Source organism: Massilia sp. Masssp94 (assembly GCF_059491305.1).
Map to the genome: position 1 here is coordinate 1311362 of NZ_CP168501.1, position 230686 is coordinate 1542047.

The following is a 230686-nucleotide window of genomic DNA, read 5'->3' on the forward strand; positions in this document are numbered from 1 at the left end:
GCAGGTTCGTGAACGGCTGCGCGCCGCTCCACGAAAAGTAATACACGCCTCCAACCTGGTAGGCGCCCTCGCCGCACGCGGTCGTCGGCAGACCTTCCGGATGCGCCGCATTGAACTTTGCGGCACCCGCGGTCGTCAGCGAATCCAGCGCCGCCGGCGACACCTGCGCGCTGCTGTCGCCGGACAGGAAGGCGATGGTACCCGCCAGGCCGTCGACGATGGACCCCAGCACGGCTTCCGAAAAGGTCCCCGGCGCGACCGTGCCGCGGATGACGTCCGCCACCGCCGACCCTTTATTCACGCCGCCGACGCTCGTCACGGACGCGACGAGGTTCGGCGCCACCGAGGCGACGTAGCGGATGGTCGGACCGCCGTGGCTGTGGCCGATCAGGTTGACCTTCCGGGCGCCGGTCGCGGCCAGCACCTGCTTGACGTAGGTGAGCAGCTGCTCGCCGCGCACTTCCGTGCTGTTGGCGGCGCTCACCTGGGCGACGTAGACCTGGGCGCCGTCGCGGCGCAGCGCGTCCGTGATGCCGAACCAGTAATCGAAGGGGCCGATGCTGTCCCAGCCGAGCAGGCCGTGCACGAGCACGATCGGGTAGCGGGTCTGGGTATAACCGGCGGCGGATGCGGACAGCGGCAGGAACGACAGCGCGAACAAAAGTGCGGCGAGCCAGCGGGCGAAACGTTTCATCGGTTAGTCTCCTTTCTAATGATTGTCGTACGGCTGAGCCAGAGTACGGTCAAGCGGAGGACCCAACAAGGCATGCACGGCCGCACGGGACGGATTGGCTTGCCGAATCAGGTGAATGTCCCAATAATCCATGCATCGTCAGGGGAGAAAACCACACATGGACATGAAACGCATCAACGCGGGCAAGCTGCGCGCGATCGGCTACGACGCGCGCGAGCGCATCCTGCGCGTGGAATTCGACGACGGCAGCGCGATCGATTACTCGGGGGTCGGCGGCGAGGTATGGCGGCGGTTCTCGACGTCGGGCGCGGCCTGGAGTTTCTATCGCGACAATATCGAGGAAGAGTTTGCCGGCAAGCGCGGCCGCGCACAGGTGGACAGCAAACGGGCGGAGCTGGAAGCGTTGTTCAGGCAAGCCGGCGAGCAATGACGGTGCCAGGACGCATGCTGGGCTACAATAGGCCTCTCCGGTCTCATCCATGAACCTGTTCAGCATACTCATCGCCGACCAGCCGCCCGATGCCCCGCCGCGCCTGCCGCCGGCGGTCGCACGCAACATCGGCTCGTTCAAGGAACACCATCCGGGACTGCCGCATCGCCTGTACGACCAGCCGGCCATCCGCGCCTTCCTGCGCGCGCACATGGAAGCGGACGTGTGCCGGGCCTACGAGGAACTGCTTCCGTACGCATACCGGGCCGACCTGGCACGCCTGTGCCTGTTGCACGAGTTCGGCGGCGCCTATGCCGACCTGTCCGTGTTCTTCCATGCCGGGCTGCCGCTCGAGTCCGGCAAGCTCGTCGTGTTTCGCGACCGCGCGGTGGATGCCCCGTGGATCGTCAGCAACACGATCATCGCGGCGCCCGCCCGCCTGCCCGCGTTCGAAGCCGCGATCCGCATGATCGTCGCCCATTGCCGCCGGCGCTACCGCGGCGTGTCGTCGCTGTGCCCGACCGGTCCCGTCCTGTTCGGCAAAGCCATCGCGTTGCACTGCGAGCCGGAGCAGATCCACTTGGGCGAGGTGATCAACGTCGCCCAGCGCGAGACGACCGAGACCCTCGCGTTCGTCGACGCGACGAACGGCACGCTGGTCGCCTACCGCGCCAAGTCCGCGGCCGGCCTGGACGTCCTCGGCATGGACGCGGGCGTCAACAACTACAACGACTTCTACAACGCCCGCCTGGTGTACGCCAGCGACTTTCCGGTCATCATCAAAGCGGACTTCCTCGCCGCCCATGGCGCTCCCGGCGGCCGGCTCGAGGGCACGCATTGGCTCCTCGCGCGCGACGGGGGCGACGGCGCGCTCGCCGCCGCCGGCCGGTGTCGCCTGCCGTTCCCGTTCGCGGCCGGCCGCCACCGCGTGCTGCTCGACCTGGCCTGGGCGACGCCCGGCGAGGTGGGCCTGGCCGCCACGGCGCACGGCTCCGGGGCGACGCTGGCCTGCGCGCGCCGGCGCATCGACGCGGCCGGCCCGGCCAGCGTGACGCTCGACCTCGACGTCGAAGCGAGCCGCAAGGACATCGTCGTCGCCATCCTCGCCGCGCCCGGCGCCCGCGTCGCGGTGGCCGGACTGCGCATCGAGCGGCTGCAAGCGGACATACCGACATGATCAAGTATATTTCCTATGGCGACACGACCGGCTATGGGCTGGCGGGGCTCGCCTACCTGCGCGGCCTGGTGAACCTCGGGCTGGACGTCCACTGGCAGCCGATGTTCTGGGGCGCCGACGGCCTGCAGCGCTGGCTGCCGGCCATGCCCCCGCAACTGCTCGAGGTCGTGCGCGCCGCCGGCGCCGACCCCGCGCTGCGCGATCTCGGCCCGCTGCTGCAGCGCACCGCCGCCCCGCGCGACTACCGCATCGTCGTCGCCCACCTGGTGCCGGAATACCTGCCCGCGTGCCTGGAACCCGGCAAGGCGAACTTCGCCTACTGCACCTGGGAATCGGATCGCATACCGGCGCACTGGCCGGCCATCCTGAACCGGTTCGACGGCGTCCTGGTACCGTCGACGTTCAATGCCGAGGTGTTCCGGGCCGGCGGCGTGACCGTTCCGCTGCATGTGGTGCCGCACATCCGCCGCCACGCGCACGACGACGTCGCGCCCGGCCAGCTCGACGACATGCGCCGCCAGCTCGGCATCCCCGCCGGGCACCACGTGTTCTACACGATCGGGGCCTGGATGCTGCGCAAGGACTTGCCGCGCCTCATCGAGGCGTTCGTCGAGGAATTCGACGCCGACGAGCCGGTCGCGCTCTGCATCAAGACCTCGACCCGGCCCGTCCATTTCCCGCTGCCGCACGAAGCCGGCAGGACGTCGCTGCAACTCGTCGAGGCGCAGCTGGCGGCCCTGCGCGCGCGGCTCGGACGCCCGCGCCTGCCGCCCGTCGCGGTGCTGGCCGGCGACGGCATCAGCGGCGCCTGGATCGACCGCCTGCACCGGCTCGGCGACACCTATGTCTCGCTGACGCGGGCCGAAGGCTGGGGCATGGGCGCGTTCGACGCCGCCGCGCTCGGGCGTCCGGTACTCATGACCGGCTGGAGCGGCCACCTGGACTTCCTCGGGCGCGACCATCCCGGCCTGATCGGCGGCACGCTGGCGCCGATCGACTGGCCCGGCACCTCGTACGGCCCCGACCACCGCTGGGCCGTCGCCGACGTCGCCGACGCGCGCAGCAAGATGCGCTACCGCTTCGTGCACCGCGGCCAACCCGATCCGCACGCCCGCCTGCTCGGCGAGCGGATCGCCAACCTGTACGCCGAGGGGCCGGTGATGCGGCGCTTCCGGCACGCGATCGGAGCATGAGCATGGTGCCGCGCCTGTTTCACTTCGTATTCGGCCTGAAGGAACAGACCGAGCCCTTCCACCTGGCGCATTACCTGTGCCTGGAATCGTGCCGCCGGATCAACCGTCCGGACGCGATCTGGTTCCATTACGCCAACGAACCCCATGGACCGCTGTGGGAACGGATCAAGCCGCACCTGACGCTACGCCCGGTGACCCGCGCCGCGCTGCCGCTGGCCGCCTACGCCGCCTCGGAAGAAGGCCGCGGCATCGCCGCCGCCGGCTGGAGCTATGCGCACGAGGCCGACTTCATCCGCCTCCAGGTCCTGCGCGAGCATGGCGGCGTGTATGCCGACATCGACACGCTGTTCGTCGCGCCCATGCCCGACCACCTGTACGGCCACGCCTGCGTGCTCGGCGACGAAGGCGCGCTGCCCGACGAACGCGGCATCCTGCGGCCGTCGCTGTGCAATGCGCTGATCCTCGCCGCGCCGGGGGCGCCGTTCGTCGCGCGCTGGCTCGACGCCTCGTACGGCGCGTTCGACGGCAAATGGACCAGCCACTCCTGCCAGCTCGCGAGCCGCCTGTGGGAACGGCATCCGGAACTGGTCCACGTGGTGCCGCGCGAGTACTTCTACCGTCACCCCTGGACGCCGGACGGCATGCGCAACCTGTTCGAGCGGCTCGACCCGGACGTGCGCGACGTCTTCAGCCTGCATTTGTGCAGCCACCTGTGGTGGAGCGCGGAACGCACCGATTTCACCCGCTTCCACGCCGGCCTGCTGACCGAGGACTACGTGCGCGCCGGCGCCACCACCTACGCCATGCTGGCGCGGCCGTTCCTGCCATGAGCGGCGCCGCACTGGCCGACTTCCTGCCGCAACCCGGCCGCGGCGTCGATTTCAGGCTGGGCCAGGACGGCGTCCTGGTCCAGCGGGGCCGGCTCGACCTGGTGGCGTTCCCGCGGCGGCCGCTCGTCTCGTGCCTGATGGTCACGCGCGGCCGCCTGTTCCCGGCGCGCTTCGCCGTCGACGCCTTCCGCAGCCAGACCTGGCCGGAGCGCGAACTGGTGCTCGTCTGCGACGCCCCGGGCACGCCGATCGAGGCGCATTGCCGCGCGCTCGACGATCCGCGCATCCGCGTGGTGACGCCGGACCGGCCCGCCGGCAGCCTGGGCGAACTGCGCAACCTCTCGCTAAGGGCCGCGCGCGGCGACTGGATCTGCCAGTGGGACGACGACGACCTCTACCACCCGCAGCGGCTCGAACTCGGCATGCTCCTGCTGCAGTCGATGCAGGCCGACGCCATGTTCCTCAGCCGCTGGCTGCTGTGGTCGCCGGCGGCGCGGCGCCTCGGCGTGTCCGGCGCGCGCGAATGGGAAGGGTCGATGCTGGCGCGGCGCGCCGCCGTCCCCGACTATCCCGGGCTGGCGCGCGGCGAGGACACGGAAGTGATGCACGCCATGCTGCGGCGCGGCCGCATCGCGCTGGTGGACGCGCCCTGGCTGTACACGTACGTGCAGACCGGCGCGAACACATGGACGGCCCGGCATTTCGAGGCAATCTGGGAAGCCGCCACGCTGGTGGAAACGGAAGCGCGCTACGCCGCCGCGCTGGCCGCCCTCGAGGCCCAGGGCCCGTATCGCGCGTACGCGACGGCGGCCGCGCAGCGGCCGGACTAGGCGCCGCGGCTCGAGCCGGACTTCGGCGCGACGTGGGCCTCGACGCCGTGCGCGCGCATGAATTCGACGCGGCGCGCATGCAGCGCATCGTTCGGGTCGAGCGCGCAACACACGGTCGCCGCCCCGGTGCAGCCGTGTGGCTCGCGACGCAACTGTTCGAACACCAGCCGGTCCTCGCCGTCGCCGCTCGCGAACGCCGCGCACGACCACAGGTGCACCACGTGCAGCAGCTGCAGCTTGTCGATCGCCAGCCCGCTCGGGCGCACGAAGCCGCCGAAGGACTCGGCGTAGATGCCGCGCCCGACGCCCACGCTCTCGAGCCCGTCCACGCAGAGTTCCTGTCCGGTATTGCCGTCCGCGTAGATCGAATACGAGTACGCCCATTTCTTGCCCTCGATCGCTTGCAGGATGCGGGCGCAATGGTCTTCCTTCAGCCAGTCGTCGTCGTCGAGGTAGACGACCACGCGGCTGTCCGCGAGCAGCGTCAGCGCGGAGCGCAGCGAGCCGCCGTAATACGAGGCGTGCGGTCCGCCGTGGCGCTGCGACGTCGAGTAGCCGAGGTTGATCAGCGTAACCGTCACGTGTGGCGGGCATTCGGGCGCCAGCTCGTCCAGCAGCGCCGCCAGGCGCCCGTCCGGGTCGCAGTCGACGCCCAGCAAGACCTGGATGCGGCCGCCCTGCCCGTCCGCGAGACGTTGCCGGAACACCGAACGCACCGCGCGCGCCAGCGAGGCGCGGCAGGTGGTGACGATCGCCACGGCGACGGCATGGCGGCTCGGGTTCATAGCGGCCGCAGGGCGAACGGATAGGCGTCCGCGCCGGCGCGCCGGGCAACGCGCAGGCGCACGTCCTCGGCGCCCTGCGCGCCCGGCCGGTGATGGGTCCCGTCGCGCTGCGGAGCGTGGGTCGAGGCCAGCCCGACGTCGTTGAAAAAGAGCGGCAGCGTGGCCGTATAGCAGATGGCGCGGCGGTACAGCAGGTGGTCGGCCACCAGCTTGCCCCAGGCATGCACGCCCGTCAGGTCGAGGGCGACGCCGTCCGGGCAGTAGCGCGCCAGCAGGGCCTGCATGCCCCGGCGCGACACCACGTAGGCGCCCGCCGAATAACATGCCGGCTCCCATTCGTGCCACAGGATGCCGTGCCGCAGGTACAGCTCGCCCAGCTCCAGCACGACCGGCGCATGGCTCACGTGCAGTTGCAGGATCTCCCAGTCGGGCGGCGCGGTGGCCAGCAGGGCTGCGCCGTCGAACAGGTGGTGCGAGCGGACGTCGTCCTCCAGCACCAGCGCAACGGCGGCGCCCGCGCGGTACGCGGTGCCGACGGCGCGCAGGTGCGACGCCATGATCGCCAGCTCCGGCAGCGAATTGACGAAGGGTTCGCGCACGCGCACCGGCGGCAGCGTGTCGGGCGTCACGGCGTCGATGCGCGCGTGGACGACGCCGGCGCGGTCGAGGAACGCCTGCGCCAGCGCGCGCCGCTGCGCATCGGCGGCGCGGTTGATCCAGAAATGCGGTAGTCCTTCGAGCATGCGCAGCAGTCTATCCCAAATGCGCGGCCCGCAGTCAGAACACCGCGCGCACGCCGGCGTTGCCGCCGACCTGGTAATAGCCGCCGCGACCCTCGCCGGTGACGCCGTAGTACAGGTAAGCGCCCTTCCCGACGTGCAGCGTGCCGGTCACGCCGCCCTGCACGAAGGCGCGGCCCACGCCCGGCGCACCGATGGTGACGCGCTCTCCCGCCAGCCAGGCCGACCGGGTCGGCCGCAGCAGGCCGCCGGCATCGACGCCCGCGCCCAGGTTGACGCGATAGGTCGAGGCCCGCAACGGATCGGCGTTGCGGGACGCCGCCGCCAGGCCCGCCTGCAGGCGGGTGCCGGTCGCGGTGTCGCCGTCCACCGTCAGGGCCGCCGCCGATGCCGGCGTTTCCGCCAGGCCGTCCCGTTCGACCCGCTGCACGGTCAACCGGGCGAACGGCTCCACCTTGGCGCCCAGGAGTTCGCGCTCGGCGCGCACGCCCACGCCGAGCAGCGCCGCATTGCCGCCGGCATGCGCGCTCAGGCCGGACGATGTGGCCAGCGGATCGGCGCGCCGGCTGTCGGCCTTGTCGCGGCCGACGCTGCCGATGCCGTCGAACGTCAGGCCGTCGACCGTGGTTTCGCCATACACGAATACCTTGTTCTGGCGCAGCTTGCCCGTATCGTCGCCGGCCGACACGTCGGTATGGGCGTAGCTGGCGCCGACACCGAGGCGATAATCGGCGCCGCGCAGCACGTCCAGGCCCGCGGTGACCTGCAGGCGATCGGCCTTGAAACCCGACGCGTCGGCGTCGCCACTCCACTTGCCGCGGGTGCCCGCGAGGTCGAGCCAGAGCGCGCGGTCGCCATCGTCGGCGGTATGCTTGAGCACGCTGCGCTGCAGGTTCCAGCCGGCCTGCGGCGCCGCGGCGGCCAGGCTGCCGTGCACTTCGCCGGACAGCCCGCGCAGCAGGCCGCCGAGCCGGTCCGCGGTCGCGGAACCGACCCGGTACAACAGCTGGTCCTGCCGTTCGCCGGCGCGGCCCGACTGGTCGAGGTCGACGATCCGGTCGAGCGCGCCCGCCACCGCGCGGCTGTTCGCGTTGCCGCCACGGCTCCAGTCCGCGTACGACGCCGGCAGCACCTTCAGCTCGATGCTGTTGTTGCCGCCGACGTTGTAGAACGCGGCCATGCGGGTACCGTCCATGCCGTCCGGCTGGACCAGCGTGTCGAAGCGCCCGGCGATGCCGCCGTCGGCGGTAACGATACGGAAGCTCTGGCCCAGTTCGGGCTTGAGCGGCGCCGAACCATAGCCCGCCTCGTCGGCCGAATACAGGTTCTTCAGCGTCGGCGCCAGCGAGGCGCCCGATTCGATCGTGAAGCGCTTGCCGCCGACGACGTGCAGGTAGGAGTAATACCCGGGCACGCCGACCGGCGCCGTGGGCGTGGCTTGCGCGGTGCCGCCGATGTCTTCCTTGTACGTGCTGCCGGCGGCCATCGTGATGTTCGAATCGGCCGTCAGCATGCCCGGCGAATTGCCCGGCGAGAGCGTGCCCTGCACCAGCAGGTCGCCCTTGACGGTGCCGCTGCCGCCCAGCGTGGCGCCGTGCGCCACCGTCACCCGGCTGTTGAAGAGGCCGTTCGCGAGCAGCTTGCCTTCCAGGACGCAGGTGGCGTCGATATTGGCGTTGCCGGTGACGTTCAGCGTGCCCTGGCCGGTCTTGGTGAAGCAGCCGTCGCCCGCCCCGGTCGACAGCAGGTCGCCCGCCAGCGTGGTCGTGGTGTCGGCCTCGGTGTTGATGTTGGTCGAGCGGCCCATGCGGATGTCCTGGCCGGTCGCGATATCGACGGTCGCGTAGATCGTGCCGGCGTTGAACGTCATCACGCTGCCCCATCCGAGGCCGTAGGCGTTCGTCACCTTCACCAGGCCGTCGTTGATGGTCAGGCCGCCGGTCCATCCGTCGCCCGGCGCGTTGGCGCTGCCCTGGCCGCCGCCGTTGTCGCCGCCGAGCACCAGCGTGCCCTGGCCTTCCTTGACCAGCCGGCCGTCGCCGCCGATGTTGCCGTTCAACGTGACGACGCTGTCGGCGCCCTCGGCGTCGAGCACCCCGTTGCGCGCCGTGATCGTGAAGGCGCGGTCCGACGTCATGCTGCCGGTGGTCTGCAACGTGCCGCCGTCGAGGACCAGCCGGTTGCCGGCGGCGCCCAGGTTGGCGTCGCTGTCGATGCGCAGGATGCCGTCCCGGGACACGGTCGTATCGCCGGTATAGGTGTTGGCCGCATGCAGCGCCACCGTTCCGTGCTCCACCTGCAGGCCGCCGTTGGCGAGCGCGCCGCGCAGGATCAGCGTACCGGTGCCCTGCTTGACCAGCGTGCCGCTGCCGCCGACCGTGCCGTTCTCGGTGGTCACGGTGCCGGCGTCGACGTCGACCGTACCCCGGCCCGTCAGCGCCAGGCCGCGCTCGTGCGTCAGGTCGGCGCTGGTCTGCCAGGTGCCGTTGTCGAGCTCGAGTGCGGCGCTACCCTTGCCGAGGTTGGCGTCGGCATAGGTCCGCAGCGTGCCGCCGCTGACCACCGTCTTGCCGGTATAGTCGTTGGCGCCGTCGAGCGTGAGCGTGCCGCCTGTGACCTTCAGGCTGCCGCTGCCGGCAATATTGCCGCCGAAGCGGCCGGCGGCGGCGGTGACGGTCAGGTCGTTCGCGCCCAGCAGAACGCTGCCCGAGCCGGTCAGGCCCTTGATCGCCACGCCGTGGGCCGCGCCCGAGACGTCGAACACGCCATCGTCGCGCACCGCGCTGCCGGCAATGCTGCCGGCGCCGGACAGCGCCAGCGCCGCCCCGCCGGCGATCGAGGTCGTGCCCGTGTAGTCGTTGACGCCGCCGAGGGACATGCTGCCGCCGTCGACGGACAGGCCGCCCGCGCCCACGATGGTGCCGGCAAAGAGGCCGGCCGCCCGGCTCAGCGCCAGCGTCTGCGCGCCCAGGTAAATGGTGCCCGCACCCGAGACGGTGCTGACCGTGGCCCCGCGGTCGGTGCCGCTGATGTCGAACCTGCCGTCCACGTCCACGCCGCTCGAGCTGGCGATGCTGCCCTGCCCGCTCAGCGCCAGCGTGGCGCCGCCGCCGATGTAGGTGGCGCCGCGGTAGGTGTTGTTCCCGGCCAGGGTCGCCGTGCCGCCCGTGAGGTTCAGGGCGCCGTCGCCGGCGATCGTGCCGGCGAAGACGTCACGGGCGGCCGTCAGCGTGAGCGTCTGGCTGCCGAGCTGGACCAGGCCGTCGCCGGCGAGCGACTGGATGGTCGCGCCGGCGTCAGCCACATCCAGCGTGCCGTCCGCCACGACCCGGCTCGATGCGGCGATCAAGCCATTGCCCGCCAGCGTCAGCGTGGCGCCCGCCCCGATCGAGGTCGCGCCGGTGTAGGCCTGCGTGGTCGTCAGCGCCTGGCTACCGCCGGCGATGGCGATACCGCCCGAGCCGCTGATGCGGCCGTTGAAGGCCCCGGCGGCATCGGTCAGCGTCAGGGTGTGGCCGCCCAGCAGCACGGCGCCGGAGCCGCCGAGGCTCTTGACCGCCGCGCCGCCCGTGCTGGCCGATACGTCCAGCGTACCATCGGTCTGCACGCGGCTGTTGCCGATGCTGCCGTTGCCGGCCAGGGCCAATGTCGCGCCTTGCGATACCGCCGTGGCGCCGGTGTGCGTGTTCACACCCGTCAGGGTTTCGGTGCCGGCCGCAATCGCCAGGCCGCCCGAGCCCTGGATACTGCCGGCGAACGTATCGCCGGCATTGGTCAGCGTCAGCGTCTGACCGCCCAGGAGCACGGCACCGGAGCCGGACAGCGTGCGCACCTGCGCGCCGTTGCTGGTCGCGGCGATATCGAGCACGCCGTTGTTGGCGACGCCGCTGGACAGCGCGATGCTGCCGGAGCCGGACAGCGCGAGGTCGCCGTCGTGGCCGATTGACGTGGCGCCCGTATTGGTGTTGGTACCGGCCAGCGTCTCGGTGCCGCCCGCGATCGTCAGGCCGCCCGAGCCGTGGATGCTGCCAGTAAATGTATCGCCGGCATCGGTCAGCGTCAGGGTCTGGCCGCCCAGCAGCACGGCGCCGGAGCCGCCGAGGCTCCGGACCGCCGCGCCGCCCGTGCTGGCCGATACGTCCAGCGTGCCATCGGTCTGCACACGGCTGTTGCCGATGCTGCCGTTGCCGGCCAGGGCCAATGTCGCGCCTTGCGATACCGCCGTGGCGCCGGTGTGCGTGTTCACGCCCGTCAGGGTTTCGGTGCCGGCCGCGATCGCCAGACCGCCTGAACCGTGGATGCTGCCGGCGAATACGTCCTGCGCATCCGTCAGTGTCAGCGTCTGGCCGCCCAGCAGCACGGCGCCGGAGCCGCCGAGGCTCTGGAACGCCACGCCGCCCGTGCTGGCCGACACGTCCAGCGTACCATCGGTCTGCACGCGGCTGTTGCCGATGCTGCCGTTGCCGGCCAGGGCCAATGTCGCACCGTGCGATACCGCCGTGGTGCCGCTGTGCGTATTCACGCCCGTCAGGGTTTCGGTGCCGGCCGCGATCGTCAGACCGCCTGAACCGTGGATGCTGCCGGCGAACGTATCGCCGGCATTGGTCAGCGTCAGGGTCTGGCCGCCGAGCAGCACGGCGCCGGAGCCGCCGAGGCTCTGGACCGCCGCGTCGCCCGTGCTGGCCGACACGTCCAGCGTGCCATCGGTCCGCACGCGGCTGTTGCCGATGCTGCCGTTGCCGGCCAGGGCCAATGTCGCACCGTGCGATACCGCCGTGGTGCCGGTGTGCGTATTCACGCCCGTCAGGGTTTCGGTGCCGGCCGCAATCGTCAGGCCGCCCGAGCCGTGAATGCTGCCGGCGAATACGTCCTGCGCATCCGTCAGCGTCAGCGTCTGGCCGCCGAGCAGCACGGCGCCGGAGCCGGACAGCGAGCGCACTTCGGCGCCGTTGTTCGTGGCGGCGATGTCGAGCACGCCGTTGTTGGCCACGCCGCTGGACAGAGCGATGCTGCCCGAGCCGGACAGCGCCAGTGCGCCGCCCTGGTCGATCGACGTGGCGCCATTATAGGTATTGGTACCAGTAAGAGTTTCGATGCCGCCCGCGATCGTCAGCCCGCCCGAGCCGTAAATGCTGCCCGCAAACGTATCGCCTGCATCCGTCAGCGTCAGCGTCTGGCCGCCCAGCAACACAGCGCCGGATCCGGACAGCGAGCGCACTTCGGCGCCGTTGTTTGTCGCGGCAATATCGAACACACCGTTGTTGGCGACGCCGCTGGACAGCGCGATGCTGCCCGAGCCGGACAGCGCCAGCGCGCCTTGGTCGATCAACGTGGCCCCGGTATAGGTGTTGGTACCAGTCAGCGTTTCGATGCCGCCCGCGATCGTCAGGCCGCCCGAACCATGGATGCTGCCCGCAAACGTATCGCCAGCATTGGTCAGCGTCAGCGTCTGGCCGCCCACGAGCACGGCACCGGATCCGGACAGCGAGCGCACTTCGGCGCCGTTGTTCGTGGCCGTGATGTCGAACACGCCGTTGTTGGCCACGCCGCTGGACAGCGCGATGCTGCCCGAACCGGACAGCGCCAGCGCGCCGCGCTGATCGATCGAGGTGGCACCTGAATAGGTATTGGTACCGCTCAGGGTTTCGGTGCCGCCCGCGATTGTCAGGCCGCCCGAACCGTGGATGCTGCCGGCGAACGTATCGCCGGCATCGGTCAGCGTCAACGTCTGGCCGCCCAAGAGCACCGCACCGGAGCCGGACAGCGAGCGCACTTCGGCGCCGTTGTTTGTCGCGGCAATATCGAACACACCGTTGTTGGCGACGCCGCTGGACAGAGCGATGCTGCCCGATCCGGACAGCGACAGCGCGCCGCCTTGGTCGATCGACGTGGCGCCGTTATAGGTATTGGTACCGCTCAGGGTTTCGGTGCCGCCCGCGATTGTCAGCCCGCCCGAGCCAAGGATGCTGCCGGCGAACGTATCGCCGGCATCCGTCAGCGTCAACGTCTGGCCGCCCAGCAGCACGGCACCGGAGCCGGACAGCGTGCGCACTTCGGCACCGTTGTCCGTGGCCGTGATGTCGAACACGCCGTTGTTGGCTACACCGCTGGACAGCGCGATGCTGCCCGAACCGGAAAGCGCGAGACCGCCTTGGTCGATCGACGTGGCGCCGGTATAGGTATTGGTACCGCTCAGGGTTTCGATGCCGCCCGCGATTGTCAGACCGCCCGAACCGTGGATACTGCCCGCAAACGCATCGCCGGCATCCGTCAGCGTCAACGTCTGGCCGCCCAGCAGCACGGCACCGGATCCGGACAGCGAGTGCACTTCGGCACCGTTGTCCGTGGCCGTGATGTCGAACACGCCGTTGTTGGCCACGCCGCTGGACAGCGCGATGCCGCCCGAGCCGGACAGCGCCAGCGTGCCGCCCTGGTCGATCGACGTGGCGCCGGTATAGGTATTGGTACCCGTTAGAGCTTCGGTGCCGCCACCGATTGTCACGCCGCCCGAACCGTAGATGCTGCCCGAAAACGTATCGCCTGCATCCGTCAGTGTCAATGTTTGGCCGCCCAGCAGCACAGCACCGGAGCCTGACAGCGAGCGCACTTCGGCGCCGTTGTTCGTGGCCGCGATGTCGAACACGCCGTTGTTGGCGACGCCGCTGGACAGAGCGATGCTGCCCGAACCGGACAGCGTGAGACCGCCCTGGTCGATCGACGTGGCCCCGGTGTAGGTATTGGTACCGCTCAGGGTTTCGATGCCGCCCGCGATTGTCAGGCCACCCGAACCGTAAATGCTGCCCGCAAACGTATCGCCAGCATCGGTCAGCGTCAGTGTTTGGCCGCCCAGCAGCACCGCACCGGATCCGGACAGCGAGCGCACTTCGGCGCCGTTGTTCGTGGCCGCGATATCGAGCATGCCGTTGTTGGCCACGCCGCTGGACAGCGCGATACTGCCCGAACCCGCCAGCGCGAGACCGCCTTGGTCGATCAACGTGGCCCCGGTATAGGTGTTGGTACCGCTCAGGGTTTCGATACCGCCCGTGATCGCGAGGCCGCCCGAGCCGTGAATGCTGCCGGCGAATACGTCCTGCGCATCCGTCAGCGTCAGCGTCTGGCCACCCAAGAGCACAGCACCGGAGCCGGACAGCGTGCGCACTTCGGCGCCGTTGTCGGTCGCGGCAATGTCGAGCACGCCGTTGTTGGCCACGCCGCTGGACAGCGCGATGCTGCCCGAGCCGGACAGCGCCAGCGCGCCGCCCTGGTCGATCGAGGTGGCGCCGTTATAGGTGTTAGTACCGCTCAGGGTTTCGGTGCCGCCCGCGATTGTCAGCCCGCCCGAGCCATGGATGCTGCCGGCGAACGTATCACCGGCATCGGTCAGCGTCAGCGTTTGGCCGCCCAGCAATACAGCACCGGCGCCAGACAGCGAGCGCACTTCGGCGCCGTTGTTTGTCGCGGCAATATCGAACACACCGTTGTCGGCGACGCCGCTGGACAGAGCGATGCTGCCCGAGCCGGACAGCGCCAGTGCGCCGCCCTGGTCGATCGAGGTGGCGCCGGTATAGGTATTGGTACCGCTGAGCACCTGCGTGCCGCCCGCGATTGTCAGCCCGCCCGAACCGTAGATGCTGCCGGCGAATACGTCCTGCGCATCGGTCAACGTCAGCGTCTGGCCACCCAGCAGCACGGCGCCGGAACCGGACAGCGTGCGCACTTCGGCGCCGTTGTCGGTCGCGGCAATGTCGAACACGCCGTTGTTGGCGACGCCGCTGGACAGAGCGATGCTGCCCGAACCGGACAGCGTGAGACCGCCCTGGTCGATCGACGTGGCCCCGGTGTAGGTATTGGTACCGCTCAGGGTTTCGATGCCGCCCGCGATTGTCAGACCACCCGAACCGTAAATGCTGCCCTCAAACGTATCGCCAGCATCGGTCAGCGTCAGTGTTTGGCCGCCCAGCAGCACCGCACCGGATCCGGACAGCGAGCGCACTTCGGCGCCGTTGTTCGTGGCCGCGATATCGAACACACCGTTGTTGGCGATGCCGCTGGACAGAGCGATGCTGCCCGACCCGGACAACGCCAGCGCGCCGCCTTGGTCGATCGAGGTGGCGCCGTTATAGGTATTGGTACCGCTGAGCATCTGCGTGCCGCCCGCGATCGTCAGACCGCCCGAGCCGTGGATGCTGCCGGCGAACGTATCGCCGGCATCCGTCAGCGTCAGCGTCTGGCCGCCCAGCAACACAGCACCGGAGCCAGACAGCGTGCGCACTTCGGCGCCGTTGTCCGTGGCCGCGATGTCGAGCACGCCGTTGTTGGCCACACCGCTGGACAGAGCGATGCTGCCCGGACCTGACAGCGCCAGTGCGCCGCCTTGGTCGATCGACGTGGCGCCGTTATAGGTATTGGTACCGCTGAGCACCTGCGTGCCGCCCGCGATTGTCAGCCCGCCCGAGCCAAGGATGCTGCCGGCGAACGTATCTCCGGCATTGGTTAGCGTCAACGTCTGGCCGCCCAGCAGCACGGCGCCGGATCCGGACAGCGTGCGCACTTCGGCGCCGTTGTTTGTCGCGGCAATGTCGAACACGCCGTTGTCGGCTACGCCGCTGGACAGAGCGATGCTGCCCGAACCGGACAGCGCCAGCGCGCCGCCCTGATCGATCGAGGTGGCACCTGAATAGGTATTGGTACCGCTCAGGGTTTCGATGCCGCCCGCGATTGTCAGACCGCCCGAACCGTGGATACTGCCCGCAAACGTATCGCCGGCATCCGTCAGCGTCAACGTCTGGCCGCCCAGCAGCACGGCGCCGGATCCGGACAGCGTGCGCACTTCGGCGCCGTTGTTTGTCGCGGCAATGTCGAACACACCGTTGTTGGCGACGCCGCTGGACAGAGCGATACCGCCCGACCCGGACAGCGCCAGCGCGCCGCCCTGGTCGATCGAGGTGGCGCCGTTATAGGTATTGGTACCGCTGAGCACCTGCGTGCCGCCCGCGATTGTCAGACCACCCGAACCGTAGATGCTGCCCGCAAACGTATCGCCTGCATCGGTCAGCGTCAGCGTCTGGCCACCCAGCAGCACCGCACCGGAGCCGGACAGCGAGCGCACTTCGGCGCCGTTGTTTGTCGCGGCAATGTCGAGCACGCCGTTGTTGGCTACACCGCTGGACAGCGCGATGCTGCCCGACCCGGACAGCGCCAGTGCGCCGCCCTGGTCGATCGACGTGGCGCCGAAATAGATATTGGTACCGCTGAGCACCTGCGTGCCGCCCGCGACGTTCACGCCGCCGAAACCGGCGATCATGCCTGCAAAGGTGTCGCCAGCATTGGTCAGCGTCAGCGTCTGTCCGCCCAGCCACACCGTCCCCGAACCGGACAGCGATGTCACCTGGGCGCCATTGTCCGTGGCGGCAATATCGAACACGCCGTTGTTGGCCACACCGCTGGACAGCGCGATGCTGCCCGAACCGGACAGCGCCAGTGCGCCGCCCTGGTCGATCGACGTGGCGCCGAAATAGATATTGGTACCGCTGAGCACCTGCGTGCCGCCCGCGACGTTCACGCCGCCGAAACCGGCGATCATGCCTGCAAAGGTGTCGCCGGTATTGGTCAGCGTCAGCGTCTGTCCGCCCAGCCACACCGTCCCCGAACCGGACAGCGAGTTCACGTTGGCGCCGTTGTTCGTCGCGGCGATATCGAACATGCCGTTATTGAGCAAGCCGCTCGACAGGGCAATGCTGCCGGAACCCGACAGGGACAGGCCCGCGTATTGGTCGACCTGGGTGGCGCCCCCATGGACGTTCACACCGCCCAGCGTCTCGTAGCCGCCGGCGACCACCAGGCTGCCCGAACCCTGCAGCGTGCCGAGATAAAAGCCGTCCGCGGCGGTCAAGGTCAGCGTCCTGGCGTCCATCAGCACGGTCCCGGAACCCGACAGGCTGACGAGGTGCGAGCCGGCATCCGTGCCGGTGATATCGAGCGTACCATCGTTCGTCAGATTGGTGCCGGCCAGCAAGGCATTCGAGCCGTCGCCGTCGGACACCGACAACGATGTGCCAGCGGGAATATAGTCCGACATGCCCTGCTGCGCGAACGACACGAGCGGAAACAGCGCGAGCAACGCAGTCGCCAGGAGCGTCCGGGCGCCGGAATAAGCGCCGCCCCCGTCCGGCACGCCATCTTGGCCGCGGGTCGTTCCCGCAGCGTCCTTGCCGTTGGCGCAGCCGATTTCGGCGACCGCCATGAGCATACGACGTTTCTTGTTCCAGACGAGACGATAGATGTGATTCATGGCAGTGTGATGTATTCCGTAAAAACAGCAAGACCGGACGAAAGGACAGCGACAAACGTTGATTATCGGCGACAAAAATGCCACTAGGGAACATTTGTTCCCGAAAAAACGAAACGATAGTAAGAGTTCGTGTGTCGAAACAACGAAAAGTAGACCTTCTGGTAACTTGACGAGGCAGCGCGTCAATACGCGATGACGGCCAAGTCGTGCGCCACCCGCGCAACGACGTCGTCCCAGGCACCGGCATGGCGCTGGCGGTACAACCGGAGCACGCCCGGATACCAGGGCGAATCGACGCGCTCTTCCATCCAGCGCCAGTCGGGATGGATGGCCGGCAGCAGCACCCAGCAGCGCTTGCCCAGTGCGCCGGCGACATGGGCCACGGCCGTATCGACGCAGATGACCAGGTCGAGCTCCGCCACGATTGCCGCCGTATCGCCGAAGTCCGCGATTCCGGCGCCGAGTTCGAGGAGTTCAAGGCCGTCCGGGCCGGCCCGCCGCGGCTCGCCGTCCATGCCGCGCTGCAGACTGACGAACGCGACGCCCGGCACCGACCACAGCGGGGCCAGGACCGACAGATCCGGCAGGGAGCGGTTCGCGTCATTGACGTGCCCGCCAAAGCCGCGCCAGACGAGGCCGACACGCATTCCGGCGGGCAGCATATCCAGCCGGGCACGCCAGTACGCGCGGCGCGCGGGGTCCGCGGCGAGGTAAGGGAGCGTGGCCGGGATCGTCGCGAGCGTGGTTTCGGCGTGCATCGGCAGACTCAACATGAAAACCCAGAAATCGTGCGGCGCCAGGTGCCCCGCCTCGCTCATGGGGACGACGCGGTCGGCGCCGGCAGCACCGCGCAGCAAGGGCAGCAGCGCATCGTGGCAGATCAGCGTGACCGTCCGCGCGCCGGCCGCTTTCAGCAACGGCAGGTAGCGCACGAACTGGATCTGGTCGCCGAAGCCCTGCTCCGGCCACACGGCGATGGCCTTGCCGTCCAGCGCCTCCCCGTTCCACTGCGGGAAACCGGGCGCCGGCCTGACGGCGATCGGACGCGCCAGTGCCGGATCGTGCCGCGCCTCCATCCACGGCCAGCCTTCGGCCAGCCGCCCCTGTGCCAGCAGCAGGAAACCGAGGTTCCAACGCGCTTCCGGATAGCCGGGGTCGGCGGCGATCGCCTGCCGGTACGCATCCTCGGCCTCGCCGGCACGCCCCTGGCGCTGGCGCAGGGTGCCCAGGTTGTTCAACGTCTTGGCGAGGCCGGGCCGGGCCGCGAGCGCGCGCCGATACGCAGCCTCGGCGTCATCGTCACGCTGCATGTACTGGTAGACGTTGCCCAGCGAATTCCAGACTTCCGGGTCGTGCGCGCGCCACCGCAGGCTGGTGCGCAGCGCGGCCTCGGCCTCGGCGTAGCGGCCGGATTGCGTGTACGACAGGCCGAGGTTGTGCCAGGCGTCGGCGTACCCGGGGCGGCACGCGACCGCCTGCAGGTACTCCCGTTCGGCCGCTTCCGGCTGGCCCGACCTGGCCAACAGCACCGCGAAGTTGTTGTGGAGTTCGGCATTGTCCGGACGCAGCAGCAGTGCCGCCCGGTAGCACTCGGCCGCCTCGGCACGCCGTCCCAGCCGGTGCAGCAGGTCGGCGCGGTGCTGCAGGGATGCGGCGTCGGCCGGGTCGTGCGCGACGGCCTCGCCGAAGCGGCGTTGCGCCTCCTCGAAGCGCCCGAGCCGCTCCAGCACCAGTCCGAGGTTGGCGCTGGCTTCCGGATACCGGGGCCGCAGGGCCAGCGCGGCCTCGTGCGCGCCGACGGCCTGTTCGAGTCCGCCCGCCTGTTGATACAACAGGGCCAGGTTGTAATGGGCTTCGGCGTAATCGGGCTGCAGCTGCAGCGCGCGCCGGAACGCCTCCCCGGCCTCGGCGCCGCGTCCCCTCTGCTGCAACAGGATGCCGAGGTTGTTCCAGCTGGCCGCGTGCGCGGGATCGCGCGCCAGCGCCTTGCGCCAGAACGCCTCGGCATCGTCCGGCCGCCCGAGCGCGCGGGCGCAGGCCGCCGCCAGATTCAGGGCATCCACGTTCGCCTCGTCGCCCTGCAGCAAGTCGCCGATCCCGGCCAGGGCCTGGTCGAAGCGGCGCTCGTTGAACAGGGCGATGGCAAGGGCAATGCGCTGGCGCGGGTTCATGAAAGCATGGAAGACGGACGAGCCCGTATTTTCCCACGTCCACGGGCACGCGAGAACGGGCGCCATGGCGGCGCACATAAAAAAACGCCGCCCCGGTCTCCCGGCGCGGCGTCAACTCTGCTGTGATCAGTGTAACCGATCACGCCCGAATGGTCAGGCAGATTCTTTCAGCTGTTCCAGGATGGCCGGGTTTTCCAAGGTCGAGATGTCCTGGGTGATGGTCTCGCCCTTGGCCAGCACGCGCAGCAGGCGGCGCATGATCTTGCCGGAGCGGGTCTTCGGCAGGTTGTCGCCGAAGCGGATCTCTTTCGGCTTGGCGATCGGACCGATCTCCTTGCCGACCCAGTTGCGCAGCTCGGCGGCCAGCTTCTTCGCTTCCTCGCCGGTCGGACGCGCCTGTTTCAGCACGACGAACGCGCAGATCGCCTCGCCGGTCGTCTCGTCCGGCTTGCCGACGACCGCGGCTTCCGCCACGATCGGGTGCGCCACGAGCGCGGACTCGATCTCCATCGTGCCCATGCGGTGGCCCGAGACGTTCAGCACGTCGTCGATGCGGCCCGTGATGGTGAAATAGCCCGTGTCCTTGTTGCGGATCGCGCCATCACCAGCCAGGTAGTACTTGCCGCCCAGTTCATCCGGGTAGTAGGCGCTGCGGAAGCGGTCCGGGTTGTTCCAGATCGTGCGGATCATCGACGGCCACGGACGTTTCACCACGAGGATGCCGCCCTGCCCGTTCGGCACGTCGTGGCCGGCTTCGTCGACGATGGCGGCCATGATGCCCGGCAGCGGCAACGTGCAGGAACCCGGCACCATCGGGGTCGCGCCCGGCAGCGGAGTGATCATGTGGCCGCCGGTTTCCGTCTGCCAGAAGGTGTCCACGATCGGGCAGCGCTGGCCGCCGATCTGCGTGTAGTACCACATCCACGCTTCCGGATTGATCGGTTCGCCGACGGTGCCCAGCAGGCGCAGGCTGGACAGGTCGTAGTTCTTCGGATGCACCTTCTCGTCCGTGTTGGACGCCTTGATCAGCGAACGGATCGCCGTCGGCGCCGTGTAGAAGATGCTGACCTTGTGCTTGGCGATCGTCTCCCAGAAGCGGCCGGCGTTCGGGAACGTCGGCACGCCTTCGAACACGATCTGCGTGGCGCCGACCGCGGTCGGGCCGTAGCAGATGTACGTGTGGCCCGTCACCCAGCCGATGTCGGCCGTGCACCAGTAGACGTCGTCCGGCTTGAGGTCGAAGGTCCACTTCATCGTCAGCGCGGCCCACAGCAGGTAGCCGCCGGTCGAGTGCTGGACGCCCTTCGGCGTGCCCGTCGAACCCGACGTGTAGAGGATGAACAGCGGATGTTCCGCATCCACCCACTCCGGCTCGCACTCGCCGCTCTGCCCGTCGACGAGGTCGTGCAGCCACAGGTCGCGGCCTGCCTGGAAGGCGATGTTGCCGCCGGTGCGCTTGTAGACGACGACGTCGCGGATCGTCTCGCAGCCGCCCATCGCCAGCGCCTCGTCGACGATGGCTTTCAGCGGCAGCGATTTACCGCCGCGCAGCTGCTCGTCGGCCGTGATGACGGCGACGGCGCCCGCGTCGATGATGCGCTCCTGCAGCGACTTCGCGGAGAAGCCGCCGAACACGACGGAGTGCGTCGCACCGATGCGCGCGCACGCCTGCATCGCGGCCACGCCTTCGATCGACATCGACATGTAGATGATGACGCGGTCGCCTTTTTTAATGCCGCGGGATTTCAGGCCGTTGGCGAATTTGCACACACGCTCGTGCAGTTCGCGGTAGGTGGCGCGGGTGACGGTGCCGTCGTCCGCTTCGAAGATGATCGCCGTCTTGTCGCCGTTGCCGTTCTCGATCTGACGGTCGAGGCAGTTGTACGACGCGTTCAGCTGGCCATCCGCGAACCATTTGTAGAACGGCGCATTCGATTCGTCGAGGGTTTGCGTGAAGGGTTTGTGCCAGGCGACGTTTTCGCGCGCCAGGCGGGCCCAGAAACCTTCGTAGTCGCTGGCGGCTTCGTCGCACAGCTTGTTGTACGCATCCATGCCGGAAATCGCGGCATTGGCGGTGAATTGTGCGGGCGGCTGGAAGACGCGGTGTTCCTGCAGTCCCTGCTGTTGGGTCTCGTTCTCGGCCATACTAGTCTCCTATTGATGATGTAGTAATTTTGCCTAATACCTTAAGCACCCACGCTTACTGAGCCCTTACACGGCCCAAGGCGGCATCCCCGCTGGCCATTCTATCAACCTTCGGCATGCCACGACGCCGTGCCGGCGACGCGCGGCGGGTGTAGAATGTTGAGCTGTCCTGACCGCAGCCGCATTGGAAAGCCCGCATAGATGCTCGATTCGCAACCCTCCTCCAGCGCACGCAAACGCAGCGCACTCGCCAGTTTCATGTTCGCCAGCCGCTGGCTGCAACTGCCTCTGTATCTCGGCCTGATCCTCGCGCAGTGCGTTTACGTGTTCCATTTCTGGGTCGAACTGAAGGACCTCGTGCTGGCCGCGATGGGCAACGAAGCCGCGCTGCAGCACATCTTCCAGGCCGTGGCCGTGCCGAACGCCCCGCTGCCAACCAAACTGAATGAAACGACGATCATGCTCGTCGTGCTGGGCCTCATCGACGTCGTCATGATCTCGAACCTGTTGATCATGGTGATCGTGGGCGGCTACGAGACGTTCGTGTCGCGCATGCATCTGGAAGACCATCCGGACCAGCCGGAATGGCTGTCGCACGTGAACGCGTCCGTGCTGAAGACCAAGCTGGCGATGGCGATCATCGGCATCTCGTCGATCCACCTGCTCAAGACGTTCATCAACGCCATCTCCTACGATGCGAAGACGATGATCGCGCAGACCTGTATCCACGTCGTGTTCCTGCTGTCGGCGATGGCGATTGCCTACACCGACCGGATCATGATGAATACCCAGAGTGACAACAAGCACCACTGATTCCTCCGTAATCCAAGACCCCCACAGCGAGACTCACATGACTGTCATTAAACAGGACGACCTGATCGAATCGGTCGCTAGCGCCCTCCAGTACATCAGTTACTACCACCCCGCCGACTACATCCAGCACCTCGCGCGCGCCTACGAGGCCGAGCAGAGCCCGGCCGCCAAGGACGCCATCGCGCAGATCCTGACCAACTCGCGCATGTGCGCGGAAGGCAAGCGCCCGATCTGCCAGGACACCGGCATCGTCAACGTGTTCCTGAAGATCGGCATGAACGTGCGCTTCGAAGGCTTCGGCAGCGGCTCGATCACCGACGCCGTCAACGAAGGCGTGCGCCGCGCGTACAACTTCGCCGACAACAAGCTGCGCGCCTCGATCGTCGCCGACCCGCACTTCGAGCGCAAGAACACGAAGGACAACACCCCGGCCGTCGTGCACATGGAACTGGTCCCGGGCGACACCGTCGACGTGATGGTCGCCGCAAAAGGCGGCGGCTCGGAAAACAAGACCAAGTTCGTCATGCTGAACCCGTCCGACTCGCTGGTCGACTGGGTCCTCAAGACTGTCCCGCTGATGGGCGCCGGCTGGTGCCCGCCGGGCATGCTGGGCATCGGCATCGGCGGCTCCGCCGAGAAGGCCATGCTGATGGCCAAGGAGTCGCTGATGGAAGACATCGACATGTACGAACTGAAGGCACGCGGCCCGCAGAACAAGCTGGAAGAGCTGCGTATCGAACTGTGCGACAAGATCAACGCTCTGGGCATCGGCGCGCAGGGCCTAGGCGGCCTGACGACCGTGCTGGACGTGAAGATCAACATGTACCCGACCCACGCCGCATCGAAGCCGGTCGCGATGATCCCGAACTGCGCCGCGACGCGCCACGCGCACTTCGTGCTGGACGGCTCGGGCCCGTCGTACATCGAACCGCCGGCGCTGTCGACCTGGCCGGACGTGAACTGGACGCCGGACACGCAGAAATCGAAGAGCGTCAACCTCGACACGCTGACGAAGGAAGAAGTCGCATCGTGGCAGCCGGGCCAGACCCTGCTCCTGAACGGCAAGATGCTGACGGGCCGCGACGCCGCGCACAAGCGCATCCAGGACATGCTGGCGAAAGGCGAACAGCTGCCGGTCGACTTCACGAACCGCGTGATCTACTACGTCGGCCCGGTCGATCCGGTGCGCGACGAAGTCGTGGGCCCGGCCGGCCCGACGACGGCGACCCGCATGGACAAGTTCACCGACATGATGCTCGAGAAGACGGGCCTGATCGCGATGATCGGTAAAGCGGAACGCGGCCCGGCCGCCATCGAGTCGATCAAGAACCACAAGTCGGCGTACCTGATGGCCGTCGGCGGCTCGGCTTACCTCGTGTCGAAGGCGATCAAGTCGGCGAAGGTCGTCGGCTTCGCAGACCTGGGCATGGAAGCGATCTACGAATTCGAGGTCAAGGACATGCCGGTCACCGTGGCCGTCGATGCGACGGGTACGTCGGTGCACCAGACCGGTCCGAAAGAGTGGGCTGCGAAGATCGAGTCGCTGAAAGGTATTCCGGTCGCAACCGCCTAAGGTTGTGCGGTACGACGTGTGAGCCTGGCCCGCGCCGCTCGCACGTCGCCCCCGCGGAGGCGGGGACCCAATTTCACTCGCAGTACCGCAACGCTTCCTGCCGGGTTACCATCTCCCCCATGAACACCCAAGCACACCCCGAAGACGCCCCCGTCGGCGTCTTCGACTCCGGCCTCGGCGGCCTGTCGATCCTGCGCCACATCCGAGCGCAACTCCCGCACGAACACCTGATCTACGTGGCCGACACGGGCTTCGCCCCGTACGGCGACAAGCCCGAACACGTCGTCGCCGAGCGTTCGCTGGCGGTGGCCCGCTTCCTCGTCGCACGGGGCGTCAAGGCCATCGTCGTCGCCTGCAACACGGCGACCATCTCCGCGGTTCGCCTGATGCGCGACACCTTCCCCGACCTGCCCATCGTCGGCGTGGAACCGGGCCTGAAGCCCGCGGCGGCGGCGACGCGCAGCGGCAAGGTCGGCGTGCTGGCCACGGAACGCACGCTGGCCGGCGCCAAATTCCTGCAACTGCGCGACCAGATCACCGAAGCGACGCACGCGGAATTTTTGCTGCAGCCGTGCCGCGGCCTCGTCGACCAGATCGAACTGGGCGACACGGAGGCCACGCGCGCGCTGCTGGTACGCTACGTGACACCGCTGCTCGACCTGGGCGCCGACACGCTCGTCCTGGGCTGCACGCACTACCCGCTCGTGCGCGCCGCGATCGGGGACGTGATCGCATCGGCCGGCGCACGTGACGTCACGCTGGTGGACACCGGCGACGCCGTGACGCGCCAGCTGGTGCGCTTGCTGGATGCGGGGCGGTTGCTGCGCTCCCCTTCTGGCGATGCGCCGGGCACACTGGAGGCTTGGACCAGCGCCAGCGCCACCGCGCTGTCGGCCGCGTTCAACAGCCTGATCGGCATCGATCCGCCCGTGCACGAGGCGACGTTCGGCGAGCCGTGATGGCCGTTCGCACTGCTGGGCAAAACTCGATTTGCCAGAATGCGAATGACCCTATATAATCTCGTTCTGTCTCGGCAACAACGAGACAGCAAGCAAGACAGTGGTGGCTGTAGCTCAGTTGGTAGAGTCCAGGATTGTGATTCCTGTTGTCGTGGGTTCGAGTCCCATCAGCCACCCCAAGAATTCAGCAATAAGATCAAAGGGTTACAAGCTTCGCGCTGTAGCCCTTTAATTTTTTGGACGATGAAATTCCAAATTTTGGAAGATCCTTCTCACCCCTCAGCCCACCCCGTCTGCAGACACGGGACGCGCTGAGCCTCCTATAGATCGCGAATCGAGCAGCGACCTCGGGACCATGGCGGGAAAATGCCAGTCGCATGTTGGACGGCATTAGATCGATGAATGTCGGCGTACCATTCTTCTCAGGATCGATCAGTAGTGATATCTGCACGAGATGATAACGAGCCCCTCATCGACGATCATGTAGACGAGCCGATTCGTCTCATCGATCCTCCGCGACCAGCAGCCAGACAGGCTGTGCTTCAACGCCTCCGGCTTGCCTATCCCCGTAAAAGGATCTCTCCGCGCATCCCTGATCAGGTCATTGATGCGCTTGAGGGTTTTCCGATCCTGCGTTTGCCGATAGAGGTAGCTGTTCCAGGCTTCATCCGTGAACTTCAGGTTTCGCATCTTTCTGCTCCCCTGCCTCGGGGGTTTCGATGATTTCACGAGCCTGCGTCTGGCTGGAACGTGCCTGGGCGATCGATTTCGCCAGATGCGCGGCGTTCGCCGGCGAGCTCAACAAGTGAACAGTCTCCATGAGACTACTGTAATAGTCGAATGACATGACGACCGCATCGGGCGCATCGCGGCGAGAGATGACCGTGACGTCGGCGTCCTCGACCACTTGGTCGATCACGGTCCGCAGACTGTTGCGCGCATCGGAAAAGTTAATGATTCTCATAAGGCACTCCTGGACCATTGACGAAACCTGTACGATAAATTGTACAGGTTGAATATAGAAGCAGCAGCGGCAGATAGCAACCTGTTGGTCACCGTCCGCCCAACTCAACCGTACGCCGTCCTTCTGCCGCATAGCCTAAAATGCATGCCAGAAATGTACTTACGTCAATCATATTTGAGCGAATGAATCATTTGCCCTATACTTGACCCCGATACACACCCATAACAACGAGCGGCAGGCATCACGTTGACCTGACCGCCATGCGGCCCCGCCGCATCGCGGATGCGTGAAGCATCCACTCTTTCAACGGGTCCAGACGCCGGCCGGACGAGCCGCGCTGCGACCGCCCGCCTCCGCGCGCCGGACGGATCCAAGCTTCCAGCCGGCCCGCACCGAGGCCTTTCAATGAGGGCCGATCTTCATGACCCCAACACGACCATCGCGCCGCCACTGCCTGCTCGCGACCGCGTGCGCGCTGTGCGTCATCCTGACACCACAAGCGCATGCGGCCAAACGCAAGCCGGCGGCGCCAAAGACACCAGCCATCGCCGACTTCAGGGAATTGAGCGGCTCGTATCCCGGCACGTGCGAACAACCCGTCGCCCCAGCGCTTTCCGGCCTGGGTGAACCGACGACGCGCCAGTGCGCCTGGAGCCAGCGCGTGGAAATGGTGTACTGGCGCAGCATTCCGACGCCGACCGCCACCTGCCTGCCGCCGGCCGCCATCGCATGGCACCGCCTCACGCAAGCGATCCACGCGGACGCGCCGCCCTGGAACAACGCCTGGTCCGGCCGCACCGTGTCTACGAACACGCCCGAATCCCAGCAACTGGCCGCGATCTGGCGCGACGACGACGGGCAATGGTCGGCGGCGCTGTGGCGCTGGCAGCCGTCCGAGAAACCGGACACGCGCACCTGGCAGGCCGGCCACTGGGACGATGTGAAGCAGGCCGCGCACGCGATCGATGCGGGCAGTCCGCTGCCCGCCGCGTCGCCGTTGTTCGTCGCGTGGCGCGATGCGTCGCAGGGCAAGCCGCGCGTGCTCGATGGCGACACGTGGCGCTGGGTGTCGGACAAGACCTGTTTGCGACTGGAGACGTCGGGCATCAGCCAGACGCGCATCCACCTGCCCTATTCGCGCGACGATGCGCGGCTCGAGCAGCGCAGCGGCATGCAGGTGCTGCTGGCGCGCCGCTTCCCGAATGCCGAGTGGCTGCAGCCCTTTACCTTGCTGGAGCCGGGCCGTCCCGGTGACCGCACCGGTGCGAAGTTCATCGCCGTGTGGCGCGAAGGCGCAAGCGTCAAGGGACAGTTGTGGATTCCGCTGCGCGACGACGCGGGCATCGTCCGCGCACGCATCGTCAGCGATCTCGCGCCGGCATCGGCGGAGCGTCAAAAGGAACTGGCGAAGCAGCGGGCCGACGTGATCGGGCGCGAACTGACCGCGCTTGCCCACGCGTGGGAGGTGCGCCATGAATGACGAACTGTACTCGCCCTTCTGGCTGCTGTCGCCGCTGGCCGTGCTGGGTGCCGGCCTGATGGTCGCGCTCGTGATCGGACTGACCCTGCAGCGTTTCCGCATCCCGAAACTGTATGGCGCCGTGATCGCGGGCCTGCTGCTCGGCGCGAACGGTGCCGGCTTCATCGACCGCGCGCTGCTGACGCAGTTCCAGGAACTGCTCAACGGCGCCGCCGCGCTCGTGCTGTTCGAGGTCGGCCGCAAGATGGACCTCGCGTGGCTGCTGCGCAGCGGCCGCCAGGGCGCCAGCCTGCTGCTCGCGACCCTGGCGCGCGGCGCCGCGGCCGCCATCACGCTGGGCCTCTTCGGCCTGCCGTGGGGCGCCGCGATCTTCATCGGCTCGATCCTCATCGCCGTCAATCCCGTCATCCACAGTTCGATGGTGGCGGACGAAAACGCGAGCGGCACGAGCACGTTCGCGACGTCGAACATGGTCGGCCTCTCCAACTTCGTCGCGCTGCTGGCGCTCGGCATCACGCTCGCATGGACGCGCAGCCACGGCCAGGACGCCGACAGCGGTTTCTGGACGGAGTTGATGCGCCAGGGCGGCAAGCTCGTGATCGGCGCCCTGATCGCCGTGCTGTCGTACGGCGTTTATGCGCTGGCCACGCGGCTGTGCAAGGTGCCGGCGACGCTGCGTCCCGGCATGCTGCTGGCCGCGCTGCTGATCGACCTGGGCCTGTGTTCCGTGATGTCCGCGAGCGCCCTGCTCTCGCTGCTGCTGATGGGCGTCCTGCTGCGCAATGCGGAGAAGCGCGACAACGTGTTCCAGGCGCAGTTGAAGACGGCGCAGGACATCGGCTACGTGCTGCTGTTCCTGATGTCGGCGGCGCTCGTCGACCTGCAGGCGCTGCTGCACGGCTGGACCATCGTGGTCGCGCTGACGGTGTTCGCGGTCCGCATCGCGGCCACGCGCCTGGCCCTGTGGCCGGGCACCGCGTGGGACGTGCGCAAGCAGCATGCGATGGCCCTGTCGATGTGTTCCCTGGTGAGCTACGGCGGTCTCGTCGTGGACAACACCCTGAATGCCTACACCGGGCTCGATGCGACGTCCACCGCCGTCATGGGCGCGCTGCTGGCCCTGAACGTCCTGCTGGCGCCCGGCCTCACGTGGCTCGGCTTGCGCCTGGCGGGCGAAACCTATCGAGGAGGTGCCCAATGAGCGAATTACTGAATGACGAAGCGCTGGGAAAACTGAAAACGGACGCCCAGGCCCAGGCGGTATCTGGCCAGGGCCCCGCGTTCCTGCCCGACTTCAAGGCGTCCACGATCGGCACGATGGGCATCGAACTGGAACTGATGGTGCTCGACCGCCTCACGTTCGACCTGTTCCCCGCCGCGCCCGACATCCTGCGCCTGCTGGACAAGCACGACAAGCCGTGGGTGCACACGCCGGAAATCACGACATCGATGCTGGAAGTGGCGACTGCCATCCTCACCTCGTTCGACGAGGCGGCCGAGCAGCTGGAACACATCCGCACGACGGTGCAACGGGCCGCGTTCGATGTCGGCGCGTCGATCTCGGGCGGCGGCGCGCATCCCTTCCAGAAGTGGAACGAGCAGCGCATCTACCCGAAGGAACGCTATTTCGCATCGGAGCGCAAGTTCGGCTATCTGGCTAAACTGTTTACTGTGTTTGGCATGCACGTGCACATCGGCGCGGGTACGCCGGACGAGGCGATGCGCCTGTGCTCCTGGCTCACGCAGCGCGCGCCCCTGTTCATCGCACTGTCGGCCAATTCGCCGTGCTGGCAGGGCGAGGTGTCGGGCTTCTGCAGCTCGCGCAGCAACGTCGTGGGCGCGTTCCCGATGAGCGGCATCCTCCCGTACGACATCCGCACGTGGGACGATTTCCGCGCCCACTTCGACGAGCTGGCCGGCCACGGCATCGTCAACAGCATCAAGGACTTTTATTGGGACGTGCGCCCGAAGCCGGAATACGGGACGATCGAACTGCGCGTGCTGGATACGCCGTTGAAACCCGTGTACGCGGCGGCGCTCGCGTGCTATGCGCGCGAGCTGTGCCTGGAATGGGCGGGCCAGCCGGGACGCTGGCCGACCAGCAGCAGCCGCGAGCTGTACATCTGGAACCGCTTCAATGCGGCACGCGACGGCGTCGAGGCGACGTGGATCGATCCGGAGTCGGGCGCGTCGATGCCCATCGGCGAAGCGATCCGCGCCGACCTCGAACGACTGTCAAAACGCTCGACCGATCCCGGTTTCGGCAAGGCGTGCAAGGTGATCGAGCATCTGATGAAGGACGGCGGACAGGCGCGCTGGCTGCGCGCCCATCTCGCGTCCGGCGGCGGCATGAACGACCTCGCGCGAATGGCGAGCGAGATGTTCGAAGACGGCGCGCCGCTGGACTAGTTGCTCGTCACGAGCGGTGCGGATTGTTGGGACGGTTGTCGAAGCGGTTCGGCACGCCGTCGCCGTCACGGTCGACGGCGCGGTCGCCGTGGCGCCAGCCGCCCCGCTCCAGTTGCCAGCCGCGGGCGCCCTGGCGCCATTCCGGACGGTGCCAGACATAGCCCGGGCGCACCCGTTCCCAATGGCCGCGCACCCAGGTGTAGCGGTGGCCGTTCCAGTTCCAGTAGCCCGGCGCCCATTCGTAACCGTGGCGCGCGGCCGGCACGACTTCGTGACGCGGCGGCGGCGGTGCGGTGCGCACGACGACGACATCCCGGGCGAACGCCTGCGCCGGCAAGACGGCGGCAGAACTGACGATGGCAAGGGCGGCAGCAGCGAGAATGCGTTTCATGGTGGTTCTCCTTTGGTTGCGCGGTGAAGTTGCGCTGTGAGACCACTATAGCGATTCGCCGCCCGCATTTGCCGGATTGAAGCGGGCGCTTACAACCGATACATGCCGCAACAGGCCGGTAACAGATTTTCAGGTTTTCACGAGGCAGATGCAAAAAGGGCGCCCCCGCAGGGACGCCCTTTTCGCACTGTTGGATGCCGCCAGGCCCAGGTCTCGTGCGCACCCGACAAAGATGCCGGGGACGCAAAGCCTCACCTGGGGCGCCGAGCCAGGCCGGCCGGCACCCGCCAGACAATCAGTCCAGCTTCCAGGCGTAGTCGACCTTGGTCCAGGTCTGGGCCGGTGCGCCGTCCTTGGTGCCCGGCTTGAACTTGCAGGCCGACAGGCCCTTCATTGCAGCCTTGTCCAGGCCTTTGAAGCCGCTCGATTTGTCCAGCTTCGAATCGGCCACCGAACCGTCGGCGGCGATGAGGAAGGACATCGACGTGATGCCCTGCTCTTCGTTCATCAGCGACGCTTTCGGATATTCGACCTTGCACTTGGACGGATCGAACGTCGCCGGCGTTTCGCCTGCAAAAGCCGAACCAGCGATACCCGAGACCAGCAGAGCGACGAGGCTTACAGCAAATTTCTTATTGGACATTTTTATTACCCCCGGAAAACAAAGTTTTTTTTAATGCCAGTGCTCTCCACCGGCGCTGGACGAGCCGTCCTGGCTCAGAATTCTTCCCAATCGTCGCTGGCGGCTGCTGCTGCGACTTTTTTCGCGGTCGATGCCGGCGCATCCGCCGCACGTTCCTGCTGGGCCGGCTGCTTGGCCTTCGCGGCGGCCGGCTTCTTCAGCTGCGGCTTGGCGGCCGGGCGGACGACGACGGCGCGGCTGGCGGTGGCGGCAGCCGGCGCCGGTGCGTCCACGATGGCCTGCTCCTCGCCTTCGGCCAGCTTGAAGATGCTGACGACGCGCTGCAGTTCCGCGGCCTGGTCCTGCAGGCTCTGGAAGGCGGCGGCGGCTTCTTCGACCAGCGCGGCGTTCTGCTGCGTCATGCCGTCCATCTCGATGATCGACAGGTTGACCTGTTCGATGCCGGCGCTCTGTTCGGCGCTGGCGCTGGCGATGTCGCTCATGATGTCGGTCACGCGCTTGACGCTGGCAACGACCTCGTCCATCGTCTCGCCGGCCTCGCCGACGAGCTTGCTGCCGCGGCCGATCTTCTCGACGGAGTCGCCGATCAGTTGCTTGATTTCTTTGGCGGCCGCTGCGGAACGCTGGGCCAGGTTACGCACTTCCGAAGCGACGACGGCGAAGCCGCGACCCTGTTCACCGGCACGGGCTGCCTCGACGGCGGCGTTCAGTGCCAGGATGTTCGTCTGGAAGGCGATGCCATCGATGACGCCGATGATGTCGGCGATCTTGCTTGCCGAGCTATTGATCTCGCCCATCGTGCCAACGACCTGCGACACCACGTCGCCGCCCTTGCGTGCCACGTCCGATGCGGTGGCGGCCAGGTGATTCGCTTCGCGGGCATTGTCCGCGTTCTGTTTCACGGTCGACGTCAGTTCTTCCATCGCCGACGCAGTCTTCTCCAGCGAGCTGGCTTGCAGTTCGGTACGCGACGACAGGTCGGTGTTGCCGGCTGCGATTTCACGCGATGCGGTGGTGATGGTGTGCGTGCCGCGACGGACCTGGCTGACGATGTCGACCAGGCTGTTGCGCATCTGTTTCATTTCGATCAGCAGGCTGCCGCGATCCGACGACTTGGTGTCGATGGCGATCGACAGGTCGCCTTCGGCGATGCTGCCGGCGATCTTGGCGGTGTAGCCCGGCTCGCCGCCCAGCTGCTTCAGCAGGCCGCGGGTGATGACGGTGGCAGCCAGGATGCCCAGTGTGACGGCCAGGGCCAGCAGCACGAGCATGAAATTACGGGCGCTGGCGAAGGCGGCTTCCGCGTCGACCTGGGACTGCGCGTTCAGCTTGTCTTCCAGCTTGCCCAGTTGGTCGAGCCCGTCCAGCCACTTCTTCTGGGCGGGACGGATTTCCTTGATCATCACGCGGGTGGCGTCCATCGCGTTATTGGCCAGATAGAGTTCCGATGCCTTGGCGATGGCCGGCATGGCGGCGCCTTCGGCTTCTTTCACTTGGTTCAGCAGGGATTTTTCTTCAGGCAACGCTTCTTCAGAGAACTTGGCGGCCAGTTTTTGCTGCAGAGCATCGTACTTGGCGGTCTGCTCCTTGAAACGGTTCAGTTCCGGCTCCATGTCGGCCGGGTCCGTCATCAGGGTCAGGGTACGCAACGAGGTGACGCGTTCGCTCACGTTGTTACGCATGTCGACGACCAGGCGGGTGACGACATTGTTGACATTCACGACGTGGTCGAGCCGGTTCTGGATCTGCGCCATGCGCAGGATGCCGACGACGGTAACGATAACCAGCAGCACGAGCACGAGGGCAAAACCCAGCCCCAGACGCATGCCGACCTTCATGTTTGCTAAGTTCATTCCTTATCTTCCCTGTTTCAAGTGATCAGACCCGCTCCGGAGTCTTTGTCTTTTGTTACGGAAAGTCCATCTTCCCGGTGGACTCGCGTATTTCCGTCAGGATAAATCAAAACGCCGATTTGCAGACAGAAAACATGCCCCGCTGTAATTATGTTTCACCACAACAACAGGATTAGATGTCGTGCAAGGAGAAGAGCCCAGATTATGGGTCTATTCTTGCCCTCGGGCAAGGATAACGTTGCAGATAATTAAATAAATGCAACATTTTTTGTAGCGGATTTTGAACATCCCGGCCATTTTCATGCGACCGGGGTAGTAAAATAACTAAAAGTCAACCTTACGCGGCGCTTACGCAGCGAGGCGCAGTCTGCCGGCAGCTTCGAGGAGGAGTTCGGGGTTGCCTGCGGCGAGGCGGCGGGAGTCGGACAGCAACTGGCGATAGCCGCGCGCGCCCGGCAGGCCGGCCATCAGGCCCAGCATGTGGCGCGTGATGCTGTTCAGGCGGAGGCCCAGCGGACCGTAGCGCTCCAGCTCGGCGCGGATATATGGAATCATGGCTTCCAGCACCTGTTCGCGCGTTTTCGGCGGGGTCGCGTCGCCATAGAAACGGGCGTCCCAGCCGGCCATCACGTAGGGATTGTGGTACGCCTCGCGACCGATCATGACGCCGTCCACGTGCTGCAGGTGAGTGGCGATCTCGTCGTCGGTCTTGATGCCGCCGTTGATGATAATCTCGAGCTCAGGAAATTCGCGCTTCAGCTGGTACGCCACTTCATAGCGCAGCGGCGGGATCTCGCGGTTTTCCTTCGGCGACAGCCCTTTCAGCACGGCATTGCGCGCGTGCACGATGAAGGTGCGGCAGCCGGCATCGGCGATGGTGCCGATGAAATCGCGCACGAAGCCGTATTCCTCGTTGTAATCGATGCCGATACGGTGCTTGACGGTGACGTCGATGCTGACGGCGTCGCGCATCGCCTTCACGCAATCGGCGACGAGTTGCGGTTCCTGCATCAGGCAGGCGCCGAACGCCCCCTTCTGCACGCGTTCGGACGGGCAGCCGCAATTCAGGTTGATCTCGTCATAGCCCCACTGCTCGCCCAGCTTCGCGCTCTTGGCGAGGTCGGCCGGATCGCTGCCGCCCAGTTGCAGCGCGATGGGATGCTCGATGTCGTCGTAGCGCAGGTGGCGCTCGACGTCGCCATAGACCAGGGCGCCCGTCGTCACCATCTCTGTATACAACCAGGTGTGTTTCGTGATCTGGCGGTGGAAGACGCGGCAGTGGCGGTCGGTCCAGTCCATCATGGGCGCCGTACTTAACGTTCGTTTGTGGTATTTCATGTTTTCTTTGGTTACTCATGTCAAGCGTCTGACGTAACTCATTAGTTTACCGTGAAATGCTCTCAGGCGGCCAAATGTAATCGCTCGTCGTGTCATTGCTACATCAACAATCCTGACCAGCAAGCTCATCAAAGTTATACGGCATCATCAAGCGGTCATCGTTTAACATTAATATTCTTTCATATTTAATGTCGCCAGAGATTGATCATATTTATTCTTTAAATATGGAAGTATTTGTGAAGCGAGAGCTTGAACCGTTCCTGCGCAAAGCGAAAAGTCGTCTTGAAAGAATTGGGCGGTCCACGGGCTTTGGAGCCAAGGCGGCAGACCTGCACGGTGAGGTTTGGCTCGCCATATGTACGCTGCGCGACCGCTTGAATCGGGAGCTTGAGCTCTCTCACCCGGAAGACGAAGAGCGCATTTTCTCCTTCGTTTACTCACGCTTGCGACGACAAAAAGATTGGAAGCTCCACTTTGCCGATAGTCTTGATTTTGACGACGGAGAAAGCCGGCGTTTGTCGGAAAGACTTCCAGATACGCGGTTTGAAGAAGCATACGAGCGGGCCGAAAATTACGATGCGCTGACGAACACATATTCGCAGGCATACGCATATATAGTCGCCCTATCAAATTTTCGGAACGATCAAGCGCTGTTAGCGAATCACTTGGCTATCGCATTACCAACGCTCCGGATACGAATGCGTAGCCTGAATAAATTAGCGGGAAGACAGCCCTCCATCTTCGATGGAAAGCAGCGCTTGGATGAGAACTTCGTACCCCTGCCCGGTCGTCCAGTTCAACTATGTCTCAGAAAAACGGTAGCGAATGTCGAGCCAGCGCAATTGTTTTGACCTTCGACGAACACTGATTACTCGTGCTTTGGCCCAAACCGCGCCAGAACTGCGCCACATTAGATGGCGCCATTCTGAAAACTGCGCCAAAATTGCGCCATCTTTGCTCAACACACCAACTCGTCATGTCTACCGCCGCTGACCTGCTGAACAGTGTCCAGACGTCCGAAACCGGCCTGACGCTTGCCGAACTTCTCGTTCGACATCCTTCCGTCGCCCGGCGTACGGCGCAACGTTTGATCTCACAGATGATCGCACGGCATCAGATCACTGCGGTAGGAGAAGGCCGAGCCCGCCGCTATTTCGGCGCCAGGACGCGCGCCGACACAACCTTACCAGATGCTGGCGCGGACACATTTCCTGACTTTATCCCTCTCTCCGCGGACAGCAAGGATATCCTTGTTTACATTGATCAGCCCGTGGAAGCCCGCAAGCCCGTGGGCTACCAGGGCGACTTCCTGGAAGCATATCGCCCTAACGAGACGTGGTACCTGTCCGAATCACTGCGCCGCCAACTGTACAAGATGGGGCGAACCGCCGATGTCGACGCGCCAGCCGGGACGTACAGCCGCGCCATCCTGAACCGCTTGCTGATCGACCTGTCGTGGGCCTCGAGCCACCTGGAAGGCAATACCTATTCGCGTCTCGATACACGAGAGCTCATCGAACACGGCAAGGCAGCCCGGGGCAAGGCCGCGATCGAAACGCAGATGATCCTGAACCATAAGACGGCGATCGAACTGCTCGTGGAAAACATCGACAACGCCGAATTCAATCGGTACACCTTAGCGAACCTGCACAGCGCTCTGGCCGAAAACCTGCTGCCCAACCCTGCGGACGAAGGGAGAATCCGGCGGCATGCGGTCGACATCGGCAAAAGCGTTTATCGCCCCTTGTCCACGCTACAGCAAATCGAGGGCGCTCTGGACACACTACTGGACAAGGCCAACCAGATCGACGATCCCTTCGAGCAGTCGTTCTTCATGATGGTGCATTTGCCCTACCTGCAGCCATTTGCTGACATCAATAAACGTACCTCCCGGCTGGCCGCGAATCTGCCGCTGTTTCGCGCCAATCTGTGCCCACTCACATTTCTGGACGTACCGGAGCAAGCCTACAGCCGCGCTACCCTCGGGGTGTACGAGCTGACGCGTGTCGAGTTGCTGCGCGACCTGTACGTCTGGGCGTATGAGCGCTCGACACATGAATACCTGGCCCTGAAGCAGAATCTGGCCGAACCCGACCCCCTGCGCCTGGCCTGGCGTGACCTGATCAAAGGCACCATTCGCGAGATCGTCCTTCACGTTGAAAACGAGCCGCTTGCCCAAATCCGGCGAACGGTGGCGCGCCATGTACCAGAGCACGAACAGCCCAGTGTGCAGGCGCTCATCGTCGAGGAACTAAGGCGCCTGCACGAGGGCGTACTGGCGCGCTACGGTCTGCGACCGTCCGAATATGCAGCCTGGAAGGCGGTACACAGCAGGCATTGAGAATCTCCGCGTTGACGGCACCTCGACAAGGAAATCAGGCTGTCCCGCACTTCGCGTGCCGTCCGCCGCTACTTTGCAGGCCGCAGTGCGGTTTGAACGATGCTTTCAAATCCAAAGACATCCTGATGGCGTCGATGAGCAGACCTGACACTACTGACGCTGGCTTGAACTAGACCCGGCGCTAGCGTCACGCTGCAAACCCCGCCGCTTTCCTTGCCTCCAGCCACGCTTCCATGTCGCCCACGGACAACGGCTTCGCAAAATAATTTTTATGGCAGGCGGTCCGACAGGAAGTCCAGAACCACACGCACGCGCGGCGGCTGGTAGCGGTGCGGCAGCCAGATCGCGAACGCCTGGTGCCCGAACACCGGCCGCGGCTCCCACTCGGGCAAGAGCCGCACCGCGCGGTCGGCATCCAGGTCGTCCGCCACGACATAGTGCGGCAACAGCGCGACGCCGACCCCGGCCAGCATGAGCGCGCGCAGGCTGTCGCTGTTATTCACGGACACGTTGCCGCGCACGGCCACGGCGAGGTCGTCGTCGGCACGGCGAAAATGCCGGGCGCGCGCGTGCTCGCCTTCGCCGTAGCGCAGGCACACCACGCCGGCCAGGTCACGGGGGTGCGCGAGCACGGGCGCGGCATGCGCCGCCGCGCACAGCAGATAGCGCGTGGTCAGCAGGCGGCGCGCCACCACGTCGCCGGGCAGCGACCGCGTCAGGCGGATCGCCAGGTCGTAACCCTCCTGGGCCAGGTCGACGGGACGGTCCAGCAGCACGAGTTGCACGTCGAGACGGGGGTGGGTGGCCAACAGCTCGGGCAGCAGCGGCACGATGCAGCGCTGGCCGAACGTGATCGGCGCGCTCATGCGCACGGTGCCGCCGGCGTCGCCGTGCAGGCTGTCGATCTCGCGGCCGGCACCCTCGCACAGCGCCACGGCTTCCCGGGCGCGCTCGACCATCACCTGCCCCGCTTCGGTGAGACTGATGCTGCGGGTGGTCCGCCGCAGCAATTGCGCGCCGCACAGCGTTTCCAGCCGCGCCACCTGCAGGAAGGCGACCGGGTCAATCCGCTGTTCTTCCCCGACTGGATCGACGGCCCGTTCCACCCGCGCTATTTCGCACGTCAGCTGGGCGGCAACCACCCGGGCGTGCTGCGCCAGGCGATGACGGCGCCGGCCAATGCCATCGTACGTGCGCCGCGCCACCTCGGGGACGAGGCCGCCACGCTGTCCGTCGCCGCGCTCACCGCCTGGGCGGCGCTCACGGATGCCGCGCTGCAGCCGGGCCAGACGATCGTGGCCATCGGCAGCGGCGGCGTCGCGCTGTTCGCCCTGCAGTTTGCGCGAATGTTCGGCGTGCGGGCGATCGCCGTCACGTCGTCGGCGCACAAGGTCCCGCAGTTGCTCGCGGCCGGGGCGACCACTGCGGTCGACAGCCGCGCGCATCCCGACTGGGGCATGGAAGTCATGCGGCTGACGGAGGGCGTCGGTGCGCACCTCGTGCTGGAAACCGGAGGCAGTGCGACGTTTTCCGAATCGGTCCGCGCGCTGGCGCCGGGCGCGACGATGGCGATGATCGGGTATGTGTCCGGGCCGCTGCTGGAGATGGACCTGCGCCAGGTGTTCATCGCCAAACGGGCGCGCCTGCACGGCCACACGGTGGGCAATGCGCGCCAGTTCGATGCCATGAACCGCGCCCTGGAGGCGCATGGGATCGTGCCGCTGGTCGACAGCGTGCATCCGTTCGTGGATGCCGCCGCGGCCTATCGCCGGCTCGCGTCCGGCGCCAACGTCGGCAAGGTCCTGGTCAAGCTGGATTGACCAGTACGCTTACTGGTCGCCGCGGTTGATGGGAAAGCAGAAGGCGGCGATCACGAGCACGATGACCAGGAACCAGGTCACCCGATCCAGCCAGTCCATGATGGGTCCGAAACAAAAGAAGGCCGGCGCACGCGCCGGTGGAACGGGATCAGACTATCTTACTTGCCCGGCTGGTACAACTGGTCGAACGTGCCGCCATCCGCGAAGTGGGTCTTCTGCGCCTTGGTCCAGCCGCCGAACACGTCGTTGATGGTGAACAGGTTCACTTTCGGGAACTGCGCCGCGTATTTCGCGCCGATCGCGGCGTTGATCGGGCGGTAGTAATTCTTCGCGATGATGTCCTGGCCTTCATCCGTGTACAGGAATTGCAGGTAGGCGTCCGCGACCTTGCGGGTGCCGCGCTTGTCGACGACCTTGTCGACGACGGCGACCGGCGGCTCGGCCAGGATGCTCGCCTTGGGCGCGACGATCTCGAATTTGTCCGGGCCCAGTTCCTTGATGGCCAGGATCGCTTCGTTTTCCCAGGCGATCAGCACGTCGCCGATGCCGCGTTCGACGAAGGTCGTCGTCGCGCCACGGGCGCCGGAATCCAGCACCGGCACGTTCTTGAACAGCTTGGCCACGTAGTCGCGCGCCTTCGCTTCATTGCCGCCCGGCTGTTTCAGGGCGTTGCCCCACGCTGCCAGGTAATTCCAGCGCGCGCCGCCGGACGTCTTCGGGTTCGGGGTGATGACTTGCACGCCCGGCTTGATCAGGTCGTTCCAGTCGTGGATGCCTTTCGGGTTGCCCTTGCGGACCAGGAACACGATGGTCGAGTTGTACGGCGAGCTGTTGTGCTGCAGGCGCTTCTGCCAATCCCTGGCGATCAGGCCGCGCTCGGCGATCTCGTCGATGTCCCAGGCGAGGGCCAGGGTAACGACGTCCGCCTGCAGGCCGTCGATCACGGAGCGGGCCTGCTTGCCCGAGCCGCCGTGCGACGCCTTGAAGGTGACGTTGTCGCCGGTCTGGGCCTTGTACCTGGCGGCGAAGGCTTTGCCGACGTCCTGGTACAGCTCGCGCGTCGGGTCGTACGACACGTTCAGGAGAGTGATGTCGGCGGCGTGCACGGTCGGGGCAACCAGCGCGATGCCGACCAGGGCCTGGATCAGTTTTCTTGACAACATATGGAAGCTCTTTTTCGAAGGGTTCTGGAAGGCACAGGTTAAGCACACCCCCTCGAAAGACGAACGAATACTTTCGGTCTTGTATATCCGGTTTACTCATGACAGACCTGCCATACGTACAACAGTCAAAATGACAACATGAAACGCGCAAAAAATAATTTAAAAAAATTTCCGCTCGGCATTTAATGACCGCCGCTAAATGGTCGTCCTGTACTTGTGAGAGCGCGAGATGCGCAACCTCCCAACAGTATCCAAGCCATTAGGAGCCATATCATGCTGAGCCTTCACACCAACGTCGCATCGCTTTCCGCACAAAATTCGCTGACCCGCACCCAGACCTCGCTGTCGACCTCGATGACCCGCCTGTCGACCGGTTACCGCATCAACTCGGCGATGGACGACGCTGCCGGCCTGCAGATCGCCACCCGCCTGAAATCCCAGAGCAGCGGTATGGCCGTCGCCATGCGCAACACCCAGAACTCGATCTCGATGCTGCAGACCGCCGACGGCGCGCTGAACGAAGTCACCAACATCCTGACCCGCATGAAGGACCTGGCAACCCAGGCCTCCGACGGTTCCTCGTCCGACGACGACAAGAAAGCGATGGACAAGGAATACAACTCGCTGACCGACGAACTTTCGAACATTTTCTCGAACACCAAATTCGGCGGCACCGAGCTGCTGTCGACCAGCGCGAACGGCAAGCTGAACGCCGCCGCCGGCATCACCTTCCAGATCGGTGCCGACAGCTCGGAAAAGATGACTGCGAACTTCGACACCGAACTCTCCGCAGCCGGCGGCGTGACCGACTCGATCACCACGGCGACCACCGGTTTCGTCTCGAACGCCGCCGGTGCGCCGATCGCCGCGTCGACCGGTTCGATCCTGTTCACCGACGCCAACACTGCGATCGGCAGCCTGAACACGGCCATCGACGCCGTCTCGACCCTGCGTTCGAAGCTGGGCGCGGTGTCGAACCGCCTCGACCACGTCTACAACAACCTGTCGAACATCTCGAGCAACACGCAAGCCGCTACCGGCCGCATCATGGACGTCGACTTCGCGACCGAGTCGTCGAGCATGACCTCGAACCAGATGCTGATGCAAGCTGGTACCGCCATGCTGAAGCAGACCAACAGCATGTCGTCGATGGTCATGTCCCTGCTGCAGTAATCGCAGGGCCAGTGATGGCCACCCCGGGCTAGTCCAGCCGGAATCCGCAAGAGGCCAGCCACAAGCTGGCCTTTTCACTTTACACTGCCGAGATCATGGCCAGCCTATCCATCCCCGCCCTTCCGCCACCCGTCATCCCGGCGAGCGCGCCCGGCACCCTGCCGGCCACGCCGGTCGGCGCGGTCGCGGCCGCCGTCCCGGTCGCCTTGCTGCAGGCCGAGCTCGAGGCAATCCCGCTGCCGCTGCCCGCCGCGCAGACGGCGCCCGCGCTGCCCGCCGGCGATGCCCTGCCCGATGCCGCGGCGATGCGTCCCGACCAGGTCGTGATGGCGCGCCAGCTGACCTGGCCGCGTCCGGACGGCGGTGCGCTCGCCACGTCGTGGCGCGGGATGGTGCGCAACTACGGCACCCAGCTCGTCACGCGCGCGGTGCAGGCGTCCCGGCAACAGTCGGGCCAGTCGCTGCCGGGCGCGCTGCTGCAGAGCGGGCTGGATGCGCGCGTGCTGCGCCAGGCCGATCTCGCGGCCCTGCCGCCCGACGCCTGGCGGTTCACCGTGCATGCGGGCGGACCGCAGGCACAGCACCTGCGCGTGATCGGGGAAGAGGAACAATCGCAAAAGCCACAGCGCCGCCGGCGCCGTGCCGCGCTGCGCCTGGAGCTGGTGCTGGCCGACGGCACCGTCGTCACGGTGCAGGCGGAGCCGCTGGCCGATGGGGTCATGCTCGAGGTGTGCACGCTTGATCCGGGCACCCTGCTGCACCTGCGCGCCCTGCAGCCGCAGCTGGAAGACGCCGTGCGCCGCGCGGGCCTGCGCGTGCTCGGCTGGACCTGGAACGACGCCCTGCCGGAAGGCCGGGTGCACGCGCGCCTGCCGTCGACCGAGGCGGCGGCCGCCCTCAGCCTGCCCGTGTTCCGCGCGATGGCGGAACTGGCGCTGCTGCTGCCGACGGAGGCCGGCGCCTGATCAGCCGACCGTGCCGATGATCGAGACTTCCCGGTTCTCGGGAATCTCGTTATACGACAGCACGTGCAGCCCCGGCGCGAACAGGCGCGCGTAGCGGGCCAGCAGCGGGCGGATCTGCGGCAGCACCAGGAGCAGCGGCGGCGTATGATGCTGCTTCATCTGCTCGCGTGCCACCGGCATGTTCAGCTGCAGTTGCTGCAGCAGCTGCGGATCGATCGGATAGTTGTCCAGCACGACCTTGCCGCCGTTGTTCTGGCGCGCCTGGTTCAGGGAACCGAGCAGCATGTTTTCCAGCTCGCCCGACAGGTTAAACGCGGGCATGTCCTTCTTCTTGCCGTACAGGCCGGACACGATCTGGCGGCGCAGCGCGCAGCGCACCTCGGCCGCGAGCAGGATCGGATCCTTCGTCGTTTCCGAGCTGTCCAGCAAGGTCGTCGCGATCACGACGATGTCCTTCAGCGACACGTTCTCGGCCAGCAGCACGCGGAACACGCGCAAGAGCTGCGTGTGCGTGAGCGCCTTGTCCAGCGCACCGGCCAGCTTCGGCGAGAGCGCGGTGAGGCGTTCCATCAACGCCGGCACGTCCTCGTGGCGGAACAGCTCCGCCATGTAGTCGCGCGCGACCTTGGACGTGTGCGTGGCGATCGCGCTCGGCACCTCGACGACCTGGTAGCCCTGCCCCAGCGCGTGCGCCTTCTGCTCCGGATCGATCCACGTGACGGCCATGCCGAACGCCGGTTCGATGCCGGGGATGCCGTCGATGTCGCCGTACACGTTCGGCGACGGGATCGCCATCAGGCATTCCGCCACGACCTCGCCCTCGGCCACGACGGTGCCGTTGATCGCGATCGCGTACTGGTTCGGGCGCAGGGTCAGGTCGTCGCGCACGCCGATCGCCGGCAGCAGGAGACCCATCTGCTCGGACAGGCTCTGGCGCACGCCCTTGATCCGCTTCGTCAGCACCTCACCCTGCGCCTTGTCGACCAGGTGCACGAGCTTGTAGCCGACCGTGATCGAGATCGGCTGCACGACGGGCAGCTGCTGCCAGTCGAGTTCCGGCACGCGGTCGTCGCGCAGCGCGGCCTCGATGGCGGCCACGCCCGATTCGTCCGGCGGCTTCACTTCTTCGCGCGCCAGCTTCCAGGCGACGTAGCCGATGGCCGCGGCGAACGCCATGAAGAACAGCGACGGCATGCCCGGCACCATGGCCAGGATCAGCATCACGCCGGCGGCCGAGTACAGGACGCTCGGATTGGCCAGCAGCTGGCCGCCGATCTGCTGTTCGAATTCGCCCGAATCGCTGATGCGGGTGACGAGGATCGCCGCCGCGGCCGACAGCAGCAGCGCCGGCACCTGGGCCACGAGGCCGTCGCCGATGGTCAGCAGCGCATACTGGCGGAAGGCGTCGCCGAACGACAGGTCGTGCATCACCGCGCCGATCGCGACGCCGCCGATCATGTTGATGAGCAGGATGAGGATCGACGCGATCGCATCGCCGCGCACGAACTTGGAGGCACCGTCCATCGCGCCGTAGAAGTCCGCTTCCGCCGCCACTTCCTTGCGCCGCAGCTGCGCCTGTTCCTGGTTGATGAGGCCCGCGTTCAGGTCGGCGTCGATCGCCATCTGCTTGCCGGGCAGCGCGTCCAGCGTGAAGCGCGCGGACACTTCGGAGATACGTTCCGAACCCTTCGTCACGACGACGAAGTTGATGATCATGAGGATCACGAAGACGACGATACCGACGACGAAGTTACCGCCGATGACGACGTTGCCGAAGGCTTCGATCACGTGGCCCGCCGCGCCCGTGCCCTCGTGGCCGTGCAGCAGCACGACCCGCGTGGACGCCACGTTCAGCGCCAGGCGCAGCAGCGTGGTGCCGAGGATGACGGTCGGGAAGACCGAGAAGTCCAGCGGCCGCCTGGTCGAGACGGACGTCAGGATCACGATCAGCGCCAGCACGATGTTGAACGTGAACAGCACGTCCAGCACCGCGGGCGGCAACGGCAGCATGATCATCGCCAGGAGCGTCAGCAGGAACGCCGGCGTGGCGATCTTCTGGCGGCGCAGCTCGAGCATCAAGCTGTTCAGGAAATTCATGTCGGGGATACCTCACTCAAAGCGGCCGGCACGGCCACGTCATTCGGGAACCGCGGGGCGGCCTGGCGCCGACCCGCACGGAACGCATTCAATTGCAGCACGTAGTTCAGCACCTGCGACACCGCCTGGTACAGCGCGGCGGGAATCTGCTGCTGCACCTGGCTGGTGTTGTAGATGGCACGTGCCAGCGGCGGCAAGGCGATCGTCTCGATCTGGTGCTTGGCCGCGACGGAGCGGATGTACAGGGCCATCTCGTCGATGCCCTTCGCCACCACGAACGGCGCTTCCGCACGCTTGGTGTCGTACTTCAGCGCGACCGCGTAGTGCTCGGGATTCACGATCACCACGTCGGCGGTCGGCACCGTCTTGTTCACGTTGCGGCGTGCCATCTGCTGCTGCAGCTGGCGGATGCGCGCACGGATCTCGGGCTTGCCCTCGGTGCTCTTGTATTCTTCCTTCACTTCCTGCTTGCTCATGCGCTGGCTGCGGGCGAACAGGAACGTCTGCAGCGGCACGTCGATCAGCGCGAACAGCACGAACACGGCGACGAGCGCCATCAGGCCGTCGAACATCATGCTTGCGCCGTGCAGCAGCGCGTCCGACAGCGGCATGCGCTGCAGGTTGACCCACGCCGACAGCGCCGAGCGCACGACGTGCACCAGCACCACGGCGAGCAGCGCCGCCTTGGCCACCGACGTCGCGAACGTCGTCCAGTGCTTGCCGGACGCCAGGTTGCCCAGGTTTTTCACGGGCGAGAAGCGGTCGAACTTCGGCACCAGGTTGCTGGTCGAGACGGCCCAGCCGCCCGGCACGAGGCTCGCGGCGACGATCGCGAGCGGCACGGCGGCGAGCGGCAGCACCATCTTCACGAGCAGCACGGCGGCGCCGCTCCATACGACGGTCATCGCGTTTTCCATCGAGCCGGCCGCACCCAGCGGCGCATACACGAGCCGGAACAGCGACCGGAACGACTCCAGGTAGTCCGGGAGCAGGAACGCGAACAGCTTCAGGCTCACCAGGATCCCGACCGCCGTGGCCAGGTCCTTCGAGCGGACGACGTGGCCCTGCTCGCGCGCCTTCTTGAGCTTCTGGGCTGACGCCTTTTCCGACTTGTCGCCGCCGGTATTGTCAGCCATGCGCCGCCCCCATCTGCTGCTGGAGCATCTCCAGCACCTGGTTCGTCATCTGCACATAGTGTTCCGGGATGAAGCGCACGACCTGCACCAGCATCATCAGGCCGAACAGCGTCACCAGCGAAAAACCCAGCGAGAACAGGTTCAGCGACGGCGCGACCCGGTTCAGGAAGCCGAAGCCGATCTGCACGACCATCGTCGAAAACACGATCGGGAGCGCGAGCAGGATCGCGGCCGAGAACACCCAGCCCACGTTCAGCGCCACCGTCTCCAGCAGGAGACTCTTGTAGCCGCCGCCGACCGGCCACGCCTTGAAGCTCTGGCCCAGCACGCCCGCGAGCACGAGATGGCCGTCGACGGCGAAGAACACGAGGATTGCGACGAGGCCCAGCAGGCCCGAGATCACGTCCGACTGCTGGCCGTTCATGGGGTCGTTCATCTGCGCCATCGAAAAGCCCACCTGGCTCGAGACGAGGAAGCCGAGCATGTTCACGACGGCCATCGTCAGCTGCATGGCGAGGCCGATCACGCCGCCGATCACGGCCTGCTCGATCATCACGACGACGCCGGCCAGCGAGAACGGATCCGGCATGACGGCGCCTTTCGTCAGCGGCAGCATCAGGAACGCGAGCACCACGGACAGCAGCGCGCGCACCGGTACCGGCACCAGCGCGTCGCCGATGACGGGAGCCGTCGACAGCAGCGCCATGACGCGGCAGAACGGCCACCACAGCGCGCTGATGAACGGCAGCAGCAGGTGAGACACTTCCAGCATCAGCCGACCAGGGTCGCGGCGCGCTGGAACACGCTCACGCAATAGTCCATCAGTTTGCCGGTCATCCAGTGACCGGCGAGGATCAGGGCCACCAGCGTCACGAGGAGACGCGGCAGGAAGCTCAGCGTCTGCTCGTTGATCTGGGTGGCGGCCTGCACGAGGGCGACGATGACGCCGGCCACGAGGCCCGGCACCACCAGCACCATCACGAGCAGCATCACCAGCTGCAGGGCTTCGACGACGAAGTCGACGGCGATATCAGGAGTCATGGGAATGAATGCTAGATGCCGTGGATGCTGCCGACCAGCGTATTCACGGTCAGGGTCCAGCCATCGACGAGCACGAACAAGAGGAGCTTGAACGGCAGCGAGATGACGAGCGGCGAGAGCATCATCATGCCCATCGCCATCAGCACCGACGACACCACGAGGTCGATGATCAGGAACGGAATGAACAGCATGCAGCCGATCTGGAACGCGCTTTTCAACTCGGACAGCACGAACGCGGCCAGCTTCACGGTGAAACCGCGGTCCATCGGCTTCATCTCGGCCGGCTCGCCCGCCAGGTGCGCGATCTGGGCCAGCGCCGTCTTGCTCGTCTGGGCCAGCATGAAACGCGACAGCGGCACCTCGGCGATCTTGAGCGCCTGCTCCAGCGAGATCTTGTCCTTGTCGTACGGGACGAAGGCCTCGTTCCACACCTGCTCGCCGATGGGACGCATGACGAGCAGCGTGAGGATCAGGGCGACGCCGGTGATGATCCGGTTGGGCAGGCCCTGCTGCAGGCCCAGGGCCTGGCGCAGCAGCGACAGCACGATCACGAAGCGGGTGAAGCTGGTCATCATCATGACCATCACGGGCAGCAGCCCGAGGATGGTCATCAGGACCAGGATCTGCGACTTCACCGTGAGGCCGCTGGACGAGCCGGGGATCACGCCGGGCAGCACGTCCGGTGCGGCCCATGCGCCTGCGCTGGCCAGCAAAAGAACGGCGCCCGCGATGGCGGGCGCGTAGCGGCGCAAACCGGCGCCGCGGCATTGCAACGTCATGACGCGATCAGGTCCAGGTTGAGGCCGTCCAGATCGATCACCTTCAGGCCGTACTGCTCGCCCGCGACGACCACTTCGGCGCGCCCGATGGCGGCGCCGTTGACCTTGATGACGAGCGGCTCGCCCGCCATGGCGTCGAGCGGCAGCACGCTGTCCGGGCCGATCGCCATCAGTTCCTGCAGCGAGATGCGGGCCGAACCCACTTCCAGCGTCAGCGTCACCGGGATGCGGCGCATCATCTGCGGCAGGCGCGGCGCGGCTTTCGGTGCCGCGGCCGCGCTTTGCTTGCCTTCTGCGGTTTCTTCCGCCAGCTCGTCGTCGATGAGGATGTCGTCACCAGCGAATTGATCGTTCAGGTTCATGTTGATTACTCGGCGTCTTCAAAAGAGGTTAAACACAGCTTGCCTTTGTGCTCGGCGACGGCGGCGGTAAACAACCGCGCCTCGTCGAGCAGGACGTCGGCCCGGCCCACGTTCACCGGAATCACGTCGCCCACCTTCAGGTCGAACAGTGCGCCCAGGGTGATTTCCTTGCTGACCAGGCGGCCGTCCAGTTTGACCTGAAGCCTGGTCGCAAGGGGCTCGGCCGGACCGCGCGCGGCGGCCGGGCGGCCAGTTTCCAGGCGCAGCGTGCCCAGGATCATGGCCATCAGCTGCTGGTCGGGCGCGATCCAGAACTGGCCAGTGTTGTCGTTGTTATCACGGACCTGCACGCGGAGGGCCCAGTTGCTCTCGCCGGGCATTGCCGAAGGCACCACCGCATTGGCCTGGATGGGCCGCGGCGCCACCTCCATTGCCACATTGGCAGCGACGCGTGCATACAACAGATCGACCATTTGTTGCGTCAGTACGACGCCCAATCTTTCTTCGGTGGCCGTCACGCGCTCGGTTTGCGGGTCCCGCTGAGTTGCGCCGGCGCCACGTCCACCGTAGCGTCGCTCCAACAGTGTCAGTAATAAACCACGCTCGAAAGTCACCGCGACGGTGCCCAACGCACCCAATACGGCCATCCAGCGCAGGCTATTTTCTTGCGGCACGCGGCCGAATTCAACGGTTTCGAGACGCCATCCGGCCCAGTAACGGCGCGCGCTGCCCTGCAGGGCAGTGTCCAGGTCTTCCTGGAGACGCGCCGCAAACTGGGGCAGCAGATGTACCGGACGCCCTAGAAGACAGGGGTCGAGCACTTGGTGCTGCAGGGTGGTGTCGGGGTTTGCAATCGGCATGGTCAAATTAAAAAAATGATAAGCAGAGATGCTTTCTTTTCATTCCTCTGGGCAACAATTATACCCGGGAAATTGTGTCACGCCATTTGATTTTCCCCTTTGAATTCGCCATTGCCCTACGGTAAGATGTGGTTACTGCGCCGGGGAAAACAAACTACACTCTGGGATCGGACGAAACCGCTGCTATTCTCCTCGGTTCCGCGAGAGAAACCAAGCCACAGTACGACACTGAAAATTTAACAATTTTCTAAATGTCAACGTTTCTTGCAGAAAATGAAACGACCGCATTCGCAGCAAGATTGACTAAAAGTTACAATCCGCAAACTTAAGCATGGGAGCGATGAACACGATGGGAACTGAACTTGCCGGCCTGATCCGGGCCGACCTGGCAGCCCTTTCCAACGATGCCAACCGCCTCGCCAGCGTGGCGCCGGCGGCCAATGCCGGCCACCCCACCCTGGGCGATGGCACCGGCAACTTCTCCTTCGCGCAGAGCATGAAGAATGCCCTCGTCAGCGTGGACCAGGACCAGCAGGTGGCCAACCAGAAGATGGCCGACGTGGACAGCGGCAAGAGCGACGACCTGGTCGGCGCCATGCTGTCGTCGCAGCAGGCCAACCTGTCCTTCTCCATGCTGATGCAGGTCCGCAACAAGGTGATGGGCGCCGTGGACGAGCTGATGAAGCTGCCGGTGTAACGGGAACGAACCGATCGTGATTGCTACTCTCAAGTCCGCCTTCGGCGGCAAGCGCCTGGCCCTGCCGCCCGCGCTGACCAGGAACCTGACCCCGATGCTGGTGCTGGCCATCGGCATCACCGCGGCCGTCATGCTCTACATGTGGAACGACCAGGCCGGCTACAAACCGGTGTTCGGCGCCCACGAGAAAGTTGTCGCCAGCGACATGATGAGCGTGCTCGACGCCGAGCACGTGCCCTACCGCATCCACCCGGATTCGGGCCAGGTCATGGTGCCGACCGGCCAGCTGGGCAAGGTCCGCATGCTGCTGGCCGCCAAGGGCGTGACCGCGCAGCTGCCGGCCGGCCTGGAGCTGATGGACAAGAACGACCCGCTGGGCGTGTCGCAGTTCGTGCAGGACGTGCGCTTCCGCCGCGGCCTGGAAGGCGAGCTGGCGCAGTCGATCCAGACCCTGGACGCCATCGCCTCGGCACGCGTGCACCTGGCCATCGCCAAGTCCTCGTCGTTCGTCGCCAGCGACGGCGACAAGTCGTCCGCCTCCGTCGTGGTGGCGGTCAAGCCCGGCCACACGCTGTCGAACGAACAGATCGCCGCGATCGTCAACATGGTCTCGGGCAGCGTCGCGGGCCTGGCGCCGGCGCGCGTGTCGCTCGTCGACCAGAACGGCAACTACCTGTCGTCGCGGGTGGACCTGACCGAAGGCTTCGATGGCGCCGCCCAGGGCGATGCCGCCGCCAAGCGCTACCAGGATGAAGCGCGCGCCAACGTGGCCGGCCTGCTCGGCCCCGTGCTCGGCGCCGACAACTTCAAGGTCAGCGTGACGGCCGACGTCGACAACGACAAGATCGAGGAAACCCAGGAGAAATACGGCGCAGACCCGAAAGTCACCAGCGAAGCGATGCGCGAGGAGATGGAAAAGAGCCGCATGGCGCTGGGCGTGCCGGGCACGCTGTCGAACCGTCCTCCGGTCGCCGCCAATCCGCCGGCCGATCCGAATGCCGCTGCCAACGGCGCCGCCGCAGACCCGAACGCCAAGGCGGACGATGGCAGCGCACGCAAGAACGCGACGACGCGCCAGTACGCCTACGACCGCGCCATCACGCAGATCAAGCGCTCGCGCGGCCGCCTGAAGAAGCTGTCGGTGGCGGTGGTGCTGAACAACGCCAGGGCCGCGACGCCGAAGACGGGCTGGACCCCGGCCGAGATCGCCAACATCGACAAGATCCTGCGCGGCGGCCTCGGCATCGACGCCACCCGCGGCGACGTGCTGACGGTGTCCGCGCTGTCGTTCCCGGCCCCGGTCGCGGTCGAGCCGTGGTACCAGGAGCGCGACAACATCGTCGACATGGTCCGCTACGGCATGTATGCGCTCGGCGCCCTGCTCGGCTGGCTGCTGGTCCTGCGTCCGCTGATGCGCATGCTGAACCAGCGCGTCGCACCGCAGCAGGCAGCGGCAGCCGCCGCGCCGAACCTGGCGACCGTCCAGGCCGGCGCAAGCAACGCCCTGCCGGGTGCCGTGCACAGTGCCGGCGCGCTGCCGGCCCCGGGCGCCACCGCGGCGGCGGCCCTGACGGACGAAGCGGCGGCAGCATCGACCAGCGGCACGCTGCCGGTCCAGGCGCTGCTCGAGGAATACGATTTGCCTCCGGCCGGCTCGGCCGTGGATGTGATGGTCGACCACCTGAAAGTCCTGGCGGGCAAGGAGCCGGAGCGGGTGGCGGAAGTGGTCAAACAATGGGTGCAAAAGAAAAATGCCGGATCTGAACAATAACGACGTGCAGGAAGCAGTGCTGAGCCCGGTCGAACAGGCCGCAATCGTATTGCTGTCCATTGGTGAAGAACCGGCTGCGGCCGTTCTGCGCTGCCTCGAACGCGAGGAATTGATCGAACTGACCCAGGTGATGAGCCGCATGAGCGGCATCAAGGTCGACGCCGTGAAGAACTCGATCCAGAAGTTCTTCGACGACTACCGCCAGCAGAGCGGCCTGCACGGCGCTTCGCGCAGCTACCTGAAGCGTTCGCTCGACCTGGCCCTGGGCAGCGAGATCGCCAATTCCGTGCTCAACACGATCTACGGCGACGCCATCCGCCCGATGATGGCGCGCCTGCAGTACGCATCGCCGAAGTGGCTGGCCGACTACATCGCCGCCGAACACGTGCAGATGCAGGCCGTGTTCCTCGCCTTCCTGCCGCCCGCGCTGGCCGGCCAGATCATCGATGCGCTGCCGGAAGGCAGCCGCGAGATGGTCCTGCTGAACCTGGCGCGCCTGGAAGAGATCGACCGCGACCTGCTCACCGAGCTGGAAGAGCTGGTGCAGCGCTGCCTGTCCGCGCTGGACACGCAGAGCGCCACCGTGGAAGGCGTGCGCCAGGCGGCGGACATCCTGAACCGCCTGCCGAACAACCGCGCCACGATGGTCGAGCTGCTGCGCGCGCACGATCCGGATGTCGTGTCGAAGATCGAGATGTCGATGTACGACTTCTTCATCCTGTCGAAACAGACCGAGCAGACGATCACCCGCCTGCTCGACGAGATTCCGCTGGAGCAGTGGGCGATCGCGCTCAAGGGTGCCGAACCCGCGCTGCGCGACGCGCTGCTCGGCGCGATGCCGAAGCGCCAGGCACAGAGCTTCGAGGACCTCATGAAGCGTTCCGGCCCGGTGCCGATGTCGCGCATCGTGCAGACGCGCCAGGAGATCATGGCGCAGGTCAAGGAGCTCGTCGACAACGGTGAGATCGAAGTCCAGCTGTTTGCCGAGGCGACTGCCGAATGAAGCAGTTCCGGCCTTATCACTTCCCGCCGCTGGCGCAGTTCATCGCCGCCGGCGCGGCCAAGGGCGCGCAATCGTCGTCCTCCGCCACGCCGACCGAGGACTGGCAGAGCGCGGTGGCCGACGGCTATCGCCAGGGCCAGCGCGAAGGCTATGAAGTCGGACTGGACGAAGGCCGTGCCGACGGCTATGACGCGGGCCATGCCGAAGGCGTGGAGCGCGGCATCGCCGAAGGCCGCCAGCAGGCGCTGGCCGAACTGGAGCAGATGGCCAAGCCGGTCGACGCCATGCTGCGCAGCCTGAAGAAGATGAAGACCGAATTCCGCAACGCCCAGCGCAAGGAAGTGGTGGACCTGGTCGGCAAGATCGCCCGCCAGGTGATCCGCGCCGAGCTGGCGCTGCAACCCGTGCAGATGCTGAACCTCGTCGACGAGGCGCTGGCCGCGATGCCGCCGACGCGCGACGAGGTGGAAGTGTTCATGAATCCGGAAGAACTCAAGCGCATCCAGGAACTCGATCCGAAGCGCGCCAAGAAGTGGAACCTGATGTCCGATCCCGCCCTGGACCTGGGCGAGTGCCGCGTTCGTGCGGGCGACCATGAAGTGGACGCCGGCTGCCAGAACCGCCTCGCCGCCTGCATGACGCAAGTCCGCGAAAGCCTGGACTCGGCCGCGAAGGAGGACGCCGAGTGAGCGCACTGGCCGAAACCCTGCGCGCGCTCGAGATCAAGGCCCCGCCGGTCGCGACGCCCACCGGGCGCCTCGTCGCCGTGCAGGGCCTGCTGCTCGAAAGCGTGGGCTGCCGCCTGCACACGGGCCAGCGCTGCCGCGTCGAGACCGTCGACGGCTCGTGGCTCGACGCGCAGGTCGTGGGCTTCCGCGACAAGGTCACGTACCTGATGCCGTTCAAGCAGGCCGACGGCCTCGTGACCGGCGCGCGCGTGCTGCCGGCCACGGGCCCGTCCAGCATCCAGATCGGCCCGTCGTGGATGGGCCGCATGGTGAACGGCCTGGGCGAACCGATCGACGGCCGCGGCAAGCTGGGTGGAGAGGAAACCCTGTCGACGACGCCGCCGAAGGTCAACCCGCTGCGCAAGGCCCCGGTGGAAGAACCGCTGGACGTCGGCGTGCGCGCGATCAATTCGATGCTCACGCTCGGCAAGGGCCAGCGCGTCGGCCTGATGGCCGGTTCCGGCGTGGGTAAATCCGTGCTGCTCGGCCTGATCACGCGCCAGACCGTGGCCGACGTGATCGTCGTGGGCCTGATCGGCGAGCGTAACCGCGAGGTGCGCGAATTCGTCGAGAAGTCGCTCGGCGCGGAGGGTTTGCGTCGAGCTGTCGTCGTCGTGGCGCCGGCCGATGAAAGCCCATTGATGCGCGTGATGGCGACGGAACTGTGCCACTCGATCGCGGCGCATTTCCGCGACCGCGGCCAGAACGTGCTGCTGCTGTGCGATTCGCTGACGCGCTATGCGATGGCGCTGCGCGAAGTGGCGCTGTCGCTGGGCGAGCCGCCGGCCACGCGCGGCTATCCGCCGTCGGTGTTCTCGAACCTGCCGCAGCTCGTCGAATCGGCCGGCAACGGCGAAAACGAACAGGGCAGCATGAGCGCCATCTACACCGTGCTGGCGGAAGGCGACGACCAGCAGGACCCGGTCGTCGACAGCGCCCGCGCGATCCTCGACGGCCACATCGTGCTGACGCGCGAACTGGCCGAACGCGGGCACTACCCGGCGATCGACGTGGCGCAATCCATCAGCCGCTGCATGGCGCAGGTGGTGACGCCGGAACACTCCCAGGCGGCGCGCAAGCTGAAGGCCGCGCTGGCGAAGCATGCGCGCGTGCGCGACCTGATCCCGCTCGGCGCGTACCAGCCGGGCGCCGATCCGGAAACCGACCGCGCCGTGAAGCTGCACCCGCACATCGAGGCGTTCCTGTGCCAGGGCACGCGCGAAGACGCGCCGTTCGCGGACTGCGTCGACCAACTGAAAGCGATGATGGCATGAGCAAGCGCGAGACGATCACCAGCCTGGACACGCTCGTACGCGTGCGCAGCACCGAAGTGGAACGCATGCAGACGGCGCTGGCGAAGAAGGAGGCGACGCGTGCGCGCTACCAGGCCAGCGTGGAGCGCCTGACGGCGTTGGCGGAAGACAGCGGCCCGTCGGGGCAGCCGGCCGGCGCACGCGCGCTGTCGCCGGCGCTGGCCATCAACTGCGGCAATTACAAGCAGGCCGTGTTCGCGCTGGCGGATACGCACCGGACCGACCTGCAGTTGCACGAGGCCGACATGGCCGTCGCGCAGAAGCACCTGGCCCAGGCCTGGACGCGGCGCGAGCTGCTGGGCAAGGTGCTGGAGCAGCACGAGGTCGCGTATGCGCGTGCGCAGGAACGCACGCAGCGCAAACGCGAAGACGAGATCGCCACGCAGTCGTGGCTGGCAAAGAACGTATAAGCAGGAGAACCGATATGGCAACGAGCGCGATCACCGCCCCCACCTACGACCCGACCAGCACCGCCAAGGCCCTGGCCGACAAGTACATCGAAGGTGCACAGACCCAGCTGACCACGCAGACCAATACGGCGAACGCCACGGCCAAGGCCCTGACGACGCTGAGCTCCGCGATCTCGGCTTACCAGACGTCCCTCGCCAGCCTGGCCGGCGTCGGCAAGTCGATGCTCGCCCAGAGCGCCACGTTGTCCGACACGACGCTCGGTACGGCCACCGCCAACTCGACCGCGGCGCCCGGCGCCTACAGCGTTTTCGTCAAACAGGTGGCCACGCCGAGCCAGATCGCCTACAACCTGGGCGACTTCGACCTGAGCGCGGAACAGCAGCCCGATGGCACCTACCAGCCCGGCGTATTGAAGCTGAACCTGGCCGACCCGTCCGACCTTGCCGCGACCCCGGTCACCATCAACGTCGACCTCGCCGCCGCCGATGCGGACAAGAACGGCACGCTCACCGCGCGCGAGCTTGCGGTGGCCATCAACCAGTCCGCCGACAATGGCGGCAAGGTCACGGCCGGCATCGTCACGATCGGCACCGGCGCCAGCGCGACGTCGCGTCTCGTGCTGTCGTCGACGAAAACCGGCGCGGCGAACACCATCTCGCTCGATACGACCGGCGTGCTCGACGCCAACCTGCAGTCCGCCCTGAACGCCGCGCCCACGGTCATGAGTACGGCCCAGGACGCCATCGTCAACTTCGGCGATCCCACCGATCCCACGACGGAAGTCACGCAGGCGTCGAACATCTTCACGAACATCGACGGCGTATCGTTCACGGCGACCAAGGCCCAGGCGCCGGGCGCCACGCCGATCACGCTGACGGTGGGCGGCAACGCCACCGGCACGACGGCGAACGTGCAGGCGTTCGTCGACGCCTACAACAAACTCAAGAGCGCACTCGACGGCCTCCTCTCGTCGGGCGATGCCAAGAACAACGTCGCGGCCGGCGCGTTTGCTCACGACGCGGGCGTGACCGCGCTGCGCAACCGCGTCGTCGACCTGCTGCGGCCGAGCGGCGTGCTGTCGCTGGCCAGCTACGGCATCACGGCCGCGCACGACGGCACCCTCAGCCTGGATTCGGCGCGCCTGCAAAAGCAGCTGGCCGTCAATCCGACCGGCCTCGACACGCTGATCGGTACCGCCAGCACGTCGGCACCGAAAGGCATCGCGGGCTCGCTGAACACCTACCTGAACATGTGGAGCAACACGACCAGCGGCCAGATCCAGCAGCGTACCGACGCCAACAGCAAGCTGCAGTCGCGCCTGACCGAGCGCCAGACGGACCTCGATGACAAGTACAACGCGGCCTACCAGCGCTACCTGAAGCAGTACACCGCCCTGCAGGCCCTGCAGTCGACCATGCAAAACAATTCTTCGATGTTCAGCGCGCTGTTCAACAGCAGCTCATCCAACTGAGAGATTCGAGATGTCTTATACCGAAGCCTACAGCAGCTATCACGCCACCAGCCTGGACGCGCAAACGTCGCGCGCCTCGCCGATCGAACTCGTCCTGGTGCTGACCGATGGCCTGCTCGACGAACTGGCACGCGCCCGCGCCCACATCGTGGCCAAGCGCTACGAACAGCGCGCCCACAGCATCAACAAATGCGTCGACATCATCAACGGCCTGTCCAGCTCGCTCGATTTCGAGACCGGCGGCCAGGTCGTCGCCAACCTCGCCAACCTGTATGACTTCTGCGTCACGCACCTGCACGGCGCCGGCATCAAGCAGGACCCGGCGATGATCGACGAGGTCGTGCGCATCCTGACCACCATCCGCCAGGGCTGGGCCGGCGTACAGGCGCGCAATGGCTGACAGGACCGACCGGCTTGCACCGCTGGCGCTATTAGGCAATGCCCTGCAGGACGCCGCCGCGCGCCAGGACTGGGACCGGCTGGGCGAACAGGCCCGTGCCCTCTTCCCGGCCTTGAACGCGCTCGCCGCACAGGGGCCGTGGACCGCCGGGGAACGCGCCGCGCTGGAACGCGTGCGTGCCCAGCACGACACGGCCGCGCGCGAGGTGGCCGCCGCCGCGCGCGCGCTCGAACCGCGCCTGGAAGAGATGCGCGCCAACAAGGACGGCTGGATCGCCTACGCGATGCACAGCGAAACAGAATCAGGCGCAAGCCAGGAATGACCATGATGCTCAACACCGCAAACCCGTCCACGTCGGCCCCGCCGGCCGCCAAGCAGGCGAATGCCCCGGCTGCCGCCAAGGATGCACCGACCGCGGCGGCACCCACGCAATCCACGGCCGACGGCGCCGCGCCGGCACCGGGCAAGACGTTCGCCCGCTGGCTCGGCCTGCAGAACGGCGCCGGCGCACCGGCGCCGACGGACGCCGCGGATCCGGCAACGACCGCCGCCGCCGCGCAAGCGAGCGCGCCCACCGACGCCGCGACCGCCGCCGCGACCGACACTGCGCCGGCCGACGACGCCGCCACGCCGGACAATCCCCTGCTGGCCGCGATGACGATGCCGCTGATGCCGCTGTCGCCGCAACAGGTCACCCAGGCGGTGCAGGCTGCCCAGGGCGGCGCGCACACCGGCACGGACGAGACCGTCAAGGCCGACACGCCGGCGCAGCCGCTCGCAGTCTCGGGCCAGGAGGCCCGCCGCGCTCCGGTGGCCCTGCCGCAGGCTGTGCTCGCGCAAGCCGCCCAGCAGGATGCGACCGCCGCCAACGTGCGCCTGGCCGTCCAGGGCAATGCCGCCAACGGCAACGCCGGTACCGGCGGCCAGGACGCCGCGACGGACGGATCCGGCGCGCAGGGCGTCCAGCCGGGCAGCGCCACGGCCGCGCCGGTCGTGGGCGTCGTGACCTTGCCGGCTGCCCAGCCGGCCGCCGACACCGTCAAGCTGGCCGGTCCGCCGACCGCATGGCGCCAGACTCTGCAGGAAACGCTGGGCGACCGCCTGAATGTCCACGTCGCGGGCAACGTGCAGCAGGCCACGATCAGCATCGAGCCGCCCCAGCTGGGCCGCATTGACATTGCGATCCGCCACAGCGCCGGCATGCTGGAAGTGAACATCTCGGCCTCCAACGGCGACGTGCTGCGCCAGCTGCAGACCGTCAGCGACAACCTGCGCAACGATTTGTCGCAGCGCCAGTACACGGAGGTCGCCGTGACGGTGACACCGGCACCCAGGAACAATGCGGCGCCGTTCGGCGACCCGCAGCAGCAGGGCCGCGGCCGCCAGCAAGGCCGCGACCAGGACAACGAGCCCGGACGCGGTCTGGCCGAGGCCGGCAACCCCGCGTCCGTATTCAATCTCGGCCGCGACTCGTAAGCAACGGACGAATCGACAGCGCTTTCGGGCGCAAGTACCAACATGAGCAAAATGAAAATGATTATTGCCATCGCCGGCGCCGTGATCGTGAGCGCGGCCGGTGCGGGTGGCGCGGTCTGGTGGTTCATGCCCAAGCCCGCGGCAGCCGCCGGCGCGGCGAAAAAAGCGGAAGCGGAAAGGGCCAGGGAAGGCAAGCCGGTCAAGTACGTGACGCTGGACAAGGTCATCGTGATGCTGCGCCGCGGCCCGGACGACGCCGACACCCACTACCTGTCGACCGACCTCGTCTTGTCGACGGAAGCGGAGAAGGAAAAGGAAACGAAGGAAAACCTGCCGCTGCTGCGCAGCCTGGCGGTGCGTACCCTGTCGGCCTACACGATGAAGGAAGCGGCCGGCATGACGGTGGAACAGTACGCGGAAGAACTGAACAAATCCTTCGACGCCAATTATGAGCATGAGCACACGGAAAAACCGTTCGTGCAAGTCATGATCGGCAAGCTGATCATCGAATAACCATCGGGGACAACGTGGGTTACATGACCGACTACGCCGACAGCTACGCCAGCAGCGAATATGCCGACGCCGCCATCCACGCGGCCATGAGCGCGGCCGAAGAGCAGAAACATCTCGTCGCCTATGCGCCGCTCGTCAAGCGCATCGCGCGCCAGCTCACGTCGCAGGTGTCGGGCGCGATGGGACGCGAGGACATGGAGCAGATCGGGCTGATGGGCCTGCTCGAAGCGCTGCGCCGCTACGGCATCCCGGACACCGGCTTCTCCAGCTACGCGTCGCTGCGCGTGCGCGGCGCGATCCTCGACGAGCTGCGCCGCCAGGACTGGCGCCCGCGCGCCGTGCGCCAGGACAGCCACAAGATGCGCGACGCCGTGCGCGCCCTAACCCGCAAGCTCGGCCACGAGCCGAACGACAAGGAAGCGGCGGAGGCGCTCGGCATCAGCCAGGAAGACTGGCGCCAGTTCCTGCTGGATGACGTTGCCGAGGAGCTGCTCAGCTTCGACGACGTGCTGCAGGAAGCGACCGAGCGCGCCCACAACGCCCCCGGTCCGGAAGAACAGTTCATGGTACGCCGCAGCCTGGAGCAGGCACTGGGCGCCCTGAACGAACGCGAGCAGCGCGTGATCCAGATGATTTATGAATTCGAGCTCAGCTACAAGGAAATCGCGGCCGTGCTCGACCTGTCCGACGCCCGCGTCTGCCAGCTCAACAAGAGTGCGCTGGCCAAGATGAAAGCGGCGCTCGCCCAGGCCTGAACGACCAGACAAGAAAGGTAATAACAATCATGCAAATCCTTGGCATTCTCATCGTGCTCGGTGCCGTGTTCGGCGGCTACCTCATGATGGGCGGCAGCGCCCTCGCCATCTGGCAACCGACCGAGATGCTCGTCATCTGTGGCGCCGCCGTCGGCGCACTCGTGCTGGGCAACCCCAAGCACGTGCTGGCCGAACTGTTTTCCCAGGTCAGGAAGGTCGCGAGCAAGCACAAGCACGACTCCGAATTCCAGCGCCAGCTACTGCTGCTGATGTACGAACTGCTGCAGACGGCCGCGGGCGGCCTGAAGGCACTCGACGCCCACGTCGAGGCGCCGAAGGACAGCCCGATGTTCCAGCGCTATCCGCGGATTCTCGAAGAACCGAAGCTGCTGGCGTTCATCGTCGACAACTTCCGCCTGATGGCAATGGGCAAGATCAACGCCCACGAGCTGGAAGGCGTGCTCGAACAGGAACTCGAGGCCATCCACGACGAACTGACCCAGCCGTCGAAATCGCTGCACAAGATCGCCGAGGCAATGCCGGGCTTCGGCATCCTGGCCGCCGTGCTGGGCATCGTGATCACGATGAACTCGGTCGGCGAAGGGGCCGACACCGCCGAGATCGCCGAACACGTCGGCGCCGCGATGGTCGGCACGTTCATCGGTATCTTCTTCTGCTACGGCGTGCTCGACCCGATCTCCGGCATGATGAAGCAGCTGGTCAATTCCGAAGCGTCGACGATGGAAACCGTGAAGGTCGTGCTGTGCACCCACGTCGCCGGCAAGCCGCCCCTGCTGGCGATCGACGCGGGCCGCCGCCTGATCCAGCTGAACACCAAGCCCAGCTTCGCCCAACTCGAAGCGTGGATCAACGCGATGGCCGACGGCGAGGACGCCGGCGCCAGGCGCAAGGCCTGATCTGGAGCGATAAGTGCAAGCAACCAAGAAAGTCGCCGCCGAAAAGCACGAAGCGACCATCGTCAAACGTGGCGGCGGCAAGCATTACGACGACGAACACGGCGGCGCGTGGAAGGTCGCCTTCGCCGACTTCTGCATGGCGCTGATGGCGCTGTTCCTCGTGCTCTGGCTGATCGCCGCGCGCGAAGCCCAGCAAACCAAGAACATCGTGCGCGACAACACGGCCAGCGGCCTGCTCGAAGGCACGGGCGGCAAGCCGGAAATCAAGTCGAGCCCCGCCGGCAGCCTGATCGAACGCTTCCAGCTCCCGAAGAGCAACGGCGGCGCCGAAGGTCCGGCGGCCGGCGCCAGGGCGAATACGCAGACGGTGCGCACGAAGTACGAATCGCCGTCCGAACTGGCCGCGCTGGCGCACCAGCTCCAGCAGATGAGCGCGGACGCCGGCCTCGCGTCGAACCTTGCCACCGTGATCACGCCGGACGGCCTGCGCGTGATGTTGCACGACACCGACCGCCAGGGCATGTTCGTGCGCGGCAGCCCGCTGCCGACCGCCAAGTTCGCAAAACTGTTGCGTGCGATGGCACCGCTGTTCGAAAAGATGGAAAATCAGATGTTGATCGTAGGCCACACGGACTCCTTGCAGTACACTAAGGCCGGACCGACCAGCTATTCCAACTGGAGCCTGTCGGTCAACCGCGCTCTGGCTGCGCGGTCCGAACTGCTCATCGGCGGCATGCGCAGCGACAGCATCCTGCAGCTGGTCGGCATGGCCGACCGCGCCCCGATCGACGCGGCCCATCCGGATGCTTCGGCCAACCGCCGTATCGAATTGTTAATCCTGACCAGCAAGCAAGCAGCTGCCATCAAGACCATGTTCGGCACCCCGGCGGATACCGCAGCCCTGACGTCCGACGCGTCCACGTCCAAAACGGACGATCCGGCGCTGAAGGACCTGCGCAGCCAGATGGTAAAGAAACCATGACGATTCAATCGAAAACCCGAGGACCACGCATGAAGATTTCCAGTGCCTCTTCGCCTTCCGTCTCGATCGCCCCGCAGGTGGGCGGCGCCGCCGCGCCGGCGGCGGCCCCGGTCGCGGCCCCGGCGGGCAACGACGCCCTCGAATCCGCCGTGCTGCAGCCGGCCCAGAAAGCGCTTGGCGCCCTGCCCGACTTCGACGCCGCCCGCGTGGCCGAGCTGCGCGACGCGCTGGCCAAGGGCGAACTGCCGTTCGACGCGGGCCGCCTGGCCGGCCTGATCCAGCGCTTCCACGGCAGCAAGGCGTGAACCCATGAGCCGCATGACCCGCGACCAGGCCGTCGCGCGCCTGCTGGACGGTGTCCAGGCCGACCTGACCGCCTGCGGCACGATCCGCGACCTGCTGGAACGTCAATTCCAGGCCGCCATGCGCCACCGCGGCACCGAACTGACGCTGCTGGCCGAAGCCCTCACGCCCGAGCTGGACGCGATGGAGCAGCGCCGCCAGCAGCGCGTGCAGCTCGTGCGCGCCCTGCTGGGCCCGCAAGCGACGATGGACGACCTGTTCGGCAGCCTGCCGGCGCCGCAGCGCACGTGCGGCCAGGCCGACTGGGAACAGCTCGAGACGCTCGTGCGCGACTGCAAGCAGGCGACGACGCGCAACGGCAACCTGATGGCTGAACAATTTACGATCATGCAACGCCTGCTGCACGGCGAAGACGATACCTATGCGCCACGCTGAATTCACGACGTCGATCCCCTCGTTGACCCCGACCGCGGCCACCGCGCCCACCGCGCCGACCGGCAACGGCGGCGGCAAATTCGGCGGCATCTTCAACGAGGTGCAGGGCGAAGTCACCGACTTCATCCAGAACGGCGGCGGCGATTTCGCGCCGAGCGCACAGCTCAGCGCGGAGGGCCGCATGTGGGCCGCGCGCAGCCAGGGCGCAACGGCGGCCCTGATGGGCGGCGATACCGACGCGTCGCCCGACCAGCAGGCTTTCCTGGAAAGCATCGCGCCATGGGCGAAAGAAGCGGCCGACAAGCTGGGCGTGGCACCCGAGCTCGTCTCCGCGCACGCCGCACTGGAATCCGGCTGGGGCCAGCGTCCGCTGCGCAATGCAGACGGGAGTTCATCCTATAACCTGTTCGGCATCAAGGCCGGCGCCAGCTGGAAAGGCGATGTCGCGCAGTCCGCCACCACCGAATACGTCGGCGGGGCCGCCATCAAGACGAGCGCGAAGTTCCGCGCCTACCCGGACCAGGCCAGCGCCTTCCGCGATTATGCGCAGATGCTGATCGACAACCCGCGCTTCCGTGGCGCACTCGGCGCCGGCGCCGACGCCCAGGCCTTTGCCGCCGGCCTCGCCAAGGGCGGCTATGCCACCGACCCCGCTTATGCGGCCAAGCTGTCGCGCCTGGCCGGCAAACTGCAGAACATCAGCGGCTGATCGCCATGTCGATCGGCTCAACCGTGCCGGGTCCGGCGACGCGCATGCGCACGACTTGCCCGCTGCCGGCGTTGCGCACGCGCACGACCGCACCCTTACTGCCCGCATCCAGTGCTTCTCCGGCCATGCTGACTTCGATGCCTTCGCGCCGCGCGATCATCATGACGGCATCGCCGCGCTTCACCAAAACGGGGCTGCTGAGCTGGCCGCTGCGCAAAATGTCTCCTGGACGCAACATACGACGAGACATTTGTCCGACCGCGTCGGCCGGATTACTGATCGGATCGGCAATGTTGGAAATATCACGCCGCTCGATCGTGACTTGTGCATCCGTCAACGCTTCGTTGGCCGCCACCGGCGCCGCCGTGATCGCGACCATGGCCGTCACGCGCGCGCGGACGACGTACTCGTACCGCCATCCGGGCGTGTCCGGACAGCGCGCCACGAAGCGCATCCTCTGGGGAAAACGGGTATCGAGCGGTTCCACGGCCACTGGCTGGCTGCACGGCGGCGCCGGCCGCGCGGTCACGACGGCAATCTCGAATTGCGGTTCGGTCAAGCCGGACGCGGCCATCTGTCTTTCCAGTTCGGCACGGGCCGATTGCTCGATTTGCATGGGAATCGACGGCGTCGCCGCTTGCGCGAACGCAGAAAACAGCATGAGTGATGAAGCGGCAAGGGTTGCCTTACAGAAAGCAATCATTAGAGAATAGTGGCTGCGGAAAAAATCTGATTCTAACCAATCATCCGAAGTTCAACCGACAGGAGTTCCCGACATGACGATTAATTTCAAAGATGCACTGGGTGTGCATGCCGACGCGCTGGAACTGCGCGCCGAGCGCACCAAGGTGCTGGCGGCGAACATTGCCAACGAGAGCACGCCCGGCTACACCGCCCGTGACATCGACTTTGGCGCCATGTTGCAGGATCGTATCGACACCGAGAACGGCGAGCTCAGCCTGAGCGACGACCAGCCCCTGTACCGCGTGCCCTACCACCCGAGCGCCGACGGCAACACCGTCGAGATCGGCGTCGAGCAGGCCGCGTTCGGCCAGAACTCTTCCGATTTCAATACCAGCCTCACCTTCATCAACATGCAGTTGCGCGGTCTGGCAAAAGCCATCAACGGTCAATAACAGGTCAACAATGGGCTTCAAGGATATTTCCCAGATCGCCGGTTCGGCGATGGCGGCGCAGTCGGTGCGCCTGAACACGATTGCCAGCAACCTGGCCAACGCCGACGTCGCGGCCGGCTCCGAAGCGGAAGCGTACCGCGCCCGCAAGCCGGTCTTCGCGGCCGTCATGGGCAACAACGCCAGCGCGGGCGTGCAGGTGCTCGACGTGGTCGAGAGCGCCGAGCCGCTGCGCCGCGTGCACGAGCCGGGCAACCCGAAGGCCGATGCCGACGGCATGGTCTATTACACGAACGTCAACGAAGTGTCCGAGATGGCCGACATGATGTCCGCCAGCCGCGCCTTCGAAACCAACGTCGAAGTCCTCGGACGCATCAAATCCATGCAGCAGTCGCTGCTCAAGCTGGGAGAATCCTGAACATGGTGACCACCAATCACGCCACCAACACCCAGTTCGGCAGCACGTCGAATACGGGCAGCAACAAGATCGCAACGCAGGCGCCGACCGAGGCCAACAAGGACATGTTCACCAAGCTGCTGGTGGCGCAGATCCAGAACCAGGATCCGCTGTCGCCGCAGGATCCGACCCAGTACGTGAACCAGCTGTCGCAGCTGTCGCAGACCGAGGCACTGCAGAACCTGTCGCAGACGACGACCGCCAGCGCATCCGTCCTGCAAAGCCTGCAGACGCTCGCGATGGGCGGCCAGGTGGGTTCCGACGTCACGGTCGCGACGGACACCGTCAGGCTCGACGGCGGCAAGGTGAACGGCACCGTGCAACTGAACGGTCTCTCGGCCGGCACGAGCCTGGTCCTGACCGGCGTCGACGGCCGCCAACATGAAGTCGACCTGGGTCCCGGTTCGGGCGCCCAGTCGTTCACGATCGATCCGGACGCCCTTGGCCTGGCGCCCGGCACGTACAAGATCCAGGCCAAGCCGTCGGACGGCAGCGCCCCGACGATCGAAGTGGCGGCGCGCCTGAACAGCGTGCGCGTGAACGGCACCAGCGTCGTGCTCCAGGTGGCCAACATCGGCGAGGTCGATCCCTCGGCCGTCACGGGTTTCAACGGCAAGACGGGCTCCTGAACGGCGCCCACCCTCTACCGCAACGCATTTAAGGAATCGACATGAGCTTCGACATCGCACTGTCCGGCATCCAGGCCATCAACGAGCAACTGAACACCGTTTCGAACAACATCGCCAACGCGGCCACCTACGGCTTCAAGGGCAGCCGCGCCAACTTCTCGTCCGTCATGGCCGGCAGCCGCCCCAACGGCGTGGAAATCGGTTCGGTCACGCAGAACATCAGCACGAACGGCAGCACCCAGACCACCGGCCGCGGCCTCGACGCCGCCATCGACGGCCGCGGCTTCTTCGTCAGCGTCAACGCCCAGGGCACGACGCAGTATTCGCGCGTGGGCATCTTCTCGACCGACTCGACCGGCATGCTGATCGACAGCAACGGCAACAAGGTGCAGGGCTACGGTCCGTCCAAGAACGGCACGCTGGGTGTGATGGGCGACGTGCAGATTCCGACCGGCCAGATCCCGGCCGTCGCGACGACCGGCATCGCCTATACCGGCAACCTGTCGGCCGACTGGACCGTGCCGACCGTCACCCCGTTCGACCCGGCCAAGAACACCTCGTACAACATGGTCAAGCAGTCGATCGTGTACGACTCGCTGGGCACCCAGCACACCCTGTCGCAATACTTCGTCAAGAAGGACGCCAACACCGTCAACGCATTCTATTCGCTGGACGGCGCCAAGCCGGGCGCGACGCCCGCCGTGCTGACGTTCGACGCCACCGGCGCGCTGAAGACCACGGCCGGCAACTCGGTCGCCATCACGGCGGCGGGCGGCGCTGCGGCCGGCAACGTCGCCATCGACTACACGGGCACGACCCGTTTCGCCGGCGAAGCCACCACGACCACCAACCGCAGCAACGGCTATGCGTCGGGTACGTTCGTGGGCGTGGAACTCGCACCGGACGGGTCGCTCGTCGCCAAGTACAGCAACGACCAGTCGCAGGTGGTCGGCACCATCGCCGTCGCCACCTTCGCCAACGAAGGCGCACTCTCCTCCATCAGCGATACCAGCTGGGTCGCCAACGCCGACTCGGGCGCCGCCCTGTACAGCTCCCCGGGCGTGGGCCTGGCCGGCAAGCTGTCGACCGGCGCGCTGGAAGGCTCGAACGTCGACATCACGTCGGAACTGGTCGGCCTGATGACGTCGCAGCGCAACTACCAAGCGAACTCGAAGGTCCTGACCACCGAGAACCAGATGATGCAGGCCCTCATGCAGGCCCTGTAAGACTGACGCCCCATGGATAAACTGATCTTCACCGCCGTTTCCGGCGCCGAGCGCCTGATGCGCGCCCAACAGGTCCACGCCAACAACCTGGCGAACCTGGACACCGCGGGCTTCCGGGCCAGCATGGAAGTGGCGACCAACCAGCAGCTGGGCGGTTTCGGCTACGACGACCGCCATATGTCGTCGATGCAGGCCGACATGGTCTCGACCCGTGCCGGCTCGGTGCGCGAAACGGGCCGTCCGCTCGATGTCGCGATCGGCGGCCAGGGCTATCTCGCCGTGCAGTATGGCGACAACGAAGCCTATACCCGCTCCGGCGAGATCGACATCGGTCCCGACGGCGCGCTGTCGGTCCACGGCCATGCGCTGATGGGCGAAGGCGGCCCCATCGTGCTGCCGCCGCACACCGCGGTCGAAATCGGCAAGGACGGCACGATTTCCGTGCTGACCGAAGGCGCCACGCAGATGCAGGTCGTCGACAAGCTGCGCCTCGTGAACGCCACCGGCGCCGAATTGACGAAGAACGAGGCGGGCCTGATCGTGACGCGCGACGGCGCCCAGCTGCCGGCCGATCCGGACGTCAAGGTCCGCCCGGGCGCGCTCGAAGGCAGCAATGTCTCGGCCGTCGAAGAAATGGTCGCCACCATGAGCCTGAACCGCAGCTTCGAAGTGCAGATGCGCCTGTTCAAGGCCAGCGACGGCATGAACGAGGTCGGCAACAAGCTGATCGCCGGCTGATCGCGCGTCCCCAACCGAATCCAGAGAGAGAGAAACCATGAATCCAGCAATGTGGATCAGCAAGACCGGCGTGCAGGCGCAGGATGCGAAACTGCAAGCCATCGCCAACAACCTGGCCAACGTGAACACGGTCGGCTTCAAGCGCGACCGCGTCGTGTTCGAAGACCTGTTCTACCAGGTCGACAAGCAGCCGGGCGCCCAGACGGCCGACAACACGGTCAGTAACGGCGTCCAGCTCGGCAACGGCGTGAACATCGTCGGCACGCAGAAGGTGTTCACCAACGGCAGCATCCAGACGACGAGCCAGCCGCTCGACGTGGCGATCAACGGCAACGGTTTCCTGCAGGTGCGCCGCCCGGACGGCCAGCCGGCATTCACCCGTGCCGGCCAGTTGCAGGTCGATTCGAACGGCGTGCTGGTCAACGCGCAGGGCCTGCCCCTGGTGCCGCAGATCACCGTGCCGAACAACGCGACCGCGATCACGATCGGCGAAAACGGCATGGTCAGCGCGACCGTCCCGGGCAACATCGCCCCGACCGAACTGGGCCAGCTCACGCTGACCACGTTCGTCAACCCGGCCGGCCTGCTGGCCCTGGGCGACAACCTGTTCCAGGAAACGACCGCCAGCGGCACGCCCAACGAAGGCCGCGCCGGCGACGGTGCCTTCGGCAAGATCAAGCAGGGCGCACTGGAAGGGTCGAACGTGCAGGTCGTCGAAGAGATGGTCGACATGATCGCCGCCCAGCGCACCTACGAAATGAACACCAAGGTGTTGTCGGCCGCCGACAACATGCTGCAATACCTGTCCCAGGCGTCCCGCTGACCATGAAACGCTTCGCCCTCGCCGCCGGGATGGCGGCCAGCCTCGTGCTGACCGGATGCGCCTCGCGCGTCCCCCTGAACACCCCCGCCCCCGTGGACGACGCCCTCGCCCTGCCGAAAGCGCAGGCGGCGCGCGCCGGCGTCGGGGGCGGCGTGTTCAGCGCCGATACCGTCTCGCTGACCTCGGACGCGCGCGCGTTCCGCGTGGGCGACGTCGTCACCGTCCTGCTGCAGGAAACGACCCAGGCCAGCAAGAAGGCCGGGACCAGCTTCAGCAAGGGTTCCTCCGCGTCCGTCACGCCGATCAGCGCGCTCGGCAAGACCTTCGGCCGCAGCGGCCTCGACATCTCGGCCGACCGCAGCTTCAACGGCGACGCCACCAGCACCCAGCAGAACGCGCTGACCGGCGCGATCACCGTGCTCGTGCAGGAAGTGCTGCCGAACGGCCTGCTGCGCGTGGCCGGCGAAAAGCGCCTGCAGCTGAACCAGGGCGAGGAATACGTCCGCATCAAGGGTTACCTGCGCGCCGCCGACATCGACAACGAGAACCAGGTGTCGTCGCTGCGCGTGGCCAATGCCCGCATCGCTTATTCCGGCCAAGGCACGCTGGCCGAAGCCAATACCCCCGGCTGGCTGACCCGGTTCTTCACCGGTCCGTTCATGCCCTTCTGAGGACGTCATGACCCGCATCTTACGTTTCGCTTCCCTGGTCCTGGCCGCGGTGCTGGCGCTGCCGGCCCTGGCCGCCCCCGCCGTGAAGACCGCGTCCGTCAGTCCCGACGTGGCCATCCTCGCGCGCACCCAGCCGCTGCGCAACCTCGCCAGCGTGGAAGGCGTGCGCGAAAACCCGCTCGTCGGCTACGGCCTCGTCGTCGGCCTGAACGGCAGCGGCGACTCCACCCAGGTGAAGTACTCGAGCCAGTCGGTCGTCAACATGCTCAAGCAGTTCGGCGTCAAGCTGCCGGAAGGCGAGGAAGCGAAGAACAAGAACGTGGCCGCCGTCATGGTCTCGGCCGTGTTCCCGCCCGGCTACCGCCGCGGCCAGCAGATCGACGTGACCGTCTCGTCGCTGGGCGACGCGAAAAGCCTGCGCGGCGGTACCCTGCTGCTGACCCAGCTGCGCGCGGCCGACAACGACGTCTATGCGCTGGCCCAGGGCAACCTCGTCGTCGGCGGCCTGTCGGCGGCCGGCAAGAGCGGCTCGTCGGTGACGGTCAACACGCCGACCAGCGGCCGCATCCCGAACGGCGCGATAATCGAGCGCGAAATCGCGACCGATTTCGCCACCCGCCCGGCCGTGCTGCTGCGCCTGCGGCACCCGAACTTCGACACCGCGACCAATGTCGTGAACGCGATCAACCGCCGCTTCGGCCAGGTCGCGACCACCGCCGACGGCACCAGCGTCGAGGTCGTGGCGCCGACGAATCCGACCGAACGCGTCGCCTTCGTCGCCAAGCTGGAAAACATGGCGGTGGAAGCCGGCGAGGAAGTGCCGCGCGTCGTGTTCAACTCGCGCACGGGCACCGTCGTGATTTCCGACGGCCTGCGCGTGAAATCGGCCGCCGTGACCCACGGCTCGCTCAAGGTCGTGATCTCGGAAAGCTCGGCCGTCAGCCAGCCGGGACCGTTCTCGAAAGGCCAGACGCAGGTCACGCCGCAATCGAAGGTGTCCGTCGACCAGGGCTCGGGCCAGATGTTCCACTGGCCGGCCGGCGCCCGCCTGCAGACCATCATCGACACGGTCAACAGCCTCGGCGCTTCTCCCGACGACATCATGGCGATCCTGCAGGCCCTCGACCAGGCCGGCGCGATCGAAGGCGAACTGGTGGTGATCTGATGCTGAACAACGTCAACGCAATCGGTCCGGAGCAGCCGGACCAGGCCGCGGGCGAGGAAAAAGTCGCGCCCGCCGCGGACAAGGCCTACGTTGCCAAGGCGACCAAGGCCGCCGTCGAATTCGAGAGCTTTTTCATTTCGCACATGCTGCACCAGATGCGCGAGAGCACGCGCGCCATCGCGCCGGACGACAGCCCGACGAAGGACAAAGTCAACCAGGACATGACCGACATGGTGGATAACATGTTGGCCGGTAACATGGCGCAACAGCGTGCCTTCGGCGTCGCCGATGCGATTTTGCGGCAGATCTTGCCCGCGCCGCTTAATAAAACGAGCTGAACGGTCGCCTGTCATTACTGACCACGCACAAGAAGGCTTCGCACCATGAGCATCCTGAACAACGCCCTGTCCGGAGCAGTCGCTTCGCAACTGGCCCTGTCCGCCAGCAGCCAGAACATCGCCAACCTGCAGACCAAGGGATACACCCGCCAGTCGGCCCTGCTGAGCGCGGTCGCGCCGGCGGCCGGTTCGAGCCAGGCCGGCAACGGCGTGCGCGTGACCGAGCTGATGCGGTTCTCCGACAGCTACAAGACGCAGCAGATGTGGCGCAGCGCGTCGGACCTGGGCGCGCATTCGCAGACCCAGCCCTATCTGACCCAGCTGGAAAAAGTGATGGGCGACGACACCGCCAGCCTGTCGAGCGGCGTCGACGGCTTCTTCGCGGCCTTGAACTCGGTGGCCGGCGTCGACCCGACGTCGACCCCGCTGCGCCAGCAGGTGGTGACCGCCGCCGGCCTGCTGGCCCAGCGCTTCAACAGCATGAACAACGTCTACAACGCCCAGTTGCAATCGGTGCGCCAGCAGCGCAGCGCGCTGGTCGACTCGGCCAACTCGACGATCGCGTCGATCGCGTCGCTGAACGCCCAGATCGCGAACGCGAACGCCACCGGCAGCAATCCGTCGGCCCTGATCGACGCGCGCGACCAGGCCATCGACAGCCTGGCGAGCCAGATGGGCCTGGAAGTCAGCGACCAGCCGGACGGCACCCGCAACGTGTCGCTCAAGACCGGCCAGTCGCTGGTATTGGGCGGCGTCCCCGCCAAGCTGTCGGTCAGCGGCGGCGCCGCGCAGACCTTCACCCTGACGTTCGCCGGCACGACGTTCGACCTCGACACGACGAGGGCCGGCGGCCAACTGGGCGGCCTGTCGGTCTATGAACAGGACACGCTGCTGCCGCTGCAGCAGGGCGTGGCCGAGATGGCGCAGCAGATCGCCGACAAGGTCAATACCCAGCTCAAGGCCGGGTATGCGATGGACGGGTCGGCCGGCAAGCCGCTGTTCGTGTACAACCCGGGCAGCACGTCGAACATGCTGCAGGTGGCGGACGGCTACCAGACGTCGGACCTCGCATTTTCCAGCGACGGCAAGCCGGGCGACACCGGCAACCTGCAACAACTGGTCGCCATCAAGAGCCAGACGATCACGATGGCGAAGATCGGCACGGTGCTCATCAGCGACGCCGACACCCAGCTCGTCGGCCGCCTCGCCGTCGACAGCCAGCAGAACAAGGGTGCCCTCAAGACCGCGCAGACGATGCGCGACCAGGCCGTCGCGGACTGGCAGTCAACGAGCGGCGTCAACCAGGACGAGGAAGCCGTGCATCTCGTCGAATACCAGAACATGTACCAGGCCAACATGAAGGTGATGTCCGTCGCGAACGCGCTGTTCGACGCCACCTTGCAGATGATGGGCTAAAGGAGAAAAGCATGCGTATCGCCACCAGTCAATATCAGGCGATGATGACCCAGTCGCTCGAGCTGAACCAGGAGAGCATCACCTACGTGACGCAGCAGATGGCCAACGGCAACCGCATCCAGCTGCCGTCGGACGATCCGGTCGACAGCGTGCGCCTGTCGCGCCTCAAGCGCGAAGAAGCCGGCATCAAGCAGTACCGCAACAACATCGCCGCGATCAACGAACGGCTCACGAAGAACGAAGGCTACCTGCAGAACATGGTCAACGACATGGGCCCGGGCCGCGACCTGCTCGTGTGGGCACTGAACGGTTCGAACACCCCGCAGGACTTGAACGCCATGACCAGCCCGCTGACCTCGTTGCGCGACAGCCTGATGTACTCGGCCAACACGGTCGACCAGGAAGGCCGCTATATATTTTCCGGCACCGAGACCGGCACGGCCCCGATCACGTACAATGCCGCCGCCCCGCTCGGTTCGCGCTACAGCTATACGGGTAACACGAATGACCAGCTGGTGGTGGTGGGCAATGGCATCACCCAGGTGGCGAACCAGAACGTCAACGGGCTGGAAAAACTGCTGAACCAGCTCGACCAGACGATCAGCACGATGTCGAGCAGCACGGTCAATGCCAACGACCCCGCCGTGCGCACCATCCTGAAGGCCAACCTGGACGGCTTCGACGATGCGCTGAATCTCGTTACCGGCAAGGTCGCCGTCATCGGCGGCCAGCAGAACGTCCTCAAGACGATCGACGCCAACCACGAGAACGTCAGCCTGTCGAACCAGACGGCGATCCTCGACATCGGCCAGCTCGACATCGGTACCGCGGCCATCGAGCTGAACGGCTACCAGACGGCGCTCCAGGCCAGCTACAAGGCCTACAGCAAGATCGGCACGCTGTCCCTGTTCGCGGCGCTCTGACGGCGATGGATACCACATTACGACCCACGACCGCCGGCGGAACCGGCGGCACACTCGGCACCCGGGCGAATGCCTCCTCCCGGCTCGTTCCGACCCGCTCGAGCGGGTCCGTCGACGACACGGCGGCCGCCACGACGGCGGCCTCCGCCGCGTCTGCGGCACCGCTGCGCGCCAACGGCAGCGCGGCGAAGATCGCCAGCGGCCTGCAGGACCAGGTCGCGGGCGCCCAGCAGGCGCTCGACTACCTCGAACGCGTGTCGAACCAGCTCGAGGCGCTGAAGGGCGAGCTGACGGCCAAGCTGGCCGGCACCCGCAACGGTTCGCGCCTGCAGCTCGAAGTCCACGCGCGCCAGCTTGCACAAACGCTGGCCGAGCGCAAGAAAACCGGCGGCGGCAGCGTCGACAACAACCTGAATTATTCGACGAAGCCGGCCACGCAGCGCTTCCGTATCCGCGGCCTCGACATCGCCAGCATCAAGCAGAATGCGCCGCTGACCATCTCGTTCTCGGTCGGCAGCGCCGGCGGCCCGCAGATGGGCGTCAACATCGAGCCGGACCAGTCGAACCAGGAAGTCGCCCGCGCCCTCGACCGCGCCCTCGCCCCGATGGGCGTGCACGCGAGCCTGGACGAGAACGGGGAACTCGTGTTCTCGACGCCGGAATCGAACTGGTCGTCCGTCAAGGACAGCATCGCCGTGAGCGGCCGCGGCCGCGTGACCACCGAAGAACTGCCGGCGAACCTGGCACCCCAGCTGTGGAACGTGGGCGCGGAGACCGGCAATGCCGACGCGCTGCGCCAGAGCCTGCGCGAAGTCGTGCAGGCGCTGGAACGCGTGCACCGTTCGCAGGCCGCCGCCAGCGCTGCCCTGCAGGCTGCCAGCGCCCAGGTGTCGGATGCCGCGACGCCGCCGCCCGACATGACCATCGCGATCGACGACTTCGGCAAGGTCGCCGCCAGCACGGACTACGAGTCGCTGATCGCCCTGACGTCGGCGCTCGTCGGCGTCAGCCGGGATCGCGTCCTCGCGCTGCTCGGCCTGCGCTGACCCCTGCTTCAGGAACGACAACGCCCCGCCCGCGCGCGGGGCGTTGTCGTTTCAGTGCCCGATCGGCTTCACGCTGATCGTCGTCCCGCGCAGGTCGATGTCGTGGATCTCGATGCTGCCGAACGTCGGCCCCGGATGGCTGCCCACGCGGATGTTGCGGAAGCTGATCTCGCCGATCGTGCTGGGCAGGCGCAAGGTGATGGAGCCGTCCTTGTTCACGGTCGCATGCGAATTGGCCGGGTCGTAGCTGACGTCGCGCACCGTCGTGTCGGCCGACAGCAGCAGCGCGAGCGGATTGAACACCGTCGCCAGTTCGCCCAGCACGCGCACGCCGTCGTTCGGCAGCGCGTGCTGCACGGCGGTCCGCACCCCATGCTGGCCGCCCTGCGCCGCCATGGCGATCAGGCGCAGTTCCGCCTGGCGGGCCTGGTCACGCAGCGCATCGCCCAGTTGATCCTCCTTGCGACCCTGGGCGACTACCTCCCCAAGTTCCTCATCCGACAGCGCACGCATGCCGCGGCCGAATTCGCGCCCGCTTTCGCCGCCAAGGCGCGTGGAGACAGCCGCCGCCGGCGTCGCCGCCACCGCCGCGTAGGCGTGCAAAGGCCCGAGCAATGCGGTCGCCAGCGCCGCCGCCATGCGCAGGCTGCGCTGGCGCCGCACGGCGCCGCGCACCTGCGCCTGCGTGATCAGCTTCATGTCGGCCAGGATCTCGCCCAGCCGGCGTCCGCTCTGTTCCTGCGCGCGGATCGCCGCGTCCAGCTGGTCCTGCGAGATCAGCTTCTTCTCGATCAGGATCTGGCCCAGCCGGGACCTGTTGGTACTGCGTGTCATCCAGTCGCTCATCCCCGCCTCCTCATGGTGTGGTCATCACTGCCCGACGGCCGCGCGCAGCTTCAGGCCCACGCGGTTCTGCAGCGCCGTCATCTTCGGCTGGATCTGCGCCGCGTTGGCCTTGGCCACGTTTTCGCCGACGGCCTTCTTCATCTCCGGCACGACGCTCTCGAACTTCGCCAGCACGGGCGATTCGAGGATGCCCGCCAGCTGTTTCAGCTCGTCCTCGCTGAACTTCTGCGCGAGCAGCGGCGCCACGCTGGACTGCACGATCGCGCGCGTGCTCGTGCGCAGGCCCGCGGATTCCTGCTCGACGAACTTCGTCGCCTCCGCCGTGATGTCCTTCATCGTCGCGTCCTGCTTGTCGGCCGGGACGCGGCTCTGCACGACGACGCGCGACTGCCGCAGCATGTCGGCCACCGGCGCCTGCAGCATCTGCAGGCCGACGGATTCCAGTCCCATCTTGTCCAGCACGCGCTGCACGAGCGCCTGCTTGGCGGGGGGCACGCCGGTGATGCCCTCCGCGTGCGCGCCCGCGGCCAGGCCCACGCCCGCACCGAGCGCCATCGTCATCCACATCGTTCGCAACATCGTCGTCTCCAGTCAGAACGGCCGCGTGTACGAGGCGCCCGCGTATTTCACGATCAGGCTGCCGGACACGTTGGTGGCCGCGTAAGGGTTGTAGATCAGGTTGAAGAAATTGTCGCAATTCAGATTGCAGTCGCTGCGCGCGGGGATGTCGTACGTCCCCTTCATGTAGCTGCCCGTCAGGTTGAGTTCCCCGCCGTCATCGAAGCGGTAGCGCAGGCCGACGCTCCTGAGTTTCGTGTCCGGCAGCGGCGCGAGAAGACTCATCTGGTTGCCCGGGATGGAGCTCTTGCGCGGCTCGTAGCCGAAGCGCAGCGCGAGCTTCTTCGTCAGGTTCAGCTGCGTGCCGAAGCTGTAGTTGACGACGCTCCTGAAACCCATCTTGAACGTGGCCTGGCTCGAATTCGCATAGCCGAACAGGCGCGCCATCTCGAGCAGCTTGACGCTGCGGTCGAACTGGAACGTCAGCTCGTTCCACTGGGACCAGTCGGCGTAGCTGACGTCCGCGTTCAGCTGCACGTAATCCGTCAGCATCAGCTTCATGCCGGCCTGCACGCGCCACGGGAACGGGATCTGCGCCGTCATGTTCCCCGACTGGTATTCGGGTATGTCCTGCGGCATGCCGGTGACGGCGCCGACGATCGGCCCGAGCAGGCTAGAATTCAGACCGCGCACGAAGCTGCGCAGCATCGGGTCGCTGTGGAACGTGTACGAACCGGTGTAGGTCGTACGCGCGCCGCCCTGGTACACGAGACCCAGCGCGAACCATTTTTTCGGTTCCCACAGCACGCCGATGTTGACCGTCGGGTCGAACGACGCACGCAGATCGAAGTCGATGTTCGCGGCGCGCTTGAACGGATTGACCATCCCTTCCGGACCGCCGCCGCACAGGCCGAACGTCAGCGTGTCGATCACGGTGCCGTTGCCGTCCGGGCAGACGGCCTTCTGCAGCTGGCCGACGGTGCCAAGCAGCTTGTTGGGCGCGCGGAAGTCGGTGTTGATGGCGAACGCGGAATACGCGATCGGCACCGAGATGCCGATCTTCAGCGTGTCCGACACCTTGTACGCGGCCGCCGGCGACAGGTAGACGAGACGCTGCAGCTGGACGAGGCGGCCGTCGAAGCGCGCGGGATCGTCCGGGTCCTTGGTGCGGTCGATACTCATCGCCGCCGCCAGGTAGACGTTCGTGCCGAACGTCCAGCGCGAACCGGGCGCGTTGTACGACATGCCCATGCTCGGCACCAGCACGCCCGGCAGGCGCGCCTTGGGGACGCCGTAGAACGGGATGTAGAGGGCCTGGCGCACCGGGCCGCTCGACTTGCCGTTGATCGGATCGTCCTTGAAGCCGCCGATGTCGAGGTCGGGCGCGGACACGAACCGGTTCGGGTTGCGGATCGTCGCCACGAACACGGAATCGATGTGATGCGTGCCTTCCAGGCGCGCGAGACCGGCCGGGTTGAAGTGGATCGATTCGATCCCGGGCGGGTCGGCCGTCACCGCATTCCCCATCGCCATCGCGGTGGGGCTCGTGACGAGGTTGTCGGTGACGCCGGCATGGGCGACCGGCGCCAGCGCCGCGGCCAGGCCGGCCGCGGCGAGCAGAACGATCGGTGACGGCGCGGCGTTCATGGGCACGGCCTCACAGCGACAACGGCAGGCTCATGGTGAGCGACAGGTTCGGCGCGGCCGCCGTGAGGCCGGCGCCGACCGTCACGTTGACGGTGGTCTTGGGCGACATGCGATAGCCCGCGCCGATCGCCAGGATGCCCGCGCTCTGCGTCTGCGTGTGCGCCTTGTTGCCGTTGTCGAACGTGAGCGTGGAGCGGGCCTGGATCGATTCCTGGAACGAGAACGACGTCGTGATCTTGTACGACAGCGCGTACGCGAAGCCGAGGCCGAAGCCGAAGCTGGCGCCCGGCTTCACTTCGCGCAGCGTGGCGCCGTACATTTGCTGGCTCAGGTGTTTCGCGGCGAGGCTGTAGCCCATGTTGAAGGAGCCGAACAGCGCGACCGGATCGACGATGCGCGTCATGTTGGCGCCGATGTTGAAGGTGTTGACGCCGGAGCCGGTGGCCACGCCCTTCTGCACGTCGACCTTGTACGGACTGGTGCCCGTCGCGAGGCGCACGTTGCCCGTGAACGTGTACGCGACCTCGTCGCGCTTGACCTCCTGCGGCTGCCAGCGCACGCCCAGGCCCACGTCGCCGATCGTGTGCGAGACGCCCGAGAAGCCGCCGGAATCGGAGTAGCGGCTGATCAGGGGCAGCGTGACGTTGGCGGTCAGGTTGTTGCGCACGCCGTAGTCCGCCATGATCGTGTTGGTGATCGTGTGCGAGTTCGTGTTCTCGATCGAGAACAGCGTGGCCGTGCCGGACGACAGGTCGGTGTTGATCTTTTCCTGGCCGATGTAGGTGTAGCCCAGCTCGTAGTTCAGCTGCACCTTGCCCTTGCGGATCAGCGAGTACTGCTTGTCCACCGCGGTCAGCGTTTCCTTCAGCAGCGTCGTGTTGTCGGCATCGCCCTCCTTCTTCGCCAGCGCGTCGCGCACGGCTTCCGAGGTCGCCGGGTCCTGGGCCTGCGCCGGCATCTGGGCGAGCAGGAGGGCGCAGGCCAGCGCCGGCGCGCACGCCGACATAGTGGAAATCTTCATGGTGGTCCTTCGTGGTGGGTCTAGTGTTTGCGAATCGAGATGCCGCCGAAACCGTTCAGCAGGCGTTCGTTCGCCACCTGCGTGTCGATGGGGCGCTGCAGGCCGCGGTCGCGGATGCGGTCCATGTCGACCACGCCCAGTTCGTCGTCGGCCAGCGCGAGCTTCAATGCGGGCGGACGGTTCTTCGGCGGGTAGGCGATGAACAGCGTGTTGCGGTCCCACAGCGTGGCGAATTCCTCGACCGAGAACGTGATGTTGCCGGCCGAGGGGTCGGCCAGGAACACGAGGCCGCCGCGCACGCCGCGCAGCACGACGAAGTGCTTGAAGCCGGCGTAGTCGATCGGCACGATGCCCGGCGCGTCGAGCGCGAGCAGGTCCGCCATCTCGGCGTGGAAGCCCGCGCTCTGCACGTCGATCGAGGCGAGGTAGCGCTTCATGTCGAGCAGGGAAAAGCCGCGCCGCTCGATGATCTTGTCCTTCTCGCCGAAGGCCATCATGCCTTCCATCGACTGCTGCTCGGTGACGTCGATGCCCAGGTGGTACTTGAGGATCGTGACGAGCGCGGCGGAGCCGCAGCTGTAGTCGTAGGCCTGGTGGACGATGTTCTTGTACTTGAGCTCGGAGAACGGCTCCATCGAAACGTTCGGAATGCCGGCGGCGGCCACGGACATGGTCGTCGGCAGGTCGAAATGGTCGAGCGGACGGTCCTGCACGTCGTGCCTGGCCAGCACGCCGCCGCCGCCCACGAGGACCGCGAGGATCCCCAGCAGGAATGTGTACATGATGTCTCCCTGGGGCGCTTCATGCGGCCCCTTGTGGCCCGGCTCCGTGCGCATTCATGGCGTCCGGGTGGCGGATTTTTCATGCAGCCCAACGTGGTGTTTTGGCCACGTTTATTGCACTTTTTCTATATTTTGGATGCAGCCACGGCTGACGGATGTTATAAAACGCTATCGTTTTTATAAAAAACCGCTCATTCATTGAGGCACCGTGCACACTTGGGACAGGATCAGCAATGCATTGGGCGAGCCGGTCACCAGCGTGGAGATCGGCGGCGTACCGCTGCGCGCGGAGCGCTACATCTTCCAGCTGGGCGGCTGCGAAGTGCCGCCGCTCGATTCGATGGTGCTGGCCTGCCACCTCGGTGGCGCGCGCGCCACGGCCGGGCGCAGTCCGGGCCGTTCGTTCGATTTCCTGGCGGGTGCCGCGACCGTGTTCCAGCCCGGCTTCGCGAGCCGCTGGTCGTTCTTCGGCGCGATCGACATGGCGATGTTCCACTTCCTCGACCCGGAGCACGAGATGGTGCGCCACCTGCAGCGCCTGCTTGCCGCGCGCGCCAAGTCGCCCATGTTCTCCGACCCGCTCGTGCATGCGGCCGCCCAGCAACTGCTGGCGGAAGTTTCCCGCACCAGCACGCCGAACACGGGCTTCGTGGAGCGGGCCTGTTCCCTGATGATCGAGCAGGCGTGCCGCGTGCTGGAAGGCAAGACGGGCCGCCACCTTCCCCCGGACGCCCTCCAGCTGGGCCGCCTGCAGGGCGTGCTGGAATGGATCGGCCAGAACCTGTCGAGCGAGCTGTCCAATGCCGAACTGGCCGAGCGCGCGGGAGTGTCGGAATCGCACTTCCGCCGCATCTTCCAGGAAGCGATGGGGATGACGCCGCACCGCTATGTGTTGCGTTTACGCCTCGAACGGGTGCATGAATTACTGACCCGGACCAGCTTCTCGATCGCCCGTGTTGCGGCGCAATGCGGGTTCAACAGCCAGAGTCACATGACGGCCTGTTTCGCGGCCGCGTACGGCATCACGCCCGCTCGGGCACGCCAGCAGGCGCGCTCCTGATTCCGGCAGGCAACACCGCGTTTGCGCCGCGTCAAATTGAAAATCTTGCCTGCCTAAAATGATCGTTTTTTGATAAACACGGGATCATTTTCCGAAGCGTTGCGATTTCGCATGCACACATAATAAAAAACACACCCGGGCACAAGAACCCGCGGCCACTCGATAAATGAGTCAGGAGACCAAGCATGAGACCAGCGCAGGACGCGTCCGCACGTACGCGGTCGCCAGCGTGAAGTACCTGTCCGCCACGGACGTGGTACAGCGCATCAAGGCCTGCCTCGGCGCCGAGGGCATCGACGTCGACGCCCTGTTCGCCAGGGCCGGCCTCGAATGGTTCGAGCACGGCGCGCAGGGACAGCGCGCGGCCGACCTGCTCGCGTTGTCCGACCAGTTCAGCATCCTGTGGGAGAGCCTCGCGGCCGCCAGCGGCGATGCGCTCATCGGCTTTCGCGTGTTCGCCCCCGACCCGCTCAGCTGGCTCGGCGTGCTGGGCCATTTGATGCTCGCCTCCCCCACCCTGCGCCAGGCCGCGGACAGCCTGACGCGCTACATGCCGCTCGTGTCGCCCGTCGTGCGCGCCACCATCGAGCCGAAGGCGGACCGCGTGCGCGTGGGCCTGAACCTCGTCGGCGGCGCGCGCGCCGTGCCGCAGGCGCGCTACGACTTCACCTGGAACCTGCTGCTGGCGACGTTGCGCTTCGTCGGCAGCAAGCCCGACCTGAAGCCGGCGCTCGTCGAATACGCGTATCCGGCCCCGCTCGACACGGCGCCGTACGTGCGAAAGTATGGGTGCCCCGTGCGTTTCGGCGCGCCCGCGAACGCGGTCGAATTCGCCAATGCCGACATCACGGCGCCGATTCCGACCGCGAACCCGCTCGCGGCGGAAGGCCTGTTCCGCCTGCTCGACGAACGCCTCGCGCAGGCCGAGCGCACGAGCGTGGCCGCGCGCGTGCGCGAACTGCTGCCGGCGATGATCGACCAGGGCGGCGCATTGCGCGATGCCGTCGCGCGGCGCCTCGCGATCAGCGAGCGCACCCTGCAGCGCCGTCTTGCGAACGAAGGCACCGACTTTTCCACGCTCGTCGACGAGGTGCGCCGCACGATTGCGCAGCAATACCTGGGCAGCGACCGCATCAGCGTCAAGAACCTCAGCTACAAGCTGGGTTTCGCCGACCCCAGCGCCTTCCACCGCGCCTGCCTGCGCTGGTTCGGCAAGGCGCCCGGCGAATTCCAGCAGGACCGGCTGAACGCCCACGGACAAGCGGCCGTCAATGGGACCACAGGCGCAGCTGGCCCTGCATCTGCAATTCGCCGTTCAGGGTGACCTGCCCCAGGCTCTGCGTGACGGGCCCGCGCGGGTCGGCCTGCACGCTAAGCGAATCGAAGCCGGTGTCCGTGAACTTCGTCCACGCAGGTAGCGTCAAGGCGAGATAGTTCGTGCCGTCCGCAGCCGTCTGCGGGCTGATGTTCAGGCCCACCATCTGGATCACGCCCCCGATGTTTTTCAGGACCGTGTACGTCGTGCGGCCGTCGACCGTCTGGCCGATGGTCAGGCGGCTGTCGCCCACACTGCCGTCGCCCGGACGGTTCAGTTGCAGGCGCACGGCGAAGCTGACGCCGTCGGCGCCGCGCACCTGCGCGAGCTCTTCATCGGCCAGCGGCTGCGGCCCCGCCAGCGCGCACCGCGCCGTGCAGAGCAACAGGATGGCAAGGAGGACGAGTCGGCGCGTGCTCACTGGCGGAACTTGACGTCGAGGTACTGCAACTGGATGGATCCGATGCGCGAGCTGCCCAGGTCCATGTTCGCCCCCGCGTCGCTGCGGAAGCCGATGTTCCCGATCTGCAGCGTGCCGCTCGGTGCCGCCTGGCCCGCATCGGGCCAGTTGACGCCGATGTGCAGGCTCGAATTACCCGCCGCGTCCGTGCGCGCATTGAAGATGCCGGCCTGGCTCGTCACGTCGGCAATGCGCCACGGCGACGTGGGCGCGGAACCGTCCGCCGTCGCCGCGCCGATCTTCACGTTGGACAGCACCATCGCCTCGCCCGTCGCCTCGCGTCCGTTCGGCGCCAGCGTCAGGCTCCCGAGCTCGATGCGTGTGGCGAGGCCGAACGCGAGGCCGTCGCCCACGGCCGGCGTCGACCACTGCAGGCCGCCGCCGTAGACCACGAGATCCTTGAGGATCACGCTGCCGTTCCTGACGTCGAAGCCGCCGGCGTTCACGCCGAAGTCGTAGGCGACCTGCCAGACTTCGCGGCCGGCCGCGTTCTCGGGAAAGGCGATGTTGATGATGTCGGCGCGGCCCGGGCCGCCCGCGAGGATGTCGAGGCGGTACGGATCGGCGAACGGCGCGTCCGTGTTGTCGGAACGCGATGCGGCCAGGTTGCCGATGCCGACGCTGCCGCCGCCGGGCGCGTAGTAGCGCAGCTCGGCGTTGCCCGACATGGCGAAATTCGACAGGTTGAAACTCATGCCGTCGCGCCCCGCCACCTTGGCGAGCGCGCTGTCCGGCAGCGGTTCGAGCGCCGCGGCCAGCACCGGCGCGGACAACAGGATGGCAGCGGCGACGGCGCGCATCAATGCCCCGCCGTGTTATTGGCCGGCACGGTGCCGGTAAGGTTCAGCGCGGTCAGCCTGTCGCGCCAGTTCAGCCAGATGCCGGCCTGTGCCTCGGTCGGCGCGGGCATGCCGGCGGCGGCCTGGAATGTCACGGGTTGCTTGAGGATCGCGATCCAGAAATCGCGGCTCGGACCGTTCGCATCGCCCGCCGTGACGCCGCCGACGTTGGCGAGCGGCGTGCAGCCCGTGCACGTGCCGTCCCAGCGCTTGCCGCCGCCGGCGTCGTTCATGCTGTCGATGACGCCGGCGGCGCCCGCGTCGATGCGCATGGAACCGGACAGCGTGGCGATCTTCATGCCGATGTCGCCGGAGATGCCGTCGAAGCCGAGGCGCATGCCGACGATCTCGCGCTGGCTGCCGCTGCCCGTGGCGGTGTTCTTGTAGACGAATTCGAAATAGGGGTTCGTGATCTGCACGACCCGCTGTGCCGCGGAAGCGTCGGTGCGGCCGAACTGCAGCGCGCCGATGTCGAGGTCGGCGCCGGACCCGTTGCGCGGCGCGTACGTGTATTCGCCCAGGCGCATGTTGGCGAGGTTGGCGTTCAGCGTGACGTCGGCGTCGAGGCCGATGCGCGTGAAATCGAAACCGCTGTAGCTGGAATTACTGACCGTGAACAGGCCCTGGCCGCTGACTGTGGACAGTTCGGTGTCGGACATCGGGCGCATCTGGGCCGATGCCGCGCAGGGCAACAGCGAGAGTGCCACGAGGGACGCAGTGAGCAAGGTGCGCATGGCCTAACCAGGGAAAAACAATGGTCAAAAAAACGGCCCGGGGCAAGCCCGCGGGCCGTCCATCACCCAACCCGAGCCGCTTAGTGCGCCCAGATGTAGACGGTGGTGCCTTGCAGCTTGATGTCGTTGGCCGCGAACGAACCGTAGGAAGCGGTCGAGTTGCCCATCTTGATCGAGTCGACCGACATGCTCAGGTTCTTGTTGGTGTCGATCAGCGGGATGGCGATCTTGACGACGTCGCCCGCCGGCATGAAGGCGGCCAGGCCGGCACCGCCGGTCACGCCCAGGACGCTCGATGCGCCCGACGCCGCGCTGGCGTCGGCCTGGAACGTGGCGTTGTCGATGATGTCGATGGTTGCAGCGATGGCACCGGCGATCTTGATGTTGTTGAAGCTCACCGAGCCGCCCGCGGTATCGGTATCCGTGTAGACGAACGAACCGATGTTCACATGCAGGTCAGCGGCGATCGACACACCGTCACGGCCCGAGACCTTGGACAGTTCGGCATCGGCGATCGGGGTCAGGGCCGATGCGTACGAAGCGATCGAGGACAGGGCGGCAACGACGGTCAGTTGTTTCAGCAGTTTCATGGTATCTCCAGTGTTATTGTGATCGACGGAATCTCTTCGGGCTTCCCCGCGCGTCCGCTTCGGATCCTCTGCGGCTTGTGGCCAATCGGGACGGGTGCGTCGGGACCGCTTTTGCCTTAATTGGAAGTCAATTAAGTGGAAATAATGTTATTCCTTCCAATGCAATAACCACATCGTTTTGTCCTTGCCCGGGAAGCCAAATCGATGGATTCCCGAGCCATAAAAAAACCCGCTGCGAACAGCGGGTTTTTCGTTGGAGCCGGTGAAGCTTATGCGGCTTCGCGGCTGGCCTTCTTGCGCTCGTGCTCTTTCAGGTGGCGCTTGCGCAGGCGGATGCTCTTCGGCGTGATCTCGACCAGTTCGTCGTCCTCGATGAACTCGACGGCGTATTCCAGCGACATCTGGATCGGCGGCACCAGGCGCACGGCTTCATCGGTACCCGACGAACGCACGTTGGTCAGCTGCTTGCCCTTGATCGGGTTGACGACCAGGTCGTTGTCGCGCGAGTGGATGCCGATGATCATGCCTTCGTACACCGGGGTGTTGTGCTCGACGAACATGCGGCCGCGGTCCTGCAGCTTCCAGATCGCATAGGCGACGGCGGCGCCGTCGTCCTGCGAGATCAGCACGCCGTTGCGGCGGCCGGCCAGCTCGCCCTTGGTGTTGTCCACCGGTGCGTAGGCGTCGAACACGTGGCTCATCAGGCCCGTACCGCGGGTCAGCGTCATGAAGTCGCCCTGGAAGCCGATCAGGCCACGGGCCGGGATACGGTATTCCAGACGGACGCGGCCTTTGCCGTCCGATTCCATGTTCTGCAGGTCGCCACGGCGGCGGCCCAGTTCTTCCATCACGCCGCCCTGATTCACTTCTTCGACGTCGACGGTCAGGTTCTCGTACGGCTCGCACTTGACGCCGTCGATTTCCTTGTACACGACGCGCGGACGCGACACCGCGAGCTCGAAGCCTTCACGGCGCATGTTTTCCAGCAGGATGGTCAGGTGCAGCTCGCCGCGGCCCGACACTTCGAACACGGTGTCGTCCGGCGTCGGCAGCACGCGCAGCGCGACGTTCGCCTTCAGTTCGCGCTCGAGACGTTCGCGCAGCTGGCGGCTGGTGACGAACTTGCCTTCGCGGCCGGCCAGCGGCGAATTGTTGACCATGAAGTTCATCGTCAGCGTCGGTTCGTCGACGGTCAGCATCGGCAGCGCTTCCGGCACGTCCGGTGCGCATACGGTCGAGCCGATGCCGATGTCTTCGATACCGTTGATCAGCACGATGTCGCCGGCGACGGCTTCATCGACCAGCACGCGCTCCAGGCCCTTGAAATTCAGCACCTGGTTGATGCGGCCCTTGATCGGGGTCGAGTCGGGGCCGTTCATGACGACGACGTCCTGGCCGGCCTTGACGCGGCCGCGGCTGATACGGCCGATGCCAATCTTGCCGACGTACGACGAGTAATCCAGCGACGTGACCTGCATCTGCAGCGGGCCGTCCGGGTTGTCGTCACGCACCGGCACGTATTTCAGGATGGCGTCGAACAGTGGCTTCATGTCGCCGCCGCGCACGCTTTCGTCCATGCCGGCGTAGCCGTTCAGGCCCGACGCGTAGACGATCGGGAAGTCCAGCTGCTCGTCGTTGGCGCCCAGCTTGTCGAACAGTTCGAACGTCTGGTTGATCGCCCAGTCGGCGCGCGCGCCCGGACGGTCGATCTTGTTGACGACGACGATCGGCTTCAGGCCCAGCGCCAGCGCCTTGCGCGTGACGAAGCGGGTCTGCGGCATCGGGCCTTCCTGGGCGTCCACCAGCAGCAGCACCGAGTCGACCATCGACAGCACGCGCTCGACCTCGCCGCCGAAGTCGGCGTGGCCCGGGGTGTCGACGATGTTGATGTGCGTGCCTTCATACTCGACCGCGCAGTTCTTCGACAGAATCGTAATGCCGCGTTCTTTCTCGAGGTCGTTCGAGTCCATCACGCGGGTGTCGACCGCCTGGTTTTCACGGAAAGTGCCGGATTGGCGCAGCAGCTGGTCCACCAGGGTGGTCTTGCCGTGGTCAACGTGGGCGATGATTGCGATATTACGAATCGCGCGTTTGGTGTCTGACATATGCGTTTTCAACAGTGAAATGTTGCGTGATGGGCGGAAGAGCTCGAGACTTTCGACTTCCGGAACCCACTAGTATAGCATGCTTACAGGCCTCTGCTGCGCCGCAACGGCCCGCATCGCCAGAATAACGCCGAAATATTGAATGACGATGACGTCAGGCGCGCAGTGCCCAGGCGCCGCTGAGCCACAGGATGAGTCCGGCACCGAGGAAACCCACCGGCGCCGCCGGGCCGCCGCTCGCCAGCCGCGGATACAGCGCGGCGAACGCGACCATGGCCACGCCCGTCACGTAGTGCGGCGGATTCCTGAACACATGGGCCAGCGGCAGGAAGTGCAGGCCGATGATGGCGATGGCCATCGGGATGATCCACGCGCCCTTGCCCAGGTTGACCAGCACCTGCGCGAGGACGAAGATGGCGGTCCATTGTGCCGCGTTCACGATGTTGAAGACACGCTTCATGCGGCGCCGCTCCGGCGTGTCCTGCGCGTGCGCCAGCGCGGGCGCGTAGCGGCGGTAACGGCGCCAGGCGACGGCCAGCAGGGCCAGGGCCACGAACGCGATGCCGGCACATGCCGGGGCGCCCTCGTGAGCCTGCGTCGCCCAGCCTTCCAGCCAGACGGCGCCGAACACGAAAAAGAACATGGCGCCGGTGGCCCGGCCGGCCAGTTGCGCTTCGGTGCGGAGGGAGTCGGTCGCTTGCATCTCTTGATTCTGGCGCAATGTTGACGCCAGAGCAAACGGTTAACCTTGCGGCCGGGCGATCAGCCGTTCCGGCGCCAGCACGCCATAGTCCTGCAGGATCGCCGTGCCCAGCAGCTTATCGCCGTGGTAGACACGCACCCTGCCCGGCGTCTCCGGCAGCGTCACCGGCTCGCGGTTCAGCGCGAGGCGCTGGCCGTTGAGGAAGCGCGCGGCCAGTTCGGGGGTGAGCTCGACGCGCGGGAAGCTCGACAGCAGCGCATCGACGGGTGCCAGCAGCGACAATGGATTGTCGTGCGCCTGCAACTGTTCCAGGGTGACCATGCCGTCGACCGTCAGCGCGCCGACCTGGATCCGGCGCAGCGCGTTCAGGTGCGCGCCGCAGCCGAGTTCGGCACCGATGTCCTCGCCCAGCACGCGCACGTACGTGCCCTTGCTGCACGTGACGCGGATCGTCAGCATCGGGGCGTCGTACGCCAGCATCTCGAGCTTGTGGATCGTGACGGGACGCGCTTCGCGTTCCAGCGTGATCCCTTCGCGCGCGTACTGGTACAACGCCTTGCCGTCGCGCTTCAGTGCCGAATACATCGGCGGGATCTGCAGGATGGGGCCGCGGAACTTCGCCAGCGCCGCTTCGATCTGCTCGACCGTGACGTTCACGGGACGCGTCTCGACGGCCTCGCCTTCGGTGTCGCCCGTGGTCGTCGTGATGCCGAGGTGGACGACGGCGTCATACGTCTTGTCCGCTTCCAGCAGGTCTTGCGAGAACTTGGTCGCCTCGCCGAAGCACAGCGGCAGCAGGCCGGTGGCGAACGGGTCCAGCGTGCCGGTGTGGCCGGCCTTCTTCGCGTTGACGACGCGCTTTGCCTTGATCAGCGCATCGTTGGACGACAGGCCGACCGGCTTGTCGATGAGGAGCACCCCGTCGACGAGGTCGCGGGGCTTTTTCGGGGGACGTGCGTTCACTCGGAATCCTCGGCAACGTCGTTGCCGGTAACCCCTCGATCAGTTTCGATGTGGCCGGTGTCGGCCACATCGTCTTTTGCTCTTGTCGCGTTCGCCTGGTCGATCAGCGCCGACAGCGCGAGGCCGCGGCTCGTCGACGTGTCGTGCACGAAGTGCAACTGCGGCAGCGTGTGGATGTGCAGGCGCTTGCCGAGCAGGTTGCGCAGGTAGCCCGACGCCTTGGTCAGGCCTTCCAGCGTCTGCTTGATCTCTTCCGGGCTGTCCTTGAGCAGCGTGAAATAGATCTTCGCGTGCGCGTAGTCCGGGGTCAGCTTGACCTCGCTGATGGTGACCATGCCGACGCGCGGGTCCTTCAGTTCGAAGGCGATCAGTTCCGACAGGTCCTTCTGGATCTGGTCGGCCACGCGCAAACCGCGCTGGGGAATGCTTTTGCTATGTTTTGCCATATTCGTTTACTGCCGTGTATTCTTGTTATCACCCGTCATTCCCGCGAAAGCGGGAACCCATACTGACGTTCAGAAATCGAAAAACAATCGACTTCGATCACTGTATCGATCGAGCCATCAGCGCAACCCGATATGCTCAGCATGGATTCCCGCGTGCGCGGGAACGACGAAAAATGATTTGGGGCCAGTCGCCCCGCGCCGCAAGGCGCGAGCTCCTGGCCCCAAATGGTACTCCGATCGGCAAAGGCCGTGATTACAGCGTACGCGCCACTTCCTGAACTTCGAAGACTTCCAGGGTATCGCCCACCTGGATATCGTTGTAGTTCTTCAGCGACAGACCGCACTCCAGACCGGCACGCACTTCCTTGACGTCGTCCTTGAAGCGCTTGAGCGAGTCGATCTCGCCCGTCCACACGACGATGTTGTTGCGCAGCAGGCGGACCGACGAGGTACGCTTGACGACGCCGTCCGTGACCAGGCAGCCCGCGATCGCGCCGACTTTCGACACGAGGATGACCTGGCGGATTTCCACCTGGCCGGTGACGTGCTCGCGCTTCTCCGGTGCCAGCATGCCCGACAGTGCCGTCTTGATCTCGTCGATCGCATCGTAAATGATGCTGTAGTAACGGATGTCGACGCCGTTCGTTTCCGCCAGCTTGCGCGCCTGGGCGTCGGCACGGGCGTTGAAGCCGATGATGACTGCCTTCGACGCGGTTGCCAGGTTGACGTCCGACTCGGTGATGCCGCCGACGGCCGCGTGCACGATCTGCACACGCACTTCCGACGTCGACAGCTTCTGCAGCGAGCCGACCAGCGCTTCCTGCGAACCCTGGACGTCGGTCTTGACGATGAGCGGCAGGTTCTTGACTTCGCCTTCGCCCATCTGGTCGAGAATGTTCTCCAGCTTCGCTGCCTGCTGCTTGGCCAGTTTCACGTCGCGGAATTTACCTTGACGGAACAGTGCGATTTCGCGCGCCTTGCGTTCATCGGCCATGACCATGACTTCCTCGCCCGCGCTCGGGACTTCGGTCAGGCCCTGGATCTCGACCGGGAAGGACGGACCGGCTTCGGCCACCGACTTGCCATTTTCGTCCAGCATCGCACGGACGCGGCCGAAGGACGATCCCGCCAGCACGACGTCGCCGCGCTTCAGCGTACCCGACTGCACCAGGATGGTGGCGACCGGGCCGCGGCCCTTGTCCAGGCGGGCTTCGACCACCAGGCCACGGGCCAGCGATTCCACCGGCGCCTTCAGTTCCAGCACTTCGGCCTGCAGCAGCACGTTTTCCAGCAGGTCGTCGATGCCCTGGCCGGTTTTCGCCGACACCTGGACGAACGGCGACTCGCCACCGTATTCTTCCGGCACGACGCCTTCAGCCACCAGCTCCTGGGTCACGCGGTCCGGATTCGCGCCCTGCTTGTCGATCTTGTTGATCGCCACGACCAGGGGAACGCCGGCCGCTTTCGCGTGAGCGATTGCTTCCTTGGTCTGCGGCATCACGCCGTCGTCGGCCGCCACCACGAGGATGACGATGTCGGTCGCCTTGGCACCACGGGCACGCATGGCGGTGAACGCCTCGTGGCCCGGGGTATCCAGGAAGGTGACCATGCCGCGCGGCGTGTCCACGTGGTAAGCACCGATGTGCTGGGTAATGCCGCCGGCTTCGCCCGCCGCCACCTTGGCGCGGCGGATGTAGTCCAGCAGCGAGGTCTTGCCGTGGTCGACGTGACCCATGACGGTCACGACCGGCGCACGCGGCTTCAACTCGAAATCGGCATGCTCGCCGTGGTCGGCCAGCAGCGCTTCCGGATCGTCCTCGGCGGCGGCGAAGGCCTTGTGGCCCATCTCTTCCACCACGATCATCGCGGTTTCCTGGTCCAGCACCTGGTTGATGGTGCACATCTGGCCCAGCTTCATCAGCTGCTTGATGACTTCCGATGCCTTGACGGCCATCTTGTGCGCCAGTTCGGCGACGGTGATGGTCTCCGGCACGTAGACATCCTTGACGATGGCTTCGGTCGGGGCCTGGAAGTTCGATTCGCGATCGTCGTGGCCGCCACGACGGCCGCCACGGCCGCCGCCTGCACGCCAGCCGTCACGGCCGGTCGGCGCCGCGTTGCCGCGACCCTTCGTACCGCCGCTCGGACCGCCGCGCTTCTTGTCGTCCGACCAGGTCGAGGCCACGTTGGCCGACTTGATCGATTTCTTGTCGCCCGGCTTGGCACGGCCGCCCGCACCGTCGGCCGGCTTGGCTTCGGCCGGTTTCGCAGCCGTCGCCGGCTTGTGCAGGGTGCTCGGTTCGGCCGCCTTCGGTTTCGCAGCCGGCACCACTTCCGGCGCCTTGATCACGCGGCGCGGCTGGGCCATCATCGCCTTGATCTGGGCAACTTCGTCGGCCACGGCCTTGCGTGCACGCTCGGTGGCGGCAGCGCGTTCGGCGGCTTCCTTCGCGGCCTCTTCGGCCTTGCGCTTGGCTTCCTCGGCAGCCGCTTTCTTGGCTTCCTCGGCGGCGGCGCGCTTCGCTTCCTCGGCGGCGTTGGCAGCACCTGCCGACGCCTGGGATGCTTTCTGCGCCTCGTTGGCACGGGCTGCCTCGGCTTCCGCGGCTTCGCGCTTGGCGCGCTCTTCCGCGTCGCGCTTGGCCTGCTCTTCGGCCGCCTTGGCCTGCTCGGCCTTTTCGGATTCGAGCTTGGCCAGGCGTTCCTGCTTCTCGCGCAGTTCCGCTTCCTGGCGCGCGATCAGCTCTGCCTGACGGCGCGCTTCTTCATCGCGACGCGCCTGCTCGGCGGCGTCGACGACCGGCGACTGCTGGGCAGCCGCTTTCGGCGTGACGAGATCGTCACGTTGCACGAAAGTGCGTTTCTTGCGCACTTCGACCTGGATCGTGCGCGACTTGCCACTGGCGTCAGCCTGCTTGATCTCGGAGGTTTCCTTGCGGGTCACCGTGATCTTCTTCTTTTCGCCGGATTCGGCGGCACCGTGGGTACGGCGCAGATGGTTCAGCAGCTTATCCTTATCATCCTTGGACAAGGGGTCTGACGTCGAACTTTTCTCGACGCCGGCAGAACGCAGCTGCGTCAGCAGCAAATCTGCAGGCATCTTCAGTTCGGTGGCAAATTGGGCTACGTTGTTACTCGCCATTCAGTCCTCTTTTCTATGTGTCGCGAGATGATAAAGAAATTTGCTAGCTTAATAAAGCGCGAAGACCGGAAAGCGATATGCTCCGGTCTGTCGCGTCTCATTTATGCCTTGGCCGTTTCGACCTGGCTCCAGGCTTTTGCCTGGAGGGCCTTGGCCCGGTCGTCGTACTTGGCGTCGACCAGTTTCATCTCATCGTCGGTCACATCATTAAATTCGTTCTTGATCAGTTCACGGGCACGATCGGTCGGGAGCGCCAGGATGGCGCTGAACTCGTCGTAGGCCAGACCCGCGAATTGCTCCAGGGTCTTGATACCGGCCAGGCCCAGCTTGCCGGCAGTGGCGCGGTCCATCCCTTCCAGGTTGGCCAGCGCCTCTTCCATACCCTCGAGACCTTCTTCCGAAGCAATCGCCTCGGTCACCAGCGCGTCGCGTGCACGGGTGCGCAGTTCATTGACGGTGTCCTCGTCGAACGATTCGATCTCCAGCATTTCGGAGATGGGCACGTATGCGACTTCTTCAAGGCTCGAGAAGCCTTCTTCGACCAGGATGTTCGCCACTTCCTCGTCCACGTCCAGCTTTTCCATGAACAGCGTGCGCACGGCAGCGGTTTCCTGGGCAGCCTTGTTGGCCGACTCTTCGGCGGTCATGATGTTGATCTTCCAGCCGGTCAGCTCGGACGCCAGGCGTACGTTCTGGCCCGAACGGCCGATCGCGATCGCGAGGTTTTCCTCGTCGACGACGACGTCCATCGCGTGCTTCTCTTCATCCACCATGATCGACGACACGTTGGCCGGAGCCAGCGCGCCGATCACGAACTGGGCCGGATCTTCCGACCACAGCACGATGTCCACGCGCTCACCGCCCAGCTCGCCGGTCACGGCCTGCACGCGCGAACCGCGCATGCCGACGCAGGTACCGATCGGGTCGATGCGCTTGTCCGCGGTAAAGACAGCGATCTTCGCACGGACGCCCGGGTCGCGGGCGGCCGACTTGATCTGCAGCAGACCCTGCTCGATCTCGGGAACTTCGAGTTCGAACAGTTTCATGATGAATTCCGGTGCCGTGCGCGACAGGATCACCTGCGGGCCGCGCATGTTGCGGTCCACGCGCAGGATGTAGGCACGCACGCGGTCGCCGATGCGCAGGTTTTCCTTCGGGATCATCTGGTCGCGCGGCAGGCGCGCCTCGATCTTGCCCGATTCGACGATCGCATCGCCGCGCTCCATGCGCTTGATGGTGCCGGTGACCAGCGCGTCGCCGCGCTCCAGGAAGTCCTGCAGGATCTGCTCGCGCTCGGCGTCGCGGACGCGCTGCAGCACGACCTGTTTCGTGTCCTGGGCGAAGCGGCGGCCGAACTCGACCGACTCGATCGGCTCTTCGATGTACTCGTCGACTTCGATGTCCGGAATCTGTTCCTTGGCTTCGAAGTGCAGGATTTCCTGGTCCGGCAGTTGCAGACCGGCCTCGTCCGGCACGACGTGCCAGCGGCGGAAGGTTTCGAATTCGCCCGTGTCGCGGTCGATGGACACGCGAATGTCGACCTCGCCTTCGTAGCGCTTTTTCGTAGCTTGCGCCAGGGCGAACTCAAGCGCCCCGAAGACCACTTCCTTATCGACGTTCTTTTCGCGCGCGAGCGCATCAACCAACAACAAAATTTCGCGACTCATGCTTTGCGACTCCTAAAATCCACCTTTGGCACCAGGCGTGCCTTGTCCAGTTCGGCCAGCGTAAATTCGAGCAACGCCGGACCATCCTTGCTTTCAAATTCCAACCCGATCTTGTCACCTTCCGGCGCATGCAGGATGCCCGTCCAGGTCTTGCGGTTCGCGGTGCCGGGCATCGCGACGTGCAGCTTGACGGTGCATTCGCTGCCGGCAAAGCGTTCGAAGTCGGCCAGGGTGCGCACCGGACGGTCCAGTCCGGGCGACGACACTTCCAGGCGCTCGTAGTCGACGTTTTCGACCATCAGCACGTGCGACAACTGGTGGCTCACCGTGGCGCAATCCTCGACCGAGATCGGTCCCTTTTCGTCCGCCACTGCCGCCGGGAAGTCGATAAACACGCGCAGGATGCCTCGCTCGGCCCGTTCGATATCGACGAGGTCGTAGCCCAGTCCGCTGACTGTCGTGGCAATCAAATCAAACAACTGCACAGGTTCTCCACGGTCCGGTGCCGGACCCTTAAAACGATTCAACAAAAAAAAAATGGGCAACTGCCCATCTTTTGTATTCCCAACTGGAGCTTGTTCGCCAAAACAATATTGGGAAGCACTCGGGTTAGACATGCATTATAACCCGATACAGGGTCGGCCGCAATCGCCGCACTGCAAAATGAACAGCTATGCAACAGTTTACACGTTTGAAGAACACGGCGCTGCAAGCGATTCATTTTCGCGCGGCATGACCCAGGTCATGCCGCGCGATTTGACGAATTAACCGCGGCGGCCGCGGCGCGGCATGCCGTGGTCGCTCACGCGCGGACCCTGGCTGCGGCGGTTCTGGCCGGCGCCGGCAAAACCGAACGTCGTCTGCAGCGGATCCGGCTGGCGCGGGCCTTTGCCACCACCACCGCCACCACCACCGCCACCGCCGCGCGGCTGGTTGCCGCCACGCGGCTGGTTGTTGCCACGCGGCTGGTTGCTACCGCGTGCCTGGTCACCGCCGAAGCCGCGTCCACCCTGGCCCTGAGCCTGCCCCTGGCCGCCGCGGCCACCCAGGATGCCGCCCTCTTCGCGGCCCGCGCCGACACGCACCACCGGCGGACCGAACGGATCCACGTTGCGGTTGGCGTCCGCACGGTCGATGCGGTTGCCGTTCGAGCGCTGATCGTCGTTGCCGCGGCCCTTGGGACCACCCTGCCCCTTGCCGCCGGCAGCACCCTTGTTGTTCTGGGCGCCGCCCTTCTTCTCGATGCCGAAGGCGTCGAGGAACTGACGCACGTCGTTTTCTTCCAGCTCTTCCCAGCGGCCGCGCTTGAGGCCCGACGGCAGGGTCATGGCGCCGTAGCGCGTACGGATCAGGCGCGAAACAGTGAGCCCCACCGCCTCGAACATGCGGCGCACCTCGCGGTTGCGGCCTTCGCCGATCACCACGCGGTACCAGCGGTTGACACCCTCGCCGCCGCCATCGGCAATCTTGGTGAACGAGGCCGTGCCGTCGTCGAGCTCGACGCCGGCCAGCAGCTTCTGGCGCATGCCCTCTTCCAGCTCGCCCAGCGTACGCACGGCGTATTCGCGGTCGATGTTGTAGCGCGGGTGCATCAAGCGGTTCGCCAGGTCACCGGAATTCGTGAACAGCAGCAGGCCCTCGGTGTTGAAGTCGAGGCGGCCCACGGCCAGCCATTTGCCGGTCTTCATGGTCGGCAGGCGGTCGAACACGGACGGACGGCCTTCCGGATCGTCCGCGCTGACGATTTCGCCGGCCGGCTTGTGGTACACCAGCACGCGCGGCGGTTTGTTGTTGTTCACGCGGCGCTGCAGCAGCTTGCCGTTGATGCGCACGGCGTCGGTCGGCAGGATGCGCTGGCCGATGTGAGCCGGCTCGCCGTTCACCGACACGCGGCCGGCGATGATCAGTTCTTCCATGTCGCGGCGCGAACCGAGGCCCGCTTCCGCCAACACCTTGTGCAGCTTCGGTGCGTCGTCCTCGGCCGTCAGGTCGCGGCGCGCCTTGGTCGGCTGCGACTGGCCGCGGCCGCCCTCGTAGGCGTCGAACGCGTCCGACGTGACGAACGAGAACACGGCGTCGGCATCGTTGCCCTTGCCGCCCTTGGCCGGCTTGTTGCCGGGCCTGGCGCTCTTGCCCTTGCCCTGCTGTTTCTGGTTCTGGCCCTGCGGTTGAGCGTTCTGGCCGCCCTGGGCGCCCTGAGCGTTCTGTGCCTGCTGGCCGCGCTGCTGGCCCGGCTGGCCTTTCTTCTTCTGCTGCTTGCCGCCGCGCTGGTCGCGGCGCTGCTCGTTGCGGCCGGCTTCGGCCGGTGCCGCCTCGGCGGCAACGGCCTCCACCGCGGGCGCTTCGGACTCGACGCGCGGTTGGCGCGGTTCGCGCTGCTGGCGCTGCTCACGCATCTGGCGCGGGCCGCGCGGCTTGCGCTGGACGACAGCGTCGTCCGCCGGAGCGACTGCGGCAGGCGCGGGCGCGGGCGCGGGTGCAGCGGCAACAGGCACCGACGCGGGCGCGGGTGCAGGGGCCGACTCGGCCGCGGCGGGCGCAGCCTCGGCCACGGCGGCCTTGCGGGTACGCGGCTTGCGCGGCGCCGGTTCGGCGGCCGGTGCCGCGGCGACGGCCGGGGCCGCGCCTTCGGCTGCCTCGGCCGCCTTCTGGGCCGCGGTCTTGCGCGTGCGTTTCGGTTTTTCCACGGCCTCCGGCTGCGCGCCTTCCGGTGCGGGCGCGGGTGCGGCCTCCGCCTTCGGCTTGGTGCGACGCTTCGGCTTGGCGGCCGTCTCCTGTCCTGCCTCGGCAGGGATCGTCTCGTTCATGTCAGTTGGATTCATCATTCATTTCTTGGTTTTGCTGACCTGGCGCGACGATCAGTCGTTGGACGCGAGCGCTTGGTCGTGTATCGGGACTTCAACGGGTGAAGTGTCGTCAAATTGTTGCAGGGCCGCTTCCAGTGCTTCCAGGCTGCGCCCGGCGCCGATGTCGGCCACCTGCTGCAGCGGCGGCAACTGGGACAGCGCGGCGAGCCCCAGGTCGTCGAGAAACTGCTTCGTCGTTCCCAGCAGCGCGGGGCGCCCGGGCACTTCGCGGTGGCCCACCACGTCGATCCAGCCGCGGTCTTCCAGCATCTTGATCGTCTGCGAATTCACCGCCACACCGCGGATTTCCTCGATGTCGCCACGCGTCACCGGCTGGCGGTAGGCGATGATCGCCAGGGTTTCCAGGGTCGCGCGCGAATATTTCGGCGGTTTTTCCGGCGCGATCCGGTCCAGGTAAGGCTTCATTTCCGGGCGGCTCTGGAAACGCCAGCCCGATGCCAGGCTGACGATCTCGATGCCGCGATCCTGCCAATCCTGGCGCAATTCTTCGAGCAGGATCTTGATCGTATCCGACCCGACGCCGGCGCCCAGCGGCTGGCCGTCCTTGTCCACGTCGACGAAGAGCTTCTTCATGGCGTGGATCGTCATCGGCTCGCGCGCGCACAGCAAGGCGGTCTCGAGGACCTTCTTGGCCTCATCAGTGTTCATAACGATGTCGTCAGCGGAGTGTGCAACTCTGGATGCTAAGAATCATCAAACATAACCCGCTCCATCAGCTGCGCGGCAGCCGCCAGACTGAGACTCATGCTTTGAAACGGGGTTCCATCGCCCGGATTGGCGTACCGGACGGGATACCGTGAGGGTTTGCGCCCTGGCACGGGGCGGCTCACCGGAAAGTGGACCGCAAACGGTTGATTTTCAAGAGAAACGGGGCTACCGGCACCATCGGGAGACTGGGCTCTGGAGGCGAGGCTCCTGGCGCCGGGCTAAGCGAACGACATCGTTTCTTCCAACTGACAGTCATTGTACCCGATAAAACCGGGAAAAGAACATTGCCATGCATCGGAAGCGACGCCGCGGACGCGGATCACACGCCCGGATGGTCCGCGAGGATTGCCGAAACGCCCACGAAAGCGGGGTAGTTGGCCGTGATCACATAGGTGGGCACCTGCGCCAGGTAGCCCGCGAAGCGGCCCTTCTGCTCGAAGCGGGCGCGGAAGCACGAGGCGGCGAAGCGCTCGCCCAGGCGCGGCACGATGCCGCCGCCGATGTAGACGCCGCCCTGGGCGCCCAGCGTGACGGCCAGGTTGCCGGCGATGGTGCCCAGCATGCCGCAGAAGACCTCGATGACCTCGTCGCACACGACGCAGGTGCCGGCCAGGCCGCGGCGCGTGATCTCGGGCGCATCCAGTGCCGCCACCGCGCCGCCGCGCAGGTTCGCCAGCGCGCGGTAGATCAGTTCCAGGCCGGAACCGGACAGGAAGCGCTCGGCCGACACGTGTTCGAATTCGCGCCAGGCGAATTGCAGGATGGCGACTTCGGTCTCGTTGGCCGGGGAAAACGTCACATGGCCGCCTTCGCTGCGCAGTGCCGTCCAGACCGGCTTGGCGCCAGCCGGCAGGTTTTCCGCAGGCACCAGGCCGGATACGCCCAGACCCGTCCCCGCTCCCAGCAGGCCGATCGAGCTGCCCGCGACGGGCGCGCCGCCGCCGACCTGGCGCTTCTCGCCGTCCGCCAGGTGCGGCAGCGCCATCGCCAGCGCGTAGAAATCGTTGACGACGGCCAGTGCGTCGAATCCGCACTCGCGGCGCAGCGCCTCGATCGAGAATTCCCAGTGATGATTGGTCATGCGCACGAAGTCGCCGACGATCGGATTCGCAATCGCGATCGCCCCATGGCGGACGGCGCCCACGGCGGCCACGTGCGGCAGCGCGAGGTAGGCCCGTAGCGCGTCGGCGAGGGTCGCGTACGCGGCGCACGGCAGGACTTCGATCAGCCCGACCGTGCCGGGTCCGGTTTCCAGCGCGAAGCGAGCATTGGTCCCGCCGATGTCGGCCAGCAGGCGCGGGCTCGCGTATCGGGCGCTGTCGAGGCGCGGTTCGGTGGACGGATCGACGATGGCAACGGGCGAAACGATCATGGCAGGCCGTAAGAAACAGATTCCTCGAAGCTTAAGGATTTCTTGGCTGCAGCGCAAGCTTTTATTGTAGTTTAGATACATCCGACCCAACACCCGGGCGAATTTGCGTAAAACCCCTGTGTAGCAACGAGTAGTCCAGCTACCAATGCGCGGGATTTATCGAACGCATGAGCGAGCGCCGGCGCGCCGGGCCGGTGCCGCGTGATCGGTCAATGGATGATTGCTCAGCCGTGCTTGGGCTTGAGCTCGGCGTCGGCCTGGGCGGCCGCGCAATGGTCGTTCCACGCATCCAGGCCGCCGTGCAGCGGACGGGCGCGATGAAAACCGTTCTTGACGAATTCCTTCGCCACCTGCGCCGCCGTGACGTCGTTCGGGCAGGAGCAATAGATGACGATGTGGCGGTCCTTGTCGAGCGTGGCCATCAGGCGCTCCGGCACGTTGTCGCCATAGACCAGTGCGCCGGGAATGCCTGCTTCCAGCTGGCGCGCGGTGGCGCCGCGGGCGTCGACGATCAGCGGATCGTGTCCCGCCTCGACCAGGTCCTTGAGCTCGTCCATCGTGATGCGCGGCAGGTTGGCCCCGCCGAGGTTGCGCTTGCGCTCGATGTACTTGAACGACACGAACAGCACGAGCAGGAAGCCGACGACCATCAACGCCGTGCTGCCCAGGGTCTCGAACCATGCGATGACGTCGTCCACGCTGTTGTGAAACCAGGCACCGAGGCCCATGCCCACGCCGCTCCACAGCAGGCCGCCGGCGACGGACAGCCAGACGAACTGCGGCGTCGTCGTGCCCATGGCGCCCGCGAGCGGCGGCGCGATCGTGTTGAAGCCGGGAATGAACTTGGCGACGACGAGGGATTTCGCGCCCCAGCGGCTGAAATTGTCCTCGGTCTGGCTGACGCAGGAATCGGGCGACAGCGAAATCTTGCACAGCAGGCGCAGGATGCGCTTGCCGTAGTAGCGGCCGGCGCGGAACCAGAAGTAATCGCTGATGAGGCAAGCCAGCACGGCCGCGGCCAGGTACAGCGGCCAGTTGGCCCCGCCGTCGACGGCCAGCGCACCGGCGATGATCAGCACCGGAAACGCGGGAATGGGCAGTCCGATCTGTTCGAGCAGGACGATGCCGAACACGATGAGGACGCCGTAGACGTGAATCAGGTGGGAGAGCTGGGCCATCCTGGTATGGTAGCGGAAAACCGGCACCGGCGTGGCGAAAGCGGCAACGCGCGCAGCCCGCGCGCAACACCTAAAATTCGGGGTCAGAAAATTCGGGGTCAGAGCCTGACCCCGAATTTTCAGGCGCCGCGCGGTATGGCGGCCAGCAATTGCTGCGTGTACGGATGCTGCGGATTGCGGTAGAGCTCGTCCGCATCGGCCATCTCGACGACGCTGCCGTGGTGCATCACCATCACGCGGTCCGAGATGTACTTCACCACGGACAGATCGTGCGAGATGAAGATGTAGCTCATCCCGTACTCGTCCTGCAGGTCCTGCAGCAGGTTCAGCACCTGCGCCTGCACCGACACGTCGAGCGCGGACACGGATTCGTCGCACACGAGGATCTCCGGCTTCATCGTCAGGCAGCGCGCGATGGCGATGCGTTGCCGCTGGCCGCCGGAGAATTCGTGCGGATAGCGGTCGAATGCCTGCGCCGGGAGGCCCACTCTCTGCAGTAGATGGCGCGCATGTTCCGTACGCTCCGCATCGTTCGCGCCGATGCGGTGGATGCGCATCGGCTCCAGCAGGATCTGGCCGACGGTGAAGCGCGGGTTCAGCGACGCGTACGGATTCTGGAACACGATCTGGATGCGCCGCTTGTACGCCTGGAACTCGGCATCGCTCATCGCGACGAGGTCGCGGCCGTCGAACAGCGCGCTGCCGCCGGTCGCGCGGTGCAGGCGCAGCAGCGTGAGGCCGACCGTCGTCTTGCCCGATCCCGATTCGCCCACGACGCCCAGCGTCTTGCCGCGCGGGAGCGTGAACGACACGTCCTTCACGGCCTGGAATGCGCGCTTGCCGAACAGGCCTTCGCGCAGATAAAAGGTCTTGGCGAGATTGTTTACGACGAGGATATTATCGTCGCCCGGCGCATAGCCGCGCGTGCGCTGGGGCAGCGTGTCGCCGGGCTGGGCGCGTCCGCTCAGGTAGTCGTCGATGACGGGCAGCCGCACGGGCCGCGCATCCAGCGGCGGGCGGCAGTGCAGCAGCGCGCGCGTGTACGCATCGCGCGGGTCGCCCAGCACCTGCGTGGCAAGCCCCTCTTCCCGCACCTCGCCGTGGCGCATGACGATCACGCGGTCCGCGATCTCGCCCACCAGGCCCAGGTCGTGCGTGATGAACAGCACGGCCATGCGGCGGCGTTGCTGCAGGGTCGCGATCAGTTCCATGATCTGCTTCTGGATCGTCACGTCCAGTGCCGTCGTCGGTTCGTCCGCGATCAGCAGCTTCGGTTCGCACGCGATGGCCATCGCGATCATCACGCGCTGCTGCTGGCCGCCCGACATCTGGCTCGGGTAGGCGTCGATCTTGTGTGCCGGATCGGGAATGCCCACTTCCTCCAACAGTTCGAGCGTGCGGGCGCGCGCCTGGCGCTTGTCCATGCCGAGGTGCAGGCGCAGCACTTCACCGATCTGGAAACCGACCGTGAACACGGGATTCAGCGACGACATCGGTTCCTGGAAGATCATCGCGATGTCCTTGCCGCACAGGCGCCGGCGTTCCGCGACCGGCAGGCCGAGCAGCTCGCGGCCCTCGAAGCGGATCGACGAGCCGGGGTGGATGATCGTCGTCTCCGGCGGCAGCAGCCCCATCACGGCGAGCGAGCTGACGGACTTGCCGCTGCCCGATTCGCCGACCAGCGCGACGGTCGCATCGAGCGGCAGGCTGAACGAGATGCCCTTCACGGCCTCGAACGTGTTCTTTTTATCGGTCCGGAAGGACACACGCAGATTGTGGACGTCGAGCAGGTTCATTTCAATTTCGGATCCAGCGCATCGCGCAGCGAATCGGCGAACAGCGAGAACGCCGTGACCAGGATGGCCATGGCGCTGGCGGCCGCCGTCAGTTGCCACCATTTGCCGAGGATGAGCTCATTCTGCGCCTCGTTCAGCATGCTGCCCCACGAGACGACGCCCACCGGCACGCCGAAGCCGAGGAACGACAGGATCACTTCGGCCTTGATGAAGCCGACGACGAGGATCGACATCTGCACGAGCGCCACGTGCGACACGTTCGGGAAGATGTGCACGAACATCTTGCGCCAGCCGGACGCGCCGATCGCGTCGGCCGCCATCACGTATTCCCGCGCCTTGTGCTTGATGTACTCGGCGCGGATCAGGCGGTACGGCCCCGTCCAGCCGGTGAGGCCGAGGATCAGCACGATCGTCAGCACGCCCTTCGTCTGCAGCACGGCGGCCACGGTGAGGATCATCAGGATCGAGGGGATCGCCGTGAACACGTTGTAGAACCAGTTGAACGAATCGTCGACGAGCCCGCCGTAGAAGCCGGACAGCGCGCCGAACAACGTGCCCAGCGCGACGGCGACGAACGCGGCGACGAGGCCCACGACGATCGACGTCTGCCCGCCCTTGATCGTCTTCCGGACGATGTCGTGGCCCCATTTGTCGGCGCCGAACGGCAGCGTGGTGCGTTTGGCCGCATGCGCGGCATGGCCCTGGCGTGCCAGTTGCGCCCGCAGCTCGGCGATGTCGCCCGCGAGCGGATCGAACGCATTCGGCGGCGCCGGCCGCGGCGGCTGCGCGAGCGCGGCGAGGGCCGGATCCGGGCCGACGAAGGACGGCGGCGCGTAATTGACGGCCACCTCGTCTTCCCAGTCGGCCGCGACGAGGCCCGTCGCCGCCAGCACGACGGACAACAGGAACAGGCCCACGACGGCCAGCGCGACCATCGCGACGCGGTCGGCGCGCAGGCGGCGCCAGGCCAGACCCCACAGGCCGACAGAAGTTGCGGGAAGATTAAGCTCTTGACCCGTCATTTGAGCTGCACGCGCGGGTCGACGGCCTGGTACATCAGGTCCGCCAGCAGGTTGAACACCATCGTGGCGGCGGCGACGTAGACCGTGATCGCCTTGATCACGGGGAAGTCGCTGCGCTCGACGGCGAGGATCACTTCGCGCCCGATGCCCGGGATGCCGAAGAAGCGCTCGAGCAGGAAGGCGCCGATCAAGAGCGCCGGCAGGTTGGCCATGACGTACGTGATGATGGGGATGGCGGCGTTACGCAGCACGTGCACCCAGACGATGCGCCGCTCCGGCAAGCCTTTCGCGCGCGCCGTGCGCACGTAGTCCTGCCCCACTTCATCCAGCACGAAGCTGCGGAACAGGCGCAATGTCGGCGCCAGCGACACGGTGAGGCCGATCAGGATCGGCAGGGTGGCGTAGCGCAGCAGGTTTTCCGTGAAATGCTCGCCCCAGCCCTGCACGGGGAACAGCCCGAGCTTATAGGCGAGACCGTACTGGAACACGATGATGTAGACGAGGATCGAGATCGACATGCCGACCGTGCACGCGACCATCACGACGCGGTCCGTCAGCGAGCCGCGCACGAAGGCGACGGCGAGCGCCAGCGCGATGCCGATCGTGGTCTCCAGCACCGTCAGCGGCACGAGCACCGTCAGCGACGGCCCCAGGCGGCTGGCGATGATGTGCGACACGGGCTCGCCCGTCGCCCAGGCGTTGCCGAAGTCGAACGTGACGATCTGCTTCACGAAGATGCCGAGCTGGACGTACCACGGCGCATCGAGTCCCAGCTGGGCGCGGATGTTGGCGATGGCGCGCGCGTCGGCCATCTTGCCCGCCAACAGGTACGAGGGGTCGCCGCCGACCCAGTTGAACAGCACGAACACCAGCACGACGACGCCGGCCATCGTCGGCAGCATCTGCCACAGGCGCCGCAGGATATAAGCAAACATCGGGATTCCCGGGTGAGTCATCGAACGCGTTCGGAACTATAGACCAGATTGCGCCGCCCCTGCCGGGAAAAGATGTCATGGGGCCATAACCAAATGAATGGGCTGTTGTGGTGTTTACTGTCCTGGGACCGCCAGGACCTGAACGTGACGGCGACTGCGAACTACCGCGCCGACATGCAAAACGTGTACTTCGGGGCGACAAGTGCGCCTCGCAGTACGCGAACGGCCCGCTGGATCCGCTGACCTACGGCGGCATGAGCTACAACCCGATGGACGCCAGCGGCGCCATCGGCCGCTTCTTCAAGGCCGGCGTGCGTTACCAGTTCTGATGACAGACAGCCGGTTCGCCGGCTGATCGACGGACGATGACGAGCGGGACAGTGAGCACTCACTGTCCCGCTAGTTTTTGGTGCATTGCCGCACCAATATGGGGCAGAACGTTGTAATTACGCATCAATGAAAATTCGAATAAAAAACTAAATACAACATGTAAAGCAAAATTTCTTTCGAGTATTTCTCATATCCGGAGAACAAAGTGTGATATTTACAGTGGTGATGCATATATGCATATTTACACGTTGACTTTGTTTATTAGCAATGATTTCATTGTCTTGCAGCAAATAAAAATTCCCTCCCAAAAGGATGGGGGTAGATCAATAACAAGATCTGCGAGCCGGCGCGTAGTCCGCACCGGCCCAGCTCAGAAGGGACTCAAGACAAATGATGTCGGAAAAAGTTTTATCTCGATCGGTACGTTTGATGTTTGCCGGCGGCATGGCGCTCGGCGCGTCCGTCGCTCACGCACAGGACACTGGCGCGGCACCCGCCGCGTCGATGCAGCGCGTGGAAGTGACGGGGTCGCGCATTCCGTCGCTGAATACGGAAGGCTCCAGCCCCATCACCACCCTCAGCGCCAAGGACATCAAGATCGATGGCGTACGCAATACCGAAGACCTGCTGAACAACCTGCCCCAGGTGTTCGCGTCGCAAGGTGCCGCGATCTCGAACGGCGCCAGCGGTACCGCCACCGTCGACCTGCGCGGCATGGGCTCGCAGCGTACCCTGGTGCTCGTCAACGGCAAGCGCCTGCCGTCCGGCAGCGTGCTCAGCGTCGCGGCCGACCTGAACCAGATCCCGAGTGAACTGATCCGCCGTGTCGACGTGCTGACCGGCGGCGCCGGCGCCGTGTACGGCTCGGGCGCCGTGTCGGGCGTCGTCAACTTCATCATGAAGGACAACTACGAAGGCGTGGAACTGGAAGCCAACATCTCCGGCGCCAACCACAAGCAGCACAACGACGAGATCCAGGGCGTCGTCAACCAGAAGGGGTTCCCGCTGCCGGGCAACCACACGTTCGACGCCAAGAAGTACGACTTCAGCATCCTGATGGGCTCGAACTTCGCCGACAACAAGGGTAACGCGACGTTCTTCGCCTCGCACCGCCACGCCGACGCCCTGCTGCAATCGCAGCGCGATTTCTCGGCCTGCTCGCTGGGCGCGTCCGATCCGGGCTTCGCCTGCTCCGGTTCCGGCACCTCGATCGCCCGCGTCGGCTCGTTCACCCCGGATGCGAACGGCAATCCGCGCAAGTACGTGTCGGCCACCGACGCCTACAACTTCGGCCCGCTGAACTTCTTCCAGCGCCCATCGGACGAGTACAACATCAACTCGATGGTGCACCTCGACATCAACGAGAACGCGCGCATCTACAGCGAATTCAGCTTCCACAACTACACGACCGACGCGCAGATCGCGCCAGGCGGCATCTTCTACGGCCAGCAGGCGACGATCGCCTACGAAAACCCGCTGCTGAACGATGCATGGCGCACCGCGCTGGGCCTCAAGAAGCCGGGCGACACCGCCACCGTCTCGGTCGGCAAGCGTAACGTCGAAGGCGGCCCGCGTTCCACCAGCATCACCGACTCCTCGTTCCGCGAAGTACTGGGCGTGAAGGGCATGGTCGGCGACTGGTCGTACGACGTGTTCGGCCAGTTCGCGCGCGTCAACCACAGCGACCGTGCGACCGGCTACTTCTCGAGCCGCCTGATCGCCAACGCGCTGGACGTCGTCGCCGATCCGACCACGGGCAAGGCCGTGTGCCGCTCCGTCGTCAACGGTTCCGACACCGCCTGCGTGCCGTACAACCTGTACAAGCAGGGCGGCGTCAACCAGGCCGCGCTGGACTACCTGAACGCCACCGGCTCGAACGGCGGCTTCACGCAGCAATCCGTGTTCGGCCTGAACATCGGCACCGACCTGACCCGCTTCGGCCTGAAGCTGCCGACCGCCGAAAGCGGCGCCGGCGTGTCGTTCGGCTACGAGCAGCGCGTCGAAAAACTGGCCTTCGAGCCCGACTACGAAAACCAGACCGGCGACCTGTCCGGTGCCGGCGGCGCCTCCCCGGCCGTCGCGGGTTCGTACAACGTGAAGGAAGCCTTCGGCGAATTCAAGCTGCCGCTGCTGGACAACATGGCCTTCTCGAAGCACATGGACCTGTCCGGTTCGTACCGCCGTTCGCAGTACAGCACGGATGCCAAGACCAACACGTTCGGCCTGGGCCTCGACTGGCAGCCGATCGACCAGGTGCGCGTCCGCGGTTCGGCCCAGCGTGCCGTCCGCGCACCGAACATCTATGAACTGTACACGCCGCAAGCCGTGGTGCTGGCCGGGCCGAACGACGACCCGTGCGGCGGCGAGACCCCGAAAGCCACGCAGGCGCAGTGCGCCAACACGGGCCTGCCGGCTTCGCTGTACGGCAAGGTGCCGGAAAACTCGACCAACCAGTACAACGGCCGTACCGGCGGCAACCCGGGCGTCAAGCCGGAAACCGCCAACACGTACACGGTCGGTATCGTGATCGACCCGATCAAGAACCTGACCATCACGCTGGACGCGTTCAAGCTGAAGATCAAGGACGCGATCCAGGCCGTCAACGCCCAGAGCGTATACACCCAGTGCCTCACGACCGGCAATCCGCTGTACTGCGGCCTGATCCACCGCGACCAGCTCGGTTCGCTGTGGCTGACCCCGAACGGCTACGTCGAAGCCGGCACCACGAACATCGGTTCGCAGGGCACGTCGGGCCTGGACGTGGGCGCCAGCTACCGCACCCGCCTGCCGCAGAGCTACGGCAACCTGGACTTCACGCTGAACGGCACCTACGTGCACAGCTACACCGTGGAGAACCTGCCGGGCAACGGCAGCTATGACTGCACGGGCCTGTACGGCGCGACCTGCGGCACCCCGACCCCGAAATGGCGCCACAAGCTGCGCACGACCTGGTCGAGCCCGTACAACCTGGATCTGTCGCTCACCTGGCGCTACATCGACCGCCTGAAGAACGACATGCTCGACGGGAACCCGCAGCTGGCTGGCGAACTGGACACGCAACGTGACGCGTACCTGGCTTCGCGCAGCTACTTCGACCTGAACGGCGTGTACCGCTTCAACCGCAAGCTGGCCGTGAGCTTCGGCGTCAACAACCTGCTGGACAAGGATCCGCCGATTGCATCGTCCAGCTCGGTGACGGGTACCTACGGCAACGGCAACACGTTCCCGCAGATCTACGATTCGTACGGCCGCTTCATCTACGCCAACGTGACCTACCGCTTCTGATCGCTTGAATCGGACGCCGTAAAAAAACCGCCGCCGGCTGCGAGGCCGGCGGCGGTTTTCTTTTTGAAGATTACAACCCGAAGCTGCCTTCGTCCGCCGAAAACGCGTTCATGCCGTCGCTCATCGCCGTCACGAGGGCACGTTCCGGCCCCGTCAGATGCGGATGCCAGATGTCGAACATCAGGATCGCGCGGGGAGCATCGCTGTCGTTCCACGCCTCGTGCTCGATCGTGTCGTCGAACACCCATGCCTTGCCCTCCTCCCACGCGCGCACGTCGTTGCCGACGCGGAAGCCGCAGCCCGGCGGCACGACGAGCGGCACGTGCGTGACGACGCGGACGTTGCTGACGCCGCAGTGCGGCGGGATGCGCGTCTTCGGCTTGAGCACGGAAAACATCGCGACGGGCGTGCGGCCCGGCTGGTCCGGCTGCGGCGCACCCGCCAGCAGCGCCATCGTGTGCGGGCAGCGCCGCGCATTCGCGTCGTTGACCTTGCCGGCTTCGACGAGGTGGAAGGCGCTCCAGCGCAGCGAGTTGTTCAGATCGGCCCACTGGCGCAGCGGCTGGTCGTCGCCATACTGCATGTAAGGCGTAAAACCTTCGGCGCCGGCCTGCGCGGCGAGGAATTCCGCGCGGATCGCGTCAAGTTCGCGCTCGAACGCGTCGAGCCACGGAAAGTCCGCGCGGTCGAAGAAAGTGACGGGCGCCAGGCCCTGGAAGTGGAACAGCGCGGGCTGGGGCTCGTAGCGGCGCTTGCGGCCCAGCATGATGTCGAGCGACTCCGTGAAGCGCTGCACGCGCTCCCCGCGCAGGTCGCGCAACAGGGGTGCCATGTGGTCGTCGAGGAAGCGGCCGAAATCGGTGTCGTACTGTTCGCGGTAGGCCATGGCGTCCTGCACGGCCGGGCGCAGTTCGGGCGGCAGTTGCTGCAGCGGCGGCGCCACCGCGGCGACGGCGCCATGCGCGCGCGCGGCCGCGTGGCGCTTGCCCTGGCGCGTGAGCAGGCCGGCACGCAGGATCAGCGCGACGAGGTCGGTCGGTTCCAGCACGAGCGCGCCGCGGATCGCCTCTTCCTCGCGCGCCTCGTCGCGCTGGGCCATGCAAACGACGGCGAGGTTGATCCACTGCTGCTTGTCGCGTCCGTCAGCGGCGACGAGGCGCTCGAGCAGCGCCCGCGCCTCCGGCAGCGCGCCGGACCGGTAATGCAGCTGCGCCATGCCGAGCAGTGCCGGACCGTGCGTCGGCACCTGCTCCAGGATGCGCTGCCACAGCTGCGCCGCGAGGCGCGGATTGGCGCCCTTCAGTGCCGCCTGGGCCGCGCGTTCCCAGGCGCCGATTTCACCTTCGTTGGAAGCCATGCCGCTCCTTCAAGTATGACCATGTACATACCGATTCTGGAGTGGCTGCTTCCCGTTGGCAAGACCTATTTGGCCGCCCTTCAGGCGTCGTCGCGCAACCGGCGTGCGCGCACGCTGGCGGCGAGGTTTTCCAGCACGGCGATGCTGGTCTCCCAGTCGATGCAGCCGTCGGTGACGGACTGGCCGTACGTCAGTTCCTTGCCCGGCACGAGGTCCTGGCGGCCGCCGACGAGGTGCGACTCGACCATCACACCGACGATGCGCGTATCGCCCGCCGCGATCTGGCTGCCGATGTCCGCGCACACGGGCACCTGGTTCTGCGGATTCTTGCTGCTGTTGGCGTGCGACGCGTCGATCATCAGGCGGCTCGCGAGGCCGTTGGCGGCGAGCTGCTTGCAGGCGTCCTCGACGCTGGCCGCGTCATAGTTCGGCGCCTTGCCGCCACGCAGGATGATGTGGCAGTCCTCGTTGCCCGCGGTCGACACGATCGCCGAGTGGCCACCCTTCGTCACGGACAGGAAGTGGTGCGGCTGCGACGCGGCCTTGATCGCATCGGCCGCGATCTTGATGTTGCCGTCGGTGCCATTCTTGAAGCCGACCGGGCACGACAGGCCGGACGCCAGCTCGCGGTGCACCTGCGATTCCGTCGTGCGCGCACCGATCGCGCCCCAGCTGATCAGGTCGGCGATGTACTGCGGGCTGATCACGTCGAGGAATTCGGTGCCGGCCGGCAGGCCCAGTTCATTGATGTCGCGCAGCAGTTCGCGCGCCATGCGCAGGCCGTCGTTGATGCGGAAGCTGTTGTCCATGTACGGGTCGTTGATCATGCCCTTCCAGCCGACCGTCGTGCGCGGCTTCTCGAAGTACACGCGCATGATCACTTCCAGCTCGCCGGCGAAGCGGTGACGCTGCTCGACGAGGCGGCGGGCATATTCCATCGCGGCGTTCGGATCGTGGATCGAGCACGGGCCGATCACGACCATCAGGCGGTCGTCCTGCCCATGCAGGATGCGATGCAGCGCCATGCGCGCCTGCGACGCGACCTGTTCCGCTTCCGGGGTCACCGGGAATTCGCGGATCAGGTGCGAGGGCGGCGTCAGTTCCTTCATTTCGCGGATGCGTAAGTCGTCGGTGCGAGGCATTGCAGTTCTCCGTTCTTGATCTGGTTAAATTCTGGGGCGTAAAAAAAAAGACCGCCAGCTCGGCGGTCTTTTGGATTCTTGTGTCGGACTCTGTTCTGTTGCTGCGTGAACCTGCCGCTACTCCACCGCCGTCGGGCTGGAATGGCTAAACCAAAAATAAAAGGTAAAGAAAACGGCGTGGCGCATGGAGAGATTCCGAAGTAGTCGATTGACTATAACAACATTGCTGCGACGTTGGCAAGACTTTATTTGGCCTGTGATCTGTCGGTTACGGTTGCCTATACAGGCGATCGGTTGCATCAACCCGACATCTTTTCCGCTGTGCCGGACACGCTTGAGAGATGTCAGTTGCCGCTTTATGCAAGATGCAAAAGTCGCAACGAGCCCCGGATTGATGCGCACCGGGTCGACCATCCCTCATCGCATTGGAGTCTGGACATGACTGAAACCCCGATATCCCGAACGATCCGACGCCTGTTCGCGGGCGGGGGCGCCATCGGCCTCACGATCCTCGCGCTGCCGGCGCCGGCCCAGGAAGTCGCACCGAAACCCGTCCCGCGCGTCGAGATCACCGGCTCGAACATCCGCCGCTCCGAGGCCGAAACGGCGTCCTCCGTGATCACCGTCAACCGCGCCGACATCGAGCGTTCCGGCAAGGCCACCGTGGCCGAGCTGCTGCAGACGCTGGCCGTCGACAACCAGGGTTCCGTGCCCACCACCTTCGGCAACGGCTTCGCCGCCGGCGCCTCGGGCATCTCGTTGCGCGGCCTGGGCGCGGCGTCCACGCTCGTGCTGCTGAACGGCCGCCGCATGGCCCCGTACGGCCTCGCCGACGATGGCCAGAAGCAGTTCACGGACCTGAACGTGATCCCGACGGATGCCGTCGAGCGCGTCGAGGTGCTGAAGGACGGCGCGTCCGCCATCTACGGTTCGGACGCCATCGCCGGCGTCGTCAACATCATCCTGCGCCGCGACTTCCAGGGCAACACGGTGCGCTTCTCGCGCGGCGCCACCAACGACTGGGACGGCAAGCGCACGAACGTCGCCTTCACCAAGGGCGTCGGCAGCCTCGACACCGACCGCTACAACGTCCTGTTCAGCATCGAGTACAAGAAGTTCGACGAGATCTGGTACCGCGACCGCGCGGACCGCGACTGGATCGGCCGCAACGACCTGCGCCGCTGGGGCTATTCGGCCGACCAGGCGCTCGGCGGTACCGGCGCCATCCTGCCCGGCACCGGCACGGCCGGCAACGCCATCAACGGCAACGTGCGCAATCCGGCCGACCCGACCAATTACTACAACCGCGGCAACCTGGCGGGCCCCGGCTTCACCCGCACCTTCCCCGGCGCGGCCTGTTCCAACTTCACGAGCCACCCGCAGGGCGATCCCGGCGGCGGCTGCCTGATCGACGCCTCGATGCAGTACAACCAGATCGAGCCGAAGCAGGAAAACCTGAGCTTCTTCCTGCGCGGCACGATGCAGCTGGACCCGTCGCTCCAGCTGTACAGCGAGTTCAACTGGTACACGAGCCAGACGGACACCGCCACGACGCCCTCCTCCGTCAGCGCCTCCGTGGGCTTCCCAGGCGGGCCCGTGAACAATGCCGTCGTCCAGCTCGGTGCGAACCATCCGGACAACCCGTATTTCGGCACGGCCGCGCGGATCCGCTACCTGGCTGCCGACGTCGGGCCGCGCAAGTCCAGCATCGATTCCAACTTCCTGCGCTGGCTCGGCGGCGCCAGGGGCACGCACTACGGCTGGGACTGGGACTCGTCCCTGCTGTTCTCGCACAACCACGTCAACAACAACCAGAACGGTTTCCTGCAGCGCGACGTCGCCTTCGCCCTGCTCGATCCCACGCCCGCCAACATCGCGGCGGCGGCGGCGAACAGCCCGGCTTATGCGGCGCTACCGCTGGGTACCGTCTGGCGCATCGCCGAGAACGCGGGCGTGAATTCGCCCGCCGTGTACGCCGCGCTGTCGCCCACCATCGGCAACAGGGCCAACACGAAGATCGGCCAGATCGACTTCAAGGCCACGCGCGAATACAGCGGCATCCCCTGGCTGGCCGGCAACCTGGGCCTGGCGCTGGGCACCGAGTTCCGCCACGAGATGACGGAACTGCTGCCCACCACCGGCACGGAACGGGGCAATGTCATCGGCCTGGGCTATTCCGCGTATTCCGGCGCCCGCAACGTGTTCGCGCTGTACGGCGAAGGCCTCGCGCCGCTGCCGTTCAACGTGGAAGCGTCGGCCGCGCTGCGCTACGACCACTTCACCGACGTCGGCAGTTCGTACACGCCGAAGTTCGGCCTGAAGTGGACGCCGGTGCGCGAATTTGCGCTGCGCGGCACGTTCGCGCGGGGCTTCCGCGCGCCGAGTCCGGCCGAGAACGGCGTCGGCGGCCTGGCCGCGTTCTCCACCGCGGCCGACCCCGTGCGCTGCGCACTGGGCGTGACGAACGCCTGCAACCCGGCATCGGTGGCGCTGATCACGTCGCCCAACCCGAACCTGTCGCCGGAACGGTCGAAGAGCTACACGCTGGGTGTCATCTGGGACCCGCTGCCGCGCACGAGCATCTCCGTGGACTACTGGAAGATCAAGCGCAAGAACGAGATCAACCAGGAACAGGTCGACGCCGCCATCGCTGCCGGCAGCGTGGCGCGCGACCCGGGCAGCGTGAGCGGCATCCCGGGCGACCCGGGCCAGATCACGGCCGTGCTGACCCGCTACGTCAACTCCGCCCAGAGCAAGGTGCGCGGCCTCGACGTGGACGCGCGCTACAACCACCGCCTGCCGGAGGCCTGGGGCAATGCCACGTTCGACGTGAAGTACACGCACATCTTCGAATGGCTGCGCACCGAACGGGACGGTACGTCGCGCGAATTCGCGGGCACGCACGGCAACTGCGACGTGACGAACTGCACGGGCACGCCGGCCGACCGTGTCAACATGCGCTTCGGCTGGGACCGCAACAACCTGCGCGTATCGGCCAACGTGAACTACCGCGGCGTGCTGGAAAACCGCTTCTTCCGGGGCGACCCGAGCGGTTGCGCCGTGACCTTCGCCAACGGCGCCGACGCCCCGAACGGTTGCGAACTGGCGTCGTTCACGACGGTCGACCTGGTGGTGCGCTGGAAGCCGCAGCAGCGCTGGGAAGTGTTCGGCTCGGTCCAGAACCTGTTCGACAAGATCGCGCCGCTCGACCCGCTTACCTACGGCGCGCAGGCGTACAACCCGCTCGACTACGAGGGTGCGCGCGGACGCTTTTATACGCTGGGGGCGCGCTACTCGTTCTAGTCCCCGGGCCCTTCGCCGGGCATCGTGTCGGCCATCAGCCGCAGCTCTTCCGGCGTCAGCTCTTCGGGCTTCTTGCCCTCGAGGCCGTCGAAGTCGGGGGGTTGCTGCGGTGCGGGCGCCGCCGCGTCGGGCTGCTGTGCGTTGGTCCGAGGCGGCTGTGCGCCTGGTTGCTGTGCTTGATCGTTGGCCATGTCGCGCTCCTTGCGATGATGATCGGTCGGAACCAGTGTGTCACAAGGCCGGCTCCGATGGCGTCCGCATCGGCGCGTGCCCTCCTGCGCCAGCTGGACGACCAGCTAGTCGCGTGCACGACGGGCGCCGAACCCGCTCAGGCAATCGCCGAACGGTTGCGACATCGTCGCTTCATCGCCCGGCCCGATCCGCGGCAGGGTGAAGCGGTGCCGGCACTGCGGACCGGGCAACGCCGCAGCGACGAGCACGTAGTCGGCATCGTCCCGCACGGTCAGCTTGACGAGGCTCGCATTGCCGTCGACCTGCCCCAGCGATGCGCCGCGGAAGCGGATGTCGGAACGGTCGGCGCCGGGCTGCGTCTCCACCGGCCCGAAGCGGGTGGCGACGTTCGTGTGTTCGTCGGCCGCGGCGCACCAGGACTGCGTGGACGCGACGAGTGCAGCGACAAAAACCGGAAGAACAAACGCCCGCACGGGGCGGGCGCTATGGTAGAGAAGGCGGCGAAGGCGGAGGCCAGCGCGATGCGGCGAGGCCTTACGCCGTACCGCCGACGGTCACGCCGTCGATGCGCAAGGTCGGCTGGCCCACGCCCACCGGGACGCTCTGGCCTTCCTTGCCGCACACGCCCACGCCCGAGTCCAGGCGCATGTCGTTGCCGATCATCGAGATGCGGTTCATCGTGTCCGGACCGTTGCCGATCAGGGTCGCGCCCTTCACCGGGTACGTCACTTTACCGTCCTCGATCATGTAGGCCTCGCTGGCCGAGAACACGAACTTGCCGTTCGTGATGTCGACCTGGCCGCCGCCGAAGTTCACCGCGTACAGGCCGTTCTTGACCGAAGCCAGGATCTCGGCCGGGTCCTTGTCGCCGGCCAGCATGTACGTGTTCGTCATGCGCGGCATCGGCAGGTGGGCGAACGATTCGCGGCGCGCATTGCCCGTCACCGGCATCTTCATCAGGCGCGCGTTCATCGTGTCCTGGATATAGCCCTTCAGGATGCCGTCTTCGATCAAGGTCGTGCACTGGGTCGGGTTGCCCTCGTCGTCCATGTTCAGCGACCCGCGGCGGTCCTGCAGCGTGCCGTCGTCGACGACGGTCACGCCCTTCGCGGCGACGCGCTGGCCGATCATGCCGGCATACGCGGACGAGCCCTTGCGGTTGAAGTCGCCTTCGAGGCCGTGGCCGACGGCTTCGTGCAGCAGCACGCCGGGCCAGCCAGGGCCGAGCACGATGGTCATCGGACCGGCCGGGGCCGGACGCGCTTCCAGGTTCACGAGAGCCGACTGCACGGCTTCGCTGGCGTATTTCTCCAGCAGTTCGTCGCTGAAATAGTTGTAATCGTAACGGCCGCCGCCGCCCGACGAGCCCATCTCGCGCCGGCCGTTCTGCTCGGCGATGACGGTGACGGACACGCGTACGAGCGGACGGATGTCGGCCGCCAGCACGCCGTCGCTGCGCACGACGAGCACGACGTCGTACTCGCCGGCCAGGCCGGCCATCACCTGCACGACGCGCGGGTCTTTTGCACGCGCGATCTTTTCGACACGCTCCAGCAGCGCAACTTTCGCGGTGGCGTCGAGCGAGGCCAGCGGGTCATGCGGCAGGTACAGCGAGCGGCCGCCGGACGGCTGGACGTTCGCTGCAACCTTCACGCGGCCGGCGCCCGCGCGGGCGATCGTGCGCGTGGCCGCGGCGGCGTCCAGCAGGGCGGCCTGCGAAATTTCGTCGGAGTAAGCGAAAGCGGTCTTGTCGCCCGACACGGCACGCACGCCGACGCCCTGGTCGATCGAAAAACTGCCGCTCTTGACGATGCCCTCTTCCAGGCTCCAGCCTTCGCTCTTGGTGAACTGGAAATACAGGTCGGCATAGTCGACCTTGTGCGTGAACATGGTCCCCAGCGTCGTGATCAGCTTGCCTTCGTCGAGGCCGAATGGCGTCAACAGGACGTCGCGCGCGACAGCGAGGGAGGAGAGATTCGGTTCGAATGGAGTCATTGCGTCAGGTCTTTCTGATAGGGATGGGGCATTGTGCCATACCTTAAAGTTTGCGGTGTTTCAGTGCCGGCAAACTCTCGCGCACCTTCGCGATGTAGCCGGGATCGATCGCGCCGCTGACGACGCCCTCGCCTTCCGGCAACACGTCCTTCACCTCGCCCCACGGGTCGATCAGCATGCTGTGGCCGAACGTGCGGCGGCCGTTCACGTGCGTGCCGCCTTGTGCGGAGGCCAGCACGTAGCACTGGTTTTCGATGGCGCGGGCGCGCAGCAGCACTTCCCAGTGGGCGAGGCCCGTCGTGTGCGTGAACGCGGCCGGCACGACGATCAACGCGCAATCGCCCATCGCGCGGAACAGTTCCGGGAAGCGCAGGTCGTAGCAGATGGCCAGGCCGACCTTGCCGAACGGCGCGTCGAAGCCGCCGACCGTCTCGCCCGGTACGATGGTGCGGGCCTCGTCGTACGATTCGCTGCCTTTATTAAAACCGAACAAGTGGATCTTGTCGTAGCGGCCGACATGTTGCCCGGCCGGATCGTAGACGAGCGTCGTGTTCAGCACGCGCCCGGCGTCGCCGGACACGAGGGGCAAGGTGCCGCCGATGAGCCAGATGCCATGCTCGCGCGCCTGTCCGGCCAGGAAATCCTGGATGGGGCCGTGGCCCGGCTGTTCCGCGCGGGCGACCTTGTCCGTGTCCGTCATGCCCATGATGGGCCAGTATTCCGGCAGCGTGACCAGTTGCGCGCCGCGCGCGGCGGCGTCCGCGATCAAACGGCGCGCGGTGGCAATGTTCTCGTCCACGTTGGGCGTGGACACCATCTGTACGGCAGCGACGATCGTCTTCATTTGCTTCCCTTCTTGTCCTTGTTGCGGTCCTGCGCGGCCGCTTTCTCGGCGGCGGCGTTCACGGCCGGCGAATTGTCCAGCTTGACGATGTGCGGCGACTTCCACGGTCCCGTCACCTGCATGTGGTAAGTCAGCGCCTTCATGACGGGCGCGCGCAGGAACAGCTGGGCCAGGAAGCTGCCGAGGCCGATCACGGGGTTCACCGCGAGGCCGTACACGAGCGAGCTGGTGCCGAGATTGAATTCCGGGATCACGACGACGTGCAGGTTCGTCGATTCGTGCGCGATGTCGGCCGTGCCGTCCATCAGCACCGTCGCCGCCACGCCATGCATCTTGAGATTGTCCGTGCGCACGACGCCGCGTGTGATCATCGCGTTCGCCGTGATGCCGTCGAAGGCGAGGCCTTCCGAGAACACGTCGTGGAAGTCGAGCTTCAGCATGCGCGGCAGCATCTGCAGGCTCAGCACGCCCAACAGCTTCGCGGCACCAGGATCCTGCTTGAGGAATTGGCCATCCTCGACATTCATCTGGATCTGGCCCGACAGGCTCGGAATGTCGAGCGAGTACGGCAGGCCGGCCCAGGAGATGTCGCCGGACAGCGAGCCCTTGCCGTGGCGCAGCGTCTCCGGGAAGCCCAGGCGATCCAGCAGGCGGCCGGCGTCGCTGATGTCGAGCGTGAAATTGAGCGCCGTGTTGCTCTTGCCGTCGCGCGTGAGCCAGCGGCCGTTCGCCTTCAGCTGGCCGTCCGGATTCGTCAGCGCCAGCTTTTCGATGCGCCATTCGCGTCCGGCCAGCGCCTGCGCATTGCTGGCCACGAGTTCCAGGCGGCCGAACTGCTTGTTGAACAGCTCGAAGCGGTCGGCCACGATGTCGAGGGCCGGGATGCTGGCGCTGGCGCCCTTGTTCGATTCGAGCAGGTCCTTGACTTCGTTCGCGGACGATTCCGGGATCACGAGCGACGCCAGGCGCGCCGTCACCTTGCCCAGGCCCTGGCCCGATTCGGCCCACGTGACGTAGCCGACGACCTGGCGCGAATCGATGCTGGCCTGCCACGTATTGTTCTGGTGCGTGGCGCCGACGACGACGTCGCGCAGCGCCCGCTCGCCGATGATCAGTTCGCCGGCACGGGCGGCCACGATGTCAGGCACGACGTACTGGGCCATGCCGCCGCCGGTTTCAGTGGACGCAGCCGGCGCCGCCTCGCCCGGCCCGGCGATGTCGGCCGCCGCGGCAAGCCAGCGGTCGACGTTCAGCGCTTTCATGTTCACGTTGATCATCATGCCGCTGTCCGGCTCGGGCGCCGGCACGTTGACGCCGATGCCGCCCCGCTTGACGATCCACGGGCCGTGGGGCTGGCGCTCGCGCACGTATTTCGCGGCGGCGATATTGCCCAGCTGGATGCGGATGTCGTCGTGGCCGACGCCGTCCGTCCCCGTCGGCTGGCCCGTGAGGACGAAGTGCAGCGGCAGCGCGTCCGGGGCGGGCTTGTTCAGCGGCGCCGGCAGTTCGATGCCGAGGCCGGCCAGGTTGGTGTCGAGGATGATCTGGGTCTGGCGGTCCTTCACCGTGACGGTGCCGCCGAAGCGCGCGCCGCCGGACAGTTTATTGCCCAGGCGCTGCAGCGCCGGCAGGGAACGCGTCTGGCGCATGCCCTCGGCCGTGGCGCTGCCGGCCATGCGGATCTGGATGCTGCCGTCGCGCTGGGTGCCGCCGGACAATTGCAGCGGCCCGCCGAGGAAGCTGGCGCCCACGCCGTTCAGGTTCACGCCGTGTTCGGAAAACTCGATGCGGCCCAGCGCGGCCTCGATCGGCGGCAGGTCGGGGAACAGCACGACCTCGTTGTTCTGCAATTGCAGCGCGCCCTGCACCTTCGCATCGTGCAGGCTGGCGAGCGGCAGGTGCAGCTTCAGGCCCAGCTTCGCCGGGCCGGTCCCCTTGGTGTCCTCGGTGAAATGGCCGATCCATTCGAGCACGGGGCTGGCCGCCACGTAGTGCAGGAACTCGGGCAGCGGGCCGGCGGCCGTGCCGTCGATGTCGAGCATCATCTCGTGGATGCCCAGCTCGGGGATCACGGCCTTCACGTTCGACAGGGCGATGCCCTGCGTGCGTGCCGTGTCGGCGTGGATGTCCATGCGGGCGCGGTCGAACACGATGGACCCGTCGATGTTTTCCAGCAGCGGCCACAGCGGCGTCTTGCCGTCCGCCGCCTTGTGGCTGGGCGCGTACTCGAGCTTGCCGTCTTCGATGCGGCCGCCGACGCGGAACTCGCCCTTGGCGCGCTGCACGGCATTCTCGGCGCGGAACGGGAAGTGAGCCAGGTCGCCGCGCAGGCGCAGGCGCGCGTCGTGCAGCATGCCGCCCTGGAGCGCACCCGTCAGCCATTCGCGCAGGCCTTCCGGCGTCGCGAGCGGCAGCCAGCGGCCGATGCTGCCGATCTCGAAATTGTCGACCGTGCCCGTGAAGTCGGCATTGCCCGGCCCCTGGCCGGCTTTCAACGACAGCACGTGGCGGCCCGTCAAGCTCGCCTTCAGCGCGCCCTGGGTCAGGTTCAGGCTGTCGACGTCGACGGCCAGCTGCTCGTCCGCCAGCTGCGTCCAGCGTGCGTGCAGCGCAAATTGATCGAACGGCATTTCCGGATCGGCGAACCAGGCCGGCAGCGCCAGCACGAGCTTGTCGGAATCGATGTCGACGCTGCCGCCATGGTCGCTCGCGTCGATGCGGCCCGACAGATTCCTGAAACCCGGCAGCGCGGGGCGCGCGGGCTGGGCCGGGTGACCATCGGTTGCGGCGAGCTCGGCGCGCGCCGCCAGCGGATTCATGCCGAGGTTCTCGACGTCGCCGCGCGCACGGTAGCCGGTGATGTGCGGGAAGCGGCCCTGCCATTCGACGTCGGCGTCGTTGATGCGGCCGCGCGGCGCCAGTTCCGTCAGCAGCTGGCGGTGCGCCGGCGCGATGGGCAGTTGCACGGCCAGCGCAGCCAGCGCGCCCACGTCCAGCTGTTCGGCGCGCACTTCGAACCGTTCCGGCTGGGTGCGCGTGGCGGGGCGCCACGACTCGTTCAGGGTGGCCGGCGGCAGCACGACGCCGCCTTCCGTGACGACGGAGAAATTTTCCAGGCCGATCGCATGGCCCAGCGCGCCGAAGGTCGGCTTGCCGTCGTCCACGTTCGGCGCGATGGTCTCGCTGGCCGACAGCCGGCCCGCTACGCGCGACAGGGCCAGCGGCGGCGTGTCCGGGCCGAGGCGCGCGCTGACGCCGGCCAGCGCCAGGTCGGCCGTGAACCCGGCCAGGCGGGCGTGGTCGAAGTCGAGCCAGGCGCGCACGGAGCCGCGGCCTTCCTGCAGGGTGAACGGATAATCGACGTACTGCTTCCAGGCGGCGAGGTCGGTGTTGCGCAGGTCGGCATACACCTGGCCTTTCCAGCGCCTTGCATCGGACGGCTTGGCGCCGAACGGCGGGTGGGAGAAGCGCGCGCGCAGGTCGAGCGGGTCGCCCGCGCCCGCCGGCGGCGCGGCCTTCAGGGCGAAGCGGTGCGTGGTCCAGCGGTTCTGCAGCACGAGCGTCACGTCCGACAGCGCGAGCGTGGGCGCGGCGCGCAGTTCGTCCGTCCACGTCAGGCGGCCTTCGCGGATCACGACCTCGTGCTGGCGCAGCAGCCAGTCGGCGCCGCCGCCCTCTTCCTTTTTATTGGGATCGATGCGCACGCCCGCGACGGCGATGATGCCGTCCGCACCGCGCCGCACGTCCAGTTCCGGCCGGTTGATTTCCAGCGCCTCGAACCGGGGTTCGGCCGCCACCACGGACCACCACGACACGGTGGCGGACACGGACGGCAGCGCCAGCAGCTGGCGCCCGGCGCGGTCGTGCAGGCGCAGGTCGCCCAGGTACAGGTTCGGGCGCAGGCCGCGCCACGATGCGTAGACGCGCGCGATGGTCACCTGGTTGCCCAGCGCGCGGCTGGCGGCCTTTTCGATGTCGGGCTTGTAGTAATCGATGTTCGGCAGGACTGCGTAGCGCAGCACCAGGAACAGCACCGTGAACGCGAAGTAGACGAGCAGGACGGCCTTGATCGTGAAGCCGAGCACATGATGCGACGCGAGGTTCGCATAGCGGTAGCAGGCACGCGCGCGGGCCCAGCGCTCCACCAGCGGCAGCGCGTGCGTCTGGGGGTGCGCCTGCTCATGCGCGTTGGGCTCGCGCTGCGCCTGCGGTTCCGGGTTGTGCATCAATAGCGTCAAAAGACTCGCCGAGTTGTTAATCTGTAAATAAAAGAGAGCGCTTGCAACATCCGCGGCGTCTACCTTAACATCGTGCTGACCCAGGGCAGCATGGCGGGCAATTTTACCCCATAGCAAGCGTCCCGAAACGCACAACTCGTCTGGAATTCGCCTCATGCTCCATGCTTTCCCTTTCCAAGCTTCTTCGCAGTCGGCCGCGCAGATGTCGCGCTATTACCAACGCTGGCTCGCCGCCGATCCGGCCCGTGCCGGGCGCGTCGATACCCTGTCCGCATTATCGCTGGCCTCCCTCGATTTCGGCGCAGCGCTGGCGACCGAGGCCGCTTCTGGTCCCGACGGCACGGTCCTGCCGACAACGCGGGCCATGCGCCGGCTGCGCAACCTGCTCATCTGCACCATCATCCGGCGCGACCTCGACGGCCAGGCCGACCTGGACGAAGTCGTGACCGCCATGAGCCGCTTCGCCGATTTCGCCGTCCAGACCCATCTGGCCGAGCTGATGGCGGAGATGACCGCGCTGCACGGCGAGCCGGTCGGCGCCGATTCCGGCCGTCCCCAGCAGATGATGGTGCTGGCGATGGGCAAGCACGGCGGCGGCGAACTGAACGTCTCGTCGGACATCGACCTCATCTTCGTCTACCCCGAGGACGGCGATACGAAAGCCGGCCCCGGCCAGAAATCCCTGTCCAACCACGAATTCTTCGTGCGCCTGGGCCGCAAGCTGATCGCCGCGCTGTCCGAAGTCACCGAGGACGGTTTTACGTTCCGCGTAGATATGGCACTGCGTCCAAACGGCAAGTCGGGCCCGCTCGTGGCGAGCCTGAACATGGTCGAGGACTACCTGATCGTACAGGGGCGCGAATGGGAACGTTATGCGTGGGTCAAGGCGCGCGCGGTCACCGGCGATCCGGCCGACATCGCGGCCCTCGACGCCATCGTGCGGCCGTTCGTGTTCCGGCGCTATCTCGACTTCGGCGTGATCGACGCGATCCGCACCATGCACGCCCAGATCCGCGCCGAGGTCAACCGCCAGGAGCGCCTGCATCCGGAGCGCAACCAGAACGTCAAGCTGGGCCGCGGCGGCATCCGCGAGATCGAATTCCTCGCGCAAGTGTTTCAATTGATCCGCGGCGGCCGCGACCCGGCGCTGCGCGAGCGTTCCACGCGCAAGACCTTGCGCCTGCTGGCCGAGCGCGAACTGCTGGCTGCGGACACGGTCGAGCAATTGCTTGAAGCTTATACATTCCTGCGCAACCTGGAGCACCGCCTCCAATACCTGGAAGATGCCCAGACGCACACGATGCCCGTCGCGCCGGAGGATCGCAACACCGTCGCGCGCATGATGGGCATGGCCGACGAGGCCGAACTGCTGGCCCGGCTGGACGCGTGGCGCGCGTTCGTCGCCGCCCAGTTCGACGCGATCTTCGCCGACAAGGCGGCAGGCAGCGAGCCCGTCGACCCGGACGCGCTGCTGACCGATCCGGACAACCGCGACGCCATCGCCGACCGCCTCGCGAGCCTCGGCTTCGACGACCCGCAGGCCGGCGCGAACCGCCTGGTCGCCACATGGCAGGCGCCCAAGCTGCAGACGTTGCCGGAAGCGAGCCGCCACCGCCTCGTCGCCCTCGTCAACACGGCGCTGACGCAGATCCCGAACGTCGTCGCGCAGGCGGGTGCCGGCAGCCACGCGGCCACGCTGGGCCGTTTGCTCGATTTCTTCGAAGCCATTGCACGCCGCTCAGCGTACCTGTCGCTGCTGACGGAATATCCGCACACGCTGGAGCGGGTGCTCCGCATGATCAACGCGTCCGGCTGGGCCGCCACGTTCCTCACCCAGCACCCGATCCTGCTGGACGAGCTGCTGGACGACCGCGGCAACGCGGCCGAGGATCTGCCTTCGCTGGCGGCGAGCCTCGCGGCCCAGCTCGACGCGGCCACGGGCGATACCGAGCGCCAGCTCGACATCCTGCGCGAAGCCCACCACGCCCAGATGTTCCGCCTGCTGGCGCTGGATCTCGCCGGAGAACTGTCCGTCGAACGCCTGGCCGACCACCTGTCCGCGCTGGCCGACCTGATCGTGTGCGAGGTCGTGCGCCGCGCCTGGCGCACGATCGCGTCCCGCCACGTGGAAGTGCCGCGCTTCGCCGTGATCGCCTACGGCAAGCTGGGCGGCAAGGAACTGGGCTATGTGTCCGACCTGGACGTCATCTTCCTGTTCGACGACGACGACGACATGGCGCCCTCGAACTACGCCAAGCTGGCCCAGCGCTTCATCACGTGGATGACGACGCATACGCCGGCCGGCATCCTGTTCGACATCGACACGGCGCTGCGGCCGGACGGCGCGTCCGGCATGCTCGTGTCGTCCGTGGGGGCGTTCGAACGCTACCAGCAATCCTCCGCGTGGCTGTGGGAGCACCAGGCCCTCACGCGCGCCCGCTTCTGCGCGGGCGACACCGGCATCGGCGCCCGCTTCGAGGCGATCCGCGAACAGGTGCTGCGCCAGGACCGCTCGGGCCGCGAAGCCGAACTGCGCGAGGAAGTCGTCAAGATGCGCCAGCGCATGCGCGACGCGCACCCGCCCCGCGACGAACGTTTCGACCTGAAGCACGACGAAGGCGGCATGATCGACATCGAATTCATCGTGCAATACCTCGTGCTGCGCCATGCGGCCGCGTATCCGCAACTGACGGCGAACGTCGGCAACATCGCGTTGCTGAAACTGTGCGGCACGCTGGGCCTCATCGACATGGGCCTGGCCGATGGCGCCGCCGTGGCGTACCGCGCCATGCGCAAATTGCAGCACCAGGTCCGCCTGCAGGGCCAGGAAAATGCTCGCGTGGAACGCAGCCTCGTCGCGAAACATGCCGATGTCGTCGTCCGGCTGTGGCACGACTGCTTCCACGTCTGACGCTATCCCGAGCGTATTATTTCGCTCGGGAATTTGCTATTCCTTAACTTTTCCTCGCGAACATATTTACGGCTTGATTCTCGTCAATACATAAGCCACCGGTATGACTAACGTTGCGTGATCTGCAGCAATGTCTAAATCGGAGACTCAATGTCACAACGAAAGAGAATCGCATTGGCCGTGCCCCTGGCGTCGCGCTACTTCAGCGGCGCACCCGTCGACCCGCAGTTGCCGATCGATCCCCTGTCTACGTGCGCGACAACCAGTCGTTCTGACCTTTCAAGAAATTTTGCCTGTTGTACAAATGTAACAGTTTAAAAGGCGTGCAAATCCTCTTGCACCAATCTGATGCATTCCTGCCGTAAAAGAATGTTGCACCTATTTCAGCTATCTGTAGGGGGTTCTACGCCCAAACTGATGCTTTCGGCATAGATTCATGTCTGTACACAATATTTGTTGCCGTAAATATGGGCAACTCCATTGATTTTATTGTAATTACGCAAACCCGCAACACCCACAAATATGCACCCTTGAACATTGACAGGCTGCCACGGTGGATGCTTCCATTGCCAGCTTGAAAAAAAATGTTAACCACATTGCTTTCAAAACAGTCGCTTTGCAGCGACGGCCTCACACGGCTGCTGCTACCCAGTTCGCCGTGCCCTAACCTAGGAGTTTTGTAACCATGATGGAAAAAGTCTTGTCCCGCTCGATCCGCCTGATCTGCCTCGGCGGCGTCGCGCTCGGGATGCAAGCGGCTTACGCGCAAGAGACCCAATCGGCGCCCCTGCAGCGCGTCGAAGTGACCGGCTCGCGCATCCGCCAGGTCGACGTGGAAACGGCACAACCGATCCAGGTCATGACCCAGGAACAGATTCAAAAGACGGGTCTCGTGACCGTCGGTGACATCCTGAACCAATTGTCTTCCGCCGGTACGCCGGACTTCGACCGCGGCGGTTCGCTGACGTCGAACCGTGAAAACGGCGGCCAGTACATCAGCCTGCGCAACCTCGGCTCGAACCGCCTGCTGGTCCTGGTGGACGGCAAGCGCTGGACCCAGTCCGTCGACGGCTATACCGACATGTCGACCATCCCGTCGGCCATGATCGAGCGCATCGAAGTCCTGAAGGACGGCGCCTCGTCGATCTACGGCTCGGACGCGATCTCGGGCGTGGTCAACATCATCCTGAAGAAGCGCATGGATGGTGGCCAGCTGAGCATCTACAGCGGCGCCAACGACAAGGCCGACGGCCGCGCGAAGGACTTCTCGCTGACCTACGGCGCCAGCTCCGACAAGGCGTCGCTGATGGTCGGCCTGTCGCACACCGAACAGGGCACCGTGTGGGCCCGCGACCGCGACATCACCAAATACCCGAAGGGCCCGGCTCACCCGACCGCCGGCCTGGGCGCGGGCCCGTGGGCTGAAGTCCTGCCGGCCAACGGCGATGCCTTCGACTACGTGCTGAACCACACCGGCGGCGCCGGCGGCAACGGCATGGGCACGGGCTCGGATCCGCGCAACACGGCCAACTACCACGACTGGAAGAGCAGCATCGTCGAGGACAAGTTCAACAGCGCCTCGCAGATGATGTTCCAGATGCCGAACCGCCTGGACACGCTGTTCACCAAGGGCACGCTGGAACTGCCGTACAACATGCAGCTGAGCACGACCGCGATGTATTCGCAGCGCCAGTCGTCCGCGCAGGTCGCAGGCTACCCGCTGCGCAGCGATGCACAGCCGAGCTACCCGGTCTACATCGACAAGGACAACTACTACAACCCGTTCGGTGAAGACCTGTACTTCATCCGCCGCACCGTCGAAGTGCCGCGCGTGACGGAAAACACCAACAACACGTTCCACGTCGACACCACCCTGTCGGGCAACTTCGACTGGCAAGGCAAGGCCTGGAACTGGGACGTGGGCTACAACCACAGCGCCGTCCGCGGCACGACCATGGGCACCGGCAACGTCAACCTGCTGAACCTGAAGAAGGCTCTCGGTCCGTCGTTCCTGAACGCCAGCGGCGTCGTCCAGTGCGGCACCGCGGCCTCGCCGATCCCGCTGGCGGAATGCAAGCCGTTCAACATCATCGCCGGTCCGGGCGCAGCCAACAAGGAAACCCTGGACTACGTGATGTCGACCGGCCAGGCCACCTATGGCTCGACCATCAACAGCGCGACCGCCAACATCAGCGGCGAACTGCTGCAGCTGCCGGCAGGCATGCTGGGCGTGGCAGGCGGCGTCGAACACCGCGAAGTACGCGGCTACGACATCCCGGGCCAGTTCGAACAATCGGGCTACTCGACCGACCTGGCCGGCAACTCGACCATCGGCAAGTACTCGGTGCGTGAAGCCTACCTCGAAACGAACATCCCGATCCTGAAGGGTGTGCGCTTCGCGGAGCTGCTGAGCGTCGACCTGGCAACCCGCTACTCGGACTACAGCAACTTCGGCAACACCCACAACAGCAAAGCCAGCTTCATGTGGAAGCCGATCAAGGACGTGCTGGTGCGCGGCACGTGGGCACAGGGCTTCCGCGCTCCGACCGTGGGCGACACGTTCGGCGGCGGCCAGCAGACCTACGACACGTACATGGACCCGTGCGACAGCCTGTACGGCCAGCGCGGCACGCCGGGCGTCGATGCACGCTGCACGGCGCAAGGCGCACGTCCGGGCTTCCGCCAGACCGACCAGACCAACACCCCGATCACCGACGCGGGCGGCGCACAGAGCGCCAACCCGTTCATGTCGGGCGCCGGCAACGCCTCGCTGCAGCCGGAACGCGCCAAGACGAAGACCTTCGGCTTCGTCTACAGCCCGGCCTTCCTGCCGGGTCTGTCGGGCTCGCTGGACTGGTACAACATCCGTGTCGACAACCTGATCACCGGCATCTCGGCCACCCAGGTCGCCGAATACTGCTACGTGCAGGGTGTCCAGTCGTTCTGCAACGCGATCAAGCGTGACCCGATCACCGGCCAGATCACGAACCTCTCGCGCGGCAACGCCAACCTGGGCGCGCTGGAAACCGAAGGCTACGACCTGTCGTTCGCCTACCGCTTCAAGCGTGGTGCCTATGGCGCCTTCGGCGTGCGTTCGGACTCGACCTTCGTGACCAAGTACCGCACCAAGGCCGACAACACGGCCGACTGGGAAAGCTCGCTGGGCGAATACGACGGCAGCGGCGGCGTCGCCTACTACCGCGTGAAGTCGAACGTCGCGCTGGACTGGAGCCTGGGCAACTGGAGCGCCACCTGGACGGCCCGCTACTTCGGCGCGATGCGCGACAAGTGCTACAGCAGCACCGTGGAATGCTCGACCCCGCAAGGTCACGCCAACTGGGGTACCGGCTACAACAAGAAGGGCGCGATGGTCTACAACGACGTGAGCGTCGCCTACAAGACCTCGTGGAAAGGCCAGATCATGGTCGGCGCCAACAACATCTTCGACAAGGAACCGCGTACCACCGTGCTGGGTGCGTCGTCCTCGTCGGCTGTGGACGCCAACCTGCCGATCGACCGCTTCATCTACGTGCGTTACAACCAGGCCTTCTGATCACGCAAGTGACAGCCTGAACAATGCCCGCCGGGTTCGCCTGGCGGGCATTTTTTTTCGTGCATCGGCTATCATGAGCGATCGGTGCACACTCAACGAACCATGCCTATCAAACTCAAGACTGACAAAGACATCGCCAAGATGCGCGTCTCCGGCCGCCTGGCGGCCGAGGTGCTGGAAATGATCGCGGAATACGTCGTCCCCGGCGTCTCCACGGAAGAACTCGACCGCCGCTGCAATGAATACATCCGCAAGGTGCAGAAGGCCACGCCCGCCAACGTCGGCTACCACGGCTTTCCGAAGACCCTGTGCACGTCCGTGAACAGCGTCGTCTGCCACGGCATCCCCTCCCCCGCCGAGATCCTGCAGGACGGCGACATCGTCAACATCGACGTCACCGTGATCAAGGACGGCTGGCATGGCGACACGAGCCGCATGTACTTCGTCGGCACCCCAAGCCCGGAGGCAAGGAAACTCGTCGACACGACGTACGATGCCATGATGGCCGGCATCCGCGCCGTGCGCCCGGGCGCGCGCCTGGGCGACGTGGGCCATGCGATCCAGAAGCTGGCGGAAGCCCAGGGCTATTCCGTCGTGCGCGAATACTGCGGCCACGGCATCGGCAAGGTCTATCACGAAGACCCGCAGGTGCTGCACTACGGCCGCCCCAACACGGGCATGCTCATCAAGGAAGGCATGACCTTCACCGTCGAGCCGATGATCAACCTGGGCGAGGCCGACGTCGAACAGCTCGACGACGGCTGGACCGTCGTGACGCGCGACCGGTCGTTGTCCGCGCAGTGGGAACACATGATCGCGGTGACGAAGAACGGCTTCGAGATCCTGACGCCCTGGCCGAAGACGAAATAAAAAAACGCTCCCGAGGGAGCGTTTTTCATGGTGCAGAACCCGATTATTTCGCGTTCATCAGCGCCACGGTGGTGTCCAGCATGCGGTTGCTGAAGCCCCACTCGTTGTCGTACCAGGACGAGACCTTCACCAGGCGGCCCGACACCTTGGTCAGGGTCGCGTCGAAGTTCGACGAGGCCGGGTTGTGGTTGAAGTCGACCGACACCAGCGGCTCGGTGTTGTACGTCAGGATGCCTTTCAGCGCGCCTTCCGATGCGTCCTTCATCAGCTTGTTGATCTCTTCCACGGTCGTGTCGCGCTTGGCGATGAACGACAGGTCGACGATCGACACGTTGATGGTCGGCACGCGGATCGCGTAGCCGTCCAGCTTGCCGTTCAGTTCCGGCAGCACGAGGCCGACGGCGGCGGCGGCGCCGGTCTTGGTCGGAATCATCGACTGCGTGGCCGAACGGGCGCGGCGCAGGTCTTCGTGCATCACGTCGGTCAGCACCTGGTCATTGGTGTAGGCGTGCACGGTGGTCATCAGGCCGTTTTCCAGGCCGATGGCGTCGTTCAGCGGCTTGACCAGCGGGGCCAGGCAGTTGGTGGTGCACGATGCGTTCGAGATCACGGTGTCCGTGGCCTTCAGCACGTCCTGGTTCACGCCGAACACGATGGTGGCGTCGACATCCTTGCCGCCCGGTGCAGAGATGATGACCTTCTTGGCGCCGCCTTTCAGGTGGGCCGAGGCTTTTTCCTTGGTGGTGAAGAAGCCGGTGCACTCCAGCACGACGTCCACGCCCAGCTCGCCCCACGGCAGTTCGGCCGGGTTGCGCTGCGCGTACACGCGGATACGGTCGCCATTGACGATCATGTAGTCGCCGTCCACTTCGACGGTGCCCGGGAACTTGCCGTGGGTCGTGTCGTAACGGGTCAGATGGGCGTTGTGCTCGACGTTGCCGAGATCGTTCAGCGCCACGATCTGGATGTCCTGCTTCTTGCCGCCTTCGTAGAAAGCGCGCAGCACGTTGCGGCCGATACGGCCATAACCGTTGATTGCTACTTTGATCGTCATTTATTCACTCCTGATTAAAAAAATCCTAACACCGAAGCATAGCGCGAATACAGCTGTACGGACAGTCTCACTGTCCATGCGTCCCGTTAGCGTATCGGGGGCCTCGAAAACCGTAGCGAGCGGCCGCAGGTTTGGCCGAGAAGCGCAGCTGTACTTACGGTACAGCGAGCATCGCAGGCCGAACCTGCAACGCGCAGTAGGTTTGCGAGGCTCCCCTCGTTAAGCCGGGAGGACCGACTTGACTTTGGCGACGACATTCTCGACCGTGAAGCCGAAGTGCTTGAACAGCACCGGGGCCGGAGCCGATTCGCCGAAGGTATCGATGCCCACCACGGCACCTTCCAGGCCGACGTACTTGTACCAGAAGTCCGTCACACCAGCCTCGACGGCCACGCGCGGGATGCCGCGGCCCAGCACGGCAGCCTTGTAGGCCGCGTCCTGGCGCTCGAACACGTCGGTCGACGGCATCGACACCACACGCACCTGGATACCCTGGCCAGCCAGGGTTTCGGCGGCTTTCACCGCCAGTTCCACTTCCGAACCCGTCGCGATCAGGACCGCGGCCGGATTCGCCACTTCGCGCAGCACGTAGCCGCCCCTGGCGATGTTCGCGACAGTCGCCGCGTCACGCTCCATGAACGGCAGGTTCTGGCGCGAGAAGATCAGCGTGGACGGACCGTCCTTGCGCTGGACGGCTGCGCCCCAGGCGACGGTCGATTCCGTCGTGTCGCACGGACGCCAGTTGTCCAGGTTCGGGATCAGGCGCAGCGACGAGACGTGTTCCACCGACTGGTGCGTCGGGCCGTCTTCGCCCAGGCCGATCGAGTCGTGCGTGAACACGAACAGCGAACGGATCTTCATCAACGCGGCCATGCGCAGGGCGTTGCGGCTGTAGTCCGAGAACGTCAGGAACGTGGCGCCGAACGGGATGAAGCCGCCGTGCAGGGCGATGCCGTTCATCATGGCCGACATGCCGAATTCGCGCACGCCGTAGTTGATGTGGTTGCCCGGGGTGCCCGAACGGACGGGGATCGATTCCTTCCAGTTGGTCAGGTTCGAGCCGGTCAGGTCGGCCGAGCCACCCAGGAATTCCGGCAGCACCGGGGCCAGCGCCTGGATCGCGTTCTGGCTCGCCTTGCGGGTCGCGATGGTTTCCTTCTTGTCGATGGTCGACGCGATGGCGGCGGCCAGCGTCTCTTCGAATTTGCCCGGCAGCTCACCCTTCATGCGGCGCTCGAATTCGGCGGCCAGTTCCGGGTATTGCGCGCGGTAGCCGGCGAACAGCTCGTTCCACGCACCTTCGACGGCGGCTCCCTTCTGCTTCTGGTCCCAGGCTTCGTAGATCGGGGCCGGGATGTCGAACGGCACGGCGTCCCAGATCAGGTGCGCGCGCACCGCGGCGACTTCCTTCTCGCCCAGCGCGGCGCCGTGCACCTTGTCGCCGCCCTGCAGGTTCGGCGAGCCCTTGCCGATGATGGTCTTGCAGCAGATCAGCGTCGGACGGTCCGACAGCTTGGCCTGCGCGATGGCCGCGTCCACGGCGGCGACGTCGTGGCCGTCCACGCCCGGGATCACGTTCCAGCCGTACGCCGCGAAGCGCTGCGGCGTGTCGTCCGTGAACCAGCCTTCCACCTTGCCGTCGATCGAGATGCCGTTGTCGTCGTACAGCCAGATCATCTTGTTCAGGCGCAGCGTGCCGGCCAGCGACGCGACTTCGTGCGAGATGCCTTCCATCAGGCAGCCGTCACCGACGAATGCGTACGTGTAGTGATCGACGATGTCGAAGCCCGGACGGTTGAATTCCTTTGCCAGCAGCCACTCGGCCAGCGCCATGCCGACGGCGTTGGCGATGCCCTGGCCCAGCGGGCCGGTGGTCGTTTCCACGCCCGGGGTGATGCCGACTTCCGGGTGGCCCGGGGTCTTCGAATGCATCTGGCGGAAGTTGCGGATGTCGTCCATCGACAGGTCGTAGCCCGACAGGTGCAGCAGCGCGTAATGCAGCATCGAGCCGTGGCCGTTCGACAGCAGGAAACGGTCGCGGTTCATCCAGCCCGGATTGGCCGGGTTGTGGCGATAGTGGCCGTCCCACAGCGCAACGGCGATCTCGGCCATGCCCATCGGCATGCCGGGGTGGCCGGAATTCGCCTTCTGGACGGCGTCCATCGCCAGCGCACGAATTGCGTTGGCCATCAGGGTGGTGGTTTGCAGAGATTTCATGGATGTGTGGGTCTGAGGATAGGGAAGCGGTGGCACGAGCTGGCCTTAACCGGGTATTTTACCAGAGCATGACAACCTCGCTTTAAAATGCCGGCTCGTTAACGGTTCCGATTGCCATCCATGCCACGTTTTTACTGCCCCCAGCCCCTCATTCCCGGCAGCGTCGTCGACCTGCCGGAAGCGGTCGCCCACCACCTGCACGTCGTACGCCAGCAGAGCGGCGACGAGCTCGTGCTGTTCAATGGCGAGGGCGGCCAGGTGCGCGCGCGCCTCGCCGAGATCGGCAAGCGCCGCGCCAGCGCCGAGGTCATCGCGCTGGAAGCCGTCGATGTGGAGCTCCCCTTCCGCGTCACCTTGGCCCAGGGTTTGCCGGAGGGCAGCAAGATGGACTGGATCGTCGAAAAGGCCGTCGAGCTGGGCGCGGCCGGCATCATTCCGCTGGCGGCGCAGCGGTCCGTTGTGCGCCTGTCCGGCGACCGTGCCGACAAGCGGCTGGCGCACTGGCAGGGCGTCGTCGTCAGCGCGTCCGAGCAGTGCGGACGCAACCGGCTGGCCGACGTCGCGCCCGTGCAGGACGCGAACCGCTGGCTCGCGACGCCAGCCACCGGCACGCGCATCCTGCTCTCCCCGCGCGCGGACGCCTCGCTCGCGCAGTGGGTGCGCGCGACGCCGCCGCAAGACGTCACCCTGCTCGTCGGGCCGGAAGGCGGATTCACGGACCAGGAAGAAGAGACGGCGCGGGCAGCCGGCGCGCTGGCACTGTCGATGGGGCCGCGCGTGCTGCGCACGGAGACGGCGGGACTGGCGGCGCTGGCGATCCTGGCGGCCGGCTGGGGCGGCATCTGACGGGGCGTCAGTCCGCGCTCATCCGGAGCACGACCTTGCCTTTCGCCCGCCCCTGTTCGAGATAGTCGAGTGCCGTCTTCGCGTCGGCGAACGGAAACACCTTGTCGATCACGGGGCGGATGCGTCCGGCTTCCACGAGGTCGCCGATCGCGACAAGCTGGGCACCATCCGGGCGCACGAACATGAATGCATAGCTGGCGTCGCGCTGCCTGGCCAGGCGCCGGATCTTGTGGCTCAGCAGGCCGAACACGAATTTCATGATGACGTTCATGCCGCGCGCGGCGGCGAAGGCCGGATCGGGCGGGCCGACCAGCGATACGACCCGGGCATGGGGGCGTACGATGCGCAAGGCCTGCTCCAGGCCGTCGCCCTTGATCGTGCCCAGCACGGCATCGTAACCCTGCAACACCCGCTCGAACGCCTCGCGCTTGTAATCGACGACGACGTCGGCCCCGAGCGCGCGCACCAGGTCGACGTTGGCCGTGCTCGTCGTGGTGCCGACCGTCGCGCCGAGCTGCTTCGCCAGCTGGATCGCGAAGGTGCCGATGCCACCCGACCCGGCAGGAATGAACACCTTCTGCCCCGGTTCGAGCCGCAATCTTTCCTTGAACGCCTGCCACGCCGTCAGGCCGACCATGGGCAGCGACGCCGCTTCGACGAAGCTGAGGTTCGCCGGCTTGCGGGCCGCCGCGCGTTCGGGCACGGCGACGAACTCCGCGAAACTGCCCCTGCCCAGGTCGAAGACGCTGGCGTACACGGCATCGCCGACCTGGAACCGGGTCACGCGGCTGCCCACTTCCACCACCGTGCCGGCGAGGTCGCTGCCCATGATGGCCGGCAGGTCGAACTTGAGGATGGGCTTGAACATGCCGTTGGCGATCATGTTGTCGACCGGGTTGAGGCCGGCGGCATGGACCCGGACGAGGATCTCGTCCGGCCGGATCGCCGGGCGGGCGACCTCGGCGAATGCCAACCCGTCGGCGCCGCCGTAGCGCTTGAGTATCAGTGCGTTCATCGATCAGGCCAGGTGCAGGTCTTTGCGCAGGCCCGCATCCATCAGCGCGCTTGGGGCCAGGGTGCGCAGCAGGCGCAGGCGCTTCGCCAGCGTGCCGGCCGTGTAGCGCAGTTTCGGGCGGGGCGCCTGCGCGGCCTTGAGCACGGTGTCCGCCACCACGTCCGGCCCTTCGGCGCCTGCCATCAATTCCTTGAGGCGCGCGGAGACGGCGGCGCGGATGTCGCGATACGCGTCGAGCACGGCGTCGGGTTCCAGCAGGTTGGCGTCGAACGGGGTCTTCGTGTACGCCGGCTCGACGACGATCGAACGGATGCCCCAGTTGCGCAGCTCGTGGTCCAGCGATTCCGAATAGCCTTCGATCGCGTGCTTGGTGGCGGCGTACAGCGCGCCGTACGGCATCGGCAGGAAGCCGAGGACGGAGCCCATGTGGATGATGCGGCCCGCGCCCCGGCTGCGCATATGCGGCAGCACGGCGCGGGTCATGCGCACCACGCCGAAGACGTTGGTGTCGAAGATCGCTTGCGCCTGCTCCATGGAACTTTCTTCGGCACCGGCCGGGGCCACGCCGAAACCCGCGTTGTTGACCAGCAGGTCGATGCGCCCTTCCTTCCGCACGACGGTGGCGACGGCGTCCCGCACCGACTCGTCGCTGGTGACGTCCAGCGCGATCATCTCGACAGCGCCGCGCCCGCCCTGCGCGCCACGGCGGCTCGTGCCGTAGACCTGGTAGCCGGCGCTGGAGAGGCGTTGCGCGACGGCGGCCCCGATGCCGGACGACGCGCCCGTGACCAGTGCGATCTTGCTTTCCATGGTAGTTCTCCTGATTGGGTTAATCTATATGACGGTCATCATATTTGAGCGCAAAAAAAGGCCTACGTGGTGGCGCCGGAAGGCAGCAACTGCTTCATGGCCGCGAGCCGCAACGTCTTCGACAGCTTCGGGTCGTCCACGGCCCGGGCGATCACGGCCGTGCCGACCAGCCCGCACACGAGCATCATCGCCCGTTCGTGCGCCTCCGGCTGGCCCCAGTCCGGCATCTGCCGGGCCAACAGGTCGATCATTTCCTTGATGCGGATGGTCGCCGCGTGTCGCACCTCCGGCGCCTGGCGCGGCATTTCCGAACCCAGCGCGGCGATCGGGCAACCCGTCTCGATGGCGCCGAGGTGTTCGTCGGACAGGTACGCCTCCATGATGCGCTGCAAGGCCTCCCCCGCCGGCGCGGCCGCCGCGATGCCGGCCGCCAGCGCCACGGATTCGGCGCCCGCGCGGTCGCCGGCTTCCGCCAGCAGCGCGTCGCGCGACGCGAAGTGCGCGTAAAACCCGCCGTGCGTCAGGCCCGCTTCCTTCATGATGTCGGCCACGCCCATACCGTCGTAGCCGCTGCGCCGGATGGCGCGCGCCGCGACGTCGACGATGCGCTCGTGGGTGGCTTCCTTGCGGCTTTGCGCGGACGACTTGTTCGATTTCTTTCGCATGACGGTCATCATATCAGCAAATCGCCACCGGGGCGCGTCCGGACAAAAAAAACCGCCCCGCAGTGGACGATGTCCATTGCGGGGCGGCCAGCAGCCCGGTGGCGCCGGGCTCAGGATCGCATCGTCAGAACGTGTAGTTCAGGCCGAGGCTGTAGAAACGGCCCACGGCGCCGGCCTGGTGCAGCGACGCGTTGTACGCGGTTTGCGTGCCCGAGTTGCCGTAGGTGGCCACGTCGATCGGCGGCTGGCGGTCAAACAGGTTCAGGATCGAACCCTTCAGCGTCAGGTTCTGGCTCAGCTTGTACTGCAGGTTCAGGTTGGTCGTCGTGAACGACGCAACGTGGCAGTAGTAGGCCGGCTGATCCAGGCCGTCGAAGTACAGGCGGCCGCCGACGTCGCCTGCGGTCGTCGCGCAGTCGTTCGCCGGGATCGCCGGGTCCAGGGTCGTGAAGTCGCTCGTGTAGTTGACCGTCGCCGTGATGTCCAGCGGACCGCGGGCGTAACCCAGCGTGAACTGGGCGCGGTCTTTCGGGCTGCCCGTTGCACCGGACACGACCGACGGACCATGCGTGCCGGCCAGCTGGAACGACGTGCCGGCCACCTCGGTGATGTAGCTGAACGTATGGGCAGCGCTCAGGTTTGCACGCACGATGCCCATGTCGCTCGGCAGGCGCCAGCGGTAGCCCACATCCGCTTCGATACCGCTCGTCTTGGTCGAGCCGGCATTGATGTACGGCGACAGCGCGTACTGGATCGGACCGACGACCGGCGTGCCCACGGCAGTGCCGGTGCCGACGCCGGTCGCGATATCGACCGGCAGGGCCGGCGCACGCACCCAGACCGGGACGTACGACGGGTCGTTACCGGCCGACGTCACGACCTGGTTGTTGACCTTGATGTTGTAGTAGTCCAGGGTCGCGTTCAGGCCGCGGATCGGCTCGGCGACGATACCCAGCGTGAACGATTTCGATTTCTCGGGCGACAGGTCCTTGCTGGTCGACTGCACGTAGATCGGCGAGATGCCGCATGCGGTCGGTACGTTGCCTTTCGTCGTCTTCTTGCCGTCCGGGCACAGGATCGGGTCGCTGATCGTGTTGAACGTGAAGATCGAACCGGCGTTGCCCACCTCGGCCGGGTTCGGCGCGCGGAAGCCGCGGGCGAAAGTGCCGCGCACGGCGAACGACTGGACCGGGGTCCACTTGAAGCTGGCCGCCGGCGTGAACGAATTGCCGTAGGTGTCGTAGTGGTCGTAGCGGCTCGAGACGTGCAGCTCGAGACTCTTGATCGGGCTCGCCTGCAGTTCGGCGAAGACGGCCGAGTTGGTCTCGTCGCCGATCACGAACGCGGTCGTGCTGGCAACCGTGCCGTTCGCGGTGAGCGAGGCCGGCGGCGCGTTCTGCTCACGCTTGTGCCAGTGCACGCCGGCCGCCAGGGCCAGCGGGCCCGCGCCCAGCTGCATCAGTTCGCGCGAACCGACGAGGTCCAGGTAGTTCAGCTTCGATTCCAGCGAGTTCGAGAAGCGCGGCGAGATCTGCGCGACCAGGGACGGGTCGTTGCCGCCAATCGGGTTCCACGTGCCGTTGCGCAGCGCCGTGTACAGGGCGAAGCGGTTCACGTAGCCGCTGTAGTCGATGTCGGTCTTGACCTTGGTGATGCCGCCGGCGGCGTTGATGTCCCAGCCGTAGGCGCTGCCGTGCAGGTCGAGGGCGAATCGGGTGGTCGTCGCCGTGTTGTCCAGCGTGCGGTCCGGATCGACGTCCGGGATGTAGCCGTACAGGCGGGCATTGTTTGCGTACGGATTCGTGAAGCCCTTGCCGACCGCGGCGCCCGGTGCGAACAGGGTCGAGCCGAACGCGTTGACGCCCGGCGTTGCCGAGCCTTGCGCGACGACCGTGTTGCCGTTGAACGCGGTCGGGGTGTACGCCAGGTACGGCGTACCGCGGTTGTTCAGACTCTTGCGCTGGAACATCGAGCCCTTGAACGCCAGTTCCCAATCCTGGTTCAGCTTCTTGGTCAAGCCGACCAGCAGGTTGATGTTCTCGGTTTCCGGCTGGATAAAGCCGTCGTTGTTGGTGACGGCGCACTCCCCTGCCATGTATTTCTGGTAGTTACACTTGGACGGGTCCAGGAAGGTGAAGTTGGCCGCGTTGTTGACGCCGCCGGTGCCCGACGGGTTGTACAGGAACGGCGTATTGGTGGGGGTGAGGAAGCTGTTGACCGCGGTCGGCACGCCCAGGTTCAGGTTGTTGCCGCCCCGCGAACGCCAGTCGGCGTTGTCCCATTCGAACTGCGAACGGTCCTTGACCTTGATGTTGCCCTGGCGGCGCCATTCGGCCGTCACGAAGGCGTTGTAGCCGTCGTTGTCCAGGTCGCCGATACCGGTGCTGATCGAGCCGCGGTGCGTCTTGCCGCCGCCGTGCTGCGTGTTGCCGGTTTCGGCCGCGAGGCGCGTGCCGTTCAGGTTTTTCTTCAGCTTGATGTTGACGACACCGGCAATCGCGTCCGAGCCGTACAGCGACGAGGCGCCGCTCTTCAGCACTTCGATGGAGTCGATGGCGTCGAATGGAATCGAGGAAACGTCGACGAAGGAACGTTGCGAGTCGTCGGACAGCGGATATGGGGCGAGGCGGTGGCCGTCGACGAGCACGAGGGTCGCGCCGACCGTCAGGCCGCGCAACGACACGCCCGAAGCGCCGTTCGCGAATGCGCCGGAGAAGCCGGTGCCAAGCGTGCCCTGGCCGTTGGCGGCGAGGTCGTTCAGCAGCTCGGCGACGGAGGTCTTGCCGCTTTTCTGGATGTCGGCGGCCGTCAACACCTGCACGGGGGTGGGAGTTTCGGTGTCGGTACGGCTGATCAGCGAACCGGTGACGACAACGCGCGCCGGGGTCTGGGCGCTGACTGCGTCTTGCGTCTGGGCCATTGCTGGTGCTGCCAGCAACGCGCCGCTGGCAAGAACGCACGAAATCGCCAATGGCATCGACTTCAATTTAAACGTCATGAATACTTCTCCTTCTCGGATCTCTCAAAGTGGTTTTTTACGTTCACCACATGCAGGCACGACGCTTGCACCCCGTTGCCTGCAAAGGCTTTTGGCCTGGTGCGTTTAAACTACTGGTGACTTCCACACTAATTGCTGTGTTTTTTCATCATTCGCCCTGTAGGACGAACCCTCTCAATTAACGTTTCCTGGATATCAAACGTTACTGATTTGTCGATAAAACCATAGCAAAAGCAAAAGTGTCAATAAAACACAATTGCCGAAATGTGTATAAACAACACATTTAAAGCGCCGAAGAATTCACGCTTTTCCCTGGTGCGGCGCAGCACCATAAAGGGTTTTGTTTTGAACAAATATTGCACTATCGAAGTGAGTCAGAAGAACTTGGCATGCATATTGGTTGCTTTCGATGCCGAATATCCTCAACGCACCGCAACAGGAAAATTCTGAACGTTACGCATTTCGGTTGGAAACGCGTTCCCTGCGTATGATGTTCACGTTGCCACCATGCATGGGGGGAGGCCAACGTCGGTTGCTTGCCTACAACACAAAACGAGGGAAACCGGCTCATCCATCCGGTCATCGGATGCGGCCTTTCCTGCCGGTCCGGGTGGCCGATGCCTTATACTGGCGCCTGTACCGATCTGCCGCCGCCGGCACGGCGCCCGTCCGGCGCCGCCGCGCGCCGGCCCACCAATCATCATGCTGCGAATTAACGAACTCAAACTGCCCCTGAATCACCCCGACCACGCCCTGCGCGACGCCATCGTCGGCCGGCTTGGCATCGCCGGCGACGACCTGATCGACTTCACGGTCTACAAGCGCAGCTACGACGCGCGCAAGAAGACCGCCATCGTCCTGATCTACGCCCTCGACGTGGAAGTCCGCGACGAGGCGGCCGTGCTGGCCCGGCTGGCGCGCGATCCGCACATCGTCCCGGCGCCCGACACCGGCTACAAGTTCGTGACCAAGGCCCTGCCCGCACCGGGCACGCCGCGGCCGGTGATCGTGGGCATGGGTCCGTGCGGACTGTTCGTGGCGCTGATCCTGGCCCAGATGGGCTTCAAGCCGCTCGTGCTGGAACGCGGCAAGATCGTGCGCGAGCGTACCGTCGACACCTTCGGCTTCTGGCGCAAGCGCAAGCTGAACACGGAATCGAACGTGCAGTTCGGCGAAGGCGGCGCCGGCACCTTCTCGGACGGCAAGCTGTACAGCCAGGTCAAGGATCCGAAACACTATGGCCGCAAGGTCCTGAACGAATTCGTGAAGTCGGGCGCGCCGGAAGAAATCCTGTACGTCAGCAAGCCGCACATCGGTACGTTCCGTCTGGTGAAAATGGTGGAACAGATGCGCGCGGAAATCCTCGCGCTGGGCGGGGAAATCCGCTTCGAGACGCGCGTGGAAGACGTGCTGATCGAGGGGGAAGGCAACGCGCGCCAGGTCGTGGGCGTCAAGCTGCATACGGGCGAGACCATGCCGACCCGCCACCTCGTGATGGCCGTCGGGCACAGCGCGCGCGACACGTTCGAGATGCTGTACGACCGCGGCGTGTATGTCGAAGCAAAACCGTTCTCGATCGGCTTCCGCGTCGAGCACCCGCAATCGCTGATCGACGTCTGCCGCTTCGGCCCGAACGCCGGCAACAAGATCCTCGGCGCGGCCGACTACAAGATCGTCCACCATGCTTCCAACGGCCGCAGCGTGTACAGCTTCTGCATGTGCCCGGGCGGTACCGTCGTGGCCGCCTCGTCCGAGGAAGGCCGCGTCGTCACGAACGGCATGAGCCAGTATTCCCGCGCCGAGCGCAATGCCAACAGCGCGGTCGTCGTCGGCATCACCCCGGCCGACTATCCGGGCCATCCGCTGGCCGGCATCGCCTTCCAGCGCGAACTGGAATCGCGCGCCTTCGTGCTGGGCGGCAGCAATTACGATGCCCCAGGCCAGTTGATGGGCGACTTCGTGCGCGGCGTGCCGTCGAAAGAATTCGGCAGCGTGACGCCATCGTTCAAGCCGGCCGTGCACCTGACCGATCTCGCCCCGGCCCTGCCCGACTATGCCACCGTCGCGCTGCGCGAAGCCTTCGTCGCATTCGACAAGCAGATCAAGGGTTACTACAAGGAAGACGCCGTGCTGACCGGCGTCGAGACCCGCACGTCGTCGCCGATCCGCATCAAGCGCCACGACGACAACCTGCAGAGCCTGAACACGGCAGGGCTGTATCCGGCCGGCGAAGGCGCCGGCTACGCGGGCGGCATCATGTCGGCTGCGATCGATGGCATCCGCGTCGCGGAAGCCGTCGCACTGGCCATGGTCGGCTGATCTTCCACTGCCTCATCCCCGGCGCCGGTCGCACGGCCGGCGCGCGCCCGCATGGCCGAAACAACGTATTTCCGCCAATTGAGACATATGTACAAAAACATGTCGTACATACATACTTAATTTCACAAAGAAATATTGTTTCAGATTCTTACAAGCGCTAATGCAAATCTGTCTGTTTTTGACGTAATTACACCACAAATTTGCGCGAATTTTAGTTTCTGTGGTGTATGTTTACTGTTCTTGAAATATTGGCGATCCACTATTTCAAACTTGTAACCTACAAAAACAGGAACCAAGAGATGCTCACAGAAAAAACCATGGCGCGCACCCTGCGCCTCGTATTCTCCGGCACGACGCTGGCAGCCGGCTTCGGTTTTGCCGGCACCGCCCTGGCACAAACCCAGGAAGTGCAACAGGCGCCGATCGCGCGTGTGGAAATCACCGGCTCGGCGATCAAGCGTATCGATGCGGAAACGGCCGTACCCGTTACCGTGCTTCGTGTCGAAGACCTGAAGAAGGAAGGTCTCACCACCATCGAACAGGTGATGTCGAACCTGAGCGTCTCGCAAGCCCAGCAAGGCACCAGCCAGTCGGTCGGTTCCAGCACGGGCGGCGCATCGTTCGCCAACCTGCGCGGCATCGGTCAGAACAAGACCCTGGTGCTGCTGAACGGCCGCCGCCTGGCGAACAACGCCTACGACAGCTCGGCACCGGACCTGAACATGATCCCGTTCGCCGCGCTCGAGCGCGTCGAAGTGCTGCGCGACGGCGCATCGTCGCTGTACGGCTCCGACGCCGTGGGCGGCGTGATCAACTTCATCACGAAGAAAAACTACCAGGGCGGCAGTGCCACCTTCGGCGAAGACGTCCCGTCGCATGGCGGCGGCCGTTCGATCAACGCGAACGTCGCGCTGGGCTGGGGTGACCTGGATACGCAGGGCTGGAACATCTCGGCCGTGATCGACCACCAGGAACAGTACCCGCTGACCGGCACCGACCGCTCGTACAACACCCGTTACCCGGGCGGCCTGTCGACGTCGACCTTCCCGGCCAACTACTACCAGGGCGGCGACAGCGTCAACCCGGCCGGCCCGGGCTGCACGACCGGCGTGCACACGATCCCGGACGGCGGTTCCGGCTGCATCATGACGACCTCGTCGTTCGTCGACTACATCCCGCGCAACATCCGCGACTCCGGCCTGATCCGCGGCACCCTGAAACTGGGCCAGCACGAACTGGGCGTCGAGTACCTGACGAGCCAGAGCGTCGTGGGCACCACCATCGCCCAGGTCCCGTACGGCGGCCTGTACATGAACCGCCTGCGCCCGGACGGCACGGCCAACCCGTACTACCCGGCCGGCCTGGACCCGACCTACACCGAACCGTTCATGCCGGCCGGCGTGAAGCCGGGCTTCGCGCACGTGAAATGGCGCGACATCCCGAACGGCGTGCGCCAGGACAAGAACACGAACCGCCAGCAACGCCTGGTCGTCTCGCTCAACGGCAACGTCGCCGGTTGGGACTATGACGGCGCCGTCTCGTGGAACGAGAACCGCGTGCAGGAGCAGCTGTTCGGCTACAGCGACGGCGGCCTCATCACCCAAGGCGTCCGCGACGGCATCATCAACCCGTTCGGCGAACAGTCCGCCGCCGGCACCGCACTGCTGAACTCGGCCGCACTGTCGGGCACCATCCAGACCGCGCGCGGCCAGACCACGGGCCTCGACTTCCACGCCAGCCGCGAGCTGGGCGACTGGCTGAACGCCGGCCGCGGCGCCGCCGTGGCGCTGGGCGCGCAAACGACGTACGACAAGTTCACGAGCGCCGCGAATACCGAGTTCGCCGAGAAGGTCGTCGCTTCGACCGGTATCGACCCGAACACGCTCAACTCGGGCTCGCGTCACACGTACGCCGTCTACGGCGAACTGAACGTGCCGATCCTCAAGACCCTGGACGTGACGGGCTCGGTCCGCTACGACAAGTACAGCGACTTCGGCAACACGACGAACCCGAAAGTGTCGTTCCGCTGGCAGCCGACGCAGGCCGTGCTGGTGCGTGGTTCGTACTCGACCGGCTTCCGTGCCCCGTCGCTGTACGACATCCACTCGGCCCAGACCTTCACCAACAGCGCCGGCACGTATGACGACCCGGTCAACTGCCCGGGCGGTAACCCGCTGCCTGGCCACTCGCGCGCCGCGAACTGCGGCCAGCAGTTCCAGGTGCTGGGTGGCGGCAACCCCGCGTTGCAGCCCGAGAAGTCGAAGAACGCCACGCTGGGCATCATGATCGAGCCGCTGAAAGGCCTGAGCGTCGGCGTCGACATCTGGGCCCTGAAGCTGGACCACCAGATCGGCGTGCTGAGCCTGGACGACATCTTCGCCGACAACGTCAAGTACGGCTCCCGGTACCACCGCAACCCGGCCGGCGAACTGTCGGTGGACGGTTCGCAGTGCCCGAATCCGGCGACCTGCGGCTACATCGAGCGCCTGAACGAGAACCTGGGCGGCATCATCACCAACGGTATCGACCTGTCGGCCAACTACCGCCTGCGCAGCGCCGGCTACGGCACGTTCTCGTTCGCGTCGAACACGACCTACGTCCACAGGTACGAGTACCAGAACACGGAAGGCGGCGAGTGGCACCAGAACGTCGGCGTGTACTCGGGCACGGGTCCGGTGTTCCGCTGGCAGTCGACCAACAACGTGGTGTGGAACCGCGACGCCTGGTCGGCCGGCCTGACCGCCCGCTACAAGAGCGGCTACATCGACCAGGATCCGACCAACCACGTCGCCTCCTACACGACGTTCGACCTGTTCGGCGCATGGCAGCAGAAGAAGGGCCTGGGCCTGACCGTCGGCGTGCGCAACCTGCTGGACAAGGATCCGCCGCTGTCGTACCAGGACTACACGTTCCAGGCCGGCTACGATCCGCGTTACACGGATCCGCTGGGCCGCACCTTCTACGCGCGCGTGAACTACACGTTCTAAGCTGAACCGCTCGCAGAAGACGAAACGCCCGGTGCAGCGCGCACCGGGCGTTTTTTTATAGCCAGCCGGCCTTCTTGAAGAGCCGGTACAGGTAGGCGCACACGCCGACCATGACGGCGAGCGCCATCGGATAGCCCCACTTCCACTCCAGCTCGGGCATGTACTTGAAATTCATGCCCCACACGCCCGCGAACGCCGTGAACACGGCGAAGATCGCGGCCCACGCGGCCAGGCGTTTGTTCACTTCGCTCTCGTCGATCGAGACCATCGACAGGTTCACCTGGATCGCGGTGCTGATCGTGTCGCGGATCGCGTCGAGGCGCCCGGCGATACGGATCAGGTGGTCGTGCACGTCGCGGAAATAATCCTCGGTGCCCTGCACGAGCGGCGGGACGCGGCCGCCGTGCAGCCGGCCGATCGCTTCCAGCAGCGGGAACACGGCGTGGCGCAGCACGAGCCCCTTGCGCTTCAATTGGTACAGGCGCTCGACGTTCTCGCGCTGGGCGCCGTGCGTGAAAATGCGGTCCTCGACGGTTTCGAGTTCGGATTCGAGCATGTCGACGACGGGGAAGTAGCGGTCGACGACGGCGTCCATCAGCGCGTATATGACGAAGGCCGAACCCATCTTCAGCAGATGCGGTTCGCGCTCGGCGCGCGCACGCACGCCCAAAAAGCCCTTGGCGGAATCGCGCCGCACGGACAGCACGTAGTTCGTGCCGGCGAAGATCGCCAGCTCGCCGGTGGCAATGTGGTCGCCGTCGACGAGGTCGAGCATGTGCACGACGGTGAACAGGCAGTCGCCGTATTCCTCGATCTTGGGGCGCTGGTGGCCGCGCGCGGCATCTTCCACGGCCAGTTCGTGCAGGCTGAACTCTTCCTTCATCTGCGCCATTTCGGCGTCGGTGGCGTCGCGCAGCGCAACCCAGACGAAGCAGCCGGGTTTGCAGAGGTAGTCGCTGATGTCCTCGACGGGGATGTCGGACAGCTTCTTGCCTTCCTGGTAGGCGACACAGTTGATCAGCATGTCATCGAAACGTTGTTGCTAGGATGACAGAGCTTACACCATGGGCGCTACCGTATGCGTTTTCGAATAAGGTCCCCCGGACCTTACGCGTTTTCGAATAAGGTCCCCCGGACCTTATTCGTCCTTTGCCCCATCAATGCCGAGCTCGGCAATCTTGCGCGTGATCGTATTGCGTCCGATCCCGAGCCGGATCGCCGCGTCGTTCTTGCGGCCGTGCGTGTGCTTCAGTGCCGTGCGGATCAGTGCGGATTCGAACTGGCGGCCCAGCACGTCCATCACCTCCACCTGCCCTTCCGACAGCATGCGCGCGGCCTGCAGTTCCAGCAGGCCGATCCAGCCGTCGGCGCCGTTCGGCAGCGCGCCCGGTTCGGCGTGGTGCACGATGCTGGAAGACGGCGCCGCCAGCGAGACGGTGCCCACGCCCGAACTGATGCCGACGGCGAACCCGTTGCCGCCGGCCGGCACGGGTTGCGCCTGGGTCAGGTCGCGCGGCAGGTCCTTCACTTCGACCGTCTGCCCCGGCGCCATCACCGTGATCCAGTTGCACAGGTTTTCCAGCTGGCGCACGTTGCCGGGAAGTTCCAGGCCGGTGAGGAAGCGCAGCGCTTCGTCGCTCATGCGCTTGGTCTCGACGCCCAATTGGCGTGCACTCTGCACCAGGAAGTGGCGCACCAGAATGGGGATGTCTTCGCGCCGCTCGCGCAGGCTGGGCAGGCGCAGGCGGATCACGTTCAGGCGGTGGTACAAGTCTTCGCGGAACAGGCCGTCGCGCACGCGCTGTTCCAGGTTCTGGTGCGTCGCCGCGATCACGCGCACGTTGGCCTTCACCGGCTGGTGGCCGCCCACGCGATAAAAATGGCCGTCGGACAGCACGCGCAGCAAGCGCGTCTGCAGGTCGAACGGCATGTCGCCGATCTCGTCGAGGAACAGGGTGCCGTTCTCGGCCTGCTCGAAGCGGCCGCGCCGCATCGCCTGCGCGCCGGTGAACGCGCCGCGCTCGTGGCCGAACAGTTCGGATTCCAGCAGGTCTTTCGGGATCGCGGCCGTGTTGAGCGCGATGAACGGCTGCTGCGCGCGCGGGCTGTGCTTGTGCAGGGCGCGCGCGACGAGTTCCTTGCCGGTGCCCGATTCGCCCGTGATGAGCACCGTCACGTTCGACTGCGACAGGCGGCCGATGGCGCGGAAGACTTCCTGCATCGCGGGCGCCTGGCCCAGGATCTCGGGGGTTTCGGACGGCGCGATGTCGACGCTGGTCTCGCGCAGGCTCTCCTCGAGCGCGCGGCGGATCAGGGCGACGGCCTTGTCGATGTCGAACGGCTTGGCCAGGTATTCGAAGGCGCCGCCCTGGAACGAGGCGACGGCGGAGTCGAGGTCGGAAAAGGCGGTGATGACGATGACCGGCAGGCCGGGATGGCGTTCCTTGACGGCCGCCAGCAGGTCCAGGCCCGATTCGCCCGGCATGCGGATGTCGGACACCAGCACCTGCGGCGTGTCCGTTTCGAATGCCGCCAGCGCTTCGCGGCCGCTGGCAAAACTCCGGGTGGCGAGGTTCTCGCGCGCCAGGGCCTTTTCCAGCACCCAGCGGATCGATGCATCGTCGTCGACAATCCAGATTGGTTTCATGTATTTCTACTTCCCGCGAAGGTTCAAGGGGGATTGCCGGGTACGCCCCTCGTCTTCACCCGCTTATGGCAGGGGAATCAGGATGCGGAAATCCGTCAATCCAGGCCGGCTCTCGCACTCGACCAGGCCCAGGTGCTGTTGCACGAAGGTCTGTGCCAAGGTCAGCCCGAGACCGCTGCCGCCTTCGCGCCCGGAGACGAGCGGATAGAAGATGCGGTCGCGGATATCGGGGGCGATGCCAGGTCCGTTGTCGATGATATGCAAGTCTAATGCCAGGCCGTAACGGACCTTCGCCAGCGTCACCTGGCGCGCCACGCGCGTGCGCAGGACGATCTCGGCGTCGCCCGCCGCGATGCGCGCGCGCAGGGCCTGGGCGGCGTTGTGGACGATGTTCAGGACCGCCTGGATCAGTTGTTCCTTGTCGCCGCGGAACTCGGGAATCGACGCATCGTAATCGCGCCGGATCGCGAGGCCCGACGGGAATTCGGCCAGCACGAGGCTGCGCACGCGCTCGCACACTTCGTGGATGTTGACGTCGCCCACGATGTGCGGGCGGCGGTGCGGCGCCAGCAGGCGGTCGACGAGCGTCTGCAGCCGGTCGGCCTCCTTGATGATCACCTGCGTGTATTCGCGCAGCGAACTCAGGTGCACGTCCGGCAGTTCCAGCTCCAGCAGCTGGGCCGCGCCGCGGATGCCGCCCAGCGGGTTCTTGATCTCGTGGGCGAGATTACGGATGAGTTCCTTGTTGGCCAGGCTCTGGTCGAGCAGGCGCTCCTCGCGGTCGGTCTTCAGTTGCTGGACGTTCTCGCGCAGCTCGACGACGACCTCGGCCTCGCCCGCCGCGCTGACGATGCTGTGCACGTGCAGCGGGTCGCGCGCGGGGCGGAACAGCGTCAGGTCCTGGCGCAGGTCGGCATACTTGTGGGCGATCGCCTGTTCGCACAGGACACCCAGTTCGTCGCCGTTCGTGAACAACCCGACCAGCTTCTGCCGCGACAGCGCTTTGGCTGACATGTCGAGCAGGTGCTCGGCGGCCGGGTTGGCGTAGCGAACGAGCCCATCGGCATCCGCCACCAGCACGGCGGAGGCGAGCATGTCGAGGCCTGCGAAACGGTCGTGCTGGAGAAGTTGGGCCGATGTCCCGTTCATGTCATTTGATGTTGGCGATCTCGCGCTTGAGCGCTTCCACGTTCTTTTCGCTGCGGCCGATGTTGTCGCGCATCTGGGCCACGCGTTCCTGGTACTTCGCGTAATTCTTTTCGTTGCCCTGGCGTTCCGGCTCACCGTTGTTATAGTCGCGCTTCAGGTCCGCCAGCTTGCGCTCCTCGGCACGCAACTCGTCCTCGAGGATCGTGCGGCGGTCGTCGTCGCGCGCCTTCTGCGTGGCCGTGTCCACCCGCGGGAAGCCGGCGGGATTCGGACTCGCGGCCGCGGGGCGCCCTGCGCCCTGGCGCATCGCCACAGCGGGCGCGGCGCGCGGCGCCGGTGCGGGCGTGGATGCGACATAACCCGGCAGGTCGAGCACCTTGCAGCCCGGTTTATTGATGTCGGTGAACTCCACCCGGCCGTTCTGGTCGACGCATTTGTAGATGACGGAATCGGCCCGCGCCTCGTGCGCGGCAAGTCCTGCGAGCAACAACAGACGCAGGAGGAAGCAGCTTGTCATTCGCATCAGGTCAGTCTGGATGCATGGTTGGGAAGCTTCCGACTATACCCCATCCAGTAAAAAACGCGAGGCAGCCGGCTGGCTTTCCCCGCGTTTTCGTTACCGTGTGGATACACTCCGGTGTCAATCGCTTTCAATGTGACACCGGGTGATGCCAACGAATTACGACGAGTAGTACATGTCGAATTCGGCCGGGTGCGGGGTCATGCGCAGACGCTGGACTTCCTGCATCTTCAGGTCGATGTAGGCGTCGAGCATGGCATCGCTGAACACGCCGCCGCGGGTCAGGAACTCGCGGTCCTTGTTCAGGGCGTCCAGCGCTTCTTCCAGCGACGAGCAGACCGTCGGGATCAGCTTGTCTTCTTCCGGCGGCAGGTGGTACAGGTCCTTCGTTGCGGCTTCGCCCGGGTGGATCTTGTTCTGGATACCGTCCAGGCCGGCCATCAGCAGGGCTGCGAAGCACAGGTAGACGTTGGCCAGCGGGTCCGGGAAGCGGGTCTCGATGCGGCGGCCTTTCGGGTTCGCCACGTGCGGGATGCGGATCGATGCCGAACGGTTCTTGGCCGAGTAAGCCAGCTTGACCGGGGCTTCGTAGCCCGGCACCAGGCGCTTGTACGAGTTCGTGCCCGGGTTGGTGATGGCGTTCAGGGCCTTGGCGTGCTTGATGATGCCGCCGATGTAGAACAGGGCCGTTTCCGACAGGCCGGCATAGCCGTCGCCGGCGAACAGGTTCTTGCCGTCTTTCCAGATCGACTGGTGGACGTGCATGCCCGAGCCGTTGTCGCCGTTCATCGGCTTCGGCATGAAGGTGGCGGTCTTGCCGTAGCTGTGGGCCACGTTCCAGATCACGTACTTCAGGTTCTGCGTCCAGTCGGCGCGCTCGACCAGGGTCGAGAACTTGGTGCCCAGCTCCATCTGGCCGGCGCCCGCCACTTCATGGTGGTGCACTTCGACCGGGATGCCCAGCGATTCGAGGATCAGCGAGATTTCCGAACGCATGTCCTGGAAGCTGTCGACCGGCGGGACCGGGAAGTAGCCGCCCTTGACGGTCGGACGGTGGCCGCTGTTGCCGCCTTCGAATTCCTTGTCGGTCGACCAGGAAGCTTCTTCCGAATCGATCTTGACGAAGCAGCCCGACATGTCGACTTTCCAGCGGACGGAGTCGAAAATGAAGAATTCCGGTTCCGGGCCGAAGTAGGCGGTGTCGCCGATGCCCGACGATTTCAGGTAGGCTTCGGCGCGCTTGGCGATGGAACGCGGGTCGCGGTCATAGCCCTTGCCGTCCGACGGTTCGATCACGTCGCACTGCATGAACACGGTCGTCTCTTCAAAGAACGGGTCGATGTTCGCGGTGTTCGGGTCAGGGATCAGCAGCATGTCCGATGCTTCGATGCCTTTCCAGCCGGCGATCGACGAGCCGTCGAATGCGTGGCCGGATTCGAACTTGTCTTCGTCGAAGTGCGAGATGGGAACGGTCACGTGCTGTTCCTTGCCGCGGGTATCGGCGAAACGCAAATCAACGAACTTGACTTCGTTGTCCTTCAGCATCTGCATTACATCTGCGGCGGTCCTTGCCATTCCAGTATCTCCTAAGTCAAAAAGGGGTGTCGATGCCAACCGGGCATGCGACAGGCGCATAACCTTCTAAGCAGAAATTATGCCAGCATTTTTCCATGAGCAAATAAATAATGATTACTTTGAGGGCGCTCAATTTGCCCCTTAAAATCAATGACACCTTAAGCGTGCACGATCTTGGCGCAAGCTCGTCCATACGCACCAAACAAGTGCAATTTTTCGAGTATGCACCAAACTGATGCGCAATGCACCAAAAGTGCGAGCCCTAGCTTAGCAACGACCCGCGACGGTGCGCAACCACCCTACAAGGAATTGATGACATGACTACGACCGACGAGATCCTCGCGAACGCCAGGGCCCGCGCGCCCGGCCAGCCGTACGCGGGCGCCGTCACGCCCCAGGAAGCGTTCGAACTCCTGCAAGCGGACCCCAGGGTGAAACTGGTCGACGTGCGCACGAATGCGGAGCGCGACTGGGTCGGCCGCCCCGCGATCCCGGAAACCCAGCACGGCGCCGTGCAATGGACGTTGTACCCCGGTGGTGCGCCGAACCCCGATTTCGCGACCCAGCTGCAGAACGTGGCCACCCCGGACGACGTCGTGCTGTTCCTGTGCCGTTCCGGCGTGCGTTCGCGCCACGCCGCGCGCACCGCCACGGAACTGGGCTACCAGAATGCGTTCGACATCCTGGAAGGCTTCGAGGGCGACCGCGATCCGGAAGGCCACCGCAAGACGGTCGGCGGCTGGTGCAAGGCCGGCCTGCCCTGGATCGGCGCCTGAACTTTTCGCTCGTCTCCCGGTCGCACGTGAGAATCGCAGAGATTCGCAACGGTGCGCGCGTGCTAGCATGCGGGCTCACTGCTGACCTGGAGATGTAGCCATGACGACCCCATCCGCTGTCCCTGCCCGCCTGCGCGTGCGCCTCGTGTGCGCGGGTGTCGCGGCGCTGCTGTGCGCGTGCGGTCCCGGCGGGCCGAAGCGCGAGACGGACGACGGCGACGGCGGCGATTCCGGGCCGAGCACGGGGATCAGCGTGCTGGCCGGCGATGCCGCCACCGGCGGCACTGCGGACAAGAAAGGCACGGCGGCCCGCTTCAACACGCCGCGCGGCCTGGCCGTCGACACCAACGACAACGTGTACGTGGCGGACGAAGGCAACCTCACGATCCGCAAGATCGCTCCGGACGGCACGGTCAGCCTGTTCGCCGGCCTGGCGGGCGCCAGCGGCACGGCCGACGGCAAGGGCAACCGCGCCCGCTTCACACAGCCGACGGCCATCACGATCGACGGCAGCGGCGACCTGTACGTCCTGGACGGCGCGACCATCCGCAAGATCACGTCGGACGGCACCGTCACCACCGTGACCCGGCTCTCGTTCGGCAATTTCGGCATCGACCCGCAGAACATCCCGGCCGGGATCGCGGCCGACAACGACGGCAACCTGTACGTCACGTCGGGCGTCGACACGCGCCGCATCCCGATCGCGAATCCGAACCGCGCCACGACGCTCGAAACGGGCGCCGTCGCGCCCATCTACGGCACGGGCCAGCTGGTGCCGCGCGGCGTGGTCGTCGATCCCGACGGCACCGTGTACGTGGCCGACCTGTTTCGCACGCTCAGCCGTGCGACGTCCGGCGCCACCGCGCTCACGACCTTCGTCGGCGCGCGCAACCAGGCCGGCAACGCCGACGGCAATGCGTCGACTGCCCGCTTCCAGCAGCTGATCGCGCTTGCCATCGACAAGAACGGCAATCTGTACGGCGCCGATGCCATCAACAACACGGTGCGCAAGATCACGACGCCGGACGGCATCGTCGCGACGCCCGCCGGCCTGGCCGCGTCGACGACGCTGCGGACCGGCAAGCTGCCCGGCAGCTTCGCGCAGCTGCGCGGTATCGCGGTCGACGGCAGCGGCACGTTGTACGCGACGTCGGGCAATGCGGTCGTGAAGATCGTGTTGCCGTAATTACGCGGCGTTCTTCGCGGCCAGCGCGATCCGCACGCGCTGGCGCACGAAGTTGATGTGGCTGCGCAGGCCATATAACGCATCCGCGTACGCGAGCGGGATCGAGATGTGGTTGACGCGCTGCTCGATACCGTCGAGGCGGCGCAGCAGCTCCTCCCGTGCCTCGTCGCGGTGCTCGTCCTTCGCGTTTTCCAGCGCCTGCTCGACGGCGCGCAACTCGCCGTACCAGCGGTACACACGCGAGCGGATGCGCCACACGTACAGCGGCGGCACGATCTTCGACAGCGGAATGATCAGCGCCGCCAGCGCCACCACGACGACCCACAGCCGGTCGAACAGGTTCGCCAGCCAGAACGACAGGTAGCGCTGCAGGAACGGCGGACCGTCGCGATAGTATTTCGCCGCCTCCCGCGCCACCGGGATCTCCGTATAGCGCGGCGACGGGAATTGGCCCTGCTGCTGGAACCAGCCCGTCCCGCCATGAATCTCCGTGGCCGCCTTGACGAATAAATCGATCAGCGCGGGATGCAGGTCCTCGCGCGCGACCAGCGTGGCCGTGGGCGCGATCAAATGAAAATCCTGGGCCGGGATGTCGCGTCCGAGGTCGACGATTCCGCGCGGCAGCACGACGTGCGTGAGGAACGGCAGCCGGCGCGTGTACGCCTCCGCCTGGCGGAAGTTAAACAGGCGGATGCCCGGCGTCTGCAGCAGCATCTGGATCAACGGCGCTTCCGGTGCGGAGCTGAACACGAGGCCATCGATATGCCCCGCCAGCAACTCCACGGTGGCGGGCGTGTTCTCGAGCGCGGAGAGCTTCAGCTGGCGCGGCTCCAGGCCGTTCACGGCGAGGACCTGGCGGAACAGCTTCGGCACGCCCGTCCCTTCCGGTCCGAGGTTGATGCGCAGGCCTTTCAGCTGCACGATGCTGTCCATGTCGCGCTTGCGGCCGTGCGCATCGCGCTCGCGCAGGAATAGCCAGACGGGTTCCGTGAACAGGCTGCCCAGCGACACGAGGCCGCGCCGCTCGGCCTGTGCCTCGCTCGTCGACCCGCTCTGCACGAACGCGATATCGGCCTTGCCTTCGATGAGGCGCTGCAGGTTGTCTTCCGATCCCAGCGTGCGCTGGGCATCGACCTTGATGCCGTCGCGGGCGAGGATGGTCGCGTACTTGCGGCCGAATTCCTCGTACGCGCTGTTCTCCTGCCCCGTCGCGAGGATCACGTGGCGCGGCGGCGCGGGGTCGACGACGATGTACGCGACGATGCACGCGGCCAGCACGAGCACGGCCGTCGGCGCGACCGCCACCAGCAGGTCGCGCAACGAGACGAGACTGAATTTACGCAGCGGGAGCCGCTTCATGCGGCCCGGCTCACAGCAGCACGTCTTCCACGGCGGCCGGCTTCGGACGGGCTGCGCGTTCAACCTTCGGCGGCGGTGCCTCCGGATCGTCGCGCTTGACCGCCGGCTTGTGCGGCGCCGGCTTCGACGGCGTGTCGACGCCGGCCTTGCGGACGCCGACCGCTTTCGGATGATCTTCCGCGGCCGGCTTCTCGGCGGCCTTCACCGCCGGCTTGGCAACCGGTTTCGCAACCGGCTTCGCGACCGGTTCCTCGACGGCCGGGGCCTCCACGGGCGGCGCTGCATCGGCCGGCACGGGCTGCTCGGTATCGCGCGCGACGGCATCCGTCGGGCCCGCCGGCGCCGGCGCGGCACGTTCGACGTGCAGGCCCGGGATGGTGACCGTGTCCTGGTGCTGGATCATCGGCATCAGGCTCGGCGCCAGCTTCACGAGCAGTTGCACGGGCAGCGCGCTGGTGAAGTCGTAGTGCGCGGAATCCGGGCCGTGGACGTACGCCGTCATGCTGCCGAAGAAGCGCTCGCCGATGTTGAACACGAACGTGGCCGAACGGTTCACGTAGCGCGATTCGATCAGGCGGTGGCCGGCGCCGTAGACGTCGAAGCGCTGGTCGCCGGTACCCGTCTTGCCGCCCAGCGCGATCACGCTGCCGTCGTCCTTGACGAACGCGGTCTTGGCACGCTTCGCGGTACCTTCCTGCACGACGCCGCGGATGGCGTTGACGACGGCGCGCGCCACCTGGGGGTTCAGCACCTGCTCGCCCTTCTCCGCATTGCCGCGCTTGACGACGGTCTCGTACGGCGTGTCCTTGGCGAAGTGCAGCGAGTCGATGCGCTGCGTGGGCTTGCGCACGCCGCCGTTGATGAGGATGCCCATCAGCTCGGCCAGCGCGATCGGACGGTCGGCCGACGCGCCCAGCGTGGTCGCGTACGACGGCACGAGCGAGTCGAACGGATAGCCCATCTTCTTCCACTGCGCGTGGATCTTGAGGAAGGCTTCCACTTCGATCAGGCCGGCGATGCGCTTGTCCTGGGCATGCTTGCGGTGCGTCTTGAACAACCACGAATACACTTCCTGGCGTTCCTTCGTCGATGCGCCGACGACTTCGTCCCAGCCCGCTTTCGGATGGGTGCGCAGGTAGCCCACGAGCCACAGTTCGAGCGGGTGCACGGAGGCGACGTAGCCGCGGTCGGCCAGCGACATGTTCGCGACGGCGTACTGGTCGTACATCTTGGCGATGCGCTCGTCGTCGACCTCGGCGTCGGCCGGCAGGTACTTGTGGAGGAACTTGCCGAATTCGGCCAGCGACGCGTCCGGGTAGATCGTGCGGTGCACGGCCGCGACCTTCGACGCCCGGATGCGCACGCCCTGCATCAGCGCCGTCTCGACCTCGTCCCAGTTCTTGCCGCGGTACTTGTTCCAGAAGCGGGCCAGGAAATCCTTGCCTTCGCGGTCGGCGAAGCGCGACAGATACTCCGCGCGGCGCGGATCGTCGGCGTCGGCCAGCAGTTGCGCGGACGAGCCGGGCAGCTGGAACATGTAGTAGCGCACGACGTCGCGCATCAGGCGCACGAACACGAGGTTCGTCGAGTTCTGCAGCGCCTGCTGCACGGTGAGGATGCGGCTGTCGTCCAGCTTGCTGAAGTTGCCGAAGATGTGCACGCCGCCGCCCGTGAAGAACGCTTCGCCCGGGTTGCCCGAATACTTGCGCTCCATGGCCGCGCCCAGCATCGGCACGAGACCGCGGTCGGCGCCGTCCGGCAAGGTCTGGAAGTAGTCGACGGCCCACTGGGTCAGGCGGTCCTTCGGATCGACCTTGACCTGGGCGAGCTCCGCTTTCGACATCGGCTCGTAGCGCTGGTGCAGCTGGTCGACGATGTCGAGGTAGGTCGTCAGGGTGCGCAGCTTCGCGGTCGAACCGAGGTCGAGCTTGGCGCCCTCGTTGATGTCGAGCGGCTGGTCGTAGTTGTCGGTCTGGACGCGCAGGTAGTTGACCTTGTCGCCCCGCTCCATCAGCGTGAAGCTGTACACGACCTTGGACGGGTCGCCGTTGCCCAGCATGCCCTTGCCCGTCAGGCCCGCTTCCGCGGCCGCTTCGTTGTCGGTCAGCTTGCGCAAGGTGGCCGTCACGGCCTTCTGCGCGTCCGAATTCAAGGTCGTCACCACCGACAGGTCGAGGCGGTCGAGGTTGTACAGGCGGGAGTCGCCCAGCAGGTTGGCGAGATGGTTGCGCACGGCGTTGGCGGCCTTGCGCGTGACGAACGTGTTCGCGGGCGGCGGTGCGACGCCGGAACCGAGTGCCGGATGCAGCACGGTGGCGATGGCCACGTCGCGCAGCGCGGGCGAAATGACGCCGGCCTGCGCGAGCACGCGCAGGTGCGAGTTCGTGAGGATTTCCAGGTCCTTCTCGCCGGCGCCCAGGTAGTACGCGGGGCGGCGCTGCGCGATCATCAGCGACAGCGCTTCCTTGTACACCAATGCGAATTCGGGCGTGAGCTGCTTACTCGAGAGGATGCGGTTCACTTCCGCGAAATCGCGGCCGTACCAGACCCACATGCCGTCGCCGATGCCGTTCACCTCGCCGTAGCCGAGCTTGGCCGACAGCGGCACGGTGTTCAGGTATTCGAGCACGATGCGGCGCCGGGTCGGGCCCGTGTTCTCGCCGCCCAGGTAGGAACGCAGCGTGGCCGACGCCATCTGGCGCAGCTTGTCGCCCAGCGAGGCCGTGCGGCCTTCCGGCGAGTGGCGGTATTTTTCGATCTGCGTGGCGAGCGTGCTGCCGCCGGCGACGCGGCCGCCGCTGCCCAGGCCGATCGAGTGCAAGGTCTTGTCGAACACGGCTTTCGAGAAGCGGTCCCATTCGACGGCCGGGTTACGCTTCGGATACGTCGTGTCGAGCAGTTCGCGGTTCTCGATGAACAGCAGGCTCTTCACGAGCAGCTGCGGCGTGGCGTCGAACTTGTCGTACAGGCGCTCGGGGAAGCGGGCCGAGAACAGCGGCTCGCCGCTGTAGTCGAGGATGTCGAGGCCGGCACGCGTCTTTTCGTGGTACGTGGCGAACAGGCCCATGTCGGCCAGTTCCAGCATCTTCGGCGACATGCGCGCCTGTTCGACGACGACGTAGTCGCGCGTCTTGAGCTTGGCCAGGTAGTTCGGCAGGTTCGAGTAGCCGAGGCGCTCGTCGTACGGGCTGGCCTGCGGGAAGCGGATCGCGTCGCTCGGGCCCTTGGCCATGCGGTAGTTGAGTTTCTTCGTCAGGCCGGCGAAGAAGTGCGCTTCGAGCGCCGACGTGCGGCTTTCGTAGACGGCCAGGCCGGCCGCACCCGCGACGGCGAGCAGCAGCAGGACGAGGAACGTGCGCTTGACCATGCGCCAGCGGCGCTTGGGCGGCGCCGGCGGCGGCTCGGGCGGCGTGTCCGCTCCGGCCCCGCCGGGTTCGACGGCGGGCTCGAGGCTGGAGTCGAAACTCGGCTCCTGGCGCGAGGGGATGTTGCGGACAGGGAGATCCTGCTCGGCTGCCACGGCGGGAATGCCGGCCAAGGCAGGCTGGCCCGGCGCAGCCTGGCCAAGAATGCGGCGCAGCGCGCGGGAGAAGAAACGGGGCCGTCGTTGACGGCGAATACTATCCATGATGGCTCAACCGGTTTGAAACACGCCTGCAAATCCCGTCAACCTGCTCGCCATCCTGCTGCTGGTCGGTTCGAGTGATCCAGGTCGTAAAAGTTCACAAAGCTACGGCGACCTCACTCCGGATCGCCTCTGCTCACAGACATCATTCCACCACATCAATGTGACATGCAGGAACCGCTCACGCAGTTTTTTGACGTCGTCCTGACATTTTCGCAAAAAAACAACGGCTCAGTTCGAACGGCTGTCCACCGCCCGCAACGGTTGCACTTCCGCACCCATTCTTTCCAGTTCCACGCACATGTCGGTCCAGGCCGCTTCGACCTGGCCGGGATCGCCTTTTACGCCCAATTCGATATGGCGCCGCGTGTGCGCATCGCCCACGCTGGGCAGGCTGAACACGCGCACTTCGGGGTAACGCGCTTCCAGCGCTTCCATCAGCGGCGTCAGCGCCGCCTCCGCCGCCTCGACCACCAGCAACGACTTTTCGAGCCGCGCCTCGCGGTGGAATTGGTCCGCATACAGCGTATCGAGCACCCACGCGATCATCGGCCACGCCATCACGGGAAAACCGGGCACGAAGTGGTGCTGCGCCAGCGTGAAGCCGGGGATGCGGTTGTACGGATTCGGGATCAGGCTCGCGCCCGCGGGGAATTCCGCCATCCTGAGGCGTTGCAGGTTCTCCGGCGCTTCCAGGTCGGCGTCCGGACCCGCGGTCTCGCGGATGCGCTCCTCGATCAGCGCGCGTCCTTGCGGATGCAGTGCGAGCGGCACGCCCAGCGCCGCCGCCGCGCACTGGCGCGTGTGGTCGTCCGGCGTGGCGCCGATGCCGCCGCAGGAAAACACGATGTCGGCACTCGCAAACGTGCGCCGCAGCAGGGCCGTGATGCGCTCCGGTTCGTCGCCGACGATCTCGACCCACGCCAGGCGCAAGCCGCGCTCGCGCAGGAGTTCGATCACCTTGGGCAAGTGCTGGTCGCGGCGTTTCCCGGACAGGATCTCGTCGCCGATGATGATGAGGCCGAATGACATGCAGTCCTCCATGCGTCCAGTGTGCCATAGTGCGCCGGAGCCTGCCGCGCCGTGGCCGCGTACCGTGTGTGACATTTGCGGACAAACTCGTGACAAAGGCCCCCAAGACGCTACACGGCTCCCCTCCTAGAATCGGCGCGCCGGCCGCGGGCTGCGCGGCGCCGAACAGAATGAACGATGATTCCATCAGGACGACATGTCGCCGGCGCGTGCGCGCTGGCCCTTTTGCTTGCCGGTTGCGGCGGCCCGGACGATCCGGCCGCACCGCCGCCGGTCGCCACCCAGCCGACGGCCCCGGTCGCCCAACCCGCGCGCGCCGACGTGCTGGCGACAGCGGCCGGCGGCATCGACAGCATCGCCTTCGGTGGCGACAGCGCCTGGCTGTCGCTGTCGAATACCGCGACCACCGACACGGCCGTGGTCCATGCCAGCCTGCCGCTGCGGGCGGATTCCGCGTGGACCGGCGTCGCGCTGGGCGAATGCGGCCTCGCGCGCGAAGACGGCGGCACCTGGCCCCTGCGCGCACCATCGTTGCGCATGCTGGGATCCGATCTGTGGCTGTTCCAGCCCTGGTACGACAAGGGCCCGGACGCGCGCCCCGAACACGCGCTGTGCGCGTTGAGTGCCGACCGGACCACCTTCGTGCCGCGCGACGCCGGCCTGAAAGCGTGCGTGGGCAGCACGTGCACGACGTTGTCGATGGACGAGCTGAAACGGGTGAACGACCGCCTGTACACGAATGCCGGCGGCGGTCAGAACGTGCTCGCGTCGAACGACGGCGGCGCCCATTGGCGCGTGCTGACCGGCTTCTTCGACCAGGACATCTGCACCCATCCCGCGTTCGAGATCGTCGGCGACCGCCTGCTCGTCGGCGGCGAATGCCCGCTGGATTTCGCGTTCCTGCGCGCCTACCAGCTGGCTGCGGATGGCGTCAGCCTCGCATCGCGCGACGCCCTCCCCGTCGCCTTGCCGGAACTGGAAAACCGCAACGTGCAATTCATCCAGGCGACAGGCGCCCAGCGCGTGTTCGCCGGCGTCGAGGGCGGCCTGCTGCGCAGCGAGGATGGCGGCAAGTCGTTCAAGTTCGTGATCCAGCATCCGCTCAGCGGCGGCGGGAACTACCCGTACATCCGGCACTTGCTGGCCCTCGCGGGCAAGCCGGACACGCTCGTCGCGGGCGGCTTCGACAAGGCGACGCAGAAGCCGTACCTGGCCTGGTCGAAGGATGGCGGCACGACGTGGACGGACCTGTCGACCCTGCTGCCCGGCTATGCGCGCAACCTGGACGATGCATCGGTGGCGGAAGTGACGGCCATCGCCCAGGATCCGCAGGGACGCGTGCTCGTCACCGTCAACGAGGCGAAAGGCGCGCAGGGCCGCCTCGTGCTCGTCACGCTCGGCACGCCTTGACGCGCTTTACACGTCCTTGGACACCTGGCCGGCCCGGACGTCGGCCAGCGCCTGCAGGCAGAAGTACTGGAACCACAGGCCCGTGAAAATGAAGATCACGAGGTAGAGCCAGATCGACAGCACGGCCAGGAACGGGAACAGCACGACGGAGAACAGCGCGCCGCCGATCCACGCGACGCCCGGCAACGCGCCCAGCAGGCCCGACACGGTGCCGATCAGTAGCAGGGAGCGCTTGCGCGCGTGCATGATCGTGCGCCGTTCCTCCGGGCTGGCGTGGATGGCCAGCGCGTCGTACCCCATCACGCGCGCCGTCAGCCAGCCCCACAACACGGCCTGCACGACGATGGCGACGGGCGCCAGCGCGTACAACGGCAGCGTGACGAGCCACAGCAGCGCGAACACGACGATGCCCGACAGGTTGACGCCGAGGCTGCCCATGAAGCTGCCGCCCTCCTTCCGCTCGAGCGTCGGGAACTGCACGCGGCTGACGTGGCGCGCGATGGCCGGCATCGCGCCCACGCCGATGAACAGCAGCGACGTGATGATCATCAGCGGCAGCAGCACGAGCATCGCCACGAGCGGGATCACGAGCGTTTTCAGGAAACCGAGGCCCAGGGTGGCGAGGATGCTGCCGCTCGTCTCGAACAGGCCGTAGTCGGCGAAGACCGCGTGCAGCCAGTCCAGCAGCGGCTGCATGCCGGCGTACAGCAGGCCGCCCCACAACGCCAGCGACAGCAGCAGCGGCACGATGGACAACAGCAGCATGCGCCCCGAGAACTGGGAGCGCAGCGCGCGGCCGTAGGCAATGGCGACGGGGCGCATCATGCCGCGTTGCGCCGGTTGCCGGCTTCGACGAGGCGCACGAGGCCGAGCCACTGCTGGCGCCAGAAACCGCGGCCGTAGTCGCGCGCGGGACGTACACTCCCATCAGGATTGGTGCGCGCGAACTGGTCGCGCACGCCCGTGCCGTGCCAGCCGGGCGCGAAGTTGGCGGTGCCGAACAGCTGGTCCCAGACGGGCAGCAGTACGCCGAAATTGCAGCCGCCCAGCTCGCGCCCCTGCGATTCGTGGCCGATGCCGACGGCGTGGTGCGTGCGGTGGAAGCGCGGCGACACGAGCAGGCGCTCGCCCAGGCGGCCGAAGTGGATGCGCACGTTCGCGTGCTGCAGGCTTTGCAGCGCGCGCGAGACGGAGACGAGCAGCACGTACTGGCTCGGCGCCACGCCGATCGCCAGCGCGATGACGGCCATGTAGACGTCGCGCAGCAGATCGTCCAGCAGGTGGTTGCGGTCGTCGCTCCACAAATTCATGTTCTGCTGGCTGTGGTGCAGGCTGTGCAGGGCCCACCACCAGCGGAACTTGTGCTGGCCGCGGTGGAACCAGTAATCGAAGAAGTCCAGCACGACGAGGTACATGAGGAAGCTGGCGAGCGGGTGGAACCCCGTCATCAGGTTCTCCAGATTGAACGGGCGGACGCCTTCCATGCGCAGCGCCGCGGCCATGCCGTCCATGACCGGGTCGAGCGTGAAGAACACGGCCATGCCGAAGAAGCCGAGGCGGTGGATCAGCGTGTAGATGAAATCGTTGAAGCGCGCGCGGCGGTCCGTCATCTTCTGCGCCGGGATGACCGCCTCCAGCGGCCGCAGCACGAGGTACAGGGCGGCCACTTCGCACAGGCCGGCGAGGAACCATTCGATGCCTTCGAAGGCGTCTTCGATGTATTCGCCGAGGCCCATGGCGAACATTGCGGGTTCGACCGCGTTCTCGAACAGCCATCCCTGCAGGAAGGCGAACCCATCGAGGAAATGCTGAATCATATTTTTATCGGTAGTCCGGATGCGCTCTCAGTGTAGCGAAACAGAAGCCTTTGCGCTCGAGACCGGAGATCAACGGTTCGAGGTTCGCGGGCATCCACGGGTCCTTGCGCGACCAGATGCCCATGTGGGCCATGAAGATGTCGCCATCCTTCAGGTTGTCCAGTGCGCGCTTCAGCAACACCGCGTTGGGGAATTTGTCGCTGGACGTCTCGTCGCCCGAGAATCCGGCCGGCGCCCAGCCCGCGTGTTGATAACCGCATGCCTTCGCGGCCGCGAGGATGTTGGGCGAGCTGTGGCCGCCCGGCGTACGGAAGATCGGGTCCAGGCGGCGGCCCGTCAGCTGTTCGAAGCGCGTGTCGACGCGGCGCAGTTCGTCGCAGTACTGCTGCTGCGTCCAGGTGAGCTTCCGACCCGCATGCGCGCCGAACTGCGGCTTGACGACGATGCGGCCATCCGCCTCGTCGCGCTGGAAATACACGTGGTCGAACGTGTGGCTGCCGAACGCATGACCTTCCGCCACGCGGGCCTTCCAGTAGTCCGCCCACGACGGATCGAGCGACCAGTCGCCGCGCACCGTTTTCTCGTTGGCGAGGAAGAACGTCGCCTTGATGTGGTGGCGGCGCAGCGTGTCGGCGATCAGCTCGGCCTGCGACTGGCTGCCCGTGTCGAACGTCAGGTAGACGGTGCCCTTGCATGCGGGCGCGTCACCCGCATGCGCGCTGGAACTGGCCGCCAGCAGTGCGGCGGCGGCGAGACGCAGCATCACATCCGCGGCGCCGAGTTGGCGAAGAACACCCCGTGCGGCGAGCGGCCGACGGGGATCATCTTGATGACCTTGCGGCTGGCGACGTCGATCACGGCGACTTTCTTGATCCAGCGGAGCGTCACCCACAAGGTCTTGCCGTCGTTCGTCAGTTCCATGCAGTCCGGACCGCCCGGTACGGGGATCATGCCGACGTTTTCCAGCGTGGTCTGGTCGATGATGTTGATCGAGTTCTGCACGCGGTTCGACACGAACACGTGGCGGCGATCGCCGAGGGCGCGGAAGTTGTGGGCGCCGTTGCCCGTCTTGATGCGCTTGACGGTCTTCTGCGCGCGCCAGTCGATCACCTCGACGTAGTCGCTGCCCATGATCCCGACGAGCAGGTACTTGTCGTCCGGCGTCATCGCGATGCCGGCCGGGAGCTTGCCGACCGGGAGGGTCCATTTGACGGTCTGCGTCTTCAGGTCGATGGCGCTGACCTGGTCGCTGCCCTGCTGCGTCACGAACGCGGTCGTGCTGGCCGCGTCGAACGCGATGTGGCTGGGCATGCGCGCGAGCGGCAGGCGCTTGCTGAGCAGCAGGTTGCCGCCTTCGTATTTGTAGACGTCGACGCGGTCCAGGCGCAGCGACGCCGACACGAACCATTTCTGGTCCGGCGAGAAGCCGATCTGGTACGGGTCGAGCACGTCCGCCAGGCGGCGCTGCACCTTGCCCGAAATGGGGTCGAGGAAGATCAGTTCGTTGCCGGCGGAGCTGGCGACGATGACCGACTTGTTGTCCGGCGTGGCCATCAGGTGATGGGGCTCCTTGCCGACCGCGAACGTGCCGTTGTCGGCGCCCGTCTTCTGGTCGAGCAGCTGGACGGTGGCGTCGCGCGAATTGAGTACGACCACGACGTTCGCGTGGGCAGCCTGGATGACCGAAAACAACGCGAAACCAGAGATGAGGGACTTGCAGAAGCGACGCGGCATGGAACGAGACGGACTCAGTGGAAGGAAGCTTTATTCTACGGGGAAACTTGAACGCTCCGAAGCGCAGAACGATGGAATCGCACGCAAGCGGCGCGCCGCCGCAACACAGTGGACAGAGCGTTAATAGCGCTTTGACAGGTCATGGACTACAATCGGCCTTTCACTCTGAACAACAAGGAACACCCATGTCCATCACCACCACGAATTCCGGCCTGCAATACGAAGACACCGTCGTCGGCAGCGGCGCCGAAGCGAAGGCCGGCAACTACGTGACCGTGCACTACACCGGCTGGCTGCAGAACGACGACGGCAGCACCGGCGTCAAGTTCGACTCCAGCAAGGATCGCAACGACCCGTTCCAGTTTCCGCTGGGCGCCGGCCACGTGATCCGCGGCTGGGACGAAGGCGTGCAGGGCATGAAGGTGGGCGGTGCGCGCCGCCTGATCATCCCGGCGAGCCTGGGCTACGGCGCGCGCGGCGCCGGCGGCGTGATTCCGCCGAATGCCACGCTGATCTTCGACGTCGAGCTCCTCGCCGTTTGATGACCGAGCAACGCTTCTAAAATCCGGCCAAATCAGCGGGGATTCCGATGACGATGCGCTAAGATGCCCGCACATCGTCAAAGGAGTTACCATGAGTTTGCAAGAACAGTTCGCCCAGGCCCAGATCGATTCGAAGAACCTGCCCGAGCGTCCGGACAACATGACCCTGCTGAAGATCTACGCATTGTTCAAGCAGGGGTCGAGCGGCGACGTCACGGGCGAGCGTCCCGGCTTCACCGACATGGTCGGCCGCGCCAAGTACGACGCGTGGGCCGCGCTGAAAGGCACGGCACGGGACGAAGCGATGCAACAGTACGTCGACCTGATCGAAGACCTGAAGTAATCAAGCGTTAAACGTCTTGCGCATGCTTTCCGCCACCTTCTGTTCGATGGGGGACGCGAAAGCACTCATCAAAAACCCCAGCTTGATGCGCAACGCGGCCTGGCGCTCGCCCAGCGTGAGCGCCCCCTCCACGCCGCTGCGGGCGAAACGCAGCACGTCCCCTTCCCATTTGCACGTCAGGCCATATTCGCGGGCCAGCTTGTCCGCCACCTTTTGCGCGGCGGCGCGCGCGTCGGTCTGGCTCAGGCTGTGCGGCTGGGTGATGCTGATGTCCGGCATTCGATTTCCTTACTGATTCAAAGCAAACAGCCCGCCATGATGCCAGTTGATGGGCGCAAAGGCCAGCGCTTGCCTAGAGAATAATCAATTGATGAGTCTCAAAACCCAACTTGGGCAAGGGGCGACCATTCCTCGTGTCATCAAGGAGGATTACCATGGATTCGACGCCCACCCAGCCCCCCGTCGGTTTCGTGCCGACGCCCACCGCCTCGTATCGCCAGCACCGCAAGGCCGCGCAACTGCTCGACCAGCCGGGCCGGCCACGGCCGCAATCCGGCCCCGGCAGCGCGTCGGCACTTGAAGGCAGCCAGCCGGGTGATGTGCCCCTGCCCTACGCGTCCGGCGCGCGCGTGCTGATGTGGAAGCAGGATCCGTCGGTGAACGAGATCGGCACGCGCAAGGTCTTCCTGCCCGGCGTCGTGCTGGCCGGTCCGCGCGACGCGCGCATCGTGCTTGCCTCGAGCGATGCCGGCATCCCGCCGGTCGAGCCGAACGCCTTCGGCGACTTCGTGACGATGCCCGATACGCCGCAGTTCGACGCCGTCCACACGTTCGCCGTCGTGCGCCAGACCCTGACGATGTACCAGCGCGCGCTGTCGACGGCCGGCAGCGCGATGCCCCTGCCCTGGCAATGGAACAGCAGCGTCGACACGGCGCCGCTGCAGGTCTGGCCATACGGCCTGCCGAACGTGATGAATGCCTATTACAGCCGCGCGCAGGCGTGCCTGAAGTTCGGCGACTTCGTGCCCGCCGGAGAAACCGCGCGCGTGTACACGTGCCGCTCGTTCGACATCGTCTCGCACGAAACGGGCCACGCCGTGCTGGACGGCCTCAAGCCGCAATGGCTGCTGGCCGACAATCCGCCGCAGACGGGCGGCCTGCACGAATCGTTCGGCGACCTGACGGCGATCTTCCTCGCGCTGTCCCAGCTCGACCAGTGCGAGGCCGTCATCGCCCAGACCAAGGCGCACCTGCACGACAAGACCTTCCTGGCCGACATCGCCGAGCAGTTCGGCCTCGCCCTGGGCAGTACGACCGGGCTGCGCAATGCCGACAACGACCTCACCCTGTCCGAAGCCGGGACCGAGGTGCACGCGATCTCGCAGGTGTTCACGGGCGCCGTCTACGACATCCTGGCCGACGTGTTCGCCCTCGAGCGCGATCCCGCGCTGGAAGATTGCGCCAGCGTCCTGCACCGCGTGGCCGGATGGCTGCGCGGACTCGTGCTGCGCGCGCTGATGGCCGCCCCCGACACGGCCGCCACGTTCGCCGACGTGGCCAACGAGATGCTGCGCCTGGCCTTCGAGGACGGCAAACCGCAGGCCGTCGTCAACGCGATCCGCGACCGGTTCGCTCAGCGCGAGGTGTTCGCCGTGCCGGCCGGGATCACGGGCGACCACCCGGCCGGCCTGCGCCTGGCGCCGCTCGTGACCGACGCGCCCGGCGCGCGCCGGGACCGGCGCGCCTGCTGCGGCACGATGAACCTGGCCGAATACTACGATGTCGAACGCGTGCTGCAGGCGGAGGCGGACGCCCTCGCGCGCTGGTGCGCGGCGCACGGCCGGTCCGGTCCGGCGGGCGCGCCGCCGGCGGCCGTGGCGCTGACCACGGTCACGGTGACGGACGATTCCGGCGCGGCCGTCGCGACGACGGCGGTAGTGGACCTGGGGGCTACGGACAGGCTTCGATGAGCCCTGGAAGCGGCCCGGCGAGCGGACTCCGAATACATTTGCTTATGTGTATTGTGTATAAGCCTGATTTGTCGTAGAAGCAGAATTGCCCTAAAATACAGTGCTTTGCCGCGTCCGGCGAACGCTTTTCGAACAATACACGCCGCCGCTTCCACTCATTGATAGGACTGTTATGACCCACGTTGTCACCGAATCGTGCATCCGTTGTCGCTATACCGATTGCGTGGATGTATGCCCGGTAGATTGTTTCCGGGAAGGCCCGAATTTCCTCGCCATTGACCCGGACGAGTGCATCGACTGCGCCGTGTGCGTGGCGGAGTGCCCGGTCAACGCGATCTACGCGGAAGAAGACGTGCCGTCGGACCAGCAGCAATTCATCAAGCTCAACGTCGAACTGGCACGCAACTGGCCGTCCATCACCAAGACCAAGCCGGCCCTGCCGGACGCGGAAGAGTGGAAGGACGTCAAGAGCAAGCTGGACCAACTGGCCCGCTAATCGTTCTTGAACGCCGGCCCGCCGGAGCGCCGGCCGTGGCCGGCGTCCTTTGCCGGTCCCTGCAGGTGTGCGCCATTCGTGGCACACTATCCGCCCTCGCCTACCTACCGTACATAATTTTCAGGAAATCAGCATGACTACGACCCCCGAAGTGGGCACCATCGCTCCCAACAGCTCCTTTGCCGGCGCCATCGAAGCCGATGCCGTGATCATCGGCGCGGGCCCGGTCGGCCTGTTCCAGGTGTTCGAGCTGGGCCTGCTGGAGATCAAGGCCCACGTGATCGATTCGCTGCCGGCCGTCGGCGGCCAGTGCGTGGAGCTGTATCCGGACAAGCCGATCTACGACATCCCGGCCGTGCCCGTCTGCACCGGCCAGGAACTGACCGACAACCTGCTCAAGCAGATCGAGCCGTTCGAGCCGACCTTCCACCTGGGCCAGGAAGTCACCACCGTCCAGCGCCGTGAAGACCACCGCTTCAACGTCGAAACGTCGACCGGTACCCGTTTCATCACCAAGACCATCTTCATCGCTGCCGGTGTCGGTTCGTTCCAGGCGCGCACGATCAAGGTCGACGGCATCGAGAAGTTCGAGAACAGCCAGCTGTTCTACCGCGTCAAGGATCCGAGCCTGTTCGAAGGCAAGAACCTCGTCATCTGCGGCGGCGGCGACTCCGCGCTGGACTGGGCCCTGAACTTCGTCGGCAAGGCCGAATCCGTCGTGCTGGTGCACCGTCGCGAAGACTTCCGCGCCGCCCCGGCTTCCGTCGCCAAGATGAAGCAGCTGTGCGAAGACTACGAAATGCAACTGATCACCGGCCAGGTCACCGGCTTCGATGAGAAGGATGGCCAGCTGTCCGAAGTCAAGGTGACCGGCGCCGACGGCGTGACCCGCCGCGTGCCGCTGGACATGCTGATGGTGTTCTTCGGCCTGTCGCCGAAGCTGGGCCCGATCGCCGAGTGGGGCCTGGACATCGAACGCCGCCAGCTGAAGGTCATGGACACCGAGAAGTTCGAGACCAACGTGCCGGGCATCTTCGCTGTGGGCGACATCAACACCTACCCGGGCAAGAAGAAGCTGATCCTGTCGGGCTTCCACGAAGCCGCGCTGGCCGCCTTCGGCGCCGCGCCGTACATCTTCCCGGACAAGAAGATCCACATGCAGTACACGACGACGTCGCCGAAGCTGCACAAGATCCTCGGCGTCGAAACGCCTGTGTTCGATTGACCGTTCCGTAACTCAGTCACGACGAAAATGCCCCGCCTGTGCGGGGCATTTTTCTTATGTAGTGCACTTAACGAACCGGGTGCTGACAAGTGTGATACATATTGTGCAACGCAGTAATAAACAGATTGTGACTCAGGCTCGTTGTTGCCCCACGCCAAGCCGAATGAGCCTATAATTCACCGCACACGTAGCGCAAACGATTGCAATTGCGCACAGAGTCATGAAGGAAAAATTATGCTTTATCAACTGCACGAGATGCAACGCTCCTTCCTGAACCCGCTGATGCAGTGGGCCGATGCCTCTGCCAAACTGTTTTCGAATCCAGTCTCACCGTTCGCGCACACCCCGTTTTCGCAGCGTATCGCTGCCGGCTACGAGCTGATGTACCGCCTCGGCAAGGACTATGAGAAACCTGCTTTCGGCCTGACCTCGACCATCATCAACGGGCAGACGGTCGGCATCGTGGAACGCCCCGTGGTCAGCAAGCCGTTCTGCAAGCTGCTGCACTTCAAGAAAGACATGAGCGACGCGGACTTTGCCGCGCTCAAGCAGCCGACGGTGCTCGTCGTGGCCCCGCTGTCGGGCCACCATGCGACCCTGCTGCGCGACACGGTCCGCGCCCTGCTGCCGGACCAGGACGTCTTCATTACCGACTGGGTCGACGCGCGCATGGTGCCGCTGTCGGACGGTCCGTTCCACCTGGACGACTATATCTATTACGTGCAGGACTTCATCCGCCACCTGGGCCCGGACGTGCACGTGATCTCCGTGTGCCAGCCGACCGTGCCGGTGCTCGCCGCGATCTCGCTGATGGCGACGAACAAGGATGCCAGGCTGCCGAAGTCGATGGTCATGATGGGCGGTCCGATCGACCCGCGCAAGTCACCGACGGCCGTCAACGACCTGGCCGTCGAAAAGCCGTACTCGTGGTTCGAGAACACGGTGGTCTATGCCGTGCCGGGCAATTACCCGGGCTTCGGCCGCAAAGTCTATCCGGGCTTCCTGCAGCACGCCGGCTTCATCGCGATGAATCCGGGCCGCCACGCCCAGAGCCACCGCGAGTTCTACCAGCACCTGGTGCGCGGCGACGACGATTCGGCGGAAGCGCACCGCAAGTTCTACGACGAGTACAACGCCGTCCTCGACATGCCGGCCGAGTATTACCTGGAAACGATTAAAACGGTATTCCAGGAAACCCGCCTGCCGAAAGGCACGTGGCAAGTGGGCGGCCAGCTCGTGCGTCCGCAAGACATCGAGAGCGTGGCGCTGTTCACCATCGAAGGCGAACTGGACGACATCTCCGGCGCCGGCCAGACCCATGCCGCGCACGACCTGTGCACCGGCATCCCGGCCGAGAAGCAGCAGCAGTTCACGGCGCCGAAGTGCGGCCACTACGGCATCTTCTCGGGCCGCCGCTGGCGCGAGATCATTTGCCCGATGATCGGTGAATTTATCCGCAAGAACGCCTGAGCGTTGCGAATGTCCCTTTGAAAATGCCGCGGCCTGGACCGCGGCATTTTTCGTTAACGCGTGCCCGTTTCGATCATCCAGTGCAGGCCGTAGCGGTCGATGACGGCACCGAACGCATCCGCCCACGCCGTCGGGCGCAACGGGATGCGGACGTCGCCGCCCTCGCCCAGCGCCTGCAGGATGCGCGCCGCCTCGTCCGCGCTGTCCACGTGCAGGTTCATCGAGAAGCCTGCGAACGCGGGCGCCTGGCCGGGGTGGTGGCCTTCCGAGAAATAGATGGTCGACTCGCCGAAGCGCAGGCCGGCACGGATGATCTTGCCGGGACTGCCGGGCTCGAGGAACCGTGGTTGTGCATCGGGAATCGCCGTCAACTGAAACAGCACGTCGGCGTGCAGGACGTCACGATAAAAAGAAAGGGCTTCGGCGCACAGGCCGGGAAAATAGATCGTTGGAATCGCTTGCATAAAGGTCGCTGGTTCGGTGAAGTGAATGGTCCAGGAATGCGTGGTACACGATGTCCTCCTTTCTTTTGTTGTTGGCGCATCAAGAATAACAGAAGGCCGCGCCCGCGAACGGGAACGGCCCGGTGTTTCACCTGCCGGGGCCGCCTTGAAGGCAGCCCGCGGCGTCAGTGATTGATGATCAGGTCTGCGATGACGCCGGTGGCAATGGCCGCCAGCACATAATCGCCGCCCGTCTGCACCCAGTGATAGCCCCGCGGCGGAGGCCGCAAATGGTGGTCGCGCCAGTTGTCCACGACGTATTGGTGATTCCGGTAGCGCGACGGCAGGCGCCCGCCGCGGCGGATATCGTGGTTGGGTCCGGCACCATCCCAACGGCGCGCCCCGCCGGAACCTTCGTCGCCGTAGCGGCCGCCGCCGCGGGCCTGATAGCCGTCGCGTCGATCGTCATTGCGGCGCTCGTAGCGGTCGTCACCGCGCCGGTCGCTCCGATTGTCGATGCGGCGGTCGCCACCGTCACTGTCGCGCTGGCTATAGCGGCTATCGTCACGGTCACCGTGGTAGCGGTCCTGGGCAAAGCTCGATGCGCCGGCAGCACTCAGCAGCGCCGCCAGCAACGTGGACATCGCGAGGTGCTTCTTGTTCATAAGACCCTCCATGTAATTCGTTGCCTGGACTCCAGTAGACCACCAGACTCATCTTGCACTCCGTACGTTGCATCACGAAAGTATGCAGTTTGAATTACCCAAGTGCATTTCGACTGCATTGGGCTTTTAGCGGATAATGACGGTCTATCCAGTTTCGAAGTAGCACCGCCGTGACCAAGACGCTCGCCGACCAGATCGAAGACCTGCTGCCGCAGACCCAGTGCACCAAGTGCGGCTATCCCGCCTGCCGTCCGTACGCGGAAGCGATCGCGCGCGGCGAAGCCGAGATCAACCAGTGCCCGCCCGGCGGCATGGAAGGCGTCGCGCGGCTGGCGCGGGTCACCGGCCGGCCCGTCATCCCGATCAACCCGGCCAACGGCGTCGAGCGGCCCCGTCCCGTCGCGTTCATCGACGAGAGCCTGTGCATCGGCTGCACCTTGTGCATCCAGGCCTGCCCCGTCGACGCGATCCTCGGCGCCGCCAAGCAGATGCACACCATCATCCCGAGCCTGTGCACGGGCTGCGATTTGTGCGTGGCGCCCTGTCCCGTCGACTGCATCGCGATGATCCCGCGCACGGACGACCCTGCGGCCGAGCCGACTGGCTGGGCCGCGTGGTCGCAGGAAGAGGCCGACGCCGCGCGCGCCCGCCACGATTTCCGCACGGAGCGCCTGCGCCGCGAAAAGGAAGAAAACGACGCGCGCCTGGCCGCCAAGGCGCTGGAAAAGATGCGTGCCGTGACGGCGGAAACGACGAATACGGCGGAGGAGCTGGCGGAAAAGGAACGCAAGCGCGCGATCATCGCCGCCGCCATCGAGCGCGCGAAACAGAAAGCCGCCTCCGACAAGAAAGACTGACGCATCGATGAATCCCGCCAAACGCCTCGAGATCTTCACGCGCTTTCGCAACGCCAATCCGCATCCCACCACCGAACTCGAATACACGACGCCGTTCGAACTCCTGATCGCCGTGCTGCTGTCCGCGCAGTCGACGGACGTCGGCGTCAACAAGGCCACCCGCAGGCTGTATCCGGTCGCGAACACGCCGCAGGCGATCCTCGACCTGGGCCTGGACGAGCTCAAGACGTATATCTCGACGATCGGCCTGTACAACAACAAGGCGAAGAACGTCATCGCCACGTGCGAAATCCTCGTGAACCAGTACGGCGGCGAAGTGCCGCGCTCGCGCGAGGCACTGGAAGCCCTGCCCGGCGTGGGCCGCAAGACGGCGAACGTCGTGCTGAACACCGCGTTCGGCGAACCGACGATGGCCGTCGACACGCACATCTTCCGCGTCGCGAACCGCACGAAGATCGCACCGGGCAAGAACGTCGACGAAGTCGAGATGAAGCTGCTGAAATTCGTGCCGAAGGACTTCCTGCACGACGCCCACCACTGGCTGATCCTGCACGGCCGCTACACGTGCGTGGCGCGCACGCCCAAGTGCTGGAATTGCATCATCAACGACCTGTGCGAGTACAAGGACAAAACGCCGGCGCCGAAGGACGCGTGAACGCTGCCCGACTCAGATGACCCGGCGCGGCGCCGCCGTCAACGGGTCGCCGCTGTTCGGCGTGCCCGTCGGCTCGATCAGCAGGATGTGCGCCTCTCCCTGCGCGCGCGGCCGGTGGCGCATGCCCCTGGGGACGACGAACATCTGGCCCGGATCGAGCGTCACCGTCGAACCATCCTCGAGATCGATCTCGACGCGCCCGTCGAGCACCAGGAAAAAGTCGTCGGTGTCGTCGTGGACATGCCAGTGGTATTCGCCGCGCAGCTTCGCGACCATCACGTCGTGGCCGTTGAACAGGGCCACCGTGCGGGGCTGAAAGGCTTCCGTAAACGTCGCCAGCTTGGCGGCCAGATCGATTGCAGCGTGCATCATGCCTCCCGATGAAAAGCCCATTGTGGGGCGCCGCCGGACGTCGGGTCTTGTACAATCGTTGCATGAACCAGGCCATTTTCGGGGCGCTGACCAACGGCGTGACGCTGATGCGGGCGGACTTTTCCGACCACGCGTTCGAGCGCCACAGCCACGATTGCTTCGCGCTCGGCGCGACGACGTACGGCATCCAGCGGTTCCGCTGCAAGGGCACACAGTACGACAGCCGGCCCGGCGACCTGGTCCTCTTCAACCCGGACGACGACCATGACGGCCGCCGCGGGACGGCCGATGGATTCCGCTACACGATGTGGTACGTCCCCGCTGCATTCGTCGCCAGCTGCGTGGACGGCAACCGGTATTTTGCGAAGCCCCATGCGGCCGACCGGCAGCTGGCCGAGGCATTCGGGGCGTTGTCCGCCAGCCTGGCGCAGACAGCGGCCGAATCGCTGCGCGCGGAAACGCTGATGCGTGCGTTCCTGGGCACGATGCTGGCGCGCCATGGCGAACGGCCGCAGGCCGGCGTGGGGCCGGCCGCCATCGGTGCCGCCACGCTGGCCCGGGTCAAGGACCATATCCGCACATACTACGCGCACGACATCACCGTCTCGGACCTGGCCCTGGTCGCCGGCCTGTCGCGCGCGCACCTGACCCGCGCCTTCACCGCCGCCTACCACATGCCGCCGCACGTGTACCTCAACGCCGTGCGGGTCGCGCAGGCGCAGGCCCTGATCCGCCGCGGCACGCCGCTCGCCGCCGTCGCGCTGGAATGCGGCTTCGCGGACCAGAGCCACCTGACGCGGCGCTTCAAGGGCAGCGTGGGCGTGACGCCGTCGGCCTGGCAAAAGATGCAGCGCGGCGCCGCATTCACTTCGTGAGGACCAGCGAAAAGAAGATCCGCGTCGGCCCGTTCGACAGCTTGAAGAACAGCTTGTTGCGGCCCTTCCGGAAGTGCACGACGCGCTTGCCTTCGTTCAGGTTGTAGTCGCGCACAAAGGTATTCCGCGTCTCGTAGACCTGGCCGAAGAACGAGTCCTTGTTGGCGTTTCCTCCTTCCCAGACCAGCCGGTCGTTGAGCCACAGCTGCGCATCGTCGTCCGCGCCGACCCAGATCGTCAGGTCCTGTTCCGCGTCGAGCATCAACTCCGTATAGCCGTAGTACACGGCGTCTTCCGCGTGCACGGGCGGCTCCAGGGGATAGCGCGCCATGTCGACGTAGTCCCATTTGACGAGGCGCCCGCCCTTGCCCCAATAGGCGGCATCCAGCACGACGCCCTGCTCGGGCGGATAATGGTAATTGGCGAACAGCCCTGCGCCGTGCCGTCCGTCGAATGGACCGATCAGGTACCAGCGGTTGACCCAGACGCGGTTCGCGTACGTGCCGCCCGCGCCGATCATCCGGCCCGTACCCTTGACCATGGTGGCCGCGTCGACGGTGGGCATGTGCGCGACGCCGCCGCCGAACATGGTGCCCGCGCCCCCGAGGTAAGCCTTCGTCATTCGATCCGGCAGGTCGGGATTCGTGAACGCGGCGATCCGGTCCAGCATCTGACGGCCCACGCCGCCGGCGCTTCCGTTCCCGAGGCCTTGTCCGCTCTGGCCGTTGCCCTGGCCGTCACCCTTGCCTTCGCCGTCGCCCTTGCCATTGCCTTTGCCCGCGCCGCGCTGCGCCGCACCCGCCGCGTCGGCCGCGACCTGCACGCCGTTCTGCTGCTGCTCCAGCTGGTGGCGGCGCTCTTCCAGCGCGACGCGTGCCTTCGCTTCGAGCTGCTCGATCTGCGCCGCCGCTTCGGCGGGCGTCTGCGGTTCGGCGGCAGGCGGCGCCTCAGCCTTGACCTTCTCCGCGACCTGTTCCAACGCCTTTTCCTTCGGGATGTCGAGCAGCTTTGCGAGTTGCTCGGCCTTGGTGTCGCGCTCGATCTCGTCGATCTTGCGCGCCAGGTCCTTCGCCTGCTTCAGCAATTCGTCCGGCGCCTTCGGCTGCGCGCTGAACTGCACCTCGTCTTCCTTGTTCCCGGCAGGCTGCTTGCCCGCGCTTTGTGCGAGCAGGGACTGGATCCGCGCCATGTCGTGCACGCGCTTTTCGAGGCGGGCCTGCGCCGTCAGCCGTGCGCCCGATTCGACCTGCCGCTGCTGGCGCTCGCGCTGGGCGATCTCGATGCGCTGGGTGCCGAAGTGATACAGCGCGACGAGCGGCACCGCATGCAGCACGAGCGACAGGAAGATGAACGGATGCCGCCGTAGGGGGCCGAAGGCCGGGGCGAGCCTCGGAGTATCGTCGGCGAACATCGTCAGCGCGTGTGCATCGACACGTGGGTCAGCCCCTCGAACTGGCACAGCTCGAGCACGTGCACGATGTCCTGGTAGCGCGTGGACTGGTCGCCGTCGATGCGGACCGGCCGCGCCGGATCGCGTGCCGCCTCGCGCTTGAGCAGGTCGTGCAGGGCTTGCGTCGACACTTCCTTGCGGTCGATATACAGGCCGCCTCCGGCATCGACGCCGATGACCAGCGGCGCCGGCGCCGCCTTCGCGCGATCGAGGCTGACCTGTGACGTCGGCAGCACGATGGGCATGTCCTTCTCCGGCTTTTCGCCGTCGGGGTGCCGGAACGACGTCGCGACCATGAAGTACATCAGCAGGAAGAAGATGCAGTCGATCAGCGCGATCAGGCCGATCTCGGGCTGTTCGTCGTCGCCGAGATCAATGCGCATGGACGACCTCCAGCGTGCGCGCCGGCATGCCGTCCAGCACGCGGTTCAGCTGGCGCTCCAGCGCGATGCCGATGCCGACCATGCGGTTGCGGAAGACGTGGTGCATGGCCAGCGATGGCAGCGCCACCGACAGGCCGGCCGCCGTGTTGACGAGCGCCTTGGAGATGCCGCCCGCCAGCAGGGTTGGATCGCCCATGCCGTTGAACGCGATGACGTGGAAGGATTCGATCATGCCGATGACGGTGCCCAGCAGGCCGACGATCGGCGCGACCGTCGCGACGACGTTCAGCGCGTACGCCTTCTGCTGCTGCAGGCGCAGTTCGACGCCCGCCATCTCCGCCACGCGCGACGCCAGTTTTTCGGCCGGCAGGTGGCGCTGTTCGACCATCCAGCCGAGGATGCGCGCGAGGCTGCTGTCGCCGTCGGCCACCCGTTCGCGCAACTGGTCGAAGCGTCCCGTGCGCCACAACGTCTCCGCCTCCGCGGCCAGATCCGGCGGCGCCACTTTCGCCAGGCGGAAGTTGGCGAGCCGCTCGAACGTCACGGCCAGCGCCAGCACGGACAACGCGCCGATCGCGACGATGCCCATGCCGCCATGCAGCAGCTCGGAAGCGATGTTCAGGCCCTGCGCATGGGCCGGGAAGGCAGTCGACAGCAGGCCATACAGGCCGAGGCGGCGCAATCGGGACATCGTCTTCCTTTCAATGGAAACAACTGATTTACGCGCCAATTTAGCACAGATGATTCTTTGTTTGGCAACTAAATTACACTTTAATAGCAATGAAAATTACCATTTTGTGGAAATCCACTATTCCATACGCATAAAATTAGTTATTAGCAAAATTTCAGTATGATGAATGGTATTTTCACGACGAGGCGACCATGTTTTCCCATGTCTTCATCGGCGTCGGCGATTTCGACCGGGCGCTCGCGTTTTACCAACCGCTGCTGACGGCGCTGGGGCTGGAGGCGCGCTTCTGCGACCGGTCGCGCCCGTGGGCCGGCTGGCAGCAAGCGGGCCGGGCGCGGCCGCTGTTCCTCATCGGCGCGCCGTACGACGGCCAGCCGCACGCACCCGGCAATGGCCAGATGACGGCCCTGCTCGCGCCCGACCGCGCGGCCGTCGATGCGGCTTACGAGATCGCGCTGGCGCACGGCGGCCGCGGCGACGGTGCGCCGGGCCTGCGCCCCGACTACCACGAGCACTATTACGGGGCCTACGTGCGCGACCCCGACGGCAACAAGCTGTGCGTGGTGTGCCACGATCCAGCTTGAAAGGAAGATCACATGATGCTTCGCGCTTACACGGCCTGCGCGATCGGCGGCGTATACCTGCTGTGGATGGTCTGGTAGGGTGGGCGGCCCTCCGCCCACGCGTAACGCCAACAAACCGCAAACGTCACGCGTGGGCACGGGGTGCCCACTCTACGCGCCGGCCCGGAGAGAATCAGATCAGGACCAGATTGTCGCGGTGCACCAGCTCGGGCGCCTCGACGTAGCCGAGGATGCCCTCGATCTCGCCGGACGAGTGACGCATGATGCGTTTGACTTCGCCGCTCGTGTAGTTGGTGAGGCCGCGCGCGATCTCGGTGCCCGCTGCGTCCACGCAGCCCACGAGGGCGCCGCGGCCGAATTCGCCCCGCACGGCCGTCACGCCGATCGGCAGCAGCGACTTCCCTTCCTTCACGAGCTTCTGCACCGCGCCCGCGTCCAGCACGAGCTGGCCGGCCGTGTGCAGGTGGTCGATCATCCACTGGCGGCGCGCGGTCAGGCGCGCGGTCGGTGCCGTCAGCTGCGTGCCGATCGCGTCGCCGTGCGCGAGGCGCGTCAGGACGTTGTCTTCGCGGCCCCACGCGATCACCGTGTGCGCACCGGAACGGGCGGCGCGCTTGGCGGCCAACACCTTCGTCAGCATGCCGCCGCGGCCGATGCTGCTGCCGGCGCCGCCGGCCATCGCTTCCAGCGACGTGTCGCCCGCCTGCGCTTCTTCGATCAAACGCGCGGACGGATCCTTGCGCGGGTCGGCCGAGTACAGGCCCTTCTGGTCGGTCAGGATCACGAGGGCATCCGCCTCGATCAGGTTGGCGACGAGCGCGCCCAGCGTGTCGTTGTCGCCGAACTTGATCTCGTCCGTGACGACGGTGTCGTTCTCGTTGATGATCGGGACGACGCCCAGCCCCAGCAGGGTGGTCAGCGTGGAGCGCGCGTTCAGGTAGCGTTCGCGGTCCGCGAGGTCGGCGTGCGTGAGCAGCACCTGCGCCGTCTTCACGCCGTGGCTGCGGAAGCTCGTCTCGTAGATTTGCGCGAGGCCCATCTGGCCGCACGCGGCGCAGGCCTGCAGCTCGTGGATGTCGGTCGGGCGCGACGTGAAGCCCAGGCGCAGCATGCCTTCGGCGATGGCGCCCGAGGACACGAGGACGACTTCCTTGCCGAGCGAACGGAGCGACGAGATCTGCGCGGCCCAGCGCGCGATCGCTTCGTGATCGAGGCCGCGGCCTTCGTTGGTGACGAGCGAGGAGCCGACTTTGACGATGATGCGGCTGGAAGACTGGAGGACGGATTTCATGGCGACGGTCGAATTGACAGGAAGCGTCCTTGCGGGCGCAGGCCGATCAGCGCCAGGCCGACCGCCAGCTCGATCCCGCTGACGACGAACAATAAGCCCTGGGGCAGGCCGATCGCGAAGGCCGCGACGAGACGGCCGACCGGCTGCGCCAGGATGAACAATGCTGCGAGGTCGCCGAGGATGGGCTGGTCGCCCTGCCTGGCCGCCAGCAGAGCCAGCCCCGCGGTGGCGAGGCGCACTCCGACGTAGAGGGCGAAGAACTGGCTGTAGCCATTCACGCCCACGGGGAACAGTCCCATCGCATCCGCCACGCGGTCCGGATCCAGCAGGGCCGCGAGCGCGGCCAGCGAATGCGCGGACGCCGCGACCGACAGCAGCTGGCCGCGCAGGCGCGCGCGCCAGGTGCTGCTTGCGGTCGGGGCGAAGGTGACTGCCAACGACTTAATCTTCGAGGATCTTGAAGCGCGGATCGTCCGGATCGATCGACGAAATGCCGCGCGCTTCCTCGGTCATCTGCGTCTCTTCCGAGCGCTGCGCGCTGTGGCGCGTCTCTTCGAGATACTTGTAGATCGCGTGCACGAGGTCTTCGCAGCCTTCGCGGTTCAGCGCCGAGATCTCGAACACGGGGCCCTTGAACCCCATGCGCTTGACGAAGTCCTTGACGACCTTCTTGCGTTCTTCTTCCGGCACGACGTCCAGTTTGTTCAGCACGAGCCAGCGCGGCTTGTTGAGCAGTTCCTCGTCGTACTTCTCGAGTTCCTTCACGAGCGCCTTGGCTTCCTTGACCGGATCGGTCTTGCCGTCCATCGGGGCGAGGTCGACGATGTGCAGCAGCAGGCCCGTGCGGCTCAGGTGGCGCAGGAACTGGTGACCGAGGCCGGCGCCTTCCGCCGCGCCTTCGATCAGGCCCGGGATGTCGGCGATGACGAAGCTCTTCGCATGCGACACGCGCACGACGCCGAGGTTCGGATGCAGCGTGGTGAACGGATAGTCCGCGATCTTCGGGCGCGCGTTCGACACGGCCGTGATGAACGTCGATTTACCCGCGTTCGGCATGCCGAGCAGGCCCACGTCGGCCAGCACCTTCAGTTCGAGGCGCAGCTCGCGGCGCTCGCCGTCCTTGCCGTCCGTCTTCTGGCGCGGCGCGCGGTTGGTCGACGTCTTGAAGTGGATGTTGCCCCAGCCGCCCTCGCCGCCCTTGGCCAGCAGCTCGGTCTGTTCGTGCTCCGTCAGGTCGGCGATGATCTCGCCGGTGACGTCGTCGATGATCAGCGTGCCGACCGGCATGCGCAGGTAGACGTCCTCGGCGCCCTTGCCGTAGCAATCGGAACCGCGGCCCGGCTCGCCGTTGCGCGCCGTGTGGACCTTGGAAAAGCGGAAGTCGACCAGCGTGTTGACGTTGCGGTCGGCGACCGCCCAGATCGAGCCGCCGCGGCCGCCGTCGCCGCCGTCCGGACCGCCGAACGGGCGGAATTTCTCGCGTCGGAACGAGGCGCAGCCGTTGCCGCCGTCGCCGGCGATGACTTCGATGCGTGCTTCGTCGATAAACTTCATGATGAGACCACCAAAACGAAAGGCTGTGTCACTGTTAAAAGCGGACCAGGCGTCCATGATAGACGAACGGCCGCGGAACGTTCCGCACTTAACGGTGACAACGCCGAAAATTAAAAAGGCCCTACCGGAGGGCAGAGCCTATCGATTGCAAGGCTTGACGCCTTACCGGGCGGGGCACGCCTTTACTCGGCCTGCCCCGCTGCGCCGCAATTAAGCAGCAACTGCTTCAGCAGCCACGACGGTCACGAACTGCTTCGAACCGACGCCTTGCTTGACGAACTTGACCGTGCCATCGACCAGGGCGAACAGGGTGTGATCCTTGCCCAGGCCAACGTTGGTGCCCGGACGAACCTGGGTACCGCGCTGACGCACGATGATGCCGCCGGCGTTGATCGCCTGGCCGCCGTAGACTTTCACGCCGAGGCGTTTGCTTTCTGAGTCACGGCCGTTTCGCGTAGTGCCGCCGCCTTTTTTGTGTGCCATTTCAAATGCTCCTTGATTAGCTGAAGAAGGTACGCGCGGCGATTAGCCGTTGATCGCAACCACTTGGATTTCGGTGTAGTTCTGGCGGTGGCCCTGACGCTTCTGGTAGTGCTTACGACGACGCATCTTGAAGATACGCACTTTGTCGTGACGACCATGCGAAACAACAGTCACGCGAACCGAAGCACCTTCCACCAGCGGAGCACCAAACTTGATGCTCTCGCCCTCGCCGACGGCGAGAACCTGATCGATAGTGAGTTCGGAACCAATGTCTGCCGGTATCTGTTCTACTTTGAGTTTTTCGCCAGCGACAACTTTGTATTGCTTGCCACCGGTTTTTATGACCGCGTACATGATTTGAAACCTCATTGATTGTTAAGAAATATTCCCCTCGTCTTGGCGAGGTAAACAGCCGGGGATTCGGGGAACAGAGGATTATACATGGAATGGTGCGCAGCGTCAAAACGGTTGTGGTGGCGCGGCAGCCCCTCTGGCGCCACTGGGAAAAAGGGCGCCTTTTCCTTGCATGTCGTATAATCGCGACTCAACAAAACCTATCCGCATCCAACGTCAGCAGGTCCGCCTTGTCCGCCGCCACCCAAACCGCACAACAGAACCCCATCACCCGCACGATCGCAGCAGACATGGAGGCCGTCAACACGGTGATCCGCGCGCGGTTGCAGTCCGAAGTCGCGCTGGTGAACCAGATCGCCGAGTACATCATCAGTGCCGGCGGCAAGCGGATCCGCCCCGTGCTGGTGCTGCTGCTGGCGAACGCCTACGGCTACAAGGGTGCCGGCCACCATGAGCTGGCGGCCGTCGTGGAATTCATCCACACCGCCACCCTGCTGCACGACGACGTCGTCGACGAATCCTCGATGCGCCGCGGCCGCCAGACCGCGAACGCCATGTTCGGCAACGCCGCGTCGGTGCTGGTCGGCGACTACCTGTACTCGCGCTCGTTCGAGATGATGACGGGCCTGGACAACATGCGCGTCATGGAGATCCTGTCGCGTGCCACCACCGTCATCGCGGAAGGCGAAGTGCTGCAGCTGCTGAACATGCACGATCCGGACGTCACGCAGGAAAGCTATCTGCGCGTGATCCGTTCGAAGACGGCGAAACTGTTCGAAGCGGCCGCGCAACTGGGCGCCCTCGTCGCCGGCGCGAACGACGCGCAGATCGAAGCGGCCGGCGAATACGGCCGCTCGCTGGGCACCGCGTTCCAGCTGATCGACGACGTGCTCGACTACGCGGGCGACGCCGCGGAAATCGGCAAGAACGTGGGCGACGACCTGCGCGAAGGCAAGCCCACGTTGCCGCTGATCTACGTGATGGAAAACGGCACGGCCGAGCAGCGCGAACTGATCCGCACCTGCATCGAACAAGGCGACGAAACGCATTTCGACGCGGTGCTGGCGGCCGTCACGAGCAGCGGTGCGCTGGACTTCACGCGCCGCGAAGCGGAGACCGCGGCACGCCGCGCCGCCGCCGCGATCGCCGACCTGCCGCCGAGCGAATACAAGGACAGCCTCCTGCAGTTATGCTCCTTCGCTGTTGACAGGAACCACTGAGGCAACTATAGTAATGCCTTCCCGAGATTTCGGTGACGAAGTCTCAAACAGTCGGGGTGTAGCTTAGCCCGGTAGAGCGCTACGTTCGGGACGTAGAGGCCGGAGGTTCGAATCCTCTCACCCCGACCATCTGTTTTTCTCCCTCAGCAGTACCCATACCAGTCGGGGTGTAGCTTAGCCCGGTAGAGCGCTACGTTCGGGACGTAGAGGCCGGAGGTTCGAATCCTCTCACCCCGACCACAGAATTCATACAAGACAGCGGCTGATGGCCGCTGTTTTCGTTTCTCCCCCCTGCTCCCGCATGTGCCGGCTGAGCGCCGCCCCGCGCCGCGCCAGGAAGGCCGTCAACAGTTCCGGATAGGGCGGATCGACGGCTGCCCGGACCGACGGCCGCAGTGCCAGCGCCGCGCGCCATGCCTGCACCTTGCTCAGTCCAGCCAGCATCCCGAACTCGCCGATGCGTTCGAACACGTCGAGATAGCGGAACACCGGCGCAAACACCGCATCGACGATGCAGAAGCGTTCGCCGTCGAAGTACGGCGGCGCGTGCAGCAGCGCCGAGCCGAATTCCATCCAGCTCCGGTGGCGCGCGCGCCGCAACGCATCATCCGGACGCAGACGCGGCGCCTCGGTGTCGTCGAGGTATTCGCAGACCGGACGATGCCCTGCCCGACCATCCGTCGGTCTTGTGGCGGCGGCGGCATTTTCCGAAGATTGCGCCGGCTTATCGGGTGAGCAGTATCCTGTCGGCGGCGGAGTGCGTCGCGCTCGGCCTCGGCGTGGCGGTGAACGGGACGAGCCAAGACGGCCAAAGTGATACCGAATATCAGCGAGGCCCAGTATTCATCCGTCGCAGAATGCCAAACGCAATCCGACGCAGCGTCCTGATTGAGAAAATACGTATAGTCGACGAGGTCCGATATTTAATCACGGCCGCTCGTGCCCACGGTCGAGATCAGCTTGGCGCCGCAACTCGTCGCATGACCTTCGAACGCAACCGGCACCCCGTCGATCAGCACCTGCGGCTCGCCCTCGGCGATCACACAATTGTCGTGGCCGCGGATCGGACACAGGCAGCGGTCTCCCTTGCGGGCTACGGCGACGCCCTGCACCTTGCTGTTGGGAGACGCCGTGATGACCTTGCCACCGTGCGTGGTCGGGTCGTTCAGGCGGATGACCTTGCGCATGCGGTACCTCGTCAGCGGGAATAGCCTTGCGTCGTGTCTTTGACGTCGTGGCGGATGCCCCACCACGCCAGGTGGGCAGTATTCTCGCCTCGCGCCCGAAACCAGGGCTCGTCGGGCCGGATCGGCCGCACGATGGCCGGCGGCACTACCAGGGTCGCAATCGGTTGGGCCTGGTCGGTCGTGCCGGCGACGAGCACGGTCTTGCCGATGTGGTTGGCGTAGGCGATGGCCAGCGCGACGTTCGTGAGCGCCGTGCCCGCGCCCATCTCACCGAGCAGTGCGGGCGTATTGAACGCTTGCTTCATGAAGTCCAGTTCCGGCACTTCCTCGGTTGCCGTACGCGCCAGCGCAGCGATGCGGTCGGACGCCGTCACTGCGTTGTTGTTGGCGTCGTGGATGACGTAGCCGACGTCAGTCGTCTGCTTGCCGGCATTGTGCGCAGCCTTTTCGAAGGCTGCCTTCCATGCCTGGATGACGCGCGGCGGTTTGTCTTTAGCCGTATCGAAATCAGTGACCTTGGCGCTCGCCGGATAGCCGAGCCAAGCCAGCGGCGCACGTTCCGTTTTGTAGTTTGGACCGGCCAGGATCAATTGCACCATGTTTTCGTTTATCTGGCGATCTTTTGGACGGCTCGGCGCGTCCCAGTTCATGACCCACACCGTTTCGTTCGGGTGGGCTTGCAGGTAGTCCAGTGCGGCAGACAATGACGTGAAACCGGCGTTGGCGCCGCCCATAGTGATACGTACGTCTGGCGGCGTGTTCCGGGTCCACGCATTCGGAAACGATTTGCTACCGATGCTGAAAGTATTGGTGATGATATCTCGAAGAAAATTCCCTGCCTCGACAGGGTCGAGTTTTCCCTCCGGTAGAGCGTACTCGATATGGATCCCAGCCAGTTCCCGCCATGATGTTTTATCCTCTCTGGAGTGCGCGTTATAGAAATAGTTTGAATCCATGAAATAGATATCATGATAGGCGTATATCAGTTCCTCAATATATTTATGATGATATCCTTTAAAAGTCTCTTTGCCGTCGTTGCCCACGGCAATAGATCCAATAGCCTGTAACTTGCCGTATTTTTCCGGCTTGGCTTTGACCATGTCGTCATTTTTATTGGGGCCGACCAGACCGAGTGTCCACAGCAGTTGCCATTCAGTCGGATAATCCCTCCGCTGCAAGGGATTCAACCACTGCAATCCGACTACCTGAGCCGTGAATGGCTCCGCTTTCTGAGTGGTTGCGACAGGTTTCGGCAATACTTCAGCACGCGCTGGGCGTGAAAAAAAGCCAGTCATAACACCAAGCGTGATCGCCGCAAATGTGGCGGGAATTGCAAACAATCTAGTAAAGATCTGGGCATTGGAGAGAGGGCGAATAGCGTCTGGATCGGCGCGCCACATCATCCAAAGCGACATGAACAATGCCATTACAAAGGCAAGAGTGCCGCAGACGACACGGCGAATCGGTGTATTTGCAAGACTACGCATGGATCGCTTTCTCAAATATTAAAGACCGAGCATGTCTCGCTCATCAACAATCTTCTCAGGCATTTTTCCATGCCGATCATTATTAGCCCAGTCATAGATGGCATCCCCTTTAAATTTCCCAATTTTAAAATATTCAATGAATTCCTTGACGGGATTACCATCATCCAAACCACTCGCGTAACGCCAATCCGCCATTTGACGAAACATTCGGACGTCGTCATTCTTGATATGACATACCCCAACAGGAATGTCATACGCCAGCGCCTTCTTGGCATGATCTGGATTCGTCATGATCGACGAGTGATCGGTAGCTGGCGCCTTAACGTTCTCCGCCAGCGTTTCCTTGATCTTCTTCGCGCGCCAAGCCTTAAAATTATCGCTGGCCCCGTCGAGATTATCTTCTTCGGTGACGAATTCTGAATTTCGGTACAGTCCTTTGCCGGGATCGGAATCTTGATGCAAGTCTTCGCGCCTCGCCCGCATCCGCAGCAGCGCGTGATGCTCGTAACGCAGCGACGCTTCGGTATCCTTGCTTCCCTCAGCCTTTCCTCCCTCATCGGTGTCGTACGGATCGCCTTCCTCACGCACGCGCTCGCGGTCTCGGCTCGCCCCCGGCGCATCCGTTCCTTCGTCAAATATATCGCCGATTTTTCCGAAACGCATCGACTTCGGTTCGAACGCTTCCGGTAGCTTTGGCGCATCCAGGGGTGTTTCCCAATCGTCGTCCGGAAGCGCGTTGATGCGGATATCAATGATGGCCGTGACCAGATAAAAAACCGGTGCCGTTGCGATCGTCACCACCTTGGCAAGCCAGTTCTTGTTCGCGTCCAGCCCTTTTTTGATCGCGTACTTCGCCTGTGGGGACGCGGGATGCCAGAAATTCTGACTACCAGTTTTCAATCCGGTGCCATGGTGATTCTTCCAGAAATGGTAGGCCTTGACACCCTCTTTACCAACAGGAAACTTTTCGGCAAATACGCGCTGGCAAAAGACGTCATCACCTCCTGCCGCCTTTATTTCTTCAGTGCTCATCCCACGCCAACCGATCCCTTGCACCGGGCTAGCCGAAATCACTTGGTCGTGAGGATTGAAATACAGAGTAACGCGACCGTGATTCGTCTTGTTCGGACCAAATCCCCATTGCTCACGGTCCGCTTGTGCGGTGAATCCATGTGGCTGGTTCTTCATGAACGCGTCGATCTTGTCAGGTGCCTGTGCGTTTTCCGCCTGCTTGCGGATAATGTCGAAAAAGTGCTTCAAGGTCGTGGTACGAGCCTTGAGGGTCTGCCGCCCCCAATGAAACTCCCTCGCCGCTATTCCAGTACCCGACCATGCCTCGACGAGGTTCTTCTTCACAAGGCTGTACGGCGGATTACACAGCACATAGCTGTCGGCCACGCAACGACCGGGCTTGCCGGCGACATCTTTGACCTCACCGAACCGGTCGCCGAGGAAGGCTGCCGCCAAGCTGACCATGTTACCCTGGCTGTGACACACGATGGTAATAGGTACGTCTGCCTGCTTTTCCCTGATCGCCTTGATCAATTTTGCGAGCCGCAATGCAGCCAGTACGTAATACGGGCGCGGCGGGCAGGCATATACCATACGGTCGTTGGTGGGATTCAAGTGCTGCGCATGCAGCCAAAGGAAGAGCTGGTCGTTCAAGCCTTGGCCCCACAAGTCCGGCAGCGACGTGCAACCGTTGGCGAAAGGACCGCCGCCCCAGTAATTATTCTCGTTCAAGAAAATACCGTCACCATAGGTCTGCAAATCCTCGGCGCTCGCTTTGTAGCCCCAGCGGAACTGGATGACTGGCGAATAGTGAGCATCCGGCGCAATAAACGTATCTGGTTGTTTGTCCGGATTCAGGTAACCATCCGCGGTCAGATCATCCAGGTACTCGACCGCCTTCAACTGCCCCCCATTCGTGTTCGCGTGAACGATCTCCCCACGCTGGCGCGCAAGGCGCGTGTTCAAGCCGTTGCACAGACCCCGCTCCGCCGCCTGATACCACTCGCCATCCGAATTCACCCCATGCACAAAGATCACGATACCCGGCAACGGCAACTGCATCACCACGTCCAGGTAGCTTTCGTTGAGCAGCGTACTGCCGCTGCCGTCGCCCACCGCGATCACGGTCGGTTCGTCCATTGTCGTGCCTTCCATTACCGCTCCTGCTTACTTCAACAGTTTTTTGAACGTTACTTTGAGCAGCTCCAGCCGGTCACCCTTGACCTTCGGCCCCTCGCCGGCGGCATTCGTCTCGCCCGTAATCGGCGCGGCACCATCGCGCTCGATGTGGACCTGCATGCCCTCGACCGGCTTGCCGTCGGTGGCGCGGACCAGGCGCGGCGTGCGCTCGAACGTGCCCGCACCGAATGACGGCATTTCCGTCTTCCCGCTCGCCGGCCCATTCCAGTGATGCTCCGCCGTCTTGACGGTCAAATTCCCCGGCCCGCCGATCTCGATGTCGCCGCCCTTCAGCCGCAGATAAGCCCCGCCGCTGACGATGAACGTCATCTCTTCCTCGGCCATCGCGATCATGCGTTTGGCCGCCGTCACCTTGATGTCCTTGGCGGAGACGAGCTTCATGTCGTCGTGCTGGCTCTGCATCGTGAAGTCGCCGTTGTGGGCGATCTGCGTGATACCGTCGCTGTGCGAGAACAGCGAGATGCCCTTGCCTGCGTTGACGTTGAAGCGCTTGCCGCTGGCGAGCTGCATGTGCTGCTGCGCGACCGTGTCCAGGTTGACGCCCGCATAGCTGACGATCGTCTTCGGCGTGCTGAACGCGATGCCTTCCGGGCCGGTCACGCTGACGGTCGGCTTGGCGTCGCCCGCCACGTCCGCATTGCGCGCACCCGGTGCCGCCTCGAGGTCGGCCTTGAGCGCATCCTGCGGCGCCGGGTCGACGGGCAGGCCCTGGCGCTGGGCGGCGTACTCGCCCAGCGTCTTGAACAGGTCCAGGCAATCCTGCATCAGCGCGAGGTGCTCGTTGCTGCCCAGTTGCGTGCCGGCGGCGTCCAGGCGTTTCCAGGCCGAGATCAGCAGGGACTTGGCCGTGCGGATGGCGCCGCTGTCGTCCGTCCGCAGTTCGAAGCCCTGGCCGCGCGGGTCGGCACGGCCGTCCTGGCGCGGGTGCGTCAGGTAGCCGAGGTTCAGCTGGCTGCGGGCGTGCACGCTTTCCAGCTGCGCGCTGATTTCTCCCGGCGTGTCGTCCAGGCGCAGCTGGTTGTAGCGCTGCGACTTGCCTTCGCGGCTGACGATGCCGGACAAATAGCGGTCGCCCGGCAGGCGGCTCGTGCGGCTGAACGACGGGGGCGGCGTCTTGCCGCCATGCGCGCGGCCGATGATCAGGGGCTTGTCCGGATCGCCGCCGACGAAGGCGCACAGCACCTGGTGGCCCACGCGCGGCAGCGAGATCGTCCCATACTGGTCGCCCGCCCACGGGTTCGCCACCTGGACCCACGCGGAGTCGCGGTCGCTGTCGGACGCACCCGCGCCGTGCGCATGCGCGTGATCGTCCTCGCGGGCGCCGGGGAAGCGCACCTTGACGCGGCCGAGATGGTCGCAGTGGATCTCTTCGTTCACCGGGCCGACCACGGTGACGTACTGCAGTTCCGTGCGCGGCAGGTCCACGCGCGGGTCGTACGCCGGCACGATCGGCACGCCGCGCCGCACGCAGCTGAAGCGGTTCGTGTAGCGCACGCCCCGTTCGGCGCTGGCCTGGCCCAGCGCGGCACTGCCGTCGCGCCAGCGGTTCAGCGAAAACAGGCGGCGCGCCTGGTCGTCGAGCGTCTTCGGCAGGTTGTTCTCGGCTTCCACGCGCAGTTCGGTGACGACGAAATCGCGCTCGGCCTCCGGATGAGCGTTCAGCTCAGGATGGCCGACGATGGTGTTCCATTGGCCGACACACATGTTGCGCTCGCTGCCCTCGCCCTGGAAGTACTTGGCTTCGTATTCGTGGCGCTGGATGCGCGCCACGCCCAGGCTGCGGTAATCGGCGTCGTTGTCGCCGAGGTGCGGCGGGTCGACCAGGTAGTCGTCCAGGCTCGCGGCAAAATGGTTGCCCAGTTCGCCCTGGTCGTTCATCCCGTTTTCCTGGGTCGTCGCCGCGCCCGACGTCGCATAGTCCCAGCTCTGGCGGCTGATCTTCCCAGGCGTCAGCGTGCGCACGGCGTGCCAGGCCGTGATGACGTCGCGGACTTCGGTCGCATCGTCCCGGTGGAAACGCACCTCGCCGCCGGCATTCTTCTTCAGCGCCATGGCGTCGTCGAACAGCACGAGCGTATGCAACGGCGTCTCGTCGCTGCCCCGTTCACTCGCCGCGCCGGGCTGGATGAACCACGAGATGCCGCGCCGCTTCCACAGGCGGCGCAGGAACGCGCCCGTCGACTCGTTGTACTGCATCGTGAATTCGCGCTGGGGGTACGACTTCAGGCTACCGAGGTCGTAAGCGAACGCACGCGCCGCGACCGGATTCGCCTGGCGGAATTCCTTGAGCAGGATATCCGTGATGTCGACTTCGCTGGCATTGCGGAACACGCGCGTGCCGGACGTCTTGTCGAGCAGGGCGAAGGCATCGCGCACGATCAGCTGGTAGGTGGCCAGCCCGCCATCGCTCTGCCCTTCGGACGCCGCCGCGACGATGCCGCACACGGAACGCAGGCCGCCGCTGTCGGTGACGAACTGCAGCTCCACGGGATTGGCGATGAACTGCTTCAGCGCGAGGCCGGCCTGGGTGGAGACGCACAGCAGCGAGTACTCGATGCCGCCGCACATGCTCTCGATGCCGCTGACGTGCTTGACGAGCAGCTGGTCGTCCCGGACGCCACGTGCGGTGGACATGCGCAGGCGGATGGGACGGTTGGCATCGGTCAGGTCGAACGAGGCGCTGGGTAGCAACATGGATGGGCAGGGCAGATGAGAACGGGGCAATGATAATAAAAAGTTGACACATTTTTCTCACAGATTATTTCATTTGAATCACTTTTTATTCCCTGCTACCTCATTGTTTTTATTGGGAAATTTATCTTTCCTTAAGCAACCGATCGCTACATATTATTGGCCGATGCGATTGAAGTGTGACTTCCACACACAGTGTGGGCCTGCCTGCGCAGCCGCAAAAGCTATGCCGATCCGCGCCCTAACATGAAGCCACATCACGCTTGATGAACTTGGACAATGTCTATTGGAATTTTTAGCTTGGAAAAAGCTAGCATGCAGGGGCGCTTCGTCGCGTTCCTGCATGTAGCACGCTGGACCAGCGTCCTGGTGGCACTGATGTACCACGTCCGTTTCCTGCTGTTCGTGGACTACGAACACGTCCAGGCGAAAACGTGGCTGTCCGACGTCTTTTATTTCTTCACGGGGCTCGGCCATGAATCCTTTGCCGTCTTCCTCGTCCTCGACGGCATCCTGACGGGACGCGCGCTACAGGCCCACGGGCCGCCCGCCCCTGCAACGCCGGGCCGGCACGCCATCGCGCTGTACCGGATTCTCCTGCCCGGCCTGGCCCTCGGCGCCTTGTTCGATGCCGCGGGCGCGCGGTTCTTCAACGGATCGGACCTGTACACGGCCTATCCCGCCTTCAGCACGCTCTCGCTCGGCTATGCCGCGCTGTTAGGGAATCTGTTCATGCTGCAGCCCTTCGTCGTGCCCACGTTCGGCAGCAACGGCATGCTGTACCTGCTGTCGTTCCTGTTCTGGTCGCTCATCCTGCTGGACGTCTTCCTGCGCGCCACGCGCGCCGGCCGGGTCGTGCTGCTGGCGGCCGTGGTGGTGCTGGCGCCGCCCCTGTTCCTGATCTGGTCGGCCATCTGGCTGACCGGCGTCGCGGTGGCGCACATGGGCGCGCTGCACAGCGCCAGGCCGTCGCGGCCCGTCGCCATCGTCGGCTTTCTCGCCGCGCTGCTGCTGTCCCGTTTCCTCGGCGCCGGCGTACATGGGTCGCCGGCGTCCGGCGCCTGGCTCGCCGACTGTAAGTTCCTGCTCGTGGGCTGGGGCTTCGCCACCATCGCCTGGGCCCAGTACCCGCCCGGCGCGCAGCATGAGGCGGTGCGCGACGAACCCGCTGCCGCATTCACCTTCTTCTTCCACTTCCCGGTCATGATGCTGCTCGTCGGGATCGCGACGACACTGCCCGGCCAGTCCCTGATGCAGCAGCCGGCACCGGCACGCTACGGCACGTTCGTCGCCGTCGTCGCCGCCTGCGTGGGCACGACGGTGCTCGTCGCGCGGGCGGTGCGGCCCGCAAAAGTACGGCGCCAGGCCGCGTTGTCGTGGCCTGGCGCCGGTCATTCCTGATGTCTGTTATTGCGCCGACGCGGCCCGGATCCGCACCGCCAGCGCGGCCAGGCTCGATGCGACGGCAAGGATCACGATGCCGTTCCAGCCCCACGCAGCCAGCGCCTGGGCACCGAGCGCGCCGCCCGCTGCCATGCCGACGAACATCGTGGTCATGAAGATCGCGTTCAGGCGGCTGCGGGCTTCCGGTGCGATGCCGTAGACGATGGTCTGGTGGGCGATCATCGTCGCCTGCACGCCCAGGTCGAAGCCGACGGTCGCCAGGGCCAGCAGCACCAGTTGCGCCGACGGCGGCAGGTGCGGCATGGCGAACATGAGCGCGAACGAGGCGACGCTCAGGCCGGCGCCGACGCGGGTCACGAATTGCGGACCGCGGCGGTCGGCCAGGCGGCCGGCGAACGGGGCGGCCAGCGCGCCGACGGCACCGGCCAGGCCGAACGAACCGGCGGCGGCCGAACCCAGGTGGAACGGGGCACCGTGCAGCATCACGGCCAGCGTGGACCAGAAGGCCGAGAAGCCGATCGACAGCAGACCCTGGGCCATGGCGGCAAGGCGCAGCGCGCGGTGTTCTTTCCACAGCGCGAACAACGAGCCCAACAGGACCGGATACGGACTCGTGCTCGTCGGCCTGAAGCTCGGCAGGCCGCGGGCGAGGATCGCCGTCGTGAAGGCCGCGACGACCGCCGCGCCGCCGAACACGGCGCGCCAGCCGAGCGCTTCCGCCACAAGGCCGCCCACGACGCGCGACAGCAGGATACCCAGCAGCAGCCCGGTCATGACGGTGCCGACGATGCGGCCGCGATGCGCGGCCGGGGCCAAGGTGGCGGCGGCCGGGACGATGTCCTGGGCGACGGTGGCCAGCAGGCCGACGGCAAGGCTGGCGCCCAGCAGCACGGACAGGCTCGGCGCGGCGGCAATGGCCAGCAGCGCCATGGCCAGCAGCAGCGATTTCACGACGATGATGGTACGGCGATCGAAACGGTCGCCCAGCGGCGCGAGGAACAGCAGGCCGAGGGCGTAGCCGAATTGCGTCAAGGTCGGGATCCAGCCGACGGCCTGGTTGCTGGCGTGCAGGTCGGTCGCCAGCACGCCCAGCGTGGGCTGGCTGTAGTACAGGGCGGCGACGGACAGGCCCGTGCTTGCGGCCAGCAGGAAGATCAGAGGCGAGGTCAGCGTCGTGCGGATCGGTATGACAGTCGCCGTCGTGTGTGCGATGCTCATGTTGGACTCCATGGTGGGTGTGTTGTTGCAGTGCATTATGGAGAACCGAAACACGGCCGTGTAGCACCGGCGAACGTCGAACTGTTATACTTCACACGTATGAGCACGGACTTTTCGACGATCAATCCATCTGCCGACCGTATGATGCTGGTCGAAACCTTCGTCCGCATCGTGGATGCCGGCAGCCTGTCCGCCGCCGCACGCGCACTCGCGACGACGCAGCCGACGATCAGCCGGCGTTTGAAGTCACTGGAAAAATCGCTGGGCGTGCGCCTGCTGCAGCGGTCCACGCACGCGATGAAGCTGACGGACGACGGCATGCGCTGCTACGCGCGTGCAAAAGAGCTCATCGCGGGGTGGCAGGAATTCGAGAGCGAGATCCGCGGCGCCGTGGACGAGCCGGTCGGCATGCTGCGCGTCGTCGCGCCGCACGCGTTCGGCCAGCAGCAGCTGGTGGCGCCGCTGGCCGAATACCTGGCGCGTTATCCGCGCATGACCGTGGACTGGGTCCTGCACGACCGCACGCCGGACTTCATCGGCGAAGGCATCGATTGCGCGATCCGCGTGGGCGAGGTGCCCGATCCGTCCATGGTGGCGATACGGCTGGGCGACGTGCCGCGCATCGTCATCGCGACGCCCGGCCTGTTCGAGGGGCGCGCCCTGCCCCTCCATCCGGAAGAACTGGGGACGCTGCCCTGGATCGCGGTCAGCCATTATTATCGCGACGAGGTCACGCTGACCCATGCGCAGACGGAAGAAACGGTACGAATTCCCGTCAAACCGCGCATCTACACGGACAACCTGTACGCGATGCGAAGTGCCGTCGTGCTGGGCGTGGGGGCGGCGCTCGGTTCGCGCTGGGCGCTGCGCGAGGAACTCGACGCGGGCCGGCTCGTGCAGCTCGTGCCGGAATGGCATGCGTCGCCGCTGCCGATCTGGCTGATCTATCCGCCGGCGCGCTTCTATCCGGCGCGGCTGCGGCGGTTCATCGACATCATGCGCGTGGCGGTGCCGCGGGCGTATGGGGTGGTGGCACCGCCGGGGCGCTGACGTCTTCTCGCGCAATAAGCACCGTCGCCCCCGCCTTCGCGGGAACGACGTTCATGCTTCTGCGACTTGCGCTTCGGCCAGCAACGACCGGATCTCGGGAATGCACGACCCGCAGTTGCCACCCGCCTTCGTGCACGCCGTGACGGCCGCCGCATCGCACAGATTGTTTTGCCGGATCGCGATCTCGATCGTCTTGCGCCCCACGCCGAAGCACGAGCACACGGTCGGTCCGGGATCGATGCCCGGCTCTTTCGCCCGGCCGGCAAGAAGGCTGATGCGGTCGGACGGCTCCAGCTGCTCCTTGTCGAACATGCTGGCGAGCCACGTGCGGGCCGGCAGGTCGGCGCGCTGCGCCACGAACAGGCACGCTTCGATGCGGCCGTCGACGAGGTGCACGGCGCGGTACATGCCGCCGTTCTTGTCCTCGACATCGATCCAGTCCGCGTCGTCGTCGTGCACGTCCAGCAGCTTGCGCGCCCAGTCGTGCGCGGCGGCGAACGGCTTGCGGCCCGCCAGTTCGTAGCGGACGAAGTCCTTGCCCTGCACGCGCGTCCAGTTCGACGCCTCGCGCAGCGGCAGCTCCGTGCGCGACAGGATGAAACCGAACCACGTAACGCCGAACGGTTCGATGCGCACCGGCGTGTGCTTGAATTCCGGCTCGCCCGACACGGGGTCGACGGCCGGGTTGACGACGGTGCCCACGCGCGCGTCCGACGCCGTCTGGCCGCTCCAGTGGATCGGCATGAACACGCTGCCGCGCGCGATGCCGCCGCCGTGCTGCACGCGCGCCACGACGGCGCCCCAGTCGCTCGTCACGCGCGCCAGTTCGCCCGCCTTCACGCCGCACAGCAGCGCATCCTGCGGGTGCATGTCGATGTACGGTTCCGGGATGTGCTCGGCCAGTTTCTGCGAGCGGCCCGTGCGCGTCATCGTGTGCCACTGGTCGCGCACGCGGCCCGTGTTCAGCACGAGCGGATATTCACCGCCCGGCAGGTGTGCCGGCGCGCGCGGCACCGTCGGCACGAAGCGCGCGCGGCCGTCGCCATGCGCGAAGCGGCCATCGCCGAACAGGCGTGCGGTCCGTTCTTCCGGCGTACGCACCGGCCACTGCACGGGGTCGAGCGCATCGTAGTCGGCGCGCGTCATGCCCGCGAGGCCACCGATGTCGAACAGGCGGCGGCGCTGGCCCTCGGTGCCGTTACGCCATGCGGACAGGCGCGCGTGCTCGTCGAAGATCTCGTGCGGCGACGTGAAATCGAAGCCTTCGAAACCCATGCGGCGCGCGACGTCGCACATGATGTCCCAGTCGGCGCGCGCACTGCCCGGCGCGGACAGGAACGCGCGCTGGCGCGAGATGCAGCGCTCGGAATTGGTGACGGTGCCATCCTTCTCGCCCCAGCCGAGGGCCGGCAGCAGCACGTGGGCCGCCTCGTTGGTGTCGGTGCCGAGGACGATGTCGGAAGCGACCACCAGCTCGCACTTTTCGAGCGCGCGGCGTGCCTGGTCGGCATCGGGCAGGCTCACGAGCGGATTCGTCGCCATGATCCACACGGCTTTCACTTTGCCGTCCTCGATCGCGCGGAACAGGTCGACGGCCTTCAGGCCCGGCTTCGCCGCCACGTGCGGCGAGCCCCAGAAGTCCTGCAGCGCGGCGCGTTGTGCGGCATCGTCGAGGTCCATGTGCGCCGCCAGCATGTTCGCGAGGCCGCCCACTTCACGTCCACCCATCGCGTTCGGTTGACCGGTCAGCGAGAACGGCCCCATGCCAGGGCGGCCGATGCGGCCCGTGATCAGGTGGCAGTTGATGATCGCATTGACCTTGTCGGCGCCGCTTGTGGACTGGTTCACGCCCATCGTGAACGCCGTCACGACCTTCTCCGTGTTCGCGAACAGATCGTAGAAGCGCTCCAGGTCGCGCGGGTCGAGGCGGCAGGCTTTTGCCACTTCTGCCAGCGTGCCCGCCTTGCCGGCCGCGTCCAGCGCGTCCGCGACGCCCGTCGTGTGGGCTTCGATGAAGCCGTCGTCCGCGGCGTGCTGCGCGAGATGGCCCAGCAGGCCGTCGAACAGCCACACGTCCGTGCCCGGCTTGACCGGCAGGTGCAGGTCGGCGATGTCGCACGTGGCCGTGCGGCGCGGGTCGACGACGACGACCTTCAGTTCCGGACGGTCCTGCTTCGCGCGCGCGATGCGCTGGTACAGCGTCGGGTGGCACCACGCGGCGTTCGAGCCGACGAGCACGATCAGGTCGGCCTGCTCGAAGTCTTCGTAGCAGCCCGGCACGATGTCTTCGCCGAACGCGCGCTTGTGGCCGGCCACGGCCGACGACATGCACAGGCGCGAGTTGGTGTCGATGTTCGCGCTGCCGACATAGCCCTTCATGAACTTGTTGGCGACGTAGTAGTCCTCGGTCAGCAGCTGGCCGGAGACGTACAGCGCGACGGCCTCCGGACCATGTTCCGCGATGATGCGGGAAAAACCGGAGGCCACCTTGTCCAGCGCCTCGTCCCACGACGCTTCGCGCAGGCCGCCGTCTTCACGCAGCATCGGCGCGAGCAGGCGGCCGCGGTTGCCGAGCGTCTCGCCCAGCGCCGAACCTTTTACGCACAGGCGGCCCTGGCTGGCCGGGTGCGCCGCGTCGCCCGCGATCGCGAGCGTGCCGTCCTGCCCGACCTGGGCGCTGACGCCGCAGCCGACACCGCAGTACGGGCACGTCGTTTTGATGGTGGTTGGGATGGCGGACAACTTCATGTGCAACTCCTCGTCAGGCCGCTCGGCCGAACAGCAACTGGTCGCGGATGGACGAGATGTCCGTCCGCTGTTGAATCAGGTCGAAGTACCAGGGACCGTCCGCGACGTCCCCGTACAACACGGCGCCCGTCAGGCGGTTGCCCGCGACGACGAGACGTTTATAGATGCCGCCGCGGCGGTCGCGCAGCACGAGGTCTTCGCTGCCTTCGCCGCCGACGATGTCGCCGGCCGAGTACAGGTCCACGCCCGTCACCTTCAGCTTCGTCGCGGTGGCCTGCTGCACGTAGCGGCGGTGGCCCGAGCCTGCGAGGTGGGCGGCGGCGACGCGTGCCTGGTCCCAGATTGGCGCGACGAGGCCGAACGTGGCGCGGCGGTGCTGCACGCATTCGCCCACGGCGTACACGCGCGGGTCGTAGGTCTGCAGCGTGTCGTCGACGACGATCGCGCGCTCGCAGTGCAGGCCGGCGGCCTTCGCCAGCTCGACGTTCGGGCGCACGCCGGCCGCCATCACGACGAGGTCGGCGTCCACGGTCTCGTCACCCTCGAAGCGCACGGAACGCACGCGGTCCTCGCCCTCGATGGCGACGGTCTGGCGGTTCAGCAGGATGCGCAGGCCGCGCTGCTCCAGGCTCGCGCGCAGCAGTTCCGCGGCGGGTGGGTCGAGCTGCTGGTTCATCAGGCTGCCCGTCACGTGCACGACGGCGACTTCCATCCCCTGGCGCAGCAGGCCGTTGGCCGCTTCCAGGCCGAGCAGGCCGCCGCCGATGACGACGGCCTTCCCGCCCGCGCGTGCGGCTTCCAGCATCGTGTCGACGTCGCTGATGTCGCGGAAGCCGATCACGCCCGGCAGCTGGTGGCCCGGCACCGGCACGATGAACGGCTTCGAACCGGTCGCGATCAGCAGGCGGTCGTACGGCACCGCGAGGCCGGACGCGGCGTGCACGACGCGCTTCTTGCGGTCGATGCGCACGACCGGGTCGCCCGCGTGCAGCGTGATGCCGTTGGCGTCGTACCATTCACGCGTGTTGAGCATGATGTCGTCGACGGTCTTCTCGCCGGCGAGCACGGGCGACAGCAGGATGCGGTTGTAATTCCCGTGCGGCTCCGCGCCGAACACGGTGATGCGGTACATGTCGGGCGCGAGCTTCAGCAGCTCCTCGACCGTGCGCATGCCCGCCATGCCGTTGCCGATGACGACCAGGCGCGGATGGGTCTTCATTTACGCACCCACCCAGACCTTGCCGTCTTCGACGCGCACCGGGTAGCTCGACACCGAGTGGTGCGGCACTTCCAGGCATTCGCCGGTCTGCAGGTCGAAGTGCTGCTTGTAGATCGGCGACGCGACGACGATGCGCTCGCCGATGCTGCCGACCAGGCCGCGCGACAGCACGGCGGCGTCCGAGTTCGGATCGTAGTTATCGATGGCGAACACGCGCGGCTCCTCGGCGCCCACGCGGAACACGGCCACCTGGCGGCCGTTCAGCAGGGCGGCGACGCCGGTGTCCGGGACGATCTGGTCGAGCGAGCAGACGGCATTCCATTGGTTCAGCTCATTTTTTACTTGCGGGTCACGGGGCATGTTGTTCTCCTGTTCCAGTCGTTAAATCAAGCTGCTGCAATCGGGATGACGCGGCGGCGTTCTTCCGGCGTGGCCGGGCGGATCTGGCCGCGCTCCGCCATGAACACGACGTTGTCGTCGGTGCCCTCGGTGTTGACGAAGCTGCGGAAGCGCTGGCGCACGGCCGGGTCTTCGACGGCGTTCTTCCACTCGTCGGCATAGGTGTCGACCACGCGCTGCATGTCGGCTTCCAGCTCGGCGGCGATGCCCAGCTTGTCGTCGACGACGACCTGCTTCAGGTAATCCAGGCCGCCTTCCAGGTTCTCGCGCCACGTGCTGGTGCGCTGCAGGCGGTCCGCCGTGCGCACGTAGAACATCAGGAAGCGGTCGACGAGTTTCACGACCGTCGCTTCATCCAGGTCCGACGCGATCAGTTCCGCGTGGCGGGGCTTCATGCCGCCGTTCCCGCACACGTACAGGTTCCAGCCCTTCTCGGTGGCGATCAGGCCCACGTCCTTGCCCTGCGCCTCGGCGCATTCGCGGGTGCAGCCGGAGACGCCGAACTTGATCTTGTGCGGCGCGCGCAGGCCCTTGTAGCGGTTTTCCAGCGCGATGGCGAAGCCGACGGAATCGCCCACGCCGTAGCGGCACCACGTCGAGCCCACGCACGATTTCACGGTACGCAGCGACTTGCCGTAGGCGTGACCGGATTCGAAGCCGGCCGCGATCAGCTCTTCCCAGATCGCCGGCAGCTGGTCCACGCGGGCGCCGAACAGGTCGACGCGCTGGCCGCCCGTGATCTTGGTGTACAGGCCGTATTTCTTGGCGACCGCGCCCACGGCGATCAGGCCGTCCGGGGTGACTTCGCCGCCCGGCATGCGCGGCACGACGGAATACGTGCCGTCCTTCTGGATGTTGCCGAGGAAGTAGTCGTTCGAATCCTGCAGGCTCGCGTGCTGCGGCTTCAGCACGAAGTCGTTCCACGTCGACGCGAGGATGTTGGCGGCGACCGGCTTGCAGATGTCGCAGCCCAGGCCCTGGCCGTGCTTGTGCAGCAGTTCGCCGAAGCTCTTGATGCCGCCCACGCGGATCAGGTGGTGCAGTTCCTGGCGCGAGTACGGGAAGTGTTCGCACAGGTGGTTGTTGACGGCCATGCCGGCCTTCGCCATCTCGGACTTCATGATCTGCGTGACGAGCGGCACGCAGCCGCCGCACGACGTGCCGGCGTTCGTGCACGACTTGATCGCGCCGATGTCGCACGCGCCGCCGGCCACCGCGTCGGCGATGGTGCCCTTGGTGACGGCGTTGCACGAGCAGACCTGCGCGCTTGCCGGCAGCGCGTCGACGCCCAGCGCCGGACGCGCACCGCCCTCAAGCTGCGGCAGGATCAGGAATTCCGGCGCTTCCGGCAGCTCCATATCGTTCAGCATCATCTGCAGCAGGCTGCCGTACTCGGCCGCGTCGCCGATCAGCACGGCGCCCAGCAGCTTCTTGCCGCAGTCGGACACGACGATCTTTTTATAGACCTGCTTGCGCTCGTCCGTGAACTGGAAGCTGCGTGCGCCCGGCGTGTTGCCGTGGGCGTCGCCGATCGACGCGACATCCACGCCCATCAGTTTCAGCTTGGTGCTCATGTCGGCGCCGGCGAAGGCGGCTTCCTGGCCGATCAGCGCGCGCGCGACGATGCGGGCCATTTCGTAGCCCGGTGCGACGAGGCCAAACGTCTGGCCGCCCCACGAGGCGCATTCGCCGATGGCGTAGATGTGCGGGTCGGAGGCGAGGCAGGCGTCGTCGATCGCGATGCCGCCGCGCGGGCCCAGTGCCAGGCCGGCGGCCTTGGCCAGTTCGTCGCGCGGGCGGATGCCGGCCGAGAACACGATCATGTCCGCTTCGAGGAAGCTGCCGTCCGCGAATTCCATGCGGTGCGTGGCCGACTCGCCGTCGACGATCTGCAGCGTGTTCTTTTGCGTGTGGACGTTGACGCCCAGCTCTTCGATCTTCCGGCGCAGCACGCGGCCGCCCAGGTCGTCGACCTGCACGGCCATCAGGCGCGGCGCGAATTCGACGACGTGCGTGTCGAGGTTCATGTCGCGCAGCGCCTTGGCGCATTCGAGGCCCAGCAGACCCCCGCCGACGACGACGCCGGTTTTCGAACGGGCACCGCATTCCGTCATCTTTTCCAGGTCTTCGATGGTGCGGTAGACGAAGATGTCATTGCGCTCCTTGCCCGGGACCGGCGGCACGAACGGGTAGGAACCCGTCGCGAACACCAGCTTGTCGTAGGCCAGCACTTCGCCATCGGCCAGCGTGACGGTCCGGGAGTCCCGGTCGACGGCGACGGCCTTCGCGTTCAGCTTCAGGTCGACCTGGCCCGCGTGCTGTTCGAAGAAGCCCGGTGCGACGAGCGACAGCTGGTCGGCCGTGGTGCCCGAGAAGAACGAGGACAGGTGCACGCGGTCGTAGGCCGGGCGCGGTTCCTCGCACAGCACGGTGACGTGGAAATGGGCATCCTGCTTGGCTTCCGCGAACAGGGTTTCGAGGAACTTGTGGCCTACCATGCCGTGGCCGATGACGATCAGTTTCATGTTGCGACTCCTATGCTGCAATAACGTGTTCAGGCGGCGGCGGGTGCCGGCGTTTCGGGGACGGTCAGCGTGAAGCGCACGCCGATGGCGCACAGCGCCGCGACGAGGACGGCGCCGCCGAGGATCATCAGGGTCTGGCGCACGTCGCCCGTGCCCTTCATCAGGAAGCCGGCCAGCACGGCGCCGACGTTGCCGCCCGCGCCGACGATGCCGGCCACGCCGCCCAGTGCCTTGCGGCTCACGAACGGCACCAGGGCGTAGGTCGAACCGCACGCCATGTGGGTGCACAGGCCGAAGGCGAGCATGGCGACGATGGCCAGCGTGACGCTCGTGGTCTGCGAGAACCACAGCAGGCCCAGGCCCTCGCCCAGCATCAGGACGAACAGCAGGTTCACGCGGGAATTCAGGTCGCCCCTGGCCGCGACCTTGTCCGAGATCCAGCCGCCCAGGGCACGGGCGAACAGGGCCAGCAGGCCGAAGCTGCCGGCGGCCATGCCGGCCTGTTTCAGCGACAGGCCGAAGTGGTCGACGTAATAGGTGGCGGCGACGTTGTGGATGAACAGTTCGATGCCGAAGCAGGCGCCGTAGGTAATGAACAGCAGCCAGGCGCGGTAGTTGCGGCAGGCTTCGAAGAAGCTCGCCCAGCCACCCTTGCCGCCCGCTTCGAACGGCACGCCGGCCGCGCGCAGTTCGGTGAAGTTACCTTCCGGGCAATCCTGGGTGAACTTGTAATAGACGACGGCCATGATGAGCATCAGCACGCCCGGCACGACCAGGGCGGCACGCCAGCCCATCGTCTCGTTCACGCCCAGCATGATCATGGCGCCCATGATCAGCGGCATCGTGGCCTGCGCGACGCCGCCGCCGCTGTTGCCCCAGCCGGCCGATGCCGCGTTGGCGGTGCCGACGACCTTCGGGCCGAACATGACGGAGGTGTGGTACTGGGTGATCACGAAGCTGGCGCCGACGGCACCGATGCCGAGGCGGAACAGCAGGAAGCTTTCATAGCTCTGGGCCATGGCGACGCCCAGCACGGGGATCGCGCCCAGCGCCAGCAGGCCGGTGTAGGCCTTGCGCGGTCCGAAGCGGTCGCACAGCGGGCCGATGATCAGGCGCACGATGATGGTGATGGCGACGGCCGCGATGTTGATGTCGGCGATCTGGCTGACCGACAGGTGGAACTCGCCCTTGATCACCGGCATCAGCGGTGCGCAGGCGAACCAGGCGAAGAAGCAGACGAAGAAGGCCACCCAGGTCAGGTGGAATGCGCGCATCTGGGGCGTATCAAAGGAGAATAGCTTGATACTGTTTGCTTTGCCGGCCATGTTGTTATTCCCTTCTTGAAAACGAAAAGGCGCCCGCTGCCTGGCCGCGAAGACGATTCCAGAAATCGTTCAAGCGGGTGCAGCGGACGCCGTTGTCCTGTTGCCGGTCCCTCGTTGGACCGGCTCTTGTTTACTCAGGGATCGCCGTTGATCCTTTACCTCCGTATTTGCAAGACCCGTGCCAGATGGTTTTCAGGGGGAAGATCGTATTGACCGGGCCTGACACGCTTCATTGCAGTGCACCATGCACGCTTATGAGGCGCTTGAATGAGCACCATCAAGATGCGAAACTGGAAAACGCGGTGCGGCGGATGGGAAAGGATGAGATATACGCGTCGGGCGCGAGGCCGTCCCAGACCTTGCCGTCCATGAGCACCGAGCGGCGCATCAGGCTCGACGACGCCGGCACGCCCGCCAGCACGGCCGCCTCGCGGTACAGGCCCACGCGGTTCACGCGCGCGGCCACGGCCGCGTAATCGACGTCGTCGCGCAGCAGGCCCCAGCGCCGGTGCTGGGTCATGAACCACATCGCGTCGGACAGGTACGGGAAATTGGCCTCGCCCTCGTCGTGGAAGCGCACCGGATCGGGATCGATCCAGCGCTTGCCCAGGCCGTTGTCATAATCGCCATGCAGGCGCGCGGCGATGGCGCGGCGGTCCGCGTTCACATAGGCGGGGCTGGACAGCACCTCGGCCGCCACGTCGCGGTGCTCCGGCGATTCGTCGAGCCAGCGCCCCGCCTCCAGCACGGCCGCGACCAGCGAGCGGCACGCATGCGGGTTCGCGTCCACGAAGGCGGCCGTCGCGCCGAGCGCCTTGCCGGGGTGGTCGGGCCAGATGTCCTGGCTCGTCGCGACGGTGAAGCCGCTGCCGTCCAGCTGGGCGCGGGCGCTCCACGGCTCGCCGGCGCAAAAGCCGTCCATGTGGCCGGCCGCCAGGTTCACGGCCATCTGGCTGGGCGGGACCGTCACCACTTGCGCGTCGCGCACCGGATCGATGCCGCCCGCCGCCAGCCAGTAATACAGGAACAGCGCGTGGTTCCCGGTCGGGAACGTGTGCGCGAACGTGTAGCGGCGCCCGCCCTTGCGCATCGCGGCGGCCAGTGTGCCGAGGTCCGTCACGCCCTGGCGGGCCAATGCGCGCGACAGGGTAATCGCTTGGCCATTACGCGATAAATTCATCAGCACGGCCATGCGCGCGGGGGGACTCCCAATGCCGTTTTCCACGCCGTACAACAACCCATACAGGACGTGCGCCGCGTCGATCTCGCCCTGCAGCAGGCGGTCGCGCATGCCCGACCACGAATGCTGGCGCGCGAGTTCGAGCTTGATGCCGTATTTGTCGTCCAGCCCGAGCACGGACGCCATCACGAGGGACGCGCAATCGGTCAGGGGCATGAAGCCGGCCCTGATCACGGTCTTTTCCGGCCGGTCCGAGCCGGCGATGAATGCGTGAGCCATCGTTTCCTTTGCTGTTTTAGCCGAGTAGATCCTCGACGTCGAGGATGCGCTGGGCGACTTCGGCCAGCTTGAGCTTCTTGTTCATCGCCATGGTGCGCAGCCGCTGGTAGGCCTCTTCCTCCGTCAGCCGGTTGCGCGCCATGAGCACGCCCTTGGCCCGTTCGATCAGCTTGCGGTCGGCGAGCTGGCGGCGCGTGTCCGACAACTCGTCCAGCAGCTTCTGTTCGCGGTGGAACCGCTTCATGGCCACGTCCAGCACGGGCTTCACGCGCTCGGCCTGCAGGCCGGCCACGATGTACGCGGTGACGCCCGCCTCGATCGCGGCATCCATGCTGGACGACGTCTGGTCGTCCGTGAACAGGACGATGGGCCGCGGCTCGTCGCGCGTGGCGATCACGATGTGTTCGAGGACGTCGCGCGCGTCCGATTCGCTGTCGATGATGATCATGTCCGGCTGGATCTGGGCGATCCGCTCCGGCAGGAAGATGTCGGCGGGCAGCGACGCGACGATGTCGTAGCCCGATTCCAGCAGGCCGATGCGCAGGGCCGTGTTGCGCCTTGCCTGCGCGGCGAGCGTGGCCTCGTCCGCGGCAGCGCTGGACGCGGTGTTGACGACGACGATGCGCAGGGTGCGCTGGACCTTGGACGGCGGTTTCATGCCCTTTGGATATGCAAGTTCCGGGCCAGCCGGTCAGATATTCATGTTTGCTATGTCCGCAGTGCGAATCAACATTAGTTGTCGCACAGAAAATATTCACAAAACGCATGGGAAGCATCACAAATCAAAAGTTCATTTATGACGCGGTTGTCCCTATACTGCATCGCAACACGACAGATTTCTCACCGGAGATGACCATGAACACCGCAACGATCAACCAGGCACAGAACAAGACTCTGCGCCAGCACATTGCCGACACCCTGGGCAAGATCCGCACCTTTGCGATCGAACTGTACGAAGCGCACGGCGGCCTGATCGTGCCCGACGCCGCCCAGCCGGGCAGCGGCGCCCTGGCCCGCCGCAAGATGCAGCAGCAGGCCGGCATCATCATCCTGGGCCCGTTCTGCGCAGCCGCGCTGGCTCCGGAAGCCGTCCGCGAAACGCCGAACAACTAATCAAGCCAAGGATACAGATCATGACCCCGTTCGAATACCTCACCGTCGCCATCGCTGCCGCCGCCGTCGTCACCCGTATCGTGATGTTCGTGCGCAACCCGTCGCTGACCGCGCCGTCCGAACTGTGGCTGGCGCAAGAGCCGACCGAACTGTGGATGGGCGAGTACGCGAAGCCGAAGGCAGCCGCCTGATAGCAAGCGACCACATCGTCTCCACACGCCCGGCATTGGCCGGGCGTTGTCTTTTGTGCGCTGCAATATCGATCATGGCCGCCACCGTACTTACGCACGCGCGCCACTCCTGCCAGCGAATCCACACAGCACCATAGTCGGCTGCGCTAGAATGCTTTTTTGCAATTTCTGACCAAGAAAAGCATTCTTGTTCTTCATTTATCCACCCGACTGATGATGCGACTCCCTGTCCTTACCGTTCTCGCCGCACTGCTGGCGCTACCCGCTGCCGCCTCCACACCCGTGACCCTCGACCAGGCCATGGCCAACCCCGACTGGATCGGTCCTCCCGTGGAAGCGGCGTGGTGGAACTGGGACGGCAAGCAGGTCATCTACAAGCAGAAGCGCGCCGGGTCGCCCCTGCGGGACACCTACCGCGTGAACGCGGCGAAGGCCGGCACGGCGGCACAGGTGACGGACGCCGAACAGGCGAAGCTGGACAGCCCGGAAATGCTGTACAACCGCGCCCGCACCCGCGCCGTCATCGTGCGCAACGGCGATTTGTTCGAGCGCGACCTCAAGTCGGGCGCCCTCGTGCAGATCACGCGCGGCAGCGGCGTGGCGATCCAGGCGGTCCAGTACACGGCCGACGAGCGCGGCGTGCAGTACCGCATCGGCGACGACTGGTTCGCGTGGGACCGCAACGACCGCGTGGCCGGCCCCGTCGCCCTGCCGCGCGCCGCCAAGGATCCGAACGTGACGGAAGCCGACGCGCTGCGCGACATGCAGCTGCGCCTGTCGACGATCCTGAAACGCCAGAAGGACGAGCGCGACGCCACCCGCGCGCAGGCCGAGGAACTGCGCCGCGCCGACCCGACCCGCGCGCCCGCGCCGATCTACCTGGGCGACAAGGTCGCGATCCTGAACAGCGCGCTGTCGCCGGACGGCCGCTGGCTGCTCGTCGTCACGGGTCCGAAGAACGCGGACAAGGGCCGCGCCGGCAAGATGCCCCGCTACGTGACGGAAAGCGGCTACGAGGAATTCTCGGAAGAGCGCACGCGCGTGGGCCGCAACAACCCCGCGGGCCACGGCCTGAAACTCGTGAACCTCGCCACGCGCGAGGTGAAGGACCTGGCGCTGGACGCCCTGCCCGGCATCGCGGTCGACCCGCTGGCCAGGCTGCGCGCGGAGCACAAGCTCGATCCGCTCAAGGGCAACCGTCCGGTGATGATCGGCTTCGACGGCGAAGCGATCACGTGGAGCCAGAACGGCGCCAACGTGGCCGTCATGTTCCGCTCGGTGGACAACAAGGACCGCTGGATCGCCACCGTCGACCTGCCGCGCGCGGCGCTCCAGCCGGTGCACCGCCTGACGGACGAGGCGTGGGTCAACTACGACAACAATGAATTCGGCTGGCTGCCGGACGGCTCGACCCTGTGGTACCTGTCGGAAGAAAGCGGCTACGCGCACCTGTACGTGCGCGACGCGGCCGGCCGCACGCGCGCGCTCACGCAAGGTAAATGGGAAGCGGGCGACGTCGCATGGTCGGCGGATGGCCGCACGGCCTGGCTGCTTTGCAACCGCAAGGCGCCGCACACGTACGAGGTCTGCGCCGTCGATGCGAAAGATGGCACCACGCGCGAAATCAGCAGCCTCGCGGGCGTGCAGGACTTCCGCCTGTCGCCGGACCAGAACAAGCTGCTCGTCCACTATTCCGGCCCGTACCTGCCGGCGCAGCTCGCGACCGTGCCGTCGCACGGCGGCGAGGCCGTCAGGCTGACGGACACGCGCACGCCCGAGTTCAAGGCGCGCGAATGGATCCAGCCGCAATTCGTGACGATCCCGTCGACGCACGGCGCCGATCCGATCTGGGCCAAGCTGTACCGCCCCGCGCAGCTGGAGCCGGGTAAAAAATATCCGGTGGTGATGTTCGTGCACGGCGCGGGTTATCTGCAGAACGTCACGCAGCGCTACACGCCGTACTTCCGCGAGCAGATGTTCCACAACCTGCTCGTGCAGAACGGCTACGTCGTCCTCGACATGGACTATCGCGCCTCGAAGGGCTATGGCGTCAAATGGCGCACGGCGATCTACCGCCAGATGGGCCATCCGGAACTGGACGATTACCTGGACGGCGTGAACTGGATGATCGCGCACCAGCAGGGCGACGCGGCCCGCGTGGGCGTCTACGGCGGCAGCTACGGCGGCTTCATGACCCTGATGGCCATGCTGCGCGCGCCGGACGTCTTCAAGGCCGGCGCCGCGCTGCGCCCCGTGACCGACTGGACCACGTACAACCACGAGTACACGGCCAACATCCTGAACACGCCGGACCTGGATCCGGAAGCCTATAAAACGTCGTCGCCGATCGAGTACGCGCAGAACCTGAAGGGCCACCTGCTGATCGCGCACGGCATGGTCGACGATAACGTGTTCTTCCAGGACTCCGTGCGCATGGCCCAGCGGCTGATCGAGTTGAAGAAGGACCACTGGGAACTGGCGCCGTATCCGCTGGAACGGCATTCGTTCGTGCAGCCGGAGGCGTGGTATGACGAGTACCGGCGGATCTACCAGCTGTTCGAGCGGACGTTGAAGTAAGCCCCTGTCGTCCCCGCGGAAGCGGGGACCCATGCCGAGCTGACTGCGGACACTCAGCATGGATTCCCGCATGCGCGGGAATGACGATTCATCAGTCGGTCTTCGCCCCGGCTTCGAACCACGCGCCCAACTCGGCGCGTTCCGCCTCCGTCATATTGGTCATGTTCGCCAGCGGCATCGCCTTGAGCTGCACGGCCTGCTGGTAGATGCGGGGGGCGTTCCGGGCGATGCCGTGCGCGTCGTCCAGCATCACGCCGGCCGGCGCGCTCGCGAACCCGGGCTGCGTCGGATGCGCCGCGTGGCACGACACGCAGCGCGCGCGCAGGATCGTCTCCACCCGCACAAACGGCACCGTCCCCGCCGACACGCTCGGCCGCGGCGGTGCCAGCACAGGTGCCAGCAAAATCGCAAGCCCCAGCAGCAGCGCCACACCGATCGCCGGATACACCCACTCGACGCGCCCCTTGTGGCGCAGGTTGAAGAAGTGGCGGATGAAGACGCCGGCCGCCATGATGGTGCCCAGCACGGCCCATGCGTGCGGGTGGCGGTAGGTCATCGCGAAGTGGTTGCTGATCATGATGAACAGCACCGGCAACGTGAAGTAGTTATTGTGGACGCTGCGCCGCTTGCCGCGGATGCCGTAGACGGGATCGGGCGTCAAGCCCGCGCGCATCGCCTCGACCATCTTGCGCTGCCCCGGAATGATCACCATCGCCACGTTCGCGACCATGATCGTGCCGATCATCGCGCCCACGTGGATGTAGGCGGCGCGGCCGCTGAGGAAGTGCGTGAGCACCCATGCCGCGCCGACCAGCAGCGCAAAGACCACGACGCCGAACGCGAGATCATGCTTGCCGAGAGGTGAACGGCACAGCAGGTCGTACACGACCCAGCCGGCGACGAGGCTCCCGAGCCCGAGGCCGATCGCCTGCCAGCTCGACAAATCGGCCACTGACCGGTCGACCATCATCGCCTGCGCATTCAGCCAGTACACGATGACGAGGAGCGCAAAACCCGACAGCCACGTCGAATACGCTTCCCATTTGAACCAGTGCAGCTCCGCCGGCAGCTCGGCCGGCGCGACGAGGTATTTCTGCGGATTGTAGAAACCGCCGCCGTGCACGGCCCACAGCTCGCCCGCCACGCCCTTCTTCGCGAGCTCGGAACCGGCCGCCGGCGGACGCAGCGAATTGTCCAGCCAGACGAAGTAGAACGACGCGCCGATCCAGGCGATGCCGGTGATGACGTGCAGCCAGCGCACCAGCATGTTCATCCATTCGAGACCATACGGGACCAGGTAATCCATCGAGGCTCCTCAGCGTGACCGGCAGGCGACACCGCCGTCGATATAGTTTCTAGAACATGAAAAATATCGTATATTTAAAATCAGACTACGTATATAACAATTCCATAAAAAACTCTCCCATGTCCAGCCTGCCCCAGCACCTCGACCTGCACCTGATCCGCATCCTTTATCTGCTGCTCGTCGAGAAGAACGTCTCGCGCGTCGCCCTCAAGTTGAACCAGCCGCAACCGTCGATCTCGGCGTCGCTGCGCAAGCTGCGCGAGCTGACGGGCGACCCGCTGCTCGTGCGCGGCGCGCGCGGCATGGTGCCGACGCAGCACGGCGAAAGCCTGCTCAAGCCGGCCAAGCGCATCCTCGACGAGACGGAGAGCCTGTTTGTCCGCAAGACGCCGTTCGTGCCGGAACAGGCCGACCGCACGTTCCACATCGCCGCGCCCGACTACCTCGACACGCAGTTCCTGCCGGGCGTCGTCGCGTCGATCCGGCGCGGCGCGCCGAACAGCCGCGTGACCATCCACCACCTGGGGCCGGGCACGGACTACCTGCGCATGCTGTCGGACGGCGAAATGGATCTCGTCATCGCCAACTGGGACGAGCCGCCCTCGCACCTGCACATCTCGAAACTGTTCGAAGACCCGATCATCTGCACGATGCGTGCCGACAGCGCCTACGCCAAGCGCACGGCGGCCGACGCGATGACGGTCGAGGACTACCTCACGCTGCCGCACATCGCGCCGACGGCGATGCTGCCCGGCTACCACGGCGTGATCGACGCCTTCCTCGAGCGGCAAGGCATGCATCGCAAGGTGGCCGTGGAATCGCCTTATTTCGGCCTGATCCCGTACATGCTCACGCAGACGGACCTCGTGCTGACGACGGGCCGCCAGTTCATCCGGTTCTACGAAAAGACGCTGCCGCTGAAAAACTTCACGGTGCCGATCAAGTTCCCGCCGATGCGTTTTTATCAACTGTGGCACCAGCGCGTGCACCAGTCGCCGGAGCACAAGTGGCTGCGCGACCAGGTGACGGCCGCGGCCAAGGTGGTGGTCAACCGGTAGGCACGCGTGGGCACAGGGTGCGCCCTACTGCTTGGCTTCCTGGCCTTTCTGCGCCTGCATCTCCTGCAGTTTCTGCTGCATCTGCGCCGTCATCTGCTGGAAGTGCACGGCCAGCCGGCGGCATGCGTCCTGCTTCGCTTCGCACAGCACTTTCATCTCGACGAACGTGCCCTCGTCCGTCTTGCGGACCAGGCGCCGCACGACGGCCGGGTAGGCCTCATGTCCTTGCGGCACGAACGACCACACGGCCACCTCCGGTTTCTGGATGGCGTACGTGGTCCAGCCGCCCGGATGGGAGAGCTTGGCGTCCGGATTCTTTTGCAGTGCGGCCAGCGCATCGGCGACTTTCTTGTAGCCGAGCGGACGGGGCTCCTGCTTCGACTGGGCGTGGGCCGCGCCGGAGAGGACCAGGGCGGCGGCGAGGAAGGGAATGGCAAATCGTTTCATGGGGCAAGAATGAATTAGCATGGCGACATCGTGACATGCCCGGCGCGTCCCAGCAACGCCGATTCGTGTAAAAATCACATGCGGCAAAAAATATTTGCGGAACGCATGAACCTTGGGGCGGCCGGCGGGTATTCACCGCAAAACAGCAGAGAGCGCATGCGTGGACGGAAAGATTGAAGGAGCGGCCGCGAACGAGGCCAGCCTGGTGGGTCGGATTGCGGCCGGGGACCGGCGCGCCTTCGAGATGCTGTATCGCGCGTACTTTCCGCGCCTGGCGCGCTTCCTCCAACGGATGACGCGCAGCGTGCCGCTGATCGAGGAAATCGTCAACGACACCCTGCTCGTCGTCTGGCAGAAGGCCGCCACGTTCGACGGCAGTTGCAAGGTGTCGACCTGGGTGTTCGCGATCGCCTACCGCAAGGCCTGCAAGGCCCTGCACGCGCTCGACGAACCGCTGGATGCCCCGGCCGACGAGTGCGCGGCGGGCGACGCGGGCCGGCCCGACTGGCGCTTCGAACAGCAGCGCCTCGCGCACGCCGTCGACGCCGCCGTCGCCACGTTGCCGCTGGCGCAGCGGGCCGCCTTCCAGCTGACCTTCTATCACGACATGGGTTACGCAGAAATCGCAGAAATCATGGAATGTCCCGTCAACACCGTCAAAACGCGCCTGTTCCACGCGCGCCGCCGCCTGGCAACGCTGCTGGAAGACCAGCTGGAGATCCGGCCATGAACGCTCGCACCGATCACCTCGACGCGCAGGACGCGCTGCCCTGGCTCGCGAACGGCACCCTCGCGGGCGCCGAACTGGAACGCGTGCAGGCGCACGTGGCAACCTGCGCGCACTGCCGCGCCGACCTCGCCCTGCTGCGCACGGTACATGCGGCCGGGCCGGGCCCGGACCTCGACTTCGATCCGGACCGCGCGCTCGCGCGCTTGATGCCGCAACTGGATGCGCCGCAACTGGATGCCGCACCGCCGCAGGCAAAGACCGGCCTGCTGCAACGCTGGCGCGACCGCGTCGCCGCCAACGACCGCACGTGGCTGCGCGCGGCCGTCGCCTGCCAGTTCGGCGCGATCGCCGTGCTGGCCGCATTGCTGGTGCGCCCTTCCGGGCAGCCGGATTCGCCGGACGACTACCGCGTCCTCGGCGCCGCCGGCGCGAACGGCATGGCGCGCGTCGTCGTGACCTTCCGGCCCGACACGCCGGAGGCGGAACTGCGCCGCATCGTGCGCGCCAGCGGGGCGCGCATCGTCGGCGGGCCGACCGTCACCGATGCGTGGCTCGTCGGCGCGGACGGCCGGCTCGACCCGGTGCTGGCCAGGCTGCGGGCGGAGCCGGCGGTGACGCTGGCCGAGCCGCTCGTCGTGGACAAGCAGCCGTGAAAACCGCCCTTCTCGTCCTGGTCGCGGTGTTGATCGCGTTCGCCTGCGTGGTGCCGCGCGCGAGCGCGGATGCGCAGGCGGCCACGCACCCGGTCTCGACGCCGGCACCCGCAGCACGACAGGTGCTCGTGATGCTGCGCATGCCGTCGCCGCACTTCCGGCCCGACGGCGCCTACGGCGGCGGCTACACGGAGGACGGCACCCGCGCCGCGCGCCGCCGCGTCGCGCGCGACCTCGCCGCCGCCTATGGCCTGCGCGTCGTCGACGACTGGCCGATGCCCGCCATCGGCATCGACTGCTTCCTGATGGAGGACACCGGCACGGGCCCCGTCGACCGCCTGCTCGACACGCTCGCGCACGACCCGCGCGTCGCGTGGGCCCAGGCGATCCAGGACTACCACGGCCTGGCCGACGGCGACCCGCTGCTGCCCGTGCAGCCGGCCACGCGCGCCTGGCAGCTGCCCGCGCTGCACCGCGCCAGCACGGGTCGCGGCGTGACGGTGGCCGTCATCGACAGCGGCGTCGATGCGAACCATCCCGACCTCGACGGCCAGATCAAACTGCGCCGCAACTTCGTCGATGCGTATCCGGACGGCGCGGAAGCGCACGGCACGGCCGTCGCCGGCATCATCGCCGCGCGCGAAGGCAATGGCCTGGGCATCGCCGGCATCGCGCCGGGTGCCAAACTGCTGGCCCTGCGCGCGTGCTGGGAGACGGCCGGGCCGCCCGCCCGCTGCAACAGCTTCACGCTGGGCAAGGCGATCAATTTTGCGCTGATGAGCGATGCGCGCGTCATCAACATGAGCCTCGGCGGCCCGCGCGACCGGCTGCTGGAAGCCCTGCTCGACGCGGCCCTCGCGCGCGGCGTGACGCTCGTCGGCGCGGCCGATCCGGCGCAGCCCGACGGCGGCTTTCCCGCGTCGCATCCGGGCGTCATCGCGGTGGCGTCCGACACGCAGCGCGCGCCGCCGCCCGGATCGCTGCGCGCGCCGGGGACGGACGTGCCCACGTCGCTGCCGGGTGCGCGCTTCGGGCTGGTGTCCGGCTCGTCGTACGCGTCGGCCCACGTGGCGGGGCTCGCGGCACTCGTGCTGGAACTGCGTCCCGGGACGACGCCCGCCAGGCTGCGGGCCGACCTCGACGGCGGCGCACGCGTCCTGCCCGCCGCGCTGGCCTCCGGCGCCGGACAAGCTGGTAGCATAGACGCCTGCGCCGCCGTTACGCGCGCCGCCGGAGCCTGTTTCTGCCTATGCCCATCGACGACCACGACCGCCAGCCTTCCTTCCCCGCGCCCGCCGCACTGAAACCCGTCGCGGGCGCGTTCGCATTCCTCCTCGTCGCGCTCACGGCACCTGGCGCAGTGGCCCAGACCAGTGCCGACCTCTCCGTCGTATCCGAATACGCGATACGCGGCGTCTCGCAGGGCCGCAATCCCGCCGTGCAGCTGCGCGTGGACCACGACTTCGACGGCGGCTGGTATGCCGGCACCTTCGCGTCGCCCATCGAGCTGTACGGCCGCGGCCAGGGCCTGCTGATCGTCTACGGCGGGCGGGCGCTGCCGCTGACGACGCGGCTGTCGTGGGACGCCGGCGTCACGCGCACGATCTATCTGCGCAACCACGAAGTCGACTACCACGAGTTCTACGCCGGCCTGACGTACGACCGCGTCAACGCGAGAGTCTCGTATTCGCCGGCGTATTACGGCGGAGGCCGCACGGTGTACCTCGACCTGAACGGCGGCATCCCGCTGGGCGAGCGCGCGGCGCTGGCCCTGCATGCGGGGCTGCTGCATCCGCTCGATACCGATTACCGCTGGAGCGACCGGGACCGCGCGGACCTGCGCGCCACGCTCGCGTACGACACGGGCGACTGGCGGCTGCAGGCCGGCGTGCAGACCCTCGTGCACAGCGGCGGCACCGGCCTCCCGCGCGCCCGCGCCCTGTTCGCCGGCGCCAGCCTGCGCTTTTGAAAGTACCCGCGATTCGATTGAACCTTGCGCGGGGATGAGGGCATTAACGTCGTCCCCTTCCCATGAGGTGCAATCATGAACCTGCAATCGAATCCGGCCGTGCGCCTCCTGTGCGGCATCGTCCTCGGCGCCGCCGTGGCGGCCTGCGGCGGCGGTGGCGACGACCATCCGATGACGCCGCCCGTCACCATGCCGCCGGCGATCACGAGCGTCTTCACCACCACGGCCCTCGTCACCGACCAGTCCAGCGGCGCGGCCCACACCGACACCCACCTCGTCAACGCGTGGGGCCTCGCATTCAACCCGACGGCCTTCGTCTGGGTCGCCAACAACGGCACGGCGACGTCGACGCTGTACGACGGCAACGGCGTGCCGCAGACGCTCGTCGTCGCGGTCCCGGCGGGCGTCACCGGCATCGTGTACAACGGCAGCCAGGACTTCAAGGTCACGCAGAACGGCGTGACGGGTGCCAGCCCCTTCATCTTCGTGGGCGAGACGGGCACCGTGTCGGGCTGGTCGCCGGCAGTGAATCGCACGAACGCCGTGACGGCCGCCGACACGGGCGGCAGCGCCGTCTACAAGGGTCTCGCCATCGGCGCGTTCTCGGGCGCGAACTACCTGTACGCGGCCGATTTCCGCAACAACCGCATCGACGTCTACAACGCCAGCTTCCAGAAAGCCACGCTGCCGGGCGGCTTCACCGATCCGAACCTGCCGGCCGGCTATGGGCCGTTCGGCATCCAGGCCATCGGCGACCGCATCTACGTGGCGTATGCGCAGCGCGAGACGGCCGGCAACGACGAGGTCAAGGGCGCGGGACTGGGCGTCGTCGACGTGTACGACATGGGCGGCGTCTTCCTGCACCGGCTGGCGGCGGGCGGTGCGCTGAATGCACCGTGGGGCATGGCGCTGGCGCCGGCCAACTTCGGGGACTTCAGCAATGCGGTGCTCGTCGCGAACTTCGGCGACGGCAAGATCAACGCCTACAACCCGTCCAACGGCGCGTTCATCGGCACGTTGTCGAAGGCCGACCGCACGCCGATCGTCATCGACGGCCTGTGGGGCATCGCGTTCGGCAACGGCGTGCAGAACCAGCCGACGAACACGCTGTTCTACACGGCGGGGCCCGCCGACGAGTCGCACGGCATCTACGGGCGGATCGACATGCAGTAAGCGTCAAAGGAACGACGCGAACATGGCGATCGTCGCCGCCGCCATCACGCCCGTGCACAGCCAGCCCATGGCGCGCAGGCGCGGCGCGATCGTCAGGTCGCCCATGATGCGCGGGCTCGACGCCACCAGCATCATGATCGCCATCACGGGCACGGCGATGACGCCGTTCAGCACCGCGCTCCAGTACAGCGCCTTGATCGGGTCGATCGGCATGAAGTTGATGCCGACGCCGGCCAGCGTGGCGACGATGATGATGCCGTAGAACTTGCGCGCGGCCGAAAACTCCGCGCCCAGGCTGCTCTTCCAGTGGAACGTGCCGGCCATCGCATACGCGGCGGAACCGGCCAGCACGGGGATCGCGAGCAGGCCCGTGCCGACGATGCCGAGCGCGAACAGGACGAACGCGAGTTCGCCCGCGACGGGTTTCAGCGCCGACGCGGCCTGCGCCGACGACTGGATGTCGTGCACGCCCTGCGCGTGCAGGGTGGCGGCGGTGGTGAGCATGATGAAGAACGCGACGCCGTTCGACACGGCCATGCCGACCAGCGTGTCGAAGCGGATGCGGCGGAACTGGCCCCTGGCCTGGTCGGGTGCGCGCCGCAGCGGTTCTGCGTCGTCGTCCGCGCGCAGTTCCTCCACCTCCTGCGACGCCTGCCAGAAGAACAGGTAGGGACTGATCGTCGTGCCGAACACGGCGACGATCGTCGTCAGGTAGTCCTTGTTCCATGCGATGCTCGGCCACACGGTGGTCTCGAGCACCACGCCCCATGGCACGTGGACGACGAACACGGTGCCCACGTACGCGAGCAGCACGAGCGTGAGCCACTTGAGCAGGTTCACGTAGCGCTGGTAAGGGATGAACACCTGCAGCAGCACGGACAGCACGCCGAAGCCGACGGCATACCACAGCGGCCGGCCGGGCGCGACGAGCGACATCGCCTCGCCCATCGCCGCCACGTCGGCCGCGATGTTGATGACGTTCGCGACGAGCAGCAGCCCGACGATGCCCCACACGACCCGGCGCGGCGCATAGCGCTGCAAATTGGTGGCGAGCCCGCGCCCCGTCACGCGGCCGATGTTGGCGCTGATGACCTGGATGGCGGCCATCAGCGGATACGTCAGCAGCAGGGTCCACAGCAGGTTGAACCCGAACTGGGCGCCGGCCTGCGAATACGTGGCGATGCCGCTCGGGTCGTCGTCGGCCGCGCCGGTGATCAGGCCCGGACCCAGCTTCGACAGCCAGGTCGAGGCTTCCGGCGACGGCGGTGCGATGGTGGTTTCATCGGATTTCATGAAACCCATCATGCACCCATGTGGGGCGGGAATATGTACGGTTGCGCACACTGTGCACGAACCGTAATACTCAGGTCATTTTTCGGCCGCGATCCACTTCTCCACCTGCGCCTGCAGGATCGGCAACGGCAGCGTCCCATCCCCCAGCACCACCTCGTGGAATTTCGCGAAGGTGAACTTCGGCCCCAGCGCCTTCTGCGCCCGCGCGCGCAGGTCGAGGATCTTCAGCGCGCCCACCTTGTACGCCAGCGCCTGGCCCGGCCACACCATGTAGCGCTCGACCTGGTTCGCCGCGCGCGCCTCGCTGTAGCCCAGGTTGTCCATCATGTACTTGACCGCCCGCTCGCGCGACCAGCCCTGCGCATGCATGCCCGTGTCGACGACGAGGCGCACGGCGCGCAGCAGCTCGTCGTTCAGGTGGCCGTAATACGCGGACGGATCGTCGTACAGGCCGAAGTCGCGGCCCAGCGTCTCGCAGTACAGCGCCCAGCCTTCCGTGTACGCGGCGGCGCTCGGGTGCTCGGTGAAGAACTTGCGGAAGTCCGGCAGCGGCAATTCCTTCAGCAGCGCCGCGTGCAGGTGGTGGCCCGGCACGCCCTCGTGCAGGAGGAGGCTCGTCATGCCGACCGTGCTGTACTCCTTCGGGTCGTTGACGACGGCCCAGAACACGCCGGGATGCGAACCGTCGGCGGCGACGGGCGTGTAGTGGTCGGACGCCGTGGCGCGCGTCAGTTCCGGTTCCAGCTGGATGTCCAGCTTCGCCTTCGGCAGCAGGCTGAAATACTGCGGCAGCTTCGCTTCGACGACGCCGTAGATGGCACGGTAGCGCTCCAGCACCTCCTGGTCGGTCTTGAACGGCTTGAAGCGCGGCTGCGCGGCCACCCATTGCGGGAACGTGTTCAGCGGGCCGTCGTAGCCCAGCTTCGGCGCCAGGGTCGCCATCTGCTGCTGGATGCGCGCCACTTCCTTCTCGCCCAGCGCGTGGATCTCGGCCGGCGTCAGGTCGAGGTTCGTGTTGTTGCGGATGCGGGCCTGGTACCACGCGGCGCCATCCGGCAGCGCGCCATAGCCGGCCGTCGTGCGGCCCGCGGGCAGGTAGTCCTTCTCGAGGTACGTATTCAGGCGCGCGAGCGCGGCGTCGATCTTTTGCGCGGCCTGGCGGTAGCCGGCCGTGAGCGATTTTTTATCGGCGTCGGAGAAGCCGGCCGGCAGGTTCCTGATGGGCGTGTAGAAGATGCTCGCTTCCGCGTCGCTCGCGGCCAGCTGGCGGAACTGCGGCAGCATCTTGGCCGTGATCGCCTTCGGCTGCACGACGCCCTTTTTCACGCCCTCTTTCATGTTGGCGATGGCCTGGTCGATCCATGCCGGCAGTTGCTCCAGGCGCGACAGGTACGCGCGGTACTGGGCCGGCGTCGCCAGCGGCTGCGAGCCCGTGCCGCTCGCGTAATTGGCCAGGTTGCTCGGGATGTTGTCGAAGTGGTTCAGCGGCAGCAGGTGCTCGGGAAAACGCGCGAGGTCGAGCTGGGCGCGGATCTCGAAGGCGAGGATGTCGTAGTTCAGGCGCGCCTTCTCCGACAGGTGCGCCTTGTCGACCTTCTGCAGGTCGTCCAGCAGCCTGTGATTCTGCGACATATAGCGGGCGCGCACCTTCGGGTCGATCGCCATGCCGATCTGGTCGTCGTAGCGGCTGTCGCCGTTCGCGGTCGCGTACAGCAGCGGGTCGAACCGGGCGCGCGCATCGTAGAACCTCGCAGCGATGCGGTCGACCTGGCGTTCGGCCGACGACGCGGATACGGTAGTTGCGGCAGCCTGGGCGGACAGGATGGGTGCGCCGGCCGACAGCAAAGCCGCGAGGATGGCGGCATTGAGAGTGCGGTTCATGGGTCTCCTTTGTGAGGTTGTTGCTTGACAGCATACTACGATTGCCGGATCGACCACACCTCCCCATTTTGGCGCAAATACGCACCGCAACGGTGCTTGTGCACGCTTGCGGGGCAACCCATCCGGCATGCCCACTGGGAGTGCGCCTCTTCACCAAATTGGAACGTTTATTGCTATCCAGAAGTGCAATCAGACCAACTTGCACTTTTTTGGAGTACGCATGGATGCATTCAAAAGCGGAGCGGACGCGCTCTTCATCTTGCTCGGCGGGATCATGATCCTGGCGATGCACGCCGGCTTCGCCTTCCTGGAACTGGGCACGGTACGCCGCAAGAACCAGGTCAACGCCCTGGTAAAAATCCTGATCGACTTCGCCGTTTCCACCATCGCCTACTTCTTCGTCGGCTATGGCATCGCCTACGGCATCCACTTCATGGGCGCCACCAGCACCCTCGTCGCCAAGAACGGCTACGAGCTGGTGAAGTTCTTCTTCCTGCTGACGTTCGCCGCCGCGATCCCCGCCATCATCTCGGGCGGCATCGCCGAACGTGCCAAGTTCCATCCGCAGATGGCCGCGACCGCCCTGCTCGTGGGCCTCGTCTATCCGCTGTTCGAAGGCATCGCCTGGAACAACCGCTTCGGCATCCAGGACTGGCTGACGGCCACCTTCGGCGCGGCGTTCCACGACTTCGCCGGTTCCGTCGTCGTGCACGCCGTCGGCGGCTGGGCCGCGCTGCCGGCCGTGCTGCTGCTGGGCGCGCGCCGCGGCCGCTATACCAAGGATGGCCGCATCTCGGCGCACCCGCCGTCGAACATCCCGTTCCTCGCGCTGGGCGCGTGGATCCTCACCGTCGGCTGGTTCGGCTTCAACGTGATGAGCGCGCAGACGCTGGACAAGATGAACGGCCTCGTCGCCGTCAACTCGCTGATGGCCCTCACGGGCGGCACCCTGACCGCCTTCGTGCTGGGCAAGAACGACCCGGGCTTCGTCTACAACGGCCCGCTGGCCGGCCTCGTCGCCGTGTGCGCGGGCTCGGACCTGATGCATCCGATGGGCGCCCTGGTGACAGGCGCGATCGCGGGCGCGATCTTCGTCGTGATGTTCACCCTGGCGCAGAACCGCTGGAAGATCGACGACGTGCTTGGCGTGTGGCCCCTGCACGGCCTGTGCGGCGCGTGGGGCGGCATCGCGGCCGGCATCTTCGGCAGCCAGGCGCTGGGAGGGCTCGGCGGCGTGTCGCTCGCGTCGCAGATCGTCGGCACCCTGCTGGGCGTCGCCATCGCCGGCATCGGCGGCATCATCGTCTACGGGTTGTTGAAGGCGACCGTCGGGCTGCGCCTGGACGCCGAACAGGAATTCGACGGCGCCGACCTGGCCATCCACCGCATCAGCGCCACGCCGGAACGCGAAACCACGTTCCAGTAAGCGCGCCAAATAAGGTCACGCTTCGCGCGCGGTGGCGACGAGGCGCCGGATCGCGGCCGCCAGCGCCGCCGGCTCCACGGGCTTGGCGAGATAGTCGGTAAAACCGGCCTGCAGCGCCTTGGCGCGGTCGTCCTGGCGGGTGAAGGCCGTCAACGCGATGGCGGGAACGTCCGCCGTGGCCGCGCGCCGGCGGATGCGCCGCATCAGTTCGAAGCCGTCGACTTCGGGCATGCCGACGTCGCTGACGATCACGTCCGGCACCTCGCGCTCCAGCAGGGCCAGCGCGGCGCTGGCGCCCGGCGCCGTCATCGTGGCGGCGCCGCTGTACGACAGGATCTGTTCCAGCACGTCGAGCGTATCCGGCGCGTCGTCGATGACGAGCACCCGCACGCCGGACAGGTCGGCCAGGTCGTCCGCGCCCGTCAGCGCCATCGAAAGCACGCCCGTTCCCGGCACCGTGACGGCGCTCGGGCGCGCCAGCGGCAGGCGCACCGTGAACGTGGTGCCCGTGTGCACGCCGGCGCTGTCCACGGCGATCGTCCCGCCGTGCAGTTCGACGAGCTGCCGCGCGATCGACAACCCCAATCCCAGGCCGCCGTGCTGGCGCGAGATCGACGCATCCTGCTGGCGGAAGCGGTCGAACACGTACGGGAGGAAGTCCGGCGCGATGCCGATGCCCGAATCGATCACGCGGATCACGGCGTCGTTGCCGTCGCGCCCCAGCAGCACCTGCACGCTGCCGCCCGTTGGCGTGAACTTGACCGCGTTCGCCAGCAGATTCCACAGCACCTGCTGCAGCCGGCCCGGATCGGCGCGCACTTCGAGCGGCAACATGCCCGGCTCGCGTCCCAGGTCGGCGCGCAGGGCGATCATCTTGGCCGCGGCGGCCGGGTGCACGGTGCCCAGCGCCGCCTCGATGATGCGGGACGGGTCGACCGTCTGCACGTCCAGGCGCACGGTGCCGGAAATGATGCGGCTCATGTCGAGCAGGTCGTCGATCAGCTTGCCCTGGGCGCGCGCGTTGCGCTCGATCGTCTCCAGGGCCCGTATCATGGTCGCCTCGTCCTTCACGCCCCGCTGCAGCATGCCGGCCCAGCCGAGGATCGCGTTCAGCGGCGTGCGCAGCTCGTGCGACAGGGTGGCGAGGAATTCGTCCTTCAATGCGGACAGGCGTTCGGCTTCGTCGCGCGCGACGCGCTCGCGTTCCAGCAGGTGCTGGCGCTCGGCCGCCGTCGCCTGCGACATGGCGAGGATGCGCGCGTTCGCTTCCAGCCGCGCGTCGAACACGGACGCGATGAGGGCCAGGCCCAGCACGCAGAACGTGGCCAGCACGACGAGCGTGGCGAGGCTGTCGCGATGCACGCCGACGCGCGCGGCCATGCACACGCTGTCGGCCGGGAAGTTCGCGGCCGCCATGCCCGTGTAATGCATGCCGACGATGGCGCAGCCCATCACGACGGCGGCGCCGATGCGCGGCACCCACACGTCCGGCGTGCTGCGGCGCAGCCGGAACGCGATCCACAGCGCCAGCGCCGACGCGCCCACGGCGATCAGCACCGAGAGCGCGAACAACAGCGGGTCGTACACGATCCCGGGCTGCATGCGCATGGCGGCCATGCCCGTGTAATGCATCGCATTGATACCGACGCCCATGATGACGGCACTGACGCCCAGGCGCACCGGGCCCAGGTTCGCGCGGCTCACCTGCCACAGCGCGAGGCCGGACGCGGCTATCGGCAGCACCAGCGAGAAGAGGGTGATGGGGATGTCATAGGCGACCGGGATCGGGAGGCGGAACGCCAGCATCCCGACGAAGTGCATGGCCCAGATCCCGGATCCCATCGCGATCGCGCCGCCCAGCATCCAGGCGAATTTCGTCCGCCCGGTCGCTTCCGCCACCCTGCCCGCGAGGCTGAGGGCGGAATACGACGCGACGATCGCGACGAGGATCGAAATCAGGACGAGCGGGGTTTCATAGTATCCGGTCAGCATCGTCGGTCAGACGCGTGCCGCCCGGCGGGCGGCTTCGGACCACAGTATGCTACCGGCGCGTGCGATCGGCCAGAATAGTAACAAGAAATTGCACTTTGTTACTTTTGAGCAACAAGCTCGCCGGCCTCGGACGTGGAAACGATGCCGGCCCGTTCCAGCATCGCGTGCAGCAGCACGTTGCAGCCGGCTTCCAGGTGGCCGGGCTGGGCATCCTCGATCTCGTTGTGGCTGATGCCGTCCCTGCACGGCACGAAGATCATGCCGGCGGGCGCCAGCCGCGCGACGTAGATCGCGTCGTGGCCGGCGCCGGACACCACGTCCATCGTCGAATAGCCCAGCCGTTCCGTCGCGGCGCGCACGGCGTCCACGCAATCCGGGTGGAACGGGCAAGGCGGGTAGTACGACACGCGCTGCAGGTCGATGGCCAGGCCAGTCTCGCGCCGCGTGCGCTCGACGAACGCCTCGATCTCGCCGTGCATCGTGTTCAGCAGCTCGTCGGTGACGTTGCGCAGGTCGATGCTGAACTTGACCTGGCCGGGGATCACGTTGCGGCTGTTGGGGAACACCTGGACCATGCCCACGGTGCCGCGGCCATACGGCGGGTAGCGGTTGGCGATGGCGACCGTCTCCTGCATGATGGCCGTCGCGACCTGCAGCGCGTCGCGCCGCAGATGCATCGGCGTGGGGCCCGCGTGCGCTTCCATCCCGGTCACGGTGCAGTCGTACCACGACAGGCCCATCACGGCGGGCACGACGCCGATCACCCTGTTCGCGTCTTCCAGCACGGGGCCCTGCTCGATGTGGGCTTCGAAATACGCGCCGATCGGGTGGTCGCCGGGCGTCTGCCCGCCCCGGTAGCCGATCCGGTCGAGTTCCTCGCCGACGGATTTGCCGTCGACGTCGCGCGCCGCATACGCCGTCTCCAGGCTGAACGCGCCGCAGAACACGCCGGAGCCCATCATGACGGGCACGAAGCGCGATCCCTCCTCGTTGGTCCAGAACGCGACCTCGATCGGCGCCTCCGTGCGGATGCCGCGCTCGTTCAGCGTGCGCACGACTTCGAGGCCGGCCAGCACGCCGTAGTTGCCGTCGAACTTGCCGCCGGTCGGCTGGGTGTCGATGTGGCTGCCCGTGACGATGGGCGGCAAGTCCGGGTTCGTCCCTTCCCGGCGCATGAAGACGTTGCCGATCTTGTCGACAGTGACTGACAGGCCCTCGGCCTTCGCCCACTGGACGACGAGGTCGCGGCCCTGGCGGTCGAGGTCCGTCAGGGCGAGGCGCTTCACCCCGCCCTTCGCGGTGGCGCCGATTTGCGCCAGTTCCATCAGGGAGTGCCACAGGCGGGTGCCGTTGATGCGCAGGTCGTTCATCTTGTTCTCCAGTTGGTGCTTGCATCACCGTCGTCCTCGCGAAAGCGGGGACCCATGCTGAGTGTGCGATTTGGTGGCGTCAACAATGCACGCAGGCTCAGTATGGATTCCCGCTTCCGCGGGAATGACGTGCGTAGCGTTCAAATAGTGCTGGTGAAAGCCGGCCGCTCCACATATCGCCCGGCCCCACGCTCCGCCCGCAAATCCCCATTCGCATACACGAGCTTCCCGGCCGCCACCGTATGCGTCGGAATCCCGCGCACCGTGCGCCCTTCGAACACGTTGAAGTCGCCCTTCGAATGCTGCGTCGCGGCCGACAGGGTGCGCGTCCCTTGCGGGTCCCACACGACGACGTCGGCATCCGCTCCAACGGACACGGAACCCTTGCGCGGATAGATATTAAAAATCTGGGCCGCATTGGTCGACGTCACGCGCACGAATTCGGACGGCGTCAAACGTCCCGTGTTCACGCCCGCGTCCCACACGACGGCCATGCGTTCCTCGACGCCGCCGCAGCCGTTCGGGATGCGCGTGAAATCGTCCGCGCCCATTCCCTTCTGGCCGGCGCAGAACGTGCAGTGGTCCGTCGCCGTCGTGTGCAGGTTGCCGCCCTGGAGGCCTTGCCACAGCGCCGTCTGGTGGTGGCTGGAGCGGAACGGGGGACTCATCACGTAGGCGCGCGCGACTTCGGGATCCGCGTGGCGGTAGACGCTGTCGTCGATGACGAGGTGGCCCGCCAGCGCCTCGCCGTACACGCGCTGGCCGCGTGCGCGGGCGCGCGTGATGGCCTCCAGCGATTCGGCGCACGACACGTGCACGATGTAGACGGGCGTGCCGAGCACATTCGCGATGGCGATCGCGCGGTTGGCCGCTTCGGCTTCCACTTCCGGTGGGCGCGACAGCGCATGCGCTTCCGCCCCGCGGATGCCCTTCGCCAGCAGTTCGCGCTGCAACTGGTAGACCAGCTCCCCGTTCTCCGCGTGCACGGTCGGGATCGCGCCCAGTTCGAGCGCGCGCCGGAAGCTTTTCACCAGCGTCTCGTCGTCGGCCATGATGGCGTTCTTGTACGCCATGAAGTGCTTGAAGCTGTTCACGCCGTGGCGCTCGACGAGCGTGCCCATGTCTTCGTGCACCGTGTCGTCCCACCACGTGACGGCGACGTGGAACGTGTAGTCGGCCGCGGCCTTTTCCGCCCAGCCGCGCCACGTCTGGAATGCGTCCATCAGGCGTTGTTTCGGGTCGGGGATGACGAAGTCGATGATCGTCGTCGTCCCGCCTGCGAGGCCCGCCGCCGTGCCGGTGTAAAAATCATCGGCGGTGACGGTGCCCATGAACGGCAGCTGCATATGCGTGTGCGGGTCGATCCCGCCCGGCATCACGTACTGGCCGCCGGCATCGATCACTTCCGCGTGCGCGGGCGCCTCCAGGTTCTCGCCCACGGCGACGATCTTGTCGCCTTCGCAAAGCACATCGGCACGAAATGCACGGTCGGCGTTCACCACCGTACCACCGCGTATCAACAGGGTCATTGACGTCTCCTCGGGTCAATCGAGCGAACGGGCCGGATGCAGCGCAGGCGCCGCCCTGCCCTTCATCATGAGGCCGTACACGACCGCGGAAATCGCGATCCCGACGAACCACGCATAGGTGTACAGGGTTTTGAAGACGGCGCCCACGTCCGGGAACGACTCCGGAAACGCCGCGTTCATGAAACCCGGGATGTTCGGCACCACGCCGGCGACGAAGGCGACGATCGCGGCCAGGTTCCAGCCGCCGCGGTACCCATAGATGCCGTCGTCACGGTACAGGTGGTCGACCGCGAGTTCCGTGCGGCGGATCAGGTAGTAATCGATGATCAGCACGCCCGCGATGGGCCCCAGCAGCGCGGAATAGCCGATCAGCCACGTGAAGATATAGCCCTGCGTCGACTCCAGGATCTTCCACGGCATCATCGCGAGCGCGATGCCGGCCGTGATGTAGCCGCCCGTGCGGTACGAGATGTGGCGCGGCGCCAGCGCGGAAAAGTCGTAGGCCGGGCCGACGAGGTTGGCGGCCAGGTTGACGCTGACCGTGTCGACCAGCAGGACGATGAGCGCGATCAGCACCGCGGCGCCCGTCATGCGGCTGGCCAGGTCGACCGGATCCCACAACGCCTTGCCGTACAGGACGACGGTGGCCGACGTGACGATGACGGCCAATGCAGCCAGCAACCCCATCGGCACGGGCAGGCCGACGGACTGGCCCAGGATCTGGTCGCGCTGCGTACGCGCGAAGCGGGTGAAGTCGGGGATGTTCAGCGCGAGCGTGGCCCAGAAGCCGACCATCGCCGTCAGCGACGGCCAGAACGTGGCCCAGAACTGGCCGGCCTTCTTGCCGCCTTCGACGAACTGCGACGGCGCGTCCAGCAGCGGGCCGAAGCCGCCCGCTTTCTGGTAGACCCAGCCGAGCAGCACGAAGCAGATCGCGATCTTCAGCGGCGCCGTGTACGTCTCCAGCTTGCGGATCGCATCCATGCCGTGCACGATGAAATAGAACTGGATCGCCCAGAACGCGAGGAAGCACAGCAGCTGCGCACCGTTGATGCCCAGGCCGGCGAGCTTGGCGCCGCCGATCTCGTGCCCGGCCAGCACGCCCAGCAGCGTGTAGATCATGCTGCCGCCGAACCACGTCTGGATGCCGTACCAGCCGCACGCGACGATGGCGCGCATCAGTGCCGGCAGCCGCGCCCCGCGCGTGCCGAACGCGGCGCGCGCCAGCACGGCGTACGGGATGCCATATTTCGTGCCGGCGTGGCCGATCAGCAGCATCGGCAGCAGCACGATGGCGTTCGCGAGGAACACGGTGAACACGGCCTGGTACGCGGACATGCCGGCCTCGATCAGGCTGGCGGACAGCGTATAGGCCGGGATGCACATCACCATGCCGACCCACAGGGCGGCGAAGTGATACCAGCGCCACGTGCGCTGCGCGGCGCTCGTCGGCGCGAGGTCTTCGTTCCAGAGATCCTGGTTCGTTGCGGGATCGGTGCTCATCGGGGCGGTCTCCGTCGGTTGGCGTCATTCACCGGCCAATACTACTACCTCCGCCCGTGGATTCCGTGGATCCTGCGTCCAGTTCATGTACGGCTTGCCCGTCTGCTGCGGCACCATCGTGATGCAGCCCTCGACCGGACAGGTGATCTCGCACAGGTTGCACCCGACGCATTCCTGGTCGATCACCTCGTACTTGCGCGCATTCCCGTCGACCAGCCGCGCGATCGCCTGGTGCGACGTGTCCTCGCACGCCACGTGGCAGCGGCCGCACTGGATGCACTTGTCCTGGTCGATGTGCGCGATGACCTGGTAATTCATGTCCAGGTATTTCCAGTCCGTCGTGTTCGGCACGGCCTTGCGCGAGAACGCGGCGATGTTGTCGTAGCCCTTCGAATCCATCCAGCGCGACAGCCCGTCCTTCATCTCCTCGACGATGCGGAAGCCATGCAGCATCGCGGCCGTGCACACCTGTACCGAGCCGGCGCCCAGCGCGATGAACTCGGCCGCGTCGCGCCAGTTGCCGATGCCGCCGATGCCGGAGATCGGCAAGCCCTTCGTCACCGGATCGCGCGCGATCTCGGCCACCATGTTCAGCGCGATGGGCTTGACGGCCGTGCCGCAATAGCCGCCGTGCGTGCTGGCGTTGCCGACCGCGGGGAATGCGACCATGCGGTCCAGGTCCAGGTGCGTGATCGAATTGATCGTGTTGATCAGCGAGACGGCATCCGCCCCGCCCGCCAGCGCCGCGCGTGCGGGTGCGCGCACGTCCGTGATGTTGGGCGTCAGCTTGACGATCACCGGCAGCCGCGTGGTCGTCTTGCACCAGCGCGTGACGAGTCCGATCAGGTCCGGCTGCTGGCCCACCGCGGCGCCCATGCCGCGTTCCGGCATGCCGTGCGGGCAGCCGAAGTTCAGTTCGATGCCGTCCGCGCCCGTCGCCTCGACGAGCGGCAGGATTTCGCGCCACGGCGCTTCCTCGCACGGCAGCATCATCGACACGACCAGCGCCCGGTCCGGCCAGGCCTTCTTGACGGCCGTGATCTCGCGCAGGTTGATCTCGAGGCTCCGGTCCGTGATCAGCTCGATGTTGTTGAAGCCGATGACCTCGCGGTTCTTCCCGTGCAGCGCGGAGTAGCGCGACGACACGTTGACGGCCGGCGGATCCTCGCCCAGCGTCTTCCACACGACGCCGCCCCACCCCGCCTCGAAGGCGCGCACGACGTTATAGGCCTTGTCGGTCGGCGGTGCGGACGCCAGCCAGAAAGGGTTCGGCGACTTGATGCCGCAGAAATCGATGCTCAGGTCGGCCATCATGCCTCCGCTTTGGAAAGGATGTCGTCATGGATCGCCAGCGCCGCCAGCTTGCCGTGCTGGACGGCCTGCACCGTCAGGTCCTGCCCCGGCGCCACGCAGTCGCCGCCCGCGTACACGCCCGGCAGCTTGGTGCGGAACCGCGCGTCGACGTGGATCTTGTCGCCTTCCCGCTCCAGTTCGCTCGCGAGCGGATCGGACAACGCATCATCATCCATGTGCTGGCCGATGGCCTTGAACACGGCATCGGCCGCGATGTCGATGAACGCCCCCGTGCCGGCGAGACGGCCGTCCACCAGCCGCGTTTCTTCGAAGCGCATGCCGCGCACGCGTCCCGCAGCGTCCAGCAGGATCTCGTGCGGCGCGGCCCACGTGCGGATGCGCACGCCGTTCGTCTTCGCGATCTCGATCTCGTGGCCGGTGGCGCTCATCGCCTCGACACCGCGGCGGTACACGAGCGTGACATCGTCCGCGCCGAGGCGCCCGATCTGCACGGCCATGTCGACGGCCGTGTTGCCGGCGCCGATCACGACCGCGCGTTTCGGCACCGGCAGCGCCGCGAGGTCCGCGGCCTGGCGCAACGTGGCGATGTAGTCGACGGCGGCCGCGAGGCCCGGCGCATCCTCGCCCGTGAGGCCGAGGCGGCGGCTGGCACCGAGGCCCAGGCCGAGGAACACGGCGTCGTAGCGCGTGTGCAAGTCCTGCAAATGCAGGTTGCCGCCCAGGATGCGGCCGTACTGGATCTCGATGCCGCCGATGGACAGCAAGAAGTCGACCTCGCGCTGGGCGAAGTCACCCGGCAGCTTGTACTTGGCGATGCCGTATTCGTTCAGGCCGCCGGCCTTGTCGTGCGCTTCGAACACGACGACGTCATGGCCCAGCATCGCGAGCCGGTGCGCGCACGACAGCCCAGCCGGGCCGGCGCCGACGACGGCGATCGTCTTGCCGGTCGACGGCGCGCGCCGGAAGGGATGATCGGCGAAGTGGACGTTGTCGATGGCATGGCGCTGCAGTAGGCCGATTTTCACGGGCTGGCCTTCGGCGTCGTTGTTGCGCACGCAGGCGTCCTCGCACAGGATCTCCGTCGGGCACACGCGCGAACAGCTGCCGCCGAAGATGTTCTGCTTGAGGATATTAACCGCGGCGCCTTCCACGTTGCCGTCGTGGATGTTGCGGATGAAGCTCGCGACGTCGATGCCCGTCGGGCAGGCGCGGGTACAGGGCGCGTCATAACAGTACAGGCAGCGGGCGCTTTCGATGGCGGCCTGGCGGGTCGTCAGTGCCGGCGCCAGGTCCGTGAAGCGCTCGGACAGGGCACCGTGCGTGCCGGCGGCGGGGGGCAGGTGGTGGAGTGACTCGATCATTTGGCATCCCTTCTTGTGAGGACCGTCATTCCCGCGCAGGCGGGAATCCATACTGAGTCTCATGCTGAGGTTAATGGGAATCTTGCGATACGATTGCCGGCACCTCAGCATGGGTCCCCGCCTGCGCGGGGACGACGTTGAAGCTTATTTCATCTGCGGGAACGCGAACTCCACCCCGCTGCTCGCCGTATTCGGCCAGCGCTGCATCACGGCCTTGTGGCGCGTATAGAACCGCACGCCCTCCGGCCCGTACGCATGGTGATCGCCGAACAGGCTTTTCTTCCACCCGCCGAAGCTGTTGAACGCCATCGGCACCGGCAGCGGCACGTTCACCCCGACCATCCCGACCTGCACCTGACGCACGAATTCGCGCGCCACGCCGCCGTCGCGGGTGAACACGGCGACGCCGTTGCCGTACTCGTTGCGGTTGATGAGGGCCAAAGCACTCGCGACGTCCGGCAGGCGCACGACGCACAGCACGGGCCCGAAGATTTCTTCCTTGTAGATGGACATCGACGGCGTCACGTGGTCGAACAGTGTGCCGCCCACGAAGAAGCCGTTGGCGCGCTCCGGCACCTTGAAGCCGCGGCCGTCGACCACCAGCGTCGCGCCCTGCTCCACGCCTTCGCCGATCAGCTTTTCGATGCGCTGCTTGGCCGCCTGCGTGACCACGGGCCCCATCTCCGCGCCATCCGCCATGCCGTCCGCGACCTTCAGGGCACGGGTGCGCTCGGCCAGCCGGGCCACGAGCGCATCGCCCGCGTCGCCGATCGCCACCGCCACCGAGATCGCCATGCAGCGCTCGCCCGCCGAGCCGTACGCGGCGCCGATGAGTGCATCGACCGCCATGTCCATGTCCGCATCCGGCATCACGACCATGTGGTTCTTCGCGCCGCCCAGCGCCTGCACGCGCTTGCCGGCCGCGCTGCCGCGGGCGTAGATGTATTCCGCGATCGGCGTCGAGCCCACGAAGCTGACGGCCTGGATGTCCGGGTGGTCGAGCAGCGCGTCGACCGCGCCTTTGTCGCCCTGGACGACGTTGAACACGCCGTCCGGCAGCCCCGCTTCCTTCAGCAGCCGCGCATGCAGCAGCGACGGCGACGGATCCCGTTCGGACGGTTTCAGGATGAACGTGTTGCCGCACGCGATGGCGACGGGGAACATCCACATCGGCACCATCACGGGGAAGTTGAACGGCGTGATGCCTGCGACGACGCCCAGCGGCTGGCGCATCGACCACGCGTCGATGCCGCGCGCGATCTGGTCCGTGAACTCGCCCTTGAGCATCTGCGGGATGCCCACCGCGAACTCGACGACTTCGATGCCGCGTGCGACTTCGCCACGTGCGTCGGCGAACGTCTTGCCGTGTTCGCGCACGATCATCGCCGCGAATTCATCGGTATGCTTCTGGCACAGCTGCAGGTAGTTGAACAGCACGCGGGCGCGGGCCAGCGGGGGCGTCGCGGCCCAGGCGGGGAATGCGGCGCTGGCCGCTGCCACGGCAGCCGCGACGTCCTCAATGCTCGCCAGCGCCACGCGCGCGCAGGGCTCGCCCAGCGCGGGATTGTAGACGTCCGCGTAGCGTCCACCGGACCCTTCGGCGACGCTGCCGCCGATGTAGTGATTGATCGTCTCCATATTCTCTTTCAGTCGAGGTTTTTCAGGACGGCGGCCAGCTTGCCGAACAATTCGTCGATGTGTTTTTTCTCCAGCACGAGCGGCGGCGACAGCGCGATGATGTCGCCCGTCGTGCGGATCAGGATGCCGTCCGCGAAGGCCTGCTTGAACGCCGCGAACGCGCGCGCCCCGACCTTGCCGGGGATGCTTTCCAGCTCGATGCCGGCGACGAGGCCGATCGTGCGGATGTCGATCACGTGCGGCAGGCCGCGCAGGCTGTGCACCGCGTCTTCCCAGTACGGCTGCAGCGCACGGGCGTTCTCGAGGATGCCCTGCTCTTTAAAAACTTCCAGGGTAGCGATCGACGCGGCGCACGCGAGCGGATGGCCGGAATACGTGTAGCCGTGGAACAGCTCGATGCCGGCCGGCGCTTCCATGAACGCGTCGTGGATGAATTTTTTCGAGAACACGGCACCCATCGGCACGGTGCCGTTGGTGAGGCCTTTCGCCGTCGTCATCATGTCCGGCTCGACGTCGAAGTAATCGACGGCGAACGGCGTCGTCAGGCGGCCGAAGCCCGTGATCACTTCGTCGAAGATCAGCAGGATGCCGTGCTTCGTGCAGAGTTCGCGCAGGCGCTTCAGGTAGCCCCGCGGCGGAATCAGCACGCCCGTCGATCCGGCCACGGGTTCGACGATGACCGCGGCGATGGTCGACGCGTCGTGCAGGGCGACGATGCGTTCCAGCTCGTCGGCCAGTTCCGCGCCATGTTCCGGCTCGCCGCGCGAGAACGCGTTCTTGCCGAGGTTGTGCGTGTGCGGCAGGTGATCGACGCCGGGAAGCAGCGGCCCGAAGGCCTTGCGATTCGGACCGATGCCGCCGACGGACAGCCCGCCGAAGCCGACGCCGTGATAGCCCCGCTCGCGCCCGATCAGCCGCGTGCGGCCGGCGTCGCCGCGGGCCTTGTGATACGCGAGCGCGATCTTGAGGGCGGTGTCCACCGCTTCCGAGCCGGAGTTCGTGTAGAACACGTGGCCGAACTTGTGATTGGTGTAGTCCATCAGGCGTTCGGCCAGGTCGAAGGCGGCCGGGTGGCCCATCTGGAACGTGGGCGCGAAGTCGAGCTGGCCGACCATCTCGCTGACGGCGGCGACGATCTTCGGCTGCGCGTGGCCGCACGGGACGCACCACAGGCCGGCGGTGCCGTCGAGGACGGCGTTGCCGTCGACGTCCTTGTAATACATACCTTGTGCCGAGACGAGGAGGCGCGGATGGGCCTTGAAGTCACGGTTGTTGGTGAATGGCATCCAGAAGGATGACATCGATTCGGGTCTGGACTCGTTCATGCGACTCCCCTTATGAATATGACGGCCAGTACAAAATTTACCAACTGGCAAAAACAATGATGCAATAATAGACAGCAGTACAACAGTGGCACATATACACAATCTGCGAAAATGGCCAACCGTATAGGTAGCATAGCCTGTACAGTTTCGGACGTCGCGCGATGGAGGCGCATGGAACCAACCGAAAAGAGCGAGAGCGAGGGATGGCCGGCGCTGGCGATCGACCGCCAGCGCCGCGGCAGCCTGGTCGACCAGATCGTCGCGGCCATCGCCGAAATGGTAAATCGGCGCACGCTGCCCGCCGGGACCAAGATGCCGTCCGTTCGACAATTCGCAAAAGTGAATGGCGTCAGCACCTTCACCGTCGTCGAATCGTACGACCGCCTGCTGCACCTGGGCCTGCTGTCATCGCGACGCGGCTCCGGATTCTTCGTCGCACGCGGCACGGAAGCCCCCGCGCAGCAACCCTGCCTGCTCGCGGCCGCCAATGTGGTCGACACGCTCACGCCCGACCTCTATTCCGGCCAGACGGATGCGCTGCCCGTCGGCGCCGGCTGGCTGCCGCCCGAGTGGTATGGCGAGTCGACGATCCTCGACGCCGTGCGCCACGCGATGAAGATCCCGGCCGGCCGGCTGCGCGGCTATGGCCATCCGCTCGGCTTTCCCAGCCTGCGCCAGCATCTCGCCACGACGCTGTCGGCCGACCTGTGCGCGGTTGAACCGGAGCAGATCCTGCTCACGCACGGCGCCACGCACGCGTTCGACCTCGTGCTGCGCACGCTCACGCGGCCGGGCGACGTCGTGTTCGTCGAGGATCCCGGCTACGGCAATTTGCTCGCGCTCGTCCGGCATCACGGCTGCGAGGCCGTCGGCATCCCGCGCGGCGCGCATGGCCTGGACATGGACGTCCTCGCGCGCGCGGCCCAGGCGCGCCAGCCGAAGCTCATGTTCGTCAACACGGTGCTGCAGAATCCCCTCGGCACGTCGCTGTCGCAGGCACAGGCGCACCGGCTGCTCGCGCTGTCCGAGCAGTACGATTTCTGGCTCGTCGAGGACGACATCTACCGCGAACTGGCGGCGCGCGGCGACTCGTCGCTCGCGGCCATGGACGGGCTGCGCCGCGTGATCCGCATCGGCAGCTTTTCCAAGACCCTGTCGCCCGTGCTGCGCGTGGGTTCCATTTGCGCCTCCGGGTCGTTGATACCGGAACTGGTGCGCGTCAAGATGCTCACGGGCCTGACGACGTCGGAAGTGAACGAGCGCGCCGTCTACGATGCCGTCGGCAGCCGCGCCTACCGCAAGCAGGTCGAGCGCCTCGTGCAGCAGCTGGACGACGCGCGCGAGCTGGCGCTGGAACGCCTCGGCGATGCGGGCCTCGTGCCGCTGGCCCGGCCGCGCGGCGGGATGTTCGTCAGCGCGGGCTGGCCAGCGCAGAAACAAAGCGGCCGCGCCATCGCCGAACGCGCGCTGCGCGCGAGCATCCTGCTGGCGCCGGGCGAATTCTTTGCGCTGACGCCGCCCGATACCGCCTGGTTCCGCTTCAACGTCGCCTATGCCCACGAGCCGGCCCTGCTCAATTTCCTGCGTTCGATCCGAGGAGACCTTCCATGACCTTCGCCCCCGTCAAACACCGCGGCAATCACCGCATAAGCCACCGCGACAAAGTCGAAGCGGCCATCCTCGGCGAAGCCGTGCGCCAGTTCGCCGAATGCGGCTACGAAGGCACGTCGATCGCCACCGTCGCCGAGCGCGCGGGCCTGTCGAAGCAGAACCTGATGTACTACTTCCCGACCAAGCAGGCCTTGTACCAGCGCGTGCTCGACAACGTGCTGGACGACTGGCTCGCGCGCATGGCCAGCCTCGCGGATCCGGGCAAGGACCCGGGCGACGTCCTGCGCGCCTATGTGCGCGCGAAGCTGACGTTCTCGCGCGAGCAGCCGCTCGCGTCGCGCGTGTATGCGATGGAAGTGATCGGCGGCGCCAAGCTGTACGCCGACCAGATCCGCCGCCGCGTGATCCCGCTGCTGCGCGCGGACATCGCCGTGTTCGAGCGCTGGATCGCGGAAGGGAAGATCGCGCCCGTCAACGCCACCCATCTGCTGTTCGCCGTGTGGGCGATGACGCAGTCGTACGCCGACTTCGCCGCCCAGATGACGCTCGTGCTCGACCGCGAACAACTGCAACCATCCGACTTCGACGACGCCGAGCGCCTGATCACGGGCATGGTCCTCGCCGCCGTCGGCCTCCAGGAGAACCCATGCCCACCCTGAGCCCCATCGAACTGTTCACGCCCCGCCTGAAACTGCGCTGGATGATCGAGCGCGACGTCGACGCGCACTATGCCGTGTTTTCCGATCCGGAAGTGGCGCGCTACTGGAGCAGCGGACCGTGGACGTCGCTCGACCAGTCGCGCGAGCACATCGCCGCCACGCAGGCCGCCTATGCGGACGGCAGCGGCATGCGCCTGGGCGTCGAACTGATCGAAACGGGAGAACTGATCGGCAACGTGAGCCTGCACCGCTTCGTCGACACCAGCCGCCGCTGCGAAATGGGCTACGCATTGGCCCGCGCCCACTGGGGCGGCGGCTACGTCAGCGAGGCGCTGCGCGCGCTGCTGGCCTACGGTTTTACGACGCTGGACCTGAACCGCATCGAGGCCGACATCGACCCGCGCAACGGGGCGTCCGCACGGGTGCTGGAAAAGCTCGGGTTTCAAAAGGAAGGCTATATGCCCGAGCGGTGGATCGTGCAGGGCGAGCCTGCCGATACGGTGTATTACGGCCTGCTGCGCCGGCACTGGAACGGGTGACCTGCTAGTCCACCGCCAGGATCCAGTCGCGCAGGGCGGCCACCTTCGGGTTGTCCTGCCGGGCTTCCGGATAGACCAGGTAGTACGCGAACGTCTCCATGTGAGCCGGTTTCGCCAGCCTGACCAGGCGCCCGGCCTCCACCTCGTGCGCCACCATGGCGGCCGGCAGCAGCCCGGCGCCCTGCCCGGCCAGCACGGCACCCAGCAGCAGGCTGGCGTCGTCGAACGACGGGCCGCGCGGCAGCGCGACATCATCCACGCCGTTTGCCTGGAACCACAGGCTCCACCCCTTCCGGTCCGCATCATGCACGTGCGGCCAGCGCGCCAGGTCCGCAGGCGCTGACGGCAGGCCAAGGCGCTCGACGAGGGCCGGCGCGGCCACCGGCACGATCTCGACGGAGGCCACGCGATAGCTCCGCAGTCCGGGATAGCGTCCGGCGCCGTGCCGGACGGCGACGTCCACGCCGTCGCGCGCAAAATCCGCCAGCGCGGTGCTGGTCACGATGTGCAGGTCGATGCCCGGATGCGCGTCGCGGAACCGCTGCAGGCGCGGCATCAGCCACGCGGACGCGAAGAACGGCGTGACGCTCAACGTCAGCGTGCCGGCATCCGCGGACGCCGCGAGGCGCTGCGTGGCCTGCGCGATCTGCCGGAAAGCATTGCGCACGGGCGGCAGGTAATCGCGGCCCGCCTGGGTCAGCAGGATGCCCCGGTTGACCCGCTCGAACAACTTTACGCCGAGGTGCTCTTCCAGTTGCCGCACGAGCTGGCTGACCGCGCCCGGCGTCACGCACAACTCTTCCGCCGCAGCTTTCACGGACAGGTGCCGCGCGGCGGCTTCGAACGCGCGCAGCGGCTTCAAGGGTGGCACCGACTCACGGATCATTTAGAAAATCTCAATCGAAACAGGAAGGAAAACTCGGTTGTGCCACTGTCATGCCAAGGCTAAAGTACCTGCATTGTAAGCCGATTCTGGAAAGAGAATGACTAAACCGACAGACGTTCTGCACTATCTCGACATCGGCGCGCTTGGGCTCCTGATCCGCAACCGCAGCGTATCTTCCCGGGAGGTGACCCAAGCGCTGCTCGACCGCATCGCCGCGCTCGACGGCGACCTCCATGCGTACGCGCTGGTACTGGCCGACGCCGCGCGCGCGCAAGCCGACGCGGCCGACAGCGAGATCGCGGCCGGCGGATGGCGTGGGCCGCTGCACGGCGTGCCGATCGCGGTGAAGGACCTGTTCGACGTCGAAGGCGTGCCGACGCGCGCCGGCATGCGGCTGCGCAGCCAGCCCGTCGCCACCCGCGACGCGACGGTGGTGCGGCGCCTGCGCGACGCCGGCGCCGTCCTCATCGGCAAGCCCGAACTCACCGAAGGCGCGTATTCCGATCACCACCCCTCCATCATTCCGCCGCGCAACCCGTGGCACGCGGACTACTGGCCGGGCATCTCGTCGAGCGGTTCCGGCGTCGCCGTCGCGGCGGGCATGGCATATGGCTCGCTCGCCTCGGACACGGGCGGGTCGATCCGCTGGCCGTCCGCGGCGAATGGCCTGACGGGACTGAAGCCGACGTGGGGCCGCGTGAGCCGCCACGGCGCGGCCGAACTGGCGGCGTCGCTGGACCATGTCGGGACCATGGCCCGCAGCGCCATCGACGCCGGCATCCTGCTGGGCGCCATCGCGGGGGCCGATCCGGACGACCCGACGGCGTCGCCGACGCCTGTCCCCAACGACACGCCAGGCGCCGGCATCGCGGGCTGGCGCATCGGCGTGGACGCGGCGTGGAACCGCGACGGCGTGGACGCCGGCACGTGCGCGGTGCTCGCCGAGGCGCTCGCGACGTTTGCCGCGCTGGGCGCGGAAATCGTCGACGTCCGCTTCCCCGACGTCGCACAGACCGTCGCCGACTGGGTGCCGCAATGTGCCGTGGAGGCGGCCGTGGCGCACCGGGACCGCTATCCGCGCATGCAGGCGGATTACGGTGCCGTCCTCGCGGCGGTGATCGAGGCCGGCAAGGCGTTGTCCGGCACCGATTACCAGGCCATCCTGCTGCGGCGCGCGGCCTTCCGCGGCCGTGTCGACCGGGTCCTCGCCGCCGTCGACGTCCTGCTCACGCCCGTGCAGCCGTTCGCCCCGCTCACGCTCGCGCAGATCCGGACGCTGGGCACGCAGCCGGACCTCATCGCCGGGCTGCAGCGTTACACGTGCCCCTTCAACATGTCCGGCCATCCGACGCTCACGCTGCCCGGCGGCTTCACCGACGATGGCATGCCGGTCGGCCTGCAACTGGTGGCGCCCCGCTGGCGCGAGGACGCGCTCGTGCGGGCCGGCGCCGCGTTCCAGGCGCGAACGTCGTGGCACCGGCGCCATCCGGAGCGGTAGCATGGGATCGCGCGTCTTCTACGGCTGGGTCGTCGTCGCGGCGGCGTTCGCGGTCTGTTTCGTCGGATTCGGCTGCGCGTACACGTTCAGTGCGTTCGTACCGGCGCTGCAGCGGGACTTCGAGGCGTCGCGCGGGTCCGTGTCGCTCGTGTTTTCGCTGGCGGGATTCCTGTATTTTGCGCTGGGCGTCGTCAGCGGCCCGCTCGCGGACCGCTGGGGCGCGCGCCGCCTGGCCATGCTCGGCATGCTGCTGGTGGGCGCGGGCCTCGCGCTGGCCGGCGTCGCGCGCAGCCTGCATGCGGTGTATGCGGCCTACGGCCTCGGCGTCGGCGTCGGTATCGGTTGTGCGTACGTGCCCGCGCTGGGCGCCGTGCAGCGCTGGTTCG

194 protein-coding genes, 3 tRNA genes and 2 pseudogenes (2 of these 199 cut by a window edge) are annotated in these 230686 nt (G+C 66.1%); 91 read left to right on the top strand and 108 right to left on the bottom strand.

Annotated elements, in window-relative coordinates; all coding sequences use genetic code 11:
- Window positions 1-694 carry the 5' portion of a lipase family alpha/beta hydrolase gene (locus ACEN9G_RS05640; RefSeq protein WP_413345341.1) on the bottom strand. The gene continues 233 nt to the left of window position 1, outside the view, so 694 of the gene's 927 nt are visible here — the first part of the coding sequence; the start codon lies at window positions 692-694; its stop codon lies beyond the left edge, outside the window.
- A gap of 157 nt (window positions 695-851) precedes the next feature.
- Here ACEN9G_RS05640 and ACEN9G_RS05645 point away from each other — a divergent pair, with 157 nt between their 5' ends.
- From ACEN9G_RS05645 to ACEN9G_RS05665, 5 genes are read left to right on the top strand one after another with little or no spacing between them, the layout of a single operon-like run.
- Entirely contained in the window at window positions 852-1124 is a 273-nt protein-coding gene (locus tag ACEN9G_RS05645) for a KTSC domain-containing protein (protein ID WP_413345342.1), read from the top strand.
- 49 nt (window positions 1125-1173) lie between these two features.
- Window positions 1174-2301: a glycosyltransferase family 32 protein gene (locus ACEN9G_RS05650; RefSeq protein WP_483126479.1), complete on the top strand. Its 1128-nt coding sequence runs from the start codon at window positions 1174-1176 to the stop codon at window positions 2299-2301.
- The gene (locus ACEN9G_RS05655; RefSeq protein WP_483126480.1) at window positions 2298-3494 is read left to right on the top strand and encodes a glycosyltransferase family protein; all 1197 of its coding nucleotides are present in this window, start codon (window positions 2298-2300) and stop codon (window positions 3492-3494) included. The genes ACEN9G_RS05650 and ACEN9G_RS05655 overlap by 4 nt, the downstream gene beginning before the upstream one ends.
- Window positions 3491-4324: a glycosyltransferase gene (locus ACEN9G_RS05660; protein ID WP_483126481.1), complete on the top strand. Its 834-nt coding sequence runs from the start codon at window positions 3491-3493 to the stop codon at window positions 4322-4324. Before ACEN9G_RS05655 ends, ACEN9G_RS05660 begins: the two co-directional genes overlap by 4 nt.
- On the top strand, window positions 4321-5154 hold the full coding sequence (locus ACEN9G_RS05665) for a glycosyltransferase family 2 protein (protein WP_483126482.1): 834 nt from the start codon (window positions 4321-4323) through the stop codon (window positions 5152-5154). Before ACEN9G_RS05660 ends, ACEN9G_RS05665 begins: the two co-directional genes overlap by 4 nt.
- Here ACEN9G_RS05665 and ACEN9G_RS05670 read toward each other — a convergent pair.
- The 5 genes from ACEN9G_RS05670 to acs form a co-directional block, all read right to left on the bottom strand.
- Window positions 5151-5939, bottom strand: coding sequence for a hypothetical protein (locus tag ACEN9G_RS05670; RefSeq protein ID WP_483126483.1), 789 nt, complete (start codon window positions 5937-5939; stop codon window positions 5151-5153). The two genes, ACEN9G_RS05665 and ACEN9G_RS05670, sit on opposite strands and share 4 nt — an antisense overlap.
- A complete protein-coding gene (locus ACEN9G_RS05675; RefSeq protein ID WP_440963946.1) occupies window positions 5936-6682 on the bottom strand; it encodes a hypothetical protein in 747 nt (248 codons plus the stop codon). Before ACEN9G_RS05675 ends, ACEN9G_RS05670 begins: the two co-directional genes overlap by 4 nt.
- A 34-nt stretch (window positions 6683-6716) precedes the next feature.
- The gene (locus ACEN9G_RS05680; RefSeq protein ID WP_483126484.1) at window positions 6717-16970 is read right to left on the bottom strand and encodes an ESPR-type extended signal peptide-containing protein; all 10254 of its coding nucleotides are present in this window, start codon (window positions 16968-16970) and stop codon (window positions 6717-6719) included.
- A gap of 182 nt (window positions 16971-17152) precedes the next feature.
- Window positions 17153-19207, bottom strand: a complete 2055-nt coding sequence (locus ACEN9G_RS05685) for a tetratricopeptide repeat protein (RefSeq protein ID WP_483126485.1) — start codon at window positions 19205-19207, stop codon at window positions 17153-17155.
- 87 nt (window positions 19208-19294) lie between these two features.
- Window positions 19295-21286 carry an acetate--CoA ligase gene (gene acs, locus ACEN9G_RS05690; RefSeq protein ID WP_413337840.1) on the bottom strand — a complete coding sequence of 664 codons (1992 nt, stop codon included), beginning with the start codon at window positions 21284-21286 and terminating at the stop codon, window positions 19295-19297.
- 201 nt (window positions 21287-21487) lie between these two features.
- Between acs and ACEN9G_RS05695 the strand changes: the two genes are divergently transcribed.
- The 4 genes from ACEN9G_RS05695 to ACEN9G_RS05710 all read left to right on the top strand — a co-directional run bounded on the left by ACEN9G_RS05695 (window position 21488) and on the right by ACEN9G_RS05710 (window position 24810).
- Window positions 21488-22099 (top strand): TIGR00645 family protein, encoded by a 612-nt coding sequence (locus ACEN9G_RS05695; RefSeq protein ID WP_413337842.1) that lies wholly within the window; start codon window positions 21488-21490, stop codon window positions 22097-22099.
- A gap of 37 nt (window positions 22100-22136) precedes the next feature.
- Window positions 22137-23672 carry a fumarate hydratase gene (locus tag ACEN9G_RS05700; RefSeq protein WP_413337844.1) on the top strand — a complete coding sequence of 512 codons (1536 nt, stop codon included), beginning with the start codon at window positions 22137-22139 and terminating at the stop codon, window positions 23670-23672.
- A gap of 119 nt (window positions 23673-23791) precedes the next feature.
- Entirely contained in the window at window positions 23792-24631 is an 840-nt protein-coding gene (gene murI, locus ACEN9G_RS05705; protein WP_413337846.1) for a glutamate racemase, read from the top strand.
- Between the two features lie 103 nt (window positions 24632-24734).
- Window positions 24735-24810 (top strand) — tRNA-His (locus ACEN9G_RS05710).
- Window positions 24811-25063: 253 nt separating this feature from the next.
- Here ACEN9G_RS05710 and ACEN9G_RS05715 read toward each other — a convergent pair.
- A complete protein-coding gene (locus ACEN9G_RS05715) occupies window positions 25064-25321 on the bottom strand; it encodes a Txe/YoeB family addiction module toxin (protein WP_413337848.1) in 258 nt (85 codons plus the stop codon).
- Entirely contained in the window at window positions 25296-25595 is a 300-nt protein-coding gene (locus ACEN9G_RS05720; protein ID WP_413337850.1) for a type II toxin-antitoxin system Phd/YefM family antitoxin, read from the bottom strand. Before ACEN9G_RS05720 ends, ACEN9G_RS05715 begins: the two co-directional genes overlap by 26 nt.
- A 421-nt stretch (window positions 25596-26016) precedes the next feature.
- Between ACEN9G_RS05720 and ACEN9G_RS05725 the strand changes: the two genes are divergently transcribed.
- From ACEN9G_RS05725 to ACEN9G_RS05735, 3 genes are read left to right on the top strand one after another with little or no spacing between them, the layout of a single operon-like run.
- Window positions 26017-27075 (top strand): hypothetical protein, encoded by a 1059-nt coding sequence (locus tag ACEN9G_RS05725; protein WP_413337852.1) that lies wholly within the window; start codon window positions 26017-26019, stop codon window positions 27073-27075.
- Window positions 27068-28276, top strand: coding sequence for a cation:proton antiporter domain-containing protein (locus tag ACEN9G_RS05730; protein ID WP_413337854.1), 1209 nt, complete (start codon window positions 27068-27070; stop codon window positions 28274-28276). The genes ACEN9G_RS05725 and ACEN9G_RS05730 overlap by 8 nt, the downstream gene beginning before the upstream one ends.
- Window positions 28273-29484 (top strand): YbdK family carboxylate-amine ligase, encoded by a 1212-nt coding sequence (locus ACEN9G_RS05735; protein ID WP_413337855.1) that lies wholly within the window; start codon window positions 28273-28275, stop codon window positions 29482-29484. Before ACEN9G_RS05730 ends, ACEN9G_RS05735 begins: the two co-directional genes overlap by 4 nt.
- A gap of 7 nt (window positions 29485-29491) precedes the next feature.
- Here ACEN9G_RS05735 and ACEN9G_RS05740 read toward each other — a convergent pair whose 3' ends face one another.
- From ACEN9G_RS05740 to dusA, 4 genes are all read right to left on the bottom strand, one after another.
- Window positions 29492-29875 carry a hypothetical protein gene (locus ACEN9G_RS05740; protein ID WP_413337857.1) on the bottom strand — a complete coding sequence of 128 codons (384 nt, stop codon included), beginning with the start codon at window positions 29873-29875 and terminating at the stop codon, window positions 29492-29494.
- A 295-nt stretch (window positions 29876-30170) separates the two neighbouring features.
- Entirely contained in the window at window positions 30171-30518 is a 348-nt protein-coding gene (locus ACEN9G_RS05745; RefSeq protein ID WP_413337859.1) for an energy transducer TonB, read from the bottom strand.
- A gap of 74 nt (window positions 30519-30592) precedes the next feature.
- Window positions 30593-32371, bottom strand: coding sequence for a methyl-accepting chemotaxis protein (locus tag ACEN9G_RS05750; protein WP_413337861.1), 1779 nt, complete (start codon window positions 32369-32371; stop codon window positions 30593-30595).
- A 348-nt stretch (window positions 32372-32719) separates the two neighbouring features.
- Window positions 32720-33673, bottom strand: coding sequence for a tRNA dihydrouridine(20/20a) synthase DusA (gene dusA, locus ACEN9G_RS05755; RefSeq protein WP_495605532.1), 954 nt, complete (start codon window positions 33671-33673; stop codon window positions 32720-32722).
- A 224-nt stretch (window positions 33674-33897) separates the two neighbouring features.
- On the opposite strand from dusA, the gene ACEN9G_RS05760 reads away from it, so the two are divergent.
- Both ACEN9G_RS05760 and ACEN9G_RS05765 read left to right on the top strand, forming a co-directional pair.
- The gene (locus ACEN9G_RS05760) at window positions 33898-34560 is read left to right on the top strand and encodes a hypothetical protein (protein ID WP_413337865.1); all 663 of its coding nucleotides are present in this window, start codon (window positions 33898-33900) and stop codon (window positions 34558-34560) included.
- A 125-nt stretch (window positions 34561-34685) separates the two neighbouring features.
- Window positions 34686-36050 (top strand): Fic family protein, encoded by a 1365-nt coding sequence (locus ACEN9G_RS05765; protein ID WP_413337867.1) that lies wholly within the window; start codon window positions 34686-34688, stop codon window positions 36048-36050.
- Between the two features lie 269 nt (window positions 36051-36319).
- On the opposite strand, the gene ACEN9G_RS05770 is transcribed toward ACEN9G_RS05765, so the two are convergent.
- Window positions 36320-37060, bottom strand: coding sequence for a LysR family transcriptional regulator (locus tag ACEN9G_RS05770; protein ID WP_413337869.1), 741 nt, complete (start codon window positions 37058-37060; stop codon window positions 36320-36322).
- On the opposite strand from ACEN9G_RS05770, the gene ACEN9G_RS05775 reads away from it, so the two are divergent.
- Window positions 37061-37870, top strand: coding sequence for a zinc-dependent alcohol dehydrogenase family protein (locus ACEN9G_RS05775; RefSeq protein WP_413337872.1), 810 nt, complete (start codon window positions 37061-37063; stop codon window positions 37868-37870). It begins immediately after the preceding gene.
- Between the two features lie 158 nt (window positions 37871-38028).
- On the opposite strand, the gene ACEN9G_RS05780 is transcribed toward ACEN9G_RS05775, so the two are convergent.
- The gene (locus tag ACEN9G_RS05780; RefSeq protein WP_413337876.1) at window positions 38029-39030 is read right to left on the bottom strand and encodes a sulfate ABC transporter substrate-binding protein; all 1002 of its coding nucleotides are present in this window, start codon (window positions 39028-39030) and stop codon (window positions 38029-38031) included.
- Between the two features lie 276 nt (window positions 39031-39306).
- On the opposite strand from ACEN9G_RS05780, the gene ACEN9G_RS05785 reads away from it, so the two are divergent.
- The gene (locus tag ACEN9G_RS05785) at window positions 39307-40206 is read left to right on the top strand and encodes a flagellin N-terminal helical domain-containing protein (RefSeq protein WP_413337874.1); all 900 of its coding nucleotides are present in this window, start codon (window positions 39307-39309) and stop codon (window positions 40204-40206) included.
- Between the two features lie 95 nt (window positions 40207-40301).
- Window positions 40302-41171: a hypothetical protein gene (locus tag ACEN9G_RS05790; RefSeq protein WP_483126486.1), complete on the top strand. Its 870-nt coding sequence runs from the start codon at window positions 40302-40304 to the stop codon at window positions 41169-41171.
- Here ACEN9G_RS05790 and ACEN9G_RS05795 read toward each other — a convergent pair whose 3' ends face one another.
- Genes ACEN9G_RS05795 through ACEN9G_RS05825 form a run of 7 tightly spaced genes read right to left on the bottom strand, consistent with a single transcriptional unit; the run spans window position 41172 to window position 47446 of the window.
- Window positions 41172-43268: a flagellar biosynthesis protein FlhA gene (locus tag ACEN9G_RS05795; RefSeq protein WP_413341621.1), complete on the bottom strand. Its 2097-nt coding sequence runs from the start codon at window positions 43266-43268 to the stop codon at window positions 41172-41174.
- Window positions 43265-44404, bottom strand: coding sequence for a flagellar type III secretion system protein FlhB (gene flhB, locus ACEN9G_RS05800; RefSeq protein ID WP_413341622.1), 1140 nt, complete (start codon window positions 44402-44404; stop codon window positions 43265-43267). The genes ACEN9G_RS05795 and flhB overlap by 4 nt, the downstream gene beginning before the upstream one ends.
- Window positions 44397-45143 carry a flagellar biosynthetic protein FliR gene (gene fliR / locus ACEN9G_RS05805; protein ID WP_495605551.1) on the bottom strand — a complete coding sequence of 249 codons (747 nt, stop codon included), beginning with the start codon at window positions 45141-45143 and terminating at the stop codon, window positions 44397-44399. Before fliR ends, flhB begins: the two co-directional genes overlap by 8 nt.
- A gap of 32 nt (window positions 45144-45175) precedes the next feature.
- Complete coding sequence (gene fliQ, locus ACEN9G_RS05810; RefSeq protein WP_036235061.1) at window positions 45176-45445, bottom strand: flagellar biosynthesis protein FliQ; 270 nt, start codon at window positions 45443-45445, stop codon at window positions 45176-45178.
- Window positions 45446-45456: 11 nt separating this feature from the next.
- Window positions 45457-46224, bottom strand: coding sequence for a flagellar type III secretion system pore protein FliP (gene fliP, locus ACEN9G_RS05815; protein ID WP_413341625.1), 768 nt, complete (start codon window positions 46222-46224; stop codon window positions 45457-45459).
- Window positions 46221-46586, bottom strand: a complete 366-nt coding sequence (locus ACEN9G_RS05820) for a FliM/FliN family flagellar motor switch protein (RefSeq protein ID WP_413341627.1) — start codon at window positions 46584-46586, stop codon at window positions 46221-46223. Before ACEN9G_RS05820 ends, fliP begins: the two co-directional genes overlap by 4 nt.
- A gap of 5 nt (window positions 46587-46591) precedes the next feature.
- On the bottom strand, window positions 46592-47446 hold the full coding sequence (locus ACEN9G_RS05825) for a FliM/FliN family flagellar motor switch protein (RefSeq protein ID WP_413341629.1): 855 nt from the start codon (window positions 47444-47446) through the stop codon (window positions 46592-46594).
- A gap of 349 nt (window positions 47447-47795) precedes the next feature.
- Between ACEN9G_RS05825 and fliE the strand changes: the two genes are divergently transcribed.
- The 17 genes from fliE to ACEN9G_RS05910 are packed head-to-tail and all read left to right on the top strand — an operon-like array spanning window position 47796 to window position 61330.
- The gene (gene fliE, locus ACEN9G_RS05830) at window positions 47796-48143 is read left to right on the top strand and encodes a flagellar hook-basal body complex protein FliE (RefSeq protein WP_413341631.1); all 348 of its coding nucleotides are present in this window, start codon (window positions 47796-47798) and stop codon (window positions 48141-48143) included.
- A gap of 16 nt (window positions 48144-48159) precedes the next feature.
- On the top strand, window positions 48160-49914 hold the full coding sequence (fliF, locus tag ACEN9G_RS05835) for a flagellar basal-body MS-ring/collar protein FliF (RefSeq protein ID WP_483126487.1): 1755 nt from the start codon (window positions 48160-48162) through the stop codon (window positions 49912-49914).
- Complete coding sequence (locus tag ACEN9G_RS05840; RefSeq protein ID WP_413343258.1) at window positions 49895-50917, top strand: flagellar motor switch protein FliG; 1023 nt, start codon at window positions 49895-49897, stop codon at window positions 50915-50917. The genes fliF and ACEN9G_RS05840 overlap by 20 nt, the downstream gene beginning before the upstream one ends.
- Complete coding sequence (gene fliH / locus ACEN9G_RS05845; protein WP_413343260.1) at window positions 50914-51606, top strand: flagellar assembly protein FliH; 693 nt, start codon at window positions 50914-50916, stop codon at window positions 51604-51606. The genes ACEN9G_RS05840 and fliH overlap by 4 nt, the downstream gene beginning before the upstream one ends.
- A complete protein-coding gene (fliI, locus tag ACEN9G_RS05850; protein ID WP_413343261.1) occupies window positions 51603-52919 on the top strand; it encodes a flagellar protein export ATPase FliI in 1317 nt (438 codons plus the stop codon). The genes fliH and fliI overlap by 4 nt, the downstream gene beginning before the upstream one ends.
- Complete coding sequence (gene fliJ / locus ACEN9G_RS05855; protein WP_413343263.1) at window positions 52916-53368, top strand: flagellar export protein FliJ; 453 nt, start codon at window positions 52916-52918, stop codon at window positions 53366-53368. The genes fliI and fliJ overlap by 4 nt, the downstream gene beginning before the upstream one ends.
- 14 nt (window positions 53369-53382) lie before the next feature.
- Complete coding sequence (gene fliD, locus ACEN9G_RS05860) at window positions 53383-54840, top strand: flagellar filament capping protein FliD (protein ID WP_413343265.1); 1458 nt, start codon at window positions 53383-53385, stop codon at window positions 54838-54840.
- Between the two features lie 10 nt (window positions 54841-54850).
- On the top strand, window positions 54851-55240 hold the full coding sequence (gene fliS / locus ACEN9G_RS05865) for a flagellar export chaperone FliS (RefSeq protein ID WP_413343267.1): 390 nt from the start codon (window positions 54851-54853) through the stop codon (window positions 55238-55240).
- On the top strand, window positions 55233-55562 hold the full coding sequence (locus ACEN9G_RS05870) for a hypothetical protein (protein WP_413343269.1): 330 nt from the start codon (window positions 55233-55235) through the stop codon (window positions 55560-55562). The genes fliS and ACEN9G_RS05870 overlap by 8 nt, the downstream gene beginning before the upstream one ends.
- 2 nt (window positions 55563-55564) lie before the next feature.
- Window positions 55565-56716 carry a flagellar hook-length control protein FliK gene (locus ACEN9G_RS05875; protein ID WP_483126488.1) on the top strand — a complete coding sequence of 384 codons (1152 nt, stop codon included), beginning with the start codon at window positions 55565-55567 and terminating at the stop codon, window positions 56714-56716.
- 51 nt (window positions 56717-56767) lie between these two features.
- The gene (locus ACEN9G_RS05880; RefSeq protein ID WP_413344439.1) at window positions 56768-57229 is read left to right on the top strand and encodes a flagellar basal body-associated FliL family protein; all 462 of its coding nucleotides are present in this window, start codon (window positions 56768-56770) and stop codon (window positions 57227-57229) included.
- 23 nt (window positions 57230-57252) lie between these two features.
- Window positions 57253-57984, top strand: coding sequence for a FliA/WhiG family RNA polymerase sigma factor (locus ACEN9G_RS05885; RefSeq protein WP_413344443.1), 732 nt, complete (start codon window positions 57253-57255; stop codon window positions 57982-57984).
- 26 nt (window positions 57985-58010) lie between these two features.
- Window positions 58011-58901: a flagellar motor stator protein MotA gene (gene motA, locus ACEN9G_RS05890; RefSeq protein ID WP_056123405.1), complete on the top strand. Its 891-nt coding sequence runs from the start codon at window positions 58011-58013 to the stop codon at window positions 58899-58901.
- Window positions 58902-58914: 13 nt separating this feature from the next.
- Entirely contained in the window at window positions 58915-59883 is a 969-nt protein-coding gene (locus tag ACEN9G_RS05895; RefSeq protein WP_413344441.1) for a flagellar motor protein MotB, read from the top strand.
- Window positions 59884-59912: 29 nt separating this feature from the next.
- Window positions 59913-60188, top strand: a complete 276-nt coding sequence (flgM, locus tag ACEN9G_RS05900; RefSeq protein WP_483126489.1) for a flagellar biosynthesis anti-sigma factor FlgM — start codon at window positions 59913-59915, stop codon at window positions 60186-60188.
- Between the two features lie 4 nt (window positions 60189-60192).
- A complete protein-coding gene (flgN, locus tag ACEN9G_RS05905) occupies window positions 60193-60621 on the top strand; it encodes a flagellar export chaperone FlgN (RefSeq protein ID WP_413341033.1) in 429 nt (142 codons plus the stop codon).
- On the top strand, window positions 60608-61330 hold the full coding sequence (locus tag ACEN9G_RS05910) for a glucosaminidase domain-containing protein (RefSeq protein ID WP_413341031.1): 723 nt from the start codon (window positions 60608-60610) through the stop codon (window positions 61328-61330). The genes flgN and ACEN9G_RS05910 overlap by 14 nt, the downstream gene beginning before the upstream one ends.
- Here ACEN9G_RS05910 and flgA read toward each other — a convergent pair.
- The gene (gene flgA, locus ACEN9G_RS05915; RefSeq protein WP_483126490.1) at window positions 61320-61991 is read right to left on the bottom strand and encodes a flagellar basal body P-ring formation chaperone FlgA; all 672 of its coding nucleotides are present in this window, start codon (window positions 61989-61991) and stop codon (window positions 61320-61322) included. The genes ACEN9G_RS05910 and flgA overlap by 11 nt on opposite strands.
- 115 nt (window positions 61992-62106) lie before the next feature.
- Here flgA and flgB point away from each other — a divergent pair, with 115 nt between their 5' ends.
- The 12 genes from flgB to ACEN9G_RS05975 are packed head-to-tail and all read left to right on the top strand — an operon-like array spanning window position 62107 to window position 71895.
- A complete protein-coding gene (gene flgB, locus ACEN9G_RS05920) occupies window positions 62107-62466 on the top strand; it encodes a flagellar basal body rod protein FlgB (RefSeq protein ID WP_056123393.1) in 360 nt (119 codons plus the stop codon).
- A gap of 10 nt (window positions 62467-62476) precedes the next feature.
- Window positions 62477-62881: a flagellar basal body rod protein FlgC gene (flgC, locus tag ACEN9G_RS05925; protein ID WP_036235094.1), complete on the top strand. Its 405-nt coding sequence runs from the start codon at window positions 62477-62479 to the stop codon at window positions 62879-62881.
- A 2-nt stretch (window positions 62882-62883) separates the two neighbouring features.
- Complete coding sequence (locus ACEN9G_RS05930; protein WP_413341027.1) at window positions 62884-63549, top strand: flagellar hook capping FlgD N-terminal domain-containing protein; 666 nt, start codon at window positions 62884-62886, stop codon at window positions 63547-63549.
- Between the two features lie 41 nt (window positions 63550-63590).
- Window positions 63591-64775 (top strand): flagellar hook protein FlgE, encoded by a 1185-nt coding sequence (locus tag ACEN9G_RS05935; RefSeq protein ID WP_413341025.1) that lies wholly within the window; start codon window positions 63591-63593, stop codon window positions 64773-64775.
- A gap of 12 nt (window positions 64776-64787) precedes the next feature.
- Window positions 64788-65513, top strand: coding sequence for a flagellar basal body rod protein FlgF (locus tag ACEN9G_RS05940; protein ID WP_413341023.1), 726 nt, complete (start codon window positions 64788-64790; stop codon window positions 65511-65513).
- A 37-nt stretch (window positions 65514-65550) separates the two neighbouring features.
- Complete coding sequence (gene flgG, locus ACEN9G_RS05945; protein ID WP_200948751.1) at window positions 65551-66336, top strand: flagellar basal-body rod protein FlgG; 786 nt, start codon at window positions 65551-65553, stop codon at window positions 66334-66336.
- Window positions 66337-66338: 2 nt separating this feature from the next.
- Window positions 66339-67007, top strand: a complete 669-nt coding sequence (gene flgH / locus ACEN9G_RS05950) for a flagellar basal body L-ring protein FlgH (RefSeq protein ID WP_413341021.1) — start codon at window positions 66339-66341, stop codon at window positions 67005-67007.
- A 7-nt stretch (window positions 67008-67014) separates the two neighbouring features.
- On the top strand, window positions 67015-68172 hold the full coding sequence (locus ACEN9G_RS05955) for a flagellar basal body P-ring protein FlgI (protein WP_413341019.1): 1158 nt from the start codon (window positions 67015-67017) through the stop codon (window positions 68170-68172).
- A complete protein-coding gene (locus ACEN9G_RS05960; protein WP_413341017.1) occupies window positions 68172-68510 on the top strand; it encodes a rod-binding protein in 339 nt (112 codons plus the stop codon). The genes ACEN9G_RS05955 and ACEN9G_RS05960 overlap by 1 nt, the downstream gene beginning before the upstream one ends.
- Before the next feature lie 45 nt (window positions 68511-68555).
- On the top strand, window positions 68556-69926 hold the full coding sequence (gene flgK / locus ACEN9G_RS05965; RefSeq protein ID WP_413341016.1) for a flagellar hook-associated protein FlgK: 1371 nt from the start codon (window positions 68556-68558) through the stop codon (window positions 69924-69926).
- Window positions 69927-69937: 11 nt separating this feature from the next.
- Complete coding sequence (gene flgL / locus ACEN9G_RS05970) at window positions 69938-70849, top strand: flagellar hook-associated protein FlgL (RefSeq protein ID WP_413341014.1); 912 nt, start codon at window positions 69938-69940, stop codon at window positions 70847-70849.
- Between the two features lie 5 nt (window positions 70850-70854).
- Window positions 70855-71895, top strand: a complete 1041-nt coding sequence (locus ACEN9G_RS05975) for a hypothetical protein (RefSeq protein WP_413387081.1) — start codon at window positions 70855-70857, stop codon at window positions 71893-71895.
- A gap of 51 nt (window positions 71896-71946) precedes the next feature.
- On the opposite strand, the gene ACEN9G_RS05980 is transcribed toward ACEN9G_RS05975, so the two are convergent.
- The 5 genes from ACEN9G_RS05980 to ACEN9G_RS06000 are packed head-to-tail and all read right to left on the bottom strand — an operon-like array spanning window position 71947 to window position 76749.
- Window positions 71947-72729, bottom strand: a complete 783-nt coding sequence (locus tag ACEN9G_RS05980; protein WP_483126491.1) for a cyclic di-GMP-binding domain-containing protein, MshE-related — start codon at window positions 72727-72729, stop codon at window positions 71947-71949.
- A 36-nt stretch (window positions 72730-72765) separates the two neighbouring features.
- Window positions 72766-73320: a DUF2059 domain-containing protein gene (locus ACEN9G_RS05985; protein WP_413342827.1), complete on the bottom strand. Its 555-nt coding sequence runs from the start codon at window positions 73318-73320 to the stop codon at window positions 72766-72768.
- 12 nt (window positions 73321-73332) lie between these two features.
- On the bottom strand, window positions 73333-74946 hold the full coding sequence (locus tag ACEN9G_RS05990) for an OmpP1/FadL family transporter (protein ID WP_413342829.1): 1614 nt from the start codon (window positions 74944-74946) through the stop codon (window positions 73333-73335).
- A gap of 10 nt (window positions 74947-74956) precedes the next feature.
- Window positions 74957-75967: a transporter gene (locus tag ACEN9G_RS05995; protein WP_413342831.1), complete on the bottom strand. Its 1011-nt coding sequence runs from the start codon at window positions 75965-75967 to the stop codon at window positions 74957-74959.
- A 20-nt stretch (window positions 75968-75987) separates the two neighbouring features.
- Window positions 75988-76749: a C39 family peptidase gene (locus tag ACEN9G_RS06000; protein ID WP_413342833.1), complete on the bottom strand. Its 762-nt coding sequence runs from the start codon at window positions 76747-76749 to the stop codon at window positions 75988-75990.
- A 208-nt stretch (window positions 76750-76957) separates the two neighbouring features.
- On the opposite strand from ACEN9G_RS06000, the gene ACEN9G_RS06005 reads away from it, so the two are divergent.
- Window positions 76958-77809: a helix-turn-helix domain-containing protein gene (locus ACEN9G_RS06005; RefSeq protein ID WP_156403644.1), complete on the top strand. Its 852-nt coding sequence runs from the start codon at window positions 76958-76960 to the stop codon at window positions 77807-77809.
- Window positions 77810-77975: 166 nt separating this feature from the next.
- The gene (locus ACEN9G_RS06010; RefSeq protein WP_483126492.1) at window positions 77976-79133 is read left to right on the top strand and encodes an AraC family transcriptional regulator; all 1158 of its coding nucleotides are present in this window, start codon (window positions 77976-77978) and stop codon (window positions 79131-79133) included.
- Here the strand turns inward: ACEN9G_RS06010 and ACEN9G_RS06015 are convergent.
- From ACEN9G_RS06015 to ACEN9G_RS06100, 18 genes and pseudogenes are all read right to left on the bottom strand, one after another.
- Window positions 79078-79545 carry a hypothetical protein gene (locus ACEN9G_RS06015; protein WP_413340104.1) on the bottom strand — a complete coding sequence of 156 codons (468 nt, stop codon included), beginning with the start codon at window positions 79543-79545 and terminating at the stop codon, window positions 79078-79080. The two genes, ACEN9G_RS06010 and ACEN9G_RS06015, sit on opposite strands and share 56 nt — an antisense overlap.
- Window positions 79542-80384, bottom strand: coding sequence for a hypothetical protein (locus tag ACEN9G_RS06020; protein ID WP_483126493.1), 843 nt, complete (start codon window positions 80382-80384; stop codon window positions 79542-79544). Before ACEN9G_RS06020 ends, ACEN9G_RS06015 begins: the two co-directional genes overlap by 4 nt.
- Window positions 80384-81157: a hypothetical protein gene (locus tag ACEN9G_RS06025; protein ID WP_413340100.1), complete on the bottom strand. Its 774-nt coding sequence runs from the start codon at window positions 81155-81157 to the stop codon at window positions 80384-80386. Before ACEN9G_RS06025 ends, ACEN9G_RS06020 begins: the two co-directional genes overlap by 1 nt.
- Before the next feature lie 80 nt (window positions 81158-81237).
- A complete protein-coding gene (locus ACEN9G_RS06030) occupies window positions 81238-81747 on the bottom strand; it encodes a DUF6160 family protein (RefSeq protein ID WP_371763683.1) in 510 nt (169 codons plus the stop codon).
- Window positions 81748-82016: 269 nt separating this feature from the next.
- On the bottom strand, window positions 82017-83852 hold the full coding sequence (typA, locus tag ACEN9G_RS06035) for a translational GTPase TypA (RefSeq protein WP_413340098.1): 1836 nt from the start codon (window positions 83850-83852) through the stop codon (window positions 82017-82019).
- A gap of 154 nt (window positions 83853-84006) precedes the next feature.
- Window positions 84007-84555, bottom strand: a complete 549-nt coding sequence (locus ACEN9G_RS06040) for a hypothetical protein (protein ID WP_413340097.1) — start codon at window positions 84553-84555, stop codon at window positions 84007-84009.
- 39 nt (window positions 84556-84594) lie between these two features.
- Window positions 84595-85518, bottom strand: coding sequence for a tRNA pseudouridine(55) synthase TruB (gene truB, locus ACEN9G_RS06045; RefSeq protein WP_413340095.1), 924 nt, complete (start codon window positions 85516-85518; stop codon window positions 84595-84597).
- A complete protein-coding gene (gene rbfA, locus ACEN9G_RS06050) occupies window positions 85515-85964 on the bottom strand; it encodes a 30S ribosome-binding factor RbfA (RefSeq protein ID WP_259448932.1) in 450 nt (149 codons plus the stop codon). The genes truB and rbfA overlap by 4 nt, the downstream gene beginning before the upstream one ends.
- A 253-nt stretch (window positions 85965-86217) precedes the next feature.
- The gene (gene infB, locus ACEN9G_RS06055; RefSeq protein WP_413340093.1) at window positions 86218-89106 is read right to left on the bottom strand and encodes a translation initiation factor IF-2; all 2889 of its coding nucleotides are present in this window, start codon (window positions 89104-89106) and stop codon (window positions 86218-86220) included.
- 101 nt (window positions 89107-89207) lie between these two features.
- A complete protein-coding gene (gene nusA / locus ACEN9G_RS06060) occupies window positions 89208-90773 on the bottom strand; it encodes a transcription termination factor NusA (RefSeq protein ID WP_413340091.1) in 1566 nt (521 codons plus the stop codon).
- On the bottom strand, window positions 90770-91258 hold the full coding sequence (gene rimP / locus ACEN9G_RS06065; RefSeq protein WP_483126494.1) for a ribosome maturation factor RimP: 489 nt from the start codon (window positions 91256-91258) through the stop codon (window positions 90770-90772). Before rimP ends, nusA begins: the two co-directional genes overlap by 4 nt.
- A 279-nt stretch (window positions 91259-91537) precedes the next feature.
- A complete protein-coding gene (gene rluB, locus ACEN9G_RS06070; RefSeq protein ID WP_483127729.1) occupies window positions 91538-93595 on the bottom strand; it encodes a 23S rRNA pseudouridine(2605) synthase RluB in 2058 nt (685 codons plus the stop codon).
- A 99-nt stretch (window positions 93596-93694) separates the two neighbouring features.
- Window positions 93695-94288: pseudogene (gene scpB / locus ACEN9G_RS06075) on the bottom strand (SMC-Scp complex subunit ScpB); the annotation flags it as partial.
- 379 nt (window positions 94289-94667) lie between these two features.
- A complete protein-coding gene (locus tag ACEN9G_RS06080) occupies window positions 94668-95720 on the bottom strand; it encodes a glucokinase (protein WP_413343132.1) in 1053 nt (350 codons plus the stop codon).
- Between the two features lie 224 nt (window positions 95721-95944).
- Window positions 95945-96898, bottom strand: a complete 954-nt coding sequence (locus tag ACEN9G_RS06085) for a DedA family protein/thiosulfate sulfurtransferase GlpE (protein ID WP_413343133.1) — start codon at window positions 96896-96898, stop codon at window positions 95945-95947.
- A 119-nt stretch (window positions 96899-97017) separates the two neighbouring features.
- Window positions 97018-98694 carry an ABC transporter ATP-binding protein gene (locus ACEN9G_RS06090; protein ID WP_413343135.1) on the bottom strand — a complete coding sequence of 559 codons (1677 nt, stop codon included), beginning with the start codon at window positions 98692-98694 and terminating at the stop codon, window positions 97018-97020.
- Entirely contained in the window at window positions 98691-99716 is a 1026-nt protein-coding gene (locus tag ACEN9G_RS06095) for an ABC transporter permease (RefSeq protein WP_483126495.1), read from the bottom strand. The genes ACEN9G_RS06090 and ACEN9G_RS06095 overlap by 4 nt, the downstream gene beginning before the upstream one ends.
- Window positions 99713-100651 carry an ABC transporter permease gene (locus ACEN9G_RS06100; RefSeq protein ID WP_036235137.1) on the bottom strand — a complete coding sequence of 313 codons (939 nt, stop codon included), beginning with the start codon at window positions 100649-100651 and terminating at the stop codon, window positions 99713-99715. Before ACEN9G_RS06100 ends, ACEN9G_RS06095 begins: the two co-directional genes overlap by 4 nt.
- Window positions 100652-100761: 110 nt before the next feature.
- On the opposite strand from ACEN9G_RS06100, the gene ACEN9G_RS06105 reads away from it, so the two are divergent.
- Together ACEN9G_RS06105 and ACEN9G_RS06110 are read left to right on the top strand one after the other, a co-directional pair.
- Window positions 100762-100980: a hypothetical protein gene (locus ACEN9G_RS06105; protein ID WP_413343958.1), complete on the top strand. Its 219-nt coding sequence runs from the start codon at window positions 100762-100764 to the stop codon at window positions 100978-100980.
- A gap of 430 nt (window positions 100981-101410) precedes the next feature.
- Entirely contained in the window at window positions 101411-104266 is a 2856-nt protein-coding gene (locus tag ACEN9G_RS06110) for a TonB-dependent receptor domain-containing protein (protein WP_413343957.1), read from the top strand.
- 70 nt (window positions 104267-104336) lie between these two features.
- Here ACEN9G_RS06110 and ACEN9G_RS06115 read toward each other — a convergent pair whose 3' ends face one another.
- Both ACEN9G_RS06115 and aroG read right to left on the bottom strand, forming a co-directional pair.
- The gene (locus ACEN9G_RS06115) at window positions 104337-105623 is read right to left on the bottom strand and encodes an aspartyl/asparaginyl beta-hydroxylase domain-containing protein (protein ID WP_483126496.1); all 1287 of its coding nucleotides are present in this window, start codon (window positions 105621-105623) and stop codon (window positions 104337-104339) included.
- Between the two features lie 80 nt (window positions 105624-105703).
- Window positions 105704-106765 carry a 3-deoxy-7-phosphoheptulonate synthase AroG gene (gene aroG / locus ACEN9G_RS06120; RefSeq protein ID WP_056123286.1) on the bottom strand — a complete coding sequence of 354 codons (1062 nt, stop codon included), beginning with the start codon at window positions 106763-106765 and terminating at the stop codon, window positions 105704-105706.
- A 438-nt stretch (window positions 106766-107203) separates the two neighbouring features.
- Here aroG and ACEN9G_RS06125 point away from each other — a divergent pair, with 438 nt between their 5' ends.
- Window positions 107204-110068 carry a TonB-dependent receptor gene (locus ACEN9G_RS06125; RefSeq protein WP_413340475.1) on the top strand — a complete coding sequence of 955 codons (2865 nt, stop codon included), beginning with the start codon at window positions 107204-107206 and terminating at the stop codon, window positions 110066-110068.
- Here ACEN9G_RS06125 and ACEN9G_RS06130 read toward each other — a convergent pair.
- The 5 genes from ACEN9G_RS06130 to ACEN9G_RS06150 form a co-directional block, all read right to left on the bottom strand.
- Entirely contained in the window at window positions 110065-110259 is a 195-nt protein-coding gene (locus ACEN9G_RS06130) for a hypothetical protein (RefSeq protein WP_413340473.1), read from the bottom strand. The genes ACEN9G_RS06125 and ACEN9G_RS06130 overlap by 4 nt on opposite strands.
- Before the next feature lie 105 nt (window positions 110260-110364).
- Window positions 110365-110733: a hypothetical protein gene (locus ACEN9G_RS06135; protein WP_413340471.1), complete on the bottom strand. Its 369-nt coding sequence runs from the start codon at window positions 110731-110733 to the stop codon at window positions 110365-110367.
- Window positions 110734-110794: 61 nt separating this feature from the next.
- The gene (tldD, locus tag ACEN9G_RS06140) at window positions 110795-112255 is read right to left on the bottom strand and encodes a metalloprotease TldD (RefSeq protein ID WP_056123277.1); all 1461 of its coding nucleotides are present in this window, start codon (window positions 112253-112255) and stop codon (window positions 110795-110797) included.
- Window positions 112256-112298: 43 nt separating this feature from the next.
- Entirely contained in the window at window positions 112299-113099 is an 801-nt protein-coding gene (locus tag ACEN9G_RS06145; RefSeq protein ID WP_413340468.1) for a carbon-nitrogen hydrolase family protein, read from the bottom strand.
- Entirely contained in the window at window positions 113096-117325 is a 4230-nt protein-coding gene (locus tag ACEN9G_RS06150; RefSeq protein WP_483126497.1) for a YhdP family protein, read from the bottom strand. Before ACEN9G_RS06150 ends, ACEN9G_RS06145 begins: the two co-directional genes overlap by 4 nt.
- A gap of 166 nt (window positions 117326-117491) precedes the next feature.
- Between ACEN9G_RS06150 and glnE the strand changes: the two genes are divergently transcribed.
- The 3 genes from glnE to map all read left to right on the top strand — a co-directional run bounded on the left by glnE (window position 117492) and on the right by map (window position 124671).
- Window positions 117492-120248, top strand: a complete 2757-nt coding sequence (gene glnE / locus ACEN9G_RS06155; RefSeq protein WP_413340622.1) for a bifunctional [glutamate--ammonia ligase]-adenylyl-L-tyrosine phosphorylase/[glutamate--ammonia-ligase] adenylyltransferase — start codon at window positions 117492-117494, stop codon at window positions 120246-120248.
- A 685-nt stretch (window positions 120249-120933) separates the two neighbouring features.
- The gene (locus tag ACEN9G_RS06160; RefSeq protein WP_483126498.1) at window positions 120934-123801 is read left to right on the top strand and encodes a TonB-dependent receptor plug domain-containing protein; all 2868 of its coding nucleotides are present in this window, start codon (window positions 120934-120936) and stop codon (window positions 123799-123801) included.
- Window positions 123802-123903: 102 nt separating this feature from the next.
- Window positions 123904-124671, top strand: a complete 768-nt coding sequence (gene map, locus ACEN9G_RS06165; protein ID WP_413340618.1) for a type I methionyl aminopeptidase — start codon at window positions 123904-123906, stop codon at window positions 124669-124671.
- A 43-nt stretch (window positions 124672-124714) separates the two neighbouring features.
- Here the strand turns inward: map and gap are convergent, their stop codons facing one another.
- Together gap and tkt are read right to left on the bottom strand one after the other, a co-directional pair.
- Window positions 124715-125725: a type I glyceraldehyde-3-phosphate dehydrogenase gene (gap, locus tag ACEN9G_RS06170; protein ID WP_036235159.1), complete on the bottom strand. Its 1011-nt coding sequence runs from the start codon at window positions 125723-125725 to the stop codon at window positions 124715-124717.
- Between the two features lie 219 nt (window positions 125726-125944).
- The gene (gene tkt, locus ACEN9G_RS06175; protein ID WP_413340616.1) at window positions 125945-127978 is read right to left on the bottom strand and encodes a transketolase; all 2034 of its coding nucleotides are present in this window, start codon (window positions 127976-127978) and stop codon (window positions 125945-125947) included.
- Between the two features lie 84 nt (window positions 127979-128062).
- Between tkt and ACEN9G_RS06180 the strand changes: the two genes are divergently transcribed.
- A complete protein-coding gene (locus tag ACEN9G_RS06180; RefSeq protein ID WP_413387048.1) occupies window positions 128063-128788 on the top strand; it encodes a 16S rRNA (uracil(1498)-N(3))-methyltransferase in 726 nt (241 codons plus the stop codon).
- Window positions 128789-128795: 7 nt separating this feature from the next.
- Here the strand turns inward: ACEN9G_RS06180 and ACEN9G_RS06185 are convergent, their stop codons facing one another.
- From ACEN9G_RS06185 to ACEN9G_RS06200, 4 genes are all read right to left on the bottom strand, one after another.
- Complete coding sequence (locus tag ACEN9G_RS06185) at window positions 128796-129803, bottom strand: NADP-dependent oxidoreductase (RefSeq protein WP_413345346.1); 1008 nt, start codon at window positions 129801-129803, stop codon at window positions 128796-128798.
- Between the two features lie 3 nt (window positions 129804-129806).
- Window positions 129807-130613, bottom strand: coding sequence for an oxidoreductase (locus ACEN9G_RS06190; RefSeq protein ID WP_413345345.1), 807 nt, complete (start codon window positions 130611-130613; stop codon window positions 129807-129809).
- 62 nt (window positions 130614-130675) lie between these two features.
- Window positions 130676-131290 (bottom strand): TetR/AcrR family transcriptional regulator, encoded by a 615-nt coding sequence (locus ACEN9G_RS06195; protein ID WP_483126499.1) that lies wholly within the window; start codon window positions 131288-131290, stop codon window positions 130676-130678.
- A 112-nt stretch (window positions 131291-131402) separates the two neighbouring features.
- Window positions 131403-134276, bottom strand: a complete 2874-nt coding sequence (locus ACEN9G_RS06200; RefSeq protein ID WP_413337485.1) for a TonB-dependent receptor domain-containing protein — start codon at window positions 134274-134276, stop codon at window positions 131403-131405.
- Window positions 134277-134978: 702 nt separating this feature from the next.
- Here ACEN9G_RS06200 and ACEN9G_RS06205 point away from each other — a divergent pair.
- Together ACEN9G_RS06205 and ACEN9G_RS06210 are read left to right on the top strand one after the other, a co-directional pair.
- On the top strand, window positions 134979-136595 hold the full coding sequence (locus ACEN9G_RS06205) for an NAD(P)/FAD-dependent oxidoreductase (protein ID WP_413337484.1): 1617 nt from the start codon (window positions 134979-134981) through the stop codon (window positions 136593-136595).
- A 299-nt stretch (window positions 136596-136894) separates the two neighbouring features.
- Window positions 136895-139582: a TonB-dependent receptor gene (locus ACEN9G_RS06210; RefSeq protein ID WP_413337483.1), complete on the top strand. Its 2688-nt coding sequence runs from the start codon at window positions 136895-136897 to the stop codon at window positions 139580-139582.
- A 55-nt stretch (window positions 139583-139637) separates the two neighbouring features.
- On the opposite strand, the gene corA is transcribed toward ACEN9G_RS06210, so the two are convergent.
- The 5 genes from corA to glnA form a co-directional block, all read right to left on the bottom strand.
- Window positions 139638-140606 (bottom strand): magnesium/cobalt transporter CorA, encoded by a 969-nt coding sequence (gene corA, locus ACEN9G_RS06215; protein WP_413337482.1) that lies wholly within the window; start codon window positions 140604-140606, stop codon window positions 139638-139640.
- 114 nt (window positions 140607-140720) lie between these two features.
- A complete protein-coding gene (gene ntrC / locus ACEN9G_RS06220; protein WP_413337481.1) occupies window positions 140721-142229 on the bottom strand; it encodes a nitrogen regulation protein NR(I) in 1509 nt (502 codons plus the stop codon).
- A 63-nt stretch (window positions 142230-142292) separates the two neighbouring features.
- Window positions 142293-143378 (bottom strand): nitrogen regulation protein NR(II), encoded by a 1086-nt coding sequence (gene glnL / locus ACEN9G_RS06225; RefSeq protein WP_413337480.1) that lies wholly within the window; start codon window positions 143376-143378, stop codon window positions 142293-142295.
- 1 nt (window position 143379) lies between these two features.
- Window positions 143380-143895 carry a DUF4124 domain-containing protein gene (locus ACEN9G_RS06230; RefSeq protein WP_483126500.1) on the bottom strand — a complete coding sequence of 172 codons (516 nt, stop codon included), beginning with the start codon at window positions 143893-143895 and terminating at the stop codon, window positions 143380-143382.
- A 162-nt stretch (window positions 143896-144057) separates the two neighbouring features.
- Complete coding sequence (glnA, locus tag ACEN9G_RS06235; protein ID WP_413337478.1) at window positions 144058-145473, bottom strand: type I glutamate--ammonia ligase; 1416 nt, start codon at window positions 145471-145473, stop codon at window positions 144058-144060.
- 317 nt (window positions 145474-145790) lie between these two features.
- Here glnA and ACEN9G_RS06240 point away from each other — a divergent pair, with 317 nt between their 5' ends.
- Together ACEN9G_RS06240 and ACEN9G_RS06245 are read left to right on the top strand one after the other, a co-directional pair.
- Complete coding sequence (locus tag ACEN9G_RS06240) at window positions 145791-146249, top strand: rhodanese-like domain-containing protein (protein WP_413337477.1); 459 nt, start codon at window positions 145791-145793, stop codon at window positions 146247-146249.
- A gap of 100 nt (window positions 146250-146349) precedes the next feature.
- Window positions 146350-147435: an NHL domain-containing protein gene (locus ACEN9G_RS06245; protein ID WP_413337476.1), complete on the top strand. Its 1086-nt coding sequence runs from the start codon at window positions 146350-146352 to the stop codon at window positions 147433-147435.
- Here the strand turns inward: ACEN9G_RS06245 and ACEN9G_RS06250 are convergent, their stop codons facing one another.
- The 3 genes from ACEN9G_RS06250 to ACEN9G_RS06260 all read right to left on the bottom strand — a co-directional run bounded on the left by ACEN9G_RS06250 (window position 147436) and on the right by ACEN9G_RS06260 (window position 153451).
- Entirely contained in the window at window positions 147436-148794 is a 1359-nt protein-coding gene (locus tag ACEN9G_RS06250; protein WP_413337475.1) for a TAXI family TRAP transporter solute-binding subunit, read from the bottom strand.
- Between the two features lie 10 nt (window positions 148795-148804).
- Window positions 148805-152161: a transglycosylase domain-containing protein gene (locus tag ACEN9G_RS06255; RefSeq protein WP_483127730.1), complete on the bottom strand. Its 3357-nt coding sequence runs from the start codon at window positions 152159-152161 to the stop codon at window positions 148805-148807.
- A 489-nt stretch (window positions 152162-152650) separates the two neighbouring features.
- Complete coding sequence (locus tag ACEN9G_RS06260; RefSeq protein WP_413346009.1) at window positions 152651-153451, bottom strand: competence/damage-inducible protein A; 801 nt, start codon at window positions 153449-153451, stop codon at window positions 152651-152653.
- A 177-nt stretch (window positions 153452-153628) separates the two neighbouring features.
- On the opposite strand from ACEN9G_RS06260, the gene ACEN9G_RS06265 reads away from it, so the two are divergent.
- Window positions 153629-154861 carry a WD40/YVTN/BNR-like repeat-containing protein gene (locus ACEN9G_RS06265; protein WP_483126501.1) on the top strand — a complete coding sequence of 411 codons (1233 nt, stop codon included), beginning with the start codon at window positions 153629-153631 and terminating at the stop codon, window positions 154859-154861.
- Window positions 154862-154867: 6 nt separating this feature from the next.
- Here the strand turns inward: ACEN9G_RS06265 and ACEN9G_RS06270 are convergent, their stop codons facing one another.
- Genes ACEN9G_RS06270 through ACEN9G_RS06285 form a run of 4 tightly spaced genes read right to left on the bottom strand, consistent with a single transcriptional unit; the run spans window position 154868 to window position 158412 of the window.
- Window positions 154868-155686: an EI24 domain-containing protein gene (locus tag ACEN9G_RS06270; RefSeq protein WP_413342449.1), complete on the bottom strand. Its 819-nt coding sequence runs from the start codon at window positions 155684-155686 to the stop codon at window positions 154868-154870.
- Complete coding sequence (locus ACEN9G_RS06275; protein ID WP_413342451.1) at window positions 155683-156678, bottom strand: sterol desaturase family protein; 996 nt, start codon at window positions 156676-156678, stop codon at window positions 155683-155685. Before ACEN9G_RS06275 ends, ACEN9G_RS06270 begins: the two co-directional genes overlap by 4 nt.
- Before the next feature lie 4 nt (window positions 156679-156682).
- Window positions 156683-157441: a polysaccharide deacetylase family protein gene (locus ACEN9G_RS06280; RefSeq protein ID WP_413342453.1), complete on the bottom strand. Its 759-nt coding sequence runs from the start codon at window positions 157439-157441 to the stop codon at window positions 156683-156685.
- Window positions 157441-158412: a YVTN family beta-propeller repeat protein gene (locus ACEN9G_RS06285; protein ID WP_413342455.1), complete on the bottom strand. Its 972-nt coding sequence runs from the start codon at window positions 158410-158412 to the stop codon at window positions 157441-157443. The genes ACEN9G_RS06280 and ACEN9G_RS06285 overlap by 1 nt, the downstream gene beginning before the upstream one ends.
- Window positions 158413-158597: 185 nt before the next feature.
- Between ACEN9G_RS06285 and ACEN9G_RS06290 the strand changes: the two genes are divergently transcribed.
- Together ACEN9G_RS06290 and ACEN9G_RS06295 are read left to right on the top strand one after the other, a co-directional pair.
- Window positions 158598-158954: an FKBP-type peptidyl-prolyl cis-trans isomerase gene (locus ACEN9G_RS06290; RefSeq protein ID WP_413342457.1), complete on the top strand. Its 357-nt coding sequence runs from the start codon at window positions 158598-158600 to the stop codon at window positions 158952-158954.
- A gap of 91 nt (window positions 158955-159045) precedes the next feature.
- Window positions 159046-159297 carry an acyl-CoA-binding protein gene (locus ACEN9G_RS06295; protein WP_413342458.1) on the top strand — a complete coding sequence of 84 codons (252 nt, stop codon included), beginning with the start codon at window positions 159046-159048 and terminating at the stop codon, window positions 159295-159297.
- Here the strand turns inward: ACEN9G_RS06295 and ACEN9G_RS06300 are convergent, their stop codons facing one another.
- Window positions 159298-159576, bottom strand: coding sequence for a polyhydroxyalkanoic acid system family protein (locus ACEN9G_RS06300; RefSeq protein WP_413342460.1), 279 nt, complete (start codon window positions 159574-159576; stop codon window positions 159298-159300).
- Window positions 159577-159731: 155 nt separating this feature from the next.
- Between ACEN9G_RS06300 and ACEN9G_RS06305 the strand changes: the two genes are divergently transcribed.
- The 4 genes from ACEN9G_RS06305 to ACEN9G_RS06320 all read left to right on the top strand — a co-directional run bounded on the left by ACEN9G_RS06305 (window position 159732) and on the right by ACEN9G_RS06320 (window position 164458).
- The gene (locus tag ACEN9G_RS06305) at window positions 159732-161267 is read left to right on the top strand and encodes a hypothetical protein (protein ID WP_495605533.1); all 1536 of its coding nucleotides are present in this window, start codon (window positions 159732-159734) and stop codon (window positions 161265-161267) included.
- Window positions 161268-161439: 172 nt separating this feature from the next.
- Window positions 161440-161763 carry a ferredoxin FdxA gene (gene fdxA, locus ACEN9G_RS06310; RefSeq protein ID WP_413341332.1) on the top strand — a complete coding sequence of 108 codons (324 nt, stop codon included), beginning with the start codon at window positions 161440-161442 and terminating at the stop codon, window positions 161761-161763.
- A 133-nt stretch (window positions 161764-161896) separates the two neighbouring features.
- The gene (locus tag ACEN9G_RS06315; protein ID WP_056123168.1) at window positions 161897-162988 is read left to right on the top strand and encodes an NAD(P)/FAD-dependent oxidoreductase; all 1092 of its coding nucleotides are present in this window, start codon (window positions 161897-161899) and stop codon (window positions 162986-162988) included.
- Window positions 162989-163222: 234 nt separating this feature from the next.
- Window positions 163223-164458: a polyhydroxyalkanoate depolymerase gene (locus ACEN9G_RS06320; RefSeq protein ID WP_413341334.1), complete on the top strand. Its 1236-nt coding sequence runs from the start codon at window positions 163223-163225 to the stop codon at window positions 164456-164458.
- A 53-nt stretch (window positions 164459-164511) separates the two neighbouring features.
- Here ACEN9G_RS06320 and ACEN9G_RS06325 read toward each other — a convergent pair whose 3' ends face one another.
- Window positions 164512-164922, bottom strand: a complete 411-nt coding sequence (locus tag ACEN9G_RS06325; protein ID WP_413341336.1) for a VOC family protein — start codon at window positions 164920-164922, stop codon at window positions 164512-164514.
- A 164-nt stretch (window positions 164923-165086) separates the two neighbouring features.
- Complete coding sequence (locus tag ACEN9G_RS06330; protein ID WP_413341337.1) at window positions 165087-165566, bottom strand: RcnB family protein; 480 nt, start codon at window positions 165564-165566, stop codon at window positions 165087-165089.
- 170 nt (window positions 165567-165736) lie between these two features.
- Here ACEN9G_RS06330 and rsxB point away from each other — a divergent pair, with 170 nt between their 5' ends.
- Together rsxB and nth are read left to right on the top strand one after the other, a co-directional pair.
- Window positions 165737-166423 carry an electron transport complex subunit RsxB gene (gene rsxB / locus ACEN9G_RS06335; protein WP_413341339.1) on the top strand — a complete coding sequence of 229 codons (687 nt, stop codon included), beginning with the start codon at window positions 165737-165739 and terminating at the stop codon, window positions 166421-166423.
- Window positions 166424-166430: 7 nt separating this feature from the next.
- Complete coding sequence (gene nth / locus ACEN9G_RS06340) at window positions 166431-167078, top strand: endonuclease III (protein WP_259448886.1); 648 nt, start codon at window positions 166431-166433, stop codon at window positions 167076-167078.
- Window positions 167079-167090: 12 nt separating this feature from the next.
- On the opposite strand, the gene ACEN9G_RS06345 is transcribed toward nth, so the two are convergent.
- On the bottom strand, window positions 167091-167450 hold the full coding sequence (locus ACEN9G_RS06345) for a cupin domain-containing protein (RefSeq protein ID WP_483126503.1): 360 nt from the start codon (window positions 167448-167450) through the stop codon (window positions 167091-167093).
- 62 nt (window positions 167451-167512) lie between these two features.
- Here ACEN9G_RS06345 and ACEN9G_RS06350 point away from each other — a divergent pair, with 62 nt between their 5' ends.
- A complete protein-coding gene (locus tag ACEN9G_RS06350) occupies window positions 167513-168325 on the top strand; it encodes an AraC family transcriptional regulator (RefSeq protein ID WP_413341342.1) in 813 nt (270 codons plus the stop codon).
- On the opposite strand, the gene ACEN9G_RS06355 is transcribed toward ACEN9G_RS06350, so the two are convergent.
- The 3 genes from ACEN9G_RS06355 to ACEN9G_RS06365 are packed head-to-tail and all read right to left on the bottom strand — an operon-like array spanning window position 168315 to window position 170849.
- Window positions 168315-169736, bottom strand: coding sequence for a cell envelope integrity TolA family protein (locus ACEN9G_RS06355; RefSeq protein ID WP_413341344.1), 1422 nt, complete (start codon window positions 169734-169736; stop codon window positions 168315-168317). The genes ACEN9G_RS06350 and ACEN9G_RS06355 overlap by 11 nt on opposite strands.
- Window positions 169737-169738: 2 nt before the next feature.
- Window positions 169739-170158, bottom strand: coding sequence for an ExbD/TolR family protein (locus ACEN9G_RS06360; RefSeq protein WP_413341346.1), 420 nt, complete (start codon window positions 170156-170158; stop codon window positions 169739-169741).
- The gene (locus ACEN9G_RS06365; protein ID WP_413341348.1) at window positions 170148-170849 is read right to left on the bottom strand and encodes a MotA/TolQ/ExbB proton channel family protein; all 702 of its coding nucleotides are present in this window, start codon (window positions 170847-170849) and stop codon (window positions 170148-170150) included. Before ACEN9G_RS06365 ends, ACEN9G_RS06360 begins: the two co-directional genes overlap by 11 nt.
- A gap of 191 nt (window positions 170850-171040) precedes the next feature.
- On the opposite strand from ACEN9G_RS06365, the gene ACEN9G_RS06370 reads away from it, so the two are divergent.
- Window positions 171041-171433 (top strand): VOC family protein, encoded by a 393-nt coding sequence (locus ACEN9G_RS06370; RefSeq protein WP_483126504.1) that lies wholly within the window; start codon window positions 171041-171043, stop codon window positions 171431-171433.
- A gap of 172 nt (window positions 171434-171605) precedes the next feature.
- On the opposite strand, the gene proB is transcribed toward ACEN9G_RS06370, so the two are convergent.
- The 5 genes from proB to rplU form a co-directional block, all read right to left on the bottom strand.
- Window positions 171606-172724 carry a glutamate 5-kinase gene (proB, locus tag ACEN9G_RS06375; protein ID WP_413343623.1) on the bottom strand — a complete coding sequence of 373 codons (1119 nt, stop codon included), beginning with the start codon at window positions 172722-172724 and terminating at the stop codon, window positions 171606-171608.
- The gene (locus ACEN9G_RS06380; protein ID WP_413343621.1) at window positions 172721-173161 is read right to left on the bottom strand and encodes a hypothetical protein; all 441 of its coding nucleotides are present in this window, start codon (window positions 173159-173161) and stop codon (window positions 172721-172723) included. Before ACEN9G_RS06380 ends, proB begins: the two co-directional genes overlap by 4 nt.
- A gap of 4 nt (window positions 173162-173165) precedes the next feature.
- Window positions 173166-174278 carry an Obg family GTPase CgtA gene (cgtA, locus tag ACEN9G_RS06385; RefSeq protein ID WP_413343620.1) on the bottom strand — a complete coding sequence of 371 codons (1113 nt, stop codon included), beginning with the start codon at window positions 174276-174278 and terminating at the stop codon, window positions 173166-173168.
- A 210-nt stretch (window positions 174279-174488) separates the two neighbouring features.
- On the bottom strand, window positions 174489-174761 hold the full coding sequence (rpmA, locus tag ACEN9G_RS06390) for a 50S ribosomal protein L27 (protein WP_056123130.1): 273 nt from the start codon (window positions 174759-174761) through the stop codon (window positions 174489-174491).
- A gap of 42 nt (window positions 174762-174803) precedes the next feature.
- Window positions 174804-175115, bottom strand: a complete 312-nt coding sequence (rplU, locus tag ACEN9G_RS06395) for a 50S ribosomal protein L21 (RefSeq protein ID WP_036230184.1) — start codon at window positions 175113-175115, stop codon at window positions 174804-174806.
- Between the two features lie 230 nt (window positions 175116-175345).
- Between rplU and ispB the strand changes: the two genes are divergently transcribed.
- The 3 genes from ispB (at window position 175346) to ACEN9G_RS06410 (ending at window position 176575) form a co-directional block, all read left to right on the top strand.
- Window positions 175346-176335 (top strand): octaprenyl diphosphate synthase, encoded by a 990-nt coding sequence (gene ispB, locus ACEN9G_RS06400; protein WP_413343617.1) that lies wholly within the window; start codon window positions 175346-175348, stop codon window positions 176333-176335.
- Window positions 176336-176387: 52 nt separating this feature from the next.
- A tRNA-Pro gene (locus tag ACEN9G_RS06405) sits at window positions 176388-176464 on the top strand.
- A 34-nt stretch (window positions 176465-176498) separates the two neighbouring features.
- A tRNA-Pro gene (locus ACEN9G_RS06410) sits at window positions 176499-176575 on the top strand.
- A 6-nt stretch (window positions 176576-176581) separates the two neighbouring features.
- Here the strand turns inward: ACEN9G_RS06410 and ACEN9G_RS06415 are convergent.
- Entirely contained in the window at window positions 176582-176908 is a 327-nt protein-coding gene (locus ACEN9G_RS06415) for a glutathione S-transferase family protein (protein WP_413341559.1), read from the bottom strand.
- 83 nt (window positions 176909-176991) lie between these two features.
- On the opposite strand from ACEN9G_RS06415, the pseudogene ACEN9G_RS06420 reads away from it, so the two are divergent.
- Window positions 176992-177123, top strand: a pseudogene (locus ACEN9G_RS06420) (LysR family transcriptional regulator); the annotation flags it as partial.
- Between the two features lie 135 nt (window positions 177124-177258).
- On the opposite strand, the gene ACEN9G_RS06425 reads toward ACEN9G_RS06420, so the two are convergent.
- Genes ACEN9G_RS06425 through ACEN9G_RS06440 form a run of 4 tightly spaced genes read right to left on the bottom strand, consistent with a single transcriptional unit; the run spans window position 177259 to window position 183914 of the window.
- On the bottom strand, window positions 177259-177522 hold the full coding sequence (locus tag ACEN9G_RS06425; RefSeq protein ID WP_413341557.1) for a PAAR domain-containing protein: 264 nt from the start codon (window positions 177520-177522) through the stop codon (window positions 177259-177261).
- Window positions 177523-177533: 11 nt separating this feature from the next.
- Entirely contained in the window at window positions 177534-179009 is a 1476-nt protein-coding gene (locus ACEN9G_RS06430) for a hypothetical protein (protein ID WP_413341556.1), read from the bottom strand.
- An 18-nt stretch (window positions 179010-179027) separates the two neighbouring features.
- Window positions 179028-181175 (bottom strand): T6SS effector phospholipase Tle3 domain-containing protein, encoded by a 2148-nt coding sequence (locus ACEN9G_RS06435; RefSeq protein ID WP_483126505.1) that lies wholly within the window; start codon window positions 181173-181175, stop codon window positions 179028-179030.
- A gap of 12 nt (window positions 181176-181187) precedes the next feature.
- Complete coding sequence (locus ACEN9G_RS06440; RefSeq protein WP_413341552.1) at window positions 181188-183914, bottom strand: type VI secretion system Vgr family protein; 2727 nt, start codon at window positions 183912-183914, stop codon at window positions 181188-181190.
- A gap of 297 nt (window positions 183915-184211) precedes the next feature.
- On the opposite strand from ACEN9G_RS06440, the gene ACEN9G_RS06445 reads away from it, so the two are divergent.
- A complete protein-coding gene (locus ACEN9G_RS06445; protein WP_413341550.1) occupies window positions 184212-185312 on the top strand; it encodes a hypothetical protein in 1101 nt (366 codons plus the stop codon).
- 6 nt (window positions 185313-185318) lie between these two features.
- Here ACEN9G_RS06445 and ACEN9G_RS06450 read toward each other — a convergent pair whose 3' ends face one another.
- Window positions 185319-186533: an MFS transporter gene (locus ACEN9G_RS06450; protein WP_483126506.1), complete on the bottom strand. Its 1215-nt coding sequence runs from the start codon at window positions 186531-186533 to the stop codon at window positions 185319-185321.
- 141 nt (window positions 186534-186674) lie between these two features.
- On the opposite strand from ACEN9G_RS06450, the gene ACEN9G_RS06455 reads away from it, so the two are divergent.
- Window positions 186675-187583, top strand: coding sequence for a LysR family transcriptional regulator (locus ACEN9G_RS06455; protein ID WP_413387009.1), 909 nt, complete (start codon window positions 186675-186677; stop codon window positions 187581-187583).
- 51 nt (window positions 187584-187634) lie between these two features.
- Here ACEN9G_RS06455 and ACEN9G_RS06460 read toward each other — a convergent pair whose 3' ends face one another.
- The 7 genes from ACEN9G_RS06460 to ACEN9G_RS06490 form a co-directional block, all read right to left on the bottom strand.
- Window positions 187635-190331, bottom strand: coding sequence for a molybdopterin-dependent oxidoreductase (locus ACEN9G_RS06460; RefSeq protein WP_483126507.1), 2697 nt, complete (start codon window positions 190329-190331; stop codon window positions 187635-187637).
- 13 nt (window positions 190332-190344) lie between these two features.
- Window positions 190345-191550, bottom strand: a complete 1206-nt coding sequence (locus ACEN9G_RS06465) for an NAD(P)/FAD-dependent oxidoreductase (RefSeq protein WP_413343019.1) — start codon at window positions 191548-191550, stop codon at window positions 190345-190347.
- Window positions 191551-191910: a nitrite reductase small subunit NirD gene (gene nirD, locus ACEN9G_RS06470; protein WP_413343017.1), complete on the bottom strand. Its 360-nt coding sequence runs from the start codon at window positions 191908-191910 to the stop codon at window positions 191551-191553.
- Between the two features lie 26 nt (window positions 191911-191936).
- Window positions 191937-194474, bottom strand: a complete 2538-nt coding sequence (gene nirB / locus ACEN9G_RS06475) for a nitrite reductase large subunit NirB (RefSeq protein ID WP_413343015.1) — start codon at window positions 194472-194474, stop codon at window positions 191937-191939.
- Between the two features lie 29 nt (window positions 194475-194503).
- The gene (locus ACEN9G_RS06480) at window positions 194504-195799 is read right to left on the bottom strand and encodes an MFS transporter (protein ID WP_413343013.1); all 1296 of its coding nucleotides are present in this window, start codon (window positions 195797-195799) and stop codon (window positions 194504-194506) included.
- 277 nt (window positions 195800-196076) lie between these two features.
- Window positions 196077-197258: a CmpA/NrtA family ABC transporter substrate-binding protein gene (locus ACEN9G_RS06485; protein ID WP_483126508.1), complete on the bottom strand. Its 1182-nt coding sequence runs from the start codon at window positions 197256-197258 to the stop codon at window positions 196077-196079.
- A 16-nt stretch (window positions 197259-197274) separates the two neighbouring features.
- Window positions 197275-197916 (bottom strand): ANTAR domain-containing response regulator, encoded by a 642-nt coding sequence (locus tag ACEN9G_RS06490; protein WP_413342020.1) that lies wholly within the window; start codon window positions 197914-197916, stop codon window positions 197275-197277.
- 197 nt (window positions 197917-198113) lie between these two features.
- Here ACEN9G_RS06490 and ACEN9G_RS06495 point away from each other — a divergent pair, with 197 nt between their 5' ends.
- From ACEN9G_RS06495 to ACEN9G_RS06505, 3 genes are all read left to right on the top strand, one after another.
- A complete protein-coding gene (locus ACEN9G_RS06495) occupies window positions 198114-198371 on the top strand; it encodes a hypothetical protein (RefSeq protein WP_036229690.1) in 258 nt (85 codons plus the stop codon).
- Between the two features lie 20 nt (window positions 198372-198391).
- The gene (locus tag ACEN9G_RS06500) at window positions 198392-198562 is read left to right on the top strand and encodes a hypothetical protein (RefSeq protein ID WP_156403645.1); all 171 of its coding nucleotides are present in this window, start codon (window positions 198392-198394) and stop codon (window positions 198560-198562) included.
- Window positions 198563-198778: 216 nt separating this feature from the next.
- Window positions 198779-201139, top strand: coding sequence for a S9 family peptidase (locus ACEN9G_RS06505; protein ID WP_413342024.1), 2361 nt, complete (start codon window positions 198779-198781; stop codon window positions 201137-201139).
- 91 nt (window positions 201140-201230) lie between these two features.
- Here the strand turns inward: ACEN9G_RS06505 and ACEN9G_RS06510 are convergent, their stop codons facing one another.
- On the bottom strand, window positions 201231-202445 hold the full coding sequence (locus ACEN9G_RS06510) for a urate hydroxylase PuuD (RefSeq protein WP_413342018.1): 1215 nt from the start codon (window positions 202443-202445) through the stop codon (window positions 201231-201233).
- Window positions 202446-202564: 119 nt separating this feature from the next.
- Here ACEN9G_RS06510 and ACEN9G_RS06515 point away from each other — a divergent pair, with 119 nt between their 5' ends.
- Window positions 202565-203503 carry a LysR substrate-binding domain-containing protein gene (locus ACEN9G_RS06515; RefSeq protein WP_056123089.1) on the top strand — a complete coding sequence of 313 codons (939 nt, stop codon included), beginning with the start codon at window positions 202565-202567 and terminating at the stop codon, window positions 203501-203503.
- A 24-nt stretch (window positions 203504-203527) separates the two neighbouring features.
- Here the strand turns inward: ACEN9G_RS06515 and ACEN9G_RS06520 are convergent, their stop codons facing one another.
- Entirely contained in the window at window positions 203528-203950 is a 423-nt protein-coding gene (locus ACEN9G_RS06520) for a hypothetical protein (protein ID WP_413342016.1), read from the bottom strand.
- A 160-nt stretch (window positions 203951-204110) separates the two neighbouring features.
- Here ACEN9G_RS06520 and ACEN9G_RS06525 point away from each other — a divergent pair, with 160 nt between their 5' ends.
- From ACEN9G_RS06525 to ACEN9G_RS06545, 5 genes are all read left to right on the top strand, one after another.
- Window positions 204111-204680 (top strand): RNA polymerase sigma factor, encoded by a 570-nt coding sequence (locus tag ACEN9G_RS06525; RefSeq protein WP_413342015.1) that lies wholly within the window; start codon window positions 204111-204113, stop codon window positions 204678-204680.
- Complete coding sequence (locus ACEN9G_RS06530) at window positions 204677-205333, top strand: zf-HC2 domain-containing protein (protein ID WP_483126509.1); 657 nt, start codon at window positions 204677-204679, stop codon at window positions 205331-205333. Before ACEN9G_RS06525 ends, ACEN9G_RS06530 begins: the two co-directional genes overlap by 4 nt.
- Window positions 205330-206637 carry a S8 family peptidase gene (locus tag ACEN9G_RS06535; RefSeq protein ID WP_483126510.1) on the top strand — a complete coding sequence of 436 codons (1308 nt, stop codon included), beginning with the start codon at window positions 205330-205332 and terminating at the stop codon, window positions 206635-206637. Before ACEN9G_RS06530 ends, ACEN9G_RS06535 begins: the two co-directional genes overlap by 4 nt.
- Window positions 206583-207302, top strand: coding sequence for a TorF family putative porin (locus ACEN9G_RS06540; protein ID WP_413338315.1), 720 nt, complete (start codon window positions 206583-206585; stop codon window positions 207300-207302). Before ACEN9G_RS06535 ends, ACEN9G_RS06540 begins: the two co-directional genes overlap by 55 nt.
- 75 nt (window positions 207303-207377) lie before the next feature.
- Entirely contained in the window at window positions 207378-208475 is a 1098-nt protein-coding gene (locus tag ACEN9G_RS06545) for a TIGR03118 family protein (RefSeq protein WP_413338317.1), read from the top strand.
- 3 nt (window positions 208476-208478) lie between these two features.
- On the opposite strand, the gene ACEN9G_RS06550 is transcribed toward ACEN9G_RS06545, so the two are convergent.
- Window positions 208479-209768: an NRAMP family divalent metal transporter gene (locus ACEN9G_RS06550; RefSeq protein ID WP_413338319.1), complete on the bottom strand. Its 1290-nt coding sequence runs from the start codon at window positions 209766-209768 to the stop codon at window positions 208479-208481.
- Window positions 209769-209843: 75 nt separating this feature from the next.
- Complete coding sequence (locus ACEN9G_RS06555) at window positions 209844-211649, bottom strand: DUF885 domain-containing protein (protein WP_413338321.1); 1806 nt, start codon at window positions 211647-211649, stop codon at window positions 209844-209846.
- A 220-nt stretch (window positions 211650-211869) separates the two neighbouring features.
- On the opposite strand from ACEN9G_RS06555, the gene ACEN9G_RS06560 reads away from it, so the two are divergent.
- Window positions 211870-213075 (top strand): ammonium transporter, encoded by a 1206-nt coding sequence (locus ACEN9G_RS06560; RefSeq protein WP_413338323.1) that lies wholly within the window; start codon window positions 211870-211872, stop codon window positions 213073-213075.
- Between the two features lie 15 nt (window positions 213076-213090).
- Here the strand turns inward: ACEN9G_RS06560 and ACEN9G_RS06565 are convergent, their stop codons facing one another.
- The 8 genes from ACEN9G_RS06565 to aptA form a co-directional block, all read right to left on the bottom strand.
- Window positions 213091-215067, bottom strand: a complete 1977-nt coding sequence (locus ACEN9G_RS06565) for an MHYT domain-containing protein (RefSeq protein WP_413338325.1) — start codon at window positions 215065-215067, stop codon at window positions 213091-213093.
- A gap of 98 nt (window positions 215068-215165) precedes the next feature.
- Complete coding sequence (locus ACEN9G_RS06570; protein ID WP_413338326.1) at window positions 215166-216437, bottom strand: Zn-dependent hydrolase; 1272 nt, start codon at window positions 216435-216437, stop codon at window positions 215166-215168.
- Window positions 216438-216577: 140 nt separating this feature from the next.
- The gene (gene hydA, locus ACEN9G_RS06575; RefSeq protein WP_413338328.1) at window positions 216578-217966 is read right to left on the bottom strand and encodes a dihydropyrimidinase; all 1389 of its coding nucleotides are present in this window, start codon (window positions 217964-217966) and stop codon (window positions 216578-216580) included.
- Between the two features lie 15 nt (window positions 217967-217981).
- Complete coding sequence (locus ACEN9G_RS06580) at window positions 217982-219469, bottom strand: NCS1 family nucleobase:cation symporter-1 (RefSeq protein ID WP_413338330.1); 1488 nt, start codon at window positions 219467-219469, stop codon at window positions 217982-217984.
- Window positions 219470-219493: 24 nt separating this feature from the next.
- Window positions 219494-220780, bottom strand: coding sequence for an NAD-dependent dihydropyrimidine dehydrogenase subunit PreA (gene preA / locus ACEN9G_RS06585; RefSeq protein WP_413338332.1), 1287 nt, complete (start codon window positions 220778-220780; stop codon window positions 219494-219496).
- Window positions 220780-222144 (bottom strand): NAD(P)-dependent oxidoreductase, encoded by a 1365-nt coding sequence (locus ACEN9G_RS06590; RefSeq protein ID WP_413338333.1) that lies wholly within the window; start codon window positions 222142-222144, stop codon window positions 220780-220782. The genes preA and ACEN9G_RS06590 overlap by 1 nt, the downstream gene beginning before the upstream one ends.
- A 144-nt stretch (window positions 222145-222288) precedes the next feature.
- Window positions 222289-223782 carry a CoA-acylating methylmalonate-semialdehyde dehydrogenase gene (locus ACEN9G_RS06595; protein ID WP_413338335.1) on the bottom strand — a complete coding sequence of 498 codons (1494 nt, stop codon included), beginning with the start codon at window positions 223780-223782 and terminating at the stop codon, window positions 222289-222291.
- 8 nt (window positions 223783-223790) lie between these two features.
- Entirely contained in the window at window positions 223791-225107 is a 1317-nt protein-coding gene (gene aptA, locus ACEN9G_RS06600) for an omega-aminotransferase AptA (protein WP_413338337.1), read from the bottom strand.
- Between the two features lie 171 nt (window positions 225108-225278).
- On the opposite strand from aptA, the gene ACEN9G_RS06605 reads away from it, so the two are divergent.
- Genes ACEN9G_RS06605 through ACEN9G_RS06615 form a run of 3 tightly spaced genes read left to right on the top strand, consistent with a single transcriptional unit; the run spans window position 225279 to window position 227916 of the window.
- Window positions 225279-226718, top strand: a complete 1440-nt coding sequence (locus ACEN9G_RS06605) for an aminotransferase-like domain-containing protein (RefSeq protein ID WP_483126511.1) — start codon at window positions 225279-225281, stop codon at window positions 226716-226718.
- A complete protein-coding gene (locus ACEN9G_RS06610) occupies window positions 226715-227377 on the top strand; it encodes a TetR/AcrR family transcriptional regulator (protein ID WP_413344685.1) in 663 nt (220 codons plus the stop codon). The genes ACEN9G_RS06605 and ACEN9G_RS06610 overlap by 4 nt, the downstream gene beginning before the upstream one ends.
- Window positions 227365-227916: a GNAT family N-acetyltransferase gene (locus ACEN9G_RS06615; RefSeq protein ID WP_413344687.1), complete on the top strand. Its 552-nt coding sequence runs from the start codon at window positions 227365-227367 to the stop codon at window positions 227914-227916. The genes ACEN9G_RS06610 and ACEN9G_RS06615 overlap by 13 nt, the downstream gene beginning before the upstream one ends.
- A 4-nt stretch (window positions 227917-227920) precedes the next feature.
- Here the strand turns inward: ACEN9G_RS06615 and gcvA are convergent, their stop codons facing one another.
- On the bottom strand, window positions 227921-228802 hold the full coding sequence (gene gcvA / locus ACEN9G_RS06620) for a transcriptional regulator GcvA (protein ID WP_483126512.1): 882 nt from the start codon (window positions 228800-228802) through the stop codon (window positions 227921-227923).
- 97 nt (window positions 228803-228899) lie between these two features.
- Between gcvA and ACEN9G_RS06625 the strand changes: the two genes are divergently transcribed.
- On the top strand, window positions 228900-230300 hold the full coding sequence (locus ACEN9G_RS06625; RefSeq protein ID WP_483126513.1) for an amidase: 1401 nt from the start codon (window positions 228900-228902) through the stop codon (window positions 230298-230300).
- Between the two features lies 1 nt (window position 230301).
- Window positions 230302-230686, top strand: the 5' portion of a protein-coding gene (locus ACEN9G_RS06630; RefSeq protein WP_483126514.1) for an MFS transporter. 791 nt of this gene lie beyond the right edge of the window; only the first 385 of its 1176 coding nucleotides appear in the window; its start codon is at window positions 230302-230304; its stop codon lies off the right edge, out of view.

Excerpts from the sequence above, each read along its gene's own strand:
- ACEN9G_RS06100 (WP_036235137.1), bottom strand. The coding sequence starts at position 100,651 with ATGTTTGCTTATATCCTGCGGCGCCTGTGGCAGATGCTGCCGACGATG.
- ACEN9G_RS06500 (WP_156403645.1), top strand. The coding sequence starts at position 198,392 with ATGACCCCGTTCGAATACCTCACCGTCGCCATCGCTGCCGCCGCCGTC.
- ACEN9G_RS05765 (WP_413337867.1), top strand. The coding sequence starts at position 34,686 with ATGTCTACCGCCGCTGACCTGCTGAACAGTGTCCAGACGTCCGAAACC.
- ACEN9G_RS06440 (WP_413341552.1), bottom strand. The coding sequence starts at position 183,914 with ATGTTGCTACCCAGCGCCTCGTTCGACCTGACCGATGCCAACCGTCCC.
- ACEN9G_RS05725 (WP_413337852.1), top strand. The coding sequence starts at position 26,017 with ATGACCCCAACACGACCATCGCGCCGCCACTGCCTGCTCGCGACCGCG.
- ACEN9G_RS06465 (WP_413343019.1), bottom strand. The coding sequence starts at position 191,550 with ATGAAGACCCATCCGCGCCTGGTCGTCATCGGCAACGGCATGGCGGGC.
- ACEN9G_RS06430 (WP_413341556.1), bottom strand. The coding sequence starts at position 179,009 with ATGCGTAGTCTTGCAAATACACCGATTCGCCGTGTCGTCTGCGGCACT.
- ACEN9G_RS05655 (WP_483126480.1), top strand. The coding sequence starts at position 2,298 with ATGATCAAGTATATTTCCTATGGCGACACGACCGGCTATGGGCTGGCG.
- ACEN9G_RS05660 (WP_483126481.1), top strand. The coding sequence starts at position 3,491 with ATGAGCATGGTGCCGCGCCTGTTTCACTTCGTATTCGGCCTGAAGGAA.
- acs (WP_413337840.1), bottom strand. The coding sequence starts at position 21,286 with ATGGCCGAGAACGAGACCCAACAGCAGGGACTGCAGGAACACCGCGTC.
- ACEN9G_RS05735 (WP_413337855.1), top strand. The coding sequence starts at position 28,273 with ATGAGCGAATTACTGAATGACGAAGCGCTGGGAAAACTGAAAACGGAC.
- ACEN9G_RS06350 (WP_413341342.1), top strand. The coding sequence starts at position 167,513 with ATGAACCAGGCCATTTTCGGGGCGCTGACCAACGGCGTGACGCTGATG.
- ACEN9G_RS06360 (WP_413341346.1), bottom strand. The coding sequence starts at position 170,158 with ATGCGCATTGATCTCGGCGACGACGAACAGCCCGAGATCGGCCTGATC.
- hydA (WP_413338328.1), bottom strand. The coding sequence starts at position 217,966 with ATGACCCTGTTGATACGCGGTGGTACGGTGGTGAACGCCGACCGTGCA.
- ACEN9G_RS06610 (WP_413344685.1), top strand. The coding sequence starts at position 226,715 with ATGACCTTCGCCCCCGTCAAACACCGCGGCAATCACCGCATAAGCCAC.
- ACEN9G_RS05885 (WP_413344443.1), top strand. The coding sequence starts at position 57,253 with ATGACCGACTACGCCGACAGCTACGCCAGCAGCGAATATGCCGACGCC.
- ACEN9G_RS06480 (WP_413343013.1), bottom strand. The coding sequence starts at position 195,799 with ATGGCCGGCAAAGCAAACAGTATCAAGCTATTCTCCTTTGATACGCCC.
- ACEN9G_RS06305 (WP_495605533.1), top strand. The coding sequence starts at position 159,732 with ATGGATTCGACGCCCACCCAGCCCCCCGTCGGTTTCGTGCCGACGCCC.
- rbfA (WP_259448932.1), bottom strand. The coding sequence starts at position 85,964 with ATGGCAAAACATAGCAAAAGCATTCCCCAGCGCGGTTTGCGCGTGGCC.
- ACEN9G_RS06145 (WP_413340468.1), bottom strand. The coding sequence starts at position 113,099 with ATGAAGACGATCGTCGCTGCCGTACAGATGGTGTCCACGCCCAACGTG.
- ACEN9G_RS06365 (WP_413341348.1), bottom strand. The coding sequence starts at position 170,849 with ATGTCCCGATTGCGCCGCCTCGGCCTGTATGGCCTGCTGTCGACTGCC.
- ACEN9G_RS05910 (WP_413341031.1), top strand. The coding sequence starts at position 60,608 with ATGCGCCACGCTGAATTCACGACGTCGATCCCCTCGTTGACCCCGACC.
- ACEN9G_RS06510 (WP_413342018.1), bottom strand. The coding sequence starts at position 202,445 with ATGGATTACCTGGTCCCGTATGGTCTCGAATGGATGAACATGCTGGTG.
- ACEN9G_RS06425 (WP_413341557.1), bottom strand. The coding sequence starts at position 177,522 with ATGCGCAAGGTCATCCGCCTGAACGACCCGACCACGCACGGTGGCAAG.
- ACEN9G_RS05665 (WP_483126482.1), top strand. The coding sequence starts at position 4,321 with ATGAGCGGCGCCGCACTGGCCGACTTCCTGCCGCAACCCGGCCGCGGC.
- ACEN9G_RS06250 (WP_413337475.1), bottom strand. The coding sequence starts at position 148,794 with ATGAAGCGGCTCCCGCTGCGTAAATTCAGTCTCGTCTCGTTGCGCGAC.
- ACEN9G_RS06205 (WP_413337484.1), top strand. The coding sequence starts at position 134,979 with ATGCTGCGAATTAACGAACTCAAACTGCCCCTGAATCACCCCGACCAC.
- ACEN9G_RS06605 (WP_483126511.1), top strand. The coding sequence starts at position 225,279 with ATGGAACCAACCGAAAAGAGCGAGAGCGAGGGATGGCCGGCGCTGGCG.
- ACEN9G_RS05670 (WP_483126483.1), bottom strand. The coding sequence starts at position 5,939 with ATGAACCCGAGCCGCCATGCCGTCGCCGTGGCGATCGTCACCACCTGC.
- ACEN9G_RS05940 (WP_413341023.1), top strand. The coding sequence starts at position 64,788 with ATGGATAAACTGATCTTCACCGCCGTTTCCGGCGCCGAGCGCCTGATG.
- ACEN9G_RS06345 (WP_483126503.1), bottom strand. The coding sequence starts at position 167,450 with ATGATGCACGCTGCAATCGATCTGGCCGCCAAGCTGGCGACGTTTACG.
- fliH (WP_413343260.1), top strand. The coding sequence starts at position 50,914 with ATGAAGCAGTTCCGGCCTTATCACTTCCCGCCGCTGGCGCAGTTCATC.
- ACEN9G_RS06000 (WP_413342833.1), bottom strand. The coding sequence starts at position 76,749 with ATGTACACATTCCTGCTGGGGATCCTCGCGGTCCTCGTGGGCGGCGGC.
- ACEN9G_RS06570 (WP_413338326.1), bottom strand. The coding sequence starts at position 216,437 with ATGAACGACCTGCGCATCAACGGCACCCGCCTGTGGCACTCCCTGATG.
- nirD (WP_413343017.1), bottom strand. The coding sequence starts at position 191,910 with ATGCCCCGTGACCCGCAAGTAAAAAATGAGCTGAACCAATGGAATGCC.
- ACEN9G_RS05645 (WP_413345342.1), top strand. The coding sequence starts at position 852 with ATGGACATGAAACGCATCAACGCGGGCAAGCTGCGCGCGATCGGCTAC.
- ACEN9G_RS06255 (WP_483127730.1), bottom strand. The coding sequence starts at position 152,161 with ATGGTCAAGCGCACGTTCCTCGTCCTGCTGCTGCTCGCCGTCGCGGGT.
- ACEN9G_RS06085 (WP_413343133.1), bottom strand. The coding sequence starts at position 96,898 with ATGGCCCAGCTCTCCCACCTGATTCACGTCTACGGCGTCCTCATCGTG.
- ACEN9G_RS06125 (WP_413340475.1), top strand. The coding sequence starts at position 107,204 with ATGACTGAAACCCCGATATCCCGAACGATCCGACGCCTGTTCGCGGGC.
- flgH (WP_413341021.1), top strand. The coding sequence starts at position 66,339 with ATGAAACGCTTCGCCCTCGCCGCCGGGATGGCGGCCAGCCTCGTGCTG.
- ACEN9G_RS06290 (WP_413342457.1), top strand. The coding sequence starts at position 158,598 with ATGTCCATCACCACCACGAATTCCGGCCTGCAATACGAAGACACCGTC.
- fliS (WP_413343267.1), top strand. The coding sequence starts at position 54,851 with ATGTCTTATACCGAAGCCTACAGCAGCTATCACGCCACCAGCCTGGAC.
- ACEN9G_RS06565 (WP_413338325.1), bottom strand. The coding sequence starts at position 215,067 with ATGCTGACCGGATACTATGAAACCCCGCTCGTCCTGATTTCGATCCTC.
- ACEN9G_RS06300 (WP_413342460.1), bottom strand. The coding sequence starts at position 159,576 with ATGCCGGACATCAGCATCACCCAGCCGCACAGCCTGAGCCAGACCGAC.
- ACEN9G_RS06415 (WP_413341559.1), bottom strand. The coding sequence starts at position 176,908 with ATGGAATTCGGCTCGGCGCTGCTGCACGCGCCGCCGTACTTCGACGGC.
- ACEN9G_RS05790 (WP_483126486.1), top strand. The coding sequence starts at position 40,302 with ATGGCCAGCCTATCCATCCCCGCCCTTCCGCCACCCGTCATCCCGGCG.
- rluB (WP_483127729.1), bottom strand. The coding sequence starts at position 93,595 with ATGAATCCAACTGACATGAACGAGACGATCCCTGCCGAGGCAGGACAG.
- nirB (WP_413343015.1), bottom strand. The coding sequence starts at position 194,474 with ATGAAACTGATCGTCATCGGCCACGGCATGGTAGGCCACAAGTTCCTC.
- ACEN9G_RS06260 (WP_413346009.1), bottom strand. The coding sequence starts at position 153,451 with ATGTCATTCGGCCTCATCATCATCGGCGACGAGATCCTGTCCGGGAAA.
- ACEN9G_RS06315 (WP_056123168.1), top strand. The coding sequence starts at position 161,897 with ATGACTACGACCCCCGAAGTGGGCACCATCGCTCCCAACAGCTCCTTT.
- ACEN9G_RS06275 (WP_413342451.1), bottom strand. The coding sequence starts at position 156,678 with ATGATTCAGCATTTCCTCGATGGGTTCGCCTTCCTGCAGGGATGGCTG.
- ACEN9G_RS06110 (WP_413343957.1), top strand. The coding sequence starts at position 101,411 with ATGTTTGCCGGCGGCATGGCGCTCGGCGCGTCCGTCGCTCACGCACAG.
- ACEN9G_RS06090 (WP_413343135.1), bottom strand. The coding sequence starts at position 98,694 with ATGAACCTGCTCGACGTCCACAATCTGCGTGTGTCCTTCCGGACCGAT.
- ACEN9G_RS06280 (WP_413342453.1), bottom strand. The coding sequence starts at position 157,441 with ATGCTGCGTCTCGCCGCCGCCGCACTGCTGGCGGCCAGTTCCAGCGCG.
- ACEN9G_RS05745 (WP_413337859.1), bottom strand. The coding sequence starts at position 30,518 with ATGTCCAATAAGAAATTTGCTGTAAGCCTCGTCGCTCTGCTGGTCTCG.
- fliE (WP_413341631.1), top strand. The coding sequence starts at position 47,796 with ATGGGAACTGAACTTGCCGGCCTGATCCGGGCCGACCTGGCAGCCCTT.
- dusA (WP_495605532.1), bottom strand. The coding sequence starts at position 33,673 with ATGATGGACTGGACCGACCGCCACTGCCGCGTCTTCCACCGCCAGATC.
- flgM (WP_483126489.1), top strand. The coding sequence starts at position 59,913 with ATGAAGATTTCCAGTGCCTCTTCGCCTTCCGTCTCGATCGCCCCGCAG.
- ACEN9G_RS05960 (WP_413341017.1), top strand. The coding sequence starts at position 68,172 with ATGCTGAACAACGTCAACGCAATCGGTCCGGAGCAGCCGGACCAGGCC.
- nusA (WP_413340091.1), bottom strand. The coding sequence starts at position 90,773 with ATGAGTCGCGAAATTTTGTTGTTGGTTGATGCGCTCGCGCGCGAAAAG.
- map (WP_413340618.1), top strand. The coding sequence starts at position 123,904 with ATGCCTATCAAACTCAAGACTGACAAAGACATCGCCAAGATGCGCGTC.
- flgA (WP_483126490.1), bottom strand. The coding sequence starts at position 61,991 with ATGCTGTTTTCTGCGTTCGCGCAAGCGGCGACGCCGTCGATTCCCATG.
- ACEN9G_RS05870 (WP_413343269.1), top strand. The coding sequence starts at position 55,233 with ATGGCTGACAGGACCGACCGGCTTGCACCGCTGGCGCTATTAGGCAAT.
- ACEN9G_RS06150 (WP_483126497.1), bottom strand. The coding sequence starts at position 117,325 with ATGCACAACCCGGAACCGCAGGCGCAGCGCGAGCCCAACGCGCATGAG.
- ACEN9G_RS06200 (WP_413337485.1), bottom strand. The coding sequence starts at position 134,276 with ATGACGTTTAAATTGAAGTCGATGCCATTGGCGATTTCGTGCGTTCTT.
- ACEN9G_RS05985 (WP_413342827.1), bottom strand. The coding sequence starts at position 73,320 with ATGTTGCGAACGATGTGGATGACGATGGCGCTCGGTGCGGGCGTGGGC.
- ACEN9G_RS05685 (WP_483126485.1), bottom strand. The coding sequence starts at position 19,207 with ATGGCGCCCGTTCTCGCGTGCCCGTGGACGTGGGAAAATACGGGCTCG.
- ACEN9G_RS06550 (WP_413338319.1), bottom strand. The coding sequence starts at position 209,768 with ATGAAATCCGATGAAACCACCATCGCACCGCCGTCGCCGGAAGCCTCG.
- gap (WP_036235159.1), bottom strand. The coding sequence starts at position 125,725 with ATGACGATCAAAGTAGCAATCAACGGTTATGGCCGTATCGGCCGCAAC.
- glnL (WP_413337480.1), bottom strand. The coding sequence starts at position 143,378 with ATGAACGGGACATCGGCCCAACTTCTCCAGCACGACCGTTTCGCAGGC.
- ACEN9G_RS06435 (WP_483126505.1), bottom strand. The coding sequence starts at position 181,175 with ATGGAAGGCACGACAATGGACGAACCGACCGTGATCGCGGTGGGCGAC.
- fliP (WP_413341625.1), bottom strand. The coding sequence starts at position 46,224 with ATGACGTTGCAATGCCGCGGCGCCGGTTTGCGCCGCTACGCGCCCGCC.
- flgC (WP_036235094.1), top strand. The coding sequence starts at position 62,477 with ATGGGCTTCAAGGATATTTCCCAGATCGCCGGTTCGGCGATGGCGGCG.
- typA (WP_413340098.1), bottom strand. The coding sequence starts at position 83,852 with ATGTCAGACACCAAACGCGCGATTCGTAATATCGCAATCATCGCCCAC.
- nth (WP_259448886.1), top strand. The coding sequence starts at position 166,431 with ATGAATCCCGCCAAACGCCTCGAGATCTTCACGCGCTTTCGCAACGCC.
- ACEN9G_RS06580 (WP_413338330.1), bottom strand. The coding sequence starts at position 219,469 with ATGAGCACCGATCCCGCAACGAACCAGGATCTCTGGAACGAAGACCTC.
- ACEN9G_RS05955 (WP_413341019.1), top strand. The coding sequence starts at position 67,015 with ATGACCCGCATCTTACGTTTCGCTTCCCTGGTCCTGGCCGCGGTGCTG.
- ACEN9G_RS06285 (WP_413342455.1), bottom strand. The coding sequence starts at position 158,412 with ATGCCGCGTCGCTTCTGCAAGTCCCTCATCTCTGGTTTCGCGTTGTTT.
- flgK (WP_413341016.1), top strand. The coding sequence starts at position 68,556 with ATGAGCATCCTGAACAACGCCCTGTCCGGAGCAGTCGCTTCGCAACTG.
- ACEN9G_RS06245 (WP_413337476.1), top strand. The coding sequence starts at position 146,350 with ATGACGACCCCATCCGCTGTCCCTGCCCGCCTGCGCGTGCGCCTCGTG.
- proB (WP_413343623.1), bottom strand. The coding sequence starts at position 172,724 with ATGAAATCCGTCCTCCAGTCTTCCAGCCGCATCATCGTCAAAGTCGGC.
- ACEN9G_RS06370 (WP_483126504.1), top strand. The coding sequence starts at position 171,041 with ATGTTTTCCCATGTCTTCATCGGCGTCGGCGATTTCGACCGGGCGCTC.
- ACEN9G_RS05825 (WP_413341629.1), bottom strand. The coding sequence starts at position 47,446 with ATGCCGATTGCAAACCCCGACACCACCCTGCAGCACCAAGTGCTCGAC.
- ACEN9G_RS05650 (WP_483126479.1), top strand. The coding sequence starts at position 1,174 with ATGAACCTGTTCAGCATACTCATCGCCGACCAGCCGCCCGATGCCCCG.
- ACEN9G_RS05980 (WP_483126491.1), bottom strand. The coding sequence starts at position 72,729 with ATGACACGCAGTACCAACAGGTCCCGGCTGGGCCAGATCCTGATCGAG.
- ntrC (WP_413337481.1), bottom strand. The coding sequence starts at position 142,229 with ATGAAACCAATCTGGATTGTCGACGACGATGCATCGATCCGCTGGGTG.
- ACEN9G_RS05875 (WP_483126488.1), top strand. The coding sequence starts at position 55,565 with ATGATGCTCAACACCGCAAACCCGTCCACGTCGGCCCCGCCGGCCGCC.
- glnA (WP_413337478.1), bottom strand. The coding sequence starts at position 145,473 with ATGGCAAGGACCGCCGCAGATGTAATGCAGATGCTGAAGGACAACGAA.
- ACEN9G_RS05930 (WP_413341027.1), top strand. The coding sequence starts at position 62,884 with ATGGTGACCACCAATCACGCCACCAACACCCAGTTCGGCAGCACGTCG.
- glnE (WP_413340622.1), top strand. The coding sequence starts at position 117,492 with ATGCTCCATGCTTTCCCTTTCCAAGCTTCTTCGCAGTCGGCCGCGCAG.
- ACEN9G_RS05700 (WP_413337844.1), top strand. The coding sequence starts at position 22,137 with ATGACTGTCATTAAACAGGACGACCTGATCGAATCGGTCGCTAGCGCC.
- murI (WP_413337846.1), top strand. The coding sequence starts at position 23,792 with ATGAACACCCAAGCACACCCCGAAGACGCCCCCGTCGGCGTCTTCGAC.
- ACEN9G_RS06460 (WP_483126507.1), bottom strand. The coding sequence starts at position 190,331 with ATGAAGTTGTCCGCCATCCCAACCACCATCAAAACGACGTGCCCGTAC.
- ACEN9G_RS06355 (WP_413341344.1), bottom strand. The coding sequence starts at position 169,736 with ATGTTCGCCGACGATACTCCGAGGCTCGCCCCGGCCTTCGGCCCCCTA.
- ACEN9G_RS05760 (WP_413337865.1), top strand. The coding sequence starts at position 33,898 with ATGTCGCCAGAGATTGATCATATTTATTCTTTAAATATGGAAGTATTT.
- ACEN9G_RS05720 (WP_413337850.1), bottom strand. The coding sequence starts at position 25,595 with ATGAGAATCATTAACTTTTCCGATGCGCGCAACAGTCTGCGGACCGTG.
- ACEN9G_RS06490 (WP_413342020.1), bottom strand. The coding sequence starts at position 197,916 with ATGAAACCGCCGTCCAAGGTCCAGCGCACCCTGCGCATCGTCGTCGTC.
- ACEN9G_RS06030 (WP_371763683.1), bottom strand. The coding sequence starts at position 81,747 with ATGAAACTGCTGAAACAACTGACCGTCGTTGCCGCCCTGTCCTCGATC.
- ACEN9G_RS05730 (WP_413337854.1), top strand. The coding sequence starts at position 27,068 with ATGAATGACGAACTGTACTCGCCCTTCTGGCTGCTGTCGCCGCTGGCC.
- ACEN9G_RS06190 (WP_413345345.1), bottom strand. The coding sequence starts at position 130,613 with ATGGAAAGCAAGATCGCACTGGTCACGGGCGCGTCGTCCGGCATCGGG.
- ACEN9G_RS05680 (WP_483126484.1), bottom strand. The coding sequence starts at position 16,970 with ATGAATCACATCTATCGTCTCGTCTGGAACAAGAAACGTCGTATGCTC.
- ACEN9G_RS06180 (WP_413387048.1), top strand. The coding sequence starts at position 128,063 with ATGCCACGTTTTTACTGCCCCCAGCCCCTCATTCCCGGCAGCGTCGTC.
- ACEN9G_RS05795 (WP_413341621.1), bottom strand. The coding sequence starts at position 43,268 with ATGAATTTCCTGAACAGCTTGATGCTCGAGCTGCGCCGCCAGAAGATC.
- ACEN9G_RS06230 (WP_483126500.1), bottom strand. The coding sequence starts at position 143,895 with ATGACAAGCTGCTTCCTCCTGCGTCTGTTGTTGCTCGCAGGACTTGCC.
- ACEN9G_RS06115 (WP_483126496.1), bottom strand. The coding sequence starts at position 105,623 with ATGGCTTCCAACGAAGGTGAAATCGGCGCCTGGGAACGCGCGGCCCAG.
- infB (WP_413340093.1), bottom strand. The coding sequence starts at position 89,106 with ATGGCGAGTAACAACGTAGCCCAATTTGCCACCGAACTGAAGATGCCT.
- flhB (WP_413341622.1), bottom strand. The coding sequence starts at position 44,404 with ATGGCTGACAATACCGGCGGCGACAAGTCGGAAAAGGCGTCAGCCCAG.
- gcvA (WP_483126512.1), bottom strand. The coding sequence starts at position 228,802 with ATGATCCGTGAGTCGGTGCCACCCTTGAAGCCGCTGCGCGCGTTCGAA.
- ACEN9G_RS05695 (WP_413337842.1), top strand. The coding sequence starts at position 21,488 with ATGCTCGATTCGCAACCCTCCTCCAGCGCACGCAAACGCAGCGCACTC.
- ACEN9G_RS06495 (WP_036229690.1), top strand. The coding sequence starts at position 198,114 with ATGAACACCGCAACGATCAACCAGGCACAGAACAAGACTCTGCGCCAG.
- ACEN9G_RS06040 (WP_413340097.1), bottom strand. The coding sequence starts at position 84,555 with ATGCAAGCGACCGACTCCCTCCGCACCGAAGCGCAACTGGCCGGCCGG.
- ACEN9G_RS06590 (WP_413338333.1), bottom strand. The coding sequence starts at position 222,144 with ATGATCGAGTCACTCCACCACCTGCCCCCCGCCGCCGGCACGCACGGT.
- corA (WP_413337482.1), bottom strand. The coding sequence starts at position 140,606 with ATGCTGATCAACTGTGTCGCCTACCAGGAAGGCAAGAAGCTGTCCGAC.
- rplU (WP_036230184.1), bottom strand. The coding sequence starts at position 175,115 with ATGTACGCGGTCATAAAAACCGGTGGCAAGCAATACAAAGTTGTCGCT.
- ACEN9G_RS05840 (WP_413343258.1), top strand. The coding sequence starts at position 49,895 with ATGCCGGATCTGAACAATAACGACGTGCAGGAAGCAGTGCTGAGCCCG.
- ACEN9G_RS06515 (WP_056123089.1), top strand. The coding sequence starts at position 202,565 with ATGTCCAGCCTGCCCCAGCACCTCGACCTGCACCTGATCCGCATCCTT.
- ACEN9G_RS06330 (WP_413341337.1), bottom strand. The coding sequence starts at position 165,566 with ATGAACAAGAAGCACCTCGCGATGTCCACGTTGCTGGCGGCGCTGCTG.
- ACEN9G_RS06295 (WP_413342458.1), top strand. The coding sequence starts at position 159,046 with ATGAGTTTGCAAGAACAGTTCGCCCAGGCCCAGATCGATTCGAAGAAC.
- ACEN9G_RS05820 (WP_413341627.1), bottom strand. The coding sequence starts at position 46,586 with ATGAACCTGAACGATCAATTCGCTGGTGACGACATCCTCATCGACGAC.
- ACEN9G_RS06185 (WP_413345346.1), bottom strand. The coding sequence starts at position 129,803 with ATGAACGCACTGATACTCAAGCGCTACGGCGGCGCCGACGGGTTGGCA.
- ACEN9G_RS06625 (WP_483126513.1), top strand. The coding sequence starts at position 228,900 with ATGACTAAACCGACAGACGTTCTGCACTATCTCGACATCGGCGCGCTT.
- ACEN9G_RS06160 (WP_483126498.1), top strand. The coding sequence starts at position 120,934 with ATGATGGAAAAAGTCTTGTCCCGCTCGATCCGCCTGATCTGCCTCGGC.
- fliD (WP_413343265.1), top strand. The coding sequence starts at position 53,383 with ATGGCAACGAGCGCGATCACCGCCCCCACCTACGACCCGACCAGCACC.
- ACEN9G_RS05990 (WP_413342829.1), bottom strand. The coding sequence starts at position 74,946 with ATGAACGCCGCGCCGTCACCGATCGTTCTGCTCGCCGCGGCCGGCCTG.
- fliJ (WP_413343263.1), top strand. The coding sequence starts at position 52,916 with ATGAGCAAGCGCGAGACGATCACCAGCCTGGACACGCTCGTACGCGTG.
- ACEN9G_RS05740 (WP_413337857.1), bottom strand. The coding sequence starts at position 29,875 with ATGAAACGCATTCTCGCTGCTGCCGCCCTTGCCATCGTCAGTTCTGCC.
- ACEN9G_RS06240 (WP_413337477.1), top strand. The coding sequence starts at position 145,791 with ATGACTACGACCGACGAGATCCTCGCGAACGCCAGGGCCCGCGCGCCC.
- ACEN9G_RS06010 (WP_483126492.1), top strand. The coding sequence starts at position 77,976 with ATGAGTCAGGAGACCAAGCATGAGACCAGCGCAGGACGCGTCCGCACG.
- flgG (WP_200948751.1), top strand. The coding sequence starts at position 65,551 with ATGAATCCAGCAATGTGGATCAGCAAGACCGGCGTGCAGGCGCAGGAT.
- ACEN9G_RS05675 (WP_440963946.1), bottom strand. The coding sequence starts at position 6,682 with ATGCTCGAAGGACTACCGCATTTCTGGATCAACCGCGCCGCCGATGCG.
- ACEN9G_RS06130 (WP_413340473.1), bottom strand. The coding sequence starts at position 110,259 with ATGGCCAACGATCAAGCACAGCAACCAGGCGCACAGCCGCCTCGGACC.
- ACEN9G_RS06555 (WP_413338321.1), bottom strand. The coding sequence starts at position 211,649 with ATGAACCGCACTCTCAATGCCGCCATCCTCGCGGCTTTGCTGTCGGCC.
- ACEN9G_RS06485 (WP_483126508.1), bottom strand. The coding sequence starts at position 197,258 with ATGGCTCACGCATTCATCGCCGGCTCGGACCGGCCGGAAAAGACCGTG.
- ACEN9G_RS06455 (WP_413387009.1), top strand. The coding sequence starts at position 186,675 with ATGATGCTGGTCGAAACCTTCGTCCGCATCGTGGATGCCGGCAGCCTG.
- ACEN9G_RS06530 (WP_483126509.1), top strand. The coding sequence starts at position 204,677 with ATGAACGCTCGCACCGATCACCTCGACGCGCAGGACGCGCTGCCCTGG.
- ACEN9G_RS06025 (WP_413340100.1), bottom strand. The coding sequence starts at position 81,157 with ATGCGCACCTTGCTCACTGCGTCCCTCGTGGCACTCTCGCTGTTGCCC.
- fdxA (WP_413341332.1), top strand. The coding sequence starts at position 161,440 with ATGACCCACGTTGTCACCGAATCGTGCATCCGTTGTCGCTATACCGAT.
- ACEN9G_RS06020 (WP_483126493.1), bottom strand. The coding sequence starts at position 80,384 with ATGCGCGCCGTCGCCGCTGCCATCCTGTTGTCCGCGCCGGTGCTGGCC.
- ACEN9G_RS06210 (WP_413337483.1), top strand. The coding sequence starts at position 136,895 with ATGCTCACAGAAAAAACCATGGCGCGCACCCTGCGCCTCGTATTCTCC.
- ACEN9G_RS06540 (WP_413338315.1), top strand. The coding sequence starts at position 206,583 with ATGCCCATCGACGACCACGACCGCCAGCCTTCCTTCCCCGCGCCCGCC.
- ACEN9G_RS06270 (WP_413342449.1), bottom strand. The coding sequence starts at position 155,686 with ATGATGCGCCCCGTCGCCATTGCCTACGGCCGCGCGCTGCGCTCCCAG.
- preA (WP_413338332.1), bottom strand. The coding sequence starts at position 220,780 with ATGGCCGACCTGAGCATCGATTTCTGCGGCATCAAGTCGCCGAACCCT.
- aptA (WP_413338337.1), bottom strand. The coding sequence starts at position 225,107 with ATGAACGAGTCCAGACCCGAATCGATGTCATCCTTCTGGATGCCATTC.
- ACEN9G_RS06560 (WP_413338323.1), top strand. The coding sequence starts at position 211,870 with ATGGATGCATTCAAAAGCGGAGCGGACGCGCTCTTCATCTTGCTCGGC.
- rpmA (WP_056123130.1), bottom strand. The coding sequence starts at position 174,761 with ATGGCACACAAAAAAGGCGGCGGCACTACGCGAAACGGCCGTGACTCA.
- ACEN9G_RS05785 (WP_413337874.1), top strand. The coding sequence starts at position 39,307 with ATGCTGAGCCTTCACACCAACGTCGCATCGCTTTCCGCACAAAATTCG.
- ACEN9G_RS06325 (WP_413341336.1), bottom strand. The coding sequence starts at position 164,922 with ATGCAAGCGATTCCAACGATCTATTTTCCCGGCCTGTGCGCCGAAGCC.
- flgB (WP_056123393.1), top strand. The coding sequence starts at position 62,107 with ATGACGATTAATTTCAAAGATGCACTGGGTGTGCATGCCGACGCGCTG.
- ACEN9G_RS06095 (WP_483126495.1), bottom strand. The coding sequence starts at position 99,716 with ATGACGGGTCAAGAGCTTAATCTTCCCGCAACTTCTGTCGGCCTGTGG.
- ACEN9G_RS05750 (WP_413337861.1), bottom strand. The coding sequence starts at position 32,371 with ATGAACTTAGCAAACATGAAGGTCGGCATGCGTCTGGGGCTGGGTTTT.
- ACEN9G_RS06505 (WP_413342024.1), top strand. The coding sequence starts at position 198,779 with ATGCGACTCCCTGTCCTTACCGTTCTCGCCGCACTGCTGGCGCTACCC.
- ACEN9G_RS06595 (WP_413338335.1), bottom strand. The coding sequence starts at position 223,782 with ATGGAGACGATCAATCACTACATCGGCGGCAGCGTCGCCGAAGGGTCC.
- flgL (WP_413341014.1), top strand. The coding sequence starts at position 69,938 with ATGCGTATCGCCACCAGTCAATATCAGGCGATGATGACCCAGTCGCTC.
- ACEN9G_RS05935 (WP_413341025.1), top strand. The coding sequence starts at position 63,591 with ATGAGCTTCGACATCGCACTGTCCGGCATCCAGGCCATCAACGAGCAA.
- ACEN9G_RS06520 (WP_413342016.1), bottom strand. The coding sequence starts at position 203,950 with ATGAAACGATTTGCCATTCCCTTCCTCGCCGCCGCCCTGGTCCTCTCC.
- aroG (WP_056123286.1), bottom strand. The coding sequence starts at position 106,765 with ATGCCTCGCACCGACGACTTACGCATCCGCGAAATGAAGGAACTGACG.
- ACEN9G_RS05995 (WP_413342831.1), bottom strand. The coding sequence starts at position 75,967 with ATGAAGATTTCCACTATGTCGGCGTGCGCGCCGGCGCTGGCCTGCGCC.
- ACEN9G_RS06265 (WP_483126501.1), top strand. The coding sequence starts at position 153,629 with ATGATTCCATCAGGACGACATGTCGCCGGCGCGTGCGCGCTGGCCCTT.
- ACEN9G_RS05975 (WP_413387081.1), top strand. The coding sequence starts at position 70,855 with ATGGATACCACATTACGACCCACGACCGCCGGCGGAACCGGCGGCACA.
- fliQ (WP_036235061.1), bottom strand. The coding sequence starts at position 45,445 with ATGACTCCTGATATCGCCGTCGACTTCGTCGTCGAAGCCCTGCAGCTG.
- ACEN9G_RS05715 (WP_413337848.1), bottom strand. The coding sequence starts at position 25,321 with ATGCGAAACCTGAAGTTCACGGATGAAGCCTGGAACAGCTACCTCTAT.
- tldD (WP_056123277.1), bottom strand. The coding sequence starts at position 112,255 with ATGACTCCATTCGAACCGAATCTCTCCTCCCTCGCTGTCGCGCGCGAC.
- ACEN9G_RS06545 (WP_413338317.1), top strand. The coding sequence starts at position 207,378 with ATGAACCTGCAATCGAATCCGGCCGTGCGCCTCCTGTGCGGCATCGTC.
- ACEN9G_RS06080 (WP_413343132.1), bottom strand. The coding sequence starts at position 95,720 with ATGATCGTTTCGCCCGTTGCCATCGTCGATCCGTCCACCGAACCGCGC.
- ACEN9G_RS06320 (WP_413341334.1), top strand. The coding sequence starts at position 163,223 with ATGCTTTATCAACTGCACGAGATGCAACGCTCCTTCCTGAACCCGCTG.
- ACEN9G_RS06615 (WP_413344687.1), top strand. The coding sequence starts at position 227,365 with ATGCCCACCCTGAGCCCCATCGAACTGTTCACGCCCCGCCTGAAACTG.
- ACEN9G_RS06450 (WP_483126506.1), bottom strand. The coding sequence starts at position 186,533 with ATGAGCATCGCACACACGACGGCGACTGTCATACCGATCCGCACGACG.
- cgtA (WP_413343620.1), bottom strand. The coding sequence starts at position 174,278 with ATGAAGTTTATCGACGAAGCACGCATCGAAGTCATCGCCGGCGACGGC.
- ACEN9G_RS06195 (WP_483126499.1), bottom strand. The coding sequence starts at position 131,290 with ATGATGACCGTCATGCGAAAGAAATCGAACAAGTCGTCCGCGCAAAGC.
- ACEN9G_RS05880 (WP_413344439.1), top strand. The coding sequence starts at position 56,768 with ATGAAAATGATTATTGCCATCGCCGGCGCCGTGATCGTGAGCGCGGCC.
- flgN (WP_413341033.1), top strand. The coding sequence starts at position 60,193 with ATGAGCCGCATGACCCGCGACCAGGCCGTCGCGCGCCTGCTGGACGGT.